Origin of the sequence: Gracilibacillus halotolerans, assembly GCF_014206945.1 — a bacterium.
Lineage (GTDB): Bacteria > Bacillota > Bacilli > Bacillales > Amphibacillaceae > Gracilibacillus > Gracilibacillus halotolerans.
Map to the genome: position 1 here is coordinate 173,015 of NZ_JACHON010000002.1, position 178,100 is coordinate 351,114.

The following is a 178,100-nucleotide window of genomic DNA, read 5'->3' on the forward strand; positions in this document are numbered from 1 at the left end:
TCTACCGGAGGTTCTTCTTCTACCGGATCATCTCCACAGGCAGAAAGTAAAGTGACAGTTAATGCAGATGCTCCTAATAGCGTCAATAACTTTTTTGTCTTCATTATAAAAACTCCTCCTTTGAAATTGACTACTTGTCATATAACCCTTAGTAGAAACAATTAAACTATGTTCCTTTAAATGTAATATTTATCATCTAGCTGCAATATTTGTAATCTTAGGGTTCCACTTATCCTTGAAAACTTACAATTTCTACTTTGTCGATTTACATCACCGTAGTTATTTTCCTTTCTTATAGTATGAAAAAAGCATATAGCAAATCAAACTCCAATATGATTAAAAGTAGAGGAGGCGACAGCATGAAAGAGTGGGAAGCTCTACGTCAGTATTGGGAAGAAAACCAAGATTTATGGAAGGATAGTGCGAAAGAGAAACAAACATTTTACCAAGCTATGAATAAAAAAATCGCAAAAACAATTTACAATTTTACAAATTATAAACGAATCAGTGATACACTGATCTATCAAATGAGAACGACACATTATATTGAGGACAATGGAGATGTATATGAAGAAGAGCAATTAGATTGGCGAGAAGCAAAAATTGTTAATGGGAATATAGTTGAGGATCAACCATCGGATAATTTAAGTTTCTTAAATAAGAGACAACAAATGAGAATACCCATCGATACTGATACGAATAGACGTTTTAACTATGATCGGAGGAAAGCAGTTCAATATGCAGATAGATGGTGGAACGATGCAAATCCAGAATATCATTTTTTCGAAGTAAACGATTGTACAAATTATATCTCCCAATGTCTACGTGCCGGTGGTGCACCTATGAGAGGGCAACCGAATCGTTCTGAAGGTTGGTGGTATAGTGGTGACAATTGGAGTTTTAGTTGGTCAGTAGCACATTCATTTCGTTGGTATTTGAGTGAGTCCACGATAGGATTGAAGGGAAAACGATTAGATAACCCAACAGACTTGTTACCTGGAGACGTTATCTGTTATGATTTTCAAGGTGATGGGCGGTTTGACCATACAACGATTGTTGTTCGAAAAGACAGTGAAAATATGCCATTAGTAAATGCACATACAAATAATAGCCGTAATCGATATTGGACATATGAAGATTCAATGGCTTGGACACCTAACTGTGAATATATATTTTTTAGGATAGGTAATGATGATTGAGGTAAAAGATATGATATAATGTCTTAGTTATATTATAAATAGAGGTGAAAGTGAAGTGGCAATACACGTCGTATTATACCAGCCAGAAATTCCTGCTAATACCGGTAATATTGCACGTACTTGTTTAGCGACTAACGCAGAACTGCATCTTATTCGTCCGTTAGGTTTTTCTACAGATGATAAGATGTTGAGACGGGCAGGGCTCGACTATTGGCATGATGTTCGTATACATTATTACGATGGAATGGAAGAATTATATCGCGCTTATCCAGAAGCTGAATTCTATTACATCGAAAACTTTGGCGAAAAATATTATTCTGATTTTGACTTTAGTGATCCAGAGAAAGATTTGTTTTTTGTATTCGGGAGAGAAACCAACGGTATACCAAAAGACTTATTAATAGGGAAAGAGGACCGTTGTCTACGCATCCATATGACAGACAAAGTACGATCATTAAATTTATCTAATACTGCAGCGATTATCGTATACGATGTATTAAAACAACAAGGTTTCCCAGGTTTAAAATAAGAATGTTAGGAGCTTCTATAGCTCTTAGCGTTCTTTTTTTATGCTAAAAACAGTATCACAAAAGGTCTTACGTCATGTAATCCTATGGAAATGGACAAAACGCCTAACTTAGAATGTCGGGGGTGTATCAGCCTTCGCGATTCTTATTGCTGTTATGTTTTATGAAAGTTTAGTGGAGAAATTTAATATATTAAGTAAAATGTAAACGTTTTATAATAGAGATATTAAGTTTATTAATTTAATTTACTAAGGAGGATGAATATGTTTAAGAAAGTAACAGCTTTATCTATTTTAAGTGCAATTTTCCTATTATTAATTTCACACACTGTTTCTGCTGATACAGGGGAAAATCTGCTGCAAAATGGTACGTTTGACGATGATATTTGGGAGGAAGATACTTGGATTTTTTCTGAAATTGATTGGGATACAGTTACGATTCAACAAGAAGATGTTGAATCGAATGTAGCTCTTAATTATTTTTTTCAACCAGATTCAGGTGACGATAGTTCATTTCGTATGGAACAAGAGGTTACTTTGTCAGCAGGAAATTATGTATTAACTTTAGATTCCATGGGTGGAGAAGGAAGTTCTGTTCAGTTATTTGCAGGAGAAAAGCTTGGGCCAGAAATAGAAACTACTGGATGGCTAAATTGGGAAACATTGCAACTTGAAATCGAAGTACATGAAGAAACTACCCTTCAGGTGGGAATGATTGTGAACGGACCTGCAGAGGCATGGGGTTACATAGATAATGTTAGCTTAATGAAACAAGGTGAAAAAATTCCAATTCCAGTAGAGTCAGACATTTTTGTAGAGCGAGTGCCAGGAATAGACGAAGATTTTATTAAAGGAGTCGATATTTCTAGTATAATTGCGTTAGAGAATAGTGGAGTTACTTTTTATAACGAAGAAGGAATAGAACAAGATATATTTACAACATTGAGTGAATCGGGGATTAACTATATTCGAGTTCGAGTGTGGAATGACCCTTTTGATAGTCAAGGGAATGGGTACGGTGGTGGTAATAACGATTTAGAAACAGCGATTGAAATTGGTAAGCGAGCAACAGAAAATAATATGAAATTATTAGTGAATTTTCATTACTCTGATTTTTGGGCAGACCCTGGCAAGCAACAAGCTCCAAAAGCTTGGGAAAACATGCCTTTTGAAGAGAAAAGACATGCACTTTATGAGTTTACAAAGGACAGCTTAGAACAAATTCGTTCTGCAGGTATTGACATCGGTATGGTTCAGGTTGGAAACGAGACGAACAATGCAATGGCAGGTGAAAATAATTGGGAAAGAATTTCTGAATTATTTAACGCAGGTAGCCAGGCAGTACGGGAAATAGATCCAAATATATTAGTCGCATTACATTTTACGAACCCAGAAACAACTGGAAGATATGACAACATTGCTAAGATATTAGATGATAACAATGTAGATTACGATGTATTTGCAAGTTCGTACTATCCATTTTGGCATGGAAGTTTGGATAATCTAACAACTGTCTTGAAAAATGTTGCGGATACGTATGATAAAAAGGTGATGGTAGCAGAAACATCTTATACGTATACGGACGAAGATGGGGATGGACATGCTAATACGGCACCTGACGCAGCTAGTCAAAGGTTAGATTACCCGATAAGTGTACAGGGGCAAGTACATGCAATACGTGACGTGTTTGAAGCTGTAGTTAATGTAGGTGATGCAGGTATAGGTGTGTTTTATTGGGAGCCTGCATGGTTACCTGTTGGACCACGTGATGATCTGGAAAATAATCAACGTTTATGGGAAGAATTTGGTTCAGGATGGGCAGCTAGTTATGCGGCTGAATATGACCCGAATGATGCAGGCGAATGGTATGGAGGGAGTGCAGTAGATAATCAAGCTTTATTTGATTTTAACGGTATGCCACTTCCATCGTTAAAAATGTTTAATTTTTTAGATACGGGAGCAATAGCAGCGGTTCAAATTGAGGATGTTCAAGATATTGAACTTCAAGTTAATAAAGGAGAAACTATTACCCTACCTGAATCTGTAACAGCAATTTTTAATGATGGAACCGAAAAAGCTGTACCCGTCGAATGGGATGAACAAGCTCTAGAAGATTTAATCAATGCTGATTTAGGAACCTATATTGTATCGGGTGTATTAGAAGATGGAATGTCTGTAGATGCACATATTACAATTCAAGCAGAAAATTTTGTTCAGAATCCAAGTTTTGAATTAGATGATATTAGTATGTGGGAGTTGATTTATTTAAATGGCACTTCTGAGCAGGCCTCAATAAAAAATAACCCATCTGATGCACGTACCGGGGACTACAGTGTAGGCTACTGGTCGGATGATGTTATTGATTTTATGATAACGCAAACGATTACCGATTTAGAGCCTGGGTATTATAATTTATCTATGCATAACCAAGGTGGAGATACAACAGATTCTAACATGTACTTATTTGCAGAGACAGAGGATGGAAATATAACAAAGGATACGACCGTTGAAGGTTGGGATGAATGGGTTTTTACGGAGATTGAAAAGATCAAGGTAACAGATGGAGTGTTAACGATTGGTGCTCATATTCAAACGAACCCAAGAGCCTGGGGTTCTCTGGATGATTTCTATTTATATAAAGTAGGAGAATTAGATAAAGAATCTGTACCTGAGGAGTCAACACCTGAAAAAACAGAAGAAGATGAAGAAACTGATAAAGAAGAAACTTCAGTTGATAACAATCGTGATACAACGGAAGACTTAGTGAATAACGAGAATAATAGTATAGAGAATACGAATGGGGACAATGCGCAGATAAATGATAAAAATGGAGATATTGATGATCAAGCGAAACATTTACTGCCACAAACAGCAACATCAATATATAGTTATCTATTAGTAGGTGTTATTTTGATAATAGGTGGAATTATTACCTATATTGTGTATCAGAAAAGGAAGCGGACAATCTGATGATAAAGATCACCCCAGTTAGCGTTCTAATTGGGGTGATTCTGTTTAATCTTATTTTGTCTGATCAAGTATACTAGCATTTCGAATTAAAAGCCAAATGATCAGTGAGAAAATTGCATAGAGAATAAAATAGACTCCGATATGATACTCTTCATAGCCTAAGGCAAGTAATTTTCCTAATCCTACTAATTTTTCTACTACTTCTGGAAAGAAGAACATAGCGATGAAAGGTGCTATACAGATGGCTCCTAATAAATAGCCAAAGCGGAAAAAAACCACCGTAATACAACTACAAAGCAAAAATAGTAAGGCATAAAGTAAGGCCTCAAAAATAAATACTTCCATTATCGTTACTGGAATTTCAAAACTCTCATCCATACCCAAAAAAATAAAATTTTCAATTTGGAATAACTTTACAACCTGCGCAATTATGTTTGTGACCAAATGAGATAGTATCGTCATTCCAACGGCATATAGTAATGTAAAAATTACGAGAGATATAAGATAGCTATGACGGTTCGTACCATATTTAATCAAAAATGGAAAGGTATCTTTAAAGAAAAAGATTGAAAAGATAATTGTAAAAATAAAACTTGGGATAACATTTACGCCGATAAATTGCATACCGCCGCCTATTATTGTAGTAAGGACTAGTAATGCACCGATGAAAAGTAAATAAATGAACCAGAAAAGTAAAATGGACCTAATCGAGGTTTTGTAAAGATAAAAAAGATTTAATCGGACTTGTTTAAGCATAGGATTTCACCTCTTCTTTAGTCAAATAAACAAATAATTCCTGTAAGCTCGCACGACTTACTTTTAACGAACCAACGTCTGTAATCTCCTCGTCAAATAGAACTGCAACTTTTTGGCCTAACATCGTTGATTCATAGATGACTTGTTTATTCTGTATGATTTTATCTACTTCTTCTGAACTTCCAGTTAAGACAAGGTGTTTTCGAGCAATATCATCGCTCGTTTCATGAAGCATGAGACGGCCTTTTTGTAGGATAACGACTTCTTCAAAGAGTTTGCTTACTTCGTCGATGAGATGAGTGGATAAGATAATCATTCTAGGTTGTTGTTGGTAGGATTCAAGAAGTAAATCATAAAATAAAGAACGATAGCTAGCGTCTAGACCAATATAAGGTTCATCGAAAATGGTTAGAGGAGCATGGCTTGCAAGACCTGTAATAATGCCTAAAGCAGAATACATACCCTTTGATAAATTTTTTACTTTTTGTTTCTTTTTTAATTGGAATAGCTCGATAAGTTTCTCTGCATATTCATGATCCCAATTAGGATAGAATTCTGCTGAGATTGCTAGAACATCTTTTATACTAAATTTCTCATTGAAATTATCACTTTCCATTACAAAACAAATATCTTTTGTTATTTCGTAGTTATTGAACGAGTTTTGTCCATTTACTTTCAATGTTCCAGATGACTGTTGAAAATGCCCAGCCAACATTCTCATAAATGTAGTTTTGCCCGCTCCATTTTTACCAAGTAATCCAATGATTTTATTTCCCTCTAATTGAAGGCTTAGGTCATCTAAGGCAACCTCTTTTAAATAGTTTTTGCGGAGATTGTTCGTAGAAATATTCATTCTGATTCCTCCTCTATCCAGTGAATGATCGTTTTTTTATTAAAATCGATTCTTTCTGCCTCTTCCAGCATTGGTTTGACAAAATCTTTAAAGAAGTTTTCTTTCTTTTTTGATAAAATAATGTCCTTCGCTTCCTTCGTTACAAACATTCCAACGCCTCGCTTTTTATAAATAATTCCTTGGTCTACAAGCAAATTAATACCTTTCGCTGCCGTTGCGGGATTAATTTGATAATACTTTGCTAGTTCATTAGTTGAAGGCACTTTTTCGTCTGCTGTTAAATTATCTTCAGCAATGCTCGTTTCAATCATTTCAGCAATTTGCTGAAACAAAGGGATATCATCCCTTAAAGAATTGCTCAAAATGTTCACCACCTAATTGGTTAGTTACTTGTGTAATTAACCATATAACAAAATAACGCAAAAAGCAAGATGGTTTTCTGAATTATTATAAATTTTCGGAAAACTAGTGATATACGTTTTAGGGGGATAAAATTACGAAAAGGTATGATTTAACAGATCAAAGCATATGTTGGAGGTGTGACTAGAGGAGAACTAATTTGCAGTTTATATGAAAAGTATTTCATGAGTAAAATGGGAATCAGAGGTGATAACGTAGGTAAAATTAGATGCTTAATAATGATGAACATAAACGAGATAAAGCGATAAATAAAAATGCAGAGCATCCAAATGGATTCTCTGCATATAATAGTTCATTTATAAAATTAATTATTACCTGATTGAATGATGTTTTTCATTTTAGTCGCATTAGGATAGTTGTAATCATCGTACTGCTGACATACTTTCTCTAAATCATAAGGAACTCTAATATGGTGAAATTCAACTTGCCCGTTTGAAACATCAATTAATACATAAGAGGCCTTTGGAATTCCATCAAAAGGTAAACCAACACTGCCAACATTGACAACCGTTTTACCATGAATAATCCGCTTATACGCTTTGTGTATATGACCATAAAGATAAATATCAGCCTCTTTATCTTTCATTAGCTTTTCTTCTATTTCGTGATCTGCCTCATTCTGTAAGACATTTTGAAATAAACTTTTCGGAGTAGCATGGAAACCATGAAACCTGACTCCTTCTACTTCAAAATACAATTCTGTTGGGAGGCTAGCTAAATACTCAAGTTGGTGCTCTTGCAACTGTTCCTGAGTCCAAGTCTGTTCTTGCTGCATAATCGTTAAAGCTTGATGAGGTACTTCACCATTCCTAACTCCACGTACTACCCATTCATCTGCATTACCTTTTATGACTTCCTCCGTTAAAAAACGTACTAAGTCTATAGAACGAGAGGGTTCCGGTCCGCGAAAGGCAATATCACCTAGCACAATGATGCGATCTGCTTTCTTCGCACGTAAATCTTTGATTACTGCGTCGAGCGCCACTGAATTTCCGTGAATATCTGAAAGAATAGCTATTTTCATATTTTGCACCTCGGCCTTCGCTAGTTTTATGGATGAAACAAAGGTTTTGACGAAAAACTTAGAATCACGCTATAATGAGATTATACACATAGTATCACTAATTTTACCAGAAAGAGGGATGGAAATGTTTACGATGATGACGAATAATATTCCTCAATCGACACAGAAAGAACTAGAAAAGCTTTTCAGTAAGTTAACCCCGTTAATGAAGAAGAACGCAAAATATATGATGTTTGCAGTTCCACTTTTAATTATATCCTTTACCAATTTTATCTTTTTTATTTTTCTTGGTGGCTTTTCCGAAGGCATGTTGATTACTGCAATTATTTATGCGGTAATGGCTGCAATTGGAATGGCATTATTCAAAGAAACAAAATATTTAAAGAAAGAGATAAAGGAACTCGAATTAGAACATGTTATCGGTCGAATTAAAGACAGTGACATTATTAATGATTATCGAAAGAAAAATTATACAGATCAGATTAAATCTGAACCAAAGCTTGCGATTCAAACTTTCATCAGTTTTTTACAGGAAGAAAATGATCGAAAAAATATTATTGAGGATTAAATATACTAATTGTTAACCAGTAGATATCACTATCTGCTGGTTTTTTCTATTTTTTCGGTAATTTAAGTACGTGTTACTAAACGATACCTGTTTTTAAGAAACTATTGTAATTACTAAAATAGGTGGTAGTATAACTGAGAAAATGCTCTTATGTGCTATGGATTAAAGAAAAAGGAAAATTAGTCGATAAAATAGATATAGTTACTTTTCATCAGTTTAAAATGGTAGGAAAGAAATGTCGTACTATATATACATAGATTATACCCAACTAAAGTTGTTTTATTCCTCAATAAGTCTCTTCTGATTTCCGTTAACTGGAAAGACTCTTGTCACAATCTAGTAAAATTACCCTAAAACTCATAATATGTAGAAAAAAAGTGAAAAAGATAGATAAAAAAAGTATCATATGGTAGAATTGTTAACGATAAAATGATAAAAAAGTAATGGTTTTCATTTCTCGGTAAATATAAATACCTATATTGGACGGGGAAAAAGCATCACGATGTACTTGGTGTTTTGAAGAGGGGAGACAATTATATGGAAAGATGTACAGTTGTTATTGCAGAATCACAAACATTATTTAGAGATATGATTACTAGTTTTGTGGAGGATATGGATGACCTTCGAGTTATTGGAACTTTCAAAGATGGTCAAGAAGTTCTTCAGTTTATTAATAAAGTGGAAGTACGCCCTTCCTTAGTCTTACTTGATATTCATATGCCAACTATGGATGGATTAGCATGTGCGAAAAAGTTAAGAGAAATCCATCCAGAAATAAAAATTGTCTTGTTGTCAGCTTTTGATGATGAAGAATCGATTGAATCCGTATTATCAGTAGCGGCGGATGGATATATTTTAAAAAGTGCAAGTTTAGATGAATTTAAAGAAACTCTCCATTTTATTATTAATGGGAGGTTTGTTGCTCCTCAACGTTTAATTCAAACTTTTTCGAGAAGACTAACTCAACTAATTAAACTAGAACAAGAAAATTCCATTTATTATTTGAAGGAACAATTGCATAATAGTCAGCACATCAATAAAAGAGAATGGGACATTATCCAGTTATTGAAAAGAGGCTGGACAAATCGAATGATTGCAGAAAAACTGCATATAAGCGAAGGTACCGTGAAAAATTATCTATCTATTATTTATAAAAAACTTGAGATTAGAAATCGTGAAGACTTACTTCGCATGCTTACAGATATGGCTAATTAATTCTTACATGTTTAATCGATACTCTCTCGGTGACTGCTGATAGTGTTTTTTGAAGACTCGATGAAAGTAAGAATATGAACTAAAACCACAATTTAATGCAATATTCTCAAGAGTCATAGTAGTGTATTTCATTTGATTAATTGCGGCCGTTAAACGAATCGATTGCGCATAATCAATGATCGTCTGCTGAACATGTTCTTTAAATAGGTGGGCACAACGAGAGACGCTAAGGTTACACTCTTCAGCTACATCCTTTAATTGAAAATCTTGTTTGATAGCATTAACTTCAATATAACGCATCATTTTCGTTACGATATAGGGACGATGTACATCTCTTCCTTTTCTATCCAACGATCGTTCTAATGATAGAAGCAGCGCGCTTAGTAAGTGATACGATAGCTCGCTGTTTTTTTCTTTGTTTGGTTTTCTTTCCTCTATAATTAATTGATTCCATAGCTCTAACAACGAATCCTCCATATGTATTTCAGTAATGGATGGTGCCATGCTAAACTTTTCGTTAATCCAATCACCTTCGCAATATACGTTAAAATCTCCACTTGGTTCATTTTCACTCACAAATAGTTCATATTCCTCGTGTGGCTTAACTATGACTAAAGAACCTTTTTGTACCGTATGATATTTATTCCTAATCTTAACATGCGCCTTACCTTCTACTTGTAAACGAAATAAATAAGCACTTAAACGGGAACGATGCAACGTTTGAAACGTTCTATTATGATAAGAATAACCACAAAAACCAATCCTCATATTAAAATCTCCTTTAAAAATAGCAAGATAGTTCATGTAATAATTATATCATTTATGTTCAAATAATAAATCAACCTTTAAAATTGTAAACGAATACAAGAGGAAAAGGTGATTTTGGATGAATGTATTAGTTTGGAATGAGAATCGACATGAGAAATTAAACGAAGAGGTAGCAAAAATTTATCCTGATGGTATACATGGTGCATTGAAAGGTTTTATCGAAGAAGAAGAGATTGTTGTAGAAACGGCAACATTGGATGAAGAAAATCATGGGATAACAAAAGAGAGATTAGAGAACACCGATGTTCTTCTTTGGTGGGGCCATTTGGCACATCATGAAGTAAATGATGAAATTGTCGAACTCATACATGAACGCGTACTTGAAGGTATGGGTCTAGTTATACTACATTCTGGTCATTTCTCTAAAATCTTTAAAAAGCTTATGGGAACGAGCTGTGACTTGAAATGGCGTGAAGTCGGAGAAAAAGAGAGAATGTGGGTCGTACACCCGTCTCATCCAATCGTAGAAGGAATAGACCAATATATCGAAATTGAGCAAGAAGAAATGTATGGTGAGCATTTTGATATACCTGCACCAGATGAACTCGTTTTAGTTAGTTGGTTCGAAGGTGGTGAGGTTTTCCGTTCTGGTTGTGTATATTATCGTGGCCAAGGTAAAATTTTTTACTTCCGTCCCGGTCATGAAACTTTCCCAACCTATTACAACTCGGATGTACAGAAGGTTATTAAAAACGCAGTGAATTGGGCAAAGCCAACAACAAGATCACGTCCAATTTACGGTAACGCAAAACCGTTAGAAACATTAACAAAAAATAACTAATTCATCATCATATTAGAAGGAGTGAAATTATGGAAAAGTTACGTGTTGGAATAATCGGTGCAGGTGGTATAGCGACAGATGTACATATACCTGCGTATCAAATGGTACCAGAAAATGTAGAGATCGTTGCAATTAGTGATGTAGTGTATGAAAAGGCGAAGGCTGTTGCTGACGATAAAGGTATCCCTCACGCATTTGAAAGCTATGAAGAAATGCTAAAACATGTAGAACTTGACGCTGTTAGTATTTGTGTACCGAATAAATTCCATAAGGATGCGACTATTGCGGCTCTACAAGCGGGCTGTCATGTTCTATGTGAAAAGCCACCTGCAATGAACCAAGAGGAAGCAAAGGAAATGGAAGATATTGCAGTTGCTAACGGTAGATTATTAATGTATGGCTTCCATTATCGCTTCACCCAAGAAGTACAAACAGCTAGACGTTTTATAGATGCCGGGGAATTAGGAAACATTTACAATGCACGTGTTCAAGCAATTCGTCGTCGCGGAATCCCTGGATGGGGTGTTTTTACGAATAAAGAATTACAAGGTGGAGGACCGCTCATTGATATTGGGGTTCACATGCTAGATACGGCATTATATCTAATGGGTTATCCGGAACCAGAGGTGGTATTAGGAAAAACACATCAACAAATCGGTACACAAAAAGGTGTAGGCTTATTAGGCGAATGGGATTTTGAAAACTTTACCGTAGAAGATATGGCAGTAGGTATGATTACGTTTAAAAATGGTGCTTCTTTAGTATTAGAATCTGCATTTGCAGCTAACGTCAAAGAACGAGAAGTAATGCAAGTATCGTTACTAGGTAACAAAGGTGGTGCGGATATCTTCCCATTGCATATTTACCAAGAAAAGCATGGAGCACTTGTTGACTTATCTCCGCAATATTTACCAGAAACGAATGCGCATCGAGATGAAATCCATTCATTTGTTGCAGATTGTATTAATAACAACATTACAACAAGATTAGCAGAGCAAGGAACGCGTATTCAAAGAATAATTGATGCTCTTTACAAATCTGCTGAAACAGGAAAGGCAATTCATATTGATGAGGGGAGAGTTTGATCGGCAATGGGGAAAATAGCTATTCAATTATACTCTGTACGTGACTATATGGCGCAAGACTTTTTAGGAACGTTAGAAAAATTGGCGAATATGGGATATGAAGCAGTCCAGTTTGCAGGGTTCTTCGATACAGAAGCAACCGAGCTAAAAGAAGTTATGGACAGAGTAGGACTGTCTGCAGCTGGAAGCCACATGCCTTTCGAATCGTTAACTGGTGAACAGCTAGAAGCCTCTTTGGAATATAACCGAACGATTGGGAATAATCTCATCATTTGTCCCATCTTACCAGAAGAATATCGTGTCGATGAAGCAGCATACTACCGTGGGGCTGAAGAACTGAATGAAATTGGCCGAGTATGTAAGGAAAATGGGTTTACTTTTGCTTACCATAATCATGATATGGAGTTTATTGATTTAGGCAATGGTAAAACCGGATTTGATATCATTTTTGAGGAGACCGACCAAGACTTTGTTAAAGTTGAATTAGATTGTTATTGGGCTACGTATTCAGGCGTCGATCCTCATCAAGTAATACAAGCGTATAATGGTAGAGTCGTGTCCCTACACATGAAAGACATGGCTATTGAAAATGGCCAGAAGCGTAGTATCGAACTGGGAAGAGGTTCCCTTGATATACAAGCTTTACAACAAACTGGTGAGGAAGCAAATGTTTCATGGTTTGTTATTGAACAAGAACAGTTCGATGGAGATCCACTTGTAGCGGCCGAGGAAAATGTGGTGAATTGGAACAAAATAATTAAATAAAATCTTGACAAGGCTTACTCCTGAAAATTAGTTGGAGTAGGCCATTTTTTTATAGCGTTTTTTTAGAGAATGAAAAGGGTAAACACAACTAACATAAATAGTTGTGTGAGACCAATAAAAGTAAAGAAGGAGTGATTGTTTTGTTAAGAAAGCTTTTTAAAAAGCAAGAAATGGATATGAATGTGTTGTCCCCATTGTCAGGAAAAGCAATTCCGCTAGAGGAAGTACCAGATGAAGTTTTTTCTCAAAAGATGATGGGAGATGGAATTGCGATTGAACCAATTAGTAAGGATGTTTTAGCACCTTTTAGTGGGGTGGTTGTCAATGTATTTAAAACCAAACATGCGATAAATTTACGAGCAGATAATGGTGCAGAAATGCTCATCCATATGGGTCTAGAAACAGTGGAACTAGATGGAAAAGGATTTGAAGTCCATGTTAATGATGGACAAGAAATTAAACAAGGTGATTTACTAGCAACCTATGATATCGAAGCAGTAGCTAAAGAAAATTATAAAACCGTGACTCCGGTTATACTTTTAAATGGTGAAAAATTTTCGTTGACTCAAGTGAAAACGGATGTAGAAGTTTCTGGAGGAAAGGATTTAATTTTCCAACTAGAAATTTTGTGATTTCTAGTAAAAGCAATAAAATCATTCGGATTTTATTGCTTTTTTTGGTTATACTATATAGAGTTTATACATAAGAAAGTTGTGCAAACGTTTCCTGTTAAAAATAATTATTATTTAATCATTGATAAATAATCTTTAATATATTAAACTTTAAAGTGTGCAAACGGTTGTACAAAAAAGTTAGGTAAAGTGAGGATATACATTATGAGAAAATTTATCTCGTTTGATTTTTGGCAAAAGCTAGGGAAAGCGTTATTAGTAGTTGTTGCAGTTATGCCAGCTGCAGGGATAATGATTTCTTTAGGAAAACTTGTTTCAATGTCTGGTGGGGATATTTCCTTTGTACTTGGCATTGGTAGGGTCATGGAAGAACTAGGTTGGGCGATTATTGGTAACTTACATGTATTATTCGCCGTAGCCATTGGGGGATCTTGGGCAAAAGAAAGAGCAGGAGGAGCATTTGCTGCGCTACTCGCCTTTATACTAATTAACAGGGTCACCGGTGCAATTTTTGGTGTAACAGGAGATATGGTTAGTGATCCTAATTCTGTAACCACTTCCTTATTAGGTTCAGAGTTAGCAGTAGGTGATTATTTTACTATGATTCTTGGGGCACCAGCGTTAAATATGGGTGTATTTATCGGGATCATATCAGGTTTCCTAGGTGCAAACGTATTTAATAAATATTACAATTTCTCAAAACTACCACAGGCACTTTCATTCTTTAATGGAAAACGCTTCGTTCCGTTTGTGGTAATTTTATGGTCGGTTGTTGTAGCAATCATCCTTTCAATTGTATGGCCATTTATCCAAGGGTTGTTAAATGATTTCGGTCGTTGGATTGCTACATCAAAAGATACGGCGCCATTTTTTGCACCATTTATTTTTGGTACGTTAGAACGTTTATTATTACCATTCGGGCTTCATCATATGTTAACAGTACCAATCAACTATACAGAATTAGGTGGAACGTATACAATCTTAACTGGTAACGGTGCTGGAACAATGGTTGCTGGTCAGGATCCGTTATGGCTTGCGTGGGTATCGGACTTGAATAACCTTGCAGCTGCGGGTGATATGAATGCTTATAATCAGTTGTTGCAAGAAGTGACACCTGCTCGTTTTAAAGTAGGACAAATGATTCTTTCTACAGCTGGTTTGATCGGTATTGCGCTCGCGATGTATCGTAATGTTGACAAAGATAAGAAAACGAAATATAAATCAATGTTCTTATCTGCTGGTTTAGCTGTATTCCTTACAGGGGTAACAGAGCCAATCGAATTTATGTTTATGTTTGCAGCTCCACTTTTATATGTTGTATATGCAATTATGGCAGGTTTAAGTTTTGCAATTGCGGATCTTATAGATTTAAGAATTCATTCATTTGGTACAATAGAGTTATTAACAAGATTACCAATGACCATTAATGCAGGTCTATTACAAGACGTTATTAATTTTGTTATCGTTTGTGCGATTTTCTTCGGATTGAATTTTGTGATTTTCAACTTCTTAATTAAGAAATTTAAAGCACCAACTCCAGGTCGTTTAGGAAATTATACGGATGAAGATAGCAAAGAAGAAAATAGTAATAGTAAAGAAACTACAAAGGATACTGAAACAAATGACGATTCAGAAGCAGCTAGAGTTGTCACACTGCTAGGTGGTAAAGAAAATATTGATGATGTTGATGCATGTATGACAAGATTACGTGTAACTGTGAAAGATTTGGATAAAGTAAAAGAAGAAGCAGAGTGGAAGAAAACAGGCGCGCTAGGTCTTGTTTTAAAAGATAAAGGTGTGCAAGCAATCTACGGACCAAAAGCGGACGTATTAAAGTCCGAAGTACAAGATTATCTGGAGGATTAACATGCGTTTACTTACACTTAACTGTCATTCGTGGCAGGAAGAGAATCAAGTAAAGAAAATTCAATATCTTGCAGAAATTATTGCGGCAAGTGATTATGATGTTGTTTGCCTACAAGAGGTAAGTCAGTTAGAATCAAGTAAGCAGGTAATGGATACCATTCGAGAAGATAATTATGGTCTACTTTTGCAACAAGAATTAAAAGGGCATGGGAAAGATTACTCCCTTCATTGGCATCAGGCGCATAAAGCGTTTGATGTTTATGAAGAAGGTTTGGCAACATTAACAAAACATCCAGTCAAACAAAGTGAAGCGCACTTTGTATCTGGCTCGCGAGACCTAAACTACTGGAAAACGAGAATTGTTCTTCATACTGACATTGAAATTGGTGGAGAAATCTACTCTTTCTATAATTGTCACTTTGGTTGGTGGAATGATGAGGAAGAACCAGGTTCTGAGCAACTTCAAAGGTTAATGGACCTCATACCGAATGAAAAAGTTAGCTTTTTATTAGGTGATTTTAATAGTGAAGCGAGTATGAAAGATGAAGGGTACTCGTATATAGTAAATAATGGCTGGTATGATACGTATGAAGAAGCTAATGAAAAAGACGAGGGCATCACGGTGCCTGGAGAAATAGCTGGTTGGGATAACCATGCTGATAAAAAAAGGATAGACTATATTTTTACAAATAAAAAATGGACTGTTACCCATTCTAATGTCATCTTTAATGGAGACAATAAAGATGTGATATCTGACCATTATGGTGTAGATGTGAAAATTGAGAGGGAGGCATAAAATTGCTAAAAAAATTATTTAAAAAGACACCAGAGACAATTGATTACGTAGCACCATTAACAGGGAAAGCTACTCCACTTGAAAACGTACCTGATGAAGTGTTCTCTCAAAAAATGATGGGCGATGGCCTTGCAATTGAACCAACAGATAATCAAATTGTTTCACCGATTGATGGTGAGGTTGTTGATGTGTTTAAAACGAAACATGCGATTAGCTTTCGTGCAGAAAATGGTGCGGAGTTACTCATTCACATGGGGTTAGACACTGTACAATTGGACGGAAAAGGATTCTCTATTTCGGTTGAGAACGGGCAAAAAGTAAAAAAAGGTGATCCACTAGGTACATTTGATATCGACGAAGTTAGCAAAGCAGATTATAAAACGATTACTCCGTTAATTCTTTTAAATGGTGAGCAGTTCCAATTATCCGAAGTAATTGGTGAACAAGATGTCCGAGCAGGCACTGACGTACTTTTCAAAATTGTAAAAAAATAACACACCTTTAACACCTAGGCAAATACCGCCTAGGTGTTTTTATTAATTTCCCTAATAAAACGTTTGCAAAAATTATCAGTATATATGATAATAAACGTATCTGGCTATTTTTTTTGTAGTGTAGGAAACCGATTTCCGAGATATATAAAAGGAGGGGGAATAGAGAATGCACATGGATATGCCTTTGGAAGAATTAAAAAAATATCAAGGGAAGAATCCTAAGCCGTCTGACTTTGAAGAATATTGGGATCGAGCTTTAAAAGAACTAGGACAGCAATCACTTAATTATGAACTAGTAGAAGCAGACTTTCAGACGCCATTTGCCGATTGCTATCATTTAACTTTTACGGGCGTTGGAGATGCAAAGGTATATGCTAAATTTATTAAACCGAAAAAACATATTGCAACTGGTCAAGCGGTTGCGATGTTTCACGGTTATTCGGTAGATAGTGGAGATTGGTTGGATAAGCTTGCATTTGCCGCCCAAGGTATTACGGTCTTGACACTTGATTGTCGTGGTCAAGGTGGCAGGTCAGAGGATACTTTAAGAACAAAAGCTACAACAATGAGGGGTCTCATTATTCGCGGATTGAATGATAAAAATCCGGATAATTTATATTACCGTAATGTATTTCTTGATACAGTTCAGACAGTGAGAATATTGCAGGCAATGGAAGATGTGGATGCCAAACGTATTGGGGTATATGGCGGATCACAGGTGGGAGCACTTGCACTTGCGTGTGCTGCACTAGAGAACACGGTAAAAGAAGCAGTTGTTATTTATCCATTTTTAACCGATTATTTGAGGGTATGGGAAATGGATATCCAAAACTCTGCTTATGGTGAAATAGCAGAATTTTTCCGAAATACGGATCCTACACATGAACGACATGAAGAATTTTTTACAAAGCTAGGTTACATAGATATTCAGCATCATGCACCTAACATAAAGGCAAATGTCGATTGGTACATTGGCCTTAGAGATCAAATATGTCCACCATCTAGTCAGTTTGCAGCTTACAATAAATTAACTTCCAAGAAGACAATGAAGATTTATTATGAATTTGGACATGAACATCTACCACACGTTGGTGATTACGCATTACAAAAATTGAGCAAAAATTTATAATGGAGGTTTAACATGACAATTATACAATTTCCTAAAGATATGAAATGGGGAGTGGCTACTGCTTCTTATCAAATTGAAGGCGCGACTAAAGAAGGGGGAAGAGGACTATCTATATGGGATACTTTCTCCAAGACACCAGGAAAAGTAGTGAATGGTGATAATGGGGATGTAGCGTGTGATAGCTACCATCGTTATGAAGAAGATGTAGAGCTAATGAAAGAACTAGGAGTGGATACCTATCGTTTTTCTGTTGCATGGCCACGTATTTTTCCGAATGGTGTTGGTAAAGTAAATCAAGAAGGATTAGATTATTACCATCGTCTAGTAGATGCGTTAATAGAGAATGATATCGAGCCGATGTGTACGCTATATCATTGGGATTTGCCACAAGCTCTTCAAGATAAAGGTGGTTGGGCGAATCGAGAAACAATTGATGCTTTTGTTAGCTATTCGGAATTAATGTATAAAGAGTTCTCTGGGAAGATTAAAAAGTGGATAACGCTAAATGAGCCATGGTGTATTTCGTTTCTGTCGAATTATGTCGGCATACATGCACCAGGAAATCAAGATTTACAATTAGCGACTCAAATTTCCCATCACCTATTAGTGGCGCATGGAAAGTCAGTCTTAAAATTCCGCGAGCTTGGAATCGATGGTGAAATTGGGTTTGCACCGAACACGACTTGGTTAGAGCCATATAGTACACGCCAAGAGGATATCGATGCGTGTAACCGTGAAATTGGCTGGTACATCGAGTGGTTTATGGATCCGGTCTATAAAGGAACATATCCAGAATTTATGGTGGAGTGGTTTAAGAAAAAAGGAGTCGAATTGGAAATCCAAGATGGAGATATGGAGACGATTCAACAACCGATTGACTTCTTAGGGATTAACTATTATACCGGTCACATTGCTCGTTATAAGGAGAATGAAGGATTACTAGATTGGGAGCTAGTTGAGATGAATTATGATAGAACAGATATTGGCTGGCCAATTTATCCGGATGGTTTTTATAACGTATTAACGAGAATAAAAGATAACTATGGTGATGTGCCTATCTATATCACGGAAAACGGTTCTTGCTATAATGATGAACCTGAAAATGGTGTGGTGCAAGATGATGGTAGAATCAGTTACTTTGAGCAACATTTAACGGCATTACATCGAGCAATGGAATCAGGTGTGAATATTAAAGGGTATATCATCTGGTCTTTATTAGATAACTTTGAGTGGGCAGAAGGATATACGATGAGATTTGGAATTGTTCATGTTAATTATAGAACGCTAAAACGTACACCAAAGGAAAGCTATTATTGGTTAAAACAAACAATCTCAAACAATTGGTTTGAAACAAACTAGACGAAAACGAAAAATAGTATCATTCTTTATGTGCACCCCTTGAGTTAGACCAAAATCTAACATAAGGGGTGTTTTTAGAGCGAAAATCTCATATTCTTTCAATCTTTGGATTCTTCGTATTCACCAATTAGTTCTAAAACCTCATCAACGAGCGACATATCAATGATTTGTTCTAAATCCATATCGTCTTGAATCGCTCCATTATTTTTATAAAACTCATACTGTTTTTGGATGTCTTCTTCAAATAGTTGACCATTTGGGTCTAAGCCAGTTACCCCAACTTCTTCCCAAACTTCTTCCTCTTTTAGAGCTGTATGCTCTGCCATAATCGAAATTATCTCATCTTTATCACTGGTGTCTTTTACAAAAGCGTCATTATAATCGCGAATACCTTGAAGATAGGCAGCCATAAAACGAATCGCTACATCCCTTCTTTCATTTAAAAATACAGGAGATCCAAGTACCATAGCAATTTGTGCTTCTGGAGCATAATCAGTTGTATCATGGAAGCGTTGATGAACCCCTTGCTTTTCACCTTGTGTAATCAACGGTTCTATTTGTAAAGCTAAATCAATTTGATTATTTGCCATTGCTGGAATCATGTTGCTAAAGTCACTCATTAATGTAAATTCTACATCGTCTCTATCAAGTCCAGCGTGTTTTACCATTTCATTAAATATATAATCGTCAATTCCATTTTGTGTAGACACAGCAATTTTCTTGCCTTTAATATCTTTATACTCTGTAATAGTATCAGCTAAGTCTTCACGAACAACAAAACTGAAGTAAGATTCTCCCTCATTATTATGCCCTTTATCTGCAATAAATCGAACATCAATACCTTGAGCAATTGAATTAAAGAAGGAAGCAGAGGAAATTCCTCCTGCGACATCTACCTCGCCACTCGCTACAGCCGGGAGCATTTCATCACTGTTACCAAACGTTGCGAACTCTACTTCGATATTATATTGTTCAAAATATCCTTTATCCTTAGCGATATAAAACCCTGCACCAGAAGCTGAACCATCTTCTGCAATAATAACCTTCTCCGTCTCTTCTAATGGTGATAAAGATGCATCGTTATCATGATTGGTTGATTCAGCTTCTTGTTTACAAGCTACTAAGAAAAAAAGAATGAAAAACAAGCACAAAAAGATTAGTTTCTTCATGTAACATCCTCCTTGTATGTTCCATTTACCAATCTAGGCATTCTCAGGAGAAAGGTGCTCCCGATTTTCTTTCACTTCTCGTTGTAAATGATCCCATACGTCAATAAATATTTGAGTTAATTCCTTACTAGAGCGTACGTCTTCAATGGTACGTGGTCTAGGTAATGATATAGGGATATCCTTTACAATCGTACCTGGTTGAGAGCTCATAAGAATGATTCGATCAGCTAGTAATAAAGCTTCATCAATACTGTGGGTTATAAATAGTACCGTTTTTTTCGTCTCTTGCCATATAGATAATAGTTCTTCTTGAAGGATGAACTTATTCTGTTCATCTAATGCAGCGAAGGGTTCATCCATTAGAAGAATTTCGGGATTATTCGCAAATGCACGTGCTATACTAACCCGTTGTTTCATCCCGCCAGATAGTTCTTTAGGGTATAAGTGTTTATATTGTTGTAGGCCAACTTTATACAGATATTCTTTTGTGATTGTTTTGATTTTCTTAGGGTGTTCATGCCGCATCTTTAACCCGAATGCAACGTTATCCTCTACTGTTAACCAAGGAATAACGCCTTTTTCTTGAAACACCATAGATTGCAAAGGAAGATTTTTTTGAGATTGTGAAATTTGAATCGTACCTGAGGTTGGCGTTTCTAATTGTGATAAAATACGTAATAAAGTTGATTTTCCACATCCACTAGGGCCTAATAAGCAAACAAATTCGCCTTCCTTAATTTCGAGATGGATATCTTTCAGTGCATCTAAGTATTTCTCTCGTTTTATAAACCGCTTCGACAGACCTTTAATCAAAATTTTAGACAAAATAATCCTCCTTTTGCGTTATTTCCAGGGTAGTAATTTCTTCTCCAACGCTCTCAGTAAAAGAGAGAATAAATAGCCAAAAAAGGAGATTAACAACAAACCAACAAACATTTGCGGTATTAGGAAAGCCTTATAGTTCATCCAAATTAAATATCCAATTCCACTGTTAGCTCCAATCATCTCAGCAGCGACGATGGTTAGAAGTGCAATTGCCTGCCCCATTTGAATGCCTTCCAGCATGACTGGCATCGCACCAGGAAGAGCAATTTTAAAGAAAAAATCCTTTGCATTTGCTTGATAATTTTTTGCCACGTCCATATATATTTTATCTATGTTGCTTACACCTGCAGCAGTATTAATAACGACAGGGAAAAACACACTAATAGCAATGGTCATCATCTTTGAGAATTCCCCAATACCGAATAAAATTAATATGATAGGTAACATCGCGAGTGTAGGTATCGGCATGAAAATCATAATGATCGGTGAAAAGAAAAAGCGGAAATACCGATACATCCCCATAATTAAGCCAATAATGATTGCTGGAACGACTCCAAGAATAAATCCAAATAAAATTCTAGTTAAGCTGACAGAAACATGATCAAATAATTCACCAGACTTTGCCATATCAATAAGTGTAGTAATAATGAGGCTGGGAGCGGGGAAAAATCTAGGGTCTATTATGGCTGTTTGCGAAAGAACCTCCCAAACAATTAACAATATAACTGGTGATGAAATAGTGATTAGTTGTGGAATAGAAATGGATGTTTTCCATTTTGTAAACATGCAGTTAAATCCCCCTCTCTATACAGTTATAGTATGTGTTAGCCTAGAGAGGTGTGCCAGAAGAATAGGGGGGAGGAATTAAGAAAAGAGCAGTGACCGATGCTTGATACATGGTCACTACTCTTTTTAATAAAGGGAACTCATAGATTGTTGTTCATAAAGTCGAATAATCGCTTTTGCAACAACAGGTGCTACTGTTAACTGGGTAATCTTATCGATTTTTTTATGCGGTGCCAACGGAATTGTATTTGTTACAACTAACTCCTTTATTGTAGACTGCTTCACTTTTTCAATAGCAAGATTCGACAATACAGGATGTGTTATGCATGCATAGATTTCTCTTGCTCCTTGAAGAGTCAGTGCCTCTGCTGTCGTAATAATTCGGTGTCCTGTATCAATAATATCATCAACAATGATTGCTGTTTTGTTATGTACTTCACCGACAACTCGTATTTCTGCGACCTGATCCCTTGGTCCTCTCCGATCAATAATGGCAAGTGGAGCCTTTAATTGATTAGCAAGATTTCTGGCACGGGAAACGCTACTATGATCAGGTGCAACAATGATGATATCTTCTAGATTTTTTGCATCTAAGTAGTTTCCGATTAGAGGTATGGCAGTAATAGGGTCTACTGGTATGTCAAAAAAGCCTTGCAACTGTGGTGCATGTAAGTCGATAGAAATAACTCTTGATGCTCCAGCCTTTTGAATTAAGTCTGCAACTAGCTTTGCAGTAATGGGTTCTCTAGACCTGGTTTTTCTATCTTGACGTGCGTAACCATAATATGGAATAACCAAATTAATGGACCGAGCTGAAGCGCGTTTTAAGGCATCCGTCATGATGAGGAGTTCCATAATATGGTCATCAACAGGGTCAAACGTCGACTGTACGACATAAACGTCACAGCCTCGAATACTTTCATCCACATTGATGTGAATCTCTCCATCACTAAACCTTCTTACTGTACATTTACCGAGTTCAATACCAATATTTTCAGCTATTTCCTCAGCGAGTGCAGTATTTGAACTTAAGCTGAAGACTTTAAGCTTTGAATTTTTATAGGTAGCTTCCAACAAGATGACCTCCTAGGGGTGGTATGTGTCCTTTAATATTATGACAAAAACCGCACGAACAGACAAATAATCTTACTTTATTGTCTGAATTAAGGAGAATATTTGTTTTGTTTGTTCCTTCAAAAGCGGAATCGTATCTTCTAAACATTGTTCTAATGACATTGGTCGATTAGCAATACTGAAACAGCCTGCAAAAAGTTCACGTAATTTTTCTGTACCCTCTCCTAGGCTACCAGATAGTAAAACTACAGGAACTTGATAGTCGTTGCCCAAGGAAGCGATATACCCAGGTGCCTTGCCGTATAACGTTTGGAAGTCACTTTGACCTTCACCAGTAAAAATAAGATCTGCTTTCTTGACGGATGAGGATAAATCTATTGTATCTGCTACTAACTTTGCGCCAGGTACTAGCTTGCCTCCTAGTATAAGGAAAGCGAAACCTAAGCCCCCAGCAGCACCTGCGCCTGGTGTACGATGGAAATTCTGCTGAAGCTGATTTTCTACTAATTGAGCAAAATGAAATAAACGTTTGTCCAGTACTTCCATCTGGTTAGAGTTTGCCCCTTTCTGTGGTCCATATACATAACTAGCACCGTTAGGACCATTTAAGGGGTTGTCGACATCACATGCGATTTGTAATTCGATGGAGGACAATCGAGAATCTAGCGTATCTAAATTAATACGGTCCAAATTTAATAAATCTTCGCCAAATCCTTTTAATGCGTTTCCGTTTTTATCGAAAGCTTCCATACCTAAGGCCCGAAGCATTCCTAATCCCCCGTCATTCGTTGCACTTCCTCCCAACGCAACGATAACTTTTTTACAACCTTTGTTGATGGCATCTAGGATAGCTTCACCTACTCCGTAAGATGTTGTATGATAAGGATTCCGTAAATGGTTAGGTACTTGGTCAAGGCCAGCATGCATGGCAGTTTCAACTATTGCTGTGTCGGAATGGAGTAGAGCATAGCTAGTACTAATCGGCTCTCCTAATGGTCCCGTTGTAGTTAGGTGAATGCGCTTTCCTTTTGTGGCAGCTAAAATAGCATCAATCGTTCCCTCACCACCATCTGCCATTGGTTTCGTAGTAATGGAAAGATGTTGCCAATCTTCTAATAGAGCTTCTCGAATTGTATTAGCTACTTGTTCTGCGGATAGACTACCTTTAAAGGAGTCAGGTGCAATAAGAATATTCAATTTGTATCCCCCAATTGTTAATGAATTAAGTTCTACCATAAATTATACTGAAAATCTTTCTTTCGTACAATATGAGAGATAGAGAGGATGATGGAAGAATCACTATGAATAAGGATGGAAAGTTATAGAAGGAAAGGATTCAATACTACTAGATAGCGATCAAAGAAATTTTAAAAAATAGCGTAAGCACCAACCTAATTCCTATATTAGGAACAGGTAATCAAGGCGCATACGCAGTTATTCAATTTTGTTAGAATCTTTTTAGCATGTAATCATAATAACGCACCATAGTAACACCATTTTCATAATGGCAAGGCTCGGCTGGCGTGTTCGCTTGCCCTTTTAGGTTACGAACAATGTAGTCCATATAGTTACATCCTAATAAATGAGCGTGTATATAGCCTGCCCCAAAACGAGGGTTTATTTCAGAGATAAAATAATGCCCATTGTATTCGAACAAATCAATATCAATAGGTCCTCTTAGCTCAGGAGAGTCTTTTAAGAAATTACGTACTAATTTTTCGAGCTCGGGGTGATGTAACGACACAGCTTTATCTGTAGCACCTTCTTTCATCTCTTTCTTTTCTTTAATAAACATGTCAACTAGCTCACCACTTATTAAATCAACATAGACATCACATCCGAATTCGCGATTCTTTAAATAGGGCTGGATTAAAAGTCTTTCGTTTGTGGAGGTAATTCTTTCTAACTCCTCTTTATTATCAACCACACAAACACCTATACTGCCATCTCCATTGGCGGGTTTGACGATTAAGGGAAAGTCGAAATAGCCTTCCGCTAAGATGTCGAGCATTTCTTCGGTTTTCGAAAATGTTGGGACTCCAGGGTAATTTAAGTTTCGAATGTATTGGTAAGTTTTCATTTTATCTAAACATATTTCTACCATTTCTTCTGAAGGTGTCAAAATTTTTATTCCAAGATTGTCCAAAACTGATTTATTTTTTACTAGCTTCAATACTTCCTCATCTCTGACAGGAATGATTGCATCAATATCGTGCTCTCTGCATGCTGTTAATATAGAGGCAATATAACCTTCATCTGTAAAAGGTCGTAATAGAACAAAATCATCAGCAACATATAAAGCTGCTGATAAAGGATCGGAATCCCCGGCTATGACCTTTCCTTCGTTTGATAATGCTTCTTTAAGAAATTCCACCTGTTTTACGCGTGGTCCGATGGAACAGATAAGTATGTTCATGAAAAGTCTCCTCTCGAGGTACTCCTCTGTAATTTAATTGTTTACTTCTATTTACTCGTTTTTTAAGGAGCTTAAACATTACAATTTTATATGTAGGATTTTTTGGGTCTTCGGAATATATTGTGGAAAAGGGCTTATAATTCACCCTTCTTCAATTTCTTTAGAAATATGGAAAAACGAATACCAAAGTTAACTAAATTCCATAAAGATGCTCTTTCGTTATAGATGAATTATGAAAAAAATATCCAATATACTTTAGAAGTTAAAAAACTATAAAAAAAGCATTTAATTTACTTTTCTATTCATCTACCCATATAGTTATAGTAAAGTTTTAGTTCAAAACCATTCTGTTGCAATACCTAATGCAATGTATAATTAGTGCGAATCTAAATATAAATTGAAAATTTGAATAAAAATTAAATAAAAAACAGTACATTATATCTATTACATTAATGGGATTTTTTCCGATATTAAAAATAATATCTTTTTAAGGAGGGATATTACTTATAGCTTTATAATGACTATTATATTTGTTGTAGTTGTAAGTTAATCAATTCCCAAAATTTTGAAAGGTGGTACTCAAAATGAAAAAAGTTTATTTTAATATTTCTTGTAACTTTATTAATGTCCCCAATTGCTATTAGTGCGGATACGAGCACCCCGGATCAAGTAGAAGATGCCATAGAATTGCCTAGAAACGATAAGACCGATAGAACAATGCCGGAGAAGAATCACCTAAATGAAATCAACTCAGATACTGACAGTAGAGCTTATAAAATTGAGTTAGGAATGAACCCTACAGAGAAATTAACTATTGTATCACAAAAAAACTATGACATAGTGATAACTGATTCGAATGGTAATACTATTAAACTGCTACCGATACTTTAACTCCAAAGATTACTTTAGATTATAAAATAGAGATGAAGTGAGGTTTGAAAAGGTCAAATGGTCTCTAGTATTCAAAGATTACTAAATAATTATTTTGATAAAAGTAATGTCCAACAACAAAATTTCCGTAACACAGTTTCACAATCAGTAGAGAGAACTGATGGTGTTCATTCTAATAAGAATGTAGAAATATATAATCCCAAAACTAATAAAGTGAAATACAATGATAAATCTATTTCACCACGGTTACAGGTTGACAGAAATTACAATTTAACTATTGAAGAAAACAAAGTATACAGTGTGGATACAGATTATGGATTGATAAACTATCAATTTAATAATGATTCAAATTCAAGTTACGTTCAAACACTGCATTACGATAATCAAATTAGTGATGAGAAACGTGTCCATCTAGAGAAAAACAGGCAATTTTTAACTCATTTACAGACGTTTGCAGAGACTGGAAGAATTAATATTATGTATACTGCAAGAGAAGCTAGTGAAGTACTAGAAGGATTTAATAGATTGGGAATCAATACCGAAGAGCCTTTCACTATAAATAATAAACCGACAAGATATAGGATCGATCCTTCTGGTGTTATTCATGAAGTTGATCTTGAGAGTAGAGGAATGAAAGAGAAGGACTGGAGAAAGTTTGGACATGATGAAAATACTATATTTATAATTCAAGGTAAAGAGTACAAAATGGACGAGAATGGTCAACTTCCTTTACCAAAAGATTATGTCCATAAACATGAGCAAGTACAAATTATTAATAAATAATGTTCAGTAACATAATATTTCTAGCACCCTGAAATTTATATAGGGTGCTTTTTTCTTGGATTTTCGGATTTATGGTGGAACGGAACTTATAGCTCTCCCTTTTCCAACTCCTTAATAAATGTGGTGAAGTCGATACCAAAGTTATCTGAAACGTTGTGATCTGTAACGTGGTCAAACATATTTGGTAAAGCATCATAAAAAGCATTTTTATTAAAACGAGGTTTCCGCTTTTTATGAAGCTTTTCGTTGAATAAAATTTTTGCCCTTAAAGAATCGAAAGAATATCCTTTTCCCAGTCGTTCAACATGACGTATAATGCTATTTATAGACTCTGTATATGCGTTAGTAAGTCTTTTATCAAAGTGATTGAATATTTCTTCATTCCAATTGTCTACGGCTCTAACAAGGTCTTTATAAGCATCTTTAACATTACTGGATACACAACGCTGACGCCAATTTATATATCGTTTTTCTCCTTCTTGTGAACTTGGCGTATCCCATATCTTATAGAATTCTTCTTTGAGTTCATAGGCTTCCTTCAAATCAGGAATATTTCCAAGCCAAGTTTCTAAAAGTAGCAATTCACGGTCGATTAGATCGTGCCTGCGTTTGAGAAGTATAAACCTATCACGCATAAGTGTTCTTCTTCCTTTTGGTGTCATATTAGTTCTTAAAGATTTCCTAACACTATCCAAGGCTTGATTTGCCATACGGACTACATGAAACTTATCTACCACCACTTTAGCGTGTGGAAGGACGATATTCACTGCATCTTTGTAAGGTTTCCACATATCCATTGTGACGTATTCGATATAAGACCTATCTTCAATCTCTAAAAGGCGTTTAATGACTATATCCTTGTTACGATCCCTTTTGATGTCATAGATAGTTCTCCGTTCGACGTTGGTAAGTACCAGACGAGGTTTACGAATGATGTGTATTTCATCTATCCCAAGCCATTTAGGAGTCTCAAATTGGTATTCTCTTTATTTAACGCATAGTCCTTAAAGACGTTCCTAACGGTCTTCTCGTCAACACCAACGCTTTCTGCGACTTCTACAAAGGTCTTAGACATTGATTGCTCTTCAATGGATTCTAACAGCCTTCTGGTCATACTACGCTTTTCGTCAATGGATATAAGACGTTCCCAAAAGGTCGAGTCACACTCACGACACTTATAACGTCTACGGTTCAATTGTAAGCCAACTCGCTTTAAACGAATGGGCAAATCCATAATCAATTGTTTTCGTGAGCTGTGCTTATATAACTTGTCAAAACCACATTCTGGACAACGTTCTGGAGGATAGATTGCTTCCACTTTAAACATCATATCGGTTTCATTCTCTTGTGGTGGTTCGATTGCTGTAAGATCTGGGAGGAATAATAAGTCGTTCATATTACACCTGAACCAACTCTGGATTTTGATAGATATTACCAATAATTTTTAAATTGCATTCAAGTGTCTTATCATCCACATATTGTACTTCATTTGTCATATGCCAATGTGAGTACAAATTTATCCAAGCACGAAACTTAATACCAATAAAGGATAATGATATTACACTAAATAATCCGATTTATGATTAAATTGTTGTTAAACTATTAAACTGGGTTTTCCACTATATATTCCGAAGACCCGATTTTTTAATTAGAAAAAGCAATGGATACTACGGAACTTTAAAAGTCCTATTAACGAACAGATTGTATTTGGCGTCAAGTAGTGTCTATCTGGAGTGAATTTATTCTATCGAGCGTCAAGTAGTGTCTATCTGGAGTGAATTCCTTCTATCGAGCGTTAAGTGATGTCTATCTGGAGTAAATTTATTCTATCGAGTGTCAAGTGGTGTCTATCTGGAGTGGTTTTATTCTATCGAAGCATTAGCCCATTAAAAATAGGTACCGAACAGATTCAATAGAATCACTCGATACCTACATTTAAATTACGTATATTAACCAGTGTTACGAAGTCCTGCTGCAACTCCATTAATTGTTAATAATGCTTCCATTAATAGCTCATTGTATTCTTCACTGTCTTCCTCTACATTACGTAATTGAGAAAGAAGGAGTACTTGTAGATGATTTAATGGATCTACTAAAGGATTACGCAGTCGGACAGATTCTTTAATATTTGGACGATAATCCAATAATTCTTCTTGTCCAGTAATTTGAATAACAATGTCTTTTGTAATATCGTATTCTTCCTTAATTTGTTGGAAGATTCTTTCGCTAATTTCTTTGTCATCCACCATATTTGCATATTCTTTGGCAGTTTGTAAGTCAGCTTTCGTTAGAGCCATTTGTAAATTGTTAATCGTAGCTTCAAAGAAAGGCCAATGTTTATACATATTTTGGAGGATACTTAAATTGCCAGTTTCGTCTAAAAATTTCTTAATACCAGTACCAGCAGCAAACCAAGCAGGTAAGAGCTGTCTACTTTGCGTCCATGCAAAGACCCAAGGAATCGCACGTAAATCTTCAAATCTGTTACTGCCTTTACGCTTCATTGGTCGTGATCCGATGTTAAGATTTCCTAGCTCGTTAAGTGGAGTTGCTTGGTTGAAATAAGATAAGAAACCACCATCATCAAATACAAGGCTTTGATACTTTTCTAATGCATAGTTAGAAATGGAGTTCATCGCCTCAATTTCTTCTTTAGTAGGTTCCATGTCTACTTTTTCACTTTCAAGTCCTAATATTCCTGTCATTAATGTCGAAGTAGCTTGTTCTAGGCTTCGATAAGCTATATCTTCAATTAAATAACGTGAAGATAGTACTTCACCTTGTTCGGTTATTTTGACACCATCGCCTAGAGTAACTGGCGGCTGGGATAATAAACTAGAATAAAGTGGGCCACCACCACGACCGAGAGAACCACCGCGACCATGGAAATATTTTAATTTCACGCCATAATTACTAGCAATTGCATGTATTTTCTCTTGGGCTTTGTATAATTCCCAGTTTGCGGTAATATTTCCTCCGTCTTTACTACTGTCAGAGTATCCGAGCATTACTTCTTGAAGGTTACCACGAGCATCGATGTGCTTTCGATAAAGTGGAAGCTCGAGTAATTTTAGAAGCATATCTGGTCCATTTTGTAAGTCTTCGATTGTTTCGAGTAGTGGAGCAATATGAATTCTGCTTACAACCGTTCCGTCAGGATATACTCGATAAAGACCAGCTTCTTTAGCTAACACTAATACTTCTAGAATATCACTTGCATTTTCTGTCATACTAATTAGATATACTTCGATTGCTCTTAGGCCGAAGGTATCTTGTGCTTTCTTTATCATTCGGAATGTATTAATCACTTCTAACGTTTCATCGCTAAATTCATCATAGATAGAAACAAGTGGTCGAGGATCTTCTAAAACCTTGGTTAATGTTTTAATTTTTTCATCCTCTTGAAGCGAACTGTAATCTTCCGTTGTTCCAACTTTACGGAAAATCTCTTTAAGAGCAGATTCATGTTCACCACTGTGGTTTCTAATATCTAATGACGCTAGGTGGAAACCGAATAAATCTACTTGTCGAATAGTTTTTCTTAGTTGTTTAATTGGATTGCTTTTCGGATGATGTAATTCCATACTATCGCGAATGAGCAATAAATCTTCTAAAAGTTCTTCTGACTTTTGATAACCATGCTCTTGTTCATTTTCAGTTAATTCTAGTTTTTTCAACATTAGTGATAGCTTTACACGGTATACTTCGTCTTCTTTATGCCATCCATTGAATGCTAGAACCTTACGATCTTTTTCGATAGATTCTCTAATCGCATCACTGACAGACACTTTTGTATCTGAATGACTTAGGCGATGTTTAAGAATTTGTAGAGATTCACGATATTTCTTTAAAACTAATTCACGATGCTTTTTAAGTGTTTCATACGTCGTTGTTGCTTTTACAAATGGGTTACCGTCACGGTCGCCACCAATCCAAGATCCAAAACGTAAAAAGGATGGTATGTTCCAACGGTAATTATAATTTTCGAATAACAAATCTTCTAGGTCATCATGTATTTTCGGTAAGACATCAAATAATACACGATCAAAATAATATAGACCGTTCGAAACTTCTTTCATAACAGATGGTTTCTTTTGTCTGATTTCTTGCGTTTGCCATAAAATTGTAATTTCATTTTCAATTCGTTCTTTAATTATTTTCTTATCGTAACGAGTGTATGAATAGTCCCAAGCAATTAACAAGCGAGCAATACGCTTATGTATTTGCAGAATCGTTCTTCTAGTAGCCTCCGTTGGGTGTGCGGTCATAATCAACTCCATAGAAAGCTTGTTAAGTAATTCGGTAACTTGTTCTGGTTGAATATTATTGTCAATTAATTTCTTTACACCGTCTTCTAATGACCGCGGTTGAATAATCGTATCATCTTCTGCTTGATATTCTCTACGTCGACGTAATCGATAATTTTGCTCTGCGATGTTAAGTAGATGCAGATGCGTAGCAAATGCTCGAATAACATTCTGACGTGTATCTGGTCCCAAAGTTGCAATCATCTGCTTAATTTTATTTTGTGATTCGATGCTTTCTGTCAAACGAACTTCGGTGGATAAGGATCGGATTGTGCGTACGGTAGTTAAGAGTGCTTCTCCACCTTCATTTTCTAAAACATTATCGAGAATAGTTGTTAAGTATTCTGCATCCTGTATTAAACTAGCACTTGATTTTTTCGTTGATGTAGTCCCCATTTGTCCCACTTCCTTTCTGAAATTTTTGTGTCAGACCCATTCGTTGGATAGGTTTATAAATAAAGATAGCCTTAGACGATAGGAATAGAGGTATTACAAATGAATACATCTATATTAGGCTGGATGAGATTCGAGGATGGTATGGACAAACGGCCCATAAAAAAAACCGTCTGTGTGATAATAGAAACAGACACTTTACTATCTTAACATGAATAAGAACATGTACGTAATAATTTGTCCTAAGATTCCTAATAGTCTGACAAATCAATCGTAGTTTGTAAAAATAGTAAAAATATTGGCATGGGTTATTAACAGTTTATGATAAATAAAGTATTTTCGCAAATTTTTTTAAATGATTTAAGGAAGAACAAGGTAGTAATTTTGCTTTTTTACTAGTCTAATAGAGTTAAAATACATGCTTTCTTGTATAGATATAAGCAATACTATTAATTTCGACAGATACCTCATTTTTCCGTTAGGAGAGTATAAAATTTCTTTGATGGAGTAAAGCGAAGTAGTAGAAAATTAGAGCAAAAGGATGTTGGCCGCAAAGGATGCATGTAGTAGTTTATTATGACTGCGATTCGGAGTATAATAGTATCAACCATACGGATAAATTTAAAAACTTACACCGAAGAGCCTACATGAATTTTTTCATTACCAAAAAATATTGGTTTAAATTCAATGTGGGCTATTTTCTATTCATTGTTCAGAGGAATGGATGCAGAGGATTAAGGGTATAGCATAGTAGATTATTTTACATATTAGTGTTAACAAGACGTGGAGAGTAAAGGAGGAGAAGTATGGAAAAATATATTATGGCGATTGATCAAGGAACAACTAGTTCGAGAGCGATCTTGTTCGATAAAAGCGGGCAGCCTGTTTCTGTTGGACAGAAAGAATTCGAACAATTTTTCCCTAAGTCTGGGTGGGTGGAGCATGATGCGAATGAAATCTGGACATCTGTTTTATCATGTATGGCAGATGCACTTCGCAAAGCTGACGTAAGTCCAGCACAAATCAAAGGAATAGGGATTACCAACCAACGTGAAACGACGGTTGTTTGGGACAAAGAGACAGGCAAACCAATCTACCATGCCTTAGTATGGCAATCAAGACAAACAGAATCGATTTGTCGTCAATTGCGAGAAGACGGCTATGAAGATATTTTTCGTAAAAAAACAGGCTTACTAATTGATCCATATTTTTCGGGAACAAAAGTAAAATGGATATTAGATAACGTAGAAGGTGCCAGGGAGAGAGCGGAGAAGGGTGAATTACTATTCGGTACGATGGATACGTGGCTCATTTATAAGTTGACAGGTGGTAAGGTTCATGTAACGGATTATACAAATGCCTCACGAACGTTAATGTATAACATTTACGAGCTAGAATGGGATCAAGAACTATTAGATATATTAAATGTTCCATCAAGCATGCTTCCAGAGGTAAAATCCTCCTCCGAAGTTTATGGGAAAACATTAGATTATCACTTTTTTGGCTATCAAGTTCCTATAGCAGGAGTGGCAGGTGATCAGCAGGCAGCATTGTTCGGACAAACGTGCTTTGAAAAAGGGATGGTTAAGAATACATATGGGACTGGTTGTTTTATGCTTATGCACACTGGAGAACAACCCGTGCAATCGAAGCATGGTCTTCTAACCACCTTAGCATGTGGGATAGACGGTAAAGTCGAATATGCATTAGAAGGAAGTATATTTGTTGGTGGTTCATCGATTCAATGGTTAAGAGATGGTCTTAGAATGTTCAACCAAGCTCAACAATCCGAAGTCTATGCCAAACGAGTTGAATCTGCAGATGGTGTGTATGTTGTCCCAGCATTTGTAGGTTTAGGGACACCTTATTGGGATAGTGATGCTAGAGGAGCCGTTTTCGGTTTAACTAGAGCTACATCTAAGGAACATTTTATTCGTGCCACATTAGAGGGAATTGCTTATCAAACAAAAGATGTTCTTATGGCTATGATAGAAGATTCAGAAATGACCGTCCAATCACTTCGTGTTGATGGAGGAGCTGCGGCAAATGACTTTTTAATGCAGTTTCAAAGCGATATTTTAAATGTTCCGGTTGAAAGACCAATTACGTTAGAAACTACCGCACTTGGAGCTGCATATTTGGCTGGTTTAGCCGTTGGTTTCTGGAAAGACAAAGAAGAAATAAAGGAACAGTGGCAACTAGATAATAAGTTTGAAGCAGAGATGGAATCGGAAATTCGAGAAAAGCTTTATCACGGATGGAAAAAGGCGGTGCAAGCAACTCGAGTTTTTAAGATGGACGATTAAGTCATACCCTGTACAGTTTTTTTATGGAAAGATGGATGTATATTAAGAAAAAGAGCAATCTACTAGAATGAACGCGCAAATATCGTATAGAGAACCATTACCAATCGTAGAAAGGACGAACGAAATGAATTTTTCAAGTCTTGCTAGAAGTGAAACATATAGACAGATGAAAGAAAAAGAGCTTGACCTCATTGTTATTGGTGGTGGTATCACGGGTGCCGGAATCGCACTAGATGCCACAATGCGGGGAATGAATGTTGCGTTGTTTGAGATGCAAGATTTTTCTGCTGGAACATCTAGTCGATCTACAAAATTAGTTCATGGTGGACTTCGTTATTTAAAGCAACTAGAAGTTAAGATGGTAGCAGAAGTAGGAAAAGAACGAGCAGTAGTATACGAAAATGGTCCACACGTGACAACACCAGAATGGATGTTACTTCCTTTTTATGAGGGTGGGACATTTCGTTCTTTTTCTACAAATATAGGTTTACGAGTGTATGATTTCTTAGCGGGTGTAAAAAAGGCAGAACGGCGACAACTATTAACGAAAGAAGAAGCACTTCGGAACGAACCTTTATTAAAACAAGAAGGCTTAGTAGGTGCAGGCTATTATGTTGAATATAAAACCGATGATGCACGTTTAACCATGGAAGTATTAAAAAAAGCAGTTGAAAAAGGGACAATGGCAATAAATTATGCAAAAGTAGAAGGATTTATCTATGAAGAAGGAAGTTTGAAAGGGGTACGTGTCATCGATCAACTAACTCAGGACACATATGATTATTATGCTAAATCCGTTATCAATGCGACTGGTCCATGGGTCGATACACTACGTGAAAAAGATAACTCAAAAGAGGGAAAGACTCTCCAATTAACAAAAGGTGTTCACCTAGTTTTTGATCAATCACGCTTTCCTCTGCAGCAGGCTGTCTATTTCGATACACCTGATGGTCGAATGATATTTGCGATACCACGGGAAGGTAAGACATATGTTGGAACAACCGATACTGTGTATGATGGAGATATTGCGCATCCTGTCATGACAATAGAAGATAGAGAATACATTTTAAAAGCAATCCAATTTATGTTTCCAAGTGTCGAAATAACTGAGGATGATGTCGAGTCAAGTTGGGCAGGGTTACGACCATTAATTGGCGAAGAGGGAAAAAGCCCATCTGAGATTTCACGTAAAGACGAGATATTTGAATCTTCAACTGGCTTAATTTCTATTGCAGGTGGAAAATTAACAGGATACCGTAAAATGGCAGAAGAAGTTGTCGATATCATTGTCGACCGGATGGTAAAGGAAAACCGTAGTGTATTTTATCCTAATAATACAGCAACACTCCCTATATCAGGTGGAGATGTTGGTGGCTCAAAAGGCTTCGAAGAATTTAAAGAGAAAAAGACGGAAGAAGCTGTTCGCCTAGGATTGGCAGAAGAAGACGCAAAAAATATTGTCCAAAGATATGGTTCAAATGTCGATCATATTTTAGATTATTATGAAGAAGCAAAAAGGGTAGAATCTATACTTGATCCGTTAACAGAAGCAATATTACAGTACAGTATCAACGAGGAAGCTACATGTACACCAAGTGACTTTTTTATTAGAAGAACCGGTGCATTGTTCTTTCATATGGAATATGTACAAAGGAAAAAAGATACTGTTATCGACCGTATGCAAGAAATCTTCCAATGGGATGAGGAAGAAAAACTCAAGCATGCAAAGGAGCTAGAAAAACATATTTTAGAAGCTGTAAAACCTACGAATTAAATCCTGCAAAAAGCAGGATTTTTCCCATTTAATAGGGAATATATTAACTTAGTAACAATATCCAAGCGAAACAATAGCGAATACCATATAATAGATACGATAGATTTATTTTACTTTGAAAAGGGGTCGTGGCATGACGATATTAACGACAGATGGAGCAAAACAATGGATGTTCTCGATAAAAGAGCGAATGGAGAAAAATATAGATCAACTAACGGCATTAGATCAAGCAATTGGCGATGGGGATCATGGTTTAAATATGGTGCGAGGCTTTACAGAGGTTTCCGGAAAAATAAATAATGTAACGTATGGATCTGTATCAGATGTTTTAAAAAGTGCTGCTATGACACTTTCCGCAAAAGTTGGTGGTGCTTCTGGTCCACTTTATGGTACCGCCTTCTTAGCGATGTCGGTTGTTTTTCAAGATAAAGAAGTTGATCAACAAGTACTTAAACAAGGTATTGTTGAAGCAGCCGAAAGTATTAAGAAAAGAGGAAATGTAGAATTAGGCGATAAAACGATGTATGATGTATGGTTTCAAGTTGGTGAGGTGTTAGACTCCGAGATAGAGGATTGGAATGACGTGGCAGAAGTTTGTCAAGCCATGATTGAGGACACTCGTGAATTAGAGGCTTCCAAAGGACGGGCTAGCTATTTAGGGAATCAGTCGAAAGGTCATGTAGATCCTGGCTCAATGTCATCCTTTTATATATTTGAAGCGTTAGTAGAGGTATTAAAAGGAGAAAAATTATGAATGCTAAAGTAGGTATCGTAATAATTTCCCACAGTTTGAAGATCGGTGAAGGTGTGAAGGAATTGGCAGGGCAAGTGATTCAGGATGTACCAATCGAAGTTGCAGCAGGCACAACAGAGAATGAAATAGGTACAAGCATTGAAAAAATTCAAGCAGCTATTGAAAAGGCTAATAAAGGAGCAGGTGCTCTATTGATGTATGATCTTGGTAGTGCAAAAATGAACGCAGAAATGGCAATAGAATTTGCTAATAACCAGGATGTTAAAATAGCAGAAGGTATTCCTCTAGTGGAAGGTGCGTATATCGCGGCAGTCGAATCCAATATGGGACATAGCTTAGCAGAAATTCTACTAAGCTTAGAAAAAATTCAACTAGAAAACATGTAAAAACACGAAGTAAATCTATTTATAATAGAGACTTTGACATAACTTAATTTTTAATCATCGAAGACGAACAATAAATAAAATGCTGTTTTATTAATTACGTAGTCAAAACACGAGACTCCAGCAGGAAAAGCAACAGCTGAAAATCCATTTCATAAGTTTTCAAAAACTTATGAAATTAGTTGAAGCGTTGCCTGCGGAAAGCGAAGTGTTTTAGCGAAGTAATTATAAAAAAGCGTAGATACCGAACGAATTCTAACAAATCGTTCGGCATCTACTATAATAAAATACTTCTGTCCCGGGCTCTTACGGTTTTTCATATCCTATTCATACGTAATTGTTTTTCCAGGTCTGCTCCAGTCAAATTCTAATTCTGCTGGCATTTTAAACTGTTCATAACAATTTTTTAAAGCCTCTTCCAGTCCACTCACCGTAGTCAATTTATTACTCTCATCATATTGAATTAAATGTTTTGGAAACGTTGGAATTGGGTCAACGGAACGATGAATCCCATCAATAGCGTATACATGTGCACCAGCAGCTTCAGGTCCACAGAGTACTTCATGCGAATTTTGCTCAACAGCCTCTACCATTCGGTCAAGCTTGCGTAAATGAATACGATCTGGACTTTTGTATACTTTCGTTTCTCCATTCTTCCATGTAGCAACAATTTCGTCTCCCTCATCATTCGGATGATAGGTAATTGTTGCATTCTCAAACTCTAAAAAGTATTGTGGCTTGTATTCATCTTTTACAGCATGCGAGGCAAGATATAAAATTTCTACATTATTCGATGTCTTTATGTTAACAGCACACGTATCGAAGGTTTCAATAGGATTAGCACGGTACAATTCAGCTTTAAGCTCTTGTATTTTTGTACTAGTTGAAATCGACTCTCCACTTAAATAAAAAAGATGATGTAAAAAATGTGCAGTAGCATTACTTAACACGCTATCAAAGATTTTTTCTCCATTTGGACCAAATTGTTTTCCAGCCCAACCAGACCGGTTATAATAATCCGCATTCCTAGGCCAGAGCACTAAACTTTTCATCCTTTTCGGTTGACCAAACTTGCCGGCTACGATGTCTTGCTTTAATTCTTGTACGGAATCAGTAAAAGACCAATTAAAGCCAATCGCAAGCATTTTCTTCGTTCGATCTCTTGTTTCAATCATCTGATGTAGTTCCTCCACATCTGCGGTGACAGGTTTTTCACATAATACATGACTGCCATTTTCCATAGCTAAGCATGCCTGCTTCTTATGTAGGTGAATCGGTGTAGCAATTATAGCTAAATCTGCATCATGTTCTTTATAAAAGTTTTCTAAAGAATCGTAAACAGGTATTTCCTTTTTCATAATCTCGTCGTAGAATCTTGATTTCTCTAATGTAATATCAACGACTCCTTTTAAGTATGCGTTTACATTGTTCGACATTAAAAGTTCTTCTGCATAAATATTCCCATAACCCCCAACACCAACTAGTACGATGGAAACCTTGTCTGTCATTTGGACATCTCCTCACTTTTCTTTTTACAAAATAATCAATTATAATAGAATAAGATTTTACTATAAAAACTATTATTCATGAAAATAACACCAAGAAATCATATTGTCAACGTAATTTATCTTTATCGAAAAGAAAATAAATAGAAAATATAGAGAGGTAATATCGGAGGAACCGCGATGTTAAAAGCCATACAACTTAATCAAACAGGTGTTAAATTATATGAAAGCAAACACCACCCTGGCGATCGGGTCGAAGAGCATCACCATCCGATTTTTCAGTTGCTTTATACGTTAGAAGGTACAGGGGATATTAAATTAGATGGAAAGCAGTATCATCTCGAACAGGATCATTTAGCATTTATCGTACCATATACACCTCATGCCATTGTATCGGATAAAAAAATGACTGTCCTAGTATTGGCATTTAGTGAGGAGGCATTATCCCTTCTTCGCGATGATGCGTTACAAAAAAAACTTTCTAAATCTAAAATCATTCAAATCGATTCATTTACAAGTAGTGATATTCGTCAGCTTTTACGAACGTTACTTTATGAACAAGCGAATGAGTCAGAGCATCAAAAACTCGGTTTACACATTGCTTTAGCACAATTATTATTATTGGCGGTTAGAGGGGAACGCAAAAGCATTGCACTGGATGCTAACATGCTTCGAGCAGAGCGATTAAAAGAATATATTGATACCCATTACTTTGAATGGATTAATGCAGAGGATTTGGCGGCGAGATTAGGTATGAGTACTCGGCATATGAATACAATTTTTAAAGAAACGTATTCTGTGACGCCGATTCAATACTTAACAGAAGTAAGGATAGGCTTAGCAAAAAAAATGTTAGCGGAAACGGATAAAGACATTGCATCGATTTGCTTTGAAGTTGGCTTTGAATCGATCTCGACTTTTTATCGAACGTTTAAGAATTTAACCTCTTTATCACCAAACAAATATCGACATAAAGAAAAGAGATACACAGGAAAAGCAAACTGATAAGACTTTTTTATATCCTCATCAACTAAAAAGATGGGGATTTTTACTGCAATAAAGTCATTTCCGAAATTAAGAATTTCGTTCTTAGATTAGTAAGACGGATTGAAAGATGTGAGCTATGATGGAACCAACAAAGATAAAGGAGAGATAAATCATGGCAGAACATAAAATAGGAATTATTATGAACGGTGTAACCGGAAGAATGGGAACGAATCAACACTTAATTCGCTCTATTAAAGCAATTCGTGAGCAGGGTGGTGTCTTGTTGAAAAATGATGACACACTAATGCCTGACCCAATTTTAGTAGGTCGAAACGACAAGAAATTGAAAGCGCTAGCAGAAGAACATGGGATTGAAAGATATTCGACAGATTTAGAATCAGCACTAGCAGATGATTACAATGTTATTTATTTTGACTCTCAAACAACAGTCAGAAGAGCAGAGGCTATCAAAAAAGCTATTGCAGCAGGAAAGCACATTTATTGTGAGAAGCCAACTGCAACAGATTTAGAAGGATCTGTTGAATTAGCGAGACTTGCAAGAGAAGCAGGCGTTAAAAATGGCGTTGTACAGGATAAACTTTTCTTGCCTGGTCTATTAAAGTTAAAGCGATTAATTGACTCTGGTTTCTTCGGAGAAATTCTTTCAGTACGTATGGAGTTTGGTTATTGGGTATTTGAAGGAGATTGGCAAGAGGGACAAAGACCATCTTGGAACTATCGAAAAGAAGACGGTGGCGGAATTATCGTCGATATGTTTGCTCACTGGCGTTATGTAATTGATAACCTATTCGGAGAAATTAAATCACTTTCCTGCTTAGGCGTGACACACATTCCTGAACGTGTTGACGAGAATGGTGAAACGTACAAAGCTACAGCAGACGACGCTGCCTACGCAACATTTGAATTGAAAAACGGTGTTATTGTGCAAGCGAACTCGTCTTGGACTGTACGGGTAAACCGAGAAGATTTATTAACAATTCAAGTAGATGGAACAGAAGGAAGTGCTGTAGCAGGTCTACGTGATTGTAAAGTACAACATCGTGTAAACACACCAAAACCGACATGGAATCCTGACATTGAAAACCCATTTGATTTCACTTCTCAGTGGCAAGAAGTTCCTACAAATGATGTGTTTGATAACGGCTTTAAAGTGCAGTGGGAACAATTTTTAAAGCACGTCCATGCTGATGAGCCATTCCCATGGGATTTATTAGAAGGTGCAAAAGGTACACAACTATCTGACCTTGGACTAGAGGCATGGGAGCAAAGACGATGGGTTGACGTGCCTGAAATCAAACTTTAAGGAGGAATCCGATTGTCTACTATTCTATTACCGAATAAAAACAGACAGTTTTATACGTATGAAACAAAGCCATATGTTGCGTTTGATATACCAAAGGATAAAGCCTTTGAAAAAAGAATCGCCTATTCTGCTGCCCACGTGGTAGCAGATCCTATGGCTGTAAATGATCCGACACTAGATTCCCAAATTGATTGGGACAAAACGATGGAATACCGCCATTATCTATGGTCGTTAGGTTTATCTGTTGCCGAAGCAATGGACACAGCTCAAAGAGGAATGGGTCTAGACTGGAATAATGCGAAAGAGTTAATTTCAAGATCCATCAAAGAAGCTAAAAGTGTCGGTGGTAATATTGCTAGTGGTGTTGGTACCGATCATTTAGAAGCCTCTCCAACTGTGTCACTAAGTGATGTAGAACAAGCATACGAGGAACAAGCGTCTTTTGTAGAAGGTGAAGGTGGAAGAATTATTCTTATGGCTTCCCGTGCACTTGCAGCTTGTGCAAAAGGACCAGAGGATTATCAGAGAGTTTATAATAAGATACTTCAAGGTGTGTCTGAACCAGTGATTCTTCATTGGCTTGGTGATATGTTTGACCCAGCATTAAAAGGTTACTGGGGTCATGAAGATCTGGATAAAGCGATGGAGGTTTGCCTTCAAATTATTCGAGATAATGAGGAAAAAGTGGATGGGATTAAAATTTCTCTTCTCGATAAACAAAAGGAAATCGATATGCGTCGCTTGCTCCCGGAAAGTGTAAAAATGTATACGGGAGATGACTTTAATTATCCTGAATTAATTAAAGGTGATGAAAAAGGATATAGTCACGCATTATTAGGTATTTTTGATGCGATTGCACCTGCTGCAGCTGCTGCAATGCATGCCTTAGATAAAGCGGATTGGCAACAATACGATGATTTGCTGGAGAAAACAGTGCCACTATCACGCCATATCTTCCAATCACCAACATTCTCCTACAAAACAGGGGTTGTATTTATGGCTTACTTAAACGGTCATCAAGATCACTTCCGTATGATTGGTGGAAAAGAAGGAGCTCGTTCAATCGTACATTTATCAGATTTGTTTGTGATGGCAAATGATGCAGGATTGCTGAGAGATCCGGAAATGGCCTCTCACCGTATGAAACTCGTTTTAGAACTAGCAGGTGTTCGTCAGGAGGTAACGGTATGAATGAACCATCCTTAATGAGTAGATTAAGCTTAAATCAAATTACAGTTGATCAATGGACATTGAAAGAAGCGGTTGAAGGATCGGTTCGTCACGATATTCCTTGGATATCAATTTGGAGACATAAAATAGAAGAGATTGGATTAAAGCAGGCTAAGAAATTAGTTCAGGATTCTGGTTTAAAGGTTTCGAGTATTTGTCGTGGTGGAATGTTTCCGGCTGCTACAAAGAAGGAACGCGCTGAAAAAATTGACGATAACAAGCGCGCAATTGAAGAAGCGGCTGAACTCGGAACAGATACACTTGTACTTGTATGCGGACCAAGTGCGGATAAAAATATAGATGAAGCAAGGAAACAAGTTGCGGATGGGATCGATCAACTTGTGCCTTATGCAAAGGATTATGGAGTAAAGTTAGCTATTGAACCACTGCATCCAATGTTTGCAGCGGATCGTTCCGTTATAAATACGATGGATCAAGCGAATACAATAGCGGAGAAATACGACCCATCAGAAGTTGGCGTTATTGTAGATGTGTATCATGTTTGGTGGGATCCAGATTTATATAAAGAAATCGAACGCGCAAAAGGAAGAATACTAGGATTCCATGTTTCGGATTGGAAAGTTCCGATGCCGGATATGTTTGCAGGTAGAGCAATGATGGGTGATGGCGTAATTGAAATTAATAGAATGCGAAAAGCGGTAGAAGCTGCAGGCTACTTTGGACCAATTGAAGTAGAAATTATTAATAAAGAATTTTGGAATCAAGATGGCAATAATGTATTACAAGGCATAAAAGAAGCTTATGAAAAACATGTTTAAGATTGTTGTTTTTTATATCTAGATTTTTAGAGGCTTTCTCATTAATTGAGGATAGCCTCTTTTTGTGAATATAGATATCGGATAAGATAGAGGGTATAGGTATTTTATATTAATAAATAAAAAATGAAATATTATATATAATAGGAAGAAACTAGATTAGGAGGCAATAAGCAATGACGCATCCAATAGCATTAGGAATTTGTTCCGTTACATTTCGTGACGAGTCACCGGAACGGATTATTCAACTAGCTAGTCGAGCAAAATTAGACGCAATCGAATGGGGAGCGGATATTCATGTGAGACCAGGTGAGTTCAAAGAGGCAGAAAGAATAGGTAACCTGACAAGAGAAAATGGACTAGAAGTATCTTCGTACGGATCGTATTATAAATTAGGAAGTAATGCTAGTAATTTTCTAACAGTGCTCGAAACAGCAAAAGCTCTTGGAGCCTCAGCAATACGTGTTTGGGCAGGAGAAAAAGGTAGTAGAGAAGCTGACGAGGAATACCGCACTAAAGTGGTCGAAGATGCTAAGAAAATTGCTGCAGTTGCTAATGCGGAGAATATAAGTATTCATTTAGAGTTTCATGAGCAGACACTTACCGATACGGGAGAGAGTGCAAGAGATTTAATGCTTGCTATCCAACATCCAAATGTATATGTATATTGGCAACCACCTAACCATGTATCTGTTGAGGAGAGAATCCATAGTATCCACAAAGTGAAGGAGTGGATATCGAATATTCATATTTTTCATTGGTATTCGTATGAAAATCGAATGACACTAGCAGAAGGAAGAGATGATTGGCTCACTTACCTAGCAAACATACAACAAGATAATAGAGCTAGGTACGTACTCATGGAATTTATAAAAGGTGACAATCAAGAACAATTTCTCAAGGACGCAAAAGTTTTACACGAGCTTAAAAACGCTATAACTCGCTAGTTTTATATCTTTTTCGATAGAAATCGAGTTTACAAAGTAGATAAATAATGGTAATTTAGATAGAAGAAAATTAATTAATGGAGGTGAGCACGCTGCAGCAATGGAAAGAGTCAATACCTATATATATTACTATTGCATGCGTTTTTACAGCTTTAATAGGTGGCGGATGGTTTGCGTTTAGCTATTTAAAAGGCAATACTGTTTTAAATAACCAGGATATCATCGAATATGTAGCATCTGACCATACAGTAGTATCCATGAATAAAGCATCTATTTCACCTCCATTAACGCTCGTAGCTTCTGAAGAAACGGAAGAAGAGGACGAAGAATTAGAAGAAGATGAACTTGAAGAGGAATCAGAAGATGAGTTACCGGACGCTTCATATACGGAAGAATGGGTAGGAAATGGCGGAACAGGTACACAAAGCAATACGAATACATACAGTAAGCCATCGCAATCAAGTAATAATACAACGACTAGTACGAATAGTACAAATGCAACCACTGGAAATTCAAGCACAGGGGGAAGTTCAGGCTCTGGAGGAAGTTCAAGCTCAGGGGGAAATTCGAGCTCAGGGGGAAGTTCAAGCTCAGGGGGAAGTTCAGGCTCTGGAGGAAGTTCAAGCTCTGGAGGAAGTTCAAGCTCTGGAGGAAGTTCAAGCTCTGGAGGAAGTTCAAGCTCTGGAGGAAGTTCAAGCTCTGGAGGAAGTTCAGGCTCTGGAGGAAGTTCAGGTTCTGGAGGAAGTTCAGGTTCTGGAGGAAGTTCAGGTTCTGGAGGAAGTTCAAGCTCTGGAGGAAGTTCAGGCTCTGGAGGAAGTTCAGGCTCTGGAGGAAGTTCAGACTCTGGAGGAAGTTCAGACTCTGGAGGAAGTTCAGACTCGGGGGGGAATTCGGATACGGAGGGAAGCACAGGTTCAGATGAAAGTTCAGGCTCGGAAACAGATTCCGGTTCCAACCAAGAATCAGATATAAATCCAAGCCCACGTGATGAATAAGAAAGAAGTTTTAACTTACGAACGAGGACTCATAATTCTTTATAACAAATCCGAACTAACTCATATAGAGAGTGGTTAGTTCGGATATTTCGTTTAACAGACTAATACTATTTTACACTTTGCGGATGTTGGTCAGATACTAAGTCCAAACTTGCTGCTTTTGCATTGGCGGAAACTTGCTCAGGGTTCTTACACCCTGGAATAACAGTCGTTACCGCATTATGTTTTAGACACCAAGCTAAAGCCCACGTAGCCATGTCAACACCATCAGGAACTTCGTGTCGTCCAATTTCCTCAACAATTCTTAGTTGACGATTTACTTCCTCCTCATCATGACGAGACCTTACATCGGAAGCTTGAAAAGTTGTTCCTGGCTTATACTTTCCACTTAAATAGCCGCTAGCAAGCGGAACTCTTGCTAACACGCCTAGGTTCTGTTGAATAGCTGATGGGAAAATGCTTTCCTCAGGAGCACGATCTAATCGATTGTATACTACTTGGATAGCTTCTGCTCCAACTTCAGAAGCTTTTTCCGTTTGATAACTGTCTTGATTGCCAGCCAAAGATATAGCTAAATGACGAATTTTTCCAGCCTGTTTTTGTTTGTCTAACATTGTCCATAAATCATCATTATTAAATTCTTCGTCTGTGCAAGAATGTGCTTGGTACACATCAATGTACTCAGTTTTTAAAGCACGTAACGATTGGTCGAGTTGCTTCAACACTTCGTCAGGATTCCAATGTCTTGTTCTCTCAAACTTTGAGTGAAAGTGATGGCCAAACTTTGTAGCGATGATCCAGTCTCCTCTATTATGTCGTGTTAAATAACTTCCGATAAATTGTTCAGATAAATGATCGCCATAACATTCAGCAGTATCAATTAAATTAATGCCTTCAGCTTTCGCTTGATTAAGAATCGCATCTACTTCAGGTTGGGTGAAATCATGTCCCCATTCTCCGCCGAATTGCCATGTACCAATTCCGACTACTGAAACGTCTAAGTTAGTAATTCCAAGCTTTCGATACTTCATACAAATCCATCCCTTCTATAGAATAGCTTTCCCTAAATATAAACGATTTTTCATAGGAAGTCACAAATTTGACACAAAAAATTGAACAAATTGTGAAATTGTGAGCAAACTTATTTTCAAGCACGAAAAACATGCTATGATAAACATGTAAAGAAAATAAGTTATTTTCTAAATCAAATCATACAACACATTGTGAATTAGTGAGCAATGTAAGGAGGAATTAAAATGTTTAACAATTTATTGAGAAACAACGCAATCGTAGCAGGAGTTTTAGCATTCATACGAATTTATTTAGGCTATCAATGGTTTACAGCAGGTGTAGGAAAAGTAACAGGTGGATTTGATGCAACAGGTTTTATCCAAGGTGCCATCGCTAAAGCTGGCGGAGAAAATCCAACCGTCCAAGGTTGGTGGGCTGCATTCCTTGAAGCTGTAGCATTACCTGGAGCAGATCTTTTCACTTTTCTAGTAGCTTGGGGTGAAGTATTAGTAGGAATCGCATTAATCTTAGGTTTATTTACAAACTTTGCAGCTTTAATGGGAATTATCATGAACTTTGCCTTCCTATTCAGTGGAACAATTAGCACAAACGGTCAAATGATTCTCTTAACTACATTCATACTAGTAGCTGGATTTAATGCAGGTAAATACGGATTAGATAGATTTGTACTACCTTATCTGAAAAATCGCTTCTTCCAAAAACAAACGGTAGAAGAAACAGTAGTTAAACAGCCATTCGAAGCACATTAATTTAAAAGAAAGAAAAATCAGTGTCCAACCTAACTGGACACTGATTTTTTGTATGGACGAAACAAGGATGGAAGAATCGTACACCCACAAAAAAAGGCACCCTTATGTTTACATAAGGATGCAAAGGGGGACAATCTATTTTGAATCAAGATACTGTACATTCTTCATACCAATATGTTGATATGAACAGTATATGTACACAACAACAATTATTGTAACCGATTTCATTATATAAAATTATGATATCGTTTTCAATAGGTATAAAGTCCTGTTTTTGATTAATCTTATGATACATAATGTTTGCATTTCAAAGAATTATATTTATCCTCTATGTTTACTCTTTTGATTTGCTTCGATATAATTTGGTTTATTACATTCATATGCGTCGATGTAGTTGAATAGTTGTTCACAAAACGATATAATAAAACTACCATACTAGTATAAAGAGGGGTGAATGAGATGGCGATTAATGGACAAAGAGCACGTGGCTCTTCTAGACAATACGTATATGACATTGTAAAAGAGCAAATTATGACAGGTGAGCTTGCACCTGGTACAAAGTTGTCTGAAAAAGAAATTTCTGAAAAGCTGGATGTTAGTAGAACACCTGTTAGAGAAGCCTTCTTACAATTAAATCAAGAAGATCTGTTAGGCATTTTTCCTCAAATAGGTACAATTATCACAAAAATCGATTTGAAATTAGTAGAGGAAGGTCGATTTGTAAGAGAGCACATTGAAAAAGCCATTGTAAGAGAAGCGGCAGATTCGATTAATGAGGAAGATTTATTACAGATTGAATCCAATCTGACATTACAAGAATTTTCACTTCAAAAGGAATCTTACCAAAGACTTTTTGAATTAGATGACCAGTTTCATTATCTTTTATATAAAGGCTGTCAAAAAGAAAGAACATGGGACATGATTAAACGAATGAATGTACAGTTTGACCGATTACGTCTTTTCCGCTTAGCTGTAAACCATGATTGGGACATTATTGTCGCTCAACATAGAGAGATATTTGAAGCGATTCAAGCAGGAAATGCTGATAAGGCGGAGAAAAAAACAATTGAACATTTAGGGTTAGTAAACATTGAGAAAGCCGAATTGAAAGATAAGTATGCAGATTACTTTGTTTAGCAGAGGAGAGAAATAGATGGATACTAAAATGTATAATATGTGGTTGCAGTATGATTCGATTAATAATCAAACATTGAGAGAGCAGTATACGGAGTTCTTTTCTAAGGTACGTTTAATAGGCAATTCAGAGATTTTTGATTCGATTAAAGAGGAGCTAGAGATTGCGGTAGATAAGATGCTCCAGCAGAAAGTTGGCTGGACAGCATCTGATGATGCCAAAATTGTAATCGCTAACAGTTCTGATTGGAATATTAAAGCAGTAGAAGGATTAAATGAAGAAGGATACACGATTGTTTCAAATGGAAATCAGCTGAAAATTATAGGTAATTCAGATCGCGGCGCATTGTACGGTGTATTTCACTTACTCCGTATGATGCAAATGCAAGAAAGTATTACAACATTATCGATTAAAGAGCAGCCGACGAATCCATTTCGAATGATCAATCAATGGGATAACTTGGATGGAAGTGTTGAAAGAGGCTATTCAGGTAATTCGATCTTCTATGAAAATGGGAAAATTGTAGAGGATAAAACACGAATTAAAGATTATGCTAGGTTTTTATCTTCGGTTGGAATCAATGCAATTTCTATTAATAACGTAAACGTTTGGGAAGAAGAAACCTATTTTATTACAAAAAAGTATTTGCCGGAAATTGCGGAAATAGCATCTATATTTAGAGGATATGGTCTCCAATTATATTTGAGTATTAATTTCGCGAGTCCAATTGCTATAGGGGATTTAGAAACGGCAGATCCATTGGATGGAAGTGTGAAAAACTGGTGGAAAGATAAAGTAAGAGAAATTTATGACTTCATTCCAGACTTTGGTGGTTTTGTTGTAAAAGCTGATTCGGAACATCGTCCAGGACCGTTTAGTTATGACCGCGACCATGCAGACGGATCAAACATGTTAGCGGAAGCATTAGAACCGTTTGACGGAAAAGTAATATGGCGCTGCTTTGTATATAATTGCTTGCAAGATTGGCGTGATCGTTCTACCGATAGAGCAAGAGCAGCATACGACCATTTCAAACCATTAGATGGTAGATTTCATTCTAATGTAATTTTACAAATAAAGAATGGACCTATGGACTTCCAAGTGCGAGAACCAGTTTCTCCATTAATAGGCGCAATGAGCGAAACAAACCAAATGATGGAGCTTCAAATTGCCCAAGAATATACAGGACATCAAATTGATCTTTGTTACTTAATTCCACAATGGAAAGAAGTGTTCTCTTTTGATACATATATTCAAGGAGAAGGTTCTACTATTGAAAAAATTGTAGCCGGACAAATACATCCATATCGTCATAGTGGTGTTGTTGCGGTCTCTAATATTGGAAATGATGAAAATTGGACTGGACACACATTGGCTCAAGCTAATTTATACGGATTTGGTAGACTTGCATGGAACCCGTCACTTGAATCAGAGACAATTGCAAAAGAATGGCTTAAACAGACTTTCCCTCAAAATAACGATGTAGAACAAACGATTTTAGATATGTTAATGAGTTCATGGCCAATTTATGAAAATTATAATGCACCATTAGGAGTTGGCTGGATGGTTACGACTCACTTACACTACGGACCTAGCATCGACGGTTACGAATATTCTAGATGGGGAACTTATCACTTTGCCGACAGAGACGGTATGGGAGTAGATCGTACAAAGGAGACAGGAACGGGGTATACAGAGCAATATGAAGAGCCGAATCGCTCAATGTATAATAATTTAGATACGTGCCCAGATGAACTGCTTTTATTTTTCCATCACGTACCATACAAGCATACATTGAAAAGTGGAAAAACCGTGATTCAACATATATATGATACGCACTTTGAGGGATATGAACAGGTACTAGGACTCCAAAAAAAGTGGGACCAGTTAGAGAGAGTTCTAGATGAAGAACGTTTTAATAATGTAAAGGAACGATTAGAAAGACAACGTCTCAATGCTCGAGAATGGAGAGATCAAATCAATACGTATTTCTACCGGAAATCAGGTATTGCGGACGAGAAAAACCGTACGATTTATTAAAGAATGGAGTGGTGGCAGCGTGAGAATGGTCTTTCGATGGTTTGGAGAAGGAAATGACAGCGTCCATCTATCACAAATGAAACAAATACCAGGTGTGGAAGGTGTCGTGTGGGCATTACATGACCTTCCACCCGGGGAAGTTTGGCCCCTAGAACGAATTCAACAAGTGAAACAATATGCAAATAATTATGGATTTCATACAGAAGTTGTGGAAAGCGTTAATATTCATGAAACGATAAAACTAGGATCAGATGAAAGAGATTATTATATTGATAACTATATTCAAACGATTAAGCATCTCGCAACAATAGGAGTAAAAGTAATTTGCTATAATTTCATGCCTGTTTTTGATTGGATAAGAACAGACTTATACGGCAAACTGCCAGATGAATCTAGCGCACTCTTCTATGAAAAAGATAAAGTAGAAGATATGGACCCACTTGCATTAGTAGAAAAAATAGCTGCCAATCCTGATTATACGATGCCTGGTTGGGAGCCAGAGCGCTTGGCTACACTGAAAGATTTATTTGAGGCATATAAAGACGTTTCACAAACGGATTTAATGAATAATCTTCAATATTTCTTAGAAAGAGTTATCCCGGTTTGTGAGGAACACGATGTGAAGCTAGCTCTGCACCCAGATGACCCACCATGGGAAATTTTTAATCTGCCGAGAATTGTAACAACTCAACAAAAAATCAGAGAGATACTCCAATTGCATCCTAGTAAATATCATGGATTAACTTTATGTAGTGGTGCGTTAGGAGTGCGCCCTGATAATAATATCCCTGAAATGATTTATGAATTTAAAGAGCGTATTCACTTCGCCCATATCCGAAATGTGAAAGTATTTAATAATGGTGATTTTATTGAAACATCACATCGAACAAAGGACGGAACATTACCAATGGATGATATCGTAAAAGCTTATCATGATATTGGTTATAAAGGATATGTAAGGCCTGATCATGGTCGACATATTTGGGATGAAGAATGTAGACCAGGTTATGGTTTATATGATCGTGCTTTAGGGATTATGTATATATGGGGCTTATGGGATGCCTACAATAATCTACAAGGAAAGGAAGATTACATTGTTGCCCATACATTCAAATCTAAAGAATAAAGTAGCAGTAGTTACAGGTGGAGGCGGAGTTCTATGTGGAAGAATGGCAGAAGAACTTGCGCGCCAAGGAATGAAAGTAGCTGTATTAAATCGAACAAAAGAGAAAGCCGATAGAGTCGTAGATAAGATAAAACAATTAGGCGGAGAAGCACTTGCAGTCCAATGTGATGTGCTGGATAAAAATTCTATTATTCTAGCTGAAAAACAAGTACTAGAAGCCTATGGTCCATGTGACGTTCTCATTAATGGTGCAGGAGGAAATCACCCAGATGGAACAACTACAAATGAAGTTTTCCAAAAGGCGGACTTGGAAGATGATGCGATTCAAACCTTTTTTGATATGACAACAGAAGGCTTTTCTACTGTTTTCAACTTAAATTTCATTGGTTCGTTAAACACAACACAAGTTTTCGCAAAGCATATGACTGGTCGTAAAACATCTGTCATTAATATTTCATCGATGAGTTCTGTCAGTCCAATGACAAAGGTACCTGCGTATAGTGCAGCCAAGGCGGCTATTAATAACTTCACACAATGGTTAGCTGTCCATTTTGCAGAGGCAAATATTCGGGTAAACGCGATTGCACCTGGCTTTTTCTTAACAGAGCAAAATCGTTCCTTATTAACGAACAAAGATGGTAGTGCAACTCCACGTATGGAGAAAATCGTGAATCATACACCAATGCGGAGGTTAGGTGATCCGGATGACTTGTTAGGAACGTTGTTATGGTTAATAGATGAAGAGGCAAGTGGTTTTGTAACAGGTACATGTATTCCGGTAGATGGCGGATTTATGGCTTATAGTGGGGTGTAGATATGAAAGATGTGGTAACTCTCGGTGAAACAATGGTTGTTTTCACTCCTCAAACTTCCCCAATGCTTCGATATGCCGAAACATTTATTAAAAATATAGGTGGTGCGGAGACAAATGTAGCGATTGGCTTATCTCGACTCGGTCATCAGGTAGGTTGGATTAGTAGACTTGGAAATGATGAGTTTGGTCGTTTTATCCATCATTCTGTTCAAGGTGAGGGTGTTGATGTATCACATGTAACATTCGATTCACACAGTCCTACTGGTCTCTACTTTAAAGAGATTCGAAATCAGAATGATATACGGGTGCACTATTATCGTAAAAATTCAGCAGCTAGCCAATTGTCAGTTGAGGATATTGACGTTTCCTATATAGATAGTGCGAAAATTTTACATGTAACGGGGATTACCCCTGCTTTAAGCGACTCGGCGTATGAGGCAGTAATATATGCGATGAAAATTGCGAAAGAACATCATGTCAAAATTGTGTTTGATCCCAATTTAAGAAGGAAGCTATGGTCAGAGGATAGAGCGAGATCCGTATTGAAAGAAATGGTCTCGCTTTCAGATATCGTATTGCCAGGAATGGATGAAGCGACCTTTCTCTATGGGGAGCAATCAAAGGAAATGGTAGCAGAGGCGTTCTTAGAAGAAGGAGCAGAACTCGTTATAATGAAGCTCGGAAAAGAAGGAGCTTATGTTCATAGTGAAGAAGAACAATTTTTGGTGGAAGGATTTCCAGTAGATCAGATGATAGATCCAGTAGGTGCTGGTGATGGCTTTGCTGCTGGATTTATATCCGGATTGCTTGATGATTTGTCACTTTATGAAGCAGTAACTCGCGCAAATGCTATTGGATCCATGCAAGTACAGATTCGTGGAGATTATGAGGGTCTGCCGAATAGAGAGGAACTTATGAGTTATCTGAACCAATCATCAACAGAGGATATAAAGAGATAACGACACTTATAAAATGGGGTGCCAATCATGCAGGAAACATTTCAACAAATGAAAAAAACAGGGGTTATCGCAGTAATGCGTAATATGACTCCAGATACGATATTACCAGTTGCAAAAGCATTAAAAAATGGTGGGGTAAATGTATTAGAAATAACCGTTGAAACTCCGAAAGTATTATCGCTAATTGAGATGGTAAAGGATGAATTTGATCAAGATGTCCTTGTTGGTGCGGGTACAGTGTTAGATGCAGAAACTGCCAGAGCTGCACTCATGGCAGGTGCTTCCTTTATATTTTCACCTACTGTAAGGAAAGAGACGATTGAAATAACGAAGCGGTATGGAGCAGTGTCCGTTGCAGGCGCATTTACACCGACTGAAATCGTTACCGCTTATGAGAGTGGAGCAGATATGATAAAGGTTTTTCCATCGAGTGTGTTAGGGCCGAAGTTCTTTCGTGATGTAAGAGGTCCTTTACCACATATTCCGTTAATGCCGACGGGTGGCGTTGATGTTAATAACGTGGAAGATTATATCCAAGCTGGTGCAGTTGCTGTAGGTGCAGGTAGCACATTGGTCAAAGGTGTAGAAGTGATTACGGAGCAATATTTAAATGAGTTAACTTCAAAAGCAACACAATTTGTTAATGCCGTGAAAAATGCGAGAAAGGGAGGATAAACAATGACAATTCAAGTAACCGAGGAATCCATTGGTAAATTTTCAACTGCATGGAAGGATTGTATCGGGACAGGTAGATTAGGTCTCGCTTTACAAAAAGAGTATGTCGAACATTTACAATTAGTGCAAGAAGAGATCGGTTTCCGTTATATACGAGGTCATGGTTTGCTTCATGATGATATCGGTATCTATCGTGAGCTACAAACTGAAAATGGAACTAAAGTCTTTTATAACTTCACATATGTGGACCGAATCTTTGATACGTTTTTAGAATTAGGGTTAAAACCATTTGTTGAATTTGGTTTTATGCCAAAACAACTAGCGTCAGGGACTCAAACCATTTTTGCTTGGGAAGGGAATGTTACTCCACCTAAGGATTATGACAAATGGAGTGACTTAATCAAGGCAGTGACAAGCCATTTTATTGAAAGATATGGTGAAGAAGAAGTACTTACATGGCCATTCGAAGTATGGAACGAACCGAACTTAGTAAACTTTTGGGAAGGCGCAGATAAAGAGGAATACTTCAAGCTTTATCAAGTAACAGTTGAAGCTGTAAAGGAAATTAATCCGAACATACAAGTCGGAGGACCAGCTATTTGTGGAGGTTCCGACGAGTGGATTACAGATTTCTTAAACTTTTGTTACGAAAACCAAGTACCTGTAGATTTTGTTTCTCGCCATGCTTATACTTCGAGACAACCACATAAGAAAACTTCTGAGTATTACTACCAAGAACTAGCAGAGCCGCAAAAAATGTTAGATGAATTTCATTATGTAAGAGGGTTAATTGAACAATCGCCGTTCCCAGATTTATCGTTTCATATAACGGAATATAATACATCGTATAGTCCTATTAATCCAATCCATGATACTGCAGTAAATGCGGCTTACTTAGCAAAGATACTTAGTCAAGGTGGGGATTATGTCGACTCTTTTTCTTACTGGACGTTTAGTGATGTCTTCGAAGAGTTAGACGTACCAAAAGCACAATTCCATGGAGGGTTTGGTCTTATCGGTTTAAATGAGGTGAAGAAACCGACGTATCATCTGTTTGAATTTTTTAATCATCTAGGTGAGGATATATTGTATCGTGATGATCGACAGATTGTTACGAAGAAATCCAATGGAGGTTATTCTATTATTGCATGGAACTTAGCAATGGAGGATCATGCTAAGGAACTAACAACTAATATTAAACTAACAGTACCATCTAATACATACTTTATTGCTTCTAAAGCAGTAAGTGAGCAATATGCAAATCCATTTGAAGTATGGAAACAGATGGGACGACCACGTTTTCCATCGAAGCAACAAGTTAAAATATTGCAAGATGCAGCAATACCATATGTTAACTATGAACAAAGAGCCGTACAGGATGGCGAGCTATTACTAGAAATTTCCTTAGGGCGAAATGAAGTACGACTTATTGAGATAGATGTTGTTAACGATGAAACACCAACATACGACGGTTTAGATGACAATTTGATATTGCATGATCGATAACTAAGCTTTACACATAAAAAAATTCCGAACCAACAGAAATAAGGTTCGGAATTTTTATTATCATAAGGAAAGCCTGACATAAGCTTATCTGGGGTGAACAAAATGCTTGCGATTTTCTTATACACCGTTGCTAACTTCTTTTACAGTAGAACGGAAGAAGTTTTCGATATTGAATGCAGTAATACCTAATACAACAGAATATTTATTTAAATTAGCCTCATTTAAATGGACATCATCTAAATTGAATCCAATCGCATTTTGTTTGATTCTCTTTTTAATGGATGGTAGTAGAAGAGGAATTCCTTCTGCTAATGATCCGCCGATAATTACTTGCTCAGGGTTGAAAATATGAATAATATTCGTGATTCCGACACCTAAGTAATCACCAATTTGCTCAAATACCTTTAAAGCATTTGTATCACGCATCTCTGCTTTCGTCACAAGATCAGTGATCGAATGATTTTTTAAGCCATGTTGTTCAGAAGCTTCTAGTAAAGCATTTTCAGAAGCGTATAACTCCCAACAACCACGGTTTCCGCAACGGCAAGCTAATCCATCCTTTTCAATGGTCATATGACCAAATTCTCCAGAAAAACCTCTTAAACCTTTGTACAATTTACCGTCTAGAATCAATCCGACTCCAATACCGATACTTGCGCTGATATAGATTAGCTCTTTAGAATTTTGACCAGCACCATAGATAAACTCACCATATGCGCCTGCATTCGCTTCGTTTTCTACTATTATAGGGAGCTTATATCTTTCATATAGCATATCTTTTAATTGAACTTTTTTCCAACCTAGGTTGGGTGCTAGGAGAATCTCTCCCTCTGTAGTAACAACACCTGGCACTGCTACACCAATACCGATTATGCCATAACGTGAAGAAGGTGCTTGTTCTTTTAAGTGATCAATGAGACTAAACAAGTCATCGCTTACATTATATACAGAGTTATCATCAACATTAATCTCTTTTTCCATAATTCTATTTCCGCTTATATCTGTCATGACTCCTAATATTTTATTTACCCCTAAATCAACGGAGATCGTAAATCCAGCTTTCTCATTAAGAAGAAGCATGACAGGTCTTCTTCCTCCACTAGATTCACCTGTACCGGATTCATGAATAAAATCTTCATCTATTAACTCACTTACTAAAGAAGATACGGTACCTTTATTAAGTCCAGTTACTTGAGCGATGCTAGCTCGAGAAATTGGAGCTTTTTCTTTAATTGTTTGTAAGACTAATGTTTTATTCTCTTTCTTAACTACATGCTGATTCCAAGTTTGACCTTTCATATCCCCACTCATTTCTATACTCCTTATCCCTTATGAGTACATTTTAGCATAAATTTTAAAAAATAACTATAATCTTTGTTTATTCAGTAGACAAACTTTTATACAGTTGTTATAATGTATCACGAAAGCAAGAAATATTGAATGAATAATGGAGGTAAGAAAATATGGCTTGGTTTGAAAACGTTAGCAAGATAAAATATGAAGGACCTAAATCAAACAACCCTTTAGCATTTAAGTTTTACAATCCTGAAGAAATTATTAATGGAAAATCTATGGAAGAGTACCTGAGATATGGTATTGCTTACTGGCATACTTTTACAGAGGACCTATCTGATCCATTTGGTACAGGTACTGCAATCCGAAACTGGGATAAATACGATGGAATGGACCGCGCAAAAGCACGTGTAGAAGCAGCTTTTGAATTCTTCGAAAAAATTGGTGCAAAATACTACTGTTTCCATGATGTTGATATTGCTCCAGAAGGAAACACTTTAAGCGAAACATATCAAAACATTGATACAATTGTAGCAATGCTTAAAGATTATCAGAAAGACAGCGGTGTTAAGCTTCTTTGGAACACAGCAAACAACTTTACAAATCCACGTTTCGTTCATGGTGCAGCATCTTCTAACAACGCAGACGTATTTGCTTATGCAGCAGCAAAAGTTAAAAAAGGTCTAGAAGTTGGTAAAGAGCTAGGTGCAGAAAACTATGTATTCTGGGGTGGACGTGAAGGTTACGAAACTCTTCTAAATACGGACCTTAAATTAGAGCAAGATAACTTAGCGAGATTCTTCCAAATGGCAGTAGATTACGCAAAAGAAATTGGCTTTGATGCACAGTTCTTAATTGAGCCAAAACCAAAAGAGCCAACAACTCACCAGTATGACTTTGATGCACAGTCTACTCATGGATTCTTGTTAAACTACGGTTTACAAGACCACTTTAAATTAAACCTAGAAGCGAACCATGCAACACTAGCTGGACACACATTTGAGCATGAGCTTCGTTATGCACGTGTAAATGGAATTCTTGGATCTGTAGATGCTAACCAAGGTGATCCTTTACTAGGATGGGATACAGACGAATTCCCAACAGATCTTTACTCTACTACATTAGCGATGTATGAAATCATCAAAAATGGTGGACTAGGAGCTGGAGGATTAAACTTTGACGCAAAAGTACGTCGTGGATCTTTCGAGCAAGATGATTTATTCCATGCACACATTGCAGGTATGGACGCATTCGCTCTTGGTTACAGAGTAGCGAATAAGTTAATCGAAGATAAAGTATTGGAAAATGTAGTTGACGACCGCTATGCAAGCTATAAAGAAGGTATCGGTAAAGATATCGTAGAAGGAAAAGCAGACTTCAAATCACTTGAAGAGCATGCACTTAGCTTGAAAGAAGTTAAAAATAAATCAGGTCGCCTAGAAGTAATTAAAGCGACAATTAACCAATACTTAGCAAATGCGTACGCTGAATAATTAATCAAGATAGAAGACTTAGTATGGATGCTAAGTCTTCTTCTTTCCATTCACTAATATATATAGGGAGGTAGAGAAATGAGTTATGTAATTGGAGTAGATTTAGGAACGAGTGCAGTTAAACTTTTACTCGTTAATAAATCGGGTGAAGTTGTGCATGAGGTATCAAAAGAATATCCGCTTATACAAGAAAAGACAGGTTATTCCGAACAAAACCCGGAGGATTGGGTAACACAAACGGTAGCAGGACTTAAAGAATTAGTAGAAACTTTTAATGGTAATGCGAATGAAATTGAAGGATTAAGTTTCTCAGGTCAGATGCATGGCCTCGTATTGTTAGATGAAAATAATGAAGTATTACGCAATGCAATTTTATGGAATGACACACGTACAACACCTCAATGTCAGACGATTTATGATAAAGTGGGCAAAGATCGTTTTATTTCCATAACGAAAAACCTAGCTTTAGAAGGATTCACATTACCTAAAATAGTGTGGGTACAAGAAAATGAACCAGATGTATTTGCAAAAGCAAAGACCTTTGTGTTGCCGAAAGACTATGTACGTTATCGCTTAACAGGTACGATACATATGGATTATTCCGATGCTGCGGGAACGAGCTTACTTGATATCGCACAGAAGGAATGGAGTAAAGAAATTTGTGATGCATTAGGTATCGATATTTCTATTTGTCCTCCATTAGTGGATTCCCATGAAAATGTAGGAAAAATCACTTCCGAAATTGTAGCAGAGACGGGATTATCAGCAGATACAGACGTATTTGCAGGTGGTGCCGATAATGCATGTGGTGCTATTGGTTCTGGTATCTTATCAGAAGGGAAGACATTTGCAAGTATTGGGACATCCGGGGTAGTCCTTTCCTATGAGCCTACTGGTGATAAAGATTATGAAGGAAAAGTTCATTACTTCAACCATGGGGAAGAGAATGCGTTTTATGGCATGGGTGTTACACTTGCAGCAGGTCACAGCTTGAATTGGTTTAAAAAGACATTCGCAAACGATTTAACATTTGATGAATTATTAGATGGTGTTGGCGATGTTCCTGTCGGTTCAGACGGATTACTATTCACGCCTTACTTAGTTGGGGAACGTACACCTCATGCAGATTCTCAAATTAGAGGAAGTTTTATCGGTATGGATAGCTCTCATACAATTAAGAACTTTGCGAGAGCAGTACTAGAAGGTATTACATTCTCTCTAAATGAATCAATTGCTATTTTCCGTGAGAATGGTAAAGAAATTAACAAAGTTTATTCAATCGGAGGAGGAGCTAAGAATACAGATTGGCTTCAAATCCAAGCGGATATCTTTAATGCGCAAATTGTTCGCCTCAAAACGGAACAAGGTCCAGGAATGGGTGCTGCAATGTTAGCGGCATATGGTTCTGGATGGTTTAACTCTTTAAAAGAATGTGCAGATGCGTTCCTGGAAGATGCTGACACATTTGATCCAATTCCAGAAAATGCAGAAAAATATAAAGAGCTTTTCCAACTATATCGTGATGTGTATAAGCAAACTAAAGGGATTAATCAGGAATTGATGAAGTTCCGTAAATAATAAGGATTAAATGAGGCCAGGACAAAAATATTTTATCATATAGTAGATACCGAACGATTTGTTAGAATTCGCTCGGTGTCTACTTTTTTTATAATTACTTCGCTAAAACACTTCGCTTTCCTCAGGCACGGCCTCAACTTCCCAAGACTCACGATGGTTCGTCTTGGGTGATTTTCTGCTCGTGCTGTCCTGCAGGAGTCTCGTGTTTTGACTACGTAATTAGTATCATAATTTCGTATTGTTCGTTTCATGGTTACAATATGAGTTATGTATTAGGCTCCTTTTCATATACATTCTCACAGCATAGAAGAGAAGCGACGACGAATTCGACTGTCGATAGAGCCTCCGCGACGGTAGATAGAACGAAACGACAGTCCATAGAGCCTCCGCGACGGTAGATAGAACGAAATGACTGTCGATAGAGCACCAACGACGGTAGATAGAACGAATCGACTGTCGATAGAGCCTTCGCGACGGTAGATAGAACGAAATGACTGTCGATAGAGCACCCGCGACGGTTCATAGAACGAAACGACAGTCCATAGAGCCTCCGCGACGGTAGATAGAACGAAACGACGGTCCATAGAGCACGCGTGACGGTCCATAGAACGAAACGACAATCCATAGAGCACCTGCCACTGTATATAAAATGATACTGAACTCTAAAACAGTTTCAACATATACTCTAAATAAAATAAAAGGAATATACAATGTGTAAATATCCGTCCCACACTGCATATTCCAAAAAATTATCATCGAGATTTTCGTAAGGTGCCTATTATTCATTATTTATTTGATACATTAACACAAAACAACAGACAGTTAATACGAATACCCCAACCATCTTAATTAAGGCATCCAAATCTTATATTTACCACTTAGCGCCAATAAGCTAAAGAGGTAAAGACAATTGTCATAATATCTTCTACCACCAGTCCTTACCGGTGTATTCCAAAATAACTCTACAGCTTTTCGTGCATTTTCCCCAGAGGTTGAGAGCGAAGCAACAGCATTTGTTGCAATAAGTCCCACTGGATGTAAAGATTTTTCCTCAAAAGGCTCTCCATTAATCTTATATCTACGATAGTCTTCAGGGTCTTTATCTGCAAAGAATGCTTGGATTTTTTCGTTTACAACTACTGGACAAGCATTATCTTTAAACCATTCGTAATCTAATGCAATATTTGGTGCGACCCGATACGAGTCACTAAAAAAGTGTCCGAAACCACGAATATGGTTAGGTGTTCCATCGTAAAACGCATACTCAGGGGATAAACCTGTCTCAGGGTGTGCAGCTTTTGCGATATATTTTCGACTTTCTTTAGCTGCTTCTTTCCAGAATTCCCGATCCTCTTCGAAACTCCATAAAGCAAATAATTCATAGAAATGAGGAAGATGATAAGAAGGATCAGAAAACTCTACGCCTGGCACAAACTTAATCAATTTGTTATCGCGGTTCCACATTGGATATCCATGTCCATCTTCACCTTTATGTATGCAGCGATGTAGCAATTCTTGTGCGTGCTTTTTGTAATTAAAAATACCTTCTCCGTCACCCCAGCGATGGGAGGCAAAAAATAATGCCATTGCGTAGTATTCTTCTCCATCTGGTGCTGGACCATAAGCATTTTTTGTTCCATCCGTTGCACACGACCAAGCGAAATAACCAGCGTTTTCGCCTTCTTCCATATACATATACTTCATGGACCAATTCCATAATCGGTCGAAGATATCTTTCTTATCCATTTGAACAGCCATCATCATTCCATAGGACATGCCTTCTGTTCTTACGTCATCATTACCTGTGTCTAACATATAACCTAAATCATCGCCTACTGAGAAATAAATTTGAGTTTCCGGGTATTTATCGCTAAAAAGTCTCTCCCAGGTTTCTTGCACTCTATTCTCAATTTCATCTTTATCGTATCCATACTCAGCTAATAAGTTGCGATATTCCCCCGTATAAAATGCTCCTGTTGCTACCATTTACTGATCCCCTCCAAAAAATAAATAAAATACCATAATTTTCTTAAAATCTATTGAAAATTAAAAATAACTTTTCAATTTATGCTAAGTGTACTATAATAAGATTGTACATTGAACAAACAAAGTATATCTTTTTCTTTGAAAATTAAAGCGGTTACAACTGGGGGGATATCATGAAACAAGCAAATAATAACCGACTCTATCGAATATTAGAGTGGATTATGTGGATGATGTATTTAAATATATTGTGGATAGGTGGATGGATACTGGGTCTAGGTATATTAGGATTTTTCCCAGCGACAATGGCCACGGTAGTGACGATACGAGAATGGCGAGAAGGGGATGGGGACCTTTCATTTACAAAAACGTTTTTCCGAGCGTGGAAAAAACATTTTATTAAAGCAAATGTATTCGGTTACTTTTATTTATTAATTGGATTTATTCTATATATAGACTACTTTTGGCTACTCAATTTGGAAAGTAGTTTTGCTTCCGTACTTTTCGTTCTTTTTATCTTATTAGTAGTTCTCTATGTTGTTTCACTATTATATTTATTTCCTGTATACGCTCATTTTGACACAGGATTTTTTCAAACAATCAGACATGCTATCATTCTTGGCTTTTTCAGCCCTATCATGACAATTTTGATGGGTATCTGTCTAGCGGTAATAGCTTTCACTTGGTTAAAGATTCAAGGCTTAATTGTAGTTGTTGGGGTGAGTGTCCCATTATATTTCGTTACTAGCTTAGCATTAACAGCTTTCCATAGTTTCAAAGAGAAACAGGATCTTTTAGTAGAGAATGAATCTTTGAAAAAGGGGGAGAAATCGAATGCGTAAAGTATTTTTAGTTGATGATGATGTTTTTGTAAGAAAAGGTATTCAAACATTAGTCAACTGGGAAGAATTTGGCTTTACTGTTTGCGGTGAGGCAGATAATGGAGAAGACGCCCTTGAGCAAATAGTAGACATGCAGCCAGATTTAGTTTTAACAGATATTCGTATGCCGGTGGTAGATGGTCTTAGTTTAATAGAAAAAGTGAATAACGAAATGGACAATCCACCTTCTTTTATTGTAATTAGTGGCTACAATGATTTTAAATATGCACAAAAAGCTTTGCGGTTTGGTGTTCAAGACTTCCTATTAAAGCCTGTAGATCAAAATGAATTATATGAAACATTAGAGCGTGTAGCAAATACCATTACGATTCAGACAAAATCAATGGGAAATATTCAAAAGATGGAGGCTGTCTCTATTGTCCGAAACTACCTAATGGAAGAGCCTGAATCAACAACACTAAATACGATAGAACATCCGATTTCCCAAGCCAATGAATTTACCTTCTTGAAAATAGAAATAAATGGCCTGGATCTTGATTACCCATTTATTGAAACGGAAATCGAAAAAGAGCTAAATGAATTTTATTCACTCGATAAAATTGCTTTTTATGAAGATGGAATTGGCTATTATTGCCTTGTACTCACAGACCAGTTTTTACTTAGTAACAACTTATCAATGAAAGAATTTTTGAAGAAATTCCAATTGAACCTTACAAATAAGCTACAGCTACCTGTCATTATTTATTTAGGTAAGACTGTAGACAATATCAGGGAGTTAAATGAATCCTATCGTATAGCAAGAAATTCCATTCAATATAAATACGTTTTCTCAAAAGAGCATGTTATTATTCCGGAAATGGTCGAGAATAATAGTATTTATTATATCGATTTAGAGCAAGAGGCGTACGACACGATGATGGAATATATGGAAGAAAACAATATAGAGATGATTAAAAAGCAAGTGCACACGATGTTAACACGTGCCGTCAGCAAGCAATTTGCAAAAGATGCTTTTAAAACAGTTGTTAATCGATTGAATCATGAAGTATTAACACTATTAAAAGAAGTCGACGGTTATGAGGATAAACTCGAACATTTCAAGTTAATGCTAGAATGGGATCGATATCCAATTACGCTTAACCAGCTTGAGGAAATTTGGTTCCGCTTTCTTTCTGAATGTTCCGATATATTATTTGAATTAAATCAAAATCATGTAAAAGGTACCATTTATCAGGTGAAAAAATATATTCACTCCAACTTTCATCAACATATAACAATGAAGTCAATTGCTAGCAAATTTTATATTAATCCGGTTTATATGGGACAATTATTCAAGAAAACGTATGGTGTTTACTTCAAGGACTATGTTTTACAAGTAAGAATACAGGAAGCTAAGAGGCTTCTCCGTCAATCTGATATGAGAATCTATGAAGTTGCGGAAAGAGTCGGTTTTAATAATCCAGACTACTTTGTTACGCAATTTGAAAAGATTGTTGGCAAAACACCATCACAATATCGAAAACAATTGACTAATAAGATAGGATAGTAAAAAAATGAAACGAATACACTTTAATGATGTCCGCTTAAGGAATAAGTTACTACTTATCTATATGTTCTCTGTGTTTCTACCTATTATATTAACGAATATAATTTTTTATCTTGTAACCTCTGAAAATGTTCGAGAACAAAAATTAAAAGATAATGAACTTGCACTTCAGCAGGTAGTGAATAATTTTAGGCAAGGTGTAGAAGATGCAGCAGGTGTAGCAGCAGTGTTATATTCAGATGCTTTATTGTACGAATTTCTGGATAAGGAATATGAGAATCCAGTCGACTTTATTCATGGCTATAATAATAATTTTCGAGATATTAATCGCTACACTCCTGGCTCTTCTTCGATTACTTTAATTCATTTATACACAGAAAACCCGACCGTCATTACAGCTGGCGGTATTTTTCCTATTAATGATCAAACGAAAGAAGAACAATGGTACAAGGATACCGAAAATGCAAGGCAAGAATATCCGATATTAACTCGTAAAAAAACGGAGAATGGACGACTTGATGAATTTGTTGTAGTGCGAGATTTAGGGAGCCATAATAGAAAATACGAAAAGATTGTGATGGTACATCTTTCGAAAAGATTCGTTATACAATCCTTTGACAGTGTCACATTTGAAGGTGATATATACTTAGTGAATGCGGATGGTGAGATTCAATATAGTACAGCTACTAATCAAAATTGGATTCAAGAAGCCGTTCCTTTTCGTTCTATTGAAATTGAAGATGAAGCGATTGTAATGAATGAGGAATATCAACATCGATTTCTAGAGGGTTGGCAAGTGATTGGTGTAATACCAAAAGCCAATCTAACGACCGAAGTACGCAACTCTATTTATTCGATCTTTTATTTAGCACTTTTTAATTTTGTTATACCTTCCTTATTTATAACGTATATCGCAGGCAATATCCATTTTCGAATGAAGTCGATTGTAAGCCATATGAGAAAAGTAAAAGATGAACAGTTCGAAGTTATTAAAGGTAAAAAGTATAAAGATGAAATTGGTTTACTTACAGCAGAATATAATCGAATGACTCGAAAGATTAAACAGCTCATTAATGATGTCTATAAGGTTCGAATACAAAAGCAGGATTTGGAACTAGAGAAAAAAGATGCACAGTTAAAAGCATTACAAAGTCAAATTAATCCTCACTTCCTATTTAATGTATTAGAAACAATACGAATGAGAAGTGTGCTAAAGGACGAATGGGAAACGGCGGAAATTATTCGATATTTAGCACAACTACTTCGAACCTCTATTTCATGGGAGAAAGATTGGGTTACAGTTGGAGAAGAAGTACGTTTAATTCAAGCCTTTTTAGAAATACAGAAATACCGGTTTGACGATAAGATGAAATATACGATAGAAATGGATGAAGCTGTTAAGAGTGCTTATATTCCAAATATGACATTTATCCCTTTTGTTGAAAACGCTAGCATACATGGAATAGAACCATTGAAAGGTAAAGGAAACATTAAAATTACAATATCATGCTTGGATAATGATCGCCTCTCTTATGTAATTAAAGATGATGGAGTAGGCATGGAGCAATCTAAATATGAAGAAATAATGTCAACCTTAGCAGATGAAGAGATTTCAGGTGAAAACATTGGAATACGAAATGTTTCTCAACGTTTAAAAATGTACTACGGTACGGAGTATGAACTAAATATAACAACCGAAAAGAATATAGGAACGACGGTACAAATAATATTGCCAATTATACAACGAGTGACATTAGATTAGTGACGAGGCATGTCTGCTTTTGAAATTTGGAGGGTAGGCATGCTTATTTAAATGGGAGAATAGGTCATTCTTGTTTAGGTAGAAAAGACTATGATTAGAAAAACTTTAAAATTTTTATACAAAAAATCATTTAAAATATCGATTTTTAGGAAGAATTTAGCAAAAAATATAATAAGTTAAGTAACCATCTATACTTTTTAAAGTTTAGTCTATGTTTTAATGGGTAACAAAGAACTATTTTTCGCGATACAATGAAAGTGCTTACAAAGATAGTGAGCGAAAAAGAGACGGAAGGGGAAATTAGGACATGAAAAAGAAAAGTCTATGGCTCCTCGGTATGTTAATAGCAATGATGTTATTCGTTGTTGCTTGTGGGAACGATGACGATGCTTCATCTAGTGATGGTGGAGACTCAGCATCAGAAAGTACTGATGGAGAAAATACAGAAGGTAGCGAAGGTTGTGAGGAACCAACAACGTACAAGTTCTTTGATGCATCTAAAAGTGATGATGACCTCAATACAGCTGAAACTAAATTAGGAAAGATGTTTGAGGAAGAAACTTGTGTGAACTTCGATATCGAGCACATTGTTGGAGATGTTAACCAAAAGATAGGAACAATGATTGCTAGTGGAGAGTATCCACATTTGATGAACGCAGAGCAATCAACTGATGCAGTTATTGATGCAGGAGGATTTGTTCCGTTAAATGATTTAATTGAAGAACATGCACCGAATATTAAAAAATGGTATGGCCCATATTTAGAGTTCATGAAGCGTTCGGATGGAAATATTTATATTATTCCTTCTGGAGCTAGCAACGGATACATTAAGCCACCTAACATTTATCAAGGCGCATGGTGGATCAAGCGTGATGTATTACGTGAGATGGATTATCCACAACCAAAAACATTGGATGACTTCTTTGATATCATTGAGGAGTATGTAAGCAATAACCCTCAAATTGATGGAATGGATACAATCGGATTTACAGCTTTAACAGATGACTGGAGATTCTTTGCGCTATCGAACCAACCAAACCACTTAGCAGGATATCCAAATGACGGTGGTGTTCAGGTTGACTTAGAAACGCACGAAGCGAAAGTATACAATAATAATGAAGACACTAAGCGCTGGTTAGAAAAGCTTAATGAAGTACACCATAAAGGTTTAGTTGACCAAGAAATGTTTACTCAAAACTATGATGAGTACTTAGCTAAAATATCAACTGGTCGAGTAGTTGGATTCTTTGATTACCACTGGCAAGTAGCGGATGCATTAAACACAATTAGAGAAGATGAAGATTTCTACTCTGAATATATGGCATTCCCAGTTGTTTTTGAAGAAGGAATCAAAGACCAGTACCTAGATCCTGTTGGCTTCGCAGCATCTCCAGGACAAGGTATCACTGTTAATACGACAGAAGAAGAACGAATTGAAATTATTAAATTCCTAGATTACCTAATGCAAGAAGAAATTCAGAAAATGATTACATGGGGTATTGAAGGAGAAACATATTCTGTTGATGAAGATGGAATGTTCTATCAAACAGAAGAACAATTTGCACAGACTTCTGTAGATTCATTCCGTAGAGAGTTCGGATTCAGAACATTTGAGTGGGGTTGGCCACGTCTTAACGGTCTATTCGATGATGGAAACGCTGTCGAAGCGCGTAACCAACCATCCGTTGCTCAGTTGGCATACAACGATGTAGATAAGGAATTCCTAGACGCATATGGTATTGAGACATTTGCAGAGTTATTTAGTGAGCCAGATGAAAGACCTTGGTATCCAGCATATGATGCTCCGATCGAAACTGGATCTCAAGCTCAACTTTACGAGCAACAATTAGATGACTTAATGAAACGTACGTACCCTGGAATGATCTTTGCAGACGAAGGAGATTTCGAATCACTATGGAATTCTTATAGTGAGGAGTTTGAAAAACTTCCAATTGAAGAATTCGAAAAAGTAATGACAGAATACATTGATAACAAAGTACGTGTTGCTGAAGAAGCAGCAGCTGCAGCAGAATAAATAATGAGAAAAAGGTTGGAAGGCTAGATTTCAGCCTTCCCCTTTTTCCTTCTATTAGAGTATGGTTTTTTATCTAACAACATATTAGATGTAGATTAACTAGAAACCGAGTAAAAATAGGAAAGCATTCGGGACGATTTATAGTATGGCAAGAAAAGGGGGATAAACATGGCACAATCAAGTTCAGCGCAGCAGACTATTGTGAATCAAGAAGAAAAAGGTTTTAAACTCTTCTTAAAAAGATTAAAGCAACAACAAGCGTTATTATGGATGACCATCCCTTTCATTATTTGGGTCATTATTTTTAAGTATTTACCTGTTTGGGGATGGACAATGGCATTCCAGGATTACAAACCAGCTCTTAGTTTTTCCGAACAGGAGTGGGTAGGTTTTAAGCATTTTCTCTTCCTGTTTCAAGATGACCGATTTTTAGGTGTTTTACGTAACACGCTTGCTCAAAGTCTAATTAACCTTGTTTTAGGTTTCTTCACTGCAATAGGACTAGCTGTGTTAATTAACGAATTGACAAATATGAAGTTTAGACGGACCGTACAGACAATTAGTTATTTACCACACTTTTTGTCTTGGGTTGTAGCAGCAGCACTCGTTTCCACTGTACTATCAGTTGACGGTATCGTTAACGAAATCTTAATGGGATTAGGGTTGATTGATAGGGAGATTATTTGGTTAGGAGTTGGAGAATACTTCTGGGGTATTTTAGGAGCTGCAGAGGTATGGAAGAATGTAGGCTGGAATGCGATTGTTTATTTGGCAGCTATATCAATGATTGATCAGGAACAATACGAAGCAGCAAAAATTGATGGGGCTTCCAGACTCCAGCGAATAAGACATATTACTATTCCTGGAATGAAATCTGTAATTGTTGTTTTGCTAATCATGAACATTGGTTATATTTTAGAAGCAGGTTTTGAACCACAATACTTATTAGGTAATGGTCAAAACGTAGAATATTCAGAGAACATCGACGTATTTGTTATTAAATATGGTATTTCCATGTTTAACTTCTCTTTAGCAACAGCGGCAGGGATGTTTAAGACTGTCATAAGTTTCGTGTTCTTGATTGCAGCAAACTCAATATCTAAGAGACTTGGACAAGGCGGACTATACTAAAGGAGAGAGTTGTAATGGCGAAGAAAAAACGATCCTATATGCGAACAAGAGAAGATAAAATTTTTGATACGAGTAATGTTATCTTTATGATTATACTCTGTATATTTATGCTCTATCCATTTTTAAACCAGCTAGCAGTATCTTTTAATGAAGCATCTGATGCAATACGTGGTGGTATTTATTTATGGCCACGAGAATTCACACTTCATAACTATGAACACGTATTTGAAAAAGCAGCTATTTGGCAAGCGATTTTAATTTCTGTATTGCGTACAGTAGTTGGTGCAGGTGTGGGACTTCTTTGTACTGCTATGGTGGCATATGCAATTGCACAACCACACTTTATGTTTAAACGATCAGTAGCGATTATCTTTATTATGACAATGTACTTTAATGGTGGATTAATTCCAACGTTCCTACTTATGAGAGACTTAGGCTTGATTGGTTCATTTTGGGTGTATATTCTACCTGCTTTAATTAGTGCATTCAACTTGATTATTATGAGATCATTTATAGAAGGACTACCTCAGAGTATATTTGAATCAGCAAAAATTGATGGAGCTGGTGATTTCAGAATCTTCTTTAAGATTGTCTTACCATTATCTTTACCAGTGTTAGCAACAGTTGCTTTATTCGTAGCTGTATTCCAGTGGAACCAATGGTTTGATGTATTCTTATATAACTCTAGTATCAAGGAATTGACAACGTTGCAGTATGAATTGATGAAGATTTTACAAAACTCTAGTACATCATCTGGTGATGCGGCATCTGCATTTGTAAGCTCAGCTGGAGGGAGCAGAGAAAGTGTAACACCGAAGGCTATCCAGGCTACGATGACGATTGTAGCAAGTGTACCAATCATTATGGTCTACCCGTTCTTGCAGAAATACTTTGTTAAGGGTATGACACTAGGTGCGGTTAAATAAAAGATTCGTAGGAAGGTGAGCATGTGGCTAATGTACCGAGTTTGTATAAACAGTTTGAAGATTACTTCAAAATAGGTGCAGCAATTAACAAACGAACGATGCACCATTCTAAGGATACAATTTTGAAACATTTTAATAGTATAACTGCAGAGAATGAAATGAAATTTGAAAATTTACATCCAAAAGAAGATGAGTATACTTTTTCTATAAGTGATGAAATGGTTTCCTTTGCAGAGCAGAATGACATTGGCGTAAGGGGTCATACACTTGTTTGGCATAACCAGACAAGTGAGTGGCTCTTCAAGAAAGATGGAAAAGACATAGATTCTAGCACGTTAGATCAAAGAATGAAATCTCATATTGAAACAGTGCTTGACCGCTATAAAGGGAAGATGTATGCTTGGGATGTAGTAAATGAAGTAGTCCTAGACGAAAAAGAGCCATTTTTAAGACCATCAAAATGGCTAGATATTTTAGGGGAAGAATTCATTGAAAAAGCTTTTATTTACGCTCATGAAGCGGATCCAAGTGCTCAATTGTTTTACAATGATTATAACGAATCTGCTCCAATTAAAAGTGAGAAGATTTACCAACTTGTTAAAGGTCTAAAGGAAAAAGAAATTCCTGTTCATGGTATAGGAATGCAGGCGCATTGGAATATTGTCGATCCTCAACTTGATGATATTAAGAGAGCGATTGAAAAATACGCTTCATTAGACGTCAGAATTCATGTAACGGAAATGGATGTTTCGATGTTTGATTTCGAAGATCGACGTACCGATCTGACAGAGCCTGATAGTAAAATGCTAGAGTTACAGGCACAACGCTATGAGCAATTTTTCAAAATCTTTAAGGAATACCATAAGCATATTGACTCTGTAACCTTATGGGGTGTGGCAGATAATTATACATGGTTAGACAACTTTCCGGTGAGGAATCGAAAAAATTGGCCTATGCTATTTGATGAGAATCATGAACCAAAAGAAGCATTTTGGCGAATTGTCCATTTATAAGTAACAGTTGCTATGTCGAGTCTCACTTTTATCAATTCGTAGGCAATGAATTTCATTTTTTCATTGCCTACATACTATAAATTTGTTAAAATTAACCTCAAATTATATTACACTACAATTAAAGTTATAAACCCATCATTGAAATTTACCTATTCATAACACTTCAAATGTAAAACACACTTCTTTTAGAGATATTCATACCTTGATCTTCATATAGTTATAACAAGGTCTCTTGCTAACTTAGTTTATCCTCAGAACAAAGGTACACTCTCATGTCTTATACCAACTTAGTTTATCCCTAAATCAAAGATACACTCTCAAATCTTATACCAACTTAGTTTATCCTTAAATCAAAGAAACACTCTCAAATCTTATACCAACTTAGTTTATCCTTAGAACAAAGATGTAATTTATTCTCGGTATTGATTAGCAGTTGGTTTTTGTTTGACATAAGTATAGTTATTAATCTGTAATTATAAAAACATAATCGAAAGCGCTTTTTTCGCAGCTATATGTAAACGTTTCCAACTGCTAATGAATATAAATTAAAAAAATCACTTAGGAGGTTGGTTAGTTTGGTCAAAAAAGCTTTGTCATTTCTGTTGTTATTAGGTCTTGTCGTAGCTCTTGTCGCATGTGGTAGTGAGGATTCTGGCGGGTCAGGAGACTCAGGAGACTCAGGAGACTCAGGGGGTTCAGGTGATTCTGGAGGTTCTTCCGATGGAGAGTCCGTTGAGTTAACAATGTGGGTTTTCCCTGGTATGGGTATTGATGAGCAAATTCAAAAGTACCAGGATGAAAATCCAAATGTCAAAATCACTGTACAGGAAGCAGAATATGCAGATCATCATACGAATCTCTTGACTGCTCTTGGTGCAGGGTCTGGTGCTCCTGATGTGGCGGTAGTTGAATCTGGTTATATTGAACAATTTAAAGTAAATCCTAATCAGTTTCATAACCTAAATGACTACGGTGCAGAAGATGTTACGGGAGATTATGTAGAGTGGAGATGGAGAGAGGCATCCTCGCCAGATGGAGACTTCGTTCTTGGTCTTCCAACGGATGTAGGACCGATGGCAATGGCTTATCGTACGGATTTATTTGAGGACGCAGGACTTCCTACGGACCCAGATGAGGTATCTGCACAGTTAAGTACTTGGGACGATTATATGGAGGCTGGTCGTCAGCTTTACGATGAAACTGGCGTTTATATGTATAATCATATTGCTGAAATTTTCGGTGTTATCCGCGAGCAGGGAGAAGAGCAATACTTTGACACAGATAATAATTTAATCATTGAAGAGAGTGAGCAAATTAAAAAAGCATGGGATGTTTCAGTAAATTCAAGAGATATTCAGGCTGGAATTGAACGTGAATCAACAGAGTATGGAGCTGCTTTAGCTAGAGGAGATTTTGCAACAGTGTTCCTACCACCATGGATGCTACAAAATATCAAGGATGACGCTCCTGATACGGAAGGTCTATGGAATGTAGCGCAAATGCCAGAAGCTTCTGGAAACTGGGGTGGATCATTATTGACAGTTCCATCTCAAAGTGATCATCCACAAGAGGCATTTGACTTTATCAGCTGGTTAATGGCACCTGAACAACAATTAGAGATATTTAAACAGTATGGAAACTTCCCTAGTGCGCAAGAGCTTTATGATAATGAAGAAGTAATCAACTATAATGATCCTTTCTTTAATCGAGAAGATTTAGGTGCGATGTTTGCCGAGGCTGCGCAACGAGTTGAATATGTTTATCGTTCGCCAGATACTTCTACGGTAAATACAATTATGGGTGATTCTTTAACAACGATTATTGATGGGCAAGCAACTCCAGAAGAAGCTTGGGACAATGCACTTGCCGAAATCGATAGACAGCTTTCTAGGTAAACCAAATAAGAGGGGAAGAGATATCATATCGTCTTCCCCTTCAATGTGATAATTTTATTGCTTAATAGAGGAGGGGTTTCATGGCGGAGCAAGATGTTGCAAAAATCAATCATGTGAAGGAAAAGCGAAAATATCGTCCAAAGCTTCATGATAGTTTAACAGGATATTTATTTATATCCCCTTTTTTCATTTTGTTTTCTATTTTTGGTATTTATCCCTTAATCTTTACAGCATATTTATCGTTGCATAAGTGGAATATTTTAGGGGATAAAGAATTCGTTGGGTTATCAAACTACGTATCCCTATTTACGAATGATCCATTGTTTTTGAAATCAGTGGGAAATACCTTCTTCATATGGGTATTGTCTACTATTCCTCAATTAATTTTAGCGTTAATACTAGCATTCTTATTAAATCAAGCCTTTTTAAAAGCAAAAGGTATATTTCGTTTGGCGATTTTCATGCCAAACATTACTTCTGTTGTAGCAGTAGCTATCATTTTCTCTGCGATGTTTGGTACAAATTATGGAGTTATTAACTATGTGCTCTCACTATTTAGTATTGATCCGATTAATTGGACAGGTAGCACACTAGGGACCCAAGTAGCTATTTCTGCCATGGTAATGTGGCGATGGGTTGGTTACAATACAATTATTTATCTGGCTGGGTTACAAGGAATTTCAAAAGATCTTTATGAGGCGGCTACAATAGATGGAGCAAATAAAAGACAACAATTTCTGTATATTACAATACCTCTAATGAGACCTATTATACTATTTACGGTCATCCTTTCTACAATTGGGGGAATGCAAGTTTTTGCGGAACCATTGTTATTTGGACGTGGAGCTAATAATCAGGGTCTAACAATGACACTCTATTTATATGAGGAAGCATTTACTAGATTCGCGTTTGGTTATGCGTCTGCAATTGCATGGGTGCTATTTCTCATAATCATTTTATTCTCCCTATTTAATATGTTTATAACCGGAAGAATAAAAGGACAATAAGGAGGGGTATACATGAATGAAGTAGGTGCAAATAAATTCGGTCGAGTCGTATTATATATCTTTCTAACTCTATCAGCGCTAATATCAATATTTCCATTCTATTGGATGTTTGTAATCGGTTCGAATACAAACTCAGAAGTAAATAATATGCCTCCAGCTCTAATACCAGGAGAGTTCTTTATTGATAATGCTACGAAAGTATTTGATAGAATTAACTTTTTCGGTTCGCTACTAAATTCTTTCATTATTTCCACGGCAATAACTTTTTTCGTATTGTTTTTCTGTTCTTTAGCAGGTTTTGCTTTTGCGAAAATACAATTTAAAGGAAAGAATTTTTTCTTTATCTTCCTTCTAGCAACGATGATGGTTCCACCACAGTTAGGTTTAATTCCATCATTTATGATCATTAGTGCGTTAGACTGGGTCGATAAGTTACAAGCAGTTATTGTTCCGGGAATGGTAAGCGCCTTTGGGGTATTCTTTATGAGACAATATGTCGCAACATCAATACCTAATGACTTAATGGAAGCTGCGAAGATAGACGGTTGTGGCAATTTCCGCATCTATTGGAATATAGTTGTTCCATCAATAAAACCAGCGTTTGCTACATTAGGGATCATTCAATATATGCAATCTTGGAATGACTTCTTATGGCCATTAGTTGTATTGAAAGATGCTAGTTCTCATACGATACAAATAGCGTTAAGAACGTTAAATGATGCTTATACGACAGATTATCCGATGATTCTAGCAGGTACATTTATGGCGACGATCCCAATATTAATTGTATTCTTGATTTTTAATAGACAGTTTATTTCTGGTATTACAGAGGGAGCAGTAAAAAGTTAATTTTTTGTCAGGAGGACGTATATGGAAAGGCTAAACAGGTTAGTGGACCAGTTATGGGAACTTCTAAAACTTCAATTTTTTTGGTATGTTCTAATTCTACGTGGCGGGGTTATACTTGGCGTCTTTCCTGCAACAGCTGGAGCATATAGCGTGGTTCGTGACAAATTAAGAAATAAAAGTGTGTCGTTTACTTTTAAAGAAGTGAAAAAGTATTACCAAGAATCTTTTAAGATGGCTAATCTTATAGGATGGATGTTATCGATTTTAACGGTATTTATCGGCTGGAATTGGCTACTAGTACCAACAATAGCTGAACCTATTATAAAAACGATGATGTATGGGGTTTTAGTTATCTTTAGCTATTTAGTAGTATTACTTTGGACGTATTTATTTTCCGTGTTGTCGCATTACAAATTACAGTTTTCTCATTACCTTTTGTTATCATTGCAGATGGGATTAACCCACTTTTCACATACTATTTTACATTTCATTCTCTTTAGTATGTGGGTTCTGTTATTCTATCATTTTATACAAATTGGTATTTTAATTGGAATACCAATTATTATCTACATTCAGCTTTATATCAATATGTATTTGTTCCAAAAAAGTGTTCAACCAGCTTAACAAAAAAGAAAAAAATTAATGATATGAGGCTGAGTAAAAAGTATTTAATCATAGTACAAACCGAACGATTCGATAGAATCAGTTCGGTTTGTACGTTTTTATAATTACTTCGCTCAAACACTTCGCTTTCCGCAGGCAACGCCTCAACTAATTACAAAAGTTCAATTGAACTTTTGTAATGGATTTTCAGCTGTTGCTTACCTGCAGGAGTCTACGTGTTTTGGCTACGTAATTTATATCTCATTTTTTATTGTTCGCCTTTAATATTGTAAGATTTATTTGTGCCCTGCCTCATTATTTTTAAATAAAATACGGACAAAACTTGCTATTACTGAAAAGTCTATTTAGATTTTTTGGATTCATAGTATAATAGTATTAGACAATAAATGAGAACTGTAGAGGTGATAAAAATAAACGCAAAAACAAAAAAAATTTCCCTAATTGCTGGAATAATAGGTGTAATATTATGGGTAGTATTAACCGCTTACTACTATTTATGGGACTTTTCATTGAAAGAAAAGATTGAAAATCTGTTATATGTCTTTTTTCTCCTACTTATACCATCGTGTGTAGCCATCATTGCATCGAAAAAAGATAGTAATCCATTATTATTACTTGCTATTATATGGGCAATGCCGTTCAGTCTTTTCTCTTTACTTTCGATATGGATCGCAATCGTATCATAAATATAGCAACTGGGCTGGTACAGACTAGTAATAATAACGACTTATCAAAATCTCTTGCTTCCACCCGTGGGGTATAAGTCAACATCTGTGCAAGAAATACTCCTTGCACAGTGTTTCCTATACCTTTGCAATTCCTTAAATTCCCTCAATTAAGGAGTTCTGATTAATCCCGCAACGTGAACTGAATCACACTATGTAATTCCCCTACTGTTGCTATTCTCGCATGTGTCTTGAATTGTAACAAGACTCTTAATTAAGCCCATTTTATTTTTGACATTCCTATTTTTTATTTAGCCTCAGTACATTACTACTTTTTGCTGTAGTTAATTATTAGAATAAGACTTCATCTTAAAAAAGAACAGTCTCAGTCAATTTTTGACGAAATACTACCATTCTAGTATGTTGACAAAATAAATAACACGAGCTATAATAATTTTTAAGTTTAGGAATTGGCAATTAGTAGCATCTTTTGGACTAAGTAGTATACTAGTTATACTACAATTATTTTTCATTCAATTTGTAAGCGCTTAATAATGGTAGAAGGAGGAAATGGAATGGCAGAACTTAGTCATAGTGATACAAGACCGACGCTTAGAAAAAAGAATAAATTTTCACATTTTCTGAAAGAGTGGCAGCTATACATATTAATTCTATTGCCTGTTATTTATCTCATTATTTTTAAATATATACCAATGATTGGAAACATAATTGCCTTCAGGAGATTTGTTCCTGGTGGCAGTATATTTGGTGAAGAATGGGTAGGGTTCTATTATTTTGAGATGTTCTTATCCGATCCTACTTTTTATAAAGTCTTTACCAATACGCTCATACTAGCATTTCTCTTATTAGTTGTTACGTTTCCTGCACCTATTATTTTCGCACTACTTTTAAATGAAATCAAAAATCATTTGTTTAAACGATTTGTTCAAACGGCATCCTATTTACCGCATTTTTTCTCGGTGGTTGTAGTAGCTGGTATGGCATATGAGTTACTAGCATTAAATGGACCAGTAAATAGTTTTATAGCTAATCTCGGTATTGACAAGATAAGCTTTATGCAAATGCCGGAATGGTTTCGAACGATCTTTGTGAGTGTGGACCTTTGGCAAGGTCTAGGATGGGGAGCCATTCTTTATCTAGCGGCACTAACTGGAATAAATGAGGAATTGTACGAAGCAGCACGAATTGATGGTGCTAATCGATGGAAACAAACGATTCATATTACAATCCCAGGAATATTACCAACCATCGTTGTTCTGTTAATTCTAAATATCGGGAACTTTCTCCAAATTGGATTTGAAAAAGTGCTATTACTTTACAATCCACTCACCTATGAGACTGCAGATATAATCGCAACATATGTTTATCGTGTCGGATTACAATCAGGGAGTTTTAGTTATGGTACTGCAATTGGTTTATTTGAGTCGATAATAGGCTTAATACTCGTAATTGGAGCAAACTATGTTTCTAGAAGAATTACAGACAACAGTTTATGGTAGGGGGGTTACGAAATGAAAGAATCTTGGCAATATAAAGCTTTTAAAGTATTTAATACGGTTATTCTACTGCTCATTGTTTTTATTACATTGTTCCCATTTGTTAACATTTTTGCCCAATCTTTTAGTGCAGAATCTTATATTAACTCAGGTCAGGTAAGTTTATGGCCTAAAGGCTTTAATGTTGAAACATATAAGATCATTATGGCAGATAATATCTTTTGGATTAATTATAAAAATACAGTTGTCTACACTGTAGTCGGAACGATTATCTCGTTAATTCTTTCGACAATGATCGCTTATCCATTATCTAAAACAAAGTTAAAGGGACGACGTTTTCTTACTTTATTTTTCGTATTCACGATGTTCTTCAACGGTGGCCTTATTCCAAACTATGTACTTGTTACATCGTTAGGCTTTGGAAATACGATATGGGCAATTGTTATACCAAACGCAATTAGTGTATTTAACATGCTTATCATGCGTACATTCTTCTCCAATATACCGGATGAATTAGAAGAAGCGGCAATTATGGATGGATCAAGTACATTTGGTGTTCTATTTCGAATCGTTCTACCATTATCCAAACCAATCTTAGCAACGATGATGTTATTTTATGCGGTAGCACATTGGAATTCTTGGTTCCCAGCATTTATTTACTTTAGTGAAAAAGAGTTGTTCCCCGTATCCATCTATTTAAGGAACTTGATAAAGGGAGCAGAAGCAACTTTAGGCACAGGTGCAACGAGTCAGGATAATTTGACACAGATTGCTTCCAATATTAAAGCGGTAACGATGGTCCTAACAGTATTGCCAATATTATTAGTTTATCCATATATTCAAAAGTACTTTGTATCCGGTGTTATGTTAGGTTCTGTTAAAGGTTAATTCAAAATCTTTATAGGAGGTGGTGCCTCGGCGTTGGCTTAGTAGCTGGATGTAATGGTTTGCTGATGATAAATTTGAAGGGGGAGTTATACGTGGAAAAAAAGTTTAAAAGTTTGGTACTAATAATGGTTGGTATAGTTTTTATGCTCTTTCTAGCTGCGTGTAGTAGTGACACCGGGTCAAGCGACGATGGTAGCAGTAATGACGGTAGTAATGAAGGGAATACAGAGGGTGAGGAAATCTCAGATGAAGATTTAGGTGCGGCAATGGCCGACTATAAAGTAGGAGATACTTTCCGTGCAACAGAGCCTATTACGTTTACTACATTATTCAGCGATCACCCGAACTATCCATTGCAAAATGATTGGATGTTGTGGGAGAAAATTCAAGAGATTACAAATGTAGAACTAGATATTACCTCTGTTCCTATGAGTGACTATACGGAGAAAAGAAGTTTACTTATTAGTAGTGGAGACGCACCGTACATTATCCCTAAAACATACCCTGGAGAAGAAACTCCGTTTGTATCATCAGGAGCTATTTTACCTATTAGTGATTATGTACAACATATGCCGCACTACCAAGATAAAGTGGAAAAATGGGAGATTGAACCTTTCTTAGAAGGTCTTCGTCAAGAAGATGGAAAATATTATGTGTTACCTGGTATTCATGAAAATTTCTGGCCTGATTATAGTTTAGCTATACGAATGGATATATTAGAAGAATTAGGTTTAGAAGTGCCTGAAACTTGGGAGGATCTCGAAGTAGTATTAGAAGAAATGAAGAAAGCCTATCCTGACTCTACTCCGTTCTCAGATCGTTTCCAATTTAACAGTACGTTGAACATCGCTTCTGTGCCATTTGGAACGAAAGCAGGTTGGGGACTAGGTAACATGCTTATGTTTGATGAAGCGAACGATGAGTTTTATTTTTCACCAACGACAGAAGAATATCGTTCTATGCTAGAATATTTTAATGGACTTGTAGAAAAAGGATTACTAGATCCAGAAAGTGTAACGCAGGAAGATGAGCAAGCGATTCAGAAGTTCACGAGTGGTGAATCGTTTGTTATTAATACGAATGCACAAACATTAACACAGCATCGACCAACAATGGATGATGTATTAGGACCAGACAACTATGAAATAAAGAAAATACCTGTTCCTGGAGGTCCAGCTGGACACGTTATGACAGGTAGTAAACTAGAAAATGGAATTATGTTCTCTGCAAAAGCAAAAGACGATCCAAACTTTATTGCGATGCTTCAATTTATCGACTGGATGCTCTATAGTGACGAAGGTTTGGAATTTAACAAGTGGGGAGTGGAAGGTGAAACATTTACAAAAGAAAATGGCGATAGAGAGCTAATCGGAGATGTAACGTTCCGCGGAATGAATCCAGATGGAACGAAAGATCTGCAAATAGATTATGGGTTCTCAGGTGGTAACTTTGCATATGGTGGACCAACAGAGTTGTTACATTCCATGTTCAGTGAGGAAGAAATTGAATTCCAAAATGCAATGCATGATACGAAGGAAATTATCTTACCTGATCCACCAATTAAATATAATGAAATGGAATTAGAACGATCTACTTTATTAAGCACTCCATTAAAAGACACGGTAGAACAATATACGTTACAGTTTATTGTCGGGGAGAGAAGCTTAGATGATTGGGATGCTTATGTTCAAGAGTTAGAATCGAAAAATTTACAAGGTTATGTAGATTTAGCGAACGAAGTATACCAAAAAAATAAATAAGAAGCAGATAACACGGGGAAATGAAAACGCTCTCCGTGTTATCCTTTTCTTTACGAAGAATTTGCCTTATAATGGAATTTGTAGAGGTGGAAACATCATAGATGGAAAGAGGTAGAGCAACTTGTCTTTAACAATTCGAGCTATAGCTAACTGGATGGAAGATAAACTACCAAATAAATCAGAGACAGTAGATGGTCTTTTAATAGGAAATGAATACGACCAGGTAACTAAAATAGCCGTTGCTTTTATGCCTTCAATAGAAGTATTGAAAAAGGCAGCTAAAATTGGAGCTAATTTGTTGATTTGTCATGAGTCTCCTTACTACGAACATCAAAACAGAGATAATCACGCAAGTAATCCAGTTATTAAAGAAAAGATGGAATTAGCTGCTGAACTGGGTATTGCGATATACCGGAATCATGATAGTCTACATCGACAATCACCAGACATGATTACTGCTGGATTAGTGCAGGAGTTAACATGGGAAGAGAAAATAGTAGAATTCGATGCAATTAGTGCGACCGTTGAAATTCCAGAATCTAGTTTGGAAGAAATTATGATACATATTAAAGAAAATTTAAACATTCAATCTGTTAGATACATAGGTAGCTTGGCAAATAAAGTTAATACGATTTCTATCTTAGCTGGTTTTAGAGGAAGTGCGGCAAATGTTATTCCTCTTTTACAAAAGAAAACCGATCTTGTGATTTATGGAGAAGGTCCCGAGTGGGAAACACCAGAATATGCAAAAGACGCTTTAGCACTTGGCTACAATAAAAATGTAATTATTTTAGGCCATATGGAGAGTGAGGAACCAGGAATGAGGCTACTTGTTCATCAATTGCAAAAAGAATTTCCAAAGGTACGGACAGAGTTTATCGCATCAGACCCGTTTATTCATTATTCCTAATTTAATAGAAACGAATAATAGCAGGGGGAGATTTTATTGGCACAAACATCTTATACAGAAGGGTCGTTTTATCGATTTTCTCAAGTAGTTTATTGGCTAATGGTCGTGAATTTTTGGTTTGTTCTGTCTAATCTTTTACTCATTACCGTGTTTTTATTATGGGTCCCATCCATTATAAGCGCCGTTATATTCTATATTGCTTCACTTCCCATGGGGCCAGCAATTGCGACACTTTGCCATTCATTAACAAAGTTTAGTAAGGATAAGGATATTCCACCAACAAAAACGTATTTTCAATCGCTTCGTAAAAATGGAATAGAGGCTCTTAAAGTTTGGATACCTATCGTTACAGTTGGATACATTCTAGTTATTGACATTCAATACTTTCAACAAAACCCAACAGTTTTTTATCAAATTTTAAATGGAGTTTTCTTAGTCGTTTTATTTTTAATGACAATTTTCACTTTTTATTCATTGCTTATTATGACACATTATAGTTTCCGCATCCGCGATATATATCGGTTGTCTGTCTACTATTTATTTACATGGATCAAAATATCAAGTGGTAATCTCTGTATTGTGTTTTTGTCTATCGTTCTTATCTTCTTGACGAATGACTTTATAGTATTGTTGCTAGGAAGCATTATTGTCTGGGTACTCGTTTTGAATTCTCGGAAACTCTTAGCTGATGTGAAGGTTAGTTTCGTAAAGTCGGATCAGAGGGATTTAGAGGAGGAGAAAGTATGAATGAAACCATACTACTGAATGACTACTGGAAATTTGCGAAAACAGAGTTGGATAGGGAGAGACCTGAACACGATGAATTCATGCCTGTAGATTTACCACATGATTGGCTAATTGAAGATTCGCAAAACTTGTATGAGAACAGCATTGGTTGGTACCAACGTCGATTACATATAAACGATATGGATCAGCTATATTTTCTTTATTTTGATGGTGTTTATATGGATGTATCTGTTTTTGTAAACGGTAACAACGTTGGTGAGTGGAAATATGGATACTCCGCTTTTGAATTCGATATAACTCGAGCATTACAAGTAGGTGATAATCTAATTGAGGTGAAGGTCGTACACCAAGCACCGAATAGTCGTTGGTATTCTGGTGCAGGAATCTATCGTAATGTCTGGTTAAAAGTTAGAAATCAAAACTATATACCTACTGATGGGGTATATGTAGCTATTTCAGAAAATGGTAATGATGAATGGCATGTGAATATTGAGACAGAGGCGGTTGTACAGGAAGATGTACAGATTAAACAACAGTTATTTGATCATAATGAAGAGATTATCTCAAGTACAAACACTACGAGAGAGTTCCTTTCTAAGCAAAAATTAATTATGCGTCATCCAAATCGGTGGTCAATCGATCAACCTTATTTATATAGGCTCGTTACAACCTTATTAGTAAGAGGAAAAGTAATAGATGTAGTAGAAAATCGAGTAGGATTTCGTTCAATTAAATTAGATCCTAATTATGGATTTTTACTGAATGGCAAAAGGATAAAATTGAATGGTGTTTGCGAGCATCATGACTTAGGAGCATTAGGCGCAGCATTTAATCCAGTAGCGTTGCGCAGACGTTTACAAATTTTAAAGGATATGGGTGTTAACGGAATTCGAACGGCACACAACATGCCAGCAAAAGAATTGATGCATTTAGCGGATGAAATGGGATTTATCGTTATATCAGAAGCATTTGATATGTGGGAAAGACCAAAAACAACGTATGATTATGCCCGATTTTTTAAAGATTGGTATAAGAAAGATATAAAAAGTTGGGTTCGACGAGACCGGAATCATCCTAGCCTAATTTTATGGAGTATTGGTAATGAAATTTATGATACACATGTAGATGAACGAGGCCAGGAAATTACTCGAATGTTAGTTAATGAGGTAAAAAAGCACGATCCGTTAGAAAATGCGAAACCAACAATAGGTTCTAACTATATGCCATGGGAAAATGCGCAAAAGTGTGCAGATATTGTGAAGATTGCTGGTTATAATTATGCAGAGAAATACTATCATAAGCATCATAAAGAATATCCGGATTGGGTTATCTATGGAAGTGAAACGGCATCTACTGTTCAAAGTAGAGGAATTTATCATTTCCCATATGAACAATCCGTTCTTTCCGATGATGATCAGCAATGTTCTTCACTTGGGAACAGTACAACAAGTTGGGGAGCAAAATCTACAGAAGCTTGTATAACAGATGATCGAGATGCGCCGTTTTCACTTGGTACATTTATTTGGACTGGATTTGATTACATAGGAGAACCGACACCATATCATACAAAAAATTCGTATTTAGGCCAAATAGATACGGCTACCTTTCCAAAGGATTCGTATTATGTGTATCAATCAGCATGGACGAACTATAAGGATAAGCCGATGATTCATCTATTTCCATATTGGGACTTCAATGAAGGTCAACTTATTGATGTTCGTGTAGCTTCGAATGCTCCAAATGTTGACTTGCAGTTGAATGGAAAATCGATCGGTACGTATGCGATCGACCATCAACGCGGGAAACAACTTGTTGGCTGGTGGAAGGTACCTTATGAAAAAGGTGAATTAAAAGCATTTGCTTATGACGAACAAGGTAACGTGATTGCGACAGATGTGCGCCACTCGTTTTCCGATCCAGCATCGATTCATCTACAACCAGATAAATCAACGTTGAAAGCAGACGGACAGGATCTTATTTTTATGGAAATAACGATGAAGGATAAAGAAGGTCACGTTGTTGAGAATGCTACGAACAGAGTCGAGGTTCATGTTACAGGTGCAGGTAGATTGGTAGGATTAGATAATGGGGATAGCACAGATTATGATTCTTATAAAGGAACATCTAGACGATTATTTAGTGGGAAACTAATGGCTATTATAGCTGCGAAATTAGAACCAGGAGATATTCGAGTAGAAGTTAGCTCAGAGGGACTGACTCCAGAAAAAGTAGAGTTAAGAGCTGTTCTAGCGGAAGAGGAAGTGCTTGGAAGGACTGCGATTCAAGAGAATAAACGGAAACCAATCATTATGGGCAAACTAGGTGAAATTCCTGTAAGAAAAATAGAAATAAACACGCCGAGCGGACGACTCTTCACAAAAGAGCGAACGGAAATAGAAGTCCATGCAACGGTATTTCCGGCGAATGCATCGTATCAAGATGTGGAGTGGAGAGTTGTAACAGATGCGGGAATTGATACAAATATAGCTACAATCGAACAGAATGGAAAAAGCGCTATTATCCGAGCGTTAGGTGATGGAGATTTTCGGGTTCGCTGTACATCGAAAAACGGAACAGATAACGTACGTTTAATATCTGAGATCGAATTTTCAGCAGAAGGTTTAGGGAAAGCTTTCAAAAATCCTTATGAATTTGTATCAGCGGGTCTATATGATGATAGCGAAGGAGAAGTTACGAATGGTAATGAGCGCGGAATCGCTTCAAGTCGTGATGGGGTCACGATGGTTGGTTTTCGTGATATCGATTTTGGTTCGTATGGTTCGGATACAATCACATTACCGATTTTCGCATTAACTAGTGATTCCTATGAAATTGAGATTTGGGAAGGGAAACCTCAAATAGAGGAAAGCTCGCTTTTAGCAAACGTCATATACCAAAAAGAATCGAAATGGAATGTTTATCAACCAGAAACGTATCAACTATCCAAACGTTTGCAAGGAATAACATCATTATGGTTTGTATTTAAAGATAAGGTTCATTTAAAAGGATTCGAGTTTGCAAAGCCAAATCGAGCTTGGGAGAGAAATTACGCGAACGAAGCGGATCATGTGTATGGCGATCAATATAAACAAACAGACAAAGCAATGATAGATATTGGAAATAACGTAACGTTTACGTTTGACGAATTGGATTTCGGTGAGGAAGGTGCTTCCAAACTAATTCTCTCAGGTCAATCTCCACTAGACAAAAATACAATACATGTAAGATTTACTAGTGCTGATGGTGAAGAACGACAAATAATTGAATTTTCACATTCCGAGGACTTTGAGGAAAGAATATTTGATATTGAAGTAGTAACCGGCAAACAAAAGGTAGAATTTATCTTTTTACCAGGTTCGCAGTTTCATTTTCAATGGTTTCGTTTTGAAAAATAAGAATCATAAAAGGGGAGAGTGTTAGTATGCTACGAGTAGCTATTATTGGTACAGGTGCGATTTGTCCAGCTCATATCCAAGGGTATTTACAATTCACAGAAAAATGTAAAATTGTTGCATTGTGCGACCTTTATCCTGAAAAAGCGAAGCAAATCAATGAGGAATATAAGATAGGAGCTGCCGTCTATAACGATTATAAAGAAATGCTAAAAAATGAACAACTAGATTTAGTATCGGTTTGCACACCGCCTTATACACATGCTGAGATAACCATTGCTAGTTTGGACAGTGGTAAGCACGTATTAGTAGAAAAACCAATGGCATCTTCGTTAGAAGAATGTGATGCAATGCTAGAGGCAGCTGCACGGAATAACAAAAAGCTTTCAGTAGTAGCACAAAATCGTTTTACGACACCAATGATGCGTTTGAAACACGTATTGGATAGTGGTTTAGCAGGTGAGATTGTCCATACTCAAGTGGATTCTCATTGGTGGAGAGGCCACAATTATTATGATTTATGGTGGCGTGGAACATGGGAAAAAGAAGGTGGAGGCTGTACATTAAACCATGCGGTTCATCATATTGATATTTTTCAATGGATGAACGGAATTCCAAGTGAAATTACAGCAATTACTACTAACACATCTCATACAAACGCAGAAGTCGAAGATTTATCGATTGCTATTGGTAAATATGAAAATGGATCACTTGCACAGATAACAAGCTCCGTTGTTCATCATGGAGAGGAACAACAGTTAATTTTTCAAGGGAAAAAAGCGAGAGTATCTGTTCCATGGAGAGTGAAAGCTTCCACTCAAAAGGAAAATGGGTTTCCAGAGGAAAACCGAGAGCTAGAGGAACAATTAGCAGCAGAATATGAAAAAACACCACAATTAAAATTTGAAGGACATGCTGGACAAATCGAAAATGTATTGAATGCTATTATCGATAATCATCCGGTATTAGTAGATGGCGAGCAAGGAAGACAAACATTGGAGTTAATAACTGCTATTTACGAGTCCTCCAATTACCAACGTACCGTAAAATTGCCTTTAACTAAGGATAGTCCGTTTTATACGAGAGAAGGTTTAATTGCTAACGTACATCATTTTTATGAAAAAGGTAAGTCTGTAGAAAACTTTTCTACCAATGAAATTACAACAGGCGGGAACTACGGAAAATAACAGAAATCCTCCCACTCTATGCGAGAAATCGTAATAGAGTGGTTTTTTCTTCAAAACGTTTATAAAAGTAGAATGATAATTAAAAGGTATGTTGCTTTTTAAATTAATTTTATTTATAATGGGCCCTAGTTTTAATTCAATAATTGGAAACCGGTTTCTGAAACGAAGGAGATGAACAGATGGAACACTCAATACCAGACCGTGGAGTATGGACATCCACCATAGCGTCCATTTGGGAGGATGGTTTTGTAAGCGGTAACGGAATCCAGGGAGCTATTTTATATGGGGAACCAACTAGTGAAACATGGATTGGAAATCATTGTCGATTGTATTTGCCACAAGGAAATGATTTTACTGTACCTAATTTAGCGCCGTATCTAGAAGAAACACGTACTATTATTCGTACTCAGGGCTATGAGGAAGCCTTAACCTTTCAGTATGAAAAAGCAAAAGAGTTAGGTTATAGCGGCCTAACAATGAGTGACCCTTACCATCCAGGATTTCATCTTACTATAGCAACTAATCATTCCACCTATAAAAATTACAAAAGAAGCCTCGATTACCGTACTGGTGAAATCGTCGTATCGTATGAGAATGAGGGGTCAGCTTATATGAGACGAGGTTTTGTCTCTAGATGTACAAACAAACACTATTATTGGTTAAGCCCTGGTACGTATACGATTCAACTAGCAAAATATGAAAATCCTTATATGCATCAAGATATACATGTGGAAGCTCAAATGATTCATAGCCATGTATCGTATACAAAAGGTGATGGTGGCTATGATATATCGATATCTATGCAAGGGATGCCTACGACAAAACCAGTTGAAAATGGTTATATTGTTTCCAACAAAGAGCCTCTGCTTCTAGTAATGGAGATAACCCCATATAAGCGAGGGAATGAACGCTCTATCATTCGTCGTGATATTGATACTACTTACAATTATGAAGAAGAACTTGAGAGACATCGTACGATTCATCAAGAAATGATTGGGCGAGTTCAGCTTGATATTGCTCAAGACAACGATCGATTAAAGGATATATGGTCAATTGTCGACAAAGCGAAACAAGAGAAAACGGTACCACCTGAATGGATTGAAAAAATGTACGATGCAGGCAGATATATGTATATATGTAGCGCAGGCGAGCTAACACCGAATTTACAAGGTATTTGGACCGGAACATTCCATCCAGCTTGGAGTGGGGACTTCACGTTTGATACGAATGTCCAACTATCCATTGCCGGAGCGTTATCGAGTGGATTATGGGAAGGATTAGAAGGATACTTTCGTTTAATCAAAGAACTTATACCTGGTTTTCGGGAAAATGCAAAAAAATACTATGGTTGTCGAGGAATTATGGCTAGTGCTCATTCCAGTAATACAGGAAATCATGTCCATTGGAATCCAGATTGGCCACTTCATATGTGGACATGTGGTGCAGGTTGGCTTGGCCATTGGTACATGGCATATTACCGATTTACAGGTGACAAGCATTTCCTTCGGGAGGAAGTCATTCCGTATTTAGAAGAGGTAGCTTTGTTTTATGAAGATTTCCTTGTCAAAGACCAGGATGGAACCTATCGTTTTACACCTTCTTATTCCGCGGAGAATGGCTGTGCAGACAATGCAACACAAGATATTGCGGTGGCAAAGGAGGTATTGTCCAATTTAATTGAGGCTTATCAAATTTTGCAACTATCTTCAAATAAGCTAGTTGTATGGAAAGAGATTATCGACCATTTACCAGCATATCAAATTAACGATGAGGGAGCTTTAAAAGAATGGCTTATTCCAGAGAAAGATGAAAATTATAATCATCGTCATTTTTCTCATCTGTATCCAATATTCCAAAGTCGTGAATTTAATGAGGTTTCTGATCCAACACTTTGGCAAGCGGCCAGAACTGCTTTTGATAAACGCTTGGATGCATGGTTGTTAAATGAGGAGGGAGATACAAGCTCGACACATGGTCGCATGCATTCAGCCCTGTGTGCCACACAGTTTAGTATGCCAGACTTAATTGAAGAAATTTTTCATCTACTGATTGAGAAAGATTGCTTTTTTTCATCGTTAATGATGTCTCATTACAATAACCGAGAAATATTTAATGTGGACGGAAATGGTGCATTACCACAGGTGGTACATGAAATGCTTATTGATTATAGTAACGAGTATTTAACTGTCCTTGGTGCACTTCCATCTATCCTGCCAAAAGGTAAAATACAAGGCGTTCGGTTAATGAATCAAATGATTGTTAATGAGATGACATGGGATATCAATAAGCAAAAGGTAGTGATATCGATAGAATCAATGGTGGCGCAACACATAATAGTACGTTTACCGCTATTCCAACAATCGGAGCATCATTATAGTAAAATTTATTTGCAAAAAAATAAATCAGAAGAGATATCTATACATTTAGGGAGGTAATGAGCATGTTTCATACAAAATTAGATGATTTTCCTGAGAACTTTCTTTGGGGTGCGGCATCAGCAGCGTATCAAATAGAAGGTGGGTGGAAAGAAGATGGAAAGGGTTCGTCCATATGGGATACATTTTCAAAAATACCTGGGAAAACGTATAAAGGAACGAACGGAAATGTAGCGGTTGATCATTATCATCGCTATAAAGAAGACGTAAAGTTAATGGCGGATATGGGTTTAAGAGCATATCGATTTTCTGTAGCATGGAGCCGAATCCTACCTAATGGTTCAGGGGAAATTAATGATAAAGGTCTTCAATTTTACGAAAATCTTATCGATGAATTAAGAAAATATAATATCGAACCTGTGTTAACCCTATACCATTGGGATATCCCACAAGCATTACAAGATGCATATCAAGGCTGGGAGTCAAGGCAAGCGATTGATGATTTTAATGAATATGCTAGAGTTTTATTTAAGCGCTTTAAAAACAAAGTGAAGTATTGGGTTACATTTAATGAACAGAATGTATTTACAGCGCTTGGTTATCGTTGGGAAGCTCATCCTCCAAATATTGCTAATGTAAAGAAGATGTTCGAAGCCAATCATATTATTAATCTAGCAAACGCGAAAGCAATCCAGAGTTTTAGAGAATTGGTTCCAAATGGAAGGATAGGTCCTAGCTTTGGTTACGGTCCAATTTATCCTTTTGACAGCAATCCAAATCATGTGCTCGCGGCTTTAAATGGTGAAGAATTCCAGAATCATTGGTGGATGGATGTTTATATTCATGGTAAGTATCCTAAGGTTATTTGGAAGCAATTAGAGAGATTAGGGGTAACTCCAACGATAGAATCCGGAGATATGGAGTTGTTACAATCAGTAAAACCAGATTTCCTCGGTGTGAATTACTATCATGGTGGAACAGTACGTGCAAATAAGATTGAATTTCCATTAAAGGATGAAGAACAGCAATTAGATAAGGATTTTGAAGCAACCGATCCTTACTTAATGGAGCCGAAAGAAGAGCAGGCGCAAAGTCCGGAAGTACCTATGTTTACCAATGTCTCGAATCCTTATTTGGAGAAAACCGATTGGGGCTGGGAAATTGATCCGATCGGAATGCGGATTGCTCTCCGTAGATTGCAGAGTAGATATGATTTGCCGATGATGATTACAGAAAATGGACTAGGTGCTTTTGATGAACTAACAGAAAATCGAGAAATTGAAGATCAATATCGAATTGACTATTTACGTGAACATTTGGTAGAAATCCAAAAAGCTATCACGGATGGTGTAGATGTAATTGGTTATTGTGCATGGTCGTTTACTGATTTACTAAGCTGGTTAAATGGTTATCGCAAACGCTATGGATTTGTTTATATTGATCGAGACGATGAAAATGAAAAATCGTTAGAAAGAATACCGAAGAAAAGCTATTACTGGTATAAAAATATCATTAAAACAAACGGAAAATCGCTTTAAAGTGGAAATTACAGTGGAATAAATAGAGATCATCGCTGTGACAGGGAGGGAAAAATGGTGAAATGGCTATCATTCATTGTCAAATGGCTAGACCATTTAAAGGTACGGCATAAATTACTAGGTATCTTTCTTGTTGTTACAGCTATTCCAATTTTAATTGCAGGAGCTTATTTGAGCTATGGCACAAGGGAAATTGTATTAGATAACTCATTACGAGAAGCTAGTGCCAGCATGGAAAAATTACAAGGCAACTTTGAAGTTATCTTAAGTAGAATTATTAATATTTCCGATATGATTTTTTTAAGTCCAGAAATGAGACAGCTGCTTCAGAACGACTACGATTCGCCGTTAGAGATGTATAATGCGTACAATCGTTACCCTGTTTTTCGTGATTATTTGAAATATTATGATGAGATTGAAACGATTCAATTTTTCATGACGAAAGAGATGATCACGAATTCCCAATTTATCTATGCAAATGATCACATACAGAAGCAGGATTGGTATATGGACGCAATTGATCGACAGGGAAAGATATATTGGGATTATAAAAATGAACATTGGACAGGTAAGTCATTCTTAGCTTTAAACAGAGCGATTTATGGTCAAGGAGATGAGTTATTAGGTGTATTAGTGATTTATATCTCTCAAGATAAATTAAAGACATTAATGAGTGGTCAACCATACAATGTTTTTCTAACATTAGATGAACAAACGATTATTTATAACCATTCTGCAGAATATCTTGGTAAGAGACCATTGTTCCTTCCGCATTCATTAGAGATTAATGATACTACCGTCTTAGATGGGCAGTTCGAAGGGGATTCTGTAAAAATAAATGTGCACTCTTTTCAGCCAGAAAAATCCCTGGAGAATACGTTTCAAGTGTCCGCAATTATTCCATTAGAAGAAGTTATGAAAAAGCCGAATGAAGTTTTCACGAGAGGTTTCTTAATTATGTTAGGCATCTTTGCTGTATCGTTAGTATTAATTCAGATCTTTATCTATAACTTTCATAAACGGGTTCAATATTTACACGAAGCAATGGATCAAGTAGCACAAGGAGATTTTGCGATAACTTACAATGTGAAGGGCAATGATGAAATTAGCAATGCTTTTCGAGGATTAAAAGAAACATCCATAAGTATTCAAAAAATGATAGATGAAGTGTATGTTCACAAACTCAAAGAGGAAAAATGGAAGCGCAAACAAAAAGAAATTGATTTCAAAATGCTTGCTAGTCAAATCAATCCACATTTTTTATACAATACGTTAGAGATGATTCGAATGAAAGCACTCATGAATAAGGATCCAGAAGTCGCCCAACTAGTCAAAATGCTAAGTAAGATGATGCGTTCATCTTTGGAAAGGACAGACCGTCTCATCTCGATAGAAAAGGAAACAGAACTAATAAGCTACTATTTGCAAATTCAGCAGATGCGCTTTGGTGAGGATTTTTCTTATCACGTAGAGGTAGAAGAGACGTTAAAGAAATATTACATTTTGCCATTGATTATTCAGCCATTAGTGGAAAACGCGATGATACATGGTTTAGAAGCAAAAGAAGATCGAGGTTTTATTCGGATTGTTCTATTGGAAAGAAAAGATTTTCTAGAAATAGAAGTGACGGATAACGGAGTGGGGATACCACGGGATACTTTAAAGGAAATACAAGAACGAATGGACGTTGAAACATACCAATCCGAAGGAAACAGAATTGGTCTTCATAATGTTCAACAGCGTATCAAATTATACCATGGTAAAGATTACGGTTTAACAATAGAAAGTATCCATGGACTTGGAACAACGGTGCATATGAAACTACCTAAAATAGAACATGATAGATAGAGGGGAGGCTGATAGTATGCTCAAAGTAATATTTGTTGATGATGAACCTATTATTAGGGAAGGTTTACGAGAAGTTATTGATTGGAACGAATACGGTTTTGAGGTAATAGGTACTGCGGAAAACGGTCAAAAAGGATTAGACATGATTCGCTTGCATCAGCCTGATTTAGCTTTTGTCGATATTAAAATGCCTAAACTAAACGGAATTGATATGGCGGGATTAGCAAAAAAGAATGGATATAGAACGAAGTTTGTTATCCTGTCCGGATATTCGCAATTTTCTTATGCTCAAAAGGCAATACAACTAGGAATGGAATCGTATCTCCTAAAGCCGATAGACGAAGAGGAGCTAATTCCACTTGTAGAAGAGATCGCACAAAAGTGTAAGGAAGAAAGGGTCTGGTCCCTTCGTAAACGTAAATATGAACGCTATGAGATCGAGGATGCATGGAAAAAACTATTTGTAACGAAAAGAATCAGTAGTAAACTAGAAGAACTTTACCGAAATGTTCCTTTTCAAATTGTTTCTGTTAAAGATTTTAAAAACCGGGATAGGGAACAATTACGCTCGATGTTACAACATTATTTTTCTATTGAAACTCAGTATATTTGGTTTGAAGAGCATATGTATGTAATCATCCAGGAAGACGTAAACGAGTACAAATGGGGACGAATTGCCGCTGAAGAACAATTACAGGTGTTAGCTTTAGATGAAACTATTAAGTTAGATCAAGCAGTTAATTATTATGAGAGAATAAAAAAACTACACAGAATTACATTTCATTATGGTAATAAAATGGTTCTCACTCCAAAGGATATCGTAGCAAAGGAATACACAGAATTAAACGAAGACTTTGTAGAGAAAATTATTAATTGCTTGCAATTCCAAGATGATGAACGACTCGATGATTACTTTCTAAAATATGAAACGTACTGTAAAAGAAACCATTTTTCAAAAGAACGAACAAAAGCAGATATGATTGATATGTTAAAAAGTATCTATATCGCATTAAAGTCAGAGCATTCCGAGATCCAGTTACCAAATAACGAAGAAGTATTCCCATTAATATATGGCTCATCACATTTACAAGAAATGTTGGAAAGAGTACGAGATCATTTATTGCAGCTATCCCAAGAAGTGAACATATTTATAAATCCAGAAGATCTTACAGAGCGAATGATAGATTATACGAAACATTATTACTATAAAGAACTATCTCTAAAGACTATGGCAGAATTATTTAACTACAACCCCTCCTATTTAGGAAAAAAGTTCAAAAAAGAAACTGGGGAATATTTTCATCATTTTTTAGATGATGTGCGAATTGAGAAGGCAAAGGAGCTTCTACTAGAAAAGCAATGGAAAGTGTACGAAATATCTGAAAAAATCGGTTATTCCAACCATGATTATTTTTATAAAAAATTTAAAAAGCAAACAGGAATGAGTCCGAGAGAGTATCAAAAAAGCGTAAAAAAAGGGGGAATCAGCAATGGCCAAATTAATAAATGAACGTCCACTCTATGTCTTTGCTCAATATATCTATTACTTTATTATTGCGAATCTACAATTCCTGCTAGCGAATCTACTATTTATTATTGCGTTACTATTTTTTGAATGGACGTTAGATAATATTCTAGTTTTCTATATTGCTTTATTGCCTGCTGGACCTTCTTTATGCGCATTGTATGCGATGATGGGAAAGTTAATCCGAACAAAAGATATCCGTCCTTTTATGGATTTTTGGAAGTATTATAGACAGCTTTTTAAAATAAGTTTCACATATTGGTTCATTCAGTGGACAGTGATTGTTATTTTACTAGTAGACATCCGGTATACGAATCTAAATATGTCTGTGTTAAGTCCCGCATTATGGGTTTTACTTATTTTTAGTTTATTTATTATGCTATATGCCATTCCAATACTAACTAGATTTGAAGTAAGACTGAAAAATTTACTTATTGTTTCGGTTTATTCGATTTTTAAGTTTTTTAAAACGACTTTATTACACCTTTCCACTCTAGCTTCACTTATATTTATTTACTTATTTGCTCCAAGCTTTTCCATTTTGTTTTGTATGAGTGTTGTCGCCTTTTTTATCATGTTTAATATGAGAAAACCGTTTGAAGTAATGGAAGATGAACTGGTTAGGGAATGAGGTAAGTAAGATGACAATGAAAAAATCTAAAATTATCGGCATTACGGTAGCTATTATTGTCATTAGTATGATTCTCACTATCGTCATGAATATGAGAGCTTCTTCAGATAAGGAAGAGACAGTAGAGCATGTTGAATTGTTTACTGATTTAGGTGAAATCCAAGCTTTTCGTGTATTAGCTAATGAGAAAGTGGAGGCTACAAAGATAAAGAACAGCTGGGAAGTAGATGGAATAGAGCAAAAGTTAGAAGCAGAGAAACTAGATGCTTTAATTCATACTATAAGAAATTTAAAGGGTAAAGAAGTAGCGATTGCAAGAAAAGATGTTCATTTAGATTTCCCAAATGTGACGGTAGAGCTGACAGACGATGATGGTAACACGCAGAGCTTTAGTGTCGGACAGTTAAATAACAATCAAACCAAATATTATGTAGAACATCGTGAGACACAAACGATTTATTTAGTAGATAGGCAATACATCGAAACGATCCCTTTAAAGCCATCCGATTTAATGGATCAGAGACTTGTAACCATTCCAATAAATGAACTAGTAGAGATTGTCATTTTTAATGGAACAGAAGAAATTGTATTAAAAAGGGATGCACCTTATACAAAGGAAGAGAAAATTGCACATATAAGCGGCTGGTATATGTGGAAGCCTTATGAAGGAATTTATAGTGTGACATTTCAAGCAATGGAGGAAATCTATCAAGGAATCCCAGAGCTTAAACTATCGAATGTAGTTCAAGATGATACGGAGACAGGAATCGAGGAGTCTGATTTTCATATTACGTTCCGAAGTAAAACAGAAGAAGAAACTTTATTCATAGGAAATCCTGCTAAAAACAATCACTATTATATATCCAGAGAGGATAATAATGAAACAATGACCATAAATACGGAATTGTTGGAACCGTTTAGCAAGCAATCATTCGACATGATTGACAAGTTTATGCATATTGTTGCGTTGGAAGTAACGAAAGATATTAAAATTAAGACCTCTCAAAAAACGTATCATCTAGAAATCGAACAGCAAAATGATGGATTAGCGATTACTTTAAATAATCAAGAGATAGAAGACAACGCATTTAAGAAAGTGTACCCGTATTTAGCAGGATTAACGTTTGATACCTATGTAGGTAATCAAACGACGAATTCGAATAATGCAGAAATCGAAATAGCGTACACAATTGAGACAGAAGAAAAGGGTGAGTTAACAGAGAGAATAGCCTTAATCCCAATAAATAATGAATCTTACTTGATTCAAAAAGAAACAGGAGCAAGTGAATTTAGTATACGTAAAGAGAAAATCGAGGAAACGTTCAAGCAGCTAGACAATTTATTGAAATAAGAATTTATATAGAAGTTACAAAATCCATTCTTACATCGTGTGAGGATGGATTTTATTAATCATACTTTTTACTGTATCAAGTTTATTGATATCTCCTTTTTACATGGTTTTATATCTAGAAAGTACTGTTTTTCATACAAGTTCCTTCTAATATAATAAACAGAAAGCGCTTTCAATAAAGTGTATTAGTGCTAACGATGACTTACTTCCTAACTAAATAAAATGATTGAAAATAAGCGTAAGTATCTAAGGTATTAATTGATTAATTAATATACATTTTTATTAAATGGAGGGGAAGTAAAGGTGAAAAAGCAGTACAATTTGTTGGTAGCACTTTTTTTAGTCATTTTTTTAGCCGCATGTGGAAATGAAAGTACGAATAACACAAATACAAAAGACGATGATGATTCAGACACAGATGAACCAATAACTTTAACATTATTTAATGCTGATGGAGAAGAAAAAGAGTTTAATGACGCGGTTGCTCAAAAGATTACCGAAGAAACGGGAGTTGTCTTGGAATTTGATTATCCAGTTGGTGGTAATGAAGAGGCAGTACCATTAATGATTGCAAGTGGTGATTATCCTGATCTAATTTTTGCTAAGGGAGATATCGGTAAGCTAATTGAAGCAGGTGCTGTTATCAAGCTAGATGATTTAATCGAAGAGAAAGGCTCAAATTTGAAAGCAATGTATGGTGACCAGCTTGACAGATTAAGACATTCTCTTGAAGACCCTAGTATTTATACGGTTGGGACATACGGAGTCGATTCACCTGTATGGGAGCCAAGTGGTACCTTCCAAGTGCAATTAGACGTTTTACGAGAGCTTGGTTATCCTGAGATAAAAACGTTGGAGGATTTAGAAGCTGCACTTACTGAATATGTGGAGAAATATCCTGAAATAGATGGCCAAAAGACAATCCCATTATCCTTATTAGGTAGTGATTGGCGCTGGTTAATTACAGTAGGTGACCCGGCTGGGTTTGCAGCTGGTTTAGCAGGGGATGGACAATGGGCAGTAAATGATGATACTGGCGAAGCGACGTATAAATTTTTATTGCCAGAAATAAAGCAGTATTTTAAATGGTTAAATGGCATGAACGCTAAAGGCTTACTAGACCAGGAATCGTTTACACAAACACATGATACGTACATTTCAAAATTGTCTTCTGGTCGTGTTTTAGCGATTGCAGATCAAAATTGGAATTTTGGTGACGCGGACATGGCATTAGTGGCAGACGGTAAAGAATGGAGAACATACGCACCTTTACCTGTTACTTTAGGTGAGGAATACGTTCACCAAGGTATAAAAAACTATGGTTATACAGGTGGCTGGGGTATAGCCATTTCTTCCACAACTGAACATCAAGAAAAAGCATTTGAGTTTTTAGACTGGATGGCCTCCGAAGAAGCACAAATTCTTGTTAATTGGGGAATAGAAGGTGTCCATTACGATGTTGTTGATGGTGAACGTAAGATGAAGGAAGAGGACCGAAATCGTATGAATACAGATGCTAATTACGGAAAGGAAACAGGAGTTGGCTATTATGTCTATCCATTTCCTCAATGGGGAATTGGAGCAGTTGATTCCTCTGGTCAGCCAATTACCCCGAATAATGAAGAGCAAATTATCGAAAATTTAAATGCTGCGGAAAAAGAAGTTCTTTCCGAGTATAGTATGGATAACTGGACAGATTGGTTTCCACCAGCTGAGGAGTTAGGTGTGTCGAATCACGGGCAAGCATTTAGTTATAATATTCAAGCGGGAAGTGACCTAGAAATTATCATGCAAAAAGCAGATGATTTAACGGAACAGCGTATAACCCAAGCTATTCTAGGCGATCCTGCTGAATTTGACCAAGCATGGGATTCGATGCTAGAAGAGTTAGAAGCAATGGATATCGCAAGAGCAAACGAATTAATGACACAAAAAACACAAGATATTATGGAGCTCTGGGGTACAAAATAATACTCGTTTATAAGCCTGCTTCCACTTTGTGGGAACAGGCTTATAAATTACTTATAGTAACTACATTCAAGGCAGAAAATCTAACATCGTCACATGCAAGGAAATATCTACTTTTTACATGGTTTTATGTCTCAAAAGTGATGTTTTTATAGAAAACGCTTTCTATTATAATGAGTTTATAATGAAACGCTTACAAAATTGGTCTATCAGGTGAGGGGGAAAATAATGAATCAAACGTCTAGTAATGCGTCAAATATGCCTGAAGCCAGCACAATTATTGAGAGTCAGGTAAAACCTGCTACACAAAAGAAGAAATATTCTAAGCAAAATGGTAAAGGATTTTGGAAGCGACTTTCCACTCAAAAGATGCTGTTATTAATGGCACTACCATTTGTTATCTGGCTAATAATCTTTAAATATATTCCTGTGGCTGGTTGGACGATGGCCTTTCAAGATTATAAACCGCAATTTAGTGTGTGGGAACAAGATTGGGTAGGCTGGAAGCATTTCAAAGATTTATTTAATGAGCCAATGTTCTACCGAGCATTAGAGAACACCTTAGGAATGGGAATATTAGGTCTAGTATTCGGAACAGGATCCGCTATCTTTTTTGCACTATTACTAAACGAGATGCGATTTATGGCGTTAAAAAAATGGACACAGACAATATCTTATCTCCCGCATTTTGTTTCATGGGTTATCGTTGCCAACATTGTGATTACGATGTTATCGCCGGAGGGAGTTATTAATAATATATTAACTGGTATTGGCTTAATAGATTCACCAATTAATTTTATGGCAAATCCGGATATGTTTTGGGGCATTGTAACAGCAGCAGATGTGTGGAAAGAGACTGGTTGGAACGCCATTATCTATTTAGCGGCAATGGCAGGTGTCGACCCCCAACTTTATGAAGCAGCGAAAGTTGATGGTGCTAGCAGATGGCGACAAATGTGGCATATTACCTTACCAAGTATACGCTCTGTTATTATCGTGCTTTTAATCTTAAATATAGGAAATTTAATAAATATTGGCTTCGAAAAGCAAATGCTTTTAGGAAATAACATTGTTATGGAGAAGGCACTCGTTATTGATTTATACGCTCTGGATTACGGTATTGGAATGTTCCGCTATTCCTTTGGTACGGCGATAGGTATTTTTAAATCTGTTATAAGTGTTATTTTAATTCTAATATGTAATGGGATCGCTAAACGAATAGGTGAAGGTAGAGTATTCTAATGCGAAAGGAGCTCAAAATGAAAAAACGTAAAATAACTACTTTTGATATCGTCTTAACATTATTTATGTTTGTCGTGATTGTAATTACTTTATACCCATTCTTGAACATATTAGCAATCTCGTTAAACAACGCAATTGATACAGCACGAGGTGGCATTCATATTTGGCCGCGAGATTTTACTTTTGCAAATTATCAAGAGATATTTGGCAGTAACGACCGATTGTTACAAGCATTTTCTATGTCAATCTTAAGGACAATTGTAGGAACACTGGCTGGTATTATAGCGAGTACAATGCTTGCTTATGTGCTAAGTAGAAGAGATTTTGTATTTAATGGTTTCGTCGGTTTTCTACTAGTTTTAACAATGTTTATTAGTGGAGGTCTAATCCCAGAGTACATGCTAATCCGTCAACTAGGCTTAATCAATGACTTCCAAGTATATATTTGGCCGATGCTACTGTCAGCATTTAACGTTATCGTCATTCGTTCATTTATGGATAATTTACCAGTAGCTTTAGAAGAATCGGCGAAAATGGATGGTGCCAATGACTTTGTTATCTTCTCTCGAATTATTATTCCATTATGTTTGCCAGTAATTGCTACAATCTCCTTATTTTTAGCGGTAGGTCAATGGAATAGTTGGTTTGACACGTATTTATATGCCCGGGGAAATGAAGCTTTGACTACGTTACAGTTTGAATTAATGAAAATACTTGATAATGCGCAAATGTCAGCAGGAGATATAAATCAGCAAAATGCACAAGTAATTGCGGGTCAAACAAATCCGCAATCGATTAAAATGGCGATTACAATTATTGCAACCGTTCCGATTTTGTTAGTTTATCCATTTCTACAAAAGTATTTTGTAACAGGATTAACTTTAGGAGCGGTGAAAAGCTAAGTTATTAATTTCTATTAATATATTTTAACTTAATGGAGGAGATAAAAATGAGAAGGAAATCCAATTTATTACTACTAGTACTTATAGTTACACTGCTGACTTTTCTTGCAGCATGCGGAAGTGACGATCCTAGTGGGTCTGATTCTAATGATTCGGAATCTACTGACGACAACACAGAGGTCTCATCGGATGAACCAGTAACATTAACGTTGTTTAACGCTGATGGTGAGGAAAAAGAGTTTAATGATCTAATCGCTCAAAAAATTACCGAAGAAACAGGAGTTGTCCTTGAAATGGACTATCCTGTCGGTGGGAATGAAGAAGCAATTCCATTAATGATTGCTAGTGGCGATTATCCGGACTTGATTTTTGCAAAAGGAGATATTGGTAAGTTAATTGAGGCAGGTGCAGTTATTAAGCTTGACGATCTTATTGAAGAAAAAGGTGACAACTTAAAAGCCATGTACGGGGATCAATTAGATCGGTTACGTCGATCAATAGACGATCCAAGTATTTATACGGTCGGAACCTATGGTGTGGAAACAGCAGTCTGGGAACCGAGTGGTACCTTCCAAGTTCAATTGGATGTCTTACGTGAACTTGGCTACCCAGAAATAAATACATTAGACGAATTAGAAGCTGCGTTAACGGAGTATATGGAGAAATATCCTGAAATTGATGGACAGAAAACAATTCCATTATCTTTACTCGGTAGTGATTGGCGTTGGTTAATAACCGTTGGAAACCCTGCTGGATTTGCAGCTGGACTTCCTGATGATGGTCAGTGGGCAGTCGATGATGATACAGGGGAAACAACCTACAAATTTCTATTACCAGAAATGAAAGAATACTTTAAATGGCTAAATGAAATGAATGCGAAAGGATTATTAGATCCTGAATCCTTTACCCAAACACACGATACGTATATTTCAAAAATCTCGTCTGGTCGAGTGCTGGCAGTAGCGGATCAAAATTGGAATTTTGGTGACGCGGATAAAGCACTTATAGCTGATGGAAAAGAGTGGAGAACGTATGCGCCACTTCCGGTAACATTGGATGAAAACTATCAATCGCAAGCTCTAAAGGATTATGGATTTGCAGGTGGCTGGGGAATTGCAATCTCCTCCACAAGTGAACACCAAGAAAAAGCATTCGAATTTTTAGATTGGATGGCTTCAGAAGAGGCTCAAATACTTACCAATTGGGGTATTGAAGGAGAGCATTATGATATCGTAGATGGTCAACGTGTTATGCATGAAGATGAACGCGAACGAATGAATAGTGATGCAAATTATGCGAAAGACACTGGCGTTGGCTATTATATCTATCCATTCCCACAATGGGGTAATGGTGCTGTTGACTCTTCAGGACAATCGATTACGCCTAATAATGAAGAACAAATTATTGAAAATTTAAATGCTGCAGAAAAAGAAGTATTACCTGAGTATGGCTTGGACAATTGGACAGATTGGTTCCCTCAAAAAGATGAACTTGGCATCTCCAAACATGGGAGTGTAGCAAACTATACGATTGAATCTGGTAGTGATTTAGAAATTATCCAACAAAAAGCAGATGACTTAACAGAACAACGTATCACACAAGCTATTTTAGGAAAACCAGAGGATTTTGATGCGGCATGGGACGCAATGATTAAAGAATTGGAAGCAATGAACATTGATAAAGCAAATGAATTAATGACGGAAAAAACAAAAGAAATTATGGAGCTATGGGGTACGATGGAATAAGTAAGTACCAAACAAGCCTGATCCACATGTGTGGCTTCAGGCTTGTCTCAATAGAAGAGAAAGAAGTGTGAGAAATGAGCAAAAAGTATCTTTGCTTTGATATCGGAGGCACACGCGTAAAATATGGTGTACTAGATGATAAGATGTGTTTTCTATATAAAGATTCGTATCGAACACGCCGAGATACGACGAACGATTTTATAGCTGATTTTTCTCAAGTTGTATCAGAGATCACACAACAATATACCATTGAGAAAATCGGTATTAGCTTTCCAGGTTTTATTAATCCACAGACTGGATATGCCCAGTTTGCAGGTGCTTTTGATATTCTGCACGGAAACAACATTAAAAAATTGTTAAGTGAGAATGTTGAAATACCAATCGTCATAGAAAATGATGCAAATTGCGCAACCTTAGCAGAAAAATTAACAGGTAATGCTGTTGGATGTGATAACTTTATTTGTCTGACAATTGGAACTGGTATTGGTGGCGGAATTTTTGTGAATGGGAAAATTGTGAACGGATCCAGTTTTAAAGCTGGTGAATTTGGTCTCATGATTGTGGATGGAATGGAGAATGGTTATCAAAATTTACATAGCATTGCTTCAACAAGTGCACTAATCCAACAATATAAAACGTTAAAAAATCTACCCGAAGCACAGAGTGTAAAAGGGGAAGAGGTATTTTCCAATGCTAAAAATGATGCTGCAGTCGCTCGGATTATGGAAAAGTGGTTTGATTACGTAAGTTATGGAATTTTCAATTTGGCGGCTACCTTAAATCCTGAAAAAATCTTAATTGGTGGTGCTATCAGTAGTCGCACAGATTTGTATACACAACTAACACGCTCTTTAAATAAGATACCTTCTTGGAAGGACATTGAGGTGCCTATCGAGCCTTGCTGTCATTTAAACGATGCTGGGATGCTTGGTGCATTATACAAATGTATGGAGGGATGAATGTATGGTTAGTAAAAGTCTACCGAAGATTTGGTATGGTGGGGACTACAACCCAGAACAATGGGATGAGGAAACGGTTCTAGAAGATATGCGAATGTTTAAGCTAGCAGGAATTGATGTTGCGACGATAAATGTTTTTGCTTGGGCAGAATTACAACCGGATGAAACAACCTATAACTTTGCCAATTTAGATAATACGTTGGATCGACTTCATCGTAATGGTGTGTATGTTTGTCTCGGAACAAGTACTGCTGCACACCCGGCTTGGATGGCGAAACGATACCCAGATATTCGCAGAGTTGATTTTGAAGGTAGAAAGCGCCAATTTGGCGGTCGGCATAATTCTTGTCCTAACAGTCCTACATATAGAAAATATGCAGAACGACTTGCAGAAAAGCTGGCAGAAAGGTACAAAGATCACCCCGCTGTTCTGCTTTGGCATGTATCAAATGAATATGGTGGCTATTGCTATTGTGAGAACTGTCAAAAAGAATTTCGAGTCTGGTTAAGACGAAAGTACAAAACGATGGATGAATTGAACGAATCTTGGAATACAGCGTTTTGGGGACATACTTTTTACGATTGGGACGAAATAGTTGCACCGAATGGTCTAAGTGAAGAATGGCAAGGTGGACAAAATACAAACTTTCAAGGAATTTCACTAGATTATCGTCGCTTTCAGTCAGAAAGTCTTTTGGATGTATTTCGACTTGAAAGGGATGTTATTAAAAAACATACTCCTGATACACCAGTGACAACAAATTTAATGGGATTATATCCAGAATTAGATTACTTTAAGTGGGGTAGGGAGATGGATGTTGTCTCGTGGGATAACTACCCGTCTATTGATACACCAGTTAGTTTAACTGCGATGACACATGATTTGATGAGGGGGTTGAAAAGCGGTCAGCCATTCATCCTAATGGAACAGACACCGAGCCAACAAAATTGGCAGCCATATAATTCGTTAAAAAGGCCTGGTGTAATGCGGTTATGGAGTTATCAAGCAGTTGCACATGGGGCAGATACGGTAATGTTTTTTCAGTTACGGAGATCAAGAGGTGCTACGGAAAAATATCATGGAGCAGTGATTGAGCATGTTGGCCATGAACATACGAGAGTTTTTCGAGAAAGTGCTCATTTAGGTAACGAGTTACAACAACTAGAAGATCAACTAATCGATGCAACGGTTGATGCTAAGGTAGCAATTATATTTGATTGGGAGAATCGTTGGGCAATCGATTTATCTAGTGGTCCTTCCATTGCACTAGACTATGTCAAGGAAGTACACAAGTTTTATGATGCATTTTATCAAAAAAACATACCTGTCGATTTGGTGTCTGTTGAAGAAGACCTTTCTAAGTATGATATTGTCATTGCGCCGGTGATGTATATGTTGAAGAATGGTCTAGCGGATCGATTGAAAGCCTTTGTTAGACAGGGTGGAACGTTTGTAACAACCTTTTTCAGTGGCATAGTAGACGAACGGGATTTAGTCACTTTAGGCGGTTATCCAGGTGAGCTTCGTGAGTTAGTTGGTATTTGGGCAGAAGAAATAGATGCATTAGAACCAACTCGTTCTAACGAGATCGTATTTAAGCAGCCTTACGGTCATCTACATGGAGAATATTCATGTCATATCCTATTCGATTTAATTCATGAAGAAACTGCAGAAGTTCTTGCTACTTATGGCTCCGATTTTTATCAAGGTATGCCAGTACTAACGCGAAATCAGTATGGAAAAGGAAAAGCATATTATATTGCTTCATCCCCAGATGAAAACTTTATGAATGATTTTGTTGAAACCGTTATCGAAGAAAAGGGAATAGAACCTGGCTTAGTTTCTGTTAATGGTGTAGAAGTAACTACACGACAAAAAAATGGTGAGACAATATGGTTCGTATTGAATCACAATGCTGAATCATCTACTTTTGATACTGGTTCAAAACGATTGAAGGACTTATTGTCTGGTAAACACTTTTCAGGAAATGCTGAAATTGAGGGAAGAGATGTATATATTTTGAAGGAGGAATACTAGTATGAAATTCACGGATGGAAACTGGATGGTTCGAGAAGGCTACTCGATACATTTTCCAAAGCTTGTTCACGAGATAGAGCAGGACGATGGCAGTGTAACATTATATGCACCTTGTAAATATATCAACCATCGTGGTGATACATTAGATGGTCCATTATTAACGATTACGATTTCTTCACCAATGGAAGATGTAATCCGTGTACAAACATGGCATTTCAAAGGTGGAAAAGCAAAATATCCAAACTTTGAGGTAACGGATAATAAGAAAACTCTCGAAGTAGAAGAAAATGATGAAAGTATAACGATTCAAACCGGTAGTCTGAAGCTAACGATTGCTAAGGAAAATTTTGCATTAAGCTTTTCCAATAGTCAGCGAATTTTGACAGATACAGATGGAAAAGGATTTGCCTGGATAGAAGGACCAGAAAATAAAACGTATATGCGTGGTCAGTTACGATTAGGGGTAGGAGAGAATTTATATGGTTTAGGTGAACGTTTTACTCCTTTCGTTAAAAATGGTCAATCCGTCGATATATGGAACCGTGATGGTGGCACGAGCTCGGAACAATCGTATAAAAACATACCGTTTTTTCTAAGCAGTAAAGGATACGGTGTATTTGTTAACCATCCAGAAGAAGTGAGTTATGAACTCGGTTCAGAAATGGTTTCACGTTCTCAGTGGAGTGTAGAGGGCGAATATTTAGACTATTACTTTATTCACGGACCGTCGCCGAAGGAGGTTGTGAGCCGTTATACAGAATTAACTGGTCGACCAGCTTTACCGCCAGCTTGGTCGTTTGGGTTATGGCTTTCTACTTCATTTACTACAGACTATAACGAGGAAACTGTCAACCATTTTGTAGATGGGATGGCAGAGCGTGGGATTCCTTTAAGTGTTTTTCATTTTGATTGCTTCTGGATGAAGGAATTCGAATGGAGCAACTTTATTTGGGATCGTCGCAATTTTCCAGATCCTGAAGGCATGCTACGTCGATTAAAGGATAAAGGCTTAAAAATCTGTGTATGGATTAATCCCTATATAGCACAAAAGTCTCCATTATTTGATGAAGGTATGGAAAAAGGCTATTTGATTAAGCGGCCGAATGGTGATGTATGGCAGTGGGATTTATGGCAAGCGGGTATGGGGATTGTTGATTTTACGAACCCCGAAGCTGTGAACTGGTACCAGGATAAATTAAAGGCGCTGCTCGATATGGGAGTAGACTCGTTTAAAACAGATTTCGGCGAACGGATTCCGACAGACGTCGTGTACGCAGATGGTTCTAATCCACAAAAAATGCATAATTTTTATTCTTATATGTTTAATGAGGTAGTATTTGATTTGCTGAAGCGAGAGGTTGGAGAAGACGAAGCGATTGTTTTTGCTCGTTCTGCAACAACAGGTGGTCAGAAATTCCCTGTTCACTGGGGTGGTGACTGTGACTCAACATATGATGCAATGGCAGAAAGTTTACGTGGTGGTCTCTCTTTAACTACATCTGGTTTCGGGTATTGGAGCCATGACATCGGTGGATTTGAAAGCACTGCAACTCCGGATGTATTTAAGCGCTGGACAGCATTTGGTTTATTGTCTAGTCATAGCCGTTTTCATGGAAGTCATTCCTACCGAGTTCCATGGTTATTTGACGATGAAGCGGTAGATGTGGCACGTCATTTTACAAAGCTTAAAAATAGTTTGATGCCATATTTATACGGTCAAGCGGTAGAAAACAATGAAACTGGTGTACCTGTAATGCGCTCAATGGTAATGGAATATCCAGAAGATCCGTTAACACATACATTAGATCGACAGTATATGTTTGGTGATTCTATTTTAGTAGCACCAATTTTTAATGAGGAAGGTATTGGTTCTTTTTATCTTCCTAGAGGAAAATGGACTCATTTGTTAACGGGTGAAGTAGTAGAAGGAGGTACATGGATAGAAGAAAAATATGATTACTTCAGTCTACCATTATTTGTACGGCCAAATACAATTCTCCCAGTTGGAACTAGTGAAGAAACACCAGTCTATGATTATACGGATGGTTTAACGGTGAAACTGTATGCGATAGAAGAAAATGCTAAACTAGCACGTAATTTAGTTAATAGTAAAGGTGAGAAAATAGGAAACGTACAAGTAGCTAGAGATGGGAAACAACTCACAGTCACTACGAAAGGCTTGGATAAAAAATATTATATAGAGGTTGTTGGTGTCAAAAAAATAGAAGTGCAAGCAGGCAATCAAGACGTAACAATAACCTTATAACAGTAGTGTACTCTCCATTGGCAAACGAGGCTTTTGGAGAGTTTTTGTTATCCACTATTATTTCGTATTAAAGGTGTTATAAAATGATAGTATGAAATAATATAATTTTAAGAGTAAAAAGAATAGAATTTTACTAAATATTTAGATATGATATGAAGGAGAAAGAGGGTGTTATGTTGGAGCATAGAATAGTATTAGCAGGTTGTGGAAATATGGCGAACCGATGGCTAGATTATGTAATCACCCGAGATAATGCAGAAATTGTTGCACTAGTCGATATTAGTGAAGATGCTGCACGAAAAAAAGCAGAGCAGTATAATCTTTCTGTACCTGTTTTCACAGTTTTAAAGGATGCAATTTTGAAAACGCATCCAAATTTAGTTCTTGATGTTACGATTCCTGCTGCCCATAAGGATGTTGTAACGCAATCACTCAACCATGGTTGTCACGTTTTTGGAGAGAAACCAATGGCTGAGAATTTGGAGGATGCAAAAGAAATTGTCGCTGTAGCAGAACAAACAGGGAAAAATTATACCGTTATGCAAAACAGAAGATTCCTTCCGAGCATTCGCTCATTGCGCGATTGGTTAAACGAAGGAATCATCGGTAAAGCACATACGTATCATGCCGATTTTTTCCTTGGACCGCATTTTGGTGGATTTAGAGATATGATGGATAGTCCGCTAATAGTGGATATGGCAATCCATACGTTTGACCAAGCGCGATTTATATCTGGAGCTAACGCCAAATCTGTCTATTGTTATGAATTTAATCCAGAAGGTTCTTGGTATAAAGGAAACGCCTCTGCGGTGTGTATTTTCGAAATGGATGATGGCTCTGTCTTTACATATAGAGGTTCATGGTGTGCAGAAGGATTCCCAACCTCATGGGAAGGGGATTGGCGAATTATTGGTACAAAAGGAACTGCTAAATGGGATGGTGTCCACTTACCAACTGCAGAAGTTGTGAATAAAGATGAAAAAGGTTTCTTTTTACCGACCGAAAAGGTAGAAGCTCCGCTTAGTTGGAGTGGGAGAGAAGAACATGACGGTTGCTTGGATGAGATGTTTAGTTCTATTGAAAATGATAGATTGGCAGAGACAGATTGCCGTGACAATTTAAAAAGTATGGAAATGGTTTTTGCAGCTATACAAAGTGCAAAGGAAGGCAGAAAAGTATACTTATAATGGTAGATATATAGAGGAGAGTGGTGTGTTATGCTTTTGGAAAAAGGAGATAAACTAATTTTTATTGGAGATTCAGTAACGGATTGTGATCGAGCGAAGCCAGAGGGAGAGGGACTATTTCAAGCACTTGGAAATGGTTATGTATCTATTGTAGATTCTTTCTTACAATCTACTTATCCTGAATTAGGAGTTCGAGTAGTGAATAAGGGGATTTCTGGAAACACGGTTAGAGACTTAAAAGCTAGATGGCAAGAAGATATCATGAGTCAGGAAGCTGATTGGGTTTCTATTATGATTGGAATAAATGATGTTTGGCGTCAATTCGACTCACCAAATATAAAGGAGCACCACGTATATATAGAAGAATATGAGGAAACATTGCGCTCACTCGTAAAAGAAACTCAAGCTGTAGCTAAGCAAATTGTATTAATGACTCCGTTTTACATTGAACAAAATGCGTCGGATTTAATGCGTGCGAAAATGGATGAGTATGGTGCAATTGTGAAAAAGATATCCGAAGAAGAAGGAACGATTTTTATTGATACCCAAGATGCATTTTTGGAAGTACTTGACGACCTATATGCTGCAGCATTAGCGTGGGATCGCGTGCATCCAAATCAGACGGGACACACTATTTTGGCTAAATCATTTTTAAATACGATAGGCTTTGATTGGACGAAAATGTGAAAGGATTGGAACGAAGTTTTTTACAATATTAGTGAGGTGATAGGAATTGAATTCGTTAGATAAACTATTCGATGAAATGTATGAACATGCGATGGAAGAAGCTTTTCAAGCAGTAGGACCTGTTGAAAGAAAACATACGCTTAAAACAAATCTTTCGAAATTGCTCGGTGATTTTACCTATCTAGATGAAAATGTGATACAGCAAGAGCCTCGCGTAATAGAAGTAAAAGAGTTTGATGAATATACAAGTGAATATGTGATGTTGCCAGTTACAGAATTACTAGAAATACCGATGTACATATTGACTCCGAAAACTGGCAAGACCGTCCATCCAACCGTATTGGCTATTCATGGGCATGGGACAGGTGTAAATGAAGCGATCGGCTTAACTATAGATGGCGAACCAGAACCAGAGCCTACGATTCATAATCAATTTGCATTGAAGCTCGTAAAGCGAGGTTTGAAAGTCTTCCTTCCAGAAGTTATTGGATTTGGGACACGCAGACTAAAAAGAGATATAGAAGCAAGTAATATTAATTCGTGTGAAGCAATGTCGAAAAACCTACTTATGGAAGGAAAAACGCTAGCTGGGCTAAGGGTATGGGAAGCGCGTAAAGTACTTGATTTTATCGAAACTCAAGATGACGTAATAAAAGACAATATTGGTATGATGGGATTCTCCGGTGGTTCGGTAATTTCAACATTTACGGCTGTACTCGACGAGCGTCCACAAGCAGTTGTTCTTTCTTGTTATCCAAATACATTTAAGGGCAGCATTATGTCAATACGTCATTGTATCGATAACTATATCCCGGGAATTTTGCATTATGCTGAATTACCTGAATGGATTAGCTTAATAGCTCCTCGAAAATTATTTATTGAAGCGGGAGAACAGGATCATATTTTCCCAGTTGAATATACGCGTCAGGCTATTAAGGAAGTGCAGGATGGTTACAAAAGTCGTTCTGAAAACTTTGACTATGATATTTTCCCTGGAAAGCATCAGATCAGCGGAAGAAAGTCAATTCCTTGGTTGGAGAACCAATTAAAATAATATGTCATATTTTTTCAATAGGTAGCCATCGGGCAGTTAACCGGTGGCTATCTTATTACTTAGGATATTTACACAAAATTACTATACAAATTCGCTAAAGAAAACGGCTTCTTTATGATATACTATGTACATAGATCGTACGCTGAAGGGGAATACAGATTACATGAAAAAGTTAATCGAAACACTGAAAACGATGACATTTAAAGAAGCAGTTGATTACATTTGGGAATATTATAAGTGGCATATTATTGGATCCATAGCTCTTATAGCCTTTATTGTTTCTATGCTAGTAAATATATTTAAAGAGACACCGCCTCAATATAACGTTATGGTAGTGGCACCTATTCCATATGAACAAGTGGATATATTACGTGCAGACTTAAATGAGAATTATTTTGATGATTTTGAGATAGCAGTTGATTACATTATGCATCAAGGTGGTTCCTTAGGTCACCAATCGCCAGAGCAAGTACAAAAACTCGTTGCTCGTATTGCGGTTGGAATGGTAGATGCTATGGTTGTAGAAGAGGACTACGGTTTAGAACTGCTTGAGCAGGATGGACTTCGACCATTAAATGAGTTTCTAGATTTAGAAGCGTTGGAGCAGGAAGAAGTAGCTCTTGAGGATTTTGGCACAGGAGAGATCTACGGAATCGGAACGAATCATTTAGATGTCTTTAATGATATTGCAGGTTTTGAGGATAAGTGGGTTGTCTTAATCCATAATGGAGAAAGTATGGACAAAACACCTGAATTTTTCGATTCATTACTAGAATAAAGATGAGCGCTTGAAGACTATCTTCAAGCGCTTTTTACATCATGGAGTATGAAAATCGGATAAGTGGTCGTGGAAATCGGATAAGTGGTCGTGAAAATCGGATAAGTGATTGTGAAAATCGGATAAGTGATTGTGAAAATCGGATAAGTGATTGTGAAAATCGGATAAGTGATTGTGAAAATCGGATTAATGGTTATCAAAATCAGATATGCATATGTCAAAATAGAATAAGCGGCTATCAATGTCGAATAACTCCCATAGGTGAATAGATAGAAACTTCACGGGGAAGTGGGGTCAACTGAGTACCAATCTGATGTTAGGAGCCAAGAATCTAATGTTAACCACCTGATATCCGACATTGCTTAGCCAGAATCTGATTTTAAATGCGACAATCTAATATTGGACAGCTAATATCCGATATTACCCTAGAAGAATCTAATGTTGGTAGGAAATTTTAATCCGTTGAGCTTTTGCTTCTCTTTCGTATGCCGCCTTCAATAAATAGGTACAGTAAAGAAAGTAACATACTACTAATTAAGCAGATTTGACCCCATTCCAAAGAAACAAAATAGGAAACAAATAAACTACTTAAAATTAAGACAGTGAGGATGATTCTCGGTACGTACCATGATACAGACAATTACATCCCTCCTACACATATTATTTACTAGAACTAACGGTAGTTTCACGAACGACTAAATCAGTATCAATATAAACTTTTTTACTAATCGTTCTACCTTCTTTTAATCGCTCCATGAGTAAGTCAATAGCAGTCATACCCATTAATTCTTTCTCTATTTTAACAGTAGTTAAAGCAGGATACAAATATTGGGAAATGCTAATATCATTAATACCCACTATTGCAATATTTTCAGGAATTTGTAAGCCTTTTTCATGAATTGCCTTCATTGCACCTATAGCAATCGGATCATTTGCAGTAATAAAAGCAGTTTGACTTTCTAATATACTAGTTTCTAAATAGGTCTTCATTGCGTGATAGCCACTCATTGCATCATATCCACTTGTAATCAGTTTCGTTTCATCTAATATGTTTTTTTCTTCTAAATAACTTCTGAAATACCTTTCTCGAATATCTGTTGTAGGTTGGATGGATCCCTTTAATGTTTCCTTTCCACCGATAAAGCCAATCGAGTCAATATTAATGGATAATAGATGATCAACTGCCTGACGAATTACTTTGGAAAAATCGGTTAATACAACATCACAGCCATCATGTTCGAAGTCCGAATCTATCAAGACAACATGCTCGGTTAACTGATGAAAAGCTTCAATATGTTCCCGATTAAAACGACCAACAGCAACTAAACCATCAATATCGGATGGTATTTTTTCAATTTCATCGACTAAAAATTTAACTAAATTTAAATGGTATTTCTCCATTTGCTGTTCAATTCCGTGGCGTATCCCCATGTAGTAGAGGTCTTCTAACTCTTGTTGGTCATTTACCCAGTGCACAAACGCGATATTGCGGTACACTTTTTTTCTCGCTTTTCTTTTCGTGTAGGAAAGTTGTTCGGCAATCTCAAAGATACGCTTTTTTGTATCTTCGCCAACAGATAAAGTAGAATCATAATTTAACACGCGAGAAACCGTTGCAATCGAAACGCCTGCCTTTTCTGCAATATCCTTAATTGTAGCCATATTTTAACACTTCCATTCATACATTAAGTAAAGTTAGTAAAATTTAACTTGATTATTTTACTTAGCTATTTTATTCTAAAAGTAGTCAGAAAAAATTACAACCCAGTATTTTGTATGCGATTACAACAATAAAGGGAGGATGTATGTTTATGATACTAAATAAATCAAAATTTAGCTACCAACCACCAGAAAATGGTTACCCGGAATGGAATAATAATCCTGACATATTCCAACTGAATCGTTTGCCAGCACATGCAATGGCTATTCCACATGCCACGGAGGAAGGTGCTTTAACTTTTCAAGAAGCAACATCCATTTATTATAAAAGTTTAAATGGAGATTGGAAGTTTCACTTTTCGGAAAGGCCGTCGGAAAAACTTAAGGGGTTCGAAGCGATAGATTTTGATACTTCGAACTGGGAGGCAATCAAGGTACCTGCACATTGGCAATTACAAGGTTACGATTATCCTCAATATGTGAATACTCGATATCCGTGGATAGAGCATGATGAGATTCAGCCGCCATATGCACCGACTAATTACAATCCTGTTGGCCAATATGTTACTAATTTTGAAACACCAGAAGAATGGGATAATCAGCCAGTTATTTTACATTTTGCAGGGGTAGAAGCTGCATTTTACGTATGGGTTAACGGTGAATTAGTAGGGTATAGCGAAGATACGTTTACCCAGGCAGAATTCAATATTACTCCGTATCTAAATCAGCGCGGGGAAAATAAGCTAGCTGTAGAAGTCTATCGTTGGGCAGACGCTAGTTGGCTAGAAGATCAAGATTTTTGGAGATTAAGTGGTATTTTCCGTGATGTTTATCTATACGCACTACCGAAATTACATGTATACGATCACCGAGTTCGTACTTACTTTGACAGCGAATATAAGGACGCAACTTTGGAAGTAAAAACAGATGTAGTGAATTATTTTAAAGATACGTTCGACTCAGCTCAGCTAGAGGTCGTTTTATTTGATGAGGATGAACCGATATCAAAGCAAATCGTGCAGCTTGATATTAATGAGAAAGAGTACAGTTCGATTACGACAACCACGCAAATAAACAATCCAAAAAAGTGGAGCGCGGAGCAACCGAATCTCTATAAGCTCGTTTTTATTCTGAAAACTTCTGAAAATAAACCGATTGCTTACTATGCTACAAAAATAGGTTTTCGCCAGTTTGAATTAAAAGGAAACATTATGCACCTAAACGGGAAGCGGATTATATTTAAAGGTGTGAACCGACATGAATTTACAGCAGATCACGGGAGAGCGGTAACAGAGGAAGATATGCGTCAAGACATTCTATTAATGAAACAATATAATATTAATGCAGTTCGTACATCGCATTACCCGAACCATCCCAAATGGTACGACTTATGTGATGAATATGGACTTTATGTGATTGATGAAGTGAACTTGGAAACACATGGTACATGGCGTTACGGTCAACAAGAGGAAGAAGGAGCTTTGCCAGGAAGTAAGCCGGAATGGACAGAGAATGTCCTGGATCGAAGTCGCTCTATGTATGAACGTGATAAAAATCACCCATCGATTCTTATTTGGTCATTAGGAAATGAATCATTTGGTGGCGACAACTTTTTGAAAATGTACGATTACTTTAAAAAGGAAGACCCTACACGTTTGGTTCATTACGAGGGTGTTTTTCATTATCGTGCCTCTAACGCAGCTTCCGATATAGAAAGCACCATGTATCGCAGTCCCCAGGAGATGGAAAGTTATGCGACTCAACCAGGCGTGAATAAAAAACCTTATATTATTTGTGAATATAGTCATTCGATGGGGAACTCGACTGGAAACTTATATAAGTACACAGAACTGTTTGATAAATATGAAATTTTGCAAGGCGGATTTATTTGGGATTGGAAGGACCAAGCATTACGCCATCAAACAGAAGACGGAACAGAATATTTAGCCTACGGTGGGGATTTTGGTGAATCTCCACATGATGGGAACTTTTCTGGTGATGGACTGATATTTGCAGATGGAAAAGTCTCTCCAAAGTTAGAAGAAGTAAAAGCTTGTTATCGAAACATAGATATAGAAGAAATTGATCTTGCAAAAGGGCAGTTTGAGATTATTAATAAACATCTGTTTCGAGATTTAACTGGAATGCAGCTTGTTTGGACCGTTGCGGAAGATGGAATGATTACTCGTTCTGGTATTGTGGAATTAACGACTGCCGCTGGTCAAAAAGAAGAAATTAGTATCGAACTCGATCTGGAAGAATGGAATCGTGCAAAAGAACATGTAATTACGCTGTCTGTTATCGATAAAGATGCTCCAGAGTGGGCGAAGCAAGATCATGAACTAGCATTTGAACAATTTGTTATTCCTCCAGTGCTACAATTAGTAAACAAATCAAACTCTAAAGATAAACTCGAGGTTAAGAGTAGCGATGAAAAGATTGATGTGAAAGGCGCTAATTTTGAAACTTCTTTTCAATTGGGAATGCTAGCATCTTATAAAGTAGAAAATCAGGAGCTTATTACATCTCCACTTGTACCAAATTTCTGGCGAGCAATGATTGATAACGATCGCGGTTCACATGTAGACCAAGATAGTAAGACATGGAGAGAAGCTAGTTTAAAAAGGGAACTACTTAATGTCTCTCATAAAATTAACGATGATCATGTACAAATAATTGCATCGTTCGAAGTGCCAACAACCTCACGTAGTATAGTAAATGTTCGCTATACCATTTATACTACTGGTCAAATCGATGTTCATTACAAACTACTACCAGGAAAAGATTTGCCGAACATACCGGAGATTGGTATGCGATTTGAAATGGATGCGTCTTATGAAAATTTAGAATGGTATGGCAAAGGTCCACATGAGACATATTGGGATCGTCAAAAGAGTGGAAAAATAGCGATACATGAAGGTAAAGTTCAAGATCAATTAGAGCCTTACTTAAAACCACAAGAAAGCGGAAATAAAGTCGGTGTTCGCTGGCTAAATGTGAAGGATCAAGATGGTAATGGACTTCGAATCTCTGGTTCGCCAACTATTGAAGTGAATGCCATTCCATATACACCATTTGAGTTGGAGGAAGCAAGTCATCATCATCTGCTCGCTAAATCGAATAAAGTTTCGATTCGGGTGAATGGCTGGCAAATGGGTGTTGGTGGCGATGATAGTTGGGGACAAAAAACACATCCAGAATATCGCTTGTTTGCAAACCAATCGTATGAGTATACTTTTTCTATTCAATTTTTGTAATCAAAAGGCTGTAGGGGAAAAAATCCTCTACAGCTTTTTTAACGACCAACTATAGATGAGCATGCAACGGTATCGCCAATCATCATCTTTTCTTGACAGGTACTTAAAATAAGCGCTAAATAGAAGTAATAGATTATTAGACTGGAATCAAAAAACACAATTTGAGGGATGAACGATGACAAAATGGACGATACGCGATATTGCAGAAATGGCTGGAGTTTCACCAGGGACAGTTTCCAAAGTAATCAATCAAACAGGTAGTCTAAGTCCGAAGACGATTGAAAAAGTGAAGAAAGTAATTGATGAGACAGGATATGTTCCAAGCTTTTCAGCAAAAGCACTAGCAACGAAAAAATCAAATCTAATTGGGCTTATTTATGCTGGAGAAGTGCACGTTGAGTTTGCACATCCTTTTTTTAACTCAGTCATTAATTCATTTAAAAATACAATTGGACAACTGGGATACGATTTACTTATGTTTTCCAATCCATCGTTTAATAATGGAATAGAAGATTACGTAGCAAGGTGTAAACATTATCAACTAGATGGGTGTCTCATTGTAACTGGAGAAAGGGTTGAGGGGGCAATTTATGATCTTGACCAAAGTGACATACCAACAGTTGGGATTGACCTGAAGCTGACAGGAAAACAATCATCCTATATAACAACAGATAACGCAAAAATATCTAACTTAGTAGTTCGTTATTTTCATGAGTTAGGTTTAAAGAAATTAGCATTTATAGGCGGTCAAGAAGAATCACTAATAACTGCAACGCGTAAAGAAGCATTTCTTCAATCATTGAAACTATCCAAAATGGAAACTTCCTCGGAGTGGATTCGATTTGGAGATTACTTTGAAGAAAGTGGTTATGAACAAATGAAGCATATTTTGGATAGTGACTCTTTACCTGAAGCTGTATTTGCCGTATCGGATATGATGGCGTTAGGAGCAATCGAGGCAATTAAGGAGAGAGGCTTGCGCGTACCTGAAGATATCCGGGTAATCGGCTGTGACGACATAGACGCTTGTCGATATAGCGAACCAGCATTAGCGACGGTGAAACAGGATCAGTTGGAGATTGGTGAACGTGCTGCGGAAATTTTACATGACTTAATTAACGGGGAAAAAGTAGAGCCGTGCTATCTTGTTGATCCTGAAATAGTTATTCGAAAATCAGCAAGGTAATTTCTATCGGACTAAAAGTTTCCAAAAATTAACGTTAAAAACCCTTGTTTTTTGGTTTATTTTCTTGCTAACCGGCTAAACTGATACTAACAATGTAGAAGAGGCAGGTGTAGTTATGGAACAGGGTGAAGCACTTTTTTTTCGTATTTTGTACGTTGTTGCAGCATTTAGTGCTCTACAATTCTTTTGGCTCTTCTTTTCGTTAGGTGTCGTAACAGTTATCCCAGCAACTATGGCCATGTATGCCGTGCTTGTCGAATGGCAAAAAAATGGGGTAGATATTGGGATATGGAAGACATTTTTTCCTTCGTTTAAGGCTTACTTTAGACGAACGGTAATTGGCAGTATGAATCTGTTGATGCTCTCTCTTTTAATCGCTTGGAATTTTCAATATGTACAACAGCTGTTACATACAACTATGTATATTCTTTTATTTATGGCTAGTCTTATCGTATTAACATTGATTTCTGTTGTTCCCTTTACGGTCACATCCCATTTAAAAGGATTTCAACTTTGGAAAAATGCATCGCTCGTATCGGTAGCAATTTTACCTCAGCTCTTAATTATTCTCCTTTTAATTGGGCTTTATGTTGGCGTGACAGTCATTACGCCAGTTCTAGGAATAGCTATTATTAGCGTATTTGCCTATTTACATCTTTTATTATGGCAGCGAGCAGTTAAAAAACTACCTTCTGATTTAACGGATCGATTTTTATTAAAATATCGGTACCGGTAATATTCAGCGATGTACATAGTCATCATGGTAAGATGTGGGGACACAACAAACCTTACAACATTAAAGACGAACAATTAAAAAATGAGATATGAAAAATTACGTAGCAAAAACACGTAGACTCCTGCAGGAAAGCAACAGCTGAAAATCCATTACAAAAGTTCAATTGAACTTTTGTAATTAGTTGAGGCGTTGCCTGCGGAAAGCGAAGTGTTTTAGCGAAGAATTTTAAAAAGGTACAAATCGAACTGTTTCTAGCGAATCGTTCGGCTTGTACTATGATTAAATACTTTTGACTCAGCCTTTTCCCTATTTGTTAATTAAACATTTCACGAATTGTTTGAACAAGCTTTACTGCATTTTTATTGTCTCCGTGAACACAAATTGTATCTGTCTCAAGAGAGATAATGTTACCTGTAATCGTTTTTACTCTCCCTTGTGACAGTAATCGAACTTGCTCGATTACCTCTTGTTCCGTTTCAATGACAGCTCCATTTGTATTGCGAGAGGTCAAGGTACCGTCTTCTTCATAGCGGCGATCCGCGAACGTTTCATTCCATGTAGTTAACCCCACATCTTTACCTGCACGAATTAACTCACTTTTCGCTAAGCCGTATAAAATAATAGTAGGATTAAAATCATGTACTGCATTTGCTATCGCAGATGCTACCGTGTAATCAACAGCAGCCATGTTGTATAATGCGCCGTGTGGCTTTACATGATGGATAGTCGTTTCGTTTACTATTGTGAAAGCGTGCAAAGCACCTAACTGGTAAAGCACCATATCATAAATTTCTTGTGGACTCATTTGGAGGTTTCGTCTACCAAATCCATGTAAGTCAGGAAAGCCAGGATGAGCTCCAATTTTCACCCCATGCTCTTTAGCTAATTTTACTGTAGTTTGCATAATTGTTGGATCCCCTGCATGATAACCACAAGCGATGTTTACGGAATCTACATATGGAAGAATAGCTTCGTCATTTCCCATACGAAAAGCGCCATAGCTTTCCCCGAGATCGCAATTCAAATCCATTACGTATCATCTCCTATCAAAATCTATATTTTTCATTAATAAAGCATCTCATCTTTTGAAAGAACGCCTCTTGCTCAACTAAGCGCTTATATGCATCTTCTACCGTTATTTCTTTGAACTGCACGGTTCCAGTAAGGGATAACTGGCTTAATTTTGGTAAATCAGCTTCAATTACTTGTCCGATTTTTGGATAACCACCTGTTGGCTGAGCGTCCGCCATTAAAACGATTGGCAAACCATTTGGTGGGACTTGAATCGTGCCAAAAGAAGTCGCCTCGGTTAACAAATCTCCCGTATGCTTCGTCTTTATTGGCTCCCCTTGTAATCGATAACCAATTCGGTTGGACTGACTACTAATTTGCCACTTTTGTTGTGAAAAGCTATCTGCATGAAACCAATCAAATTGTGGACCTCTTATATAATGGACGACTTGAGATTGACTACCTATATATTCATTAATAAAGTCGGGGATGTACCAATTACAATCGTGAAGGGAAAGGTCTAGCTCTTTCAATGGAATTTGATCACCATTACGTAATGGCCTTCCTGTAATACTTTCGATATCTGCGCGCATGACGGTACTTCTACTACCTAAAATTTTAGGTGTTTGAATTCCGCCTCTAACAGCAATATACCCGTAAGCCCCTTTTCTCGAAGGTCGTAATTGAACCGTGTCTCCCTTTTTAATAAAAATTGGCCTGTATCTATCTAAGTTTTCCTTTTCCACGTTTACACTCATATCCGCACCAGTTACTGCAATTAGTGCATCACAATCAAATTGAATCGTCGGTCCGATTAGACTCATTTCAATAACTGCTGCATTTTCATCGTTCCCAACAATTAAATTGGCTAGGCGCATTGCTTGTATATCCATTGGACCAGCAGTTGAGAAACCGTAGGAGCGCATTTTTCTTCCTAAATCTTGAATGGTTGTATATAAGCCTTCTTCGATAATCTTTAAGGACATGTGTAAACACCTCAATCAACTAACGTGCTATTTGTGCTCAAATTCGTGTAAGTTAAAAAATTCTTGTTGGCTAATCGGATAGAACTGAATAAAATCACCTGGTTGAACGAGTGTCGGTTGATTCTCTTTCATTGGTAATAAGTGAACAGGTGTACGTCCAATTATTTGCCAGCCCCCTGGAGAAGGAGAGGGATAAATTCCTGTTTGTTTACCTGCAATACCGACCGAACCGCGATGTACCTCTCTTCTCGGATTGTTCTTCCTAGGTGTTGCAATCTTTGAATCTACCTCTGAAAGAAAAGGAAAACCTGGTGCAAAGCCGAGAAAAAGAACCTGATAGTTTCTCTCTGAATGTAGGCGAATGACCTCATTCGTATCTATCGCATGATAGTCTGCTACGACCTGTATATCTGGTGCAAATTCTCCTTCATAGCACACTGGAATTTTTATAACGTTTCCGTTTGGTTGATTTCCTGTCTGTTGTGTTAAGTAAGGGACTACAACTTTTCTTACTTCATTATACGTAAGACGAAAAGGATTGAAATAGACAGTTAATGTTGTATACCCGACAACTGCCTCAGTTATCGCGTCTATATTTAAAAGTTGATCTCGTATATAAAGTAACTGGTGATATTTTTCTAATGAAAACTCTTTCCCATAATTAATTCGAAAACTTTCTTCCGAAACGAATGTTAATTCCATACATTACACCCTTTTATTAAAACTAATTTACAAAAAATTAAAAAAACTCTAACAAAACTAGGTCTATAGTAATGATAAGATAGACATACCAACATGACTGACATCAGAGATAACGTACATAAATTACTAGGGAAGGGTTCCAACAAGTAGCGTAACGAGAGGAATTGCCTTCTCTAAAATTTGGCGACTTCTATACGCTTTATGAGGGGGATATGTAAATGAAAATAAAGAGAAAAGAAAAGAAATATTCCTTTAACAACCGAAAAATAGGAACGAAATACGGTATCGTTTTAGCACTCGTTTTAGGATTGTTTGTTTTTTCTACATCTATTGTAACGTTTTTTACCATGAACATCCAATCAGACATTGAACTTATGGAGGAAAGAGGTCAAGTTTCTGTAGATGTTACGGAAATGGATTCGCTAATACGAGCAAAAAGTATGAATATGTATGAATATATGAAAGAGCAAGACGATCTCATTGTAGAAGGATACATCGAAAGTAATCGACGGTATGCTACGATGTATCAGCAGGTAGAAAAGAAACTTATAGCAGAATATGAACTCGAGCTACTTGAACGAATCAATCATGCTAGTAAGGAAGTAGATCTTCAGTTTGACAAAGTTGTTAAACTTGTTAATCAAGGTGAACTAGAAGCGGCTGGAAATGAAGCAGATATAGCTAGCGAGTTACAGCAAAAAGCTATTAGAGATATCGATACGCTACAGCAAATTGTTACAGATAAGCGAAAAGAAGCTGGTAGTAGTGCGATGGAATCTTCACAATTTACGATTGTAATACTTCTTGGTGGTTTAATTGTCTCGACAACGCTAAGTATTCTGATCATTGTGTTACTCAATCGAAAAGTGTCTTCCAGTTTAAGTAAAGTGGCAGAGCTTAGTAATCAAATCGCTAATGGTAATCTGACAGCTGAGAGTTTAGCTTATCGAGGCAAGGATGAAATTGGTATCCTTAGTACGTCTATGAATCAGATGAAGGAAAATTTATTAACGATTATTTTAGAAACAGGGACAGTATCCGAAACGGTACATAATCAAAGTAAATCGATGCGACAGTCTGCAACAGAGGTGAAAAATGCGTCTGAGGAGACTTCTACTACGATGCAAGAAATAGCATCAGGTGCAGAGTTACAAGCAAATCATTCGATGAACGTTGCTAAGAAAATGAAGGAATTTACCGAAGAAGTAAGAGAGGTTCACGAACTAGGTGAGAATATCAATTCCTCTACATTGGAAGTACTTGATCAAGCAATGAACGGAAAAGAAATGATGGATGATTCTGTGATTCAAATGAATCGAATCTATCAGTTAGTAGGAAACACGGTAACAGAAGTGCAACAGTTAAATCAGCAGTCACAAGAAATTTCTCGGCACGTACAAGTGATTCAAGAAATAGCAGACCAAACAAATCTGTTAGCACTTAATGCCGCAATTGAGGCCGCACGAGCTGGAGAAGAGGGAAAAGGCTTTGCGGTAGTTGCTGAGGAAGTGAAGAAATTAGCAGGAGTAGTAGCGGAATCGAGTACAGATATTAAGCATTTAGCCAAAACGATTCAAGACGGGACATATGCTGTTACGGAATCACTGGAGGAAGGATATACAGAAGTTGCAAATGGCACGAAACAAGTGAAACAAACTGGGGAAACATTTGAGACTATTCATCGTTCCATTCGTTATATGGTAGATAATATTCAGACCGTCGTTCAAAGTCTTACACATATTACTTCATCAACAAAAACAATGGACGAGTGGATGGAGGAGATTGCTAGTATCTCAGAAACTTCTGCCACGCAAATTGAAGAAACAGCAGCCTCCACACAGCAAGTGACTAGCGCCATGGAAAATGTTTCTCATCATGCAATTGAATTATCGCAATTATCAGAGGGATTAAATCGATTAGTACAACAATTTAAAATGAAATAGGAAGTATAAACTAGCATTCTATCTAATATAGAAGTGCTAGTTTTTTATTACACCTTGGAAAAATTAAGTTCCAAGTATAAGTACAACGAAGGCAATCGCCAAATTTCTTTTATCATAACATTTATAGTCCGTTCGATTGATACTTATGAATAAATAAGTATTTAGGACTAAAGGACTTGTAGGAATTTTAACCTGTTCATGTTAAAATGAAAGCATGTACATTTCCTTTGGTCATATAAAAAATACATAAATAGTACAATGGGGGACAATAGTAATGCAAAAAAAGAAACAAAAAGTGAAATTAAATGCTTTACAGAATCTAAAAATCGGTGGGAAGTATAGTGTCGTATTAGGAGTTGTGTTAGCTTTATTTATTATTTCCATTGGTGTTGTTAGCTTTTTTATGTGGCAAATGCAAAGTAACATAGAATCAATGGAAAGAAGAGCGGAACGAGCAGTCGAAGTGACAGAATTAGGTTCTCTTATCCGAGAGAAAACGAGTCAGTTATATATGTATATGGATAATCAAAGCTCGGAAATTTTAGAAACGTATGAGGAAGCGAAGGCAGAATATAACGAAATCGAAGCCCGTATAGCCGAAGATTTAAACTCCGAGGAGCAAGAACGATTATATAATCAAATACATTTTGCAAGTGAAGAAGTAGATCGTCAGTTCGAAACTGTCATTAGCTTAATTGATCAAGGAGAAATAGGCGAGGCTAGAACTGCTGCAACCACTGCTAGTTTAATACAAGGAGCATCAATAGGTGCTGTAGAAGATTTTAAGAATCTTGTATATGAGGATATGCAGAGTGCTAATGAGGATGTAAACCAAGGATTTTACACGACATGGTTTGTTTTAGGAATAGGTATCGTTGTTTCGATTGTTATAAGTATTATCATGATGGTATTACTAAACCGCTCCATTTCTAGCAAATTAAATCGACTCGTTGAAACAAGCAATGAAATAGCAAACGGAAATCTCGCTGTTAACAATATCGAAAATGATTCTAAAGATGAAATTGGTATTCTAGCAGATTCAATGAATCGGATGAAGGATAGTTTGCGCACGCTCATTTCCCAATCGGTTGAAGTATCGAGCTCGGTTCACAGTCAGAGTGCATTACTGCAGCAAGCAGCAGAAGAAGTGAAAACAGGTTCAGAGCAAACTGCTGTAACAATGCAAGAACTCGCATCTGGAGCAGAAACACAGGCAAATCATGCGAGCGATGTTGCAGAAAAAGTGAGCATGTTTACACAAGGATTTAATGAAATGAGTAATAGTAGTGAAGAACTTACGGAATCATCTAATGAAATTTTAACGTTAACAGATACAGGGAAGAACATGATGGAAAACTCTGTCTCACAAATGGAGAAAGTATATGCTATGGTGAAAGATGCTGTAGACAAAGTTCGTACGTTAGATAAACAATCTCAAGAAATTACAAAATTAGTCGATGTCGTCCAAGATATTGCAGAACAAACGAATTTACTTGCCTTAAATGCAGCAATCGAATCTGCAAGAGCGGGAGAACATGGTAAAGGATTTGCTGTAGTAGCGGATGAGGTTAGAAAATTAGCGGAGCAAGTTTCTCATTCCGTAGGTGATATTACAAATATTACGACACAAATTCAGAATGAATCTTCTTCGGTTACCTTATCTTTAGAAGAAGGTTACGAAGATGTGGAACAAGGAATGGTGCAAATAGAAAACACAGGTGAAAGCTTTGAACAAATTAATGATTCCATTAGTAGAATGGTAGATAAGCTTCAGGCAGTTGGAAATCGAATTAACGATCTGACCAGCGCAACAGAAGATATAGGTAAATCAGTAGAGGAAATCGCATCTATATCAGAGGAATCAGCTGCAGGTATCGAACAAACGGCTGCTTCCGCACAGCAAGGTAGTAGCTCAATGGAAGAGATGACCTACAATACAAAGCAACTGTCGGAACTATCCAAACAATTAAATGATAATGTCCAACAATTTAAAATGTAAAACAAAGAAACGGAATCCAAAGGAGGATTCCGTTTCTTTCACTCTAAATGTGTTCAACATCAGATATTCGCATTTAATATTGGATTCTACAGGCTTAAGATTAGATATTCAGAATTAAGATTAGATTTCATAGACTTTAAATCGGATATAGCAAGTTAACATTAGATTCCACAGGTCTAACATTAGATTTACAAAAACGGAGAAAATTTACTCTGGACTCGATCAAGTTTTTATCGTGATGAATGCCGATAATCGAATATTCACTGACCATATCCGATATTGCGCCAGAGTTATCTAATGTTCACTGGCCGTATCTGATATTGCGCGAGAGGTATCTAATGTTCATCGACCATATCCGATATTGCTCAAGAGTTATCTAATGTTCATCGACCATATCTGATATTGCGCAAGAGTTATCTAATGTTCACTGGCCATATCTGATATTGAGCTAGAGTTATCTAATGTTCACAGGTCTTATCCGATATTGCGCGAGAGTTATCTAATGTTCCGCTCTAAGTTTTTACTCATCCAATATATTTTCAGCTAAGCTGAAGATAGATAATAGTTCATATAAAATAATAACCTCTGGTGTGAAAAACTTCGTGCGATTGTCTTCAGATGGACGTTTACTTTCCCAAAACCTATCTAGTAATAGAAGAGCTTGTGTATGATAAACCTCTTTCTTATAATCATCAGGATTCTTCATAAAATCAGCTAGCATAAAAACCATACTATTTAGTCTATTTTTCTCTTCTTTTGTCCATTGTAATTCATGAAATGGGGTATCCATCATATTCCCTATATGATAATGAATTCGTTCGATATAATAAAGCTCTGTCTCTTTTAATTCCAATCGTTCTAATGATGTTTCATCTAAACGATTATATTTAAGATCAGCAAGCTGCAAGTCGATTAATTTTTCTGTTTCATAAAATGAAGCATGTAATCTTTTGTTAATTGCTTCTTCCAAATCCTTATCTAATGTTCCATCCGTCATTCGTTGAACAACAAATGCTAACTCTTCGCCTGTATCTGATAAAAGCTGGTCAACTTTTCCTTTAATTTTCCCCGAGTAATCAGGAGGTAGTATAAACATGTTGACGAGCGTAGATACAGATAAACCAATAGTAGTTGTTCCAAGTCGGATGAGAAAGGAATAAAACAAGTTCGAATGAATGACTTCAATCATTGCTACAGCTGTTAATGTAGCAACAAGTAATCCATCATGTAGTTTTAAACGATAACAAACAATGATCGTAAGCAATGTGGCAAGTGTGTACGTAATAGGGGAATCTCCGAAAAAATAAATCAGTATAACAGCAAAGGCTGATCCAATCGCAGAAGCTGGAAACCGGACAAATCCTTTTTTTATCGACTGTGTAACCGTGGGTTCAATCGTAACAATGGCTGTTATTACAGCGAAAACTGGTGGCCATCCAAGTAAATCACATAAGAATGCAGTAATGAAAACTGCAACAGCGGTTTTTAGTACGCGTCGACCAATAAGTTGTCCTCTCATTGTTTTTCTCTTCATAACATTCTCTCCCTATATCTTCAAGTATACATGATTCTTGTAAGACTTTCAGAATAGGCCAACCGTATACAAAATAATTAAATGAATTAGTTGTAAACGCTTTCTATTTTACTGCATATGATGTAAAATAAGAATAATAAGCCTCAGACTATAGAAAACGGATTCCTTAGGAGGTGTCTAGCTTGCCTACCATTAAAACGTTTAAACCGTATTATGTAAAGGATGACGGGGACCATATTAGAGTTGTCCTGGCTTACCAGTATTTCTCCATTGTAATTAATGAAATCGTTTATCACTTTGTACCACTAGAAGCTAGAGAAATTCGAATCAATCGGATTACACAAAAAGTTGAAAATAAAAATGATATATTTGTCTTCCAAAATGGTAAGAAATATGAAAGTATATCTGTCGCAAACTTAATGAGAATTAAAGATTTTCAATTACATTTAGCTAGTATTCTAAGTCCTTATATGGTATTAACAAAAATGGATGTAACACACGATGAAATTAATGCTGTAATTATGGAACTAGAGAAGAGCAATATTCATCGTTTGATTGATCAAGCATTAGACGAAAAGAATGAAGCTGACTTTTTAAAATATACCGAACTATTAAAAAATATGTGAAGCAAAGGCTACTTAATAGGGAAACGACCTTATTGAGTAGCTTTTCCTATTTTATAAACATTCTTATATGAATTCATTAGAAAGTGTTGTAAAATAATTGGGGATGACGCTTACATAACGGAAAGGTGAGGATGAGTATGATGAGATGGGGAGTTTTGAGCACAGCAAAGATAGGACTAACGCAAGTAATTCCAGCTATTCAACGATCCAAAAATGGAAGAGTAGTTGCGATTGCAAGCCGTAACATGGAGAACGCTAAAAATGTAGCCAAAGATTTGGAAATCGATACGGCTTATGGAAGCTATGAAGAATTATTAGATGATTCTTCTATAGATGCCGTGTATATTCCACTACCAAACGCATTACATAAAGAATGGGTAATCAAAGCTGCTGAAAAGAAGAAGCACGTTTTGTGTGAAAAACCAGTAGCTGTATCATTAGAGGAATTAAAAGAAATGACAGACGCTTGTGAAAGAAATGGCGTCAAGTTTATGGAAGCATTTATGTACCAATTCCATCCGCAACATGAGAAGGTTAAAGACCTAATTGCAGAAGGTGTGATAGGTGATGTAGCAATGATGCGTGCCAGCTTTACTTTCTTCCTAAACGATTCTTCTAATATTCGTTTAAGTGAAGATTTAGCAGGTGGCTCTATGTTTGATGTCGGTTGCTATGCATTACATTCGATACGAAATATTTTGAATGCAGAACCTGTCTCTGTATATGCAGCACAAAGTAATCGTGGAGAATTCCAAGTAGACACAACAATGGCTGGTGTCATGCATTTTGCAGATGGTAAGCTAGGTATTTTTGACTCGAGTTTTGATGTAGATGGCCAAAACATCTATGAAATTGCTGGATCGAAGGGGAGAATCACCGTACCTGGATCATATCGACCAGATGAAAATGAAAATATGGAAGGGAACGTTATCGTAGAAGTAAATGGTGAGCGAACCGTGCATAAGTTCCCTGGTGATCAATACAAACTGATGGTGGAGCATTTTGCAGAAGCTGTACTAGAAAATAAAGAACTATACTATGACACTGAAAAAATGACGAATCAGATGAAAGTATTAGAAGCCGTATATCGTAGTAGTAAGAGTAAACAAGTGGAGAATGTTTAAATAAAAAGTTTATTAATGTTATGTTTATTAAATGTCCCAATGTCTATAATCAAAAGACCGAATCTCCCATCTTATAGAGATTCGGTCTTTGTCATGCTAACTATGATTTATTGAGCAACGTCAGCGATAACATTTCCAACTTTTTCAGCAACATATCCACTTCCGCCAGATTGACCTTCAATCCGTTCGACCATCATAGCGACAAGCATGCTTGCATCCTCCGTGTAACCAACGAACCAGCCATTTTCTTGGCCGTCTTTCTCTTCTTTCGTTAGTTTTAACTCAGCTGTTCCTGTTTTTCCAGCAATAGTAACATTAGAGATATTTGCATTGCTTCCTGTCCCATTTGTAACAACTTTTCGTAAGGCGTCATTTATAATTGCGACCTGCTCCGATGTAATTAGGGACTCTTTCCACGTTTCACCTTTTTCTTCGTCCATCAACAATGTCGGTTTAAGCATGTTCCCTTCATTTAAGAAAGGTGTAAAAGCTGTTGCTAGATGGAGCACACTCATTTCAATTTCTCCTTGCCCATAGCTAGTGTTAGCAAGTAACACTTCTTCAGAAAGGTCTCCATCAGAAGAGATGGTACTTTTAGCGATAGGGTAAGTAAAAGGAAAATCTTCTTCAAAACCAAATGATTGTAAACCTTCTATGAAAGGTTCAGCCCCCATCTTAAGTGCTTGTTGTGCAAAATAAATATTATCCGAACGAACAAGCGCATCCGTTAAATCCACTTTGCCACTACTAGACTCAGACACTCGACGCACCTCGTAATTGCCCCAACCTTCTTTCGACCATGTTAATCCACTGATTGCCAATTCCTCCTGTGGGTCAATGGATCCATTGTTTAAACCGATAGCTGAGGTTATTGGTTTAAATGCAGAGCCAGGAGCATACGTAGAAGCAAAGCGATTCAGCAATGGATTGTTTGGATCATCTTGCCATTCTTGCCACTGATCTGCACTAAGTCCATATAAAAATGCACTAGGGTCAAATGAAGGACTGCTTACAAGAGCTAATGCTTCTCCTGTTTGAGGATGTAAAGCTGCTGCTGTACCTGCTTCTCCATCTAATTCATCAAATAATCGTGCTTGAACTTGTATATCAATGGTTAACGTGATGTCCTTACCATGTTGGACCTCTTTTTCCGCTATGATTGCAGGCTCTTGTCCTTCGCTCTCCGCGATGATTTGCACACCACTTTCCCCACGTAAGTCTTCCTCATAAAGTTGTTCTAATCCTCGATAACCAATCAGATCATTTTCTGAATAAATTGATTGGTCAACTTCTTCCCATTTGTCCGCATTCATTGGTGCAATATATCCAACTAGATGTGCTGCTTTCTCACCTAGCGGATACACTCGTCCAGTTTTCATTTGATAGGTGAGTGGTGGAATTTCATTTACTGCTTCCTCAAGACCATTATCGTGAATGGTTGGAACTACCTTTAAAGGAACAACGTGATGAGGTTCAACCCAACTCGCACTTAAAGCAGTCTCAATTTCTTCTACTGTAATCCCTAGCACTTCTGCTACTTGTTCTTTTTCTTCCTCTTCATTCTCAGTAAATCTCTCTGGAACAACAGACATTTCATACACATCGCCATTTTCAGCTAAACCATTTCCGTTTCGATCAAAAATTTGACCGCGATTTGGTTCCGTTGTTTTGATACGAATGGTTCCTTCATTTTCGAGTTGTGGGAAAATGAATCCTGCGTCCCATTCTATCGCCCAATCCATGACTTCTTCGTCCTCGACTGTTTTCATTTCTTTTACTACGGTCATTTCTCGTTGAAATTCAACTGGACCTGCTAATGTTGTCATCGATACAGATAAAGGAAACACCATAGATTCGACTTCATCCCAGTTTACTTCTTCGTCCTCATTCGTTTCTTGTGACGAGTATGTAACTTCAAGCTCCTCTACATCTAAATCCCCGTAAATTTTTTCATAACGATCAACAAAATCCTCTTGTGATACGTCGTTTGCAAGCATTTGGTACATCGATTCATAATCTCCAGAATTCCAATGGTCTACATATTCCTTTAGCCGATCTTCAGGTGTGATAACTTCCTCCTTGTTACATCCTATAAGAATAAGACCAATAAACAAGATTGCGATAAATAAAATCGTCCGTTTCATGTAATCCCCCTTAAAAGAAAAATGCGCTGGAAACATTCCACACGCATGATCTTAATTGAAGTCATTTTTGGTTAGAGCTTCGTTTATAGAAATCAGCTCTTTCCTTTAAAATGCATATCTTATCAACTATTATACTAACTAAAAATAGAAAATGCACGAACAAAATGTAAGCATAACCACCAAAAAAATAAAGGGTATAGCGAATAGTAATAATAGGGATAGAGAAGAACAGCCCTTTTTCAAATATATACTACTTTTCCAAAAAGATATGATATAATTAGTAAGGTTTATTGGAAATTGTAACGATTATTTGGAGAATCTACCATGTATAAAAAAGTAAGCAGTTGGCTATTAACGATATTGTGGATGAGCATGATTTTCTACTCATCTGCTACACCTTATGAAAAACAAGATGTGAAACCACTATTGGAAAACACGTTTGACTTCACATTTTTAAGACCAATCTTAGAACCGTTTGTATTTACATATAATCAAAGTATCATAAGTGTGGAAGCGCTCGGAGTAGAAGGCTACTTAGAATTCTTCCTTCGAAAAGGCGCGCACGTGTTTGTTTTTATGATACTATGTATATTATTCTATTATTCTTTTAAACATACGATTAACCGAGCTGTTTTACTTCTAGCCTTTATATGTACATGCCTTTACGCTATATTCGATGAATGGCATCAGAGCATTACACCAAATCGAACACCATATATTGGAGATGTTTTTTTAGATAGCTTCGGTGCTTTATTAGGAATTTTGTTTATTCTCGTATTAGAAAGAGTGTGGAAAAGGAAAGTAAGGAAATTACAAAAAAATACACAAAATGAACTATAAATCATACTGTAATAGTGTAAGGAAAAGGGGATGAGACCTTGAAGGAACAAGAGGTTTATCGTTCAATATTACAAAAAATGATAGATGCTACTGAAAAAGAACAGATTAATTCATCTGCAGATTTTATAAAAAAATTGAGTGCTGAATTAAAGCAATCTAATTTAGTTTCTGTCAAAACGAAATAATCCATAGAAACGTACTTAATAATGAAAAGGCTATCCCATATGTGGATTGTAATTAGGGGGATAGCCTTTTTGTATCCATTAATTGATAAAATGATATTTCCCTGGGAATAATTATAATAGTTATTATGGATTTGGAACATCAATTTCTTTATAGGTTACTGTGCCTTTAGTTATTTCAGCTGCAGCATGGGACAAATTATTCATCCAGTCGATAAAAGTATCTGTTTCATCACTATTAACAAAAATGTGCAACGTCACTTTATCCGTATATTCTATCTGATCTAGTAGGAAGTTAGTCTTTTGAATGTCATTTTCTATTTTTCCTAATAATGGATATTCAACTGTCACTAAATATTCCTGCATAAGTCGTCTTTCTACAACACCAGTGCCATTCACACCTAATGTTGCCGAACTAGCATAAGCACGAATTAAGCCGCCAGCACCAAGTTTTATTCCACCAAAATATCTCGTGACAACGACAGTAGTATCTTTTAGTTCTCTTTTCTTAAGAACTTCTAAAATGGGGACCCCTGCAGTGCCACTAGGTTCTCCATCATCATTCGCTTTTTGGATTTGGTCATGCTCTCCGATGATATAAGCGGAACAGTTATGTGTCGCATCCGCATGTTTTTTCTTAATAGATTGAATAAATTGTTGAGCTTCCTCTTCCGTTTCTGTTCTTTTGACATAGCTTAGAAAACGAGATTTTTGAATAATTTGTTCGGCTGTTCCTTCTGGTTTTACAGTATAATAACGCTCCAGCATCATTGCCCCTCCTAAAAAAAATAAACTTTTTCATATATTTTATAAAATAAAGGTGTTAAAATTTTAAAAACGGGTAATGTATAGCGATAGTCCCCCATAAATAGTACTGAATCATTCGTACGATATAATGAGAAAAAGATTGTGAGGGTTTATTTCCATGGTAAATAGGGACCGTGAATTAGATTATATAATAGATGAGATGATTGATACAGTAAAAAAGAGCAAGGACGAAGTATTCCTCATTTCAGAAGACACCAGAAAAGAACAAGAAAAACTACATAAAGAATTATTGAAACTTCGTGAAGATGTAATCGTAGTAATAGGAGAGAATGAAGGATTAGAGAGACGTGCTGCTGAAGCAAGGAAACATCTTTCTAAAGTTAGTAAGAACTTTAATAAATACTCGGAGGAAGAAATTCGTAAAGCATACGACGAGGCACATAAAGTGCAAACAGAGCTAACAATCAAGCGTGATAAGGAGAAGCTACTACGAGAGCGTCGCGATGAAATTGAACTCCGTCTAAGGTCGTTGGATCAATTGGTAGAACGTGCAGATGGATTAGCAGGAAAAATCTCTGTTGTGTTGAATTATTTAAATGAAGACTTTAGACATGTTTCCGATATACTGCAAGATGCTCAAGAAAAGCAAGAGTTTGGTTTGAAGATTATTGAAGCACAGGAAGAAGAACGTCGCAGACTATCTAGGGAAATGCATGATGGACCAGCTCAAGCATTGGCGAATATCCTTATTCGTTCAGAAATCATCGAACGCATTTACCAAAAAGGCGATGTTGATCACGCACTAAAGGAAATGCGCGATATTCGGAAATTGATTAGAGACTCGTTATATGAAGTAAGAAAAATCATTTATGATTTGCGACCAATGGCATTGGATGACTTAGGGTTAATTCCAACGATAAAGAAATATATCTCGACATTGGGAGCACAGCATAATAATATTCGTTTTATTTATAAAGGGTCTCCTGAACGATTGGATAGTAAATATGAAGTGGCATTATTTCGACTCATTCAAGAATCCATTCAAAATGCCATCAAGCATGCCAACGCAACAGAAATTCTAGTGAAAATAGAACTGTTGAAAGATCGCGTCACAGCAGTAGTAGTGGATGATGGTAATGGGTTTGATCCGAAAGAAAGGAGAGATAAATCCTTTGGGTTAATGGGTATGCATGAGCGAGTGGAAATCCTAGAGGGAAAATTAAAAGTTTCTTCTAGTAAAGAGGCTGGAACGAAAGTAGTAATCGTTATTCCTATCTTATAAATAGGATATCCCATGCAAAAAAATGAAATTTGGTTATAATAGAATAGGTGGGAATTACAGAATTTAGCAACTCACACGTAATACAACATATAATAATCTTTCTTTCTATTGAGCTTTTGTTACTATAAATAGAGTACTAGCAGCTGAACTACTATACTAAAGAGTGCTTAATAAGAAAGAACGATAGAAAGAGATAAATTTAAAGGGAGTTTTTGAGGAGGAGTTTTTATGTCGACTAATATTGTATTAATTGATGATCACAAGCTTTTTCGTGAAGGAGTAAAAAGAATTTTAGAAATGGAAGATGGATTTAACGTGGTAGCCGAAGGGGAAGACGGTTCCATGGCAATCGACCTTGTTAAAAAGTACAAGCCTGATGTTGTATTAATGGACATCAACATGCCAGATGTAAATGGTGTTGAAGCTACTGCAGAATTGCTAGAAAAATACCCTGGTGTAAAAGTGATTATTTTGTCGATACATGACGATGAAAATTATGTAACCCACGCATTAAAATCAGGTGCTCAAGGATACTTATTAAAAGAAATGGATTCAGATGCGCTAATTGAGGCAATCACGGTTGTCAGCGATGGTGGTTCCTACTTACACCCAAGAGTCACACATAACCTTGTAAGAGAGTATCGCCGTTTAGTTTCTGATGAAGAGTCTGTATATGGTGGTTCAGATCAGTCACTAAGTAAGTTAAAAGAATTAGATCACCGTAAACCACTTCATTTGTTAACACGTAGAGAGTGCCAAGTGCTACAACTATTGGCAGAGGGTAAGAGTAACCGTGGAATTTCGGAATCTTTATACATTAGTGAAAAAACTGTTAAAAACCATGTGAGCAGTATTTTACAGAAAATGAAAGTTAAAGACCGTACACAAGCTGTAGTAATTGCAATCAAAAAAGGTTGGGTAGAAATATTCTAATGCAACATACTAACGTTTAAGGAGTATCTTTTTTGTCTTTTTGTGTTACTAATTGTCAAATGAGGTTTTGAATACAGTTACTAATTGAATGTAATATACTTATAAAAAGTAACTAAAATTCTTGTCAATAATCTTATAATCGATGGTTCATAAAACTGAATTTTTTTTAGACTATGCAATACGTTAATTATTAGGTAGAATAGAAAGTAATCTAAATTAGGAAAAAGAAAGGTTCGATTATAAAATGACGGTTGCAATAGTCACAGATAGTACTGCGTATATATCGGAAGAACTTCGTAAGGAATTAGGCATACATATGGTTCCGTTAACTGTCGCGTTTGGTAATGAAACGTACCGTGAGGAAATCGATATTAGTGCGGACGAATTTTATCATAAAGTAAAAGAAGATGGCGAATTACCGAAAACATCTCAGCCGTCTATTGGTTTAGTAACAGAGATGCTTAACGAACTAGCAAAAGATCATAAAGAAGTTATCTTTGTTACGTTGTCTAGTGGTATTAGCGGTACATACCAAACTGTTACAACTGCTAATACAATGACAGATGGGATAGAGGCTATTCCATTTGATTCAGAGATTAGCTGTTATGCTCAAGGTTTTTATGCGATAGAAGCAGCTAAACTAGCCAAACAAGGTAAGAATTCTGAACAAATATTACTTCGTTTAAATGAAATAAAACAAGCGATGCGTGCTTATTTCGTTGTGGATGATTTGACACATTTGCAACGTGGTGGACGTTTAAATGGCGCACAAGCCTTTATTGGTAGTATGCTACAAGTAAAACCAATCCTTCATTTTGTAGATAAAAAAATCGTGCCATTTGAAAAAATACGTACTAAGAAAAAAGCATTAAAGCGTGTATTTGAATTATTTGCAGAAGATGCGGTCACAGGTGTACCAATTCGTGCTGTAGTAATCCACGCAAATCGTTTAGAGGAAGCTCAAACAATTAAAGAAGAGTTAGAAAAACAATATTCTAATATTACGGTAGATATCAGCTACTTTGGTCCTGTAATCGGAACCCACCTAGGTGAAGGAGCAATCGGCCTCGGCTGGTATAAAGAATAAGAGCTAGGATAAAGGATGTTTATAGTCCAAATGCTGAATATCATATTAAAGCCTTGTCAAAATACTTCGCTTTCCGCAGGCAACGCCTCAACTAACTACAAAAGTTTTCCCAAACTTTTGTAGTGGATTTTCGGCTGTTGCTTTCCTGCAGGAGTCTTGTATTTTGACTCGGCTTTGAGTACTATTCCCTTATTGAATATCAGATAACTCCAACCAACATTCGATTCATGCACCTCAATATCAGATAACTCCAACCAATATTCGATTCATGATCCTCAATATCGGATAACGCCACTTAACATTCGATTCATGATCCTCAATATCGGATAACGCCACTTAACATTCGATTCACACATCTCAATATCAGATAACTTCCTAATTAAAAACAAATTCAATTCCAATTAACCTTAAAAATTCCACTAAACACTCCAACTAAAAATCTTTATAGAGATAGGAGGCGCTACAATGGATTTCCCCAAACAGTTAACAGGAAAGATATTGCTCAAAGAAGAACTCCCTTTTGAAAAAGACGAAATTCAACATCTCCTTGATTCCAACGATCTTATCCGGACACCCTCTATTACAAAGACCTTTTTCCAGCTAATCTGCAATCGCTGTGGTAATAAAAAACACCATCTCTTTGGAAAAATACCCTGTTATCGGTGCCAGAAAACCCATTTTTATTGTAGAAACTGCATTCAAACCGGACGAGCTATGGAATGTACCATGTTATATGAATGGACAGGTCCTCAAGCCAATTGGCCACACGAAACAAATCCATGTGCATGGGAAGGGACATTAACTCCTGCTCAATCAAAAGCCGCAACTGCAATCCAACGTGCTATACAGAAACACAAGGAGCAGTTAGTCTGGGCAGTTTGTGGAGCAGGAAAAACAGAGATGCTCTTTCCAGGTATCACGTATGCTTTACAACAAGGAAAAAGAATTTGCCTCGCAACTCCACGCTCCGATGTTGTCCGAGAATTAATGCCTCGTTTTCAAACTGCCTTTCCTCACACAAAAATCGAAGCACTATACGCAAACTCGTCTCAAAAAACTGGAGAAGGACAGCTCATTTTATCCACAACACACCAGTTGATTCGCTACAAGCATGCTTTCGATGTAATGATTATTGATGAAATAGATGCTTTTCCATACCATCAAGATCCTTCCTTGCATTCCCTAGCTGAACGAGCTTGTAAACAAATTTCTAGCAAGATTTACTTAACGGCAACACCAAGGGAGAAATTAAAGAAACGAGTAAGTAAGATACAACTTGCTGCAGAATTTGTCCCGATTCGATTTCATGGTCATCCATTACCAGTTCCTATATCAAAACTCGAGTGGAATCTCCGCAAAAAAATTAACAACAAAAAGCTCCCCCAAACATTAGACTCCTTTTTACAAGCAAGAAACCCTCAACGTCAGCTCCTTATTTTTGTACCAACAATCCATCAACTTCCCTTAATAAAACAGCTGTTAATCAATCGATTCGAGAGTTTAGAAACAGTGCATGCTGAAGATGAAGAAAGAAAAGAGAAGGTGGAGGCATTTCGACAAAAGAAATATGAACTCCTTATTACTACTACTATTTTAGAAAGAGGCGTCACGTTTCCTTCAGTTGACGTTGTTATTTTAGATGCAGGTCATCACGTGTTTGACGAAGCAGCGATTGTTCAAATTGCCGGACGAGCAGGGAGGAGTCCAATAGATCCAACAGGAGATGTCTTATTAATCCACCAAGGTTTAACAGAAGCAATCAAGGCTGCGATCAAGCATATCCAATCGATGAATAACCGTGCGAAAAATCAAATGCAACCCACTAAAATAAAAAGGAGCTAGAACGATGTATTGTCTCATTTGTCATCAAAAAATCATTTACCATCATACGTGGAACTCAATGTTGTCACCTCTATCACAAATTTGCGAAGAATGTAGCATACAGCTAGAACCGATCCAAGCTCCCATTTGTGAAAGGTGTGGTCGACCTTTCAAGGAACCATCTATTTGTAACGATTGCCTCAATTGGCAACGAGACCCTCAATATGAAAAAAGTCTTGCATTCAATCGTGCTATTTTTACTTATAATGATAGAATGAAGGATATTGTGTATCGTTGGAAATATCGAGGTGATTATGAGTTGGTTCACCTTTTTAAGCCTTATATTTCAGAAAAATTTCCGCAGTTTTATCCAAATACAAAAATCCCACTCGTCCCAATTCCATTAACAGATGAGAGAATGTATGAGAGAGGGTTCAATCAAGCAGAAGCGATTGCTCAAATTATTCGTGATCAATTTCATAATCCAATCGTACATGCACTCTCTCGAAAACAAAACAGCCACGAGAAACAATCGAAAAAGTCCAAAATCCAAAGAATTCAAGCAGATAATCCATTTAAGCTAAAAATATCGATAAATAAACCGATAATAATAGTAGATGATATATATACAACCGGAACAACCATACATCATGCGGCAAAACGATTAAAAGAAGCAGGGAGTCCTGCTGTTTATAGTTTAACAATGATTCGTTAATTCGCGTTACGATAAATAGAATGATTGATAAGAAGGAGGAATTTAATTGGCACAGCTTGCTAATTGTACGAGATGTGGAAAATTATATGCAAAAACAGTAAAAGATGTTTGTCCAGACTGTGTAAAGGAATATGAAAAAATGTTTGAGATTGTTTATACATTTTTAAGAAAACGGGAAAATCGTCAGGCTACTATTCCAGAAATAGTAGAGGCAACAGGGGTAGAAGAAAAGGTAATTCTTCAATTTGTGAAAGAAAAGCGACTTCGTCAAAGTCAATTTCCAAATCTTTCGTACCCATGTGAACGCTGTGGTAATCCAATTGTAGAAGGTAAACTATGCTCATCATGTGTTGGTAATTTACAGTCAGAATTAGAGAAACACCAAGAAGAAGATAAACGAAAACGAGAAGAAGCAGCAAAAACGAGAACATACTTTACTCGTGATTAATAAAGAGACAAGGGTATAATAAGGTATATAGAACTATTTATTGATTATTTACTTAACATCTTTTCGTATTGACCGATATAATGAACAGAGAAAAAAGTGAAAGAGGTGTGATGGATGAAGATAAACGGAACCAATCCATCAAGAAATATTCAGGCTTACCAAAATCAACACGTAACACCGCCTAAAACCTTTGGTAAACAAACGAAAGTTGCACAAGCTTCAGATAAATTAGAAATCTCAAAAGAAGCTCTTAAGATGCAAAATCAACATGAGCGCAATGCATATATTAATGAAATTAAACAACAAATTGAGAATGGCGAATATAAAGCAAACGCACAACAAACAGCAAAGGGTATCCTAAATTTCTTTAAATAGGGACGTAACGATGAGAATGGATACCCACAATGGTCGCCTACACACCTTAGAATGTAACATTACTTTTAAAAAAAGGAGCCAGCAAAATGACGGTTCAAACGATTATTACTTTATTAAATCAATTAGTCGAATTGCATAAACGCCTTCTCGCTGTTTCAAAGGAAAAGACGGATATTTTAAAAGAAGGTGATTTTGATAGCTTGCAAGAGTTATTGAAAAAAGAACAAGCCTTAGTGAAAAATATCACTCAAGTAGAACAGAAGAGAATGAAGGAACTAGAACGCTGGTCAATGGATAAAGGATTAAATTTCGAGGAAATAACAGTGACAACACTGATCGAGACATATATAGAAGGTTCGGAAAAGGATGATCTGGAAAAAGTAACGCTTGAACTTGCAAATATTTTACATGAATTGCGTAGTCAAGAAGATTTGAATAAACAACTTACGGAGCAATCGATGCAATTCGTCCAACTTTCTTTGAATATGATGGCACCAAGACCGATGAATAATATGAATTATGGCAATAAACCGCAGCAACCACCATCAACGTACAAGCAATCAATTTTTGATTCAAAAGCGTAGAAGTGTTTAGGAGGAAATAACATGACATCTACTTTTCATGGTCTCGAAGTAGCAAAACGTGCGTTGCATACACAGCAATCAGCACTTTATACAACGGGACATAACATAGCAAATGCCAACACAGAAGGATATACAAGACAACGTGTTAACTTTAGTCAAACAGGACCATTCCCTCCTGCTTCTAGAAACCGTCCAGAAATTCCTGGTCAAGTCGGAAGTGGGGTAGAAGCAGGGTCCATTCAACGTGTTCGTGATAGTTTTGTAGATAAACAATATCGACAAGAGAATACGAGTGTTGGTTATTACCAGACAAGAGCGGACATGCTTCAAAAAATGGAGACGATTTTAAATGAGCCTACAGATGTTGGATTGTTAAAATCGATGGACATGTTTTGGCAATCGTTACAAGACTTATCTGTAAACCCAGAGCACGCAAGTACACGTGCGGTTGTTAAAGAGCGTGCGATAGCTCTGGCAGATTCGTTTAATTACTTGCATAAAACATTACAAGACGTACGTGCCAATTTAAGAGATGAAATTGGTGTCGGAAATACGAAGGTTAACTCGTTAATCGATCAAATTAATTCTTTAAACAGCCAAATTGGCAAGATTGAGCCACATGGACTTGTGCCTAACGATTTGTACGATCGTCGTGACACATTAATTGATGAATTGTCTACTTATATGGACATTGAAGTAGATTATCGTGCTAGTAAGGGTATGCCGAGTCCGGTTGCCGAGGGAATTGCAACTATTACATTAAAAACGAATTCAAGTAACGTAAACAACCTGGATGCAAATCAAGATAAAGTGGTTTTAGTGAATGGAGAAGAGGGCGTCGTATTAGGAAGTGCTGATGCTGTTACACACATTTTTACTGACTTTGATAGTGACAACAATTTACGTGCCTTACTTTTTGCTAAGCCAAACGAAGATCAAACAAAAACTACTGAGCAATATGTAAATGAATTAGTATCGAACATTTATGATACTTCTAGTGAAACAGCGTTCATTTATGGAGATAATTTTGACGTAAACGGAAAGCTCCATGCATTAATTGAAGGTGCAGGATACTTAGGTGATGGTTTTGCATACGATGCCGCAGATCCGCTAAACTCATCCGGTGGAACTGCACAAGGTGACTTCAACGAAATGCTTCGTCAATTGGATGACCTAGTATATAACTTTGTGACGGAATTTAATGCAGTTCATCAACAAGGCTATACACTGGAAGTAGATGCAGATGGAGATGGACAAACGGATAGAGGAGGTAACTTCTTCGATCCGGCTGGAGTAACTGCAGATACAATTAAATTATCTGCTGATATCGAAGTCAATGTTGATTTAATTGCAGCTAGTTTATCCGGCGCTTCAGGAGACGGAGAGAACGCTACGAATCTATCAAATGTGTTTACAAAACGTGGTGAACAATTTTTAACTTCCGCAACAGCTACGATTGATCAAAAAACAACAATTAAAAGCTTTTACGAAGCGATGATTGGTGAGATGGGTGTCCGTGCTCAAGAGGCAATGAGAATGGAAGGGAACTCCAATGTGCTACGACAACAAGTAGATGAGATTAGACAATCAATTAGTTCAGTTTCCTTAGATGAGGAAATGACGAACTTAATTAAGTTCCAGCATGCGTACAATGCTGCGGCGCGTAATATGACAGTTATTGATGAGATGTTAGATCGAATTATTAACAATATGGGATTAGTAGGGAGGTAAAAATAGATGAGAGTAACTCAAAGTATGCTTTCCAATAATATGCTTAACAATCTTAGTAGAAACTATCAGAACCTAGGAAAGTATATGAATCAATTATCAACGGGGAAACAAATTAACCGTCCGTCTGATGATCCGGTTATTGCGATGAAGGGTATGAATTATCGTAGTCAAGTAACTCACGTAGAACAATATTCTCGTAACCTTGGTGAAGTTCATAACTGGTTAGATAATACCGATTCGGCTTTAGACAAGGTGCAAATGACACTAGAACGTCTACGTGAACTTGCTGTTCAAGGAGCAAACGGTACGTATGAAGAAGGACAACGTGGAAATATGGCATCTGAAGTTCGCCAAATGGCAGATCACATTGTTGACATTGCAAATACGAAGGTAAATAATAAATTTATTTTTAACGGAACAGCTACAACAGGACGTGACGGTGATCCACCTTATGAAGTGGACGCAGATGGAAACCTTCTACATCCTTTAAATACCGAACGAGTAATGATTGAAGTGTCGGATGGGACGAAAATCAATGTGAATACCCCATCAGACAGTGTATTTAACGCTGACCTATTTAAAGATTTAGTAGATTTTGCTAAAACACTAGAGTCTGGTGATGACGATGAAGCTATTGCAGCATTTATTGATAAAATAGATACACATATTGATAACAATGTGAACGCAAGAGCAGACCTAGGGGCTCGTCAAAACCGAATAGAATTAATTGAAAATCGTATTCTAGACCAAGAAATCGCTGCAAAAGACATGATGTCCAAAAACGAAGATGCAGATATTGAAGAAGTAATCATGAACCTTACTCAGCAAGAGGTAGTTCATCGTGCCGCATTAAGTGCCGGAGCGAGAATTATCCAACCAACTTTACTTGACTTTTTACGTTAAATTAAAAGCCTTGCCTTCTATATAAGGCGAGGCTTTTCTCTTATTATAGGAGGAGATTCATTATGCAAATGCCTCAAATACGTATTCAATCACAGCCTGCCTTAATTGGAATACGCACCAATGATGCGCAACTACGGATTGATTCAGGTCCAGCTAAACTATCTATTCAACAGCCAAAAGCAGACCTTCAAATTTCGACCAAACAAGGTCGGTTGACGATTGACCAAACAAAGGCTTTGGCAGATGTAGGAATCATTCCAACACGTGAATCTGTAGAAAAAAATGCTGCAGAATCATTACAAAAAGCAATGGAAGGTTCAAAAAAGCGTCGTCATCAGGGGGATATGATGATGAAAATCGAACATGGTGGTAATCCTATACCGAAGATAGCCGAACAAAATGGTCATCGTCCTATGAAGTCTTTTAATATTGGTTGGATTCCATCGCTTGATGCGGTAAAATTCCATTATGAGCCAGCAGAAGTTCATATTAATGCAAAAGCAAATAAACCAATTATTCTTAGTGAGCAAACTAGAAATCAATTTCATTACCAAGCTGGGTCTGTAGAAACATACTTACGCCAACAAAATGAATTAAATATCGACTTTGAGAATCTTTATTTTAAAGGTTACCAATTCGAAATGAAACTATAAGAAGGGTGAAATAATGAGAATACAAACAAGATATTTTGGTGAAGTGGAAGTGAAGGAAGAGGATGTACTCTCTTTTTCGCAAGGATTACCCGGTTTTCCAGAGGAAAATAAATTTTCGCTTCTTGCATTAGAGGAAAATGGGCTGTTCCAAGTATTACAATCGGTAAATAATATCGACCCAGCTTTTGTAGTAGTTGATCCATTTTTATTTGTAAAAGATTATGAATTTAAATTAGATGATAAAACGAAGGAACAGTTAAAGCTTCATAACGATGAAGCAGAATTAGAAGTAAAAGTTATTGTAACGATGAAAGACTCGATTGCAAAGAGTACTGCTAACTTACAAGCACCGATTATTATTAATATAAAAGAAAGACTAGCAAAACAATATATTACGAACTCTGACTATACACCACGTGAGTTAATTTTTAAAGATTCCTCAATTGCAAAGGAGGAAGTGTAATGCTAGTTCTTACTAGAAAAATCAATCAGTCGATCCATATTGGTGATGATATTGAAATTAAAGTTATTCAAATTGACGGTGACCAAGTTAAGATTGGTATCGATGCACCAAAAAATGTGGAGATTCATCGATCAGAGATTTATATTGCGATTCAAGAGGAAAACAGTGAGGCCGCAACAGCATCTAATCAAATACTAAATCTTTTTAAAAAAGATACTAAAAAAGATTAAACTTCTATCTAAACTTGCCGATATAATATTTGAAGCTGATTCAAGAACGACGGCCGCGTTCACGAATTAGCAAAACCACAAGGATGTGGAGAAAACAAACATTCAAGGAGGAAATGAATTATGATTATCAACAACAACATTCCTGCGTTGAACACTTTCCGTCAACTAGGAGTAAACCAAGGTGCAATGCAAAAATCTATGGAGAAGCTTTCTTCAGGACTTCGTATCAACCGTGCTGGTGATGACGCAGCAGGACTAGCAATTTCTGAAAAAATGCGTGCTCAAATCAAAGGTTTAGATCAAGCAAGCCGTAACTCTCAAGACGGTATTTCTATGATCCAAACTGCTGAAGGTGCGTTATCAGAAACTCATTCTATCCTACAAAGAATGCGTGAACTTGCTACACAAGCAGCAAACGATACAAACGTCGAAACAGATCGTAACGAAATCCAAAAAGAAATTAACGAATTAACTTCAGAAATCAACCGTATTGCAAATACAACTCAATTTAACACACAGGATATGTTAAATGCTACGACAAGTGGATCAGGTGGAGGAGCTTCTGCTTTTTCAGCTACATTCCAAGTTGGAGCAAACAACGGCCAAAGCATGACAATTAGTATCCAGAACATGACAGCAGAAGCTTTAGGTGTTGCAGGTTCTACTAGTGGCGCTCATTCAGCAGGTGCGTCTGTTACTGCATTAATTAATGGAACAGATGTTTCTGGAGCTGAGTTTGTTTCTAGTGGTGTAACAGATGGTACAAGTAACACATCTGAAGCTGGCGCATTGGACGTAAGCGATCATACAAAAGCAGCAGCTGCAATTGAAGTAATCAACGATGCGATTGAAACAGTATCTGCACAGCGTTCTAACCTTGGTGCATACCAAAACCGTTTAGAGCATACTATTTCAAACTTAGACAACTCAGCTGAAAACCTATCTGCAGCAGAATCTCGTATTCGTGACGTAGATATGGCGAAAGAAATGATGGAGATGACTCGTGCAAATATTCTTTCTCAAGCATCTCAATCTATGCTTGCTCAAGCTAACCAACAGCCACAATCAGTACTTCAATTATTAGGTTAATAATTTTTAATAATTTATTTACAAAAATTCACATGGATGTGAATTAACTATTCAAGGAGGAAATTAATTATGATTATCAACAACAATATTCCTGCGTTGAACACTTTCCGTCAACTAGGAGTAAACCAAGGCGCAATGCAAAAATCTATGGAGAAGCTTTCTTCAGGACTTCGTATCAACCGTGCTGGAGATGACGCAGCAGGTCTAGCAATTTCTGAAAAAATGCGTGCTCAAATCAAAGGTTTAGATCAAGCAAGCCGTAACTCTCAAGACGGTATTTCTATGATCCAAACTGCTGAAGGTGCGTTATCAGAAACTCATTCTATCCTACAAAGAATGCGTGAACTTGCTACACAAGCAGCAAACGATACAAACGTTGAAACAGATCGTAACGAAATCCAAAAAGAAATTAACGAATTAACTTCAGAAATCAACCGTATTGCAAATACAACTCAATTTAACACACAGGATATGTTAAATGCTACGACAAGTGGATCAGGTGGAGGAGCTTCTGCTTTTTCAGCTACATTCCAAGTTGGAGCAAACAACGGCCAAAGCATGACAATTAGTATCCAGAACATGACAGCAGAAGCTTTAGGTGTTGCAGGAACGGCAAGTGGTAATCACTCAGCAGGTTCTTCTGTATCTACATTAATTAGTGGTTCTGGTATTGCAAACGCAAAATTTGCGGCTACAAATGGAGTAACAAATGGTACAAACAATAGTGGTACACACGCAGCATTGGATGTAAGCAGTCATGAGTCTGCTGCAGCTGCAATTGAAGTTATCAACGATGCGATTGAAACAGTTTCTGCTCAGCGTTCTAACCTTGGTGCATACCAAAATCGTTTAGAGCATACTATTTCAAACCTAGACAACTCAGCTGAAAACCTATCTGCAGCAGAATCTCGTATTCGTGACGTAGATATGGCGAAAGAAATGATGGAGATGACTCGTGCAAATATTCTTTCTCAAGCATCTCAATCTATGCTTGCTCAAGCTAACCAACAGCCACAATCTGTACTTCAATTATTAGGATAATTGAGCATATATTAAAAAGGTTCTGGATTTTTCCAGAACCTTTTTTTTGGCATTGATTGAAAAATATCAAATCTTGTCGATATAATATATAGAACAAACCTAAATGGAGGAAGATGAATTGAAAATAATTCTAAATGATAATGAAACAGCAGTCGAAGTTAATCCTTCTAGTACAGAAGAAATAATAAAATATATATTTCAACTAAAAGATGAAGATAAAATGATAAGTCATGTTACGATAGATGGCCAAGCCGTTTACACCAATTTGGACGAATATCTAGAGGATAAGGTCAATCAAATTGAAATGATTCAGGTGATAACAAGATCTCAGAAAGAGTTTATTAACGAGACTTTAGTTACAGCTGAGGAGTATCTAACAAACGCTATTCCAGAATTAACAAATCTAGTAGAAGCATTTTATCAAAACGCTACTCAGGGAGATTGGGATACATTTCGTGACTTTACAGAGGGATTAAAGTGGCTCACTGACATGATTGCAAATATAGATCACCTAAAAAATAGACCAAGTAATTGGGAAGGTTACGTAGAAGCATATAGGACTATTGAAGAGCACATACAAAGCCTAGCAGAAGCTATGGAAAATAAAGATGAAACTCTAATTGCAGATATCATTAATTATGAAATCCTGCCTTTGTATAAATCCATCAAGATATTAATTACAAAGACGATTGATACAGAAGGGTGCAGACTAGATGTTAATTGAAAATAGAAATTATTTACGAGTACATGATCGAGAACTGTTATATGAAATTGATAACAATAGTATTGAAGAGGGACAAGTAATTATTGAACCTTCAAAGGCTGGTGCACCAACCTTAAAAGTAACTGTTGAGAACACAGTAAAATACATGCATAGCAAATATGACCCAGAGGTAGAAGCTGAACGGTTTATTAATAAATTTGAATTGAAACAAGATACAAAGCATATATTTTTAGTTGGTTTTGGGCTTGGTTACCATATCAAATACTTAAAAGAAAAATATCCGTACCTAAGTTTCACTATTTATGAGCCGGAATTTGAAGTGCTTGTAAAAATGTTAGAAACGGTGAAAGTTAATAAGTTATTCAATGGAATAAATGTCCAAATTATTAGAAAAGATAGCTTGCGAATTAGGACAGCTATGTTATACGAAAATTACGGGGATAAAATACAAATATTGACTCTTCCGTTTTACGAAAGATATTATAGTTTAGAATTGCAAGGATTGTATGAAATATTATTGAACAATTTAAAAGAGAAAAAAGGTTCCCTAGTTCTAGGTTTAACCTATCAAAAAAGGTGGACTCTTAACGCAATCAAAAATTTTCCAACTATTATAAAAACTCCTAATATTCTTCATGATATAGATCATTCTCAATTTCAAGATAAACCAGCAATTATTGTTGCAGCTGGACCTAGCTTAAATGAAGAATTTGAGAATTTAAGATATATTAAAGACCATGGTTTGGCATATATCTTTTCCGTTGGCTCTGCGGTTAACTCATTAATTGATAAGAATATTTACCCTGATGCGACGCTTTCATTTGATCCTAAAAAAGAGAATGCTCAAATCCTTCAAAAGATAAAGGATAAACGAATTGATAATATACCATTAATATTTGGTAGTACCGTAGGATTTGAAACATTGTACGATTATGCTGGACCTATGTTATACATGGTTACGAGTCAAGATACAATTACACCACGATTACTACCAGATGGTGAAAAGATAAGAATAGTTGCTGATGCATCTTCAATTGCTCTTGTTACTTACCAGTTATTAGTCAACATAGGTTTTAAAACTATCTATTTAGTTGGGCAAAACCTTGCCTTTAAGAATAAAAGTAGATATGCTGAGGGTATTAAGAACTATAACTCAGATAAAGCTGACGAAGATAAATTATTTCCTATAAAAGGTGTTCATGGTGAAGAGGTATATACGGATGATAATTATGACCGAATGCGAAAACAATTCGAAAATTATATTGAGGTTACTACACCTCTAGGTATAAAGGTATATAATACCACTAAAAACGGCGCAGCAATAAAGGGAGCACCATTTATAACATTGGAAAAAGTAATAAAAAATCATTTAAAATCAACTAATTTAGTAATGGATAAATGGTTTGAGGGTAGCCCAAGTTATGATGTGCAATTAGTAATTCAAGAAGTCGAGAAGCTTGCACTAGCAAAAGATACCTTAGCGGACTTGTTAACGGATCTAAATATTTTCTTGAATAAAATTATAACATCAGGTAGAAACACACAAATTGAGCGTCAATTTGCCAATTTCGACAAAAGGTTCAAAAAGGTTAGACGAAATGCCTTTTATTTGGCTTTTATTGCACCAATGATACGAGTACAAACAGAAAAGTTAGTGAAAATATCTAAAGATATTAAAACTGAATCTGATCAAACTAAGAAAAAAGAATTATTTGAGAAGTCATTTGGGGATTTTCTTCTACAAATAACAGAATTAAATGATGAGTTGGAAATTCATTTTAACGAATTACAGGAAAATATCAAATAGACACAACAAATTTTTATGGTGGTGCATACGATGAATCAAATCAATATTGGTCATATTACTATTAAAGACGATTCACCCTTCTTCTTAATAGCTGGTCCATGCTCTATAGAATCAGAGGAGCTTGTTATGAACGTTGCTTCAACGATTAAGGAAATTACGAGTGATCTAGAAATTCCATTTATCTTTAAAGCGTCATTTGATAAGGCAAACAGAACATCGATACATTCATATAGAGGCCCAGGTATAGACGAAGGCTTAAGAATCTTACAGAAGGTTAAAGATGAATTAGACCTACCTGTCATTACAGACATTCATCTCCCTGAACAAGCTGCAAAAGTTGCAGAAGTAGCTGACGTTATACAAATTCCAGCATTTTTATGTCGACAAACGGACTTACTAATAGCTGCGGCACAGACGGGAAAACCTCTAAATATAAAAAAAGCTCAATTTATGGCTCCATGGGATATGGAAAATGTTTTAAAGAAATGTATAGATTCAGGAAATGATCAAGTAATGTTATGTGAAAGAGGTACATCATTTGGTTATAACAACCTTGTAGTGGATATGCCAGGTATTATAGAAATGAAAAAATTTGGACAACCAATTGTCTTTGATGCAACACATAGTGTACAAAAGCCTGGTGGAAAAGGAGATGCTACAGGTGGGAATCGTGAATATGTGGAATATTTGGCAAGAGCAGCTGTCGCTATAGGAATAGATGGTTTATTTATGGAAGTTCATCCGGACCCCGATAGTGCTCTTTCTGATGGACCTAATATGGTGCCTTTAGATAAACTTGAAGATATACTAGTTACGCTAAAAACAATTGATGATACCGTGAAAGGCAATGCAAACTAGAAAGGAATGCTTTTATGAGTATTCACTCAACAAATATACTAAAAGAAGCCAAGAGTGTTTTCGATAAGGAAATAGAATCACTTGAAACTGTACGAGAAATTCTAGACGACAATTTCGAAAGTCTAGTTGAACTTATTCATCAATCAAATGGTAGAGTAATCGTTACAGGAATGGGTAAAGCAGGTCATATTGGCAGAAAAATTGCAGCAACAATGTCCAGCTTAGGGACAGTAGCCTATTTTGTTCATCCTGCAGAAGGACTCCATGGAGATTTAGGTGGTATTACGAATGACGACATCGTTATAGCACTTAGTAAAAGTGGAGAGTCAGATGAAGTAATTGGACTAATTCCTTCAATTAAGCAAATAGGCGCCACATTAATAAGCGTTACATGCAAGGATAGCTCCTCTTTATCAGATAATGCTGACTTAAAAATAGTTTTACCGATAAAACAGGAGGCATGCACTCATCAACTAGCGCCTACTACTAGTACTACAGTAATGTTGGTTTTCGGAGATGCCTTAGCAGTTGTTTTATCCAAACTTAATAATTTTAAACCAGAAGACTTTGCAATATTTCATCCAAGTGGATCATTAGGAAAGAGATTATTATTGCGTGTTAGTTCATTAATGGCAGAAGGTGAAAATAATCCAGTAGTAAATGCGAGTGCTGATTTAAAAGAAACTATTATGATTATGAGTTCTAGAGGGCTAGGCGGAGTATCAGTAATAAATGACTCAGGAGAACTCGTCGGTTTGGTAACAGATGGTGATTTGCGTAGAACAATTGAACAAAAAAATGATACAGATATATTGAAATTAGAAGCATCGGAGATAATGACTAAGAACCCGACTTATATAAATGAAAATGAGAAAGCTGTAAAGGCTTTAGAAATAATGCAAAGTAAAGATAGACAAATAAGTATTCTACCAGTCGTAAATAAACAAAAGAAAGTGGTTGGAATGCTTCGAATTCATGAAGTAATTAGAGCGGGGATAGTATAAATGCGGGAAAAAGCAAAGAAAATAAAGGCCTTTATAATGGACGTAGATGGAACATTGACAGATGGAAAAATATATATCGGTGATAAGGGTGAAGTATTTAAAGCATTTAATGTGAAAGATGGTTACGGAATAAAAATGCTTATTGAGAATGGAATCACACCAATTATTATAACCGGTAGAAACTCGGAAATAGTAAAAAAACGAGCGGAAGAATTAAATATAAAGGAAGTATATCAAGGGATTGATAATAAAGTAGAGACATACGAGCAAATAAAGTTAAATCTTGGGTTAAAAGATGAGGAGTTTGCTTTTGTAGGTGATGACCTTAACGATTATGCTCTTATGGAAAAAGTGGGACTTAAACTTGTTGTTAATAATTGTTCGGAAGAATTAGTGAAAATCGCAGATTATCAATCCTCCCTAAATGGGGGCGAAGGTGCCGTTAGAGATGTAATCAATAGGTTATTAACTGCTAAATAGAAGGAATGGAGTGTGACTAATGAAAGTGGTCGCTTTTTTACCTGCAAAGGGAACAAGTAGTCGAATTGAATCAAAAAATATGAAATTGTTAGATGGAAAACCATTATTCCACTATACATTAGAAAAACTTGTTGAATGTGAATTTATAGATGAAGTTTATTTAGATTCTGAATCAGAAGAAATTTTTGAATCTGCTTCCGAAATAGATTCTAATCAATTAAGAAGAGATCCTAAGCTAGCCGATAATAAGACGGATGGGCATATTTTATTTCATAATGAAGCAAAACAGGTTGATGCAGATATCTATATTCAAATATTATGTACCAGCCCTTTTATCAAAAAGGAAACAATAAAAAAAGGTATTGATATTTTGAAGAATCAACCAGAATACGATTCTGTAGTTTTAGTGAAAAGAGAAAAACAGTATCTTTGGGATGAAAAAGGTCCAAAGTATGATAAAGACTATATTCCGAATAGTGTTGATTTAAAAGATACTATAATAGAAACTATGGGCCTTTATATTACTAGGAAGAATGTAGCGTTAGAAGACAAAAAAAGAATTGGTAACAGTCCATACTTAATGGAAGCAGAACCTATCGAAGCAATTGATGTAAATTATCCGGAAGAATTCGAATTAGCAGAGTACATTATGGCAGGAATAAGAGAAAAAGAGCGAGAAAAGTTTAGAAACCTTTCAAGAGTTTTATCTAGTCCAATGTTGTCAGATATTATGGATGATCTCGGGATTGATGGGTTTATAGGCGGGTTTACACTTAATATTGATGAAAAGAAAGTTATGGGAAGAGCAAAAACTCTTAAGCTTAGAGCTTTAAAAGAAGGTGAGGATTTTAGAGGTATCTACGATGCTTTAAATTCTTATAAAACCATTGTACCTAACGATATTATTGTAGTGGAGAACGAAGTGTCAGATTATGCTTATTTCGGTAACCTGAATGCTAATCTCGCTATTCGCCAAGGAGCAGTTGCAACAATAGTGGGAGGTAAGACAAGAGATACGAGTGAAGTTTCGAAAATGGATTATCCAGTCTTTTCTACAGGTAGAGTAGCTAAAGATGTTCGAAAAAGAGCTACTACTGAAAGTATTAACAAAACAATAAAAATAAAGGATATTACTGTTAGGCCAGGAGATTTGATCTTTGCAGATGCAGAAGGAATCATAGTAATACCAAAGACTCATGAGGCTATAGTGATCGAAAAAGCTTTAGAAGTGCTCGCAACCGAAAATAATATTATATCCGAAATATTACTTGGATATGAAACAAAAGATATTGTAGATAATAATGGAGCTTTCTAAGACAGGAGTATAATAACTTATGGATATTGGATTACTCTCAATCGCAATGAGCCAAGGTAAAGTTCAGCAGCAAGCCTCCATTTCAGTTATAAAACATGCTATGGGAAATGCAGAACAACAAGGTGAAGCGATTCAAAAACTAATTGAATCTACAGATTTACAACACCAGGCGAACCACATCTAGGTGAAAGTATAGATGTAAAATTATAAAAATATATTACATTTAAACTCATAAACAATTTTAATAACTATCCTATAAAGGAAAGTCGCCATAGAGAGAAGGATAGCGTAAATTGGAAATTAATGAAATTATAATACTTTATCAGTTAGTGATTTTCACAATCATCGTTTTCTGTAGTCTGTGGAACAAATATGCGTTTGGTATAGTAGTAGTTGCTACAAGTTTATGGACGGCTACTCATGTGTTTGCTCCGTGGTTGGCTCTTTTACAATACGGAACGATTATAGTGGCAACTATAGTTGGTCTTATACTACTAGCAACTAAGAGAACAATCTTATATGTTTTTAAGGTTTCTGAGAACAGTAGAAAATTTCTTTTGCCTCTTGTACTAATAGTCATAGGAGCTATCGTTGAAGTTGTTTTATTTAATACAGACATCTACTATGAAATACCTTTTTTACCTAGCTTCATTCTCGCAATGGTTTTACTTTCGGCTATCGCAGTGAAAGCCAACTTCATCGTTGGACCTGTGATAGGTTCCTTTGGAGCTCTTATTATCAGTTTGATCAATCAGGAATTGGCTCCAATTATTACATGGAGCATCCTAATCATAGGAGCAGTAATTAGTAGTTTTATTTATCAAATTCTACCTCGGCTTTCGATTAATCGTAATGCATTGAGAATTTTCATAGCTATCAGTTTAACTGAAATTATAACGATTGTTATTTCTTGGTCTTACTCGGAGATTTGGGAGCTAGGAGCTTCATATATTTTTCGGGAAATATTATTAAGTACAGTTCTAACAGTTTTATCATCGTATCTTATAGTCCAATTAGGATATACGATTGTTGCACGACTTAGCAAAACTAAATTATAAAAAACTCTGCATTAGCCTTTATCCAAAGACTTTTGCAGAGATTTTTGATTCCTATGTAAGTCATCTGACTTAGTGACGCTTATTCAACCACAGCACCCCAGACTTAGCTAATCTCGGTAGCAAGCCCGTTACTGGCTTCTGATACATGCTACCAAAACCATCTGTTCGTCCGAGGGATCCCAATTGGCCTTTTAGTTTAATATCTTTTGGTTGACTCGGAACTTTTCCATTTAATAAATCACCTAATACTTGACCAACTTGTTCTCCTTGTTGACCTGCAAGCTGCGCACTTGGTGAATGAGGTGAGGAGACACAGTCACCAACCACATAGACATTCGGGGCTTTTGGAACTTGATAATAACTGTTCACAATTATTTTATCATGACGATCCTTTTCAAATGGTAAGCTCCGAACCAAATAATGAGGTCGAACACCTGCCGTCCAAATGATGACGTCACTTTCAATACCCTCCCCATTATTGTAAAAAATCCCTTCAGCAACTAGTTCTACATTGGAATGGTGAAGAATCGTTACATCGTGCTTTTCGAACCAATCCTCTACATAAGCACGAATTTTTTCGTCGAACGCTGATAAAACAGATGCTCCACGATCTAATAAACATATATTTAAATCAGGTCGACTTTCTCGTATTTCAGAAGCAACCTCGATTCCACTTAATCCAGCACCCACAACGGCTACTTTACTGTAGGCTGGTAAATTGTTTACTTTATGACTCGTTAAGCGGGCACGTTGAATCGTTTGAACACTTTCGGTATACTCCAATGCTCCTTGTACACCATGATAATTATCCTCACAACCAAGGCCGATAATTAAATAGTCATAAGAAATCGTCGTATCTCTTCCTTTGAAGCGAATAAGCTCTTCCTCGGTATTAATTTCGATAACCTCACCATATTCATAGGAGACACGATCATCAGTTGGAAAGTCTATCCTCACTTCTTTATCTGATTTTGTTCCGGCTGCAATCGCATAGAATTCTGTTTTTAAAGAATGATATGGATTTCGATCAATGACAGTAATTTCTACATCTGTAGGTAAATCATGATGTAGTAATTCATGCAGCGCATTCATGCCACCGTAACCGCCACCAAGTACTACAACCCTTTTCATACTAACCCAACCCCTGTCTTCGTATTTCACTTTAAAAATTAAATAGTTCACTTGATAAAACATATCAATTAGTATGTAATCGCTATCCTTAGACTATCAAACTTGTTACAATAAAACTATATAAATTAGGAGAAAAGAAGATGTTCTACTTTTCTGAAAATTTACTATACTAATACCGCAAGAAATGAAAGCGGAAACATATTATTAGGAGGCGTATATATGGAATTAACAGAAATAAGGGATAGAACGAGAAAGATAAAAGAAAACGTGCAACAGGTTGTGGTGGGTCAAGACAAAACACTTGATTTGTTACTCGTTGCATTGATAGCGAACGGACATGTTCTTTTAGAGGATGTACCAGGAACAGGGAAGACGGTTTTGGCAAAGACAATGGCTAAATCGATTGATGGTACGTTTAAACGAATTCAATTTACCCCAGATTTATTACCTTCCGATATAACGGGAATTCATTTTTATAACCAACAAAAAAGTGAGTTTGTCTTCCGTGAAGGGCCTGTGTTTACAAATATTTTGCTTGCTGACGAAATTAACCGCGCGACACCACGAACACAATCCAGTTTATTAGAGAGTATGGAGGAGCGACAAGTAACGATTGACGGTGAAACACATGACCTTCAAGAACCTTTTTTAGTTATAGCCACACAAAATCCAGTCGAAAGTCAAGGTACATTTCCATTGCCGGAAGCGCAGCTTGATCGTTTCCTACTAAAAGTGAAAATGGGATATCCAACAAAGGAAGAGGGAATTGCCATTTTACAACGATTTAAACAGGCGAATCCATTAGAGCAATTAACATCTGTTGTTACGGTAGAAGAAATAGTTGAAATGCAAAAAATTTATAGTGATGTAGAAGTGAGCGAGGATGTTTTATCGTACTTAATGGATGTGATTGAAGCAACTAGAAATCATGATAACATTGCCTTAGGTGTTAGTCCACGTGGAAGTCAAGCACTTTTGCGAGCGGTTCAAGTGTATGCGTTACTACAAGGTCGTACATTTGTAACACCAGATGATATTAAAGATTTAGCGGAACCAGTTTTAGGTCATCGATTAGTAACAAAACAACGAATAGGGTTGAACAATAAAGATGGCTTATCGATTATTGATGAAATTTTAGCAAAGGTTCCTGTTCCAACAGAGAATGAAAAGGATTTGATTCGTCGATGAACATAGCTTGGCTGATTGTTGCCTTACTTATTGTCATTGTTGCGCAAGGAATTATTTATAGTAAATGGGGTCTCCGCCGTATAACCTATCAACGTGACTTCACGCAAAAGACCGTTTTTGAAGGAGAAGCGATTGAAATGGTGGATGAAATTGCGAACTATAAGCTACTCCCAATACCGTGGCTTCGACTGGAGACGAAAATGAGTCCCCATTTAGTCCCGCAAAAAGAAGAAGAACGAGAGGAAGGAGAGGTTTTTCACCGAACGTTGTTTAGCTTTTTTCCTTATCAAAAAATTACGCGACGCCACCAGCTCGTCGGAGGCAAACGAGGGTATTATCCGTTAACAACGGTTGCAGTTACAGTTGGGGACGTATTAGGATACTCAGAAGAATTTGATAGTTTTAATGCTGAGACAGCTGTTACGGTTTATCCTAAAATAACGAATTTGGATGAAATTCCATTGCCATCTCATAGTTGGTTAGGCGATATAACGGTTAGGCGTTGGATTATGGAAGATCCATTTTTGCATGCTGGAGTGCGTGAGTATGAGCAAGGAGATCCATTACATACAGTAAATTGGAAAGCAACAGCTAGAACTCAATCACTACAAGTGAATAAAAAAGATTTTACAGCAGATCATCACTTAATGATTTATGTTAATTTTGATGTTGATGAAGATATTCGTATGCCAATGACGGAATTAGAGACGATGGAAAAAGCTTTGACGTATGCAGCAACGTTAGCGACTTATACAATTGATCAAGGGATTGCTACTGGGTTTGGTTGTAATGGCTATTATGTGGAGCCATTCGTGAATTCAACAGATCGTATTAAACCTTCTGTACGAGTAGAACCATCTGCTAGTGATGGTCAAAAAGAGTTTATATTAGACGCTATTGCAAAAGTGAAAATGGATCGTAGCCGTAACTTTCGTGCTTTCCTAGAGGAAGATATAGAGATGGGACGTGAAGATACAGATATTCTGATTTTTACGTATCAAATGACAGAGAAGGTGGCGCAACAAATTACTAGACTACAAGAACAAGGAAATGACGTAGAAACAGTAATCCTAGCATCTGAGGAGAAGAGAGGCGAACAACATGCAAGCTAACATAAAAGAATTTGCTTGGACCCTTGGAAGAGGTGTTGTAGAAGGCCTCTTATTTTTCCCGATTTTATTAATGATAGGAATCTATACGATAGGACAGCAATCATCTGTCTATTTGTTAGGGATACTTTTTTGTTTGTTTGTAATTGCGTATGTTGTTCGAAAAATGGTCGATGCGAGACGTTTGTTAGCATTCGTTCTTATGGGGATTGTCGTTTTAGCAAGTCTACTTTTAATTGGTGGGATTGTCGGTAAAGTCATTCTTCTATTGCTAGGTGTTGTCGTAGCCTTTCGAGGTATTCAACATGCGGAAAATGAATGGGAAGATATCATGCCTGTCAACATTTTATGGGGTGTGGGAGTTTCTGTTTATTTCGTAACCTATCTAATTTTTCTCTATATGGAGCGATTGTCGGATTATACAAACTGGGTTGGTTATGCGGGATTTGTATATATTGTCATTACGATGCTGATTACGAATCGTAGACATCTAGATAGTGAGGCAAGCTCTGGTAATGAGAAGAAAACTGTATCCTCTCCAATAAAACGGCTAAACTATGCGTTTTTGATCGGCACAATTTTTATCGTTTTCTTATTGACGAATTTTTCTATTGTTCAATCAGCGATTTATCATTTTTTCCGTAGTATTATTCAATCTTTAGCTCGGTTAATGGAACTGTTAGGTGGTGAAGAGTCGTCACAAACACCCCCACCACCGGCTGATCTAACAGCAATGGAGCTGCCAATCGAAGAGGATTTAGAGCCTTCCGCTTTTGCAGCTTTTTTAGATATGTTAGCGATTATTTTTGGAATAATTGTCGCTGTGATTCTTGTGTTATTGGCGTTATCCATCTTTATTAAAAAAGTACGTGACTTTGTTAAACGTGTTTTTCAATGGATATGGAATACAGTGAGGACTATTTTTACAAGAAATACACTGGTAGAGACGGAATCCGAATATAATGATGAAAAAGAAAGCGTGTTTGATTGGAAGAAGTGGCGTAACGAGCGTGGCAACGCAATGAAACAGCGTTGGCAAAGGTTGACTAGGCAAAAGCCAAAATGGGACACCATGCAGCCAGCTGAGCAGGTTCGCTATTTAATCCGTTCCACAATTGGAGACGTGAAGCAGAGAGGGAAATGGCGTTCATCTTTAACGGTTCGAGAACTTTTGAATATTCAAGAAGCTTCGTCTGATGAGTTAAGAGATTGGTATAATCGTGTGCGCTATGGTGATGGGGATTTAACATCCGAAGAAGTGAACCAACTTAGAGTAATCCGTGAAGAACTGTATCAACGAGAAAAATAAATATATTCAAAAAGCTAAAGAAATGCATTTCCATACCGATATAGTTAATAAGAATGTCATAAAAGGGTGTGGAAACACATGAGAATAGCCGGATTTGCAAGTGGTATGGATATCGATACAATGGTTAAAGACTTAATGAATGTAGAGAGAATACCACTACAAAAATTGGAATCAAAAAAGCAAACGCTCGAATGGACGCAAGAGGCATATAGAGGAGTAAACACGCTATTACTAGATTTTGAAAATACACTTTTTAATATGCGATTAGGGTCAACGTTTCGTTCGAGAGAAGTGTCATCTAGTAATGATGAATTTGTTTCGGCAACGGCGAGTAGTGCAGCGAACTTAACTTCTTTTCAAATTTCAAAAGTTTCGCAATTAGCAGAAGCTGCTTATCGAGTAAATGCAAGTGGAATATCTGTAGATGATAGCAATAAGATTGATAAGAATAAAGCTTTATTCCAAGAATCTAGCAAATTAGCGCAGGCTCCAGGAGATGAAATGGTTTGGAATCAAGGTGCAATTAAGAAAGAAAGCTTTGTTCTTGATTCAGATACTAATCAAGTTGAATTTAATAAAGCAGTTAGTGGGGGTTATGAAAATAAGCTTCATGTTCAAGTCAATGGAAAAACGTTCAATATAGCTGAAACAGGTGATAATTTAGCTGCAAACGAAGTATTTATTGACGTTGATGGAAACCTGAACTTTAAAGAGGGAGTACTTAAAAAGGGTGCACGTGTCACAGTAGACTATGTAGCGGATAAATTTGAAGTAACCAGAAATTTAGGTAGTGGAACAAAATCACTTCAACTATCAGCAGGGTCTATTGCTATAGAAGATTTTAGTTTAAAATTAACAGTGGGAGAGGAAGAAAAAAACTATCAGATTGTTCCTGCTTCGGGTGAAGGTACTGTGTATCAACTTTCTGATGGTTTAGGCACAATTGATGTTGCAACTGGCAGAATCAATTTTACAGAGGAATTAGCTGAAGATACTGAAGTTTCTTTAGAGTACAAGCAGAATTTCACCTCTTTCAAAATGGGTGCTCATACTTCGGATGGTAAAGTAGAGAGAAACTTCTTCATTTCAGGAGATAAATCTTTAAATGCAATGGTAGCTGAAGTTAATAGCGCTAATCTGGGTATTTCAATGATGTATGATGAGTTCAGTGATAAAATATCCATTAATCGTACTGAGACAGGAAACTTTAATGATGATGGCGATGAAAATGAAATTATAATCGATGGTGCTTTCCTCAATCACAGTCTTGGATTTAGTAATAGTACAGAAGTGGATGGTAAAAATGCAAAGTTTACAATAAACGGACTAGAAACAGAACGACCATCTAATAGTTTCCAAATTGATGGAGTAACGTTCCAATTAAAACAGACGTTCACAACTGCAAATGAAGAAGCAGTAGATGGTGAACCGCCATTACAGGAAGTGCCTCCTGTTCGGTTATCAGTATCTAATAACACGGATGATGTGTTTGAAAAAATTAAAGATTTTGTTGAAACGTACAATACGTTAATTGATTCCTTAAATAGTAAAGTGAATGAAACGTATTATCGTGATTATGGACCACTTACTGATGAACAAAGAGAACAATTATCTGACAAGCAACAAGAAGACTGGGAAGAAAAAGCGAAGAGTGGGATGCTGCGAAGAGATTCCATTTTACAGGACGCACTTTCCGGTATGCGTCGTGACTTCTATTCTCCAGTTAATAACGAAGCTTCAGGGGTGTTTAACCAGCTTGCCACAATTGGAATTACTACAACGAAGGATTACATGGCTGGTGGTAAGCTAGAAATAAATGAAACAAAACTACGTGAAGCGATTGAAGAAGATCCAGCTGCTGTAGAGAACCTTTTCCGAGGTGATGGAAACAGTTATGGCGAAAAAGGAATTGTTCGTCGTTTAGAGGATACAATTTCAGGTGTGAAGGATCGAATTTATGAGCGTGCTGGTCGAACATCATGGAACGCGACACAATACACGATCGGTCGTAATATGAATGACCTTGATAAACAAATTGAGCGTTTTGAATCACGATTGAAGCAAATTGAAGACCGGTACTGGCGTCAATTTACAGCCATGGAAAAAGCGATGGCTCAAGCGAACCAACAAGCCTCTTATTTAATGCAACAATTTGGTGGAGGCATGCAATAATTTTTCGATGACGTTGCCTATGTAACAATGCAAATGAACGATAAAAACTAAATATGAGAAAGATAGGAGAGGTTTTGCCATGGAAATTGGTAAATCAATGGTCATACCTACTCAGATGCAGACAGAACGAACAAATGACCAACAACCGATAGAAAGAAAACGTAATTTATCACAGGATTCTCCAGGAATCAGTGTAGGTAAAGATGAAGAAATATCAGGCGATACGATAAAAAGAATGGTAGACGGATTAAATTCTTTCCTTAAACCTACTTTTACTAGCATTCGTTATGAATATCATGAAAAGTTAGATCGCTATTATGTTACCGTTGTGGATAAAGATACAGAAGAAACAATCAAGGAAGTTCCACCAAAGAAATTATTAGATATGTACGCGTCGATGGCAGAATTGATGGGACTAATCGTCGACAAGAAAATATAGAAATTCAACCAGCAAAAAGGAGAAGTGTGTTTATGGCTTACCAACCATATCAGGCATATAAAGACAACTCAGTTAATACAGCAACGCCGGGTGAATTGACGTTAATGCTTTACAACGGATGCCTAAGTTTTATTAAGCAAGCTAAAAAAGCGATAGAGACAGAAAATTTTGAGAAGAAAAATGAGTTTATCCAAAAATCTCAAAATATCATCCGAGAACTTATGGTGACACTTGACCAAGACGCACCAATCGCGAAGCAAATGCTACCACTATATGACTTTGCACATCATGCGTTAACACAAGGTAATATCCAAAATGATACGGAACAGCTTACTGCTGCAGAAGATATTATGCGTCAATTCCGTGATACGTGGAAGGATGTAGTGAAGCAAGAGCGAATTCGTCAGCATGGTCAAGGTGTTCGATCATGAGTAATGCAGCACTACAAACGTACATCACGAAAACAGAGGAAATGCTAGATAGGATTTCTGAAGCAGAAGCTCATTCAAAGGATAATGAATCTCGAGATCATGTGATTGAAATCATTTCAAACAAAATAGTGGAACGAGAAGACTTATTAGAAAAAATTAAAGGTCCTTATTCGGATAAGGAAGCGCAATTGGGGAGAAAGGCAGTGGAGTTGGATAAGCAGCTACAATCGAAATTAGCACTTATAACTACTGCAATTCGAGCTGATATGCGTATTGCTAAGAAACAACAACGAACTCATTCTCAATATGCAAACCCATATAATCAAGTAGCGAGTGCAGATGGAATGTATCTCGACTCTAGAAAATAAGAAACTGTCCAATTGTGGGCAGTTTCTTTTTTCATTATTATTCGAGCAGATGTTGGATATGTAGCTGTGAACATTCGATAACTAATCTTCAAAATCGGATTAGTAGAAGTGAACATTAGATAAACGATTTTAATACCGGATAGGACGTTCGTAACATTCGATTAGTAGTCTTGAACATCGGATATAGTGATAAATCTAATGTTCATTCGAGTTATCCCATGTTAGAGGTCGAGAATCTAATGTTCGATCCTGATATCTAATGTTAGAGGATGAGAATCTAATATTCGGTCGTGATATCTAATGTTAGAGGACAAGAATCTAATGTTCAATTTATGCTATCCAATGTTGCCAACAAAAATACACCTTCAAGGAATAACCATTAACAAAAATGGAAAGAGATTATAGTAAAAAAACATGTAAAACCCTATAAAATCCGCTATGTAAAGTTTTTGTTAAAAAGCTGTAAAAGATATTGCCTTTTTGCTCGTTTATTGCTAGGGAACTGTGGTATGATAGTAGTATAAAGCTAACACCATTTAGCTTTATAGTTTGAAGGGAGGCACTTTTATGAAATACAACATTCGTGGTGAAAATGTGGAAGTGACTGGAGCAATCAGAGAGTATGTGGAGCGAAAAATATCCAAGCTCGAAAGATATTTTACTACCCCTCCAACTTCTGATGTTCATGTAAATTTAAGTGTCTATAACGAAGAACAGAGAATCGAAGTTACCATCCCGATGACTAATTTATTACTTAGAGCAGAAGAGCAACACACCGACTTATACGCGGCAATTGATTTGGTCGTAGATAAGTTGGAACGACAAATCCGCAAATACAAAACAAAGGTGAATCGTAAGAATCGTCAACAAGGAGCACCTAAGCACGTATTTGCAGAAATGGAGAAACAACAAGCTGTTGCTGTAGAAGAAAATGATTTAGATGAATTTGAAATTGTAAGAACAAAGCGCTTTAACCTCAAGCCGATGGATTCTGAGGAAGCGATTTTACAAATGGATATGTTAGGCCACCAATTCTTCGTATTTGAGGATGCTGAAAGTGGAAGAACAAATATTGTTTATAAGCGAAGAGATGGAAAATACGGCTTAATCGAGCCAAATTCTTAATATAATTAATGAACAAGTGCCGCATAACTGTGGCACTTGTTTTTGATTAGGAAAACAGCTTCCGAAAAAACCTCCCAATAACATCGCAAAATCTTTAATACAAATCAGATAAAATGCAAATGCAAACTCCATACAAAGCTCGCCTTTTTCGCCTGTTTCTTGTCAGTGAAGGTGTGCTAGTGTTATCATATAGTAAGAAAATCTCATATTTTTATAAAAAAGAGGAGAGTCGGCCATGCGTGCTTTATTAAAAAAAGTATTTGGAGATGGCAACCAGCGCCAGCTCAAGGATATAGAAAAAGTTGCGGATCAAATTGAAGCGTTGGAGCCGTCCATACAGCAACTTACAGATGATGCATTACAAAATAAGACGAATGAATTTAAAGATAGATTAAACAATGGTGAGACGTTAGATGACCTATTACCAGAGGCCTATGCAGTTGTGAGAGAAGCCTCTAATCGTGTACTAGGAATGCGTCCATTTTATGTACAGTTATTAGGTGCAATTTCGATGCATCGTGGTAACATTTCAGAAATGAAGACAGGGGAAGGTAAGACTCTAGCCTCTACTATGCCTGCATATTTAAACGCACTTGAAGGAAAAGGTGTTCATGTCATTACGGTTAACGACTATCTTGCGAGTCGTGATGCTAACGAGATGGGGCAGCTTTACAATTTTCTTGGTCTAACTGTAGGCTTTAACCAAAATGGGATGACAAAGGAAGAGAAAAAAGAAGCTTACGACGCAGATATTACGTATGGAACGAATAATGAATTCGGATTTGATTACTTGCGTGATAACATGGTCCTTTATAAGGATCAAATGGTTCAACGTGGCTTGAATTTCGCCATTATTGATGAGGTAGACTCTATCTTAATTGATGAAGCGCGTACGCCACTTATTATTTCAGGATCAGCGAAAAAGTCAGCGGATTTATACCAGCGTGCGGATACTTTCGTAAGAACCCTAAAAGTAGAAGATGATTATACGTACGATGAGAAAACAAAAGGCGTTCAACTGACAGAAGAAGGTATGAATAAAGCGGAGCGCTTCTTCCAAGTTGAAAACCTGTTTGATGTAACCAATGTTACGTTAACACATCACATTAACCAAGCTTTAAAAGCTCATGCTGCTATGCATCGTGATACGGATTATGTAATTGAAGAAGACCAAGTAGTCATTGTCGATCAATTTACTGGTCGTCTTATGAAAGGGCGTCGTTATGGTGATGGCTTACACCAAGCAATTGAAGCAAAAGAAGGTCTACAAATACAAAATGAAAGTATGACCTTGGCTTCGATTACATTCCAGAACTACTTTAGAATGTATGACAAGCTTGCTGGTATGACAGGTACGGCAAAAACTGAGGAAGAAGAATTCCGTAATATTTACGGAATGGATGTTATTAGTATTCCAACGAACAAAGCCATCGTTCGAGACGATAAACCTGATTTAATATACAAATCAATGGAAGGTAAGTTCCGAGCTGTTGTTGAGGAAATTAAACAACGTAATCAAGACGGACAACCAGTCTTAGTAGGTACTGTTGCGGTAGAAACATCTGAGTTAATTTCAAAACTACTGAAGAAAGCCGGTATACGCCACAATGTACTAAACGCGAAAAACCATTACCGTGAAGCGGAAATTATCGAAAATGCTGGTCAACCAGGTGCAGTTACGATTGCAACAAACATGGCTGGTCGTGGTACCGACATTAAGCTTGGTGATGGTGTGAAAGAAAAAGGCGGACTTGCTGTAATTGGTACAGAACGTCATGAGTCTCGTCGTATTGATAACCAGTTAAGAGGTCGTTCTGGTCGTCAAGGAGATCCAGGTGTTACACAATTCTATTTATCAATGGAAGACGAATTGATGCGTCGCTTTGGGTCCGATAATATGAAGGCGATGATGGAACGACTCGGAATGGATGATACTCAGCCGATTGAAAGTAAAATGGTGTCAAGAGCAGTTGAATCTGCACAAAAAAGAGTCGAAGGAAATAACTTTGATGCACGTAAAACGATTCTTTCATATGATGATGTGCTACGCCAACAACGTGAAGTTATTTACAAACAACGTTTTGAAGTAATTGATTCTGAAAACCTTCGTCCTATTATCGAGCAGATGATCGAAAGTACAATCCAAATAGCAGTAGACCAATATATGCCAGGTGAAGATGAAGAAAGCTGGGATATTTCTAGTTTAATTGAATATCTTCATGGAACGTTATTGGAGTCGGATTGGATTACTGAAGCTGATATAAAAGGAAAAGATAAAGAGGAAGTCAATGAGCTTATTTTTGATAAAGTAAAAGAAAAATACGATCAAAAAGAAGAAGAATTTACTTCAGAACGAATGCGTGAATTCGAGAAAGTAATCGTTCTACGTGCAGTTGATACGAAATGGATGGATCATATTGATCAAATGGAGCAGCTTCGTCAAGGTATACATTTAAGAGCTTACGGACAAAATGATCCATTACGTGAATACCAGTTAGAAGGCTTCGAAATGTTTGAAGCAATGGTCGCATCTATTAATGAAGATGTAGCGAAATATATCATGAAAGCTCAAATTCGTGAAAACTTGAAACGTGAAGAGGTTGTGAAAAATACCCAAGCTGTTTCAGGTGGGGACGAATCCAAGAAAAAAGTAAGAAAACCATATGTGAAAACACAAACAGTTGGACGAAATGATCCGTGTCCATGTGGCAGTGGTAAAAAGTACAAACAGTGTCATGGTAAATAACATACAAATGATAAGATGAGTTATATTTAATTAGGCGGCGCTAATTCTGAAAAATGATTGGCGTTCGCTCCTTTTTTCTTTTTAATCATAAAACAAGAGGTGTAATGCGTATGGATTTAGTAGAAATTAAACATGAACTAGAGAAAATGGCTAAACGTATAGCGGACTTTAGGGGGTCTCTTTGACTTAGATGCAAAGAGAGCTAGAATTGCTGAACTAGAGGAAATAATGGCAGATCCAGAATTTTGGAACGATCAACAGCAAGCACAAAAGGTAATTAGTGAAGCAAATGGCTTGAAGGATCTCATCGGTCAATTTGATGATAACGTGGAAGCTTTAGAAAACACGGAAGTTTCGTACGAACTAGTAAAGGAAGAAGAGGACGAGGACTTACGTGAAGAACTAAATAACGAAATTGAAAAGCTTTCGAAATCTTTAAATGAGTTGGAATTGCTAATTTTGTTAAGCGAACCATATGATAAAAACAATGCGATTCTAGAACTACATCCAGGTGCTGGTGGAACGGAATCCCAAGACTGGGCTAGTATGCTGCTCCGCATGTACACGAGATGGGCGGAATCGAAAGGCTACAAAGTGGAAACACTGAACTATTTAGCAGGTGATGAAGCTGGTGTGAAGAGCGTTACACTTTTAATAAAAGGTCATAATGCTTTCGGTTATTTACGTTCGGAAAAAGGTGTCCATCGCCTTGTACGAATATCACCATTTGATTCATCCGGTCGTCGTCATACATCCTTTGTTTCGTGTGAAGTAACACCTGAATTAGATGACGATATCGATATTGAAGTAAATACAGAAGAGATTAAAATTGATACGTACCGTTCGAGTGGTGCTGGTGGACAGCACGTTAACACGACAGATTCAGCGGTAAGAATTACACATTTACCAACGAATACCGTTGTGACGTGTCAATCGGAACGATCGCAAATTAAGAACAGAGAGCAAGCAATGAAAATGTTAAAAGCTAAGTTATATCAATTAGAAATAGAGAAACAACAGCAAGAGATGGCAGAACTACGTGGTGAACAAAAAGAAATTGGCTGGGGAAGTCAAATTCGTTCTTATGTGTTCCACCCGTATTCGATGGTAAAAGATCATCGTACCAACCATGAAACAGGGAATACACAGGCTGTCATGGATGGAGAGTTGGACGATTTTATTGATGCTTATTTAAGAGAACAAGCGAACTAGTAAGATGGCAAACGGAATATTTGTTTTTGCGATAGCGTTATTCGATGTTGAGTTGGTGCTATCCGATATTGCGTGTGTGAAATCCAATTTTAAAAGCTAGAATCTAATGTTGCGAGGTAGTTATCTGATATTGAGTATATGTAATCCAATGTTGAGGCATAATTATCTGATATTGGATGGATGATACAGATACATGTGCATGAGTTGTCTTGCGAATGCAACCGTAACATGTCATAATATGGAATGATCGAGTAAGGGGAATTACTCTCTCCTTACTTTTTTCTTTGGTTAAAAACAAACTTCTAGGAGATGAACATACATGTTTAATAAATACCGTAGAGAGCCAATGCCATCAAGTCTACATGTAACACTCGATTATCTATTTGTTTTAATAGGATCCTTTTTAATTGCATTGGCATTTAACACATTTTTACTTCCAAACAATATCGCATCTGGTGGAGTGGCTGGTGTGAGTACGATATTAAAAGCAGTATTCAATTGGGAACCATCCGTTGTACAATGGGCATTAAACATACCTTTATTTATAGCTGGTGTATGGATACTTGGAAAAAATTTCGGATTAAAATCTTTTGTAGGTACCGTTACACTACCTTTTTTCGTGTACTTAACGCGAAATTTGTCAGTTGCTACCGATAATTCGTTGCTTGCTGCAATTTTTGGAGGTATGATTGTAGGTGTTGGAATCGGAATCGTTTTTAAAGGACGAGCTTCGACAGGTGGAATCGATTTAGCCGCACAAATTTTACATAAATTTACGCGACTACCACTAGGAGTTTGCGTAGCACTTTTAGATGGGACAATTGTTCTAACGGCTACGTTTGTCTTTTCATTAGAAGAAGGACTTTACGCGTTAATCGCGCTATTCCTAACAAGTAGAACGATTGACATTGTCCAAGTAGGATTTAATACTTCCAAAACGTTAATGATTATCACGAAAGACCCGGAAACAATTAGACAAGCCTTACTTCAAGATATTGATCGAGGAGTGACAATGCTTAAGGGAGCAGGAGGTTTTACGAACGAAGAACGCAAAGTGTTAATGTGCGTTGTTCACCAAAACGAATATAGTAAAACAGCCCAAGTGATTAGGTCAATTGACGCAGATGCGTTTGTTGTAGTGATGAATGCGACAGAAGTACTAGGTGAGGGTTTCAAAAAATAAGACAAACATCGCAATATAACGGTAAATAACGGAATATATTTGAAACATAAATGTAATAAAAAAAAGCATAAATTTTAGCATAAAATCTGTTATAATGTAATTTGGTGAGAGTAGATTTGATTGGTTTATAGATAAATCGCAAAAAACCCAATCTTTAGATAAATAGGTGGTTATTTTATGATAGAAATGCAAGACGTATATATGACATATCCTAATGGGGTATCCGCTCTAAATGGTATCAATGTATCGATTGACCAGGGAGAATTTGTTTATCTCGTAGGTCCAAGTGGTGCAGGTAAATCGACATTCACAAAGATTATTTTCCGTGAAGAAGTACCTACAAAAGGTAAAGTCGTTGTGAATGATAAAGAAACATCTGAATTGAAGTGGAAAGACGTACCATATTTTAGACGTAATATCGGTGTTGTCTATCAAGATTTTAGACTATTACCGAAAATGACGGTATATGAAAATATTGCTTTTGCTTTAGAAGTAATCGAAGAAACACCAAAGAATATTAGAAAACGTGTTATGGCAGTGCTTGACCAAGTCGGTTTAAAAAACAAGGCTAGATTTATTCCGGACGAGCTCTCTGGTGGGGAACAGCAAAGGGTAGCGATTGCGAGAGCTATAATCAATCATCCGGGAGTACTTATTGCTGATGAACCAACAGGTAACCTTGATCCAGAAACATCTTGGGAAATCATGCACATATTAGAAGAAATTAACGCGAAAGGAACAACGATCATCATGGCAACACACAGCAAAGAAATCGTAAACACCGTGAAAAAGCGCGTTATTGCAATAGAAGATGGCGTTATAGTTCGAGACGAGCGCCGAGGAGAATATGGTTATGAAATTTAGAACGTTAAAGAGACACTTTAAAGAAGGTATTAAAAACACGTTACGTAATGGTTGGATGACAGTTGCCTCGGTCGGTGCAGTAACTACTACATTAATCCTCGTTAGTGTATTTTTAGTAGTTATGCTAAACATCAATCATATCGCAGATGGCCTTGAAAATGATGTAGAAATTAAAGTATTAATAGACTTCACTGCAGAACAAGCAGATAAAGATAATTTAGAGCAAGAAATCAGAGGATTACAAGGCATAGACTCAATTGAATATTCTACAAAAGAAGAAGAATTAAAAAAATTAATGGAGAGCATGGGGGAACAGGGAGGCGATTGGGCCTTATATGAACAGGACAACCCTTTAAATGATGCTTTTATTATTAAAGCAGAAAACCCACATGACACGGGTAGTATTGCTGCAGAGATCGAGCAGATGGATCATATCTATCGAGTGAATTATGGACAAGATTATGTAGATATCTTATTCACTTTTAACCAATACGTGCGAAACATTGGAATGGTATTAATCGCAGCACTAGTATTTACCGCTATTTTCTTAATTTCGAATACAATCAAAATTACGATATTAGCACGTGAAAAAGAAATTGGCATTATGAAACTTGTTGGAGCGACAAATAGCTTTATAAGATGGCCATTCTTTGTAGAAGGAATGCTGCTAGGAGTATTAGGAAGTTTACTTCCAATCATTATAGTCCTTACCGGCTATTATTTTCTCACTCAAAACGTTGAAATGTTGCAACGCTTCTCATTTGTTCAGCTATTACCGTTTTATCCATTTGCATTCCAAATAGCTGGCCTCATCATTGGTATCGGAGTAGTCATTGGTGTTTGGGGAAGTTTGATGAGTGTTCGCAAGTTTTTACGAGTATAAAAAATGACAACTTAGAAGAAATAGTACATGGAAACAGTTAGGAGAGGGGAACGAGAATGAAACGATTGTCTCTTAGTCTAGTATTGCTAGTAGCAATAACAATGATTTTTACATCAAATCCTACATTAGTTGATGCGGCATCTTTAAATAGTAAAATTAATGATTTACAAAAGGAAAAAGAAAAAGTAAGTAAAGAAAAATCAAGCGTAAGTAACAAGGTTAATGATACAGAAAAGAAAATGGAAGAAAATAAAGCACAACAAAATGAAACAAAGAATGAAATTAGTGAACTAGATAGTAACCTTGCTTCCTTACAAGAGCAATTAAAACAAAAAGAAAATGAAATTCAAACAACGAATAATAACATAGCAAAAACTGAAGAGGAAATTAAACAAGCTGAAGATGAGATTGAAGCATTGAAAGAAGAAATTAAACAGCTTGAAGAAGAAATCGTAGAATTAGAGCAAAAGATTGAAGAAAGAGGGGAACTACTGAAAGGTAGACTTCGCTCGATTCAGCAATCTGGTGGTAGTATTAAATACTTAGAAGTAATTTTAGGAGCGCAAAGTTTTGGAGATTTCATAAATCGTGCTACGGCTGTAAATCAGATAATGAACTCTGATAAAACGATTATGGAAGAACAAGAAGCAGATAAAAAGCAAGTAGAGGAAAATAAAAAAGTAGTAGAAGAAAGTAAGCAAGAAGTAGAAAAACAACATGCTAGTTTACAAGAAAATAAAAAGCAACTAGAAGGTGAACGTGCTAACCTTGTAGCACAAAAGCAAGATCTGAATAACATTCAAGCTGAGCTAGACAAACAGCGAAGTGAAAAGCAGTCATTAATGGCTAATTTAGAAGAAGAACAAGAACAATTAGAAGAAATTAAATTATCTGCTCAAGAAGAGCAACAGCTAATCAATGCACACTTAGCAAGCTTAGAGAAGGCAATTGCTCAGGCAGAAGCTGAGAAGAACAAAGTAGAACAGTATTCTAATAATCAAAGTAAGGGATCTACTGCGTCATCAGGTGGTGGATCTGGTAAATTTATATATCCGACAAGTGGGCCAGTTACATCTCACTTTAATCCAAATAGGTTACACCCAATTCATAATGTAATTCGTCCACATAATGGTACAGACTTTGGAAGAAGAAGTAGTGCGGATTCTGTAATCAAAGCAACTGCGAGTGGGGTAGTTTCGTTTTCTGGCTGGATGGGTGGATACGGAAACACAATAATGATTACTCATGTTATTGACGGAAAAACATATACATCGTTATATGCGCATTTAAGAAGTAGATCTGTGAGTAGAGGACAATCTGTATCTCAAGGTCAACAAATAGGTGTAATGGGTACGACAGGTTCTTCTACAGGAGTACACTTACACTTTGAGATTCACCCAGGTGGATATAAAAATCCTGCAAACCCACTTAACTATTTATAAAATACACTGAGAACAATAAAAAAGGCATCACATAATTGCTTGTGATGTCTTTTTTCTGTTATTGTATTATATAATGAATTATACAGTAAAAAAGTTTCTCAAAAACAAACTTGATTTTCAAAGGACTTTGAGGTGGCGGAATGAAAAAGAGATATGGAGTTATCGCATTAATTCTAGGGGTTTTACTAGGAACAGCCGGAACATTTGTTGGGATGATATTTTTCTCAAATAATGGGGATAGCGCAGATGGTGAGTCTAATATACAAGAGAGACTCCTTGACCAAATTATGAGCCAACAAACTAATATTGAAGACAATTTAGGTGATATGACGAAGGTGCTAGAAGCCTATACGTTAATTCAGGACATGTATGTGGAAGATGTAGAAGACAAACAATTAATCGAGGGAGCGATTCAAGGGATGCTCCTCTCACTAGAAGATCCGTACAGTGTTTATCTTGATCAAGAAGCGATGGAAGAATTTAATCAGCAAATCGAATCTTCTTTTGAAGGTATTGGTGCAGAAGTTTCAATGGTGAATGGTAATGTAACAATTGTTTCACCAATCAAAGATTCACCAGCGGAAAAAGTAGGACTTAGCCCAAATGATCAGGTCCTTACAGTGGATGGAGAAAGCTTAGAAGGATTAAGTTTGCAAGAAGCTGTGAACAAAATACGCGGTGAAAAAGGATCAGAGGTAACATTGGAAATCAGGAGACCAGGTGTTGACGAACCGCTACAAGTGAACATCGTTCGTGACTCCATCCCAGTGGAAACCGTATATGTAGATACAGTAGAACAGAACGGCAAAAAAATTGGTATCATTGAACTTACCTCGTTTTCAGAGACAACAGCAGAGGAAATGAAAGAAGAGCTAGAGAAAATGGAAAACGATGGGATTGAAGGACTTGTAATAGATGTTAGAGGAAATCCGGGCGGCCTATTACCAGCAGCCGAAGGAATTTTGGAACAGTTCATACCTAAAGATAAACCGATTCTGCAAATGGAAGACGAGAACGGTAAGAAGACTCGTTATTTCTCTAATCTAAGTGACCCAAAAGACTATCCAGTTGCGGTTCTAATCAATGAGGGGAGCGCGTCAGCATCAGAGATATTGGCAATTTCCTTAAAAGAAGCATTGGATTATGAAATAGTAGGGGAAACAACATTTGGAAAAGGAACGGTTCAACAAACTTTACCAATGGGAGATGGAAGTACGATTAAGCTTACCCGTTACAAGTGGCTTTCGTCAGATGGTACTTTTATCGATGGTAAAGGGGTAGAGCCTACAGTTGAACAAAAAATGCCTGAGTACTATTATACACACCCAATTCAAATAGAAGAAGATCAGGTGTTTGCGTTTAATGAAACAAATCCACAAATTAAAAATATTCAAACGATGTTGGATGGATTAGGTTATGATGTAGGAAGAACAGACGGCTACTATAACAAAGAGACAGAGGAAGCTGTAAAAGAATTCCAAGAAGAACACGATTTGTCCGTTAGTGGAGAAATAGATAAAACAACAGCGGAAGTAATTGAAACACAAATTCGTGAAAGAATTCGTGAAGGAGAAGACGATCTCCAAAAAGAAAAAGCAATTGAAATCTTAACGAAATAAGGATTAACCAGCATGCCAATAAAGGTAATGCTGGTTTTTTTAATAGAAAGTATAGCTCTTGTGAAAGCTTCTTATAAGTAGGAATTAATGTACCATATATCTTTTAACTTAAAATAGTAGTCAAATAAACGTTTTTCTAGCATAATAGAGTAAACGCTAAATGTCGGGAAGGAGATTCAAGATGGAATGGTTGTCTGAAATAGGCTTAGCTTTACTTAGAATATTCCTTCAGCCTTACGTATACATATTTCTTGCTTTGGTTTGGTTAAGTGGTTACATAAGAATAAAGAAGGATCGTCAAAGTTTCCAAGTGAAAGTTTTTCCGTATTTTAAAGAGACGACAGGAACATGGTCTGTTGCGATTATCTCAGGAATAATTATCTCCTTATTGTCGGTTGCTGCAGGATTCATATTGCCTTTATATGTCGTAATCTTTATTGGCTTACTACTATTTGTTAGCTTCCTTATTAATAGCTTTGGGTGGTTATCACCAGGATATATTCTACCGTTTGCAGCACTCACTATTTTCTTTGTAAATGAATATGGGGAAAATTATTTATCTGAATTTTTATTGAGCGCTTTTGAACAAGTAGATTTAAGCTTATTAGCTATTTTAATGAGTCTCCTATTATTTTCAGAAGCTTGGCTTATTAGAAGAGGTAAGGGAATCGATAGTTTTCCAGAATTAAAGAAAAGTAAACGAGGAAAGTATGTTGGACAACATCGATTAAAAAAGATAACCATTATTCCTTTTTTTGTCCTTCTCCCGGCAGGATTGCTTGAACCGATTATGCCATGGTGGCCCTTGTTAGAAGTTGGGGGAGAATCGTTCGGTTTAATTCTTATTCCTTATGTACTCGGGTTTGAATATAAAATTAAAAGTATGCTCACAAGTGCTGCAAGTAAACAGCTAGCCGCACAACATTTTCGGTTGGCATTCTTAGTTCTAGCAGCTGGAGTAACGGGGTATTTTTATCCAATCAGTACGTTAATTGCTTTTATTCTCGCTTTTCTAGGTAAAGAGTTTATCCATTTCTTATTCAAATTAAGAGATGAGAGAGCCCCGATGTATTTTCAGCCAGGATCAAAGGGAGTTCAGGTTTTAGGAGTCCTACCTAATTCGCCGGCAGTTGATCTCGGCCTCTTACCTGGAGAAAGAATTATTAGCGTTAACGACTTAACGGTAGATAGTGAAGAAGAGTTTTACCATGCTGTTAGCAAAAGCCGTGCCTCGTGTAAATTGACTGTGGAGGATTTGAATGGAGAGCTACGATTTGCACGAAGAGCGTTATACGAAGGAGAGCATCATGAACTAGGTGTGCTATTTATTAAAGATGGCTCCTTTTATCATCGATTAGAAAACTTTTATGAAGAAGAACAAGTTACAGATGTTCCAGATAAATAACTAAACATGTGTGACAGTCCATAGAGCAGTAGCGACGGTAGATAGAAGGAAACGACAGTCCATAGAGCAGTAACGACGGTAGATAGAAGGAAACGACAGTCCATAGAGCAGTAGCGACGGTAGATAGAAGGAAACGACAGTCCATAGAGCAGTAGCGACGGTAGATAGAAGGAAACGACAGTCCATAGAGCACCCATGACTCGCGATAGGAAGGATTCACTCAGGATAGAGCACGCATGACTCGCGATAGGACGGATCCACCCAAGATAAAGCACCCATGACTCGCGATAGGACGGATCCACTCAGGATAGAGCACGCTCGATTCGCGATAGGACGAATCCACTCAGGATAGAGCACGCGCGACTCGCGATAGGACGAATCCACTCAAGATAGAGCACGCTCGACTCGAGATAGGACGAATCCACTCAGGATAGAGCACGCTCGACTCACGATAGGACAGATCCAAGATCCACTCACATATCATCTGTTGAGTAACCTCACAAACACAAATAAATCCCCGTTCAGTCAATCGACGGAAACGGGGATTTATACTATCTATTTTTTTCTTACTCCGCAACTTTCTTCTCATCTAGTTGAATAATTTCTCTAATTTCTTTTTCAGACAGAGTAGAAAGGAGCGTTTCACCAGGCTGAATAATCTGATCAACCAATTCTCGCTTTTTCTGCTGAAGCTGATATATTTTTTCCTCAATGGTTCCTTCTGATATCATGCGAATAACTTGCACCACTTTTTTCTGACCGATTCGGTGTGCACGACCCGCAGCTTGTTCTTCCACAGCAGGATTCCACCATAAATCATAGAGTATAACTGTATCTGCGCCTGTTAAGTTGAGTCCAGTACCTCCTGCTTTTAAAGAGATAAGGAAAAAGTCTTTCTCTCCACTATTAAAGGCGTCAGCCATATCCATTCGATCTTTTGAAGGAGTAGAGCCATCAAGATAAAATACGTTATAGCCTTCATCCTCTAATTTATCCTTTAGTAGTGATAGCATCGTCGAAAACTGTGAAAAGATTAGCGCTCGACTTCCACTAGTCTTCAATTCTGCAACAAGTTCTAACAGCTGTTCTAGCTTTCCAGACGTTCCCCCGTAATTATCGATAAACAGATTAGGGTGACAGCATATTTGTCGCAATCGTGTTAACCCGGCTAAAATTTGTAGCTTTCCACGTTCAAATCCTTTTTCTTGAATCGTTACATCTAACTCGTCACGAATTCTTTGTGTATATCCTACATAGAGCTCTTTTTGTTGTTTCGTTAACTCGGAATATTGAACGGTCTCAATCTTTTCAGGAAGCTCGTGTAGAACATCTCTTTTAATCCGTCGCAAGATAAATGGTCGAGTAATTTTAGCAATATAAGATGGGTCATAATTCGTAAACTCCTTTTTATTACCAAACAATCCAGGAGAAATTGTATAGAAAATCGACCATAATTCATCAAGTTTATTTTCAATAGGCGTTCCACTTAACGCAAAAAATTGCCTTGCATGGAGTGAGCGAATCGACTTCGCAGTTAAAGTTAAATGATTTTTAATTGCTTGTGCTTCATCTAATACAATACAATCAAACACAATATCCTCATACAAATCTGTATCCTTTCGAATCGTAGGATAAGATGTAATCAGAACTTCAGCTTCTTTACTATTTTCAACAAGTGTACGACGTTCTGGCTTAGAACCAGATATAACTTGCACGTTTAAAGAAGGAGAAAATTTTTCAATTTCTTTTTTCCAATTGTAAAGCAACGAACTTGGAGCTACGACTAGTGCTTGATACGGTCCATTTTTTGCATTAGCTTCTGACAATAGATAACTAATGGTTTGAAGTGTCTTTCCAAGTCCCATATCATCGGCTAAAATTCCACCTAAGTGATAATGAGATAAAGTCTTCATCCATTGATATCCAGTTACTTGATAATCGCGCATATCTGCATTCAAATTGGCGGGAAGCTCGAATTCTAAGCTAGCTGGATCTTTTAATTGCTCCAACATTTTCCTAAATGTATTCGTGTAATGATGGCGAGCAGCATCTAATAAATCCTCAACTTGAAAACTTCTTGCAGCAGGAACTTTCATTTGACCATTAACCAAGTGATCCGCGTTTAAGGCAAGTGTCTTCTGAAGTTGTCGGATTGTATCAAACGTTTCACCTTCTAGCTTCACTAATGGACCTTCTTGTAATCGGTAATAACGTCTTTTTTCGGTAATCGCTCGGAAAATTTCGTGAATTTCTTCTTGCGATATACCCTCCATACTAAACTGAATATCGAGCATACCTTCTGATTCCACATAATCAACATTAGAGTTAATATGGATCGGTTTATCGGTTAATAGACGTTGAACAGAGTCAGAGATGAAGATTTCAGCATACTGGTTTACTTCATTAATTCGATCAAAAAGAAATTCATAGATTGCTTCATCACTAAATAATTGCATGCTACCATTTATCTCAATAAAATGCATATCTTGTAGCAATTGAATAATATGTTCTTCCTCTGTTGTCTTTCGCCTTACGATTTCTGATGAATTCTTTTTACCAGTTAAAGCGTGAATCACAGTCTCACCGTAATGGAATTCAACGGACGCTTGCAAAATTTCGTCTACTTCATGTAAATATATTTTTATTTGTAACGGTTCATGGTTAATTTGCTTTGTCATCCGTTCTGTCATGTCTATTTTACCTACTTGCTCCATAAAAGGCATGACATCGTGTGAAAAATTATCCATTTCTTGTGGTGCGATAATGTGTTTTCGTTTATCCCGGAATGGAAGAACCCGCATTAATCTTTCTAATATTTGGTTCTGATTTTCGGTCAATTGAAAAAATGTGTCTTCCAGCAATAAATACCTGTAGCTAGACAATAAAATATAATCGGATAAATCCGCAAATTCGAAGCTATATACATTACTGGATGGGTGAAAGTCTAATTGAAAATCTAATTGATCGGTTAATTCTTTCATCTTTATCGTTGAGCTTTGTGTATAGTTGTTTTTAAAGATAAAGTCTGTATGCTGTAATTTTTCTAATAGCTTATCACTCACAACAGGTGGTACGAGTAAAGCACGAGGATTATCTAATCTACCGAAATACGTATGACCGAATAAGTTTTCCTGTGTTTGACACATGAGTAGTAATTCAACCATGTCACGATCTTCTTTAGGAAAAAGGTGAGTGGAAGGCTCATATGTGAAGGACTGATTTACTCGGTAGTCTTCCTGCTTTTGAAAAGCCTTAAGGAACTCACGGATATCACGAATAATATATGGTCTATGTTCACCAATACGCATTTCAATCGATAAGGCATTTTTTGGTGAGCCAGTAACTTCTAAAAGGTACTCAACCTTTAGCATTGATTTTGCTTTCACTGAATGATTATTTCGTCGTCGAAAGCTATATAAAAGTTGTTTCGCAAATAAATCTGTTTCTTGCTCGATTGGCGCATTCTTTGTTTTATCTACTGCAAAACGTTTATTGGATTGTACAGAGTCGTCAGAAATAGCTAGTAAGACAGCGGCAATATGTTTACACGTTGAATGGCTTGCATAGGCAGGGCAACTACACGTCGTATCCATCGTCCCATCCTCATGCAGGTAGGCCCATACCGTATATATTTTTGTACCTTTAACTAATCCACGCCATGCATTGGTTTGTGGATTGAAGGAAAGCCCGTAGACTTTTTTATTATTAAAGTATCGCTGACCTCTATCAAAGAAGGTCTGGCCAGTAAGCTCACGTATATATTCACGGCTGAGTCGTACATGTTGCAACAATATCCCATCCTTCGAACGATCATAGTTTTTTCCATTTCTCCATTATAACAGAAACAGACGTTATTTCCATCCCGTTTGACTTTTCGCTTATAAACTGCTATTTTTAGCAAAGATTCTATGAAGTTATGATAAAGGCAGGGAAACCGCATGAATATAAAAGAAGAAGCATCGAAACGAAAAACATTTGCCATTATTTCTCACCCAGATGCCGGAAAAACTACGATGACTGAAAAGATGTTATTGTTAGGGAATATCATCCGATCAGCAGGGACTGTAAAGGGGAAAAAGTCCGGGCAATTTGCAAAGTCTGACTGGATGGAAATTGAGAAACAACGTGGTATTTCTGTAACATCGAGTGTAATGAATTTTACGTATAAAGATTTAAAAGTAAATATTTTAGATACTCCTGGTCACGAGGATTTCAGTGAGGATACGTACCGTACATTGACTGCTGTAGATAGTGTTATTATGATTATTGACTCTACAAAGGGGATTGAGCCACAAACGATTAAACTTTTTAAAGTTTGTAAAATGCGCGGTATTCCTATATTTACGTTTATTAATAAGTTAGATCGAGAAGGTAGAGAACCTCTTGATTTATTAGATCAAATTGAAGAAGTACTACAAATTGAAACGTACCCAATGAATTGGCCAGTTGGTATGGGGAAAGGATTCTTAGGTATTCTTGATCGATATAATCAACAATTTGTCCAATTTAATGGGAATGAAGAGGAGTCATATATACCTTTTTCAGAAATGGAAAATGAAGAGCACCGGGAAGTTTACGAGCATCCTACTTACCAAAATACATTGGAAGAACTGGAACTCGTGGAGGAAGCGGGAGATACTTTTTCAATGGAACGAGTATTAGCTGGTGAACAAACTCCTGTGTTTTTTGGTAGTGCACTAGCTCCATTTGGGGTAGAAACATTTTTTGATACGTTTATTCAGATGGCGCCACCTCCAGGTCCACGCCGTACGAAGGAAGAAGTCGTTTACCCTGAGCACGAATCGTTTTCAGGATTTATTTTCAAAATTCAAGCGAACATGAATCCACAACACCGTGACAGAATCGCGTTTCTTCGTATTTGTTCGGGTAAATTTGAGCGAGGAATGAACGTAACGTTAGCTCGAACAGGTAAAACCATTCGTCTCGGCCAAACCCAACAATTCGTTGCATCTTCTAGAGATACGGTTGATGAGGCTTACCCAGGTGATATTATCGGAATTTATGATCCAGGTGTATATCGCATTGGTGATACATTATTGGAAGGAAAATCAACATTTGAATATGACGAGCTACCATCCTTCCCACCAGAAATGTTTCAACGTGTGATGGCAAAGAACGTTATGAAAGCAAAACAGTTCCGAAAAGGGATCGAGCAGTTGGTACAAGAGGGAGCCATTCAATTATTTAAGGGTTACCCAGTTGATTCGTATATTGTTGGCGCTGTAGGCCAGTTGCAGTATGAAGTGTTCCAGCATCGGATGAAAAATGAGTACAATGTAGAAATAGTATTGGAGTCATTAGGTGATCGAATTCCACGCTGGCTCAATAAAGAGCAAGTAAATCCATCGTTATTTGATGAACGAAATCTTTTAGTAAAAGATAGAGATGATCGTTTTCTCGTGTTATTTAAAAATCATTTTGCACTGAGATGGTTTGAGGATAAGCACAAGGAAATTGAGTTAATCGATTTACTAGAAGTTCAACAATTCGATCAGGCAAGGTAATGATTTTGGTGGTAACGTTGGATAAATTGTATCAATATCGGATAACGAGTTTTAATATCAGATTCGTGATTGTGAAAATCGGATAATGGGTTTTAATATCGGAATCGTGCGTGGGAAAATCGGATAACGGGTTTTAATATCAGATTCGTGTGTGGCAAAATCGGATAACGGGTTTTAATACCGGATACGGATCTAGAATTTTTAATAGGATGATGAGAGGACGAGCGAGTAGCTCGTCCTTTTCATATTTCAGCATGATTTTTACTGTATGAACCGTGGAGGTTGCTCTATGGACTGTGACTCTGTTGTATGAACCGTCGAGGTTGGTCTATTGACTGTGACTCTGTTGTATGGACCGTCACAAGGATGTCTATCTGGAGTGAAGCAGTTGTATCTCGAGTCAACGCCGCTCTATCTCGAGTGGAGCACACTCTATCTGGAGTAAAGTAGATCTATCTCGAGTGGAGCACACTCTATCTGGAGTGAAGCAGTTGGTATGTCAACACTAAACTGAACAATTTTTTAAAGGTAAACAAACTTATTTATAGCGCTCAAAATTTTAGCTCTCAGATGGAAAATAGTGCGTG

Annotated in this window: 148 protein-coding genes and 1 pseudogene (1 of these 149 cut by a window edge); 121 read left to right on the forward strand and 28 right to left on the reverse strand. The window is 36.8% G+C overall.

The features are described 5' to 3' along the window. Window positions 1-104, reverse strand: the 5' portion of a protein-coding gene (locus GGQ92_RS04710) for a hypothetical protein (protein ID WP_184245120.1). It extends 103 nt beyond the left edge of the window; 104 of the gene's 207 nt are visible here — the first part of the coding sequence; the start codon lies at window positions 102-104; its stop codon lies beyond the left edge, outside the window. Between the two features lie 255 nt (window positions 105-359). Between GGQ92_RS04710 and GGQ92_RS04715 the strand changes: the two genes are divergently transcribed. From GGQ92_RS04715 to GGQ92_RS16510, 3 genes are all read left to right on the forward strand, one after another. Then, complete coding sequence (locus GGQ92_RS04715; RefSeq protein ID WP_184245122.1) at window positions 360-1,199, forward strand: amidase domain-containing protein; 840 nt, start codon at window positions 360-362, stop codon at window positions 1,197-1,199. Between the two features lie 55 nt (window positions 1,200-1,254). After that, window positions 1,255-1,728, forward strand: coding sequence for a tRNA (uridine(34)/cytosine(34)/5-carboxymethylaminomethyluridine(34)-2'-O)-methyltransferase TrmL (trmL, locus tag GGQ92_RS04720; protein ID WP_184245124.1), 474 nt, complete (start codon window positions 1,255-1,257; stop codon window positions 1,726-1,728). A 261-nt stretch (window positions 1,729-1,989) separates the two neighbouring features. Beyond that, on the forward strand, window positions 1,990-4,695 hold the full coding sequence (locus GGQ92_RS16510) for a glycosyl hydrolase 53 family protein (RefSeq protein WP_184245126.1): 2,706 nt from the start codon (window positions 1,990-1,992) through the stop codon (window positions 4,693-4,695). A gap of 51 nt (window positions 4,696-4,746) precedes the next feature. On the opposite strand, the gene GGQ92_RS04730 is transcribed toward GGQ92_RS16510, so the two are convergent. From GGQ92_RS04730 to GGQ92_RS04745, 4 genes are all read right to left on the reverse strand, one after another. Beyond that, window positions 4,747-5,451, reverse strand: a complete 705-nt coding sequence (locus GGQ92_RS04730) for a hypothetical protein (protein ID WP_184245128.1) — start codon at window positions 5,449-5,451, stop codon at window positions 4,747-4,749. Beyond that, the gene (locus tag GGQ92_RS04735; protein WP_184245130.1) at window positions 5,444-6,304 is read right to left on the reverse strand and encodes an ABC transporter ATP-binding protein; all 861 of its coding nucleotides are present in this window, start codon (window positions 6,302-6,304) and stop codon (window positions 5,444-5,446) included. Before GGQ92_RS04735 ends, GGQ92_RS04730 begins: the two co-directional genes overlap by 8 nt. Beyond that, complete coding sequence (locus GGQ92_RS04740) at window positions 6,301-6,675, reverse strand: GntR family transcriptional regulator (protein ID WP_343068767.1); 375 nt, start codon at window positions 6,673-6,675, stop codon at window positions 6,301-6,303. Before GGQ92_RS04740 ends, GGQ92_RS04735 begins: the two co-directional genes overlap by 4 nt. 353 nt (window positions 6,676-7,028) lie before the next feature. Next, the gene (locus GGQ92_RS04745) at window positions 7,029-7,748 is read right to left on the reverse strand and encodes a metallophosphoesterase family protein (RefSeq protein WP_184245132.1); all 720 of its coding nucleotides are present in this window, start codon (window positions 7,746-7,748) and stop codon (window positions 7,029-7,031) included. A 124-nt stretch (window positions 7,749-7,872) separates the two neighbouring features. On the opposite strand from GGQ92_RS04745, the gene GGQ92_RS04750 reads away from it, so the two are divergent. Continuing rightward, window positions 7,873-8,316, forward strand: coding sequence for a DUF5392 family protein (locus tag GGQ92_RS04750; protein ID WP_184245134.1), 444 nt, complete (start codon window positions 7,873-7,875; stop codon window positions 8,314-8,316). 537 nt (window positions 8,317-8,853) lie between these two features. Beyond that, a complete protein-coding gene (locus GGQ92_RS04755) occupies window positions 8,854-9,531 on the forward strand; it encodes a response regulator (protein ID WP_184245136.1) in 678 nt (225 codons plus the stop codon). A gap of 3 nt (window positions 9,532-9,534) precedes the next feature. Here GGQ92_RS04755 and GGQ92_RS04760 read toward each other — a convergent pair whose 3' ends face one another. Further along, a complete protein-coding gene (locus GGQ92_RS04760) occupies window positions 9,535-10,299 on the reverse strand; it encodes an AraC family transcriptional regulator (RefSeq protein ID WP_184245138.1) in 765 nt (254 codons plus the stop codon). Window positions 10,300-10,417: 118 nt separating this feature from the next. Between GGQ92_RS04760 and GGQ92_RS04765 the strand changes: the two genes are divergently transcribed. The 9 genes from GGQ92_RS04765 to GGQ92_RS04805 all read left to right on the forward strand — a co-directional run bounded on the left by GGQ92_RS04765 (window position 10,418) and on the right by GGQ92_RS04805 (window position 19,266). Continuing rightward, on the forward strand, window positions 10,418-11,140 hold the full coding sequence (locus GGQ92_RS04765) for a ThuA domain-containing protein (RefSeq protein WP_184245140.1): 723 nt from the start codon (window positions 10,418-10,420) through the stop codon (window positions 11,138-11,140). A 29-nt stretch (window positions 11,141-11,169) separates the two neighbouring features. After that, window positions 11,170-12,225: a Gfo/Idh/MocA family protein gene (locus GGQ92_RS04770; RefSeq protein ID WP_184245142.1), complete on the forward strand. Its 1,056-nt coding sequence runs from the start codon at window positions 11,170-11,172 to the stop codon at window positions 12,223-12,225. 6 nt (window positions 12,226-12,231) lie between these two features. Then, a complete protein-coding gene (locus GGQ92_RS04775) occupies window positions 12,232-12,990 on the forward strand; it encodes a sugar phosphate isomerase/epimerase family protein (RefSeq protein ID WP_184245144.1) in 759 nt (252 codons plus the stop codon). Between the two features lie 140 nt (window positions 12,991-13,130). After that, window positions 13,131-13,622: a PTS sugar transporter subunit IIA gene (locus GGQ92_RS04780; protein ID WP_184245146.1), complete on the forward strand. Its 492-nt coding sequence runs from the start codon at window positions 13,131-13,133 to the stop codon at window positions 13,620-13,622. A 204-nt stretch (window positions 13,623-13,826) separates the two neighbouring features. Continuing rightward, window positions 13,827-15,488 (forward strand): PTS transporter subunit IIBC, encoded by a 1,662-nt coding sequence (locus GGQ92_RS04785; RefSeq protein WP_184245148.1) that lies wholly within the window; start codon window positions 13,827-13,829, stop codon window positions 15,486-15,488. A 1-nt stretch (window position 15,489) separates the two neighbouring features. Further along, window positions 15,490-16,284, forward strand: a complete 795-nt coding sequence (locus tag GGQ92_RS04790; RefSeq protein WP_184245150.1) for an endonuclease/exonuclease/phosphatase family protein — start codon at window positions 15,490-15,492, stop codon at window positions 16,282-16,284. A gap of 2 nt (window positions 16,285-16,286) precedes the next feature. Further along, window positions 16,287-16,778: a PTS sugar transporter subunit IIA gene (locus GGQ92_RS04795; RefSeq protein WP_184245152.1), complete on the forward strand. Its 492-nt coding sequence runs from the start codon at window positions 16,287-16,289 to the stop codon at window positions 16,776-16,778. Between the two features lie 166 nt (window positions 16,779-16,944). Further along, window positions 16,945-17,907, forward strand: a complete 963-nt coding sequence (locus GGQ92_RS04800) for an acetylxylan esterase (RefSeq protein WP_184245154.1) — start codon at window positions 16,945-16,947, stop codon at window positions 17,905-17,907. A gap of 12 nt (window positions 17,908-17,919) precedes the next feature. Beyond that, window positions 17,920-19,266 carry a GH1 family beta-glucosidase gene (locus tag GGQ92_RS04805; protein WP_184245156.1) on the forward strand — a complete coding sequence of 449 codons (1,347 nt, stop codon included), beginning with the start codon at window positions 17,920-17,922 and terminating at the stop codon, window positions 19,264-19,266. A 98-nt stretch (window positions 19,267-19,364) separates the two neighbouring features. On the opposite strand, the gene GGQ92_RS04810 is transcribed toward GGQ92_RS04805, so the two are convergent. From GGQ92_RS04810 to GGQ92_RS04835, 6 genes are all read right to left on the reverse strand, one after another. After that, window positions 19,365-20,435: an ABC transporter substrate-binding protein gene (locus GGQ92_RS04810; RefSeq protein WP_184245158.1), complete on the reverse strand. Its 1,071-nt coding sequence runs from the start codon at window positions 20,433-20,435 to the stop codon at window positions 19,365-19,367. A 33-nt stretch (window positions 20,436-20,468) separates the two neighbouring features. Then, window positions 20,469-21,260: an ABC transporter ATP-binding protein gene (locus tag GGQ92_RS04815; protein ID WP_184245160.1), complete on the reverse strand. Its 792-nt coding sequence runs from the start codon at window positions 21,258-21,260 to the stop codon at window positions 20,469-20,471. 18 nt (window positions 21,261-21,278) lie between these two features. After that, complete coding sequence (locus GGQ92_RS04820) at window positions 21,279-22,046, reverse strand: ABC transporter permease (protein ID WP_184245162.1); 768 nt, start codon at window positions 22,044-22,046, stop codon at window positions 21,279-21,281. Between the two features lie 126 nt (window positions 22,047-22,172). Next, on the reverse strand, window positions 22,173-23,120 hold the full coding sequence (locus GGQ92_RS04825; protein WP_184245164.1) for a ribose-phosphate diphosphokinase: 948 nt from the start codon (window positions 23,118-23,120) through the stop codon (window positions 22,173-22,175). A gap of 72 nt (window positions 23,121-23,192) precedes the next feature. After that, window positions 23,193-24,317 carry a glycerate kinase gene (locus tag GGQ92_RS04830; RefSeq protein WP_184245166.1) on the reverse strand — a complete coding sequence of 375 codons (1,125 nt, stop codon included), beginning with the start codon at window positions 24,315-24,317 and terminating at the stop codon, window positions 23,193-23,195. Window positions 24,318-24,567: 250 nt separating this feature from the next. Continuing rightward, window positions 24,568-25,536: an ATP-grasp domain-containing protein gene (locus GGQ92_RS04835; protein WP_184245168.1), complete on the reverse strand. Its 969-nt coding sequence runs from the start codon at window positions 25,534-25,536 to the stop codon at window positions 24,568-24,570. A gap of 624 nt (window positions 25,537-26,160) precedes the next feature. Here GGQ92_RS04835 and GGQ92_RS04840 point away from each other — a divergent pair. Together GGQ92_RS04840 and GGQ92_RS04845 are read left to right on the forward strand one after the other, a co-directional pair. Further along, window positions 26,161-26,427: a hypothetical protein gene (locus tag GGQ92_RS04840; RefSeq protein WP_184245170.1), complete on the forward strand. Its 267-nt coding sequence runs from the start codon at window positions 26,161-26,163 to the stop codon at window positions 26,425-26,427. 57 nt (window positions 26,428-26,484) lie between these two features. Then, the gene (locus GGQ92_RS04845) at window positions 26,485-27,210 is read left to right on the forward strand and encodes a hypothetical protein (RefSeq protein ID WP_164668678.1); all 726 of its coding nucleotides are present in this window, start codon (window positions 26,485-26,487) and stop codon (window positions 27,208-27,210) included. An 86-nt stretch (window positions 27,211-27,296) separates the two neighbouring features. Here the strand turns inward: GGQ92_RS04845 and GGQ92_RS16580 are convergent. Then, a pseudogene (locus tag GGQ92_RS16580) lies at window positions 27,297-28,606 on the reverse strand (ISL3 family transposase). A 553-nt stretch (window positions 28,607-29,159) separates the two neighbouring features. Continuing rightward, complete coding sequence (gene ppc, locus GGQ92_RS04855; protein ID WP_184245172.1) at window positions 29,160-31,913, reverse strand: phosphoenolpyruvate carboxylase; 2,754 nt, start codon at window positions 31,911-31,913, stop codon at window positions 29,160-29,162. Between the two features lie 803 nt (window positions 31,914-32,716). Between ppc and glpK the strand changes: the two genes are divergently transcribed. The 4 genes from glpK to dhaM all read left to right on the forward strand — a co-directional run bounded on the left by glpK (window position 32,717) and on the right by dhaM (window position 37,130). Beyond that, complete coding sequence (gene glpK / locus GGQ92_RS04860; RefSeq protein WP_184245174.1) at window positions 32,717-34,216, forward strand: glycerol kinase GlpK; 1,500 nt, start codon at window positions 32,717-32,719, stop codon at window positions 34,214-34,216. A 124-nt stretch (window positions 34,217-34,340) separates the two neighbouring features. Continuing rightward, window positions 34,341-35,990, forward strand: coding sequence for a glycerol-3-phosphate dehydrogenase/oxidase (locus tag GGQ92_RS04865; RefSeq protein ID WP_184245176.1), 1,650 nt, complete (start codon window positions 34,341-34,343; stop codon window positions 35,988-35,990). A 133-nt stretch (window positions 35,991-36,123) separates the two neighbouring features. Further along, window positions 36,124-36,744 (forward strand): dihydroxyacetone kinase subunit DhaL, encoded by a 621-nt coding sequence (gene dhaL, locus GGQ92_RS04870; RefSeq protein ID WP_184245179.1) that lies wholly within the window; start codon window positions 36,124-36,126, stop codon window positions 36,742-36,744. Continuing rightward, complete coding sequence (dhaM, locus tag GGQ92_RS04875; protein ID WP_184245181.1) at window positions 36,741-37,130, forward strand: dihydroxyacetone kinase phosphoryl donor subunit DhaM; 390 nt, start codon at window positions 36,741-36,743, stop codon at window positions 37,128-37,130. Before dhaL ends, dhaM begins: the two co-directional genes overlap by 4 nt. A gap of 320 nt (window positions 37,131-37,450) precedes the next feature. On the opposite strand, the gene GGQ92_RS04880 is transcribed toward dhaM, so the two are convergent. Continuing rightward, window positions 37,451-38,635 carry a Gfo/Idh/MocA family protein gene (locus GGQ92_RS04880; RefSeq protein WP_184245183.1) on the reverse strand — a complete coding sequence of 395 codons (1,185 nt, stop codon included), beginning with the start codon at window positions 38,633-38,635 and terminating at the stop codon, window positions 37,451-37,453. A gap of 177 nt (window positions 38,636-38,812) precedes the next feature. Here GGQ92_RS04880 and GGQ92_RS04885 point away from each other — a divergent pair, with 177 nt between their 5' ends. The 6 genes from GGQ92_RS04885 (at window position 38,813) to GGQ92_RS16385 (ending at window position 44,891) form a co-directional block, all read left to right on the forward strand. Beyond that, a complete protein-coding gene (locus GGQ92_RS04885) occupies window positions 38,813-39,637 on the forward strand; it encodes an AraC family transcriptional regulator (RefSeq protein WP_184245185.1) in 825 nt (274 codons plus the stop codon). Window positions 39,638-39,791: 154 nt separating this feature from the next. Further along, window positions 39,792-40,943 (forward strand): Gfo/Idh/MocA family protein, encoded by a 1,152-nt coding sequence (locus GGQ92_RS04890; protein ID WP_184245187.1) that lies wholly within the window; start codon window positions 39,792-39,794, stop codon window positions 40,941-40,943. Window positions 40,944-40,955: 12 nt separating this feature from the next. Further along, the gene (locus GGQ92_RS04895) at window positions 40,956-42,134 is read left to right on the forward strand and encodes a dihydrodipicolinate synthase family protein (protein WP_184245189.1); all 1,179 of its coding nucleotides are present in this window, start codon (window positions 40,956-40,958) and stop codon (window positions 42,132-42,134) included. After that, a complete protein-coding gene (locus GGQ92_RS04900; protein ID WP_184245191.1) occupies window positions 42,131-42,952 on the forward strand; it encodes a sugar phosphate isomerase/epimerase family protein in 822 nt (273 codons plus the stop codon). The genes GGQ92_RS04895 and GGQ92_RS04900 overlap by 4 nt, the downstream gene beginning before the upstream one ends. Window positions 42,953-43,125: 173 nt before the next feature. Continuing rightward, window positions 43,126-43,896, forward strand: a complete 771-nt coding sequence (locus tag GGQ92_RS04905) for a sugar phosphate isomerase/epimerase family protein (protein WP_221437236.1) — start codon at window positions 43,126-43,128, stop codon at window positions 43,894-43,896. A 77-nt stretch (window positions 43,897-43,973) separates the two neighbouring features. Next, a complete protein-coding gene (locus GGQ92_RS16385) occupies window positions 43,974-44,891 on the forward strand; it encodes a hypothetical protein (protein ID WP_246384054.1) in 918 nt (305 codons plus the stop codon). Between the two features lie 107 nt (window positions 44,892-44,998). Here the strand turns inward: GGQ92_RS16385 and GGQ92_RS04915 are convergent, their stop codons facing one another. Then, window positions 44,999-45,922, reverse strand: coding sequence for an aldo/keto reductase (locus GGQ92_RS04915; RefSeq protein WP_184245195.1), 924 nt, complete (start codon window positions 45,920-45,922; stop codon window positions 44,999-45,001). A gap of 225 nt (window positions 45,923-46,147) precedes the next feature. Here GGQ92_RS04915 and GGQ92_RS04920 point away from each other — a divergent pair, with 225 nt between their 5' ends. The 8 genes from GGQ92_RS04920 (at window position 46,148) to GGQ92_RS04955 (ending at window position 54,927) form a co-directional block, all read left to right on the forward strand. Beyond that, window positions 46,148-46,672: a DoxX family protein gene (locus GGQ92_RS04920; RefSeq protein ID WP_184245197.1), complete on the forward strand. Its 525-nt coding sequence runs from the start codon at window positions 46,148-46,150 to the stop codon at window positions 46,670-46,672. Window positions 46,673-47,131: 459 nt separating this feature from the next. Further along, on the forward strand, window positions 47,132-47,809 hold the full coding sequence (locus GGQ92_RS04925; protein ID WP_184245199.1) for a GntR family transcriptional regulator: 678 nt from the start codon (window positions 47,132-47,134) through the stop codon (window positions 47,807-47,809). Between the two features lie 16 nt (window positions 47,810-47,825). Continuing rightward, window positions 47,826-49,847 (forward strand): alpha-glucuronidase family glycosyl hydrolase, encoded by a 2,022-nt coding sequence (locus GGQ92_RS04930; RefSeq protein ID WP_184245201.1) that lies wholly within the window; start codon window positions 47,826-47,828, stop codon window positions 49,845-49,847. A 19-nt stretch (window positions 49,848-49,866) separates the two neighbouring features. Next, window positions 49,867-50,973: a mannonate dehydratase gene (gene uxuA, locus GGQ92_RS04935; protein ID WP_184245203.1), complete on the forward strand. Its 1,107-nt coding sequence runs from the start codon at window positions 49,867-49,869 to the stop codon at window positions 50,971-50,973. Continuing rightward, window positions 50,942-51,787, forward strand: a complete 846-nt coding sequence (locus tag GGQ92_RS04940) for an SDR family oxidoreductase (protein WP_184245205.1) — start codon at window positions 50,942-50,944, stop codon at window positions 51,785-51,787. Before uxuA ends, GGQ92_RS04940 begins: the two co-directional genes overlap by 32 nt. A gap of 2 nt (window positions 51,788-51,789) precedes the next feature. Continuing rightward, window positions 51,790-52,746 (forward strand): sugar kinase, encoded by a 957-nt coding sequence (locus GGQ92_RS04945; RefSeq protein ID WP_184245207.1) that lies wholly within the window; start codon window positions 51,790-51,792, stop codon window positions 52,744-52,746. A gap of 27 nt (window positions 52,747-52,773) precedes the next feature. Continuing rightward, the gene (locus tag GGQ92_RS04950) at window positions 52,774-53,421 is read left to right on the forward strand and encodes a bifunctional 4-hydroxy-2-oxoglutarate aldolase/2-dehydro-3-deoxy-phosphogluconate aldolase (protein WP_184245210.1); all 648 of its coding nucleotides are present in this window, start codon (window positions 52,774-52,776) and stop codon (window positions 53,419-53,421) included. A 3-nt stretch (window positions 53,422-53,424) separates the two neighbouring features. Continuing rightward, window positions 53,425-54,927, forward strand: a complete 1,503-nt coding sequence (locus GGQ92_RS04955; RefSeq protein ID WP_184245212.1) for a GH39 family glycosyl hydrolase — start codon at window positions 53,425-53,427, stop codon at window positions 54,925-54,927. 117 nt (window positions 54,928-55,044) lie between these two features. Here the strand turns inward: GGQ92_RS04955 and GGQ92_RS04960 are convergent, their stop codons facing one another. Continuing rightward, window positions 55,045-56,238: an ROK family transcriptional regulator gene (locus tag GGQ92_RS04960; RefSeq protein ID WP_246384057.1), complete on the reverse strand. Its 1,194-nt coding sequence runs from the start codon at window positions 56,236-56,238 to the stop codon at window positions 55,045-55,047. A 152-nt stretch (window positions 56,239-56,390) separates the two neighbouring features. Here GGQ92_RS04960 and xylA point away from each other — a divergent pair, with 152 nt between their 5' ends. Together xylA and xylB are read left to right on the forward strand one after the other, a co-directional pair. Further along, window positions 56,391-57,713, forward strand: a complete 1,323-nt coding sequence (gene xylA, locus GGQ92_RS04965; RefSeq protein WP_184245213.1) for a xylose isomerase — start codon at window positions 56,391-56,393, stop codon at window positions 57,711-57,713. Between the two features lie 78 nt (window positions 57,714-57,791). Next, window positions 57,792-59,291 carry a xylulokinase gene (gene xylB, locus GGQ92_RS04970; protein WP_184245215.1) on the forward strand — a complete coding sequence of 500 codons (1,500 nt, stop codon included), beginning with the start codon at window positions 57,792-57,794 and terminating at the stop codon, window positions 59,289-59,291. A gap of 849 nt (window positions 59,292-60,140) precedes the next feature. Here xylB and GGQ92_RS04975 read toward each other — a convergent pair. Then, entirely contained in the window at window positions 60,141-61,277 is a 1,137-nt protein-coding gene (locus tag GGQ92_RS04975) for a family 8 glycosyl hydrolase (RefSeq protein ID WP_184245217.1), read from the reverse strand. A gap of 173 nt (window positions 61,278-61,450) precedes the next feature. On the opposite strand from GGQ92_RS04975, the gene GGQ92_RS04980 reads away from it, so the two are divergent. From GGQ92_RS04980 to GGQ92_RS05155, 36 genes are all read left to right on the forward strand, one after another. Further along, the gene (locus GGQ92_RS04980) at window positions 61,451-62,116 is read left to right on the forward strand and encodes a YesL family protein (RefSeq protein ID WP_184245219.1); all 666 of its coding nucleotides are present in this window, start codon (window positions 61,451-61,453) and stop codon (window positions 62,114-62,116) included. Next, window positions 62,109-63,662 (forward strand): response regulator transcription factor, encoded by a 1,554-nt coding sequence (locus tag GGQ92_RS04985; protein ID WP_184245221.1) that lies wholly within the window; start codon window positions 62,109-62,111, stop codon window positions 63,660-63,662. The genes GGQ92_RS04980 and GGQ92_RS04985 overlap by 8 nt, the downstream gene beginning before the upstream one ends. A 7-nt stretch (window positions 63,663-63,669) precedes the next feature. After that, complete coding sequence (locus GGQ92_RS04990) at window positions 63,670-65,424, forward strand: sensor histidine kinase (RefSeq protein WP_184245223.1); 1,755 nt, start codon at window positions 63,670-63,672, stop codon at window positions 65,422-65,424. Window positions 65,425-65,731: 307 nt separating this feature from the next. Continuing rightward, a complete protein-coding gene (locus tag GGQ92_RS04995; RefSeq protein WP_184245225.1) occupies window positions 65,732-67,459 on the forward strand; it encodes an ABC transporter substrate-binding protein in 1,728 nt (575 codons plus the stop codon). Between the two features lie 168 nt (window positions 67,460-67,627). Next, the gene (locus GGQ92_RS05000) at window positions 67,628-68,590 is read left to right on the forward strand and encodes an ABC transporter permease (RefSeq protein ID WP_184245227.1); all 963 of its coding nucleotides are present in this window, start codon (window positions 67,628-67,630) and stop codon (window positions 68,588-68,590) included. 14 nt (window positions 68,591-68,604) lie between these two features. After that, on the forward strand, window positions 68,605-69,516 hold the full coding sequence (locus GGQ92_RS05005) for a carbohydrate ABC transporter permease (RefSeq protein ID WP_184245229.1): 912 nt from the start codon (window positions 68,605-68,607) through the stop codon (window positions 69,514-69,516). Between the two features lie 23 nt (window positions 69,517-69,539). After that, window positions 69,540-70,529 (forward strand): endo-1,4-beta-xylanase, encoded by a 990-nt coding sequence (locus GGQ92_RS05010; protein ID WP_184245231.1) that lies wholly within the window; start codon window positions 69,540-69,542, stop codon window positions 70,527-70,529. 575 nt (window positions 70,530-71,104) lie between these two features. Continuing rightward, window positions 71,105-72,424 (forward strand): ABC transporter substrate-binding protein, encoded by a 1,320-nt coding sequence (locus GGQ92_RS05015; RefSeq protein ID WP_184245233.1) that lies wholly within the window; start codon window positions 71,105-71,107, stop codon window positions 72,422-72,424. Between the two features lie 80 nt (window positions 72,425-72,504). Continuing rightward, window positions 72,505-73,431, forward strand: coding sequence for a carbohydrate ABC transporter permease (locus GGQ92_RS05020; RefSeq protein WP_184245235.1), 927 nt, complete (start codon window positions 72,505-72,507; stop codon window positions 73,429-73,431). 12 nt (window positions 73,432-73,443) lie between these two features. After that, window positions 73,444-74,280 carry a carbohydrate ABC transporter permease gene (locus GGQ92_RS05025; protein WP_184245237.1) on the forward strand — a complete coding sequence of 279 codons (837 nt, stop codon included), beginning with the start codon at window positions 73,444-73,446 and terminating at the stop codon, window positions 74,278-74,280. A gap of 21 nt (window positions 74,281-74,301) precedes the next feature. Beyond that, window positions 74,302-74,904 (forward strand): YesL family protein, encoded by a 603-nt coding sequence (locus GGQ92_RS05030; RefSeq protein WP_184245239.1) that lies wholly within the window; start codon window positions 74,302-74,304, stop codon window positions 74,902-74,904. Window positions 74,905-75,305: 401 nt separating this feature from the next. After that, window positions 75,306-75,590 carry a hypothetical protein gene (locus tag GGQ92_RS05035; RefSeq protein ID WP_184245241.1) on the forward strand — a complete coding sequence of 95 codons (285 nt, stop codon included), beginning with the start codon at window positions 75,306-75,308 and terminating at the stop codon, window positions 75,588-75,590. Between the two features lie 554 nt (window positions 75,591-76,144). After that, complete coding sequence (locus GGQ92_RS05040) at window positions 76,145-77,089, forward strand: ABC transporter permease (protein ID WP_184245243.1); 945 nt, start codon at window positions 76,145-76,147, stop codon at window positions 77,087-77,089. Window positions 77,090-77,101: 12 nt separating this feature from the next. Then, window positions 77,102-77,974 carry a carbohydrate ABC transporter permease gene (locus tag GGQ92_RS05045; RefSeq protein WP_184245245.1) on the forward strand — a complete coding sequence of 291 codons (873 nt, stop codon included), beginning with the start codon at window positions 77,102-77,104 and terminating at the stop codon, window positions 77,972-77,974. Between the two features lie 92 nt (window positions 77,975-78,066). Then, window positions 78,067-79,734 (forward strand): ABC transporter substrate-binding protein, encoded by a 1,668-nt coding sequence (locus tag GGQ92_RS05050; RefSeq protein ID WP_343068761.1) that lies wholly within the window; start codon window positions 78,067-78,069, stop codon window positions 79,732-79,734. A 121-nt stretch (window positions 79,735-79,855) separates the two neighbouring features. Continuing rightward, complete coding sequence (locus GGQ92_RS05055) at window positions 79,856-80,644, forward strand: Nif3-like dinuclear metal center hexameric protein (protein WP_184245247.1); 789 nt, start codon at window positions 79,856-79,858, stop codon at window positions 80,642-80,644. 36 nt (window positions 80,645-80,680) lie between these two features. Further along, entirely contained in the window at window positions 80,681-81,391 is a 711-nt protein-coding gene (locus GGQ92_RS05060) for a YesL family protein (protein ID WP_184245249.1), read from the forward strand. After that, window positions 81,388-84,786 carry a glycoside hydrolase family 2 TIM barrel-domain containing protein gene (locus tag GGQ92_RS05065; RefSeq protein ID WP_184245251.1) on the forward strand — a complete coding sequence of 1,133 codons (3,399 nt, stop codon included), beginning with the start codon at window positions 81,388-81,390 and terminating at the stop codon, window positions 84,784-84,786. The genes GGQ92_RS05060 and GGQ92_RS05065 overlap by 4 nt, the downstream gene beginning before the upstream one ends. A 26-nt stretch (window positions 84,787-84,812) precedes the next feature. Then, the gene (locus GGQ92_RS05070) at window positions 84,813-85,970 is read left to right on the forward strand and encodes a Gfo/Idh/MocA family protein (protein WP_184245253.1); all 1,158 of its coding nucleotides are present in this window, start codon (window positions 84,813-84,815) and stop codon (window positions 85,968-85,970) included. Window positions 85,971-86,149: 179 nt separating this feature from the next. After that, on the forward strand, window positions 86,150-88,405 hold the full coding sequence (locus GGQ92_RS05075) for a glycosyl hydrolase family 95 catalytic domain-containing protein (RefSeq protein ID WP_184245255.1): 2,256 nt from the start codon (window positions 86,150-86,152) through the stop codon (window positions 88,403-88,405). A 5-nt stretch (window positions 88,406-88,410) separates the two neighbouring features. After that, entirely contained in the window at window positions 88,411-89,883 is a 1,473-nt protein-coding gene (locus GGQ92_RS05080; protein ID WP_184245257.1) for a glycoside hydrolase family 1 protein, read from the forward strand. Window positions 89,884-89,937: 54 nt separating this feature from the next. After that, a complete protein-coding gene (locus tag GGQ92_RS16585; protein WP_184245259.1) occupies window positions 89,938-91,731 on the forward strand; it encodes a cache domain-containing sensor histidine kinase in 1,794 nt (597 codons plus the stop codon). A 16-nt stretch (window positions 91,732-91,747) separates the two neighbouring features. Beyond that, on the forward strand, window positions 91,748-93,241 hold the full coding sequence (locus tag GGQ92_RS05090; protein ID WP_184245261.1) for a response regulator transcription factor: 1,494 nt from the start codon (window positions 91,748-91,750) through the stop codon (window positions 93,239-93,241). Then, window positions 93,222-93,887 (forward strand): DUF624 domain-containing protein, encoded by a 666-nt coding sequence (locus GGQ92_RS05095; RefSeq protein ID WP_184245263.1) that lies wholly within the window; start codon window positions 93,222-93,224, stop codon window positions 93,885-93,887. Before GGQ92_RS05090 ends, GGQ92_RS05095 begins: the two co-directional genes overlap by 20 nt. A gap of 10 nt (window positions 93,888-93,897) precedes the next feature. After that, complete coding sequence (locus GGQ92_RS05100) at window positions 93,898-95,238, forward strand: DUF4340 domain-containing protein (protein ID WP_184245265.1); 1,341 nt, start codon at window positions 93,898-93,900, stop codon at window positions 95,236-95,238. A gap of 303 nt (window positions 95,239-95,541) precedes the next feature. Next, entirely contained in the window at window positions 95,542-97,209 is a 1,668-nt protein-coding gene (locus tag GGQ92_RS05105) for an extracellular solute-binding protein (protein WP_184245267.1), read from the forward strand. Between the two features lie 225 nt (window positions 97,210-97,434). Further along, window positions 97,435-98,448, forward strand: a complete 1,014-nt coding sequence (locus GGQ92_RS05110) for an ABC transporter permease (protein ID WP_184245269.1) — start codon at window positions 97,435-97,437, stop codon at window positions 98,446-98,448. 17 nt (window positions 98,449-98,465) lie between these two features. Continuing rightward, window positions 98,466-99,350: a carbohydrate ABC transporter permease gene (locus GGQ92_RS05115; RefSeq protein ID WP_184245271.1), complete on the forward strand. Its 885-nt coding sequence runs from the start codon at window positions 98,466-98,468 to the stop codon at window positions 99,348-99,350. A gap of 47 nt (window positions 99,351-99,397) precedes the next feature. Further along, window positions 99,398-101,095: an ABC transporter substrate-binding protein gene (locus GGQ92_RS05120; protein ID WP_184245273.1), complete on the forward strand. Its 1,698-nt coding sequence runs from the start codon at window positions 99,398-99,400 to the stop codon at window positions 101,093-101,095. A gap of 74 nt (window positions 101,096-101,169) precedes the next feature. Then, window positions 101,170-102,054: an ROK family protein gene (locus GGQ92_RS05125; RefSeq protein WP_184245275.1), complete on the forward strand. Its 885-nt coding sequence runs from the start codon at window positions 101,170-101,172 to the stop codon at window positions 102,052-102,054. 4 nt (window positions 102,055-102,058) lie between these two features. Next, window positions 102,059-104,092, forward strand: a complete 2,034-nt coding sequence (locus tag GGQ92_RS05130) for a beta-galactosidase (RefSeq protein WP_184245277.1) — start codon at window positions 102,059-102,061, stop codon at window positions 104,090-104,092. A gap of 1 nt (window position 104,093) precedes the next feature. After that, a complete protein-coding gene (gene yicI / locus GGQ92_RS05135; protein WP_184245279.1) occupies window positions 104,094-106,358 on the forward strand; it encodes an alpha-xylosidase in 2,265 nt (754 codons plus the stop codon). Window positions 106,359-106,531: 173 nt separating this feature from the next. Next, window positions 106,532-107,545 carry a Gfo/Idh/MocA family protein gene (locus GGQ92_RS05140; protein WP_184245281.1) on the forward strand — a complete coding sequence of 338 codons (1,014 nt, stop codon included), beginning with the start codon at window positions 106,532-106,534 and terminating at the stop codon, window positions 107,543-107,545. 30 nt (window positions 107,546-107,575) lie between these two features. After that, window positions 107,576-108,232: an SGNH/GDSL hydrolase family protein gene (locus GGQ92_RS05145; RefSeq protein ID WP_184245283.1), complete on the forward strand. Its 657-nt coding sequence runs from the start codon at window positions 107,576-107,578 to the stop codon at window positions 108,230-108,232. Window positions 108,233-108,278: 46 nt separating this feature from the next. Next, window positions 108,279-109,286 carry an alpha/beta hydrolase family protein gene (locus GGQ92_RS05150; RefSeq protein WP_184245285.1) on the forward strand — a complete coding sequence of 336 codons (1,008 nt, stop codon included), beginning with the start codon at window positions 108,279-108,281 and terminating at the stop codon, window positions 109,284-109,286. A 163-nt stretch (window positions 109,287-109,449) separates the two neighbouring features. After that, complete coding sequence (locus GGQ92_RS05155) at window positions 109,450-110,064, forward strand: hypothetical protein (RefSeq protein ID WP_184245287.1); 615 nt, start codon at window positions 109,450-109,452, stop codon at window positions 110,062-110,064. Window positions 110,065-110,518: 454 nt separating this feature from the next. Here the strand turns inward: GGQ92_RS05155 and GGQ92_RS05160 are convergent, their stop codons facing one another. Together GGQ92_RS05160 and GGQ92_RS05165 are read right to left on the reverse strand one after the other, a co-directional pair. Further along, window positions 110,519-110,704 carry a hypothetical protein gene (locus GGQ92_RS05160; RefSeq protein WP_184245289.1) on the reverse strand — a complete coding sequence of 62 codons (186 nt, stop codon included), beginning with the start codon at window positions 110,702-110,704 and terminating at the stop codon, window positions 110,519-110,521. A gap of 20 nt (window positions 110,705-110,724) precedes the next feature. After that, a complete protein-coding gene (locus GGQ92_RS05165) occupies window positions 110,725-111,726 on the reverse strand; it encodes a LacI family DNA-binding transcriptional regulator (protein WP_184245291.1) in 1,002 nt (333 codons plus the stop codon). Window positions 111,727-111,875: 149 nt separating this feature from the next. On the opposite strand from GGQ92_RS05165, the gene lacZ reads away from it, so the two are divergent. From lacZ to GGQ92_RS05180, 3 genes are all read left to right on the forward strand, one after another. Beyond that, complete coding sequence (gene lacZ, locus GGQ92_RS05170; RefSeq protein WP_184245293.1) at window positions 111,876-114,980, forward strand: beta-galactosidase, LacZ type; 3,105 nt, start codon at window positions 111,876-111,878, stop codon at window positions 114,978-114,980. A 175-nt stretch (window positions 114,981-115,155) separates the two neighbouring features. Next, window positions 115,156-116,166: a LacI family DNA-binding transcriptional regulator gene (locus tag GGQ92_RS05175; RefSeq protein WP_184245296.1), complete on the forward strand. Its 1,011-nt coding sequence runs from the start codon at window positions 115,156-115,158 to the stop codon at window positions 116,164-116,166. Window positions 116,167-116,281: 115 nt separating this feature from the next. Beyond that, window positions 116,282-116,902, forward strand: coding sequence for a DUF624 domain-containing protein (locus tag GGQ92_RS05180; protein ID WP_184245298.1), 621 nt, complete (start codon window positions 116,282-116,284; stop codon window positions 116,900-116,902). 313 nt (window positions 116,903-117,215) lie between these two features. On the opposite strand, the gene GGQ92_RS05185 is transcribed toward GGQ92_RS05180, so the two are convergent. The 3 genes from GGQ92_RS05185 to pxpB are packed head-to-tail and all read right to left on the reverse strand — an operon-like array spanning window position 117,216 to window position 119,601. Next, window positions 117,216-117,932 carry a 5-oxoprolinase subunit PxpA gene (locus tag GGQ92_RS05185; protein WP_184245300.1) on the reverse strand — a complete coding sequence of 239 codons (717 nt, stop codon included), beginning with the start codon at window positions 117,930-117,932 and terminating at the stop codon, window positions 117,216-117,218. A gap of 16 nt (window positions 117,933-117,948) precedes the next feature. Further along, window positions 117,949-118,899: a 5-oxoprolinase subunit C family protein gene (locus GGQ92_RS05190; protein WP_184245302.1), complete on the reverse strand. Its 951-nt coding sequence runs from the start codon at window positions 118,897-118,899 to the stop codon at window positions 117,949-117,951. A gap of 27 nt (window positions 118,900-118,926) precedes the next feature. Next, complete coding sequence (pxpB, locus tag GGQ92_RS05195) at window positions 118,927-119,601, reverse strand: 5-oxoprolinase subunit PxpB (RefSeq protein ID WP_184245304.1); 675 nt, start codon at window positions 119,599-119,601, stop codon at window positions 118,927-118,929. A 218-nt stretch (window positions 119,602-119,819) separates the two neighbouring features. Here pxpB and GGQ92_RS05200 point away from each other — a divergent pair, with 218 nt between their 5' ends. Next, a complete protein-coding gene (locus tag GGQ92_RS05200; RefSeq protein ID WP_184245306.1) occupies window positions 119,820-121,544 on the forward strand; it encodes a methyl-accepting chemotaxis protein in 1,725 nt (574 codons plus the stop codon). A gap of 274 nt (window positions 121,545-121,818) precedes the next feature. Then, entirely contained in the window at window positions 121,819-123,543 is a 1,725-nt protein-coding gene (locus GGQ92_RS05205) for a methyl-accepting chemotaxis protein (RefSeq protein WP_184245308.1), read from the forward strand. Between the two features lie 520 nt (window positions 123,544-124,063). On the opposite strand, the gene GGQ92_RS05210 is transcribed toward GGQ92_RS05205, so the two are convergent. Next, window positions 124,064-125,077: an FUSC family protein gene (locus GGQ92_RS05210; RefSeq protein WP_184245310.1), complete on the reverse strand. Its 1,014-nt coding sequence runs from the start codon at window positions 125,075-125,077 to the stop codon at window positions 124,064-124,066. Between the two features lie 173 nt (window positions 125,078-125,250). On the opposite strand from GGQ92_RS05210, the gene GGQ92_RS05215 reads away from it, so the two are divergent. Further along, entirely contained in the window at window positions 125,251-125,703 is a 453-nt protein-coding gene (locus GGQ92_RS05215) for an IDEAL domain-containing protein (RefSeq protein WP_425486378.1), read from the forward strand. Window positions 125,704-125,843: 140 nt separating this feature from the next. Then, window positions 125,844-126,827 (forward strand): Gfo/Idh/MocA family protein, encoded by a 984-nt coding sequence (locus tag GGQ92_RS05220; protein WP_343068763.1) that lies wholly within the window; start codon window positions 125,844-125,846, stop codon window positions 126,825-126,827. Between the two features lie 107 nt (window positions 126,828-126,934). Here the strand turns inward: GGQ92_RS05220 and GGQ92_RS05225 are convergent, their stop codons facing one another. Continuing rightward, window positions 126,935-128,971: a penicillin-binding transpeptidase domain-containing protein gene (locus GGQ92_RS05225; protein WP_184245317.1), complete on the reverse strand. Its 2,037-nt coding sequence runs from the start codon at window positions 128,969-128,971 to the stop codon at window positions 126,935-126,937. Between the two features lie 324 nt (window positions 128,972-129,295). Here GGQ92_RS05225 and GGQ92_RS05230 point away from each other — a divergent pair, with 324 nt between their 5' ends. Together GGQ92_RS05230 and GGQ92_RS05235 are read left to right on the forward strand one after the other, a co-directional pair. After that, window positions 129,296-129,811 carry a VanZ family protein gene (locus GGQ92_RS05230; protein ID WP_184245319.1) on the forward strand — a complete coding sequence of 172 codons (516 nt, stop codon included), beginning with the start codon at window positions 129,296-129,298 and terminating at the stop codon, window positions 129,809-129,811. A gap of 38 nt (window positions 129,812-129,849) precedes the next feature. Next, on the forward strand, window positions 129,850-129,996 hold the full coding sequence (locus tag GGQ92_RS05235; protein WP_184245321.1) for a hypothetical protein: 147 nt from the start codon (window positions 129,850-129,852) through the stop codon (window positions 129,994-129,996). Window positions 129,997-130,119: 123 nt separating this feature from the next. On the opposite strand, the gene GGQ92_RS05240 is transcribed toward GGQ92_RS05235, so the two are convergent. Further along, window positions 130,120-130,761, reverse strand: coding sequence for a YigZ family protein (locus GGQ92_RS05240; RefSeq protein WP_184245323.1), 642 nt, complete (start codon window positions 130,759-130,761; stop codon window positions 130,120-130,122). A 157-nt stretch (window positions 130,762-130,918) separates the two neighbouring features. Here GGQ92_RS05240 and GGQ92_RS05245 point away from each other — a divergent pair, with 157 nt between their 5' ends. From GGQ92_RS05245 to GGQ92_RS05355, 23 genes are all read left to right on the forward strand, one after another. Then, the gene (locus tag GGQ92_RS05245) at window positions 130,919-132,043 is read left to right on the forward strand and encodes a sensor histidine kinase (protein ID WP_184245325.1); all 1,125 of its coding nucleotides are present in this window, start codon (window positions 130,919-130,921) and stop codon (window positions 132,041-132,043) included. Window positions 132,044-132,271: 228 nt separating this feature from the next. After that, a complete protein-coding gene (locus GGQ92_RS05250) occupies window positions 132,272-132,976 on the forward strand; it encodes a response regulator transcription factor (protein WP_184245327.1) in 705 nt (234 codons plus the stop codon). Between the two features lie 244 nt (window positions 132,977-133,220). Further along, window positions 133,221-134,063 carry a DegV family protein gene (locus GGQ92_RS05255; RefSeq protein WP_184245329.1) on the forward strand — a complete coding sequence of 281 codons (843 nt, stop codon included), beginning with the start codon at window positions 133,221-133,223 and terminating at the stop codon, window positions 134,061-134,063. A 726-nt stretch (window positions 134,064-134,789) separates the two neighbouring features. Beyond that, window positions 134,790-135,905, forward strand: coding sequence for an ATP-dependent helicase ComFA (locus GGQ92_RS05260; RefSeq protein WP_343068764.1), 1,116 nt, complete (start codon window positions 134,790-134,792; stop codon window positions 135,903-135,905). A gap of 4 nt (window positions 135,906-135,909) precedes the next feature. Continuing rightward, entirely contained in the window at window positions 135,910-136,599 is a 690-nt protein-coding gene (locus GGQ92_RS05265) for a ComFC family protein (protein ID WP_184245333.1), read from the forward strand. A gap of 46 nt (window positions 136,600-136,645) precedes the next feature. Beyond that, complete coding sequence (locus GGQ92_RS05270) at window positions 136,646-137,047, forward strand: TIGR03826 family flagellar region protein (RefSeq protein WP_184245335.1); 402 nt, start codon at window positions 136,646-136,648, stop codon at window positions 137,045-137,047. 114 nt (window positions 137,048-137,161) lie between these two features. After that, window positions 137,162-137,422, forward strand: a complete 261-nt coding sequence (flgM, locus tag GGQ92_RS05275; RefSeq protein WP_184245336.1) for a flagellar biosynthesis anti-sigma factor FlgM — start codon at window positions 137,162-137,164, stop codon at window positions 137,420-137,422. A gap of 86 nt (window positions 137,423-137,508) precedes the next feature. After that, entirely contained in the window at window positions 137,509-138,006 is a 498-nt protein-coding gene (locus tag GGQ92_RS05280) for a flagellar protein FlgN (RefSeq protein WP_184245338.1), read from the forward strand. 21 nt (window positions 138,007-138,027) lie between these two features. Beyond that, window positions 138,028-139,737 (forward strand): flagellar hook-associated protein FlgK, encoded by a 1,710-nt coding sequence (flgK, locus tag GGQ92_RS05285; RefSeq protein ID WP_184245340.1) that lies wholly within the window; start codon window positions 138,028-138,030, stop codon window positions 139,735-139,737. A 6-nt stretch (window positions 139,738-139,743) separates the two neighbouring features. After that, a complete protein-coding gene (gene flgL, locus GGQ92_RS05290) occupies window positions 139,744-140,640 on the forward strand; it encodes a flagellar hook-associated protein FlgL (RefSeq protein WP_184245342.1) in 897 nt (298 codons plus the stop codon). 62 nt (window positions 140,641-140,702) lie between these two features. After that, complete coding sequence (locus tag GGQ92_RS05295) at window positions 140,703-141,293, forward strand: DUF6470 family protein (RefSeq protein ID WP_184245344.1); 591 nt, start codon at window positions 140,703-140,705, stop codon at window positions 141,291-141,293. 13 nt (window positions 141,294-141,306) lie between these two features. Continuing rightward, the gene (gene fliW, locus GGQ92_RS05300; RefSeq protein ID WP_184245345.1) at window positions 141,307-141,756 is read left to right on the forward strand and encodes a flagellar assembly protein FliW; all 450 of its coding nucleotides are present in this window, start codon (window positions 141,307-141,309) and stop codon (window positions 141,754-141,756) included. Next, entirely contained in the window at window positions 141,756-141,986 is a 231-nt protein-coding gene (gene csrA, locus GGQ92_RS05305; RefSeq protein WP_184245347.1) for a carbon storage regulator CsrA, read from the forward strand. Before fliW ends, csrA begins: the two co-directional genes overlap by 1 nt. Before the next feature lie 120 nt (window positions 141,987-142,106). Next, window positions 142,107-143,075 carry a flagellin Hag gene (gene hag / locus GGQ92_RS05310; RefSeq protein WP_184245348.1) on the forward strand — a complete coding sequence of 323 codons (969 nt, stop codon included), beginning with the start codon at window positions 142,107-142,109 and terminating at the stop codon, window positions 143,073-143,075. A 69-nt stretch (window positions 143,076-143,144) separates the two neighbouring features. Then, complete coding sequence (gene hag, locus GGQ92_RS05315) at window positions 143,145-144,116, forward strand: flagellin Hag (protein ID WP_184245350.1); 972 nt, start codon at window positions 143,145-143,147, stop codon at window positions 144,114-144,116. Between the two features lie 118 nt (window positions 144,117-144,234). Beyond that, window positions 144,235-144,840 (forward strand): DUF8042 domain-containing protein, encoded by a 606-nt coding sequence (locus GGQ92_RS05320; protein WP_184245352.1) that lies wholly within the window; start codon window positions 144,235-144,237, stop codon window positions 144,838-144,840. After that, on the forward strand, window positions 144,830-146,647 hold the full coding sequence (locus GGQ92_RS05325) for a motility associated factor glycosyltransferase family protein (protein ID WP_184245354.1): 1,818 nt from the start codon (window positions 144,830-144,832) through the stop codon (window positions 146,645-146,647). Before GGQ92_RS05320 ends, GGQ92_RS05325 begins: the two co-directional genes overlap by 11 nt. A 30-nt stretch (window positions 146,648-146,677) precedes the next feature. Further along, window positions 146,678-147,505, forward strand: coding sequence for a 3-deoxy-8-phosphooctulonate synthase (gene kdsA / locus GGQ92_RS05330; protein ID WP_221437238.1), 828 nt, complete (start codon window positions 146,678-146,680; stop codon window positions 147,503-147,505). Between the two features lie 14 nt (window positions 147,506-147,519). Further along, a complete protein-coding gene (locus GGQ92_RS05335; RefSeq protein WP_184245358.1) occupies window positions 147,520-148,509 on the forward strand; it encodes a KpsF/GutQ family sugar-phosphate isomerase in 990 nt (329 codons plus the stop codon). Beyond that, entirely contained in the window at window positions 148,510-148,989 is a 480-nt protein-coding gene (locus GGQ92_RS05340) for a KdsC family phosphatase (RefSeq protein ID WP_184245360.1), read from the forward strand. A 19-nt stretch (window positions 148,990-149,008) separates the two neighbouring features. Further along, entirely contained in the window at window positions 149,009-150,304 is a 1,296-nt protein-coding gene (locus tag GGQ92_RS05345) for an RraA family protein (protein ID WP_184245362.1), read from the forward strand. Window positions 150,305-150,323: 19 nt separating this feature from the next. Further along, the gene (locus tag GGQ92_RS05350; protein WP_343068765.1) at window positions 150,324-150,488 is read left to right on the forward strand and encodes a YjfB family protein; all 165 of its coding nucleotides are present in this window, start codon (window positions 150,324-150,326) and stop codon (window positions 150,486-150,488) included. Window positions 150,489-150,597: 109 nt separating this feature from the next. Continuing rightward, on the forward strand, window positions 150,598-151,362 hold the full coding sequence (locus GGQ92_RS05355; RefSeq protein ID WP_184245364.1) for a hypothetical protein: 765 nt from the start codon (window positions 150,598-150,600) through the stop codon (window positions 151,360-151,362). 69 nt (window positions 151,363-151,431) lie between these two features. On the opposite strand, the gene GGQ92_RS05360 is transcribed toward GGQ92_RS05355, so the two are convergent. Beyond that, window positions 151,432-152,493 carry an NAD(P)/FAD-dependent oxidoreductase gene (locus tag GGQ92_RS05360; protein ID WP_184245366.1) on the reverse strand — a complete coding sequence of 354 codons (1,062 nt, stop codon included), beginning with the start codon at window positions 152,491-152,493 and terminating at the stop codon, window positions 151,432-151,434. A 219-nt stretch (window positions 152,494-152,712) separates the two neighbouring features. Here GGQ92_RS05360 and GGQ92_RS05365 point away from each other — a divergent pair, with 219 nt between their 5' ends. The 16 genes from GGQ92_RS05365 to GGQ92_RS05440 all read left to right on the forward strand — a co-directional run bounded on the left by GGQ92_RS05365 (window position 152,713) and on the right by GGQ92_RS05440 (window position 171,988). Then, entirely contained in the window at window positions 152,713-153,681 is a 969-nt protein-coding gene (locus GGQ92_RS05365; RefSeq protein WP_184245367.1) for an AAA family ATPase, read from the forward strand. Further along, a complete protein-coding gene (locus GGQ92_RS05370; protein WP_184245369.1) occupies window positions 153,678-154,793 on the forward strand; it encodes a DUF58 domain-containing protein in 1,116 nt (371 codons plus the stop codon). The genes GGQ92_RS05365 and GGQ92_RS05370 overlap by 4 nt, the downstream gene beginning before the upstream one ends. Then, window positions 154,783-156,099: a hypothetical protein gene (locus GGQ92_RS05375; RefSeq protein ID WP_184245371.1), complete on the forward strand. Its 1,317-nt coding sequence runs from the start codon at window positions 154,783-154,785 to the stop codon at window positions 156,097-156,099. Before GGQ92_RS05370 ends, GGQ92_RS05375 begins: the two co-directional genes overlap by 11 nt. 78 nt (window positions 156,100-156,177) lie before the next feature. Then, on the forward strand, window positions 156,178-158,271 hold the full coding sequence (gene fliD / locus GGQ92_RS05380) for a flagellar filament capping protein FliD (protein WP_184245374.1): 2,094 nt from the start codon (window positions 156,178-156,180) through the stop codon (window positions 158,269-158,271). Between the two features lie 79 nt (window positions 158,272-158,350). Beyond that, complete coding sequence (flaG, locus tag GGQ92_RS05385; RefSeq protein WP_184245376.1) at window positions 158,351-158,710, forward strand: flagellar protein FlaG; 360 nt, start codon at window positions 158,351-158,353, stop codon at window positions 158,708-158,710. Between the two features lie 32 nt (window positions 158,711-158,742). Beyond that, entirely contained in the window at window positions 158,743-159,141 is a 399-nt protein-coding gene (gene fliS, locus GGQ92_RS05390; RefSeq protein WP_184245378.1) for a flagellar export chaperone FliS, read from the forward strand. After that, entirely contained in the window at window positions 159,138-159,509 is a 372-nt protein-coding gene (fliT, locus tag GGQ92_RS05395) for a flagellar protein FliT (RefSeq protein WP_184245379.1), read from the forward strand. Before fliS ends, fliT begins: the two co-directional genes overlap by 4 nt. A gap of 567 nt (window positions 159,510-160,076) precedes the next feature. Then, on the forward strand, window positions 160,077-160,634 hold the full coding sequence (hpf, locus tag GGQ92_RS05400) for a ribosome hibernation-promoting factor, HPF/YfiA family (RefSeq protein ID WP_184245381.1): 558 nt from the start codon (window positions 160,077-160,079) through the stop codon (window positions 160,632-160,634). A gap of 235 nt (window positions 160,635-160,869) precedes the next feature. Then, entirely contained in the window at window positions 160,870-163,380 is a 2,511-nt protein-coding gene (gene secA, locus GGQ92_RS05405; protein ID WP_184245383.1) for a preprotein translocase subunit SecA, read from the forward strand. Window positions 163,381-163,490: 110 nt separating this feature from the next. Continuing rightward, a protein-coding gene (gene prfB / locus GGQ92_RS05410) for a peptide chain release factor 2 (protein ID WP_184245385.1) occupies window positions 163,491-164,592 on the forward strand; the annotation gives its coding sequence in 2 pieces (ribosomal slippage) (window positions 163,491-163,562 and window positions 163,564-164,592; 1,101 coding nt in all). Window positions 164,593-164,911: 319 nt separating this feature from the next. Next, on the forward strand, window positions 164,912-165,775 hold the full coding sequence (locus tag GGQ92_RS05415) for a YitT family protein (protein WP_184245388.1): 864 nt from the start codon (window positions 164,912-164,914) through the stop codon (window positions 165,773-165,775). Between the two features lie 177 nt (window positions 165,776-165,952). Next, the gene (gene ftsE, locus GGQ92_RS05420) at window positions 165,953-166,639 is read left to right on the forward strand and encodes a cell division ATP-binding protein FtsE (RefSeq protein WP_184245390.1); all 687 of its coding nucleotides are present in this window, start codon (window positions 165,953-165,955) and stop codon (window positions 166,637-166,639) included. Continuing rightward, complete coding sequence (gene ftsX / locus GGQ92_RS05425) at window positions 166,629-167,522, forward strand: permease-like cell division protein FtsX (protein WP_184245392.1); 894 nt, start codon at window positions 166,629-166,631, stop codon at window positions 167,520-167,522. The genes ftsE and ftsX overlap by 11 nt, the downstream gene beginning before the upstream one ends. A 56-nt stretch (window positions 167,523-167,578) precedes the next feature. Then, a complete protein-coding gene (locus GGQ92_RS05430; protein WP_184245394.1) occupies window positions 167,579-168,964 on the forward strand; it encodes a murein hydrolase activator EnvC family protein in 1,386 nt (461 codons plus the stop codon). A gap of 140 nt (window positions 168,965-169,104) precedes the next feature. Further along, entirely contained in the window at window positions 169,105-170,583 is a 1,479-nt protein-coding gene (locus GGQ92_RS05435; protein ID WP_184245396.1) for a S41 family peptidase, read from the forward strand. Between the two features lie 181 nt (window positions 170,584-170,764). Then, window positions 170,765-171,988: a PDZ domain-containing protein gene (locus GGQ92_RS05440; RefSeq protein ID WP_184245398.1), complete on the forward strand. Its 1,224-nt coding sequence runs from the start codon at window positions 170,765-170,767 to the stop codon at window positions 171,986-171,988. Between the two features lie 566 nt (window positions 171,989-172,554). Here the strand turns inward: GGQ92_RS05440 and GGQ92_RS05445 are convergent. Continuing rightward, the gene (locus tag GGQ92_RS05445; protein WP_184245400.1) at window positions 172,555-175,776 is read right to left on the reverse strand and encodes a DEAD/DEAH box helicase; all 3,222 of its coding nucleotides are present in this window, start codon (window positions 175,774-175,776) and stop codon (window positions 172,555-172,557) included. A 150-nt stretch (window positions 175,777-175,926) separates the two neighbouring features. Here GGQ92_RS05445 and GGQ92_RS05450 point away from each other — a divergent pair, with 150 nt between their 5' ends. Beyond that, on the forward strand, window positions 175,927-177,513 hold the full coding sequence (locus GGQ92_RS05450) for a peptide chain release factor 3 (protein ID WP_184245402.1): 1,587 nt from the start codon (window positions 175,927-175,929) through the stop codon (window positions 177,511-177,513). Window positions 177,514-178,100 lie beyond the last annotated feature (587 nt).

What these genes read in the sequence shown, in the direction of transcription:
- GGQ92_RS05280 (WP_184245338.1), top strand. Translation starts at nt 137,509, where the DNA reads ATGACGGTTCAAACGATTATTACTTTATTAAATCAATTAGTCGAATTG.
- GGQ92_RS04730 (WP_184245128.1), bottom strand. Translation starts at nt 5,451, where the DNA reads ATGCTTAAACAAGTCCGATTAAATCTTTTTTATCTTTACAAAACCTCG.
- GGQ92_RS05200 (WP_184245306.1), top strand. Translation starts at nt 119,820, where the DNA reads ATGAAAATAAAGAGAAAAGAAAAGAAATATTCCTTTAACAACCGAAAA.
- flgK (WP_184245340.1), top strand. Translation starts at nt 138,028, where the DNA reads ATGACATCTACTTTTCATGGTCTCGAAGTAGCAAAACGTGCGTTGCAT.
- GGQ92_RS05040 (WP_184245243.1), top strand. Translation starts at nt 76,145, where the DNA reads ATGGCAGAACTTAGTCATAGTGATACAAGACCGACGCTTAGAAAAAAG.
- GGQ92_RS04810 (WP_184245158.1), bottom strand. Translation starts at nt 20,435, where the DNA reads ATGAAGAAACTAATCTTTTTGTGCTTGTTTTTCATTCTTTTTTTCTTA.
- secA (WP_184245383.1), top strand. Translation starts at nt 160,870, where the DNA reads ATGCGTGCTTTATTAAAAAAAGTATTTGGAGATGGCAACCAGCGCCAG.
- GGQ92_RS04750 (WP_184245134.1), top strand. Translation starts at nt 7,873, where the DNA reads ATGTTTACGATGATGACGAATAATATTCCTCAATCGACACAGAAAGAA.
- GGQ92_RS04775 (WP_184245144.1), top strand. Translation starts at nt 12,232, where the DNA reads ATGGGGAAAATAGCTATTCAATTATACTCTGTACGTGACTATATGGCG.
- flgL (WP_184245342.1), top strand. Translation starts at nt 139,744, where the DNA reads ATGAGAGTAACTCAAAGTATGCTTTCCAATAATATGCTTAACAATCTT.
- GGQ92_RS04985 (WP_184245221.1), top strand. Translation starts at nt 62,109, where the DNA reads ATGCGTAAAGTATTTTTAGTTGATGATGATGTTTTTGTAAGAAAAGGT.
- lacZ (WP_184245293.1), top strand. Translation starts at nt 111,876, where the DNA reads ATGATACTAAATAAATCAAAATTTAGCTACCAACCACCAGAAAATGGT.
- glpK (WP_184245174.1), top strand. Translation starts at nt 32,717, where the DNA reads ATGGAAAAATATATTATGGCGATTGATCAAGGAACAACTAGTTCGAGA.
- GGQ92_RS05225 (WP_184245317.1), bottom strand. Translation starts at nt 128,971, where the DNA reads ATGAAACGGACGATTTTATTTATCGCAATCTTGTTTATTGGTCTTATT.
- GGQ92_RS05450 (WP_184245402.1), top strand. Translation starts at nt 175,927, where the DNA reads ATGAATATAAAAGAAGAAGCATCGAAACGAAAAACATTTGCCATTATT.
- GGQ92_RS05365 (WP_184245367.1), top strand. Translation starts at nt 152,713, where the DNA reads ATGGAATTAACAGAAATAAGGGATAGAACGAGAAAGATAAAAGAAAAC.
- GGQ92_RS04960 (WP_246384057.1), bottom strand. Translation starts at nt 56,238, where the DNA reads ATGAGTGGGGATATGAAAGGTCAAACTTGGAATCAGCATGTAGTTAAG.
- GGQ92_RS04840 (WP_184245170.1), top strand. Translation starts at nt 26,161, where the DNA reads ATGTCCCCAATTGCTATTAGTGCGGATACGAGCACCCCGGATCAAGTA.
- GGQ92_RS04735 (WP_184245130.1), bottom strand. Translation starts at nt 6,304, where the DNA reads ATGAATATTTCTACGAACAATCTCCGCAAAAACTATTTAAAAGAGGTT.
- GGQ92_RS05095 (WP_184245263.1), top strand. Translation starts at nt 93,222, where the DNA reads ATGGCCAAATTAATAAATGAACGTCCACTCTATGTCTTTGCTCAATAT.
- GGQ92_RS04920 (WP_184245197.1), top strand. Translation starts at nt 46,148, where the DNA reads ATGTTTAACAATTTATTGAGAAACAACGCAATCGTAGCAGGAGTTTTA.
- GGQ92_RS05230 (WP_184245319.1), top strand. Translation starts at nt 129,296, where the DNA reads ATGTATAAAAAAGTAAGCAGTTGGCTATTAACGATATTGTGGATGAGC.
- GGQ92_RS16385 (WP_246384054.1), top strand. Translation starts at nt 43,974, where the DNA reads ATGGAGGTGAGCACGCTGCAGCAATGGAAAGAGTCAATACCTATATAT.
- GGQ92_RS04865 (WP_184245176.1), top strand. Translation starts at nt 34,341, where the DNA reads ATGAATTTTTCAAGTCTTGCTAGAAGTGAAACATATAGACAGATGAAA.
- GGQ92_RS05250 (WP_184245327.1), top strand. Translation starts at nt 132,272, where the DNA reads ATGTCGACTAATATTGTATTAATTGATGATCACAAGCTTTTTCGTGAA.
- GGQ92_RS04765 (WP_184245140.1), top strand. Translation starts at nt 10,418, where the DNA reads ATGAATGTATTAGTTTGGAATGAGAATCGACATGAGAAATTAAACGAA.
- GGQ92_RS05255 (WP_184245329.1), top strand. Translation starts at nt 133,221, where the DNA reads ATGACGGTTGCAATAGTCACAGATAGTACTGCGTATATATCGGAAGAA.
- GGQ92_RS05190 (WP_184245302.1), bottom strand. Translation starts at nt 118,899, where the DNA reads ATGTCCTTAAAGATTATCGAAGAAGGCTTATATACAACCATTCAAGAT.
- GGQ92_RS04930 (WP_184245201.1), top strand. Translation starts at nt 47,826, where the DNA reads ATGGATACTAAAATGTATAATATGTGGTTGCAGTATGATTCGATTAAT.
- fliW (WP_184245345.1), top strand. Translation starts at nt 141,307, where the DNA reads ATGAGAATACAAACAAGATATTTTGGTGAAGTGGAAGTGAAGGAAGAG.
- GGQ92_RS05295 (WP_184245344.1), top strand. Translation starts at nt 140,703, where the DNA reads ATGCAAATGCCTCAAATACGTATTCAATCACAGCCTGCCTTAATTGGA.
- GGQ92_RS05090 (WP_184245261.1), top strand. Translation starts at nt 91,748, where the DNA reads ATGCTCAAAGTAATATTTGTTGATGATGAACCTATTATTAGGGAAGGT.
- GGQ92_RS05430 (WP_184245394.1), top strand. Translation starts at nt 167,579, where the DNA reads ATGAAACGATTGTCTCTTAGTCTAGTATTGCTAGTAGCAATAACAATG.
- GGQ92_RS05025 (WP_184245237.1), top strand. Translation starts at nt 73,444, where the DNA reads ATGAATGAAGTAGGTGCAAATAAATTCGGTCGAGTCGTATTATATATC.
- GGQ92_RS05155 (WP_184245287.1), top strand. Translation starts at nt 109,450, where the DNA reads ATGAAAAAGTTAATCGAAACACTGAAAACGATGACATTTAAAGAAGCA.
- GGQ92_RS05435 (WP_184245396.1), top strand. Translation starts at nt 169,105, where the DNA reads ATGAAAAAGAGATATGGAGTTATCGCATTAATTCTAGGGGTTTTACTA.
- GGQ92_RS05260 (WP_343068764.1), top strand. Translation starts at nt 134,790, where the DNA reads ATGTTATATGAATGGACAGGTCCTCAAGCCAATTGGCCACACGAAACA.
- hag (WP_184245348.1), top strand. Translation starts at nt 142,107, where the DNA reads ATGATTATCAACAACAACATTCCTGCGTTGAACACTTTCCGTCAACTA.
- GGQ92_RS04990 (WP_184245223.1), top strand. Translation starts at nt 63,670, where the DNA reads ATGAAACGAATACACTTTAATGATGTCCGCTTAAGGAATAAGTTACTA.
- GGQ92_RS04800 (WP_184245154.1), top strand. Translation starts at nt 16,945, where the DNA reads ATGCACATGGATATGCCTTTGGAAGAATTAAAAAAATATCAAGGGAAG.
- fliT (WP_184245379.1), top strand. Translation starts at nt 159,138, where the DNA reads ATGAGTAATGCAGCACTACAAACGTACATCACGAAAACAGAGGAAATG.
- GGQ92_RS04715 (WP_184245122.1), top strand. Translation starts at nt 360, where the DNA reads ATGAAAGAGTGGGAAGCTCTACGTCAGTATTGGGAAGAAAACCAAGAT.
- GGQ92_RS16510 (WP_184245126.1), top strand. Translation starts at nt 1,990, where the DNA reads ATGTTTAAGAAAGTAACAGCTTTATCTATTTTAAGTGCAATTTTCCTA.
- GGQ92_RS04900 (WP_184245191.1), top strand. Translation starts at nt 42,131, where the DNA reads ATGAATGAACCATCCTTAATGAGTAGATTAAGCTTAAATCAAATTACA.
- GGQ92_RS05375 (WP_184245371.1), top strand. Translation starts at nt 154,783, where the DNA reads ATGCAAGCTAACATAAAAGAATTTGCTTGGACCCTTGGAAGAGGTGTT.
- GGQ92_RS05245 (WP_184245325.1), top strand. Translation starts at nt 130,919, where the DNA reads ATGGTAAATAGGGACCGTGAATTAGATTATATAATAGATGAGATGATT.
- GGQ92_RS05100 (WP_184245265.1), top strand. Translation starts at nt 93,898, where the DNA reads ATGACAATGAAAAAATCTAAAATTATCGGCATTACGGTAGCTATTATT.
- GGQ92_RS04805 (WP_184245156.1), top strand. Translation starts at nt 17,920, where the DNA reads ATGACAATTATACAATTTCCTAAAGATATGAAATGGGGAGTGGCTACT.
- GGQ92_RS05335 (WP_184245358.1), top strand. Translation starts at nt 147,520, where the DNA reads ATGAGTATTCACTCAACAAATATACTAAAAGAAGCCAAGAGTGTTTTC.
- GGQ92_RS04835 (WP_184245168.1), bottom strand. Translation starts at nt 25,536, where the DNA reads ATGAACATACTTATCTGTTCCATCGGACCACGCGTAAAACAGGTGGAA.
- GGQ92_RS04945 (WP_184245207.1), top strand. Translation starts at nt 51,790, where the DNA reads ATGAAAGATGTGGTAACTCTCGGTGAAACAATGGTTGTTTTCACTCCT.
- GGQ92_RS04785 (WP_184245148.1), top strand. Translation starts at nt 13,827, where the DNA reads ATGAGAAAATTTATCTCGTTTGATTTTTGGCAAAAGCTAGGGAAAGCG.
- GGQ92_RS04995 (WP_184245225.1), top strand. Translation starts at nt 65,732, where the DNA reads ATGAAAAAGAAAAGTCTATGGCTCCTCGGTATGTTAATAGCAATGATG.
- GGQ92_RS05120 (WP_184245273.1), top strand. Translation starts at nt 99,398, where the DNA reads ATGAGAAGGAAATCCAATTTATTACTACTAGTACTTATAGTTACACTG.
- hpf (WP_184245381.1), top strand. Translation starts at nt 160,077, where the DNA reads ATGAAATACAACATTCGTGGTGAAAATGTGGAAGTGACTGGAGCAATC.
- GGQ92_RS05415 (WP_184245388.1), top strand. Translation starts at nt 164,912, where the DNA reads ATGTTTAATAAATACCGTAGAGAGCCAATGCCATCAAGTCTACATGTA.
- GGQ92_RS04915 (WP_184245195.1), bottom strand. Translation starts at nt 45,922, where the DNA reads ATGAAGTATCGAAAGCTTGGAATTACTAACTTAGACGTTTCAGTAGTC.
- GGQ92_RS05340 (WP_184245360.1), top strand. Translation starts at nt 148,510, where the DNA reads ATGCGGGAAAAAGCAAAGAAAATAAAGGCCTTTATAATGGACGTAGAT.
- GGQ92_RS04755 (WP_184245136.1), top strand. Translation starts at nt 8,854, where the DNA reads ATGGAAAGATGTACAGTTGTTATTGCAGAATCACAAACATTATTTAGA.
- GGQ92_RS05265 (WP_184245333.1), top strand. Translation starts at nt 135,910, where the DNA reads ATGTATTGTCTCATTTGTCATCAAAAAATCATTTACCATCATACGTGG.
- GGQ92_RS05210 (WP_184245310.1), bottom strand. Translation starts at nt 125,077, where the DNA reads ATGAAGAGAAAAACAATGAGAGGACAACTTATTGGTCGACGCGTACTA.
- xylB (WP_184245215.1), top strand. Translation starts at nt 57,792, where the DNA reads ATGAGTTATGTAATTGGAGTAGATTTAGGAACGAGTGCAGTTAAACTT.
- GGQ92_RS04845 (WP_164668678.1), top strand. Translation starts at nt 26,485, where the DNA reads ATGGTCTCTAGTATTCAAAGATTACTAAATAATTATTTTGATAAAAGT.
- GGQ92_RS05325 (WP_184245354.1), top strand. Translation starts at nt 144,830, where the DNA reads ATGTTAATTGAAAATAGAAATTATTTACGAGTACATGATCGAGAACTG.
- GGQ92_RS04790 (WP_184245150.1), top strand. Translation starts at nt 15,490, where the DNA reads ATGCGTTTACTTACACTTAACTGTCATTCGTGGCAGGAAGAGAATCAA.
- flaG (WP_184245376.1), top strand. Translation starts at nt 158,351, where the DNA reads ATGGAAATTGGTAAATCAATGGTCATACCTACTCAGATGCAGACAGAA.
- yicI (WP_184245279.1), top strand. Translation starts at nt 104,094, where the DNA reads ATGAAATTCACGGATGGAAACTGGATGGTTCGAGAAGGCTACTCGATA.
- GGQ92_RS04880 (WP_184245183.1), bottom strand. Translation starts at nt 38,635, where the DNA reads ATGACAGACAAGGTTTCCATCGTACTAGTTGGTGTTGGGGGTTATGGG.
- GGQ92_RS05205 (WP_184245308.1), top strand. Translation starts at nt 121,819, where the DNA reads ATGCAAAAAAAGAAACAAAAAGTGAAATTAAATGCTTTACAGAATCTA.
- GGQ92_RS05080 (WP_184245257.1), top strand. Translation starts at nt 88,411, where the DNA reads ATGTTTCATACAAAATTAGATGATTTTCCTGAGAACTTTCTTTGGGGT.
- GGQ92_RS05145 (WP_184245283.1), top strand. Translation starts at nt 107,576, where the DNA reads ATGCTTTTGGAAAAAGGAGATAAACTAATTTTTATTGGAGATTCAGTA.
- GGQ92_RS04820 (WP_184245162.1), bottom strand. Translation starts at nt 22,046, where the DNA reads ATGTTTACAAAATGGAAAACATCCATTTCTATTCCACAACTAATCACT.
- GGQ92_RS04955 (WP_184245212.1), top strand. Translation starts at nt 53,425, where the DNA reads ATGACAATTCAAGTAACCGAGGAATCCATTGGTAAATTTTCAACTGCA.
- GGQ92_RS04770 (WP_184245142.1), top strand. Translation starts at nt 11,170, where the DNA reads ATGGAAAAGTTACGTGTTGGAATAATCGGTGCAGGTGGTATAGCGACA.
- GGQ92_RS04950 (WP_184245210.1), top strand. Translation starts at nt 52,774, where the DNA reads ATGCAGGAAACATTTCAACAAATGAAAAAAACAGGGGTTATCGCAGTA.
- GGQ92_RS05030 (WP_184245239.1), top strand. Translation starts at nt 74,302, where the DNA reads ATGGAAAGGCTAAACAGGTTAGTGGACCAGTTATGGGAACTTCTAAAA.
- GGQ92_RS05130 (WP_184245277.1), top strand. Translation starts at nt 102,059, where the DNA reads ATGGTTAGTAAAAGTCTACCGAAGATTTGGTATGGTGGGGACTACAAC.
- GGQ92_RS05185 (WP_184245300.1), bottom strand. Translation starts at nt 117,932, where the DNA reads ATGGATTTGAATTGCGATCTCGGGGAAAGCTATGGCGCTTTTCGTATG.
- ppc (WP_184245172.1), bottom strand. Translation starts at nt 31,913, where the DNA reads ATGGGGACTACATCAACGAAAAAATCAAGTGCTAGTTTAATACAGGAT.
- GGQ92_RS05140 (WP_184245281.1), top strand. Translation starts at nt 106,532, where the DNA reads ATGTTGGAGCATAGAATAGTATTAGCAGGTTGTGGAAATATGGCGAAC.
- GGQ92_RS05175 (WP_184245296.1), top strand. Translation starts at nt 115,156, where the DNA reads ATGACAAAATGGACGATACGCGATATTGCAGAAATGGCTGGAGTTTCA.
- flgM (WP_184245336.1), top strand. Translation starts at nt 137,162, where the DNA reads ATGAAGATAAACGGAACCAATCCATCAAGAAATATTCAGGCTTACCAA.
- GGQ92_RS05165 (WP_184245291.1), bottom strand. Translation starts at nt 111,726, where the DNA reads ATGGCTACAATTAAGGATATTGCAGAAAAGGCAGGCGTTTCGATTGCA.
- kdsA (WP_221437238.1), top strand. Translation starts at nt 146,678, where the DNA reads ATGAATCAAATCAATATTGGTCATATTACTATTAAAGACGATTCACCC.
- GGQ92_RS05075 (WP_184245255.1), top strand. Translation starts at nt 86,150, where the DNA reads ATGGAACACTCAATACCAGACCGTGGAGTATGGACATCCACCATAGCG.
- GGQ92_RS05240 (WP_184245323.1), bottom strand. Translation starts at nt 130,761, where the DNA reads ATGCTGGAGCGTTATTATACTGTAAAACCAGAAGGAACAGCCGAACAA.
- GGQ92_RS05180 (WP_184245298.1), top strand. Translation starts at nt 116,282, where the DNA reads ATGGAACAGGGTGAAGCACTTTTTTTTCGTATTTTGTACGTTGTTGCA.
- hag (WP_184245350.1), top strand. Translation starts at nt 143,145, where the DNA reads ATGATTATCAACAACAATATTCCTGCGTTGAACACTTTCCGTCAACTA.
- GGQ92_RS05070 (WP_184245253.1), top strand. Translation starts at nt 84,813, where the DNA reads ATGCTACGAGTAGCTATTATTGGTACAGGTGCGATTTGTCCAGCTCAT.
- GGQ92_RS05360 (WP_184245366.1), bottom strand. Translation starts at nt 152,493, where the DNA reads ATGAAAAGGGTTGTAGTACTTGGTGGCGGTTACGGTGGCATGAATGCG.
- fliD (WP_184245374.1), top strand. Translation starts at nt 156,178, where the DNA reads ATGAGAATAGCCGGATTTGCAAGTGGTATGGATATCGATACAATGGTT.
- ftsX (WP_184245392.1), top strand. Translation starts at nt 166,629, where the DNA reads ATGAAATTTAGAACGTTAAAGAGACACTTTAAAGAAGGTATTAAAAAC.
- GGQ92_RS05110 (WP_184245269.1), top strand. Translation starts at nt 97,435, where the DNA reads ATGAATCAAACGTCTAGTAATGCGTCAAATATGCCTGAAGCCAGCACA.
- GGQ92_RS05125 (WP_184245275.1), top strand. Translation starts at nt 101,170, where the DNA reads ATGAGCAAAAAGTATCTTTGCTTTGATATCGGAGGCACACGCGTAAAA.
- pxpB (WP_184245304.1), bottom strand. Translation starts at nt 119,601, where the DNA reads ATGGAATTAACATTCGTTTCGGAAGAAAGTTTTCGAATTAATTATGGG.
- GGQ92_RS04925 (WP_184245199.1), top strand. Translation starts at nt 47,132, where the DNA reads ATGGCGATTAATGGACAAAGAGCACGTGGCTCTTCTAGACAATACGTA.
- GGQ92_RS04980 (WP_184245219.1), top strand. Translation starts at nt 61,451, where the DNA reads ATGAAACAAGCAAATAATAACCGACTCTATCGAATATTAGAGTGGATT.
- GGQ92_RS05020 (WP_184245235.1), top strand. Translation starts at nt 72,505, where the DNA reads ATGGCGGAGCAAGATGTTGCAAAAATCAATCATGTGAAGGAAAAGCGA.
- GGQ92_RS05440 (WP_184245398.1), top strand. Translation starts at nt 170,765, where the DNA reads ATGGAATGGTTGTCTGAAATAGGCTTAGCTTTACTTAGAATATTCCTT.
- GGQ92_RS04745 (WP_184245132.1), bottom strand. Translation starts at nt 7,748, where the DNA reads ATGAAAATAGCTATTCTTTCAGATATTCACGGAAATTCAGTGGCGCTC.
- GGQ92_RS04905 (WP_221437236.1), top strand. Translation starts at nt 43,126, where the DNA reads ATGACGCATCCAATAGCATTAGGAATTTGTTCCGTTACATTTCGTGAC.
- GGQ92_RS04760 (WP_184245138.1), bottom strand. Translation starts at nt 10,299, where the DNA reads ATGAGGATTGGTTTTTGTGGTTATTCTTATCATAATAGAACGTTTCAA.
- dhaL (WP_184245179.1), top strand. Translation starts at nt 36,124, where the DNA reads ATGACGATATTAACGACAGATGGAGCAAAACAATGGATGTTCTCGATA.
- fliS (WP_184245378.1), top strand. Translation starts at nt 158,743, where the DNA reads ATGGCTTACCAACCATATCAGGCATATAAAGACAACTCAGTTAATACA.
- GGQ92_RS05220 (WP_343068763.1), top strand. Translation starts at nt 125,844, where the DNA reads ATGAGATGGGGAGTTTTGAGCACAGCAAAGATAGGACTAACGCAAGTA.
- GGQ92_RS16585 (WP_184245259.1), top strand. Translation starts at nt 89,938, where the DNA reads ATGGTGAAATGGCTATCATTCATTGTCAAATGGCTAGACCATTTAAAG.
- GGQ92_RS05005 (WP_184245229.1), top strand. Translation starts at nt 68,605, where the DNA reads ATGGCGAAGAAAAAACGATCCTATATGCGAACAAGAGAAGATAAAATT.
- GGQ92_RS05350 (WP_343068765.1), top strand. Translation starts at nt 150,324, where the DNA reads ATGGATATTGGATTACTCTCAATCGCAATGAGCCAAGGTAAAGTTCAG.
- ftsE (WP_184245390.1), top strand. Translation starts at nt 165,953, where the DNA reads ATGATAGAAATGCAAGACGTATATATGACATATCCTAATGGGGTATCC.
- GGQ92_RS05045 (WP_184245245.1), top strand. Translation starts at nt 77,102, where the DNA reads ATGAAAGAATCTTGGCAATATAAAGCTTTTAAAGTATTTAATACGGTT.
- GGQ92_RS04890 (WP_184245187.1), top strand. Translation starts at nt 39,792, where the DNA reads ATGGCAGAACATAAAATAGGAATTATTATGAACGGTGTAACCGGAAGA.
- GGQ92_RS04975 (WP_184245217.1), bottom strand. Translation starts at nt 61,277, where the DNA reads ATGGTAGCAACAGGAGCATTTTATACGGGGGAATATCGCAACTTATTA.
- xylA (WP_184245213.1), top strand. Translation starts at nt 56,391, where the DNA reads ATGGCTTGGTTTGAAAACGTTAGCAAGATAAAATATGAAGGACCTAAA.
- GGQ92_RS04885 (WP_184245185.1), top strand. Translation starts at nt 38,813, where the DNA reads ATGTTAAAAGCCATACAACTTAATCAAACAGGTGTTAAATTATATGAA.
- csrA (WP_184245347.1), top strand. Translation starts at nt 141,756, where the DNA reads ATGCTAGTTCTTACTAGAAAAATCAATCAGTCGATCCATATTGGTGAT.
- GGQ92_RS05065 (WP_184245251.1), top strand. Translation starts at nt 81,388, where the DNA reads ATGAATGAAACCATACTACTGAATGACTACTGGAAATTTGCGAAAACA.
- GGQ92_RS05000 (WP_184245227.1), top strand. Translation starts at nt 67,628, where the DNA reads ATGGCACAATCAAGTTCAGCGCAGCAGACTATTGTGAATCAAGAAGAA.
- GGQ92_RS05115 (WP_184245271.1), top strand. Translation starts at nt 98,466, where the DNA reads ATGAAAAAACGTAAAATAACTACTTTTGATATCGTCTTAACATTATTT.
- dhaM (WP_184245181.1), top strand. Translation starts at nt 36,741, where the DNA reads ATGAATGCTAAAGTAGGTATCGTAATAATTTCCCACAGTTTGAAGATC.
- GGQ92_RS05370 (WP_184245369.1), top strand. Translation starts at nt 153,678, where the DNA reads ATGAACATAGCTTGGCTGATTGTTGCCTTACTTATTGTCATTGTTGCG.
- GGQ92_RS05345 (WP_184245362.1), top strand. Translation starts at nt 149,009, where the DNA reads ATGAAAGTGGTCGCTTTTTTACCTGCAAAGGGAACAAGTAGTCGAATT.